The sequence below is a fragment of the Streptomyces sp. NA04227 genome (genome assembly GCF_013364195.1).
Taxonomy (GTDB): domain Bacteria; phylum Actinomycetota; class Actinomycetes; order Streptomycetales; family Streptomycetaceae; genus Streptomyces.
Map to the genome: position 1 here is coordinate 7,183,637 of NZ_CP054918.1, position 230,686 is coordinate 7,414,322.

The 230,686-nt window shown below is 70.7% G+C and carries 154 protein-coding genes, 1 tRNA gene and 4 pseudogenes (2 of these 159 cut by a window edge); 95 read left to right on the forward strand and 64 right to left on the reverse strand.

Annotated features, from left to right (window positions below; translation table 11 throughout):
* The 3 genes from HUT18_RS30310 to HUT18_RS30320 form a co-directional block, all read right to left on the reverse strand.
* Window positions 1–483, reverse strand: the 5' end (the start) of a protein-coding gene (locus HUT18_RS30310) for a hypothetical protein (protein WP_176103720.1). It extends 5,232 nt beyond the left edge of the window; the window shows 483 of its 5,715 coding nt (coding positions 1–483); its start codon is at window positions 481–483; the stop codon falls past the left edge of the window.
* Between the two features lie 247 nt (window positions 484–730).
* The gene (locus HUT18_RS30315; protein WP_176103721.1) at window positions 731–2,524 is read right to left on the reverse strand and encodes a hypothetical protein; all 1,794 of its coding nucleotides are present in this window, start codon (window positions 2,522–2,524) and stop codon (window positions 731–733) included.
* A gap of 7 nt (window positions 2,525–2,531) precedes the next feature.
* A complete protein-coding gene (locus HUT18_RS30320; protein ID WP_217710527.1) occupies window positions 2,532–5,243 on the reverse strand; it encodes a hypothetical protein in 2,712 nt (903 codons plus the stop codon).
* Window positions 5,244–5,365: 122 nt separating this feature from the next.
* Here HUT18_RS30320 and HUT18_RS34040 point away from each other — a divergent pair.
* A pseudogene (locus tag HUT18_RS34040) lies at window positions 5,366–5,604 on the forward strand (hypothetical protein); the annotation flags it as partial.
* Window positions 5,605–5,606: 2 nt separating this feature from the next.
* Complete coding sequence (locus tag HUT18_RS30325; RefSeq protein ID WP_176103722.1) at window positions 5,607–6,518, forward strand: HipA family kinase; 912 nt, start codon at window positions 5,607–5,609, stop codon at window positions 6,516–6,518.
* A 39-nt stretch (window positions 6,519–6,557) separates the two neighbouring features.
* Here the strand turns inward: HUT18_RS30325 and aceB are convergent, their stop codons facing one another.
* Both aceB and HUT18_RS30335 read right to left on the reverse strand, forming a co-directional pair.
* On the reverse strand, window positions 6,558–8,177 hold the full coding sequence (aceB, locus tag HUT18_RS30330; protein WP_176103723.1) for a malate synthase A: 1,620 nt from the start codon (window positions 8,175–8,177) through the stop codon (window positions 6,558–6,560).
* A 154-nt stretch (window positions 8,178–8,331) separates the two neighbouring features.
* On the reverse strand, window positions 8,332–8,952 hold the full coding sequence (locus tag HUT18_RS30335) for an NTP transferase domain-containing protein (protein WP_176103724.1): 621 nt from the start codon (window positions 8,950–8,952) through the stop codon (window positions 8,332–8,334).
* A gap of 275 nt (window positions 8,953–9,227) precedes the next feature.
* Here HUT18_RS30335 and HUT18_RS30340 point away from each other — a divergent pair, with 275 nt between their 5' ends.
* From HUT18_RS30340 to alc, 3 genes are all read left to right on the forward strand, one after another.
* A complete protein-coding gene (locus tag HUT18_RS30340) occupies window positions 9,228–9,551 on the forward strand; it encodes a DUF5955 family protein (protein ID WP_176103725.1) in 324 nt (107 codons plus the stop codon).
* Window positions 9,552–9,832: 281 nt separating this feature from the next.
* Window positions 9,833–11,176: an allantoinase AllB gene (gene allB, locus HUT18_RS30345; protein WP_176103726.1), complete on the forward strand. Its 1,344-nt coding sequence runs from the start codon at window positions 9,833–9,835 to the stop codon at window positions 11,174–11,176.
* A complete protein-coding gene (gene alc, locus HUT18_RS30350; protein WP_176103727.1) occupies window positions 11,173–12,318 on the forward strand; it encodes an allantoicase in 1,146 nt (381 codons plus the stop codon). The genes allB and alc overlap by 4 nt, the downstream gene beginning before the upstream one ends.
* A 122-nt stretch (window positions 12,319–12,440) precedes the next feature.
* Here alc and HUT18_RS30355 read toward each other — a convergent pair whose 3' ends face one another.
* A complete protein-coding gene (locus HUT18_RS30355; RefSeq protein WP_176103728.1) occupies window positions 12,441–13,172 on the reverse strand; it encodes an SDR family oxidoreductase in 732 nt (243 codons plus the stop codon).
* 462 nt (window positions 13,173–13,634) lie between these two features.
* On the opposite strand from HUT18_RS30355, the gene HUT18_RS30360 reads away from it, so the two are divergent.
* Together HUT18_RS30360 and HUT18_RS30365 are read left to right on the forward strand one after the other, a co-directional pair.
* Window positions 13,635–14,261: a dihydrofolate reductase family protein gene (locus tag HUT18_RS30360; RefSeq protein ID WP_176103729.1), complete on the forward strand. Its 627-nt coding sequence runs from the start codon at window positions 13,635–13,637 to the stop codon at window positions 14,259–14,261.
* A gap of 196 nt (window positions 14,262–14,457) precedes the next feature.
* Window positions 14,458–14,859 carry a ribonuclease domain-containing protein gene (locus tag HUT18_RS30365; protein WP_176103730.1) on the forward strand — a complete coding sequence of 134 codons (402 nt, stop codon included), beginning with the start codon at window positions 14,458–14,460 and terminating at the stop codon, window positions 14,857–14,859.
* A 59-nt stretch (window positions 14,860–14,918) separates the two neighbouring features.
* Here HUT18_RS30365 and HUT18_RS30370 read toward each other — a convergent pair whose 3' ends face one another.
* Entirely contained in the window at window positions 14,919–15,128 is a 210-nt protein-coding gene (locus HUT18_RS30370; RefSeq protein ID WP_176103731.1) for a hypothetical protein, read from the reverse strand.
* A gap of 178 nt (window positions 15,129–15,306) precedes the next feature.
* Here HUT18_RS30370 and HUT18_RS30375 point away from each other — a divergent pair, with 178 nt between their 5' ends.
* The 3 genes and pseudogenes from HUT18_RS30375 to HUT18_RS30385 all read left to right on the forward strand — a co-directional run bounded on the left by HUT18_RS30375 (window position 15,307) and on the right by HUT18_RS30385 (window position 18,479).
* On the forward strand, window positions 15,307–16,548 hold the full coding sequence (locus tag HUT18_RS30375) for a sensor histidine kinase (protein ID WP_176103732.1): 1,242 nt from the start codon (window positions 15,307–15,309) through the stop codon (window positions 16,546–16,548).
* A 192-nt stretch (window positions 16,549–16,740) separates the two neighbouring features.
* Complete coding sequence (locus HUT18_RS30380) at window positions 16,741–17,397, forward strand: response regulator transcription factor (RefSeq protein ID WP_176103733.1); 657 nt, start codon at window positions 16,741–16,743, stop codon at window positions 17,395–17,397.
* A gap of 69 nt (window positions 17,398–17,466) precedes the next feature.
* Window positions 17,467–18,479: pseudogene (locus HUT18_RS30385) on the forward strand (IS5 family transposase).
* A gap of 116 nt (window positions 18,480–18,595) precedes the next feature.
* Here HUT18_RS30385 and HUT18_RS30390 read toward each other — a convergent pair.
* Window positions 18,596–19,993 carry an NAD(P)/FAD-dependent oxidoreductase gene (locus HUT18_RS30390; protein ID WP_176103734.1) on the reverse strand — a complete coding sequence of 466 codons (1,398 nt, stop codon included), beginning with the start codon at window positions 19,991–19,993 and terminating at the stop codon, window positions 18,596–18,598.
* A gap of 483 nt (window positions 19,994–20,476) precedes the next feature.
* Here HUT18_RS30390 and HUT18_RS30395 point away from each other — a divergent pair, with 483 nt between their 5' ends.
* Window positions 20,477–21,337, forward strand: coding sequence for an isocitrate lyase/phosphoenolpyruvate mutase family protein (locus HUT18_RS30395; RefSeq protein ID WP_176103735.1), 861 nt, complete (start codon window positions 20,477–20,479; stop codon window positions 21,335–21,337).
* 60 nt (window positions 21,338–21,397) lie between these two features.
* Here HUT18_RS30395 and HUT18_RS30400 read toward each other — a convergent pair whose 3' ends face one another.
* The 3 genes from HUT18_RS30400 to HUT18_RS30410 form a co-directional block, all read right to left on the reverse strand.
* The gene (locus HUT18_RS30400; RefSeq protein ID WP_176103736.1) at window positions 21,398–21,691 is read right to left on the reverse strand and encodes an ATP-binding protein; all 294 of its coding nucleotides are present in this window, start codon (window positions 21,689–21,691) and stop codon (window positions 21,398–21,400) included.
* Between the two features lie 907 nt (window positions 21,692–22,598).
* Window positions 22,599–23,105 (reverse strand): hypothetical protein, encoded by a 507-nt coding sequence (locus tag HUT18_RS30405; protein ID WP_176103737.1) that lies wholly within the window; start codon window positions 23,103–23,105, stop codon window positions 22,599–22,601.
* Between the two features lie 91 nt (window positions 23,106–23,196).
* Complete coding sequence (locus tag HUT18_RS30410; RefSeq protein ID WP_176103738.1) at window positions 23,197–23,955, reverse strand: hypothetical protein; 759 nt, start codon at window positions 23,953–23,955, stop codon at window positions 23,197–23,199.
* Between the two features lie 333 nt (window positions 23,956–24,288).
* Between HUT18_RS30410 and HUT18_RS30415 the strand changes: the two genes are divergently transcribed.
* The 3 genes from HUT18_RS30415 to HUT18_RS30425 all read left to right on the forward strand — a co-directional run bounded on the left by HUT18_RS30415 (window position 24,289) and on the right by HUT18_RS30425 (window position 28,282).
* On the forward strand, window positions 24,289–25,014 hold the full coding sequence (locus tag HUT18_RS30415) for a Crp/Fnr family transcriptional regulator (protein WP_176103739.1): 726 nt from the start codon (window positions 24,289–24,291) through the stop codon (window positions 25,012–25,014).
* Between the two features lie 369 nt (window positions 25,015–25,383).
* Complete coding sequence (locus HUT18_RS30420) at window positions 25,384–27,939, forward strand: ATP-binding protein (RefSeq protein ID WP_176103740.1); 2,556 nt, start codon at window positions 25,384–25,386, stop codon at window positions 27,937–27,939.
* Between the two features lie 70 nt (window positions 27,940–28,009).
* The gene (locus HUT18_RS30425; protein ID WP_176103741.1) at window positions 28,010–28,282 is read left to right on the forward strand and encodes a hypothetical protein; all 273 of its coding nucleotides are present in this window, start codon (window positions 28,010–28,012) and stop codon (window positions 28,280–28,282) included.
* A gap of 56 nt (window positions 28,283–28,338) precedes the next feature.
* On the opposite strand, the gene HUT18_RS30430 is transcribed toward HUT18_RS30425, so the two are convergent.
* Complete coding sequence (locus HUT18_RS30430; RefSeq protein ID WP_176103742.1) at window positions 28,339–29,346, reverse strand: Gfo/Idh/MocA family oxidoreductase; 1,008 nt, start codon at window positions 29,344–29,346, stop codon at window positions 28,339–28,341.
* 110 nt (window positions 29,347–29,456) lie between these two features.
* Here HUT18_RS30430 and HUT18_RS30435 point away from each other — a divergent pair, with 110 nt between their 5' ends.
* The 8 genes from HUT18_RS30435 (at window position 29,457) to HUT18_RS30470 (ending at window position 40,381) form a co-directional block, all read left to right on the forward strand.
* The gene (locus HUT18_RS30435) at window positions 29,457–30,221 is read left to right on the forward strand and encodes a GntR family transcriptional regulator (protein WP_176103743.1); all 765 of its coding nucleotides are present in this window, start codon (window positions 29,457–29,459) and stop codon (window positions 30,219–30,221) included.
* A 321-nt stretch (window positions 30,222–30,542) separates the two neighbouring features.
* Window positions 30,543–31,553: a sugar ABC transporter substrate-binding protein gene (locus tag HUT18_RS30440; protein WP_176103744.1), complete on the forward strand. Its 1,011-nt coding sequence runs from the start codon at window positions 30,543–30,545 to the stop codon at window positions 31,551–31,553.
* The gene (locus tag HUT18_RS30445; RefSeq protein WP_176103745.1) at window positions 31,550–32,593 is read left to right on the forward strand and encodes an ABC transporter permease; all 1,044 of its coding nucleotides are present in this window, start codon (window positions 31,550–31,552) and stop codon (window positions 32,591–32,593) included. The genes HUT18_RS30440 and HUT18_RS30445 overlap by 4 nt, the downstream gene beginning before the upstream one ends.
* Entirely contained in the window at window positions 32,590–33,465 is an 876-nt protein-coding gene (locus tag HUT18_RS30450; protein WP_176103746.1) for an ATP-binding cassette domain-containing protein, read from the forward strand. The genes HUT18_RS30445 and HUT18_RS30450 overlap by 4 nt, the downstream gene beginning before the upstream one ends.
* Before the next feature lie 125 nt (window positions 33,466–33,590).
* Window positions 33,591–34,718 carry an ROK family glucokinase gene (locus HUT18_RS30455; protein ID WP_176104896.1) on the forward strand — a complete coding sequence of 376 codons (1,128 nt, stop codon included), beginning with the start codon at window positions 33,591–33,593 and terminating at the stop codon, window positions 34,716–34,718.
* Window positions 34,718–35,305 carry a sugar kinase gene (locus tag HUT18_RS30460; RefSeq protein ID WP_176103747.1) on the forward strand — a complete coding sequence of 196 codons (588 nt, stop codon included), beginning with the start codon at window positions 34,718–34,720 and terminating at the stop codon, window positions 35,303–35,305. Before HUT18_RS30455 ends, HUT18_RS30460 begins: the two co-directional genes overlap by 1 nt.
* Window positions 35,306–35,741: 436 nt before the next feature.
* On the forward strand, window positions 35,742–38,582 hold the full coding sequence (locus HUT18_RS30465; protein WP_254879116.1) for a DEAD/DEAH box helicase: 2,841 nt from the start codon (window positions 35,742–35,744) through the stop codon (window positions 38,580–38,582).
* 431 nt (window positions 38,583–39,013) lie between these two features.
* On the forward strand, window positions 39,014–40,381 hold the full coding sequence (locus HUT18_RS30470; RefSeq protein WP_254878879.1) for an SWIM zinc finger family protein: 1,368 nt from the start codon (window positions 39,014–39,016) through the stop codon (window positions 40,379–40,381).
* Between the two features lie 186 nt (window positions 40,382–40,567).
* Here the strand turns inward: HUT18_RS30470 and HUT18_RS30475 are convergent, their stop codons facing one another.
* A complete protein-coding gene (locus HUT18_RS30475) occupies window positions 40,568–41,077 on the reverse strand; it encodes a hypothetical protein (RefSeq protein WP_176103748.1) in 510 nt (169 codons plus the stop codon).
* A 644-nt stretch (window positions 41,078–41,721) separates the two neighbouring features.
* Between HUT18_RS30475 and HUT18_RS30480 the strand changes: the two genes are divergently transcribed.
* The 7 genes from HUT18_RS30480 to HUT18_RS30605 all read left to right on the forward strand — a co-directional run bounded on the left by HUT18_RS30480 (window position 41,722) and on the right by HUT18_RS30605 (window position 91,011).
* Window positions 41,722–51,252: a type I polyketide synthase gene (locus HUT18_RS30480; protein ID WP_217710528.1), complete on the forward strand. Its 9,531-nt coding sequence runs from the start codon at window positions 41,722–41,724 to the stop codon at window positions 51,250–51,252.
* Window positions 51,249–56,846 carry a type I polyketide synthase gene (locus HUT18_RS30485; RefSeq protein ID WP_176103749.1) on the forward strand — a complete coding sequence of 1,866 codons (5,598 nt, stop codon included), beginning with the start codon at window positions 51,249–51,251 and terminating at the stop codon, window positions 56,844–56,846. Before HUT18_RS30480 ends, HUT18_RS30485 begins: the two co-directional genes overlap by 4 nt.
* Window positions 56,847–56,909: 63 nt before the next feature.
* Window positions 56,910–63,392: a type I polyketide synthase gene (locus HUT18_RS34045; RefSeq protein ID WP_254878880.1), complete on the forward strand. Its 6,483-nt coding sequence runs from the start codon at window positions 56,910–56,912 to the stop codon at window positions 63,390–63,392.
* Window positions 63,393–63,523: 131 nt separating this feature from the next.
* Window positions 63,524–87,316 carry a type I polyketide synthase gene (locus HUT18_RS34050; protein WP_254878881.1) on the forward strand — a complete coding sequence of 7,931 codons (23,793 nt, stop codon included), beginning with the start codon at window positions 63,524–63,526 and terminating at the stop codon, window positions 87,314–87,316.
* Window positions 87,317–87,414: 98 nt separating this feature from the next.
* Entirely contained in the window at window positions 87,415–88,842 is a 1,428-nt protein-coding gene (locus HUT18_RS30595; protein WP_176103751.1) for a cytochrome P450, read from the forward strand.
* Window positions 88,839–89,558, forward strand: coding sequence for an SGNH/GDSL hydrolase family protein (locus tag HUT18_RS30600; RefSeq protein ID WP_176103752.1), 720 nt, complete (start codon window positions 88,839–88,841; stop codon window positions 89,556–89,558). The genes HUT18_RS30595 and HUT18_RS30600 overlap by 4 nt, the downstream gene beginning before the upstream one ends.
* Before the next feature lie 28 nt (window positions 89,559–89,586).
* Complete coding sequence (locus tag HUT18_RS30605) at window positions 89,587–91,011, forward strand: MFS transporter (RefSeq protein WP_176103753.1); 1,425 nt, start codon at window positions 89,587–89,589, stop codon at window positions 91,009–91,011.
* A gap of 130 nt (window positions 91,012–91,141) precedes the next feature.
* Here HUT18_RS30605 and HUT18_RS30610 read toward each other — a convergent pair whose 3' ends face one another.
* Window positions 91,142–92,524 carry a deoxyribodipyrimidine photo-lyase gene (locus tag HUT18_RS30610; protein ID WP_176103754.1) on the reverse strand — a complete coding sequence of 461 codons (1,383 nt, stop codon included), beginning with the start codon at window positions 92,522–92,524 and terminating at the stop codon, window positions 91,142–91,144.
* A 307-nt stretch (window positions 92,525–92,831) separates the two neighbouring features.
* On the opposite strand from HUT18_RS30610, the gene HUT18_RS30615 reads away from it, so the two are divergent.
* Window positions 92,832–93,314, forward strand: coding sequence for a GNAT family N-acetyltransferase (locus tag HUT18_RS30615; protein ID WP_176103755.1), 483 nt, complete (start codon window positions 92,832–92,834; stop codon window positions 93,312–93,314).
* A gap of 154 nt (window positions 93,315–93,468) precedes the next feature.
* Here the strand turns inward: HUT18_RS30615 and abc-f are convergent, their stop codons facing one another.
* Window positions 93,469–95,115: a ribosomal protection-like ABC-F family protein gene (abc-f, locus tag HUT18_RS30620; protein ID WP_176103756.1), complete on the reverse strand. Its 1,647-nt coding sequence runs from the start codon at window positions 95,113–95,115 to the stop codon at window positions 93,469–93,471.
* 264 nt (window positions 95,116–95,379) lie between these two features.
* Window positions 95,380–96,987, reverse strand: coding sequence for an FAD-binding oxidoreductase (locus HUT18_RS30625; RefSeq protein WP_176103757.1), 1,608 nt, complete (start codon window positions 96,985–96,987; stop codon window positions 95,380–95,382).
* A gap of 65 nt (window positions 96,988–97,052) precedes the next feature.
* Here HUT18_RS30625 and HUT18_RS30630 point away from each other — a divergent pair, with 65 nt between their 5' ends.
* Window positions 97,053–97,730, forward strand: coding sequence for a TetR/AcrR family transcriptional regulator (locus HUT18_RS30630; protein ID WP_254878882.1), 678 nt, complete (start codon window positions 97,053–97,055; stop codon window positions 97,728–97,730).
* A 232-nt stretch (window positions 97,731–97,962) separates the two neighbouring features.
* Here HUT18_RS30630 and HUT18_RS30635 read toward each other — a convergent pair whose 3' ends face one another.
* The 3 genes from HUT18_RS30635 to HUT18_RS30645 all read right to left on the reverse strand — a co-directional run bounded on the left by HUT18_RS30635 (window position 97,963) and on the right by HUT18_RS30645 (window position 102,694).
* Window positions 97,963–98,829: a calcium-binding protein gene (locus HUT18_RS30635; protein WP_176103758.1), complete on the reverse strand. Its 867-nt coding sequence runs from the start codon at window positions 98,827–98,829 to the stop codon at window positions 97,963–97,965.
* Between the two features lie 555 nt (window positions 98,830–99,384).
* The gene (locus HUT18_RS30640) at window positions 99,385–101,208 is read right to left on the reverse strand and encodes a long-chain fatty acid--CoA ligase (protein ID WP_217710529.1); all 1,824 of its coding nucleotides are present in this window, start codon (window positions 101,206–101,208) and stop codon (window positions 99,385–99,387) included.
* 475 nt (window positions 101,209–101,683) lie between these two features.
* Entirely contained in the window at window positions 101,684–102,694 is a 1,011-nt protein-coding gene (locus HUT18_RS30645; RefSeq protein WP_176103759.1) for an AraC family transcriptional regulator, read from the reverse strand.
* 136 nt (window positions 102,695–102,830) lie between these two features.
* Between HUT18_RS30645 and HUT18_RS30650 the strand changes: the two genes are divergently transcribed.
* Both HUT18_RS30650 and HUT18_RS30655 read left to right on the forward strand, forming a co-directional pair.
* Complete coding sequence (locus HUT18_RS30650; RefSeq protein WP_176103760.1) at window positions 102,831–102,998, forward strand: hypothetical protein; 168 nt, start codon at window positions 102,831–102,833, stop codon at window positions 102,996–102,998.
* A 288-nt stretch (window positions 102,999–103,286) separates the two neighbouring features.
* Complete coding sequence (locus tag HUT18_RS30655; RefSeq protein WP_176103761.1) at window positions 103,287–104,240, forward strand: triacylglycerol lipase; 954 nt, start codon at window positions 103,287–103,289, stop codon at window positions 104,238–104,240.
* A 137-nt stretch (window positions 104,241–104,377) separates the two neighbouring features.
* On the opposite strand, the pseudogene HUT18_RS30660 reads toward HUT18_RS30655, so the two are convergent.
* Window positions 104,378–105,390, reverse strand: a pseudogene (locus tag HUT18_RS30660) (IS5 family transposase).
* Window positions 105,391–105,522: 132 nt separating this feature from the next.
* Between HUT18_RS30660 and HUT18_RS30665 the strand changes: the two are divergent.
* The 6 genes from HUT18_RS30665 to HUT18_RS30690 all read left to right on the forward strand — a co-directional run bounded on the left by HUT18_RS30665 (window position 105,523) and on the right by HUT18_RS30690 (window position 113,445).
* Window positions 105,523–106,866, forward strand: coding sequence for a lipase family protein (locus HUT18_RS30665; protein WP_176103762.1), 1,344 nt, complete (start codon window positions 105,523–105,525; stop codon window positions 106,864–106,866).
* A gap of 356 nt (window positions 106,867–107,222) precedes the next feature.
* On the forward strand, window positions 107,223–109,337 hold the full coding sequence (locus HUT18_RS30670) for a SpoIIE family protein phosphatase (RefSeq protein ID WP_254878883.1): 2,115 nt from the start codon (window positions 107,223–107,225) through the stop codon (window positions 109,335–109,337).
* A 258-nt stretch (window positions 109,338–109,595) separates the two neighbouring features.
* Entirely contained in the window at window positions 109,596–110,867 is a 1,272-nt protein-coding gene (locus HUT18_RS30675; RefSeq protein WP_176103763.1) for an alpha/beta fold hydrolase, read from the forward strand.
* 71 nt (window positions 110,868–110,938) lie between these two features.
* On the forward strand, window positions 110,939–111,571 hold the full coding sequence (locus HUT18_RS30680; RefSeq protein WP_176103764.1) for an MBL fold metallo-hydrolase: 633 nt from the start codon (window positions 110,939–110,941) through the stop codon (window positions 111,569–111,571).
* A 51-nt stretch (window positions 111,572–111,622) separates the two neighbouring features.
* Window positions 111,623–112,402, forward strand: a complete 780-nt coding sequence (locus HUT18_RS30685) for an exodeoxyribonuclease III (protein ID WP_176103765.1) — start codon at window positions 111,623–111,625, stop codon at window positions 112,400–112,402.
* A gap of 203 nt (window positions 112,403–112,605) precedes the next feature.
* Window positions 112,606–113,445 (forward strand): pentapeptide repeat-containing protein, encoded by an 840-nt coding sequence (locus HUT18_RS30690; RefSeq protein ID WP_176103766.1) that lies wholly within the window; start codon window positions 112,606–112,608, stop codon window positions 113,443–113,445.
* Between the two features lie 20 nt (window positions 113,446–113,465).
* Here the strand turns inward: HUT18_RS30690 and HUT18_RS30695 are convergent, their stop codons facing one another.
* On the reverse strand, window positions 113,466–115,193 hold the full coding sequence (locus HUT18_RS30695) for an SGNH/GDSL hydrolase family protein (RefSeq protein ID WP_254879117.1): 1,728 nt from the start codon (window positions 115,191–115,193) through the stop codon (window positions 113,466–113,468).
* Between the two features lie 209 nt (window positions 115,194–115,402).
* On the opposite strand from HUT18_RS30695, the gene HUT18_RS30700 reads away from it, so the two are divergent.
* Window positions 115,403–115,843, forward strand: coding sequence for a DUF6278 family protein (locus tag HUT18_RS30700; RefSeq protein WP_176103768.1), 441 nt, complete (start codon window positions 115,403–115,405; stop codon window positions 115,841–115,843).
* Between the two features lie 800 nt (window positions 115,844–116,643).
* Here HUT18_RS30700 and HUT18_RS30705 read toward each other — a convergent pair.
* Entirely contained in the window at window positions 116,644–117,399 is a 756-nt protein-coding gene (locus HUT18_RS30705; protein ID WP_176103769.1) for a hypothetical protein, read from the reverse strand.
* Between the two features lie 125 nt (window positions 117,400–117,524).
* Between HUT18_RS30705 and ggt the strand changes: the two genes are divergently transcribed.
* Together ggt and HUT18_RS30715 are read left to right on the forward strand one after the other, a co-directional pair.
* On the forward strand, window positions 117,525–119,360 hold the full coding sequence (gene ggt, locus HUT18_RS30710) for a gamma-glutamyltransferase (RefSeq protein ID WP_176103770.1): 1,836 nt from the start codon (window positions 117,525–117,527) through the stop codon (window positions 119,358–119,360).
* A gap of 215 nt (window positions 119,361–119,575) precedes the next feature.
* On the forward strand, window positions 119,576–121,267 hold the full coding sequence (locus HUT18_RS30715; protein WP_176103771.1) for a hypothetical protein: 1,692 nt from the start codon (window positions 119,576–119,578) through the stop codon (window positions 121,265–121,267).
* Between the two features lie 54 nt (window positions 121,268–121,321).
* Here HUT18_RS30715 and HUT18_RS30720 read toward each other — a convergent pair whose 3' ends face one another.
* Together HUT18_RS30720 and HUT18_RS30725 are read right to left on the reverse strand one after the other, a co-directional pair.
* Window positions 121,322–122,359, reverse strand: a complete 1,038-nt coding sequence (locus HUT18_RS30720; protein WP_176103772.1) for a hypothetical protein — start codon at window positions 122,357–122,359, stop codon at window positions 121,322–121,324.
* On the reverse strand, window positions 122,356–122,685 hold the full coding sequence (locus HUT18_RS30725) for a PadR family transcriptional regulator (protein WP_176103773.1): 330 nt from the start codon (window positions 122,683–122,685) through the stop codon (window positions 122,356–122,358). Before HUT18_RS30725 ends, HUT18_RS30720 begins: the two co-directional genes overlap by 4 nt.
* Before the next feature lie 185 nt (window positions 122,686–122,870).
* Between HUT18_RS30725 and HUT18_RS30730 the strand changes: the two genes are divergently transcribed.
* The 6 genes from HUT18_RS30730 to HUT18_RS30755 all read left to right on the forward strand — a co-directional run bounded on the left by HUT18_RS30730 (window position 122,871) and on the right by HUT18_RS30755 (window position 131,028).
* A complete protein-coding gene (locus HUT18_RS30730) occupies window positions 122,871–123,698 on the forward strand; it encodes an inositol monophosphatase family protein (RefSeq protein WP_176103774.1) in 828 nt (275 codons plus the stop codon).
* A 126-nt stretch (window positions 123,699–123,824) separates the two neighbouring features.
* Window positions 123,825–125,234: an NAD(P)/FAD-dependent oxidoreductase gene (locus HUT18_RS30735; RefSeq protein WP_176104903.1), complete on the forward strand. Its 1,410-nt coding sequence runs from the start codon at window positions 123,825–123,827 to the stop codon at window positions 125,232–125,234.
* A gap of 144 nt (window positions 125,235–125,378) precedes the next feature.
* Window positions 125,379–126,491, forward strand: coding sequence for a LacI family DNA-binding transcriptional regulator (locus tag HUT18_RS30740; RefSeq protein WP_176103775.1), 1,113 nt, complete (start codon window positions 125,379–125,381; stop codon window positions 126,489–126,491).
* 286 nt (window positions 126,492–126,777) lie between these two features.
* Entirely contained in the window at window positions 126,778–128,841 is a 2,064-nt protein-coding gene (locus tag HUT18_RS30745; protein ID WP_176103776.1) for a phosphocholine-specific phospholipase C, read from the forward strand.
* A gap of 142 nt (window positions 128,842–128,983) precedes the next feature.
* The gene (locus HUT18_RS30750; protein ID WP_176103777.1) at window positions 128,984–130,447 is read left to right on the forward strand and encodes a DNA-3-methyladenine glycosylase 2 family protein; all 1,464 of its coding nucleotides are present in this window, start codon (window positions 128,984–128,986) and stop codon (window positions 130,445–130,447) included.
* A 92-nt stretch (window positions 130,448–130,539) separates the two neighbouring features.
* Window positions 130,540–131,028, forward strand: coding sequence for a methylated-DNA--[protein]-cysteine S-methyltransferase (locus HUT18_RS30755; RefSeq protein WP_303246588.1), 489 nt, complete (start codon window positions 130,540–130,542; stop codon window positions 131,026–131,028).
* A 12-nt stretch (window positions 131,029–131,040) separates the two neighbouring features.
* On the opposite strand, the gene HUT18_RS30760 is transcribed toward HUT18_RS30755, so the two are convergent.
* Entirely contained in the window at window positions 131,041–131,763 is a 723-nt protein-coding gene (locus tag HUT18_RS30760) for a Sir2 family NAD-dependent protein deacetylase (RefSeq protein WP_176104905.1), read from the reverse strand.
* A 292-nt stretch (window positions 131,764–132,055) separates the two neighbouring features.
* Between HUT18_RS30760 and HUT18_RS30765 the strand changes: the two genes are divergently transcribed.
* The gene (locus HUT18_RS30765) at window positions 132,056–133,240 is read left to right on the forward strand and encodes a glycerate kinase (protein WP_254878884.1); all 1,185 of its coding nucleotides are present in this window, start codon (window positions 132,056–132,058) and stop codon (window positions 133,238–133,240) included.
* A 139-nt stretch (window positions 133,241–133,379) separates the two neighbouring features.
* Here HUT18_RS30765 and pssA read toward each other — a convergent pair whose 3' ends face one another.
* The 9 genes from pssA to HUT18_RS30810 all read right to left on the reverse strand — a co-directional run bounded on the left by pssA (window position 133,380) and on the right by HUT18_RS30810 (window position 144,561).
* Window positions 133,380–134,198, reverse strand: coding sequence for a CDP-diacylglycerol--serine O-phosphatidyltransferase (gene pssA, locus HUT18_RS30770; RefSeq protein ID WP_176104906.1), 819 nt, complete (start codon window positions 134,196–134,198; stop codon window positions 133,380–133,382).
* 28 nt (window positions 134,199–134,226) lie between these two features.
* Entirely contained in the window at window positions 134,227–134,883 is a 657-nt protein-coding gene (locus tag HUT18_RS30775; RefSeq protein ID WP_176103779.1) for a phosphatidylserine decarboxylase, read from the reverse strand.
* A gap of 170 nt (window positions 134,884–135,053) precedes the next feature.
* Complete coding sequence (locus tag HUT18_RS30780) at window positions 135,054–136,259, reverse strand: acyl-CoA dehydrogenase family protein (RefSeq protein ID WP_176103780.1); 1,206 nt, start codon at window positions 136,257–136,259, stop codon at window positions 135,054–135,056.
* On the reverse strand, window positions 136,259–136,771 hold the full coding sequence (locus tag HUT18_RS30785; RefSeq protein WP_176103781.1) for a MaoC family dehydratase: 513 nt from the start codon (window positions 136,769–136,771) through the stop codon (window positions 136,259–136,261). Before HUT18_RS30785 ends, HUT18_RS30780 begins: the two co-directional genes overlap by 1 nt.
* A 5-nt stretch (window positions 136,772–136,776) precedes the next feature.
* Complete coding sequence (locus HUT18_RS30790; protein ID WP_176103782.1) at window positions 136,777–137,736, reverse strand: CoA ester lyase; 960 nt, start codon at window positions 137,734–137,736, stop codon at window positions 136,777–136,779.
* The gene (locus HUT18_RS30795; RefSeq protein WP_176103783.1) at window positions 137,733–139,763 is read right to left on the reverse strand and encodes a protein meaA; all 2,031 of its coding nucleotides are present in this window, start codon (window positions 139,761–139,763) and stop codon (window positions 137,733–137,735) included. The genes HUT18_RS30790 and HUT18_RS30795 overlap by 4 nt, the downstream gene beginning before the upstream one ends.
* A gap of 9 nt (window positions 139,764–139,772) precedes the next feature.
* Window positions 139,773–141,110 (reverse strand): crotonyl-CoA carboxylase/reductase, encoded by a 1,338-nt coding sequence (gene ccrA, locus HUT18_RS30800; RefSeq protein ID WP_176103784.1) that lies wholly within the window; start codon window positions 141,108–141,110, stop codon window positions 139,773–139,775.
* Window positions 141,111–141,803: 693 nt separating this feature from the next.
* A complete protein-coding gene (locus HUT18_RS30805; RefSeq protein WP_217710530.1) occupies window positions 141,804–142,637 on the reverse strand; it encodes a TetR family transcriptional regulator in 834 nt (277 codons plus the stop codon).
* A 118-nt stretch (window positions 142,638–142,755) separates the two neighbouring features.
* Entirely contained in the window at window positions 142,756–144,561 is a 1,806-nt protein-coding gene (locus HUT18_RS30810; protein ID WP_176103785.1) for a 3-hydroxyacyl-CoA dehydrogenase family protein, read from the reverse strand.
* 331 nt (window positions 144,562–144,892) lie between these two features.
* Here HUT18_RS30810 and HUT18_RS30815 point away from each other — a divergent pair, with 331 nt between their 5' ends.
* On the forward strand, window positions 144,893–145,462 hold the full coding sequence (locus HUT18_RS30815; protein ID WP_176103786.1) for a HEAT repeat domain-containing protein: 570 nt from the start codon (window positions 144,893–144,895) through the stop codon (window positions 145,460–145,462).
* A gap of 120 nt (window positions 145,463–145,582) precedes the next feature.
* On the opposite strand, the gene HUT18_RS30820 is transcribed toward HUT18_RS30815, so the two are convergent.
* Window positions 145,583–146,155: a GNAT family N-acetyltransferase gene (locus HUT18_RS30820; RefSeq protein ID WP_254878885.1), complete on the reverse strand. Its 573-nt coding sequence runs from the start codon at window positions 146,153–146,155 to the stop codon at window positions 145,583–145,585.
* A gap of 204 nt (window positions 146,156–146,359) precedes the next feature.
* Here HUT18_RS30820 and HUT18_RS30825 point away from each other — a divergent pair, with 204 nt between their 5' ends.
* Together HUT18_RS30825 and HUT18_RS30830 are read left to right on the forward strand one after the other, a co-directional pair.
* Complete coding sequence (locus HUT18_RS30825) at window positions 146,360–147,361, forward strand: ATP-binding cassette domain-containing protein (protein ID WP_176103788.1); 1,002 nt, start codon at window positions 146,360–146,362, stop codon at window positions 147,359–147,361.
* Window positions 147,358–148,167 (forward strand): ABC transporter permease, encoded by an 810-nt coding sequence (locus HUT18_RS30830; RefSeq protein WP_176103789.1) that lies wholly within the window; start codon window positions 147,358–147,360, stop codon window positions 148,165–148,167. The genes HUT18_RS30825 and HUT18_RS30830 overlap by 4 nt, the downstream gene beginning before the upstream one ends.
* A 129-nt stretch (window positions 148,168–148,296) precedes the next feature.
* Here the strand turns inward: HUT18_RS30830 and HUT18_RS30835 are convergent, their stop codons facing one another.
* Both HUT18_RS30835 and HUT18_RS30840 read right to left on the reverse strand, forming a co-directional pair.
* On the reverse strand, window positions 148,297–149,856 hold the full coding sequence (locus tag HUT18_RS30835; protein ID WP_176103790.1) for an alpha/beta hydrolase: 1,560 nt from the start codon (window positions 149,854–149,856) through the stop codon (window positions 148,297–148,299).
* A 382-nt stretch (window positions 149,857–150,238) separates the two neighbouring features.
* A complete protein-coding gene (locus HUT18_RS30840; protein WP_176103791.1) occupies window positions 150,239–151,282 on the reverse strand; it encodes an Rv2578c family radical SAM protein in 1,044 nt (347 codons plus the stop codon).
* Window positions 151,283–151,418: 136 nt separating this feature from the next.
* Here HUT18_RS30840 and HUT18_RS30845 point away from each other — a divergent pair, with 136 nt between their 5' ends.
* From HUT18_RS30845 to HUT18_RS30860, 4 genes are all read left to right on the forward strand, one after another.
* The gene (locus HUT18_RS30845) at window positions 151,419–151,862 is read left to right on the forward strand and encodes an SRPBCC family protein (protein ID WP_176103792.1); all 444 of its coding nucleotides are present in this window, start codon (window positions 151,419–151,421) and stop codon (window positions 151,860–151,862) included.
* Between the two features lie 223 nt (window positions 151,863–152,085).
* Complete coding sequence (locus tag HUT18_RS30850; RefSeq protein WP_254878886.1) at window positions 152,086–154,473, forward strand: MFS transporter; 2,388 nt, start codon at window positions 152,086–152,088, stop codon at window positions 154,471–154,473.
* A 164-nt stretch (window positions 154,474–154,637) separates the two neighbouring features.
* Complete coding sequence (locus HUT18_RS30855; protein ID WP_176103794.1) at window positions 154,638–157,118, forward strand: SpoIIE family protein phosphatase; 2,481 nt, start codon at window positions 154,638–154,640, stop codon at window positions 157,116–157,118.
* Window positions 157,119–157,311: 193 nt separating this feature from the next.
* The gene (locus HUT18_RS30860) at window positions 157,312–158,040 is read left to right on the forward strand and encodes a class I SAM-dependent methyltransferase (RefSeq protein ID WP_176103795.1); all 729 of its coding nucleotides are present in this window, start codon (window positions 157,312–157,314) and stop codon (window positions 158,038–158,040) included.
* A gap of 141 nt (window positions 158,041–158,181) precedes the next feature.
* Here the strand turns inward: HUT18_RS30860 and HUT18_RS30865 are convergent, their stop codons facing one another.
* The gene (locus HUT18_RS30865; RefSeq protein ID WP_176103796.1) at window positions 158,182–158,628 is read right to left on the reverse strand and encodes a PPOX class F420-dependent oxidoreductase; all 447 of its coding nucleotides are present in this window, start codon (window positions 158,626–158,628) and stop codon (window positions 158,182–158,184) included.
* A gap of 79 nt (window positions 158,629–158,707) precedes the next feature.
* Here HUT18_RS30865 and HUT18_RS30870 point away from each other — a divergent pair, with 79 nt between their 5' ends.
* The 5 genes from HUT18_RS30870 (at window position 158,708) to HUT18_RS30890 (ending at window position 164,617) form a co-directional block, all read left to right on the forward strand.
* Window positions 158,708–159,388 carry a 2-phosphosulfolactate phosphatase gene (locus tag HUT18_RS30870; RefSeq protein ID WP_176103797.1) on the forward strand — a complete coding sequence of 227 codons (681 nt, stop codon included), beginning with the start codon at window positions 158,708–158,710 and terminating at the stop codon, window positions 159,386–159,388.
* 117 nt (window positions 159,389–159,505) lie between these two features.
* Window positions 159,506–160,339 (forward strand): M55 family metallopeptidase, encoded by an 834-nt coding sequence (locus tag HUT18_RS30875; RefSeq protein WP_176103798.1) that lies wholly within the window; start codon window positions 159,506–159,508, stop codon window positions 160,337–160,339.
* On the forward strand, window positions 160,332–161,678 hold the full coding sequence (locus HUT18_RS30880; protein ID WP_176103799.1) for a M20/M25/M40 family metallo-hydrolase: 1,347 nt from the start codon (window positions 160,332–160,334) through the stop codon (window positions 161,676–161,678). The genes HUT18_RS30875 and HUT18_RS30880 overlap by 8 nt, the downstream gene beginning before the upstream one ends.
* Before the next feature lie 21 nt (window positions 161,679–161,699).
* The gene (locus HUT18_RS30885; protein WP_176104908.1) at window positions 161,700–163,667 is read left to right on the forward strand and encodes a prolyl oligopeptidase family serine peptidase; all 1,968 of its coding nucleotides are present in this window, start codon (window positions 161,700–161,702) and stop codon (window positions 163,665–163,667) included.
* The gene (locus HUT18_RS30890; RefSeq protein WP_176103800.1) at window positions 163,664–164,617 is read left to right on the forward strand and encodes an LD-carboxypeptidase; all 954 of its coding nucleotides are present in this window, start codon (window positions 163,664–163,666) and stop codon (window positions 164,615–164,617) included. Before HUT18_RS30885 ends, HUT18_RS30890 begins: the two co-directional genes overlap by 4 nt.
* On the opposite strand, the gene HUT18_RS30895 is transcribed toward HUT18_RS30890, so the two are convergent.
* On the reverse strand, window positions 164,538–165,128 hold the full coding sequence (locus HUT18_RS30895; protein WP_176103801.1) for an AraC family ligand binding domain-containing protein: 591 nt from the start codon (window positions 165,126–165,128) through the stop codon (window positions 164,538–164,540). The genes HUT18_RS30890 and HUT18_RS30895 overlap by 80 nt on opposite strands.
* A 49-nt stretch (window positions 165,129–165,177) precedes the next feature.
* Between HUT18_RS30895 and HUT18_RS30900 the strand changes: the two genes are divergently transcribed.
* From HUT18_RS30900 to HUT18_RS30915, 4 genes are all read left to right on the forward strand, one after another.
* The gene (locus HUT18_RS30900; RefSeq protein WP_176103802.1) at window positions 165,178–165,561 is read left to right on the forward strand and encodes a cupin domain-containing protein; all 384 of its coding nucleotides are present in this window, start codon (window positions 165,178–165,180) and stop codon (window positions 165,559–165,561) included.
* Between the two features lie 231 nt (window positions 165,562–165,792).
* Window positions 165,793–167,589 (forward strand): CocE/NonD family hydrolase, encoded by a 1,797-nt coding sequence (locus HUT18_RS30905; RefSeq protein ID WP_176104909.1) that lies wholly within the window; start codon window positions 165,793–165,795, stop codon window positions 167,587–167,589.
* A gap of 278 nt (window positions 167,590–167,867) precedes the next feature.
* Window positions 167,868–168,437: a GNAT family N-acetyltransferase gene (locus tag HUT18_RS30910; RefSeq protein WP_176103803.1), complete on the forward strand. Its 570-nt coding sequence runs from the start codon at window positions 167,868–167,870 to the stop codon at window positions 168,435–168,437.
* Between the two features lie 220 nt (window positions 168,438–168,657).
* The gene (locus HUT18_RS30915; protein ID WP_368661560.1) at window positions 168,658–170,688 is read left to right on the forward strand and encodes a DUF5107 domain-containing protein; all 2,031 of its coding nucleotides are present in this window, start codon (window positions 168,658–168,660) and stop codon (window positions 170,686–170,688) included.
* Window positions 170,689–170,866: 178 nt separating this feature from the next.
* Here the strand turns inward: HUT18_RS30915 and HUT18_RS30920 are convergent, their stop codons facing one another.
* Window positions 170,867–171,220, reverse strand: coding sequence for a VOC family protein (locus HUT18_RS30920; protein ID WP_176103805.1), 354 nt, complete (start codon window positions 171,218–171,220; stop codon window positions 170,867–170,869).
* A 216-nt stretch (window positions 171,221–171,436) separates the two neighbouring features.
* Entirely contained in the window at window positions 171,437–172,246 is an 810-nt protein-coding gene (locus HUT18_RS30925) for a class I SAM-dependent methyltransferase (protein WP_176103806.1), read from the reverse strand.
* A 465-nt stretch (window positions 172,247–172,711) separates the two neighbouring features.
* Here HUT18_RS30925 and HUT18_RS30930 point away from each other — a divergent pair, with 465 nt between their 5' ends.
* From HUT18_RS30930 to HUT18_RS30940, 3 genes are all read left to right on the forward strand, one after another.
* Window positions 172,712–172,945 (forward strand): DUF6158 family protein, encoded by a 234-nt coding sequence (locus HUT18_RS30930; RefSeq protein ID WP_176103807.1) that lies wholly within the window; start codon window positions 172,712–172,714, stop codon window positions 172,943–172,945.
* A 79-nt stretch (window positions 172,946–173,024) separates the two neighbouring features.
* Window positions 173,025–173,612 carry a TIGR03086 family metal-binding protein gene (locus HUT18_RS30935; RefSeq protein WP_176103808.1) on the forward strand — a complete coding sequence of 196 codons (588 nt, stop codon included), beginning with the start codon at window positions 173,025–173,027 and terminating at the stop codon, window positions 173,610–173,612.
* A 142-nt stretch (window positions 173,613–173,754) separates the two neighbouring features.
* Complete coding sequence (locus tag HUT18_RS30940) at window positions 173,755–175,053, forward strand: aminotransferase class I/II-fold pyridoxal phosphate-dependent enzyme (protein WP_176103809.1); 1,299 nt, start codon at window positions 173,755–173,757, stop codon at window positions 175,051–175,053.
* Window positions 175,054–175,103: 50 nt separating this feature from the next.
* Here the strand turns inward: HUT18_RS30940 and HUT18_RS30945 are convergent, their stop codons facing one another.
* On the reverse strand, window positions 175,104–175,712 hold the full coding sequence (locus HUT18_RS30945) for a DedA family protein (protein WP_176103810.1): 609 nt from the start codon (window positions 175,710–175,712) through the stop codon (window positions 175,104–175,106).
* Entirely contained in the window at window positions 175,709–176,482 is a 774-nt protein-coding gene (locus HUT18_RS30950; RefSeq protein ID WP_176103811.1) for an MBL fold metallo-hydrolase, read from the reverse strand. Before HUT18_RS30950 ends, HUT18_RS30945 begins: the two co-directional genes overlap by 4 nt.
* 84 nt (window positions 176,483–176,566) lie before the next feature.
* Here HUT18_RS30950 and HUT18_RS30955 point away from each other — a divergent pair, with 84 nt between their 5' ends.
* The 3 genes from HUT18_RS30955 to HUT18_RS30965 all read left to right on the forward strand — a co-directional run bounded on the left by HUT18_RS30955 (window position 176,567) and on the right by HUT18_RS30965 (window position 179,887).
* Window positions 176,567–176,992 (forward strand): hypothetical protein, encoded by a 426-nt coding sequence (locus HUT18_RS30955; RefSeq protein WP_176103812.1) that lies wholly within the window; start codon window positions 176,567–176,569, stop codon window positions 176,990–176,992.
* A 188-nt stretch (window positions 176,993–177,180) separates the two neighbouring features.
* Window positions 177,181–179,343: a phage holin family protein gene (locus tag HUT18_RS30960; RefSeq protein ID WP_176103813.1), complete on the forward strand. Its 2,163-nt coding sequence runs from the start codon at window positions 177,181–177,183 to the stop codon at window positions 179,341–179,343.
* Between the two features lie 118 nt (window positions 179,344–179,461).
* Complete coding sequence (locus HUT18_RS30965) at window positions 179,462–179,887, forward strand: OsmC family peroxiredoxin (protein WP_176103814.1); 426 nt, start codon at window positions 179,462–179,464, stop codon at window positions 179,885–179,887.
* Between the two features lie 66 nt (window positions 179,888–179,953).
* Here HUT18_RS30965 and HUT18_RS30970 read toward each other — a convergent pair whose 3' ends face one another.
* Window positions 179,954–180,766: a helix-turn-helix domain-containing protein gene (locus HUT18_RS30970; protein WP_176103815.1), complete on the reverse strand. Its 813-nt coding sequence runs from the start codon at window positions 180,764–180,766 to the stop codon at window positions 179,954–179,956.
* 110 nt (window positions 180,767–180,876) lie between these two features.
* Between HUT18_RS30970 and HUT18_RS30975 the strand changes: the two genes are divergently transcribed.
* Both HUT18_RS30975 and HUT18_RS30980 read left to right on the forward strand, forming a co-directional pair.
* Window positions 180,877–181,182, forward strand: coding sequence for a 4a-hydroxytetrahydrobiopterin dehydratase (locus tag HUT18_RS30975; protein WP_176103816.1), 306 nt, complete (start codon window positions 180,877–180,879; stop codon window positions 181,180–181,182).
* A gap of 118 nt (window positions 181,183–181,300) precedes the next feature.
* Window positions 181,301–182,206, forward strand: a complete 906-nt coding sequence (locus HUT18_RS30980) for a trans-aconitate 2-methyltransferase (RefSeq protein ID WP_176103817.1) — start codon at window positions 181,301–181,303, stop codon at window positions 182,204–182,206.
* A 93-nt stretch (window positions 182,207–182,299) separates the two neighbouring features.
* On the opposite strand, the gene HUT18_RS30985 is transcribed toward HUT18_RS30980, so the two are convergent.
* Together HUT18_RS30985 and HUT18_RS30990 are read right to left on the reverse strand one after the other, a co-directional pair.
* The gene (locus tag HUT18_RS30985; protein WP_176104910.1) at window positions 182,300–183,091 is read right to left on the reverse strand and encodes an aldo/keto reductase; all 792 of its coding nucleotides are present in this window, start codon (window positions 183,089–183,091) and stop codon (window positions 182,300–182,302) included.
* A gap of 179 nt (window positions 183,092–183,270) precedes the next feature.
* Window positions 183,271–185,097, reverse strand: a complete 1,827-nt coding sequence (locus tag HUT18_RS30990) for a long-chain fatty acid--CoA ligase (RefSeq protein ID WP_176103818.1) — start codon at window positions 185,095–185,097, stop codon at window positions 183,271–183,273.
* A gap of 557 nt (window positions 185,098–185,654) precedes the next feature.
* Between HUT18_RS30990 and HUT18_RS30995 the strand changes: the two genes are divergently transcribed.
* Entirely contained in the window at window positions 185,655–186,695 is a 1,041-nt protein-coding gene (locus HUT18_RS30995; protein WP_254879119.1) for a CapA family protein, read from the forward strand.
* A gap of 130 nt (window positions 186,696–186,825) precedes the next feature.
* Here HUT18_RS30995 and HUT18_RS31000 read toward each other — a convergent pair whose 3' ends face one another.
* Window positions 186,826–188,766, reverse strand: coding sequence for a sialidase family protein (locus HUT18_RS31000; RefSeq protein ID WP_176103820.1), 1,941 nt, complete (start codon window positions 188,764–188,766; stop codon window positions 186,826–186,828).
* Between the two features lie 483 nt (window positions 188,767–189,249).
* Window positions 189,250–190,098, reverse strand: coding sequence for a formate dehydrogenase accessory sulfurtransferase FdhD (gene fdhD / locus HUT18_RS31005; RefSeq protein WP_176103821.1), 849 nt, complete (start codon window positions 190,096–190,098; stop codon window positions 189,250–189,252).
* Between the two features lie 461 nt (window positions 190,099–190,559).
* Here fdhD and HUT18_RS31010 point away from each other — a divergent pair, with 461 nt between their 5' ends.
* On the forward strand, window positions 190,560–191,507 hold the full coding sequence (locus HUT18_RS31010; protein ID WP_176103822.1) for a beta-ketoacyl-ACP synthase III: 948 nt from the start codon (window positions 190,560–190,562) through the stop codon (window positions 191,505–191,507).
* A gap of 207 nt (window positions 191,508–191,714) precedes the next feature.
* Here HUT18_RS31010 and HUT18_RS31015 read toward each other — a convergent pair whose 3' ends face one another.
* Window positions 191,715–193,127, reverse strand: a complete 1,413-nt coding sequence (locus HUT18_RS31015) for an amidase (protein ID WP_176103823.1) — start codon at window positions 193,125–193,127, stop codon at window positions 191,715–191,717.
* 450 nt (window positions 193,128–193,577) lie between these two features.
* On the opposite strand from HUT18_RS31015, the gene HUT18_RS31020 reads away from it, so the two are divergent.
* Window positions 193,578–196,226, forward strand: coding sequence for a SpoIIE family protein phosphatase/ATP-binding protein (locus tag HUT18_RS31020; protein ID WP_176103824.1), 2,649 nt, complete (start codon window positions 193,578–193,580; stop codon window positions 196,224–196,226).
* A 75-nt stretch (window positions 196,227–196,301) separates the two neighbouring features.
* Here the strand turns inward: HUT18_RS31020 and HUT18_RS31025 are convergent, their stop codons facing one another.
* The 6 genes from HUT18_RS31025 to HUT18_RS31050 all read right to left on the reverse strand — a co-directional run bounded on the left by HUT18_RS31025 (window position 196,302) and on the right by HUT18_RS31050 (window position 202,896).
* Window positions 196,302–197,288 (reverse strand): acyl-CoA dehydrogenase family protein, encoded by a 987-nt coding sequence (locus HUT18_RS31025; protein WP_176103825.1) that lies wholly within the window; start codon window positions 197,286–197,288, stop codon window positions 196,302–196,304.
* Window positions 197,288–198,376 carry an acyl-CoA dehydrogenase family protein gene (locus HUT18_RS31030; protein WP_217710531.1) on the reverse strand — a complete coding sequence of 363 codons (1,089 nt, stop codon included), beginning with the start codon at window positions 198,374–198,376 and terminating at the stop codon, window positions 197,288–197,290. Before HUT18_RS31030 ends, HUT18_RS31025 begins: the two co-directional genes overlap by 1 nt.
* A complete protein-coding gene (locus HUT18_RS31035) occupies window positions 198,373–199,167 on the reverse strand; it encodes an enoyl-CoA hydratase/isomerase family protein (protein ID WP_176103826.1) in 795 nt (264 codons plus the stop codon). The genes HUT18_RS31030 and HUT18_RS31035 overlap by 4 nt, the downstream gene beginning before the upstream one ends.
* A 116-nt stretch (window positions 199,168–199,283) precedes the next feature.
* Window positions 199,284–200,054 carry an enoyl-CoA hydratase family protein gene (locus HUT18_RS31040; RefSeq protein ID WP_176103827.1) on the reverse strand — a complete coding sequence of 257 codons (771 nt, stop codon included), beginning with the start codon at window positions 200,052–200,054 and terminating at the stop codon, window positions 199,284–199,286.
* Window positions 200,055–200,121: 67 nt separating this feature from the next.
* Window positions 200,122–201,429 (reverse strand): MFS transporter, encoded by a 1,308-nt coding sequence (locus HUT18_RS31045; protein ID WP_176103828.1) that lies wholly within the window; start codon window positions 201,427–201,429, stop codon window positions 200,122–200,124.
* Window positions 201,430–201,657: 228 nt separating this feature from the next.
* Window positions 201,658–202,896 carry a CaiB/BaiF CoA-transferase family protein gene (locus tag HUT18_RS31050; RefSeq protein WP_176103829.1) on the reverse strand — a complete coding sequence of 413 codons (1,239 nt, stop codon included), beginning with the start codon at window positions 202,894–202,896 and terminating at the stop codon, window positions 201,658–201,660.
* A gap of 122 nt (window positions 202,897–203,018) precedes the next feature.
* Here HUT18_RS31050 and HUT18_RS31055 point away from each other — a divergent pair, with 122 nt between their 5' ends.
* Complete coding sequence (locus HUT18_RS31055) at window positions 203,019–203,933, forward strand: LysR family transcriptional regulator (RefSeq protein ID WP_254878887.1); 915 nt, start codon at window positions 203,019–203,021, stop codon at window positions 203,931–203,933.
* 329 nt (window positions 203,934–204,262) lie between these two features.
* Here the strand turns inward: HUT18_RS31055 and HUT18_RS31060 are convergent, their stop codons facing one another.
* The gene (locus HUT18_RS31060) at window positions 204,263–204,808 is read right to left on the reverse strand and encodes a TetR/AcrR family transcriptional regulator (protein WP_176103830.1); all 546 of its coding nucleotides are present in this window, start codon (window positions 204,806–204,808) and stop codon (window positions 204,263–204,265) included.
* Window positions 204,809–205,499: 691 nt separating this feature from the next.
* Between HUT18_RS31060 and HUT18_RS31065 the strand changes: the two genes are divergently transcribed.
* The 4 genes from HUT18_RS31065 (at window position 205,500) to HUT18_RS31080 (ending at window position 209,329) form a co-directional block, all read left to right on the forward strand.
* Entirely contained in the window at window positions 205,500–206,366 is an 867-nt protein-coding gene (locus HUT18_RS31065; protein WP_176103831.1) for an ABC transporter substrate-binding protein, read from the forward strand.
* Entirely contained in the window at window positions 206,363–207,256 is an 894-nt protein-coding gene (locus tag HUT18_RS31070; RefSeq protein ID WP_176103832.1) for an amino acid ABC transporter permease, read from the forward strand. Before HUT18_RS31065 ends, HUT18_RS31070 begins: the two co-directional genes overlap by 4 nt.
* A complete protein-coding gene (locus HUT18_RS31075; RefSeq protein WP_303246567.1) occupies window positions 207,256–208,017 on the forward strand; it encodes an amino acid ABC transporter ATP-binding protein in 762 nt (253 codons plus the stop codon). The genes HUT18_RS31070 and HUT18_RS31075 overlap by 1 nt, the downstream gene beginning before the upstream one ends.
* 142 nt (window positions 208,018–208,159) lie before the next feature.
* Window positions 208,160–209,329 carry a pyridoxal phosphate-dependent aminotransferase gene (locus tag HUT18_RS31080; RefSeq protein ID WP_176103833.1) on the forward strand — a complete coding sequence of 390 codons (1,170 nt, stop codon included), beginning with the start codon at window positions 208,160–208,162 and terminating at the stop codon, window positions 209,327–209,329.
* Window positions 209,330–209,564: 235 nt separating this feature from the next.
* Here HUT18_RS31080 and HUT18_RS31085 read toward each other — a convergent pair whose 3' ends face one another.
* Window positions 209,565–210,365, reverse strand: a complete 801-nt coding sequence (locus HUT18_RS31085) for a FadR/GntR family transcriptional regulator (protein ID WP_176103834.1) — start codon at window positions 210,363–210,365, stop codon at window positions 209,565–209,567.
* A gap of 114 nt (window positions 210,366–210,479) precedes the next feature.
* On the opposite strand from HUT18_RS31085, the gene HUT18_RS31090 reads away from it, so the two are divergent.
* The 7 genes and pseudogenes from HUT18_RS31090 to HUT18_RS34060 all read left to right on the forward strand — a co-directional run bounded on the left by HUT18_RS31090 (window position 210,480) and on the right by HUT18_RS34060 (window position 216,006).
* Window positions 210,480–210,683: a hypothetical protein gene (locus HUT18_RS31090; protein ID WP_176103835.1), complete on the forward strand. Its 204-nt coding sequence runs from the start codon at window positions 210,480–210,482 to the stop codon at window positions 210,681–210,683.
* Window positions 210,684–210,752: 69 nt separating this feature from the next.
* Window positions 210,753–211,844, forward strand: a complete 1,092-nt coding sequence (locus HUT18_RS31095; protein ID WP_176103836.1) for an isocitrate/isopropylmalate family dehydrogenase — start codon at window positions 210,753–210,755, stop codon at window positions 211,842–211,844.
* Between the two features lie 189 nt (window positions 211,845–212,033).
* Entirely contained in the window at window positions 212,034–213,173 is a 1,140-nt protein-coding gene (locus HUT18_RS31100; protein WP_176103837.1) for an acyl-CoA dehydrogenase family protein, read from the forward strand.
* The gene (locus HUT18_RS31105) at window positions 213,170–214,663 is read left to right on the forward strand and encodes an AMP-binding protein (protein WP_176103838.1); all 1,494 of its coding nucleotides are present in this window, start codon (window positions 213,170–213,172) and stop codon (window positions 214,661–214,663) included. The genes HUT18_RS31100 and HUT18_RS31105 overlap by 4 nt, the downstream gene beginning before the upstream one ends.
* Window positions 214,660–215,478, forward strand: a complete 819-nt coding sequence (locus tag HUT18_RS31110) for a DUF6282 family protein (RefSeq protein WP_176103839.1) — start codon at window positions 214,660–214,662, stop codon at window positions 215,476–215,478. The genes HUT18_RS31105 and HUT18_RS31110 overlap by 4 nt, the downstream gene beginning before the upstream one ends.
* Window positions 215,479–215,615: 137 nt before the next feature.
* A pseudogene (locus HUT18_RS34055) lies at window positions 215,616–215,741 on the forward strand (enoyl-CoA hydratase-related protein); the annotation flags it as partial.
* Between the two features lie 106 nt (window positions 215,742–215,847).
* Window positions 215,848–216,006 carry a hypothetical protein gene (locus HUT18_RS34060; RefSeq protein WP_254879134.1) on the forward strand — a complete coding sequence of 53 codons (159 nt, stop codon included), beginning with the start codon at window positions 215,848–215,850 and terminating at the stop codon, window positions 216,004–216,006.
* 62 nt (window positions 216,007–216,068) lie between these two features.
* On the opposite strand, the gene HUT18_RS31120 is transcribed toward HUT18_RS34060, so the two are convergent.
* Window positions 216,069–216,153, reverse strand: a tRNA-Leu gene (locus HUT18_RS31120).
* Window positions 216,154–216,525: 372 nt separating this feature from the next.
* On the opposite strand from HUT18_RS31120, the gene HUT18_RS31125 reads away from it, so the two are divergent.
* Both HUT18_RS31125 and HUT18_RS31130 read left to right on the forward strand, forming a co-directional pair.
* Window positions 216,526–217,206, forward strand: coding sequence for a hypothetical protein (locus HUT18_RS31125; RefSeq protein WP_176103841.1), 681 nt, complete (start codon window positions 216,526–216,528; stop codon window positions 217,204–217,206).
* A gap of 85 nt (window positions 217,207–217,291) precedes the next feature.
* A complete protein-coding gene (locus tag HUT18_RS31130; protein WP_176103842.1) occupies window positions 217,292–218,251 on the forward strand; it encodes a phospholipid scramblase-related protein in 960 nt (319 codons plus the stop codon).
* Between the two features lie 99 nt (window positions 218,252–218,350).
* Here the strand turns inward: HUT18_RS31130 and HUT18_RS31135 are convergent, their stop codons facing one another.
* A complete protein-coding gene (locus tag HUT18_RS31135; protein ID WP_176103843.1) occupies window positions 218,351–219,337 on the reverse strand; it encodes a DMT family transporter in 987 nt (328 codons plus the stop codon).
* A gap of 381 nt (window positions 219,338–219,718) precedes the next feature.
* Here HUT18_RS31135 and HUT18_RS31140 point away from each other — a divergent pair, with 381 nt between their 5' ends.
* Both HUT18_RS31140 and HUT18_RS31145 read left to right on the forward strand, forming a co-directional pair.
* On the forward strand, window positions 219,719–220,399 hold the full coding sequence (locus HUT18_RS31140; RefSeq protein WP_176103844.1) for a TetR/AcrR family transcriptional regulator: 681 nt from the start codon (window positions 219,719–219,721) through the stop codon (window positions 220,397–220,399).
* A 163-nt stretch (window positions 220,400–220,562) separates the two neighbouring features.
* Window positions 220,563–223,250: an AAA family ATPase gene (locus HUT18_RS31145; protein ID WP_176103845.1), complete on the forward strand. Its 2,688-nt coding sequence runs from the start codon at window positions 220,563–220,565 to the stop codon at window positions 223,248–223,250.
* 76 nt (window positions 223,251–223,326) lie between these two features.
* Here the strand turns inward: HUT18_RS31145 and HUT18_RS31150 are convergent, their stop codons facing one another.
* On the reverse strand, window positions 223,327–224,301 hold the full coding sequence (locus HUT18_RS31150) for a DUF3048 domain-containing protein (RefSeq protein WP_254879120.1): 975 nt from the start codon (window positions 224,299–224,301) through the stop codon (window positions 223,327–223,329).
* A gap of 115 nt (window positions 224,302–224,416) precedes the next feature.
* Window positions 224,417–225,487 carry an ATP-dependent DNA ligase gene (locus tag HUT18_RS31155; protein ID WP_176103847.1) on the reverse strand — a complete coding sequence of 357 codons (1,071 nt, stop codon included), beginning with the start codon at window positions 225,485–225,487 and terminating at the stop codon, window positions 224,417–224,419.
* 63 nt (window positions 225,488–225,550) lie between these two features.
* Between HUT18_RS31155 and ligD the strand changes: the two genes are divergently transcribed.
* The 3 genes from ligD (at window position 225,551) to HUT18_RS31170 (ending at window position 228,051) form a co-directional block, all read left to right on the forward strand.
* Window positions 225,551–226,573 (forward strand): non-homologous end-joining DNA ligase, encoded by a 1,023-nt coding sequence (gene ligD / locus HUT18_RS31160; RefSeq protein ID WP_176103848.1) that lies wholly within the window; start codon window positions 225,551–225,553, stop codon window positions 226,571–226,573.
* Between the two features lie 287 nt (window positions 226,574–226,860).
* Entirely contained in the window at window positions 226,861–227,652 is a 792-nt protein-coding gene (locus HUT18_RS31165) for a VOC family protein (RefSeq protein ID WP_176103849.1), read from the forward strand.
* A 147-nt stretch (window positions 227,653–227,799) separates the two neighbouring features.
* Window positions 227,800–228,051 carry a WhiB family transcriptional regulator gene (locus tag HUT18_RS31170; protein WP_176104914.1) on the forward strand — a complete coding sequence of 84 codons (252 nt, stop codon included), beginning with the start codon at window positions 227,800–227,802 and terminating at the stop codon, window positions 228,049–228,051.
* A gap of 212 nt (window positions 228,052–228,263) precedes the next feature.
* On the opposite strand, the gene HUT18_RS31175 is transcribed toward HUT18_RS31170, so the two are convergent.
* The 3 genes from HUT18_RS31175 to HUT18_RS31185 form a co-directional block, all read right to left on the reverse strand.
* On the reverse strand, window positions 228,264–229,148 hold the full coding sequence (locus tag HUT18_RS31175; RefSeq protein ID WP_176101365.1) for an IS5 family transposase: 885 nt from the start codon (window positions 229,146–229,148) through the stop codon (window positions 228,264–228,266).
* A gap of 70 nt (window positions 229,149–229,218) precedes the next feature.
* Window positions 229,219–230,190: an acyl-ACP desaturase gene (locus HUT18_RS31180; RefSeq protein ID WP_176103850.1), complete on the reverse strand. Its 972-nt coding sequence runs from the start codon at window positions 230,188–230,190 to the stop codon at window positions 229,219–229,221.
* Between the two features lie 181 nt (window positions 230,191–230,371).
* Window positions 230,372–230,686, reverse strand: partial view of an ABC-F family ATP-binding cassette domain-containing protein gene (locus HUT18_RS31185; RefSeq protein WP_254878888.1) — the end only. Its footprint extends 1,302 nt past the window's final position; the window shows 315 of its 1,617 coding nt (coding positions 1,303–1,617); the start codon falls outside the window, past its right edge; it ends in the stop codon at window positions 230,372–230,374.

The following is a 230,686-nucleotide window of genomic DNA, read 5'->3' on the forward strand; positions in this document are numbered from 1 at the left end:
CACGAAGTCGTCGAGATACTCGATGTCCACCGTGTGGGCCCCGGTAATCGTCCGTCCTGAGCCTTGATCGTGCGCCGCGAGGATCAGGTTGTCCATGACCCAGTTGAAGTCGTCGTCGGTGAGAAGGGAACGATACCGATAGACGATCGTCATCAATCCCTTGAGCGTCATGTCGTAGTCTTTGCTTGTGCCGACGAGACCGTCTTCCTTGAGTCGAAGGGTTCTCAGGATTTCCGGTGCGAGGACTTTGCTCGGACGCTGGTCGGGAGCAGCGAAATCGGGATCGTCCGTCGCGGCGTGCATATGCGCGAGCAGGTATATGGTTTCGTTCTCACCTGCCTCGGCACCGCGGATTCCCTCCAGCGGCTTTCGCCATGCCAGGTTCTTTGCGTTGTTGATCGCCCGCAGCCGGTGACTGGCAAATGCTTGACCAGGCGAGCCGTCGAGAGCGATCGAATTGAGGAAGTCCTCCGGAAGCGCCATCGCCGAACCTCGCGAACCTTGGACCTGGCTCCATGGACTGACGCGTCGCGTCGCCCACGTGGGGCCGTGCGTCTCAGTCCCGATACCAGCAGAGTCTCACCGTCGCAATTCGGACGCATCTCGGGGCCATAGCCCGGCGCAAGTGGCAGGGAAAGTAATTGAAGTTGGCACGGCTCGACGACAAAGCCTCCGGTCAAGGTCACCGGTGAGGGCCACTGATCGAGGCCAACAGCTCAGGCCCCACCGCTCACGGCCCCATCGTCGCCTCCATGAAGCCCACCGACTCCTCCCGCTGCGGGTCCCCGGCCAGCCGCTCTCCCCCGAAGACCGCGAACTGGTGCCACCAGTCCCTCATTTGGCGATCCGGGAACATCTGCGGCCGCCAGGGCTTCGCGTCCTCGAACACGTACTCCGCCCAGGGGTTCTGGGGGTTGGGCGGCGGCCGGTAGTAGCCCTCGGCCCGGGGCAGCACGGTGATCTCGGCGCCGGTGCCTCTGATCGCACTGACCAGCTCGGCGGCGGGCGGCACGACCATGTCGTACGGGCTCCACACCACCCGTAACTGAAACGCGCCCCTGCGCTCCCGCGCGGTCGCCCGTAGCAGGTTCGCTCCCCGGGCCACGAAACCGTTGGGGTCCATCGCGATCACACGGCCGACCCGCTGCCGGTTGCCGGGGTCGCTCAGCGTGCCCCACAGCGCCTCGCCGCCGAAGCTGTACCCGCCCACCCAGATGTCGGGCGCCAGGCGCAGGGTGCCGGTGACCGTGCCGCCAGGCGCGGTCTGCGGCGCCACCGGGAACACCGTGCCGTCCCGCTGGGCCAGCTGCTGGCCCGGACCGCCGAGGGCACCGCGGGTCCACAGCAGGCGCAGCGCCGTGGACACCCGGTCGGTCAGCCGGGGCCCGGGGACGCCGCCGTAGCTTCCCCCGGACGGATGCGGCAGGAACAGCACGCGCAGCGTACGGGTCTCCTTCATCAGCCGGGGTGCCGTGCGGTCCAGGGCGGCGTCCATGCCGCAGCACAGGTACCCGTAGCTGTTCAGGGGCAGTTCGCGGTTGATCGAGTGATCAAGGAGCTCGTGCAGGTCCGGCAGATCGCCGAGGTCCGGCCGCCGCGTCCTCGTCTGTCCGGAGAGCAGGTACCGGCACAGGCCGCGCATGCCCTTGACGGCGTGCTTGCGGTCGGTGATCCCCGCGGGGCCGTCCTGGGCGTACGGATAACCACTGGCCACAGGGCGGAAGAAGACGTAGCCGCCGACCGCGGTGCCGTCGGGCGGCGGTGTGGGCATCGGCGTCGACCGCTGTCCCGGCCTCGGCCTCGCCCCTGGCGTACCGGGATCGCTGTTGCCACCGGCGGCCCGGGGCACGCTGGCGAACCAGAGCAGCGGCGGGGTACGGGTGTTGGCGAGCACCCGCAGCCTGCCCGGCCGCTGGTTGACGAGCGGAGAGAGGTACCAGGGGTTGAAGCCGTCCTGGCCGCTCTTCGGGCTCTTTCTGAAGTGCAACTGCCACCAGAGCTCGGTGAGATCGAGGAACTCGGTGTCGATGTCGAGGGTGCCTCCCCGGTCCGCCACGGTGAGCAGCGGATGACAGCCCAGGAACCGGCGGATACCGCTCAGGGGCCATGACGGCACATGCTGGACGACCTCGGAGCCGCGCGCACCCCGCTCGTCGATCCGCAGGGTGTGCGCGGTCACCGCGTACGCGTCCGGCAGGCAGCGGTCGCCCGTCACCCGCAGCCGCTGGTACACCGCCAGTGCCTCCGCCTGCTTCCCCGCGATCCGCGGGGTGACGGTGAAGAAGAGCCGCAGGTGCTGCGTTCCCTCGGGCACCTCGAAGGTGACCTCCGTGTCCGAGGCCGTGCGAGGGGGTAAGTCCCGCCCCTTGTTCGGGTCGGTCCAGTCCTCGACCTCCTCCCGCGCGGTGAGGGCGTGCAGGGAGAACTCGACCGAGCCGTCCGCCGCTCCGCCGAACGACCGTCTGCGGAGCAGGAAATGCCCCTTCGCGCCGCGGGGCCGCCACCGGACGGTGAGGGAACTCATCGGGTCCTCACCGCTGTTGCCCCGTGTGCGGGTCGTACTCGACCTCCACCGCGACCACATGGTCGGTCGGCAGCACCTCGGTCCACTGGTCGAAGACCTGGTACGGCTCGGCCGGGCGGAAGCCGCCGTCGAGCGGGTCGAAGCCGGTCTCGAATACCGTCTCGGTGGCCAGCGTGGTGGCGATGTCGGTGTTCTTCTGCCGGAGTTCCTCGGCAAGGAGTTCAAGCACCTCGCCGATCGTCTTGCCCTGGTACTCGTCCGGGTCCCCGCTTTGCCAGGCGTACGGCTTGTCCAGCGCGGCCTCGCCCTCGACGTTCGCCTCCTGGAGCCAGCCGAGCGCGGCGAGCTCGTGGCCCGGGCGGATCGGCAGGACGGCCTTGACCCAGGCGGAGTTGAGGAACTCGTTACGGCGCTCGTCGCCGTCGATCTGTACCAGCCAGCCGAGCGAACTGCCCGCCGGGGCGGGACTGCTGGCCTCGGTGAGGGGGTAGTTGACCCGCCACTCCACCGCCTCGGCCGGAACCACGCCGACGGCGCCCGGCGGGTTGTTGGCGGCGGTGTGGGAGTAGTGGCCGGAGAGCGTGGCGCCCTGGAGCGGCTCGTCCCCGGGGGCGGGCTCCCAGTTGTGCCTCGGTACCGGATGGCGGCCGAGCGACCGTGGGCCGGTCGGGTCACCGCTCGGCCGCCAGTAGTCCGGCGCGACGAAGTACAGCATCCGGTCCACGTCGAACATCTGCCGGATCAACTCGGCGCTCAGCTGCGGCTGTTGGCCACCGAAGAGTTCGAGTTTGCCGATCAGCCGCTCGAACACGGAGTGCCGCTCCTCCTTGCGCAGATCCTCCGCGGGCCGACGGCGCAGCGCGTTGACCGCCTCGACGCGCTTGCGCACGGCGTCGACGTACGCGGTCCGCTGGAGCCGGTCCACCTGTGTGCGGTACTCCGCCATCGCCCGGTCGTACGCCTCCTGGCCGGGGTGGACCGACGGCGGCTTCCACATGATCCGCACGGACAGCGAGATCCAGTTGCCGTTGGCGAAGTTCACCAGCTCGGTCCGGATCTGGTACCGGCCGCTCGCCAGGTCCAGGATCCTGCACTTGCCCAGGTACTTGGTCCCGCTGCCGTTGCTCGCCTTGGCCTCCACCACACGGATCGGCTCCGGCTGCGAGGTGTCGATGCTCCAGCCGGGGCCCGGCGGCACCGCGGTGTAGTCGAAGTGCGCGACGAGGTACTCGTCCGAGTGGCCGTGCGACAGATGGTCCTCGCTCTCGACGTAGAACCAGTCCTGGTCCAGGTGCGGGCCGTTGGAGCCGATCCGCTGCACGGGATAGATCTCGGTGACCGTGGTGGTGGTCGGGACGAGCACTTCCAGCGGCTCGGGCTTCTTGAGCGCCGTCAGATCCGGGGCCGCCACCACGTCGACCAGCTCCCCGAGCCCGAGGGCACGGCCAGGGTCCGGTACATGGACCTGCCAGCTCAACTGGGTGCCGATGTGCTGGACCTGGATGCCGACCTTGCGCATCTTGCGGCGCAGCTCGTAGTTGACCAGCTTGTCGGTGGTGTTCTGGACGACGTACCGGCGGCTGGAGGTGTCCGTCGTCTCGGTCACCGTCTTGAAGGTCGTCTTGAAGTTCCGGGTGATCTCGCTGCTCACCTTGGAACTCTGCGCCCGGGTGTGCTTGTGCGTGACCTCGGAGGAGGAGTGCGTGGTGTTCTTGGTGCTGTAGCTGGTGCTCACGTCGGCCTGCGCGATGCCCACGTAGTTCGCCCCGGCGCTCGCGGTCACCCCGAGCGAGGTCTCGTTGGCGTTGTCCTCCTTGACCGCGTCCGCCACGTCCGTCTGTTCGGTCAGCGACTCCTCGGTCTTCCTCGTGCTCTGCTCGGACTGCTCGGCGGTCCGCTCCACGAGAGTGCGGCGGGTGGACGTCTCCACCACCTCGACCGTGCCGCCCGGGCTCAGCCACAGATGGCCGACGGGCGCGCCCAGAAAGGTGTCGAACTCGAAGAAGTACTGACGGAACAGGTTCACCAGCCCCACCGGGGAGAGGATCCCCTCGGTCGGCGGCTGCGGCAGAACCGTCGCCACCAGCTCGGCCAGTCGCGGCGCGCGCAGCTCCCGGGCGTCGGCCCCGCTGAACAGCTCCCGCGGCGCCGGTGTCCCCGCGGCGGCGGCCAGCAGACTGCCACCGGAGTAGCCGAGCCAGCCGGGCAGCGGCTGGTACACGCCGAACATCTCGCTCGCGTACGGGAGTGTGCCGGCGAAGTCGCCCACCGGCCGCCCGGCACCCGAGGTACGGGCCGGGGGCGCGGGCAGCGTGTGGGTGTTCTCGACCGGGCCGCCCGGCCTGGTCGAGAACGGGGCCACCGTCCAGGGCCGGTTCGGCGACTGCGTCACCATGAAGATCTCGCAGTCGGCCTGGGCCGGGGGCGCGAGAAAGGCCAGCGTGAGGGATCCCGAGGCGCTGGTCACCTTGCGACCCACGTACAGCCGCCCGGCCCCGCTGTCCGACTCCAGGAAGGTGCCCGCCAGTTCGGGCACCTTCGGGAAGAACCGCGGGTCCCGCACCCCGCAGTCGGCGGGCAGCGCGATCGCTAGCCGCTGCCCCGGCAACAGATCGCCCGGCTCGCTCCGCTGCACGGTGTACGTCCAGAGCTGGTACCAGGTCCGAACTCCGGGCGTTGTCACCGGAGTACGCCCCGTGAAGGTGACTGTGATTGTCATGTGATCCCTCCCTGAATCCAGATTCGCAGAGGGAGGGCGAGTGGGGGAGGTGCACTTCGGGGTTGGGGGGTGGCGTTGGGGGTGTTGTGCGGCGCGTGTCGGGGAGGGCGCCCCCTGGTGCGAAGGACCGGCAGCGGGAGGCGGCGCCGAAGGACGGCTTCCACGTGCCGCGGCGCACCTCGCCTCGATCCTGCTGGAGGCGGGGGAGTCGATGGTGAAATCCGTGGTGAAGTCCGTGGTGACGCTGGCACGATGGCTCGGGCACTCCTCCGCGGCTGTCACCCTTGGTCACTATGCTCACTTCATGCCGGAGGCCGGAAGTACGGGGCGTGCCGTCATGGATGGGCTGCTGGGGAGTTGAAGATGCTGAGAGAGGTCACCGGGACCCGCTACTTGGTACCCCTGCACTCCGGCGGCTCCGTACCCGGAATCGTCGAGGCCGACGACCTGGGCACGTACGTCGTGAAGTTCACCGGTTCCGCACAGGGCCGCAAGGCGCTGGTCGCCGAGATCGTGGTGGGTGAACTCGCGCGTGCGCTGGGGCTGCGGGTGCCCGAGCTCGTGCGGGTCGACTTCGACCCGGCCGTCGCGGTGGGGGAGCCGCACCAGGAGGTGCAGGACCTGGTCCGGGCCAGTGCGGGACTCAACCTGGGCATGGACTACCTGCCGGGCGCCGAGGACTTCACGCCCGGGGCCATCGCGGTCGACCCGTGGGAGGCGGGGCGGGTGGTGTGGCTGGACGCGCTCACCGCCAACGTCGACCGCACCGTGCACAGCCCGAACCTGATGATCTGGCCGAACCTGGGCATCCGCCCGCCCCGACTGTGGCTGATCGACCACGGCGCGGCCCTCGTCTTCCACCACCGCTGGGACTCGGCCGCCGCCGCGGTCGCCAAGGCCTACGACTTCCGCGACCACGCCCTCGGCGGCTACGCCCCCGACACCGTCGCCGCCGACGTGGAACTGGCCCCGCAGGTGACCCGCGAACTCCTGCACCACGTCACCTCGCTCGTCCCCGACGAATGGCTCGACCAGGAGGCGGGCTTCGGCTCCGCCCAGCAGGTCCGCGAGGCCTATGTGGACCACCTGGCGACCCGCGCGACGCTCTCCTCGGCCTGGCTGCCGACCGGCTTCCGCAGCCCGGAGGAACTGGCCGCCGAGCAGGAGCGCCGCGCCCGCGCCACCCGCGCGGGCCGCCCCTCCTGGCTCAAGGACGTCCCCGACCTGCACGGCAAACCGGCCGCCTCGCGCGACTGGTCGTCCCACCTGGGCTGAGCGTCGCGTGCGTGCGGGTGTGCCGCCCGTCGGCCGACCTCAGCCGGTGAGTTCCTCGTACGCGGGCAGCGTCAGGAAGTCGGGGTAGGCGGGGTCGAGTGCGACCCGCAGGAACAGGTCGTGCGCCTGATGCCACTTGCCGTTCGCGTAGACCTCCTCGCCCAACTCGAGCCGGACCGCGTCGAGTTCGCTTGCGGCGAGCTCGCGGACCAGTTCGGGGGTGACGGTGCGGCCGTTGTCCAGGAGTACGTCCGCGTTGATCCACTGCCAGATCTGCGAGCGGGAGATCTCCGCGGTCGCGGCGTCCTCCATCAGGTGGAAGATCGCCACCGCGCCGATCCCGCGCAGCCAGGACTCGATGTAACGGATGCCCACCTGGACGGCGTTGACCAGGCCCGCGTACGTGGGCTTCGCGGTCAGCGAGTCCACCGCGAGCAGGTCGTCGGCGCTCACCCGGACGTCCTCGCGCAGCCGCTCCTTCTGATGCGGCCGCTCGCCGAGGACCGCGTCGAAGGCGGCCTCGCACACGGGCACCAGGTCCGGGTGCGCGACCCAGGACCCGTCGAAGCCGTCGGCCGCCTCCCGGTCCTTGTCGGCGCGCACCTTGCGCACCGCGCTCCGGTTCACACTCTCGTCGGCGCGCGAGGGGATGAACGCCGACATCCCGCCGATGGCATGGGCGCCCCGGCGGTGACAGGTCCGCACCAGCAACTCGGTGTACGCCCGCATGAACGGGGCGGTCATCGTCACGGCGTTGCGGTCCGGGAGGACGAACCGGGGCCCGCCGTCACGGAAGTTCTTGATCAGCGAGAAGAGATAGTCCCAGCGGCCCGCGTTCAGGCCCGAGGCGTGGGCGCGCAGTTCGTGGAGGATCTCCTCCATCTCGAAGGCGGCGGTGATCGTCTCGATGAGCACGGTCGCGCGGATCGTGCCCTGGGCGATGCCCAGACAGTCCTGCGCGAACACGAACACGTCGTTCCACAGCCGTGCTTCCAGATGCGATTCGAGCTTCGGCAAATAGAAATAGGGACCCTGGCCGCGCGCCGAGAGCCGCCGCGCGTTGTGGAAGAAGTACAGACCGAAGTCGACGAGCGCGCCTGGCACCGGCCGCCCGTCCACCAGCAGATGCCGCTCGTCCAGATGCCAGCCGCGCGGCCGTACGAGGACGGCGGGCAGCCCGCCCTCGGAGCGCAGCATGTACTCCTTGCCGGTCGCGGGGTCCGTGAAGTCGATACGGCGCTCGTGCGCGTGGAGCAGGTTGATCTGGCCCTGGACCACGTTGCGCCAGGTCGGTGCCGAGGCGTCCTCGAAGTCGGCGAGCCAGACCCGGGCGCCGGAGTTGAGTGCGTTGACGGTCATCCTGCGGTCGGTCGGACCCGTGATCTCCACCCGCCGGTCCTGCAAGGGCTCGGGCACGGCCGCGACGCGCCAGTCGTCGTCGGCGCGGATCTCGGCGGTTTCCGGCAGAAAGTCGAGCCGTCCGGTGCGCGCGATCTCCGCGCGCCGGCGCACACGCCGGGCGAGCAGTTCGTCACGCCGGGCGGCGAACAGCCGATGCAGATCCGCGACGAACAGCAGCGCGGCCTCGGTGAGCACCTCGTCCTGCCTGGGCAGGGCCTGCGCCACGACGAGGGCGGGCTCGGGCACGGGAACCGGCATCAGCAGTTCACTTCCTTCGGTCGCCTCTCCATTGTCCATGTGTCCCGCGAGCCCTGTGAGCCCTGTGCTTCCGGTGTGTGCCGGGCTTCCCGTACGTCCTGTGCGTTGGTGGGGTCCTCGCGCGGGCCGGGGCTCACCGGCGTCCGGTGCCGGTTCACGGCGCGAGCAGGCGCAGGTCCGCCTCCGTGTCGATGTCGTGGCACTCGGCGACGTCCGCGCACTCCACCTCCCGTACGGCTGCCCCCTGCGCCCGCAGGTGATCCCGCGCGCCCCGGTCCGCGACGGCGCTCTCGCCGACCGCGCGCCAGTGCGCACGCCCGAGCAGTACGGGATGCCCGCGCCGTCCCTCGTACGTGGCGGTCGCCAGCGACCCGGGATCCTCGTACGCCGAGACCACGCGCCGCACCGCCTCGGCGCCGATGCCCGGCTGGTCCACGAGGAGGACAAGGGCCGCCCCGGCCCGGGTGGCGGCGAGCGCGTCGAGGCCCGCGCGCAGTGAGGAACCCATGCCCTCCTCCCAGTCCGGGTTCTCGACCAGAACACAGCGGCCGAGTACGGCATGGCGACGCACCTCGTGGCTCGCCGCACCGAGCACCACGTGCACGGGGGCGCAACCGCCCGCGTGCAGCGCCCGTGCCGCGCGTTCCACCAGCGTCCTGCCCTCGTGCACCAACAGCGCCTTCGGCCGTCCGCCCAGCCGCTGCCCGCCGCCGGCCGCGAGCACCAGACCGGCGACCTCGGCGGGCGGGCGGTATGCCTGCTCCCTGTACGTCATGTCCCTTTGCATACCGCAGATCCCCCGCCCGCCGCGCCGTGAAACGGCGCGCCGGAGCGCGACCGGGGCCTGTTCCGGGTGGGCGCACGCCCCGATTTCCGTCAACCGCAAGGGAGTTGAATTCGGTCACCATGCTGGCGCCCGGGAGGTGTCATGTCGTTTACTGGCCCGACCCCGAACGGTGCCCGTACCGAACCGCCGGGGTTACGGGGGGCCGCACAGAACAAAACAGGGGCACAACACGCGCACAAAGACGTGCGAGGGGGCTTGAGGCTGTGTTGCGGAGCATGGGACAGACTCCAGTGGCCGGGAACGAGCAGGACCCGGGGGACCCAAGGGTAGTGACACTGCGCAAGGCCGTCTCCCGGTTGCGGCGGGAGCTGGCGGCGTATCCGGCGGAGTTCCCCGACCGGGGGATCGCGGAGGACGAACTGGCGGCGCTCCACGCGATGGCCGCGTCCGGAACACCCGAAGTGCTGCGCCTGCGCCGCTCCTTATTGCTCGTCGCGGGTTCCGCGGGATCGGTGAGCGCGCTGAGAGGGAGCCTGGCACAGGTGAGACGGGCGGTGGAACTGTTCGGCGAACTGCCGGAGGAATAGAGGACAGGACGAGCCCGGCTGCACGGCGGACCCGGCGCGGCGCGTGGTTGACGGACCGGGACGCCGAGTGAAGACTCCTTCAACAGAACGTTGAACCGGCACCCTGGGCTGTCGGCATGCTCCATCAGTACGTTCAGTACGTTGAATCAGCGGCGCGGGCCGAGGTGGCGGCGCGGGTTTCGGTTCGGCGGGCGTACGGTTCCGCACAGCAGGAGGAGCCCGGCACCGCCGTACCGAAACCCGCGGGCCGGACCTCCGACCGGTGAGCGAAGGGGTCGTGGGTGGCCGAAGCCGATCTGGTGCTGCGCTCCGCACGGGTACTGACGCGGGACGGTATGCGGCCCGCCGCCGTGGCCGTCACGGGCGAACGGATCAGTGCCGTGCTCGGCCACGACGCCCCGCCGCCGCTCGGCGCCCGCGTCGTCGACCTCGGCGAACAGGTGCTGCTGCCCGGCCTCGTCGACACCCACGTCCATGTGAACGACCCGGGCCGCAGCGCCTGGGAGGGCTTCGCCACCGCCACCAGGGCCGCGGCGGCGGGCGGCATCACCACGCTCGTCGACATGCCGCTCAACTCCATCCCGCCGACGACCTCGGTGGCCCATCTGGAGACCAAGCGGGCAGCGGCGCGTGGCCGTGTCCACGTCGATGTCGGCTTCTGGGGCGGCGCGGTCCCGGACAACACCGCAGCGCTGCGCGGCCTGCACGAGGCGGGTGTGTTCGGCTTCAAGTGCTTCCTCGCGCCGTCCGGAGTCGAGGAGTTCGGGCATCTCGACCCGGCCGGACTCGACCGGGCACTCGCCGAAATCGCCGCGTTCGACGGCCTGTTGATCGTGCACGCCGAGGACCCCGGCAGCCTGGCCGCGGCACCCGAGCCCGCGGGCGCGCGGTACGCGGGCTTCCTCGCCTCGCGCCCGCCCGTGGCCGAACAAGCCGCCATCGCCACCCTGCTCGACGCGGCCGAACGGACCGGCGCCCGGGTGCACGTACTGCATCTGTCCTCGGCCGGGGCACTGGCACCGCTGGCCGCCGCCAGACGTCGCGGCGTACGCGTCACCGTCGAGACCTGCCCCCACTTCCTCACCCTGGCCGCCGAGGAAGTCCCGGACGGGGCAACGGAGTTCAAGTGCTGCCCGCCGATCCGCGAGGCCGCCAACCGGGACGCCCTGTGGCAGGGGCTCGCCGACGGCACCATCGACTGCGTGGTCTCGGACCACTCACCGGCCACCGCGGACCTCAAGACCGGCGACTTCGGCACCGCCTGGGGCGGCATCTCCTCGCTCCAGCTCGGCCTGTCCGCCGTGTGGACCGAGGCCCGGAGCCGGGACCATGCGCTCGCGGACGTGGTCCGCTGGATGTCCGAGGCCCCCGCCGCGCTCGCCGGGCTCCCGCACAAGGGCGCCCTGGCCGCCGGGCACGACGCGGACTTCGCCGTCTTCGCGCCCGAGGAGTCGTTCACCGTCGACCCCGGCGCGCTGGAACACCGCAACCCGGTCACCGCGTACGCCGGACGCACGCTCTACGGCCGGGTCGCCCAGACCTGGCTGCGCGGCCAACGGATCCTGGCCGACGGGGAGTTCACCGACCCCGAGGGCAGGTTGCTGAAGAGGAGCCCCCGCCTGTGACCCTGCCGCCGCGCTTCACCGGTGCCGCCCCGCCCTACCCCGGCGGCGACCCGTACGCCGACTACCGCACCGCCGAGTTCGCCTTCGCGGGGCAGACCGACCTCGCCGACCGGCGCCTGGGCGCGGCCGTGATCGCCGCGAACGACGAGTTCTTCGCCGAACGCGAGAACCTGCTGCTCCCGCACCCCGCCGCGTTCGAGCCCGGGACCTTCGGCCACAAGGGCAAGATCATGGACGGCTGGGAGACTCGGCGCAGGCGCGGCACGGACGGCGCCGCCCCCGGCCCCGGCGCGGACGAACACGACTGGGCACTCGTCCGGCTCGGCCTGCCCGGAGTGGTGCACGGCGTCGTCGTCGACACCGCCCACTTCCGCGGCAACCATCCACGGTCCGTGAGCCTCGACGCCACCTGCGCCGAAGGCACCCCGGCCCCCGGCGAACTGTTGGGCCCGGACACCCGATGGACGGCACTCGTCCCGCGCACCGAGATCGGCGGGCACGCCGCGAACGGCTTCACCGTGGACGTGCCCCGCCGCTTCACACATCTGCGGCTCAGCCAGTTCCCCGACGGGGGAATCGCCAGGCTGCGGGTCCACGGGGAGCCGGTGCCCGATCCGTCCTGGCTGCTCGCCCTCGGCACCTTCGACGTACTCGCCCTGGCGCACGGCGGCCGCGTGACCGACGCCTCCGACCGCTTCTACGCACCGCCCGCCAACACCCTGATGCCGGGCAGGTCCCGACGGATGGACGAGGGCTGGGAGACCCGGCGCCGCCGCGACGACGGCCACGACTGGATCAGGTACCGGCTCGCCGCCGAGGCGCGGGTCCGCGCCGTCGAGATCGACACCGCCTGCCTGAAGGGCAACGCGGCGGGCTGGGCCGCCCTGTGGCTGCGTACCGACGACGGAACCTGGCAGCAGGTCCTCGCCCGTACCCGGCTCCAGCCCGACACCTGCCACCGCTTCCTCGTCGACGCCCCGGCGGCCACCGAGGCCCGCCTCGACATCTTCCCGGACGGGGGAATCTCCCGGCTCCGGCTCTTCGGGGCGCCGACCGAGCGGGGGAAGGAACAACTGCGGGCGCGTTATGCGGAGTTGACGCGTGACGAGGAGCCGAGCGGGGTGGAGGGCGGGGCGGGCTGAGCGTTCCGGCCCCGCGCCGTTCCTGCCCAGCGCCTTTCCTGCCCTTGTGCCGGTCTCCGGGCGGCGCGACCGACACATCCGCCCGCGCCGCCCCACTCAACTCCCCCTGTTCGCCGGCTGGTTCAGGCCGCGTGCCCCCCGTCCACGCTGAACTCCGCGCCGGTGACATAGTCCCCGCCTGGGCCCGCCAGGTGTGCCACCGTGGCGGCGACCTCCTCCGCGCGGCCGAAGCGGCCGAGCGGGATGGTGGCGGTCTGGCCCTCGGCGTAGGGGCCGTCGGCCGGGTTCATGTCGGTGTCGATGGGGCCGGGGTGCACGATGTTCGCGGTGATCCGGCGGTCGCCGAGTTCCCGTGCCAGGGCCTTGGTGAGCCCGATCAGCGCGGACTTGCTCATCGCGTAGAGGGTGCCGCCGGGACCCGGTACCCGCAGCGCGATACAGGAACCGATGGTGATGATGCGGCCGCCCTCGGCCATCCGCGCCGCCGCGGCCTGCGAGGCCAGGAAGACCCCGCGTACGTTCACCGCGAGCACACGGTCGACGTCCTCCAGGCTCAGCCCGTCCATCGGGCCGAGCACACCGATCCCGGCGTTGTTGACCAGGACGTCGAGCCTGCCGAAGGTCTCCACGGTGCGCGCCACCGCCTCCGCGGTCTCCACCGCGTCCGCGGCATCGGCCCGCAGCGCCAGTCCCCGGCGGCCCATCGCCTCGATCCGGGTCACCACCTCCTCGGCCGCCTCCTTCGACTCCGCGTACGTCAGGGCGACATCCGCGCCCTCCCGCGCCAGGCGCAGCGCGGTGGCCGCGCCGATTCCGCGGCTGCCGCCGGTCACCAGGGCCACAGTGCCGTTCATGGGTAACTCCTCTTTCTGTACGGTCCGTTGGGCGAGAGCGCATGGCACGTACGACGACCGGAACGGCGCGTACGACGCGCTGTTGCGCCTCGCGGGACCTGCTGGGCTGTGACTCCTATGCAAGCCGTCCGCGAGAGCGTTCGCTGGCGGTGATCGGACATGCAGTCCGGAGTGGGCGACGAGCGGTCCACGGGCAGGTGGCGAGCGATCCGGGGGAGAGGGTGGGGTGCGCGCGGGACCTGGGATCGCGGTCATGGCAGCCACCCTGGAGGCGATCGGGCCGGGCGCGGAGAACGGGCGTCCGGCCGGTCCGGGCGGGGGACGCTGCTGACCGGTACGGCCGTCCGTCCCGCGCGTCGCCGCGGCCGACGTCCCGTACCGATGATTCCGTGCCCGCATCCCAGTCGTACTGGGTGAGACCCCGGCATCGCAGCCGCCGGGCACGACGAGAGGCCAAACGCCATGAAGATCACCCTGACCGCCTTCGTCACCATGGACGGGGTGCACCAGGCGCCAGGCGGCCCGAACGAGGACACCAGCGACGGCTTCACCCACGGCGGCTGGTCGGTGCCCTACGGCGACGAGGACTTCGGCCGCTTCGTCACCGGAGTCTTCGACAACGCCGACGCCTTCCTGCTCGGCCGCCGCACCTACGACATCTTCGCCGCGCACTGGCCGCGCGTCACCGACCCCGAGGACCCGATCGCCACCAAGCTCAACTCGCTGCCCAAATACGTGCCTTCGAGCACGCTGGGCGAGCCGTCCTGGGCGCACACGACCGTGTTCCGCAAGAACGCGGTGGCCGAGATCGCCGAGCTGAAGCGCCGGCCGGGGCGGGAGTTGCAGATCCACGGCAGCGCCCGGCTCGCCCAGGGTCTGCTGGCCAAGAACCTGATCGACACCGTGCACCTGCTGGTCTTCCCGGTCGTCCTGGGCTCGGGCCGCAGGCTCTTCGAGGACGGCACACTCCCCACCGCCTTCCGCCTCGAAGGGCTCTCGCGCACCAGCACCGGCGTGGTCATCCACACCTACGAGGCCTCCGGGCGTCCCGAGTACGGCAGTTACGAGCTCGCCCCCGAGCAGGAGTGAGACCCCCTCCCGTCGTCTCCCGGGCCGCACGACCGGCACCGGGAGGCGGGAGACACGAGGAGATCTCGTACATCCGCAGGTGGTTCGTACAGGTTCACGGCAGGCGGTGAAGCGCTTCTGACGAGCGGTGAACTTCCGGCGAACACGCCCGACTTGGCGTTGACACGTGCCGCTCTACGCGCGTCATGCTAGAGCCATGCGAACCCCCACACGCCTTCTCGGCACCTCCGCCCTCGCCGCCGCGCTCCTCTTCGGCGGCACCGCCACCGCCGCGAGCGCCGCCGCGCCCGCCTCCGCCGGCTCGATCGCGGCCGTCGGCGACATCTGCTACTCGGCGCTCCCCGCCGAGGCCCACGACACCCTGGACCTCATCGACCAGGGCGGCCCGTACCCGTACCCGCAGGACGGCACCGTCTTCCAGAACCGCGAGGGCCTCCTGCCGTCGCAGTCGAGCGGCTACTACCACGAGTACACCGTCGAGACCCCGGGCTCCGACGACCGCGGTGCCCGCCGCATCGTCACCGGCAACTCCACCGACGAGGACTACTACACGGCCGACCACTACGAGTCCTTCGACCTGGTCGACTACGACTGCTGACCGCGCGGCACCATGTGTCCCGGCATCCTTGCGGTGCCGGGACACGCGTGTGCGCGCCGTCATCCCTGGGCCGGACGACTCTCCGCCGCCGCGAACAGGGCCACGGACAGGGCGACGAGGGTGAGGCTCGCGTAGAGCTCGTACCCGTCGAGGAAACCGATGCGCTGGACGAATCCCCAGCCGTCGAGCCAGCCGAAGAGCTCGTGCACGAGGCCCCCGGCCCCCTGCGCCAGCATGAGCAGACCGAGTCCTTCCAGAATCTTCTTCACGGCATCGATCCTCGGCCCGCGCGCCCGCCCCGGGCATCGGTCCCGCGTCGCGGCCCACGCGCCCACGGTCGTCGATCCGGGCGACGGGCCGCGACCAAAGTCGATGATCCGCGCACTTTGGTAGCCGGTCGGCGGCGGATGGCCCTGGCCGGTGGCGGGCGTGCGTAGATTGGCGGGCATGAGCAAGGAGCCCAGCGCCGGGGCGCGCGCCGTGCCGGAGTACCGCTGGCTGCTGCCCTCGGCCGTGACCCAGGAACTCGACCCGGACCAGGGTAGACGTCCCCGCCGCACCGTCCGGGACTGGCTGGTCGACTTCACCATGTTCTTCCTCGCGGTGATCGTCGGGCTGGCTGCCATGGAGTCGCTGTCGAAGGAGGACCTGCCGTCCTTCTGGTCCGCGTTGGACCAGACGCTCGGTGCGCTCGCCTGCGCCGCGATCTGGTTCCGCAGGCGGTGGCCGATGGGCCTCGCCATCGCGATGATCCTGCTGACCCTGCTGTCCAACACCGCCGGTGGCGCGGCACTGGTATCCCTTTTCAGCGTCGCTGTGCACCGGCCCTTCAAGGACGTGGCCTGGCTGGCGGGCACCGCGATCGCGGTGATACCGGTCTTCTACGCGGTGCGCCCCGACCCGGAACTGCCCTACATCGGCTCCGTCGTCCTGGGGTCGGGGCTGACCGCCGCCGCCGTCGGCTGGGGCATGTTCGTCCGCTCGCGGCGTCAGCTCATGATGAGCCTGCGGGACCGTGCGCGGCGGGCCGAGACCGAGGCCGAGCTGCGCGCCGAGCAGGCGCAGCGCCTGGCCCGCGAGGCCATCGCCCGCGAGATGCACGACGTCCTCGCGCACCGGCTCACCCTGCTCAGCGTCCACGCCGGGGCACTGGAGTTCCGCCCCGGCGCCCCCGAGAAGGAGATCGCCCGGGCCGCCGGAGTCATCCGCGAGAGCGCGCACGAGGCGCTGCAGGATCTGCGGGAGATCATCGGCGTGCTGCGGGCGAGCGACGGCGACGAGTCCGGCCGCCCGCAGCCCACCCTCGCGGCGCTCGGCACCCTGGTCTCCGAGTCCCGCTCGGCCGGGGCGAAGGTGGAACTCGACTCCCGAATCCACGCCCCCGACCAGGTCCCGGCCCTGCTCGGCCGCACCGCGTACCGCATCGTGCAGGAGGCCCTCACCAACGCCCGCAAGCACGCGCCGGGCGCCGTGGTCCACATCCTGGTCGAGGGCGAGCCGGGCTCCGCCCTCACCGTCGAGGTCCGCAATCCGCCCCCGCCCGGTGAGGTCCCCGAGGTGCCCGGCTCCGGCCAGGGCCTCATCGGCCTGACCGAGCGGGCCCATCTCGCGGGCGGGCGCCTGGAGCACGGCCGCGAACGGGACGGCGGCTTCACGGTACGGGCATGGCTGCCGTGGTCCGGGCCGTAGCCGTGCCCGGCCATGCGGTCGTGCCTGGCCATGCGGTCCTGTCCGGCCATGCGGTCGTACGCAGACGTCCGTTGCCGCAGCCGTAGTTGAAGCCGTGGTCGCGTCCGCCGCCGGGTCTCCTTCCGAGCCGGTCCGGCCGTTGCCCCCAGGTGCCCGCACCGCCGCCCGACAGAACTGGATACGGTTGCCGCCATGAACGCGATCCGTCTGCTGCTCGTCGACGACGACCCCCTCGTCCGCTCCGGACTCTCGTTCATGCTCGCGGGGGCCGAGGACATCGAGATCGTGGGCGAGGCGGCCGACGGCAGCGAGGTTCCGGCGCTGGTGGACAGCGCCCGGCCCGATGTCGTCCTGATGGACATCCGGATGCCCGCGGTGGACGGGCTGACGGCGACCGAGCAACTCCGGTCCCGCAACGAGGCGCCCGAGGTCGTCGTGCTCACCACCTTCCACGCGGACGAACAGGTGCTGCGGGCGCTGCGCGCGGGCGCCGCGGGCTTCGTTCTGAAGGACACCCCGCCCGCCGAGATCATCGAGGCCGTACGCCGCGTCGCCGCCGGGGACCCGGTCCTCTCGCCCGCGGTCACCCGGCAGTTGATGAGCCACGCGGCGGCCGGGCAGGACCCGCGCAGGTCCCGGGCCGCCGAACGGCTCGACCACCTCAACGAGCGCGAGCGCGAGGTCGCCGTCGCGGTGGGCCGGGGCCGCACGAACGCGGAGATCGCCGCCGAGCTGTACATGAGCGTGGCCACCGTGAAGACGCATGTCTCGCGCGTGCTGACCAAACTCGACCTCAACAACCGTGTGCAGATCGCCCTGTTGGTGCACGATGCCGGGATTCTGGACTAGGAGCTGTTCGGGGTTCGGATCTTGGTGAGGCCGGGTGGTGTGCTGGTCGGGGCTGGTAGAAAGCGGCGTGTGGCACGTTTTGATGTGACGGATGCTGAGTGGGCATTGCTGGAACCACACCTGCCGGTGGCCGCTTCCGGGCCGCTGCCGCGTCGGGTACGGGACCAGTTCAACGGGGTGTTGTGGCGGTTCCGCACCGGGTCGGGCTGGCGTGACGTGCCAGAACGCTACGGCCCCTGGTCCACGGTCTACTCCCGTTTCAATGCCTGGGCCAAAGCAGGGGTGTTCCAGGTGTTGATGGAAGCTCTCATCGCTGAGGCCAGCATGCGCGGGCAGGTCGGGCTTGAGCTGGTCAGCGTGGACTCCACCATCGTGCGGGCTCACCACGAAGCAGCGGGCCTGGCGGTCGCCGGGGAGACCCTGGATGCGCTGGAGCAGGCGCTGACCGAGGAAAAGGGGGCTCCGCTGGACGATCAGCCGCCGGTGTGGAGGGTGGTGCGCGCCCGTCCGCGACCGGTGCGGACACGCCGCCGGGCCAGGACCGTGCTCGCGCACGCCGCCGCACCAGGGCCCGGGCCAAGGCGGCCGGACTCGGCCGGTCCCGCGGCGGGTTAAGCAGCAAGATCCACGCCGCTGTCGATGCCCGGGGCCTGCCGCTGGCGTTCGTCCTCACTGCCGGCCAGGCCGGGGACTGTCCGCAGTTGCCGACACTCCTGAACAAGATCCGGGTGCCCGGACCGGCGGGCAGGCCCCGCACCCGCCCCCGGTCGGTGGCCGCGGACAAGGCGTACTCGTCGAAAGCGAACCGGGCCTATCTGCGCCGTCGGCACATCACCACGGTGATCCCTGAGAAGGCTGACCAGCAGGCCAACCGGAAGAAGAAGGGGTCGGCCGGTGGCCGGCCTGTCACCTTCGACCCAGAGCGCTACAAGCAGCGCAACACCGTCGAGCGCTGCTTCCAGAAACTCAAGACCTGGCGCGGTCTGGCCACCCGCTACGACAAAGCCCCGCAGAACTACGAAGCCGGACTCCACCTGCGAGGCTCAATCATGTGGTTGAAGTACCTCACCTCCACCACATGATCCGAACCCCAAACAGCTCCTAGGGCCGGTGCGGGCGGATCTTCGCTTACGATCCTCCCCGCTCACGATCCGCGCGGACTCGACCTTCACCAACTCGGTGATCCGAGCCGAAGTCGTCAACTAGTCGTTGTGGTACGGCTGTTCGGCTTGCGTGTGGGGTCGGGCGCGCGGCGGCGCCTGAGTACCCGCGCCGCGGTCGACGGGCCGAGCAGCGTCGTGGGTGGCGCCGCGAGCGACAGGACGTCGAAGAAGCGGGCGCAGAGGCCGGGGTCGACATTGGCTCCGGCAAGGACCCGCTGCATGTAGCGCTGCGAGAGCCGGTCGGCGAACTTAGGGCGCAGGCCCTCCGTCTGCGGGTAGCGCAGGTCCTCGCCGGTGGCGATGGCCCATGCCGCCGAAGCGCTGCGGGCCGCCGACTTCTGGATGCGCCGGGCGGCCCCGGGGATGTCGTCGCGGTGCCGGCCGCGCAGCAGTTCGGCGATACGGTGCGCGGTCAGTGCGGCGACGGTCATGCCGTGGCCGTAGACCGGGTTGAAGCGGCAGGCGGCGTCGCCGAGTACGACGAATCCGTCCGGCCAGCGCGAGGCACGTTCGAAGTGATGGCGCACGTTGGCGGTGTCGCGGAAGCCGGTGGCGGAGGAGAGCGGTTCGGCGTCCCGGATCGCCTCGTACAGGACCGGGCTGCGCAGGCTGCGGGTGAACTCGGTGAACGCCTCGTCGTCCGTGGGCGGCGCGTCCTCGCCACTGCCCAGGAGGGTGACGATCCAGCGCTCGCCCTCGATGGGAATGAGCACTCCGGCACGCGGAACATCGGGACCCGCCTGGACGTAAATCCCCTTCCAGGTACGGCCGTTGGCGGCGGGGGTGCGGTAATAGCGGCTGGCGTAGGCCAGTTTGGCGTCGCAGCGGGTCACGGGCGGGGCGGGGCAGTCGAGTCGGGCCAGCCAGTCGGTCGTGCGCGCGGTACGGCCGCTGGTGTCGACGACGAATCCCGCGGTGGTCTCCTCGGCGGAGGTTCCGGACGGTGCGCCGCGGCGTTTGTGGACGACGCCTCGGACCGCCCGTGTGTCGGACGAGGCGATCAAGCCGGTCACCTCGCGCCCGGAGCGTAGGGTCACGCCAGGGGTGGCCGTCACGTGGCGGCGGAGGGTCCAGTCCGTCAACTCCCGGCTGGCGTAAAGGGATTCGGTTCCCGGCAGCGGCTGGAACCAGTCCGCCGGGCTGAGCCAGAGCATGTCCGCCGGGATCCGGACCCGGTGCGCCCCGGCCGTCAGCATGTCCCGCGTGAACCCCGGGAGCATGTCCTCCAGCGTCCGCAGGCCGTGCCACCACAGCACGTGGACGTGCCGCGACTGGGCGACACCCGGTCTGAACTCCGGTCCCTCGTCGAGGAGTTCGTCCCGCTCCAGGACTGTCACACGGGAGAAGTGGGCGGCCAGTACGCGCGCGGTGAGCAGACCGGCCACGCCCGCGCCGATCACCACCGCGTGATCCTCCACCGTGCTTCGGGACATCGGCTTCCCCCCAGGGCCCAGCGGCCGCCAGGCCGGGACCGGACAAGGTGCGCACGCTCGCGCCCGGCACGCGGTGCCTCACACGCACCCGAGCAGCGTCGGACAGGGTCCCTCAATCATCAAGGGCTCGTTGGCGTACGGCGGTTGGGGAGACCGGGATCGTCCGCCCGGCGCGTCCGCCCCGTGCGCGGGTGTGCGCCCCGCGTCCGCCGTTGCGGTGCCGGGAAGCCGGGAAGCCGGGAAGCCGGGAAGCCGGGAAGCCGGGAAGCCGGGAAGCCGGGATACCCGGGAGTCCGGAAGCCCGGTGCCCGGGGGCAGGGGCCACGGAAGCGGTCGGGCTCTTTCTTTCCGCCCGGTTGTCAGAGGGGGCCGGTATCAATGAGGTACGGGCGAGCGTCGACTCCGTACTGGCGCTACGGCCTGCCCCGTCCGCCGACCCACCCGCCACGAGCAGGACAACCCACCCCCCCAGAGGTCCCACACATGAACACCGCCGAACAGCAGCGCCGTGCCGCCGAGTTCCGTGCGCTGCACGAGCAGACCGACACCTTCGTCATTCCCAACGCCTGGGACGCGGGCACCGCGCGGATCCTGCACGGACTGGGCTTCCGGGCCCTGGCCACGACCAGTGCGGGGCTGGCGCACAGCCTCGGCCGTGCGGACGGTGCGGGACTGGTGAGCCGTACGGAGACACTCGACAACGCACGGGCCATTGCCTCGGCGACCTCGCTGCCCGTCACCGCCGACCTGGAGAACGGGTTCGGTGACGCACCGGAAACGGTGGCCGAGAGCATCCGGCTGGCCGCGGCGGCCGGAGTCGTCGGGGCCTCGATCGAGGACACCACCGGGCGGCCGGAGGATCCGCTGTACGACTTCGACTCCGCGGTGGAGCGGGTGGCCGCGGCCGTCGAGGCGGCGGGGAGCCTCGGCATCCCGTTCACGCTGACGGCCCGGGCAGAGAACTTCCTCTACGGCAGGCCTGATCTCAAGGACACCATCCGGCGGTTGCGTGCCTTCGAGGCCGCGGGCGCCGATGTCCTCTACGCTCCCGGACTGCCCGACGCCGAGGCGATCCGCGAGGTCTGCTCCTCTGTGAGCCGTCCCGTGAACGTCCTTGCCGGGGGAGCGTCACGGATCAGCGTCGCGGAACTCGCCGCGCTGGGTGTCCGCCGTATCAGCCTCGGCTCCGGGCTCTCGCGCCTGGCGCTCGGCGCCGTGCGACAAGCGGCACGGGAAGTCCTGGAGCAGGGAACTTTCGACTTCGCGGCCGGGGCCCTGCCGTACGGGGAGTTGAACGGGGTCATGGCGTCGTCGGCGCGAGGAGAGGAGGGCGAAGGTCAGTAGTAGGCGGGGCTTCTCCGTTGCTGGGGCCGGGGGAGGAACTACCAGCGCTCCGGCCGCACTTCATCGCCCGGAGGGCAGTAGCGCATGCACACGGTAGGAGGACCCTTTGTGTGCGGAGCGAACCCACTGCGAGAGCGCCTCCACGATGTGCATTCCTCGGCCGTGCTCATCGCAGTCGTGGTCCGCTCCGTCCGGTGGCTGAGGAGGAGCGATGCCGAAGTCCGTGACGATGATGTGTAGCCCGTCGGGCTCGAGCGTGAGCTGCAGCGTCAGCTCGCAGCGACCGTGACGGGCGGAGTTGCCGGCGAGCTCACCGACGACGAGTTCGGCGTTCTCCAGCTCCTCGCCCGACACCCCCCCACCTCGCGAGTACGGAAGAGGCGAAACGGCGCACCCAAGGGACGTTGGAGATCTCTGCCGGCAAGGAGAGAGCGGTCTCCCGACGTGTGGGTGCGGGCGCTTTCGGTGCGGCGGCTCCCGCGGACGACAAGGGGGTCATCTGCTGGTACATGGCGGGCACCCCTCGGTGAGGTCGGCGCAGGTGTCGGACCGGAGGTCGGTCTGGGGGGAACGGGTGGGGAACGTCCTGCCGACGAGGAGAATGGTTACGTAAACATTTTTACCCGCCAGAAACGAGAGGGTCAAGTGGAGAGGTGTGGCCGCCCGTATGCCGGACCGTTTTCCCGGACCTCTGGCTGCCCGTGACGGCGCTGCGCACAAGTTCCGCCCGGCCTGCGTGGACGACAAGGCTCGGGCGCATTCGGCACGAATTCATGGCCTGGGCCCGCTCGGTGAGGGCGGCCACTCCGATATCAGGTTCAAGCGGAGCCAGGGGACGATACCGCTCGCTTGTGCCCGCCCCCCGCCTTGGACGTCAGCTCCGTCAACCGGCGGAGCAGACGCGGCCCCCGCACGAGGCGGACCCGAGCCGACGGGTTCTTCGCCCTCCCGGCCAGCCGATCGGCCTCGATACTGCTGACCGGGCGGAAATCCCCGCCGGACTCACGAGTCATGAGCAGACCTGCGGCAACGAAGTACTGATGGTCGGTCACCTGATGCTCCTTCCGGGAACTGTGGAGAACAGAATTCCCGGCCCGTGTGACCGCTCTTTTGCCGTCGGGTCACTATCCGTGACCGGTCTTTCCTCCCAGGTAACGACGGGTTTAAGAGCCTTGTCCCGCTGTGGCTGCACCGACACCCGGGCTCAACAGACTTTCCCGTGCCGGTCCGTCCAGCGAGGCGTGAGGTCTTCCTTTCCGGCTCAAGCCGTTCCGGTCGGTTCCTCCCGGGCGCCCGGCTCCGGCTCCTGCTCCTGGGCCCCTGGCGGCTGTCCGGCCCGATCCGCCGCCGCCGCGGCAGGCGCCCCGTATGCGTGCTGGGTGCCGTGCTGTACGGCGAAGACGGTTCCGGAGCCGTGGGCGTTGACGGTCTGCCGGAACGAGGAGGCCCAGGGTGCCTGCTCGGGGGTGCGGGCCGAGGCCAGTTGGTGCAGTGGTTCGCGGCAGGACGGGTCGTGGCGCAGCAGTGCCGCCAGTTCCAGGGTCCAGTAGGCGAACAGCGCCCGGCGGACTTCGTCGGGTGCCGAGGCCTCGCGCACCAGGGCGGCGTTGTCGTCGAGTTGGGTCTCGATCTCGGCCGTACGACGGTGCTCGGAGCGCCGGAACAGCGCCGTGACGGACTCCCGTGTCTCCTGCCACAGATCCGTGGCCATCGCCGCCACCAGCGCGGCGGACCCCGCTTCAGCGAGCACCGTCAACTCGTCGTTCATCGCGCCCTCTTCCCCTTCTCCACGTCGCCAACGCAGTCCGTCACGCAGTCGCTCATGTCGTCGTGCATGTCGTCCTTCGTCGCGGCCTCGTTCACTTCTGGCCGACGATCCGGATGTGCTGGTTGCCGTGCTGGGTTGCGTAGATGACACCGTTGCCCGAGGCCTTGTTGACCATCTTCGACGGGGCGGAGGCCGGGTCCGGGTCCGCGGTGCGGCGGTCGGTGTCGTCGTGCGGGGCCTCGTCGGGGGAGGTCGCGGGCGGCAGTGCCGTGCCACCGGGCACGTGCAGCCAGGCATCGGCGGTGTGTTCCTTCACGGTGAAGCCGACTTTGCGGAAGGTGTCCGGGTCGATGCCCAACTGCCCCGGGTGGACCGTCTCCTCGTGGAAGTGCCGGGACAGGAGCAGGGCCAGCGGGACGGTCCCGGGTGCCTGTGCCAGGGCGGTGCGCAACTCGGCCGCGTCGAGCATGCGGGCCAGTGTCTCCAGGGGCCGTCCGGCGACCTCGTCGACCGGGCCGAGGCAGACGTCGCCCGCGTGCAGCGCCATCCGCACCCGGACCCGCGTCAGGGGTCCCGCCAGCCGGTTGTGCGCGATCAGCCGGGCCGCCAGATCCGGTACGAGCGGGTGGATCAGTCGCGTCTTCGGTACTCGGGGAGGTGCGGTCACGCGGAAGCCGTCGCCCAGGTCCTGCACCCGGCAGGCGCGCCAGGCGATGCCGCTGTTCTCCAGGGACTCCCGTAGCGCCGTCGACAGCAGTTCACGGATCGTCAGGAGCGCCACGGTGCCGCGCCCGGCCGACCCTTCGATGTCGACGGCCAGCAGGGCCCGGTACTCCGGTTCTTGTGTCATACGGCCGCATCCCTCCGCGGATTCGGTAACCGTCGCGTTCCGTCCGGTCTTGATCGAGCCCGCGCGGACGGGCCCCGTCCCGGCCGCGCGGGCCCCGGGACGCCCTCCCCGCACGAGGCGCGGAGACGGGGCCGAACCCAATGTCGCACTCGAATGCCGCGTTCAACTCGTCGGAATACAAGGTTTGTTGTGAATGTCGGGAGGACATGGCCCGGCGTCTGTGGTGAGTGCCGCCGACGAGGCGCACACTGCACCTCCGGGAGGCGGAACCGGTTTCCGGACGGTTCCGGACGGTTCCGGACGGAGCGTGAGGACGGGCTGGGGGGACAGGACATGGACGACGGACTCGCCGTCTCGCCCGCGCGGGAACCGCAGCCGCGCGAACAGTGGCCATGGCCACGACCGAGCCTGCTCGGCGGCCTCGGCCAGGCACACCGCGACCGTCTGCTCGCGCTGGGGGCCAGGGTCCGGTACCCGGCCGAAAGGATCCTCATCCGTGAATCGGAGGAGACCGACTTCGTCCTGATCCTGCTCGACGGCGTCGTGAAGGCGACCGGCCGCACCCGCGACGGCCGGGACGCCCTGCTCGCCGTGCGGATGGGCGGAGACCTGGTCGGCGAACTCGCCGCCGTGGACGGCGGGCCACGGTCGGCGACGGTCACGACCTGCGGCCCCGTCGTCGCGCGATCGGTGACCGGCGAGGCGTTCCGCGACTGTATGCGGCGCGATCCGCAACTGGGGCAGGCCGTGAACGCCGCCGTGGTGGCCAAGCTGCGCAGCGCCAACACCCACCGCCTGGACTTCACCGGCTGCGACGTGACCACACGACTGGCGCGGGTGCTGCACCAGATCGCGAGGACCTACGGCCGGCCGGTCGGCCGGGGCGCCGCCATCCACTGGCCGCTCACCCAGCCCGAACTCGCGACGCTGGCCGGAGCAGCCGAACCCAGCGTGCACAAGGCCCTGCGCAGACTCCGGGAGGCGGGCGCGGTCTCGACCGGCTACCGCACCGTGACCATCGACGACCTCGCCCTGCTGAACAGCATCGCGTTCGACTGAGCCACCTACCGACGGCCGGGGCCGCGGCACCGGTGCGGCCGCCGCGGCACCCGACCCGCACCACGGACCGAGAACGGGCAGCCAAGATTCCCCAAACCCGTTGATTGACGGTATTGCCCCGCAGACCCGTGTCTAGCCTCACGAAAGGAGGCTCGGCCGACCCTCCGGCGCCGCCCGACTGCCGGACATCGCGCTCCTCCAGCACACGCACAGCCTGCACGCACGGCCCGACCGAGGCACAGGGAACGCCGTACGCCCCTTCGAGACGTCGGCCTCAACTCCTCTTGTGCATACCGATGTTGGGCCACCGAAGGCGACCGAGAGCACAGGCCAGAGCGAGAGCACAGGCTCAAGAGAACGGGGTGGCAGATGAACGACGTGTACGAGTACGAGAACACGGATGCGGCGAGCGACCCGCCCGGCGAGGACGGGGCGGTACACGGGCCCGCCGAGCGGCACCGGATCGACATCGGCGGCAACGCGGGCGGGCCGGTGATCGCGGGCAACTACAACATGGTGATCGACGCCCAGCACGGCTCGAGGGTGACCATGCTGACCCAGGGCGAACGGCCGTTGCCCGTGCGCCGCGACCGGGTGGCACTGCTGCCCCGGCGGCAGCCCGCGCCGCTGGGCCGGGACACCGAACTCGCCGCGCTCGCCGCGGCCGTCAGGGCCGGGGGCCCGGTGCAGCTCTGGGGACCGCCGGGCGTCGGCAAGAGCACCGTGCTGCGGTACGCGGCACAGCGTCTCGACCCCGGGCCGGACGGGGTGCTCTTCCTCTCCGCGGCCCACCGCGAGGTCGAGGACCTCACCCAGGAAGTCTTCGAAGCCTGCTACGAGGCCGCGGGCTACGCACCGGCGAGCGCCGAACTGCGCCGCCTGATGGCCGGAGTACGGATCACGGTCTACGTCGACAACGCCGCGCTGAGCCCGGAGCAGGTCCGCGAACTCCTCGACGCCGCTCCCGACGCGACCTTCGTGTTCGCCGGCCGGGACCGGTCGCTGCTCGGCGAGGGCACCGCACTACAGGTCCACGGGCTGGACCGGGCCGCCGCGTTCGCCCTCCTCGCCCGCGAACTCGGCCGCGCCCTCACCGGGAACGAGCGCACCGCCGCCGACCTGTGGAAGACCGCGACCGGCCGACCGCTGCTCCTGTTGCATGCCGCCGCCCTCGCCCGCCTGGACTCCTCGGGCGAACCGAAGCTCCCGGCCCCGGGCGCCGTCGCGGAGCTGCTGCCGCTCATCCTCGAACGGTTGAACACGGCCGCCGTGAACGTCCTGCGCCTCCTCACCACACTGGAAGACGCCGAACTGGCGCCCGTGCACATCGGCACCCTGGCGGGCGTACCCGACCCGGTCCGCCTCTGTGACACCCTCACCGGTCTCGGACTCGCGGAGACCACCGAACGCGGATACCGCTGTGCGCCCGGCACGGTGTCCGCGGTGCGGGGCCGGTACCCGGAGCCCTTCCCCGGGGACCGGTTGTGCGAGCACTTCGCCCACTGGGCGGCACTGCCCGGCACCACACCGGCCGAAGTCGCCGACCACGCACGCGCGTTGGAGATCTCGGCCGAGCTGGCAGAACGGTCCGGACGGGCGGATCTCGCGATCCGGGTGGCCAGGGCCGCCGCACCGGCCCTGGCCCAGTCGCTGCGCTTCGGAGTGTGGGGGCGGGTGCTCGGCGCCGGGCGCAGCGCGGCCGACGCCGCGGCCGACCCGCAGGCAAGGGCCTACTTCACCCACGAGCAGGGTGTACGCACCCTGGTGACCGGCCGACGCGTCGTGTCCGCCGTCCTGCTGGCCGAAGCGGCGCTGCTGTGGCGGCAGTTGGGCAACGGCCAGGGCGCCGACGCCGCGGCCGGAGCCCAGCAACTCGCCCCGTCCGCACCCACCGTGCCGGACACACCCCCGGACCCCACCGGTTCACTCGATCCCACCTCGCCGACCGCGCCCGCGGACTCTCCGCAACCGGATCCGACGGCCGGGGCGGATCCGACGACGAACCTGGATCCGACGACGGTCCATGGCCCGACGACGAGTCCGGATCCGACGACGAGTGTGGATCCGACCACGGGCCCGGACCTGACCTCCGTAGACCCGAACTCCGCACTGGAACAGGGCACGAGCCACACGGGCCCCGACCTGAGCACCACGCACAGCGGGACGGGACCCGATGTCTCCACCGGGCCCGATCTCACCACCGGGCCCGACCTCTCCACCGGGCCGGACTTCTCCAACGGGCCCGGACCGGACTTCAGTTCCGGACCGGACTTCACCACCGGACCCGACCCCGTGTTCGACCCGAGTCCGGCAGCCGACCAACTGGCTTCCCAGGGCTCGCAGTTCGCCCAGACTGTACCGGCGGCCGGTTCTCCGCCGCCGATGCCGCCGCCCGGCGCCGTGGAAGCCAGTAGCGCGGCGAGCGGTATCGGTGGCACGGCGACCGGCGCCACCGCCGCGGCGGGCGCTGCCGCGGGCGGGGCGTCCGCGCTCACCGGCATCCTCACCGCGATCGCCGTCGTGCTCGCCGTCGCCATCGGCGGAGTCGCCGTCAGCCAGCAGGACTCGGGTGACGAACCGGCTGCTACGGAGACCGGGTTGGCCGGGACCTGGCGGGACAGCGAGGGAGGTACATCCGAGATCGAGCAGACCGGGTCCTCCACGTACACGACTGACGGCACCAGTCCATGCGGTGAGGCCTACACCACGGAAATCACCGGGAGCGGCGGCAGTTACAGCGCCACCGGGCCGCTGTACGACGTGGGGACCGACAACTGCGAGTCCGTCGGAACCGTCGACGTCACGATCACCATGGGCGCCGACACCGACGTCATCCAAGTGGTGAAGGAACTGTCGGCCGACGTGGACACCGACGAGGTGGAGTGTTACGACTGCGGAACCTACACGCTGAATCGCGTTCCGTAGCCCATACCCCACCGTACCTGGCGCCCCTCACACCCCAGTCGAACTCCCCGCACACGAACAGGAGTTGGCCATGGCATCCGCATCAGGCGACCGCTACAGCATCCGTATCGGAGGCGACGCCGCCGGTCCCGTAGTCGCCGGGAACGAGAACCGTGTGGAGGTGCACCAGTCGGAGCCCGCCACTTCGGCCGACGGCGCACGAGCCGGGGAGCAGGAGCCCGCTGCCCCCAGCCAGACCAACACGGCCAAGGACCACAGCAGTCTCTACACGGTGATGAACGGTGAGATGCACATTCACCGGGACGCCTCACCTCAAGCACCCGCAACTACCCAGGAGGAGTAGGCGAGTTGAGGAGCCGAGGGGGAGGCGGCCCCCTGAGCGGCCTCACCCCCCGCGCTCTACGCGCTCCCCGCGATCTCCGCCATCTCCACCCGCCGCCCCTCCCGCCGCGAAAGCTCGCACGCCTCGGCGATCCGCAGTGCCCACAGCGCCTCGTGGCCGTCGCACGGATTGTCCCGTCGGCCCTCCACCACCTCGACGAACGCGGCGAGTTCGGCTTCGTAGGCAGGGGCGAAGCGCTCCAGGAAGCCGGGCCAGGGTTTGTCGGCGGCGGGTGGCCCCGCGGGTTCGGTGGAGGCGATGGGAGTGCGGTCGTCGAGACCTACGGCGACCTGGTCGAGTTCTCCGGCCAGTTCCATCCGTACGTCGTAGCCCGCTCCGTTGCAGCGGGTGGCCGTCGCGGTGGCGAGGGTGCCGTCGTCGAGGGTGAGTACGGCCGCTGCGGTGTCCACGTCGCCCGCCTCGCGGAACATCGCGGGCCCCCGGTCCGAACCGGTCGCGTAGACCTCGGTGATCTCACGGCCCGTCACCCAGCGCAGGATGTCGAAGTCGTGGACCAGACAGTCCCGGAACAGGCCGCCGGAGAGCGGGAGATACGCGGCGGGCGGCGGCGCCGGGTCGGAGGTGATCGCCCGTACGGTGTGCAGACGACCGAGCCGACCGGTGCGTACCGCCTCGCGGGCCGTGATGTATCCCGCGTCGAACCGGCGCTGAAAGCCGAGTTGGAGGACCGTTCCGGCGCTGTCCACCTCGCCGAGCGCGGCCAGAGTGCCCGGCAGGTCCAGTGCGATCGGCTTCTCGCAGAAGACCGGCAGCGAGGCGCGGGCGGCGCGGGCGATCAGTTCGGCGTGCGCCGCCGTCGCCGCGGTGATCACCACGGCGTCCACGCCCCAGGCGAAGACCTCGTCGGCGCCGGGCGCGGCGGTGGCGCCCACCCGGTCGGCGAGCGCGCGGCCGCGGGCAGGATCCGCGTCGGCGACGACCAGCGAACCCACCGCGGGATGACGACTGAGCGAGGTGGCATGAAAAGTGCCGATACGACCCGCTCCGATGAGTCCGATGCGCATGGCTCCCAACCTGGCCTGATCCGACCTTTCTGTCAATCTTTTGTCCTTACATTCGAACGTTCGCTTCTTCGGGGCTTCCGGGTCCTCTACCCTGCGGCTACGCTCGCCAAGTGCCCACACCCGACCCGGATCCGACCGCCTCGCTCAGGCTCGCCGTCGACCGCAACAGCCCGGTCCCGCTGTACTTCCAGCTGTCCCGGCAACTCGAGTCCGCGATCGCGGAGGGCACCCTCGCCGCGGGCAGTCTGCTCGGCAACGAGATCGCCCTCGCCGCTCGGCTCGGCCTGTCCCGGCCCACCGTCCGCCAGGCCATCCAGACCCTCGTCGACAAGGGCCTGCTGGTCCGGCGCCGCGGAGTGGGCACCCAGGTCGTGCAGAGCACGGTCCGGCGCCCGCTGGAGCTGAGGAGCCTCTACGAGGACCTGGCCGCCGACGGGCGCGGCCCCACCACTCGGGTACTCGCCAACGCGGTGGTCCCCGCCCCGCCCGAGGCCGCCGCCGCCCTCGGTGTCGCGGCCGGTGATCCGGTGCGGCGCATCGAGCGACTGCGCTACGCCCACGGCGAACCGCTGGCCCGGCTCTGCAACCATCTGCCGGTCCGGCTCCCCGGCCTGGACGACGAGAGCCTGGAGGCGGGCGGCCTCTACGCACTGCTGCGCGCCGCCGGTGTCACGCTGCACAGTGCCCGCCAGCGCATCGGCGCCCACGCCGCGAGCCCCGAGGAGGCCGGGCTGCTCGCGGAGGAGACCGGCGCGCCCCTGCTCACGATGGAACGCACCGCCTTCGACGACACCGGACGCCCGGTCGAGTTCGGCGTCCACCAGTTCCGCGCCTCCCGCTACTGCTTCGACTTCCAACTCCTCGTACGCCCGTGAAGCACTTGGGGCTCCGGCTTCTCGTACGCCCGTGAACGCCTCGCGTACGCCCATCAACGCCTGGCCGTCCCGGCTCTCCGTACGCCCGTGAACGCTTTTTCGGCCCCTCGGCCCATTCCGTACGGTCTGCTTTGTCATTGACGGGGCGTGCCCGCACCGCTACAACTCGACCAGCCGTCGCACGGTGCCGGTTCGCTTCGCGCGTAGACCTGGGCGAGGACGCCGGACCGCGGTCGGTGATACTGAGGCGTTCGGGACGGCCGTACGGACGACGGGCCCGACCGGATGTGAACAGCGGGACTGCGAGGAGGACACGGCGACGTGGCAAGGGTTCGGACAGGGGTACGTGCGGTCGGTGCCGTGCTGGCGATGGCGCTCGGGGTCTCGCTCGCGGGGTGCAGTGACACCGGGGGCAAGCGCGCCGAGGACGCCCGCAAGGCCGCGGCCGGGGGGAAGGCCGCCGTGAACACACCGCGCTGGACCTTCGCGATGATCACCCACTCCGGCGACGGCGACACCTTCTGGGACATCGTCCAGCAGGGCGCCGAGCAGGCGGCGGTCAAGGACAACATCAAGTTCCTCTACTCGCACAACGACGAGGCCCAGCAGCAGGCGCAGCTCGTCGACACGGCAGTCGACAAGGATGTCGACGGCATCATCGTCTCGCTCGCCAAGCCCGACGCGATGAAGGCGGCCGTGGCCCGTGCGGTCAAGGCGGGCATCCCCGTGATCACCGTCAACTCGGGCTCGGCGGAGTCCAAGAAGTTCGGCGCGCTCACCCACATCGGGCAGGACGAGACGGTGGCCGGCCAGGCCGTCGGCGAGGAACTCAACAAGCGTGGCCACAAGAAGGCCCTGTGCGTCCTGCACGAGCAGGGCAACGTCGGCCACGAGCAGCGCTGCGACGGCACCAAGGACACCTTCGACGGCAAGCTGGCGAACCTGTACGTCGACGGCACCAACATGCCCGACGTGCAGGCCGCCATCGAGGCCAAGCTCCAGGCCGACGACTCGATCGACGCCGTCGTCACCCTCGGCGCGCCCTTCGCCGACACCGCCGTCAAGGCCAAGGAGTCGGCGGGCAGCAAGGCCGAGATCGACACCTTCGACCTCAACGAGGCGGTGGCCACCGGCCTGAAGGACGGCACCCTCGGCTTCGCCGTCGACCAGCAGCCCTACCTTCAGGGCTACCAGGCCGTCGACCTGCTGTGGCTCTACCGGTACAACGCCGATGTGCTCGGCGGCGGACAGCCGGTCCTGACCGGCCCGCAGATCGTCACCGAGAAGGACGCGGGCGACCTCCTCGACTACGCGAAGCGGGGCACCAGGTGACCGCGACCGCCACCGCGAAGAGCGCGGACGAACGGCTGGTCCGGACCTCCCCGCTGCGCAAACTGCTCGGCAGGCCCGAACTCGGTTCGGTGGTCGGCGCGGTAGCCGTCTTCGTCTTCTTCACCGTCTTCGCCGACAGCTTCCTCAAGCCGACCAGCCTGGCCACCGTGCTCTACGCGGCCTCCACCATCGGCATCATGGCGGTGCCGGTGGCGCTGCTCATGATCGGCGGCGAGTTCGACCTGTCGGCGGGCGTCCTGGTGACCAGCTCGGCGCTGATCTCCTCGATGTTCAGCTACCAGATGACCGCCAACGTCTGGGTCGGGGTCGGGGTGTCGCTGCTCGCGACGCTCGCCATCGGGGTGTTCAACGGACTGATGCTCACCCGCACCCAACTGCCGAGCTTCATCATCACGCTCGGCACCTTCCTCATGCTCACCGGCATGAACCTCGGCTTCACCAAGCTGATCAGCGGCACCGTCTCCACCAAGAAGATCTCCGACATGGAGGGCTTCGCCAGTGCCCAGGACGTCTTCGCCTCGACGCTGACCATCGGCGACGTCGACTTCAAGGTGACCATCCTGTGGTGGCTCGGCATGGTCGCCGTGGCCACCTGGATCCTGCTGCGCACCCGCGCCGGGAACTGGATCTTCGCGGCGGGCGGCAACAAGGAGGCGGCCCGCGCGGTCGGCGTCCCGGTCACGGCCACCAAGGTCGGCCTGTACATGGGAGTCGGCCTCGGCGCCTGGGTCGCGGGACAGCACCTGCTGTTCTCGTTCGACGTCGTGCAGTCCGGCGAAGGCGTCGGCAACGAACTCACGTACATCATCGCGGCCGTCATCGGCGGCTGTCTGATCACCGGCGGCTACGGCTCCGCGGTCGGTTCCGCGGTGGGTGCCCTCATCTTCGGTATGACCAGCAAGGGCATCGTCTTCGCCGAGTGGAACCCGGACTGGTTCAAATTCTTCCTCGGAGCGATGCTGCTCCTGGCGACCCTGCTCAACCACTGGGTCCGACGTCGCGCGGAGGCGAGCACATGAGCACGGCACAGACCGCCGCCGAGCGCGTCCCGCTGGTGGAGCTGGACGACGTCAGCAAGTACTACGGCAACATCCGCGCCCTGGAAGGCGTCTCGCTGGAGGTCCACGCGGGCGAGATCTCCTGCGTGCTCGGTGACAACGGCGCGGGCAAGTCCACCCTCATCAAGATCATCGCGGGACTGCACCGGCACGACACGGGCACCCTGCGCATCGCGGGCGAGCAGACCTCGCTCTCCTCCCCGCGCGAGGCCCTGGACCGCGGCATCGCCACGGTCTACCAGGACCTCGCCGTCGTCCCGCTGATGCCGGTCTGGCGCAACTTCTTCCTCGGCTCCGAACCGACCCGGGGCAGGGGCCCGCTGCGCCGCCTCGACGTGGCACGGATGCGGGAGACGACCCACGCCGAACTGCTGCGTATGGGCATCGACCTGCGCGACGTCGACCAGCCCATCGGCACCCTCTCGGGCGGTGAGCGCCAGTGCGTGGCCATCGCCCGCGCCGTCTACTTCGGCGCCAAGGTCCTCGTACTCGACGAGCCGACGGCCGCCCTGGGCGTCAAGCAGTCCGGCGTCGTCCTCAAGTACGTGGCCGCCGCCCGCGACGCCGGGCTCGGCGTCGTCCTGATCACCCACAACCCGCACCACGCCTACCTGGTCGGCGACCGGTTCGTCCTGCTCAAGCGCGGCGCCATGACCGGCAGCCACCTGAGCACGGACATCGACCTCGACGAGCTGACCCGGCAGATGGCGGGCGGCAGCGAGCTGGACGACCTGCGCCACGAGCTGGAGCGCGCTCCCACGCCCACCCATCTGGGTGGCGGGGCCACGGCCGCGGACGAGGACAGCCCCGGTGGTACCGCCGAGAAGAGCTGACGCCCGGCCCGGGGAAGCCGCGATGCGACGGTGGGGCCGCGTGAGGCAGAATCGGCCCGATGAGCAGCTACCGCGACCTCGCGCTTCCCCGGGCGCTCGGCTCGGCTCGGGTGTCCGGCACTTCCATGGGTTCCGCACGGGCCACCGTGCTGCGGACCGTGGGAGCCCGTGAGCGCCGGTCCCACCTGACCGCGCCGCGCGTTCCCACCGTCGGCATCGACATCGGCGGCACGAAGGTGATGGCCGGTGTCGTCGACGCCGACGGGGTGATCCAGGAGAAGGTCCGCACCGAGACACCGGACAAGTCCAAGAGCCCGAAGGTCGTCGAGGACACCATCGTCGAACTCGTCCTCGACCTCTCCGACCGGCACGACGTGCACGCCGTCGGCATCGGTGCCGCGGGCTGGGTCGACGCTGACCGCAACCGGGTCCTGTTCGCGCCCCACCTGTCCTGGCGCAACGAGCCCCTGCGCGACCGTCTCGCCGAACGCCTGGCCGTACCCGTCCTCGTCGACAACGACGCCAACACCGCCGCCTGGGCCGAGTGGCGCTTCGGCGCCGGACGCGGTGAGGACCACCTCGTCATGATCACGCTGGGCACCGGCATCGGCGGCGCGATCCTGGAGGGCGGCCAGGTCAAGCGCGGCAAGTACGGGGTCGCGGGAGAGTTCGGCCACATGCAGGTGGTGCCCGGCGGGCACCGCTGCCCGTGCGGAAACCGGGGCTGCTGGGAGCAGTACAGCTCGGGCAACGCCCTGGTACGCGAGGCGCGGGAACTGGCCGCCGCCGAGTCCCCGGTCGCGTACAACATCATCGACCGCGTCAAGGGCAACATCCCCGAGATCACCGGGCCGCTGATCACCGAACTCGCCCGCGAGGGCGACGCGATGTGCGTGGAACTGCTCCAGGACATCGGCCAGTGGCTCGGCGTCGGCATCGCCAATCTCGCCGCCGCGCTCGACCCCTCCTGCTTCGTCATCGGCGGCGGCGTCAGCGCGGCCGACGACCTGCTCATCGTCCCGGCGCGGGACGCCTTCAAACGGCATCTGACCGGGCGCGGCTACCGCCCCGAGGCCCGTATCGCGCGCGCCCAGCTCGGACCCGATGCGGGTATGGTCGGCGCTGCCGACCTCGCCCGGCTGGTCGCCCGCCGCTTCCGGCGCGCGAACCGCCGCCGGGTGGAGCGCCACGAACGCTACGAGCGCTACGTGCAGGCACGCCGCACCCGCACCACCCAGCAGGGAACCCCGTGATGCCCACCGTCGACCGGCCCGTCGTCCCCCGTCAGCCCGAACCACCTGGCGAGGAGAACACCGAGAGCCGCGGCCGCCGAATCCGCCGCCGCGCGCTCACCCTGCTGATCATCGTGCTGCTCATCGGGATCCCGGCCGGTTATCTGATCATCTCCGCGAACCAGAGCCGCGACAGCGGCAGGGACAAGGAGGACAAGTACGCCTGGCGCGGCCTGCGCCAGGACTGGCCCTCCAAGGTCCAGCGCCGGATCTACCAGGTCCCGATCCCGCCGTACTCCGCCGACGTCGCCTACTACGAGACCAACAACTGGCGCACCAGCCGCCTCTACGTGGAGTTCCTCACCAGCAACGAGGGCCTGGAGCGGTTCCTCAACCAGCTCGGTACGGACACCTCGGAGCTGAAGAAGAACAAGTTCCCGATCGGCGCGCGCGACCGCCACGTCGTGCGCTGGAACTTCACCGGCCTCGGCCCTTGGCAGGGTCTGACCCAGGTCAGGAAGAAGCCGCTGCCCACGCACGACATCGTCGTGAACCGCTCCAACCCGGCTCACCCGCGCGTGTTCCTGGTGTCGACCACGACGCCTTGACGGGTGCTCCTCGAGGACGGTGCGTTGACGGCCGCGCCTTGATCACGATGCCTTGACGGCTGCGTCTTGAGGCGGGTCCGCCCGCCGCTCGTACGCGCTCCACCTCCGTGAACCTGAGGCGCCGGGAAGAATCCGACGCCCGGCTTCCGCTGTCCTCTTGCCGAGGCCTGTCGCGCCGAGAGCGAGGGCGAAACGGCAGGTCAGGGCCGTTGTCATACCCCGGTCGTAGAGTCGGGGGCGACAAGGCGGAGGTTCCGGGTCCGGGGAGGATTCCGGGGGAGGAGAGGAGGTGAGCGTGATGGCGGCCGATGCGTCCTCGGCGTACGCGTTTCCGGCTTTGCCGTCTGCGCCGTCGCCGACGTCTTCGCCTCCGCCCTCGCGGTCGGCTGCGGCGAAGGCTCTTCCGTCCTCGCTCGCGCCTCCGGGTCTCGGACTCCTGCGCCTCGCCGCCGTCTTTCTGCCCGCCGAAGTTCCTCGGGAGGGACGGCTCGCCTTCTGGGATCCGGAGGGTGGAGCCTTGCCGGGCCCGGCGGGGAACGACGGTACCGGTGGCAGAGGCGACGGCGGTGCCGGCGGTGCCGGCGGTGACCCGCCCAAGCGCACCGAACTGACCGTGGTCGGACCTCGGGGCGCGACCGTCCGCACCAGAACCGTCCCCGCGCTGGAGCTGGGCGTCGCCGAGGCCCTGCCGTTTCTCGTACGCGCCCGCCACAGTCCCGCCGCGCATCCGGCGACGGTCTGCTGGGGCGCCGCCGCACTGCACGCACTGCATATCATCACCCGCGGTCTCCTGCTGCCCGGACTCACCGCCGACGGTCACGACGCTTGGCGGGCCGGGCCGCTCGACGCGGACGACATCGCTCAACTACGGGCCATCGCGGCGGCGTTGCCCTACGAGGGGTACGCCACGCCGCTCGCGGGCCGAGGCCCTCTCCAGCTACCCGAACCACAGGCCCTGGTACGGGCGTTCGCCGACGCGGTGGCCGACACCCTGCCGCGCACCCCGGCCGCGGCCGCCGCACTCGGCGCCCCGTTCGCGGCGCGCGAGCCGCAGCACCTGCCGCGGGCACGGGACTGGGCGGCCGAGGTGGCCGCGGGCAGCGACGCAGGAGTCGGCATCTCGCTTCGGGTGGACCTGTCCGCGCTCCACGCGTTCGAACAGGCCGGACCCGAGAACGAGGGGCGTGGCGCCGCGGCGATCGTCCAGGTGCACAGCAAGGCCGATCCCACCCTGCTGATCGACGCGGCCGCGCTCTGGGCGGGGGAGGGGGAGCCGACGTTCGGGCCGCGCGCACGGCTGGCCGCCACCCTGGCGCTGCGCAGGGCGGCCCGGGTCTGGGCGCCCCTCGACCGGCTCAGGGAACGGGACGTACCCGACGTACTGGCCCTTGAGGACCAGGAGTTGACGGATCTGCTCGGGCGGGCCGCGGGCAGGCTGTCCGCCGCGGGTGTCGCGGTGCACTGGCCGCGCGAGCTGACCCGGAACCTGTCCGCCGAAGCCGTGGTGCGGCCCGCGCCCGGTTCGGCCACCGACGGCACCGGCTTTCTGGAAGGTGAGCAACTGCTCCAGTTCCGTTGGCAGTTGGCGCTCGGCGGTGCGGACCTGAACGAGTCGGAGATGGACGCCCTGGCCGAGGCGCACCGGCCGGTGGTCAGACTCCGCGACCAGTGGGTGCTCGTCGACCCGGCCCTGGTGCGCAAGGCCCGCAAACGCCATCTCGGACTGCTCGACCCGGTGGACGCACTGTCGGCAGCCCTGACCGGCAGCGCGGAGGTCGACGGCGAGAGTGTGCCGATCGTCCCGGTGGGCGCACTCGCGGCCCTGCGCGAACGGCTCACGGCCGGAGTGCCGCCGGTGACACAGCCGCCGGAACTTCAGGCGCGGCTGCGCGACTATCAACTGCACGGCCTGGCCTGGCTGGAGATGATGACCGGCCTCGGCCTCGGCGGCTGCCTCGCCGACGACATGGGCCTCGGCAAGACCGTCACCCTCATCGCCCTGCACCTGCGGCGGGCCCGCCCCGAACCGACCCTGGTGGTGTGCCCGGCTTCCCTGCTCGGCAACTGGCAGCGCGAGATCAACCGGTTCGCGCCCGGCGTGCCCGTACGGCGCTTTCACGGTCCCGGCCGTGATCTGAGCGCGCTGGACGGCGGATTCGTCCTCACCACGTACGGCACCATGCGCGCGGCGGCGGAGTCGCTCGCCGCGCAGCCCTGGGGTCTGGTCGTCGCCGACGAGGCCCAGCACGTCAAGAACCCGCACTCCGCCACCGCCCGCGCGCTGCGTACCATCCCGGCCCCCGCACGGGTCGCCCTGACCGGCACCCCCGTCGAGAACAACCTCTCCGAACTGTGGGCCCTGCTCGACTGGACCACCCCGGGACTGCTCGGACCGCTGGCCGCCTTCCGCTCCCGGCACGCACGGCCGGTGGAGGGCGGCGAGGACCCCGAGGCGGTACAGCGGCTGGCCCGGCTCGTTCGGCCCTTCCTGCTGCGGCGCAAGAAGTCCGACCCGGGCATCGTGCCCGAACTCCCGCCCAAGACCGAGACCGACCATCCGGTGCCGCTGACCCGCGAACAGGTCGCGCTGTACGAGGCGGTGGTACGGGAGTCGATGGCCGCGATCGAGCAGGCCGACGGCATCGGGCGCCGCGGCCTCGTCCTCAAGCTCCTGACCTCGCTCAAGCAGATCTGCAACCACCCGGCGCAGTACCTCAAGGAACCCACCGGCGGCGCCCGTACCACCGGCCGTTCCGGCAAGCTCGCCCTGCTCGACGAGTTGCTCGACACCGTGCTCGCCGAGGACGGCTCGGTGCTGGTCTTCACGCAGTACGTGGGCATGGCCCGGCTGATCACGGCGCATCTGTCGGCCCGTGCCGTACCGGCCGAACTCCTGGACGGCAGCACACCCGTGGCCGAACGGGAGCGCCTGGTGGACCGGTTCCAGGACGGCGCCACCCCGGTACTCGTGCTCTCCCTCAAGGCCGCGGGCACCGGCCTCAACCTCACCCGCGCGGGCCATGTCGTGCACTTCGACCGATGGTGGAACCCGGCCGTCGAGGAGCAGGCCACGGACCGCGCGTATCGCATCGGACAGACCCAGCCCGTACAGGTGCACCGTCTGGTCACCGAGGGCACCGTCGAGGACCGGATCGCCGAACTACTCGAATCCAAGAGGGCGTTGGCCGACGCGGTCCTGGGCTCCGGCGAGAGCGGACTGACCGAACTGACGGACCGCGAACTGGCCGACCTCGTCTCCCTGCGGAGGCCCGAGTGACTGCCGCACCCGGCCCGGAGCCGGAGCACAGGGGCCGCGACGAGGATGCCGCCGGGGGCGTGCACTCGGGCCAGGGCCAGGGCCAGGACCGGGAGCAGGGACAGGGAAAGGATTCGGACCCGGCTTCGGTCCCGACCCCGGCCGACGGTGGCGCCCGCGGCGAGCAACCCCTACCCGGCGGCCGTCCCGCCGACGAGGCTCGCCGTATGTTGCGCTCGGCACGGGAGCGTGCGGCCGAGGCTGGAGCGCGTACACCGCCCGCACGGCCCGTGCGCCGTCGACGGGCGTCGCCCGCCGCCGTGCCGCCGGAACTCCGGCGGACCTTCGGCCCTGGGGAGGGACAGGCACCCGGCACGGGGCGTCGGCTGTCTCGGAGGTGGGCGGACGAACGGGGATCTGCCGTGGTTCGCGGTGGTGCAGCGGTCGGAGGCATGGGAGCGGAGGGCCCTGGCGCTGACGGCCCGGGCACTGACGGCACCGGCACCGACGGCATTGGCACCGACGGCACCGATGGCGTTGGCGCGGAGGACATCCGCACCGAGGGCACGGTGGCGGACAGCACCGTTCCTGAGGGTGGCGGCGCCAAGAGCACCGGCAACGAGCCCTCGTTCGCGGCCACTTGGTGGGGGAGGGCCTGGCTGAGTGCGCTGGCGGAGGGGGCCGACCCGGCGCGCCTGGAGCGCGGCCGGGACTACGCCGAGAGCGGGCGGGTCGACACGGTCAGCGTCACCCCCGGAGTGGTCCTGGCCTATGTGCACGGCGGGCGGCCGCGCCCGTACCGCACGCTGCTGCGGCTGCCCGTCCTGGACACGGCGGACTGGGAACTGTTCCTCGACACCGCCGTCGGCACACCCGCGTGGGCGGCTGCGCTCCTGGACCGCGAACTCCCCGTACCCCTCGCCGAGTCGGTGCCCCTGCTGCCGCGCCCCGGCGAACTGCGGGCCGAGTGCGGCTGCCCGGACGGCGCCCGGCCGTGCAAGCACGCGGCAGCGCTGTGCCACCGCACCGCCCGCATCCTCGACGAGGACCCCTTCGCGCTGCTGCTTCTGCGTGGCCGTGCCGAACGCGAACTCCTGGACGCGCTGGCGCGGCGCAGCGCCGCCGAGGCCACGGCCGCCGGGCCGGGGGAGAGCCGTATGCCCTCGGTACGCGCCGACGAGGCGGTTCTCGGTGCCGCACCGGCGAGGGCCGTATCGGCGATGCTGCCCGCGCCGCTTCCGCCACCGGCCAGTCCCGGCACCCCGCCCGCGTACCCGGTCGCCGAAGGCGGCCCCGACCCGTTCGCCCTCGACCAGTTGGCGACCGAGGCGGCCGCACGCGCCCACGCTCTGCTCACCACCGGTGAGGATCCGCTCGCCGGGGTCGGCCTGTGGCAGGACGCGGTGCGGATCGCCGCCGCCCGCCCGGGCTCGGGGCTGACCGCGTCGGGCCGGGCTTTGTACGCACAGTTGGCGGAGGCCGTCGGCCGCAGTCCCGCCGAGCTGGGGCGAGCGGTCGCCGCCTGGCGGCAGGGCGGCCCCGACGGGCTCACCGTCCTGGAAGAGCCCTGGGACCCACCGGCCGGCCGCTTCGACCGCGCCCGCCCCGCCCTTCTGGCCGTCGGACTCCCGGCCTTCCGCCCCTGGCGCAACAGACTCACCCACCCCTCGGGCGAGCGCCAGCTACGCCTCGGCCGCGACGGGCTCTGGTACGCCTACGAATCCGAACCGGACCAGGACGACTGGTGGCCGACCGGCACCGCGGACCAGGACCCCGTGACGGCGTTGACGTTTCCCGGGGAGGCCGAACCGAGCCCATGAGCCAAGCTGTTGAGGCGAACCTATGAGCCGTACCCGTCACACAAACCCATGAGCTGTACTCGTCACACGAGTCGACGAGCCGTACCCACGAGGCGGGTCCGTGAGTCGGGCGGTGCATGAGCAGTACCTATGAGCCGAGCCCGTGTTCATCTCCACCGGGGTCCTTTCCGCTCGGCCCGGGGCACGTCATCCTCGGTCGGACTGCCCCGTGTCCCCTGCGTCCCCCGCGTCCCCCGCGCGTGATTCCGCGTGGCTGCGGATCGACGCGAGCATCCTGCGCATGCCTGCCACGTGTCTGCCGCTGCCGATGACGAGCCGTTGGTAGCAGCCACCGGCCAGACCGGGGAAGGACGCGCGGCTCTCGGCGCGCAACCGTGACTGTCCGGGGCCCATCTCTTCGATGCGGAAGGTCAGGGCGTAGTCGGAGAAGCGATGGGTGCCGCGGAGCGCCAACTCACGTCCCGGCGACGCGGAGATCACCCGGAATCCGGGCAGGGTGGAGCCCTCGGACAGGGGGCGCGGTCCGGACGCCACGCAGTCCGCGGCGCCGATGAGCCGGGTGTAACGGGCCATCGCGGGGCGGGAGAAGGACCTGTCCAGGGTGGCGCTCAGCTCGGCCCAGACCTCGTCGGTGTTTGCCGCGACCACCGCGGTGTGCTCGTCCACGAAGGGCAGTGCGGCGATGTCCCTTTCCATCACGTCTCCTTGGCAGGTGCCCATGTGGACCCTTCCGGGCTGTCCGCCCGGTGCGGCCGACACGACGGCCACAGCATTGCGGGCGTTGCCGATCTGTCGAGTAGGGCGATGATCGACGGGCACCCACACACATCCGTCGCATCCATACGCATGCCGACCGGCTCTGTGCCGCGTCCTCCCCGCGGCCCGCACAGTCGAGAGTCTTTCGCGCCACCTTCGAGAGCGCTCAGGGGTGAGACTACCCCCTCGAACGCATCGCTCCGGTCACTCAACGCCCGGGCTGACGCCAGGAGTTCAGCATCCGGTTGCCTGTTCGTCGCCGCGCGGCACCTGGTCGACCCATCGAGGCGTGGACATGAACATTCCCCGGTTGACCTGCTTGAAAGCGAAACCGATCGGTATCCGGAGCCGGTCCGCGCATACAAAGAGCCAGGTCAGCCACCCCTTCCAGGTGAACCGGAGGAGCATATTCAGTAGCTACTTACAAGTAGTTAGATTGTGGTGTCCGTCACAGTGGTGCTCATTGGCCAGTTTGGCTGCTAGCGTCTCGGCGCGGTGACCCCTGAGCCCAGCCTGCATTGCATTGCGGGCCGGTTCGTGTGGGGCAATTCGGGGGATTTCTGTGGTCGGCAACGGGGGATGTCGTGACCAATGTGCGTCGTGGGCGTATTGCCATCGTCGGAATAGCAGCTCGGCTGCCTAATTCGGCGGGGCCTGGCGCGGTGTGGAACCTTTTGCGCGAGGGCGTGGATGCGATCCGGGCGCGTGATGCCGACCGGCCTTTCGGGCCGGACCGGGGTGGATTCATCGACGGAATCGACGAGTTCGATCCCGACTTCTTCCACATCGCGCCGCGCGAAGCCGCGCATATCGACCCGCAGCAGCGCCTGGCGCTGGAATTGGCCTGGCAGGGTCTGGAAGACGCCGGAATTGTTGTCGCCACTGAGCCTTCTTCGCGTTCTTCGCGCATTGGTGTCTTCATGGGCGTCATGGCGGCCGACTACGCGGATCTCGTAGCCGTTTCGGGAACCCAGGGCGTCACACGGCACACTCTGACGGGCGTCGGCCGCGCGATGGTCGCCAACCGGATCTCGCACAGCCTGGGTCTCTCCGGCGCCAGCATGACCGTCGACACCGGCCAGTCCTCGTCCCTCGTGGCCGTTCACCTCGCCTGCGAGAGCCTGCGCAACGGCGAGAGCGAGACGGCCCTCGCGGGCGGCGTCCACCTCAACGTCTCCCCGCTCAGCACCACCGTCGTCGAGGCGGCGGGCGCCCTGTCCCCGGACGGCACGTCCTACGTGTTCGACGAGCGGGCCAACGGCTACGTCCGCGGCGAGGGCGGCGGCCTGGTCGTACTCAAGCCGCTGGAGCGGGCGATCGAGGACGGCGATCACATCTACGCGGTGATCGAGGGCAGCGCCGTCGGAACGGGCTCCGGCGAAGGCGGGCTGACCGTCCCGAGCGCGGACACGCAACGGCGCACCATCGCCGAGGCCCTGGACAACGCCCGTATCGACGCCGCCCAGGTGCAGTACGTCGAACTGCACGGAACGGGCACCCGGGTGGGCGACCCGATCGAGGCGCACGCACTGGGATCGGTGTTCGGCCCCTCGCGCCCGTCCGCGAACCCGCTCGCGGTCGGCTCCGTGAAGACGAACATCGGCCACCTCGAAGGCGCCGCGGGCATCGCCGGGCTGATCAAGACCGCGCTCTGCATCGACCGGCGCGAGCTCGTCCCGAGCCTCAACTTCGTACGTCCCAACCCGCAGATCGCCCTGGACGAACTGGGCCTGCGCGTGGTCACCGGCACCGAACCCTGGCCTGCCGCCGAGCACCCCCTCACGGCGGGGGTCACCTCGCTGGGCATCGGCGGCAGTTGCTGCCACATGGTGCTTACGGCGGGGCCGCCGACCGGTGAGGCGGAGCGGTCCGGGGTGCGTGGGGATGCGCCGGAGGCCCGTTCACCGATGGCCGGTCCGGCGGTGGTTCGTCCGGCGGTGGTGCCGGTGGTCGTGTCGGCCAAGAGCGCCGAGGCCTTGGCGGGGCAGGCGGAGCGGTTGCGTTCGCATCTGCTGGAGCGGCCTGAGCTTGATGTGGTGGACGTGGCGTTCTCGGCCGTGACGGCGAGGGCGCAGTTCGAGCGGCGGGCGTCTGTCGTGGCGTCCGACCGGGACAGCTTGCTGGCGGGGCTGGCCGCGTTGGCCGAGCGGCCGTCGACGGCCGGGTTGATCGCGGGTAGGACGGGCTTCCTGTTTACGGGGCAGGGTGCGCAGCGGGCAGGGATGGGTGCTGGTCTGGCGGCCGCCCATCCGGTGTTCGCCGAGGCCTTGGACGAGGTGTGTGGTCACCTCGATCCGTTGCTCGGCCGGTCGTTGAAGGAGCTGTTGTTCGCGGCCAAGGGGTCTGATGAGGCTGCGTTGTTGGACCGTACGGAGTTCACGCAGGCTGCGTTGTTCGCCGTTGAGGTGGCTCTGTTCCGGTTGCTCGAGTCGCTTGGCGTGAAGCCGGATGTGCTGATCGGGCACTCGGTGGGCGAGTTGGCCTGTGCGCATGTGGCCGGGGTGCTGTCGCTGGAGGACGCCTGCTCGTTGGTGGCGGCGCGTGGCCGGTTGATGGGTGCGCTGCCCGAGGGCGGCGGCATGGTCGCGGTCCAGGCGACGGAGGCCGAAGCCGTCGCCTCGCTGGCCGGGTTCGAGGGTCGTCTGTCGGTGGCTGCGGTCAACGGGCCGACCGCGGTGGTGGTGTCGGGTGAGCTGGGCGCGATTGAGGAGTGGCTGCCGTTCTGGCAGGAGCAGGGCCGTAAGACGACGCGTCTGCGCGTGAGTCACGCTTTCCACTCCCCGCTGATGGAGCCGATGCTGGACGAATTCCGGGCCATCGCCGAAGAGTTGACGTTCCGGGACCCGCAGATCGCCGTGGTGTCGAATCTGACCGGTGATGTGGTGACGGATGAATTGACGGATCCGTCGTACTGGGTGCGTCATGTGCGTGAAGCCGTTCGATTCGCGGACGGTGTACGCACATTGGCCGCCGAGGGCGTCACGCGATTTGTCGAGGTCGGTCCGGATGCGGTATTGACGGCGATGGCTCGGCAGATTCTCGACGTGGTGGAGAACGCCGCCGAGAATGTGGGCGATGCCCCTCATGGCGCCCATGGTGAAGTGGTTTTCGCGCCGGTGATGCGTTCCCGAGTGGCGGAGCCGGAGGCTTTTGCCGGATTCCTGGGGCAGGCACATTGTGCGGGCATTCCGGTCGCATGGCAGGAGTTTTTCGCGAGTTCAGGCGCGCGGCGCGTGGAATTGCCGACGTACGCGTTTCAGCGGGAGCGGTACTGGCTGTCGCCGAGTGCCGATGCAGGGGAGCCGGCCCAACCCTCGGGATCGGCTGTCGAGTGGGCCCGGCCTGTGCAACCGGAGCCTGCGAAGACCCAGTCCGGGAGCGACGCCCTACTTGCACAACGGCTGGCGGGTGTCGCCGGGGCGGACCGGGAGCGGGCCGTCCTGGAGGTGGTCCTGACGCAGGTGGCGGCGGTACTCGGACGGGCCTCAGCGGGACAGGTCGACCCTCGCCGCACGTTCAAGGACCTCGGATTCGACTCGCTCGCGGGCGTGGAGCTGCGTGACCGGCTCATCGAGGCGACCGGCCTGCGCCTGCCCACCACCCTGGTCTTCGACCACCCGACCTCCACCGCGATCGCCCGCCTCCTTGTGACCGAGGTCGACGGGCACGGCCCCGCCACCGCGCCGGTCGCGAAGGCGCGGCGTTCCGGCAGCGACGAGCCGCTCGCGATCGTGGGTATGGCGTGCCGGTACCCGGGCGGTGTGACCTCGCCCCAGGAACTGTGGCGACTCGTCGCCGAAGGCCGCGACGCGGTCGGCGGTCTGCCCACCGACCGCGGCTGGGATCTGGAGCGGCTCTACCACCCGGACCCCGCGCACGACGGCACCATCTACATGCGGGGCGGCAGCTTCCTCAACGGCATCGGCGAGTTCGACGCGGGCTTCTTCGGCATCAGCCCGCGCGAGGCAACGGCGATGGATCCGCAGCAGCGGCTGCTGCTCGAAGCGGCCTGGGAGGCGCTGGAGGACGCCGGGATCGATCCGACCTCGTTGCGCGGCAGCGACAGCGGCGTCTTCGCCGGTGTGATGCCGATGGATTACGGGACCTCCCCGGAGTTCACCGGCCACATGCCGCCGGAGCTGGAGGGTTTCCGGCTGACGGGTACGACGACGAGTGTGGTGTCGGGCCGGGTGGCGTACAGCTTCGGTTTCGAGGGTCCTGCGGTGACGGTGGATACGGCGTGTTCGTCGTCGCTGGTCGCGCTGCACTTGGCGTCGCAGGCGTTGCGGTCGGGTGAGTGTTCGTTGGCGCTTGCCGGTGGTGTGACGGTGATGTCGGGGCCGTTCTTGTTGCAGGAGTTCAGTCGTCAGCGGGGGTTGGCGGCTGATGGTCGGTGCAAGTCGTATGCGGCGGGCGCTGATGGGACCGGGTTCTCGGATGGTGCGGGTTTGGTTGTTCTGGAGCGGTTGTCGGATGCTCGGCGCAATGGGCACCGGATTCTGGGTGTGATCCGTGGCAGTGCGGTCAACCAGGATGGTGCGAGTAACGGTCTGACCGCGCCGAATGGTCCGTCGCAGGAGCGGGTGATTCGGCAGGCGTTGGAGAACGCGGGTCTGAGTCCGGCGGATGTGGATGCGGTGGAGGGGCACGGGACAGGTACGCGTCTTGGTGACCCGATCGAGGCTCAGGCGCTGCTAGCGACTTACGGTCAGGAGCGGGTGGATGGTCGTCCGCTGAGGCTTGGGTCGATCAAGTCGAACATCGGTCATACGTCGGCTGCGGCTGGTGTTGCTGGTGTGATCAAGATGGTGATGGCGATGCGGCACGGAGTGCTGCCGCAGACCCTGAACGTGGACGAGCCCTCGCCGCACGTCGATTGGACCGCCGGTCAGATTGAACTGCTGACGGAGGCTGCTGAGTGGCCTGTCTCGGGTGAGCGGCCGCGTCGTGCGGGTGTGTCGTCGTTCGGTGTGAGCGGGACCAATGCGCACGTGATTGTCGAGGGTGCGCCTCCGGCCGAGGACGCGACCGAAGCGGCACCGGTGGTTCGTCCGGCGGTGGTGCCCGTGGTGCTGTCGGCCAAGAGCGCGGCGGCTTTGGCGGGTCAGGCGGAGCGGTTGCGGTCGTACTTGGTCGCTCGTCCTGAGCTTGATGTGGTGGATGTGGCGTTCTCGGCGGTTGCGGCGAGGGCGCAGTTCGACGAGCGCGCCGTCGTCACTGCGGCGGACCGGGATGAGCTGCTGGCGGGGCTGGCCGCACTGACGGAGCAGCTGCCGACGGGCGGGTTGGTCGCGGGTAAGACGGGCTTCCTGTTTACGGGTCAGGGTGCTCAACGGGCGGGAATGGGCGCTGAGTTGGTGGCGGCCTATCCGGTGTTTGCTGAGGCCTTGGATGAGGTGTGTGGTCAGCTCGACTCGCACCTTGGCCGGTCGTTGAAGGAGTTGTTGTTCGCGGCCAAGGGGTCTGATGAGGCAGCTCTGTTGGACCGTACGGAGTTCACGCAGGCGGCGTTGTTCGCGGTTGAGGTGGCTCTGTTCCGGCTGCTTGAGTCCCTGGGTGTGAAGCCGGATGTGCTGATCGGGCATTCGGTGGGTGAGTTGGCCTGTGCGCATGTCGCCGGGGTGCTGTCGCTGGAAGACGCCTGCTCGTTGGTGGCGGCTCGTGGCCGGTTGATGGGTGCGCTGCCCGAGGGCGGCGGAATGGTCGCGGTCCAGGCAACGGAGGCCGAAGTCGTCGCCTCGCTGGCCGACTTCGAGGGTCGTCTGTCAATCGCTGCGGTCAACGGGCCGATGGCACTGGTCGTTTCGGGCGAGCTGGGCGCGATTGAGGAGTGGCTGCCGTTCTGGCAGGAGCAGGGTCGTAAGACAACCCGCCTGCGGGTGAGTCACGCGTTCCACTCGCCGCTGATGGAGCCGATGCTCGACGAATTCAGGTCCATAGCGGAGCAGGTGACGTTCCACGAGCCGCAGGTCGCCGTGGTGTCGAACCTGACCGGCGGTGCGGTGACGTCGGAACTGACCGACCCGTCCTACTGGGTGCGTCACGTCCGCGAGGCAGTCCGTTTCGCCGACGGCATCCGCACCCTGTCGGACCTGGGCGTGACCCGCTTCGTCGAGGTCGGCCCCGACGCGGTCCTGGCCGCTATGGCCCAGCAGACGCTCGACACGGACGACCAGGACGCTGTCTTCGTACCGACCTTGCGAGGTCGAACCCCCGAACCGGAAGCCTTCGCAGCCTTCCTCGGTCAAGCCCATGTCGCAGGCCTTCCCGTCAACTGGCAGGCGTTCTACGCAGGTTCGGGCGCCAAGCCCGTCGAACTGCCCACCTACGCCTTCCAACGCGACCGCTACTGGCTCACCCCCGGCACAGGCGCCGGAGACCCGGCCGCCGCAGGCCTCACGAGCATCGACCACCCGATCCTCAGCGCGACCCTGCCGGTCGGTGACCGCGATGAGTGGCTGTTCACGGGGCGTCTGTCCCAGGAGTCCGCGCCGTGGGTGCGGGACCATGCCATCCATGGCGCGGTGATCGTTCCCGGTACCGCGCTGGTTGAGATGGCTGGTGCCGCAGGTCGCCTCGCGGGCGCCCCCGTTGTCGACGAGCTGGTTCTCGAAGCACCGCTCGTCCTCCCTGAGAACACTTCGGTGCACGTACAGGTCAAGGTCGGCGAGCCGGACGAGGAGGGCCGCCGTGAGGTGGCCGTGTTCTCCCGTCCGGCGGCCGAGGAGGCTGCTCAGCAAGCGACCTGTCACGCCCGTGGCACTCTCACCACCACGTCCGAGGCTCCTAGCGCCTCGTGGTCCGTGCAGTGGCCCCCGGCCGCAGCGGAGCCCATCGATACCGATGTGCTGTACGCCCGCCTCGCCGACCTCGGCTACACCTACGGCCCGGCTTTCCAGAACGTACGGTCCGCCTGGCGTGAGGGCGAGACCGTCTACACCGAGCTTGCCCTGCGCGACGAAGAGACCGACGGGGCTGCGCAGTTCGCGCTCCACCCCGCCCTCTTCGACGCCGCCCTGCACGGCGGACTGGAGCGCCTGGCGTCCGGCGACGAGTCGGTGACGCAGTTGCCGTTCTCCTGGTCCGGTGTCCGGCTCGGGCAGACCGGCGCGGCCCGTGTCAGGGTGCGGATCGCCCCGGTGGACGACTCCGGGTTGCGGATCGATGTCGCCGAGGAGCAGGGCGGGGCGGTCGGTGAAGTGGCGCGGCTGATGTTCCGGCCTGCCGAGCGTGCGAAGTTCCAGAGTGGGCGCCCGGCGACGCAGAACTCGCTGTACCAGGTCGACTGGACCGCACTTGCCGCCGCCGAGCAGGAGCACACCGGCGGAGTGGTGGCGCTGGGCGACCTGTCCCTGCCGATGCCGGTACAGCGCTTCGCGGACCTCGACGCGCTCGAGGACGCGGTGGCCGCCGGTGCGCCGGCCCCGGAAGCGGTTCTCGTCGCGGTCCGTGGCGCGGAAGGCGACGGCGACGCCGCCCTGGCGGCACGCTTCGTCGCCAACGACACGCTGACCCTGGTCCGGCGGTGGCTCGAGGGCACTTTCCTGGACGAATCCAGGCTGGTCGTCGTCACACACCGGGGTATCGCCGTGGGAGACGACGTACCGGAACTGACCTCGGCTCCGGTCTGGGGACTGGTGCGCTGCGCGCAGTCCGAGCACCCGGGTCGGTTTGTCCTGGTCGACCACGACGGCACCGTCGGCGAGACACAGTGGAACTCCCTACTGGTCGCCGACGAACCGGAGTTGGCGGTCCGGGGAGGGCGCGTCCTCGCGCCGCGTCTCGCCGCTGCTCGTACCACCGCGGCATCCTTCGACCGCGACTGGCGGCTGTCGATCGAGCGCAAGGGGGCACTGGACGGCCTGGAGATCGTCTCCTCGGGCGCCGACCGTCCGCTGCTGGCCGGTGAGGTACGGATCGGCATCCGGGCGGCGGGCCTGAACTTCCGGGACGTACTGATCGCCCTGGGGACCTACCCCGGTGAGGCGCCGCTCGGCAGCGAGGCCGCGGGCGTGGTCGTGGAAGTCGGCCCCGAGGTGTCCGGCCTGGCGCCCGGCGACCGGGTCATGGGCCTGGTACCGGACGGCTTCGGCTCGGTCGGGATCACCGACCACCGGATGATCGTGCCGATGCCGGAGGACTGGTCCTTCACGGAAGCGGCCGCAACTCCCTTGGTTTTCCTGACCGCTTACTACGGTCTGGTGGATCTGGCCGGGTTGCAGCGTGGTGAGCGTTTGTTGGTGCATGCGGCGGCCGGTGGTGTGGGTATGGCGGCGGTTCAGCTTGCCCGGCACTTCGGTGTGGAGGTCCTGGCGACGGCGAGTGAGCCGAAGTGGGCTGCGGTACGCGAACTCGGCGTGGCCGATGACCGGATCGCCTCCTCCCGTAATCTGTCCTTCCGGGAGAAGTTCCTCGAGGCGACGGATGGCGCGGGTGTCGATGTCGTACTGAACGCTCTGGCAGGGGAGTTCATCGACGCGTCCCTCGAACTGCTGCCGCGTGGTGGCCGGTTCATCGAGATGGGCAAGGCCGACCTGCGCGACCCGGACCTCGTCGCCGCCGACCATCCCGGGGTCCGCTACCGCTCGTACGACCTCTTCGAGGCAGGGCCCGAGCGGATCCAGGAGATGTTGTGCGAGATCGTGGCGCTGTTCGAGAAGGGTGTACTGGAGCACGCACCCGTCCGGACCTGGGATGTGCGCCGGGGTGCGGAGGCGTTCCGGTTCCTGCGCGAAGGCCGTAACACCGGCAAGGTCGTACTGACGGTTCCGGCGCCGCTGGACCCGGAGGGCACGGTCCTGATCACCGGCGGTACGGGCGGTCTCGGTGCCCTGTTCGCCCAGCATCTGGCCGGGCAGCACGGTGCCAAGCATCTGGTCCTTGTGAGCAGGCGCGGACCCGCTGCGGACGGGGTGTCCGAACTGGTCGCGGAACTGGGCGAGTTGGGCGCCGACGCTCGCGCGGTGGCGTGTGATGTGGCCGACCGGGACCAGCTCGCGAAGCTTTGCGCCTCGCTGGAGCGTCCGTTGACGGCGGTGATCCATGCGGCGGGCGTCCTGGACGACGGCCTGGTGGACTCGATGACGCCTGAGCAGGTCGAGCGGGTGATGCGGCCGAAGCTCGACGCCGCCCTGCATCTGGACGAGTTGACGACGGACATGGACCTTTCCGCTTTCGTCCTGTTCTCCTCCGTCGCCGCGCTCATCGGCAGCCCCGGCCAGGCCAACTACGCCGCCGCCAACGCCGGTCTCGACGCCCTGGCCGCGCGGCGACGTGCCGACGGACTGCCCGCGACCTCGCTGGTCTGGGGCCTGTGGGCCGAGGAACGCAGCATGGCCGGAACGCTCGACGAAGGCAGTGTGGCGCGCTGGGCCCGGATGGGCATCGAGCCGCTGTCCAACGAGCTGGGCCTGCGACTCTTCGACGTCGCACGGCTGATGGACACCGCGGCGCCCGTGCCGGTACGGCTCAACTCCGGTGCGCTGCAGGACCAGTCGCGCAGCGGCGCGCTGCCCCAACTGCTGCGCGCCCTGGTCCGGGAACCCTCCCGGCGCGGCGCCGCGTCGACCGGTGGCTCGCTGACGGAGCAGCTCGCCGCGATGGCCGAGGGCGACCGGGCGCAAGCCGTCCGGGAACTGGTGCAGACCCATGTCGCGGCCGTGCTCGGCCACACCTCCACGGCCTCGATCGACTTGGACAACACGTTCAAGGAGGTCGGCCTCGACTCGCTGGCCGCGGTGGAACTGCGCAACCGGCTCACCAAGGCGACCGGCCTGAGGCTCCCCACCACGCTGGTCTTTGACCACCCGACCCCGGGTGCTGTCGCCGAGCTCCTGCACGACAAGGCCGCCGGGCCGCAGGAGAGCCGCCCCTCCCCGTTGGACGAGGCGCTGAAGCAACTCGAACTGGTACTGGCGTCCGGCGACGCGAACGAACTGGTCGCGTTCGAGCTGCGCCTGCGTTCCCTGGGCAACCGCCTGCGGACCGTGCTCAGCGGAATCGACGGCGACAGCGGCGGTGAACTCGGCGACGGCGGCGACGAGTTCGACGACCTGGACGACGTGTCCGACGACGAGATTTTCGACTTGATCGACAAAGAGATCGGAATGGCATGAAGCAGGTCACGGGGGATGACGCGCGCGGCGGCTCGGCGCCCGACGAGCAGAAGCTGCGCCAGTACCTGCGGAAGGTCACGGGCGAACTGCGCACGGCCAATCGGCGGATCCGCGACTTGGAACAGCGCGAGGCCGAGCCGTTGGCGATCGTGGGTATGGCCTGCCGCTATCCGGGTGGGGTGACCTCGCCCGAGGAACTGTGGCAGCTGGTGGCGGAGGGCCGGGACGCGATCTCGGGTCTGCCGACCAACCGTGGGTGGGACATGGAGCGGCTCCACCACCCGGACCCCGAGCAGCCGGGGACGGTGACCACGAGCGGGGGCGGCTTCCTCCACGACGCCGCCGACTTCGACGCGGGCTTCTTCGGTATCAGCCCGCGCGAGGCCCTGGCGATGGACCCGCACCAGCGCGTACTCCTCGAAGTCGCCTGGGAGGCACTCGAGGACGCCGGGGTCGACCCGACGTCCCTGCGCGGCAGCGACGCCGGGGTGTTCACCGGTGTCGTGCCCATGGACTACGGCGTCTCGATGCCGCCGGAGCTGGAGGGTTTCCGGCTGACGGGGACGACGACGAGTGTGGTGTCGGGCCGGGTGGCGTACTCCTTCGGTTTCGAGGGTCCTGCGGTGACGGTGGATACGGCGTGTTCGTCGTCGCTGGTGGCGATGCATCTGGCGTCGCAGGCGTTGCGGTCGGGTGAGTGTTCGTTGGCGCTTGCCGGTGGTGTGACGGTGATGTCGGGGCCGTTCTTGTTGCAGGAGTTCAGTCGTCAGCGGGGGTTGGCGGCTGATGGTCGGTGCAAGTCGTATGCGGCGGGCGCTGATGGGACTGGTTTCTCGGATGGTGCGGGTCTGGTTGTTCTGGAGCGGTTGTCGGATGCTCGGCGTAACGGTCACCGGATTCTGGGTGTGATCCGGGGCAGTGCGGTCAACCAGGATGGTGCGAGCAATGGCCTGACGGCTCCGAATGGTCCGTCGCAGGAGCGGGTGATTCGGCAGGCGTTGGCGAGTGCGGGGCTGGCGCCGGCGGATGTGGATGCGGTGGAGGGTCACGGGACCGGTACGCGTCTTGGTGACCCGATCGAGGCTCAGGCGCTGCTGGCGACTTACGGCCAGGAGCGGGTGGATGGTCGTCCGCTGAGGCTTGGGTCGATCAAGTCGAACATCGGTCATACGTCGGCCGCTGCCGGTGTTGCTGGTGTGATCAAGATGGTCATGGCGATGCGGCACGGTGTGCTGCCGCAGACGCTGAACGTCGACGAGCCCTCGCCGCGAATCGACTGGAGTGCGGGGGAAGTTGAGCTCCTTACGGAGGCTGCTGAGTGGCCCCTGTCGGGTGAGCGGCCGCGTCGTGCGGGTGTGTCGTCCTTTGGTGTCAGCGGGACCAATGCGCACCTGATCCTGGAGGAGGCACCGGCAGCTGGCTCGGCTGCCGGCGGCGCGACGGCCGGCCAGGCGCCGAACGCCGAAGCCGACGCCGAGGTGGTCTCGGTGAGCCGTCCGGCGGTGGTGCCGGTGGTCGTCTCGGGCAAGAGTGCTGAGGCTTTGGCGGGGCAGGCGGAGCGGTTGCGGTCGTACTTGGTCGCTCGTCCTGAGCTTGATGTGGTGGATGTGGCGTTCTCGGCGGTTGCGGCGAGGGCGCAGTTCGATCAGCGGGCGGCAGTGGTCGCATCCGGCCGGGAGAGCCTGCTGTCCGGTCTGGCCACGTTGGCTGAGCAGGTGCCGAGCGCTGGTCTGGTCGCGGGTAAGACCGGCTTCCTCTTCACTGGCCAGGGTGCCCAACGGGCGGGAATGGGAGCCGAGTTGGCGGCTGCCTACCCGGTGTTCGCCCACGCCTTGGACGAGGTGTGTGCTCACTTCGACTCGCACCTTGGCAGGTCGTTGAAGGAGTTGCTGTTCGCGGCCAAGGGCTCGGACGAGGCAGCTCTGCTGGACCGTACGGAGTTCACGCAGGCCGCGATGTTCGCGGTTGAGGTGGCCCTCTTCCGGCTCCTGGAATCCCTCGATGTGAAGCCGGACGTCCTGATCGGCCATTCGGTGGGCGAGTTGGCCTGTGCGCACGTCGCGGGTGTCCTGTCGCTGGAGGACGCCTGCTCGTTGGTGGCGGCGCGTGGCCGGTTGATGGGCGCCCTTCCTGCGGGCGGCGGCATGGTCGCCGTCCAGGCAGCTGAGGCCGAAGTCACCGCCTCGCTCGCTGACTTCGAAGGTCGCCTGTCGATCGCCGCGGTCAACGGGCCGATGGCACTGGTCGTTTCAGGTGAACTGGACGCGATTGAAGAGTGGCTGCCGTTCTGGCAGGAGCAGGGCCGCAAGACAACCCGCCTGCGGGTCAGTCACGCCTTCCACTCCCCGCTGATGGAACCGATGCTCAACGAATTCCGTACCGTCGCCGAGCAGTTGACGTTCCACGAGCCGCAGATCGCCGTGGTATCGAACCTGACCGGCGGCGTGGTCTCGTCCGAGCTGACCGACCCGTCCTACTGGGTACGTCACGTCCGTGAAGCCGTCCGCTTCGCCGACGGCATCCGCACCCTGTCGGCCCTCGGTGTAACCCGCTTCGTCGAGGTCGGCCCCGACGCGGTGCTCACCGCGATGGCTCAGCAGACCCTCGACGTCGACACCGACGACCAGGACGCGGTCTTCGTACCGGCCCTGCGTGCCCGTACCCCCGAGCCGGAAGCTTTCGCAGCCTTCCTCGGCCAAGCCCACGTCGCAGGCATCCCCCTCAACTGGCAGGCGTTCTACGCCGGTTCGGGCGCCCAGCGCATCGAACTGCCCACCTACGCCTTCCAGCGAGACCGCTACTGGCTCACCCCGGGCGCCGGATCCTCAGACCCGTCGGCTTCCGGACTCGCAAGCATCGACCACCCGATCCTCAGCGCGGCCGTGCCCGTCGGCGACCGCGACGAATGGGTCTTCACCGGCCGTCTGTCCCAGGAGTCCGCGCCGTGGGTGCGGGACCACTCAATCCACGGCACGGTGATCGTTCCCGGTACCGCGCTGGTCGAGATGGCCGGTGCCGCAGGTCGCCATGCGGGTGCCCCCGTGGTCGACGAGCTGGTCCTTGAAGCACCACTCGTCCTCCCTGAGAACACCTCGGTGCACGTACAGGTCAAGGTCGGCGAGCCGGACGAGGAAGGCCGCCGTGAGGTGGCCCTGTTCTCCCGTCCGGCGGCCGAGGAGGCTGCCCGGCAAGCGACCTGTCACGCGCGTGGCACTCTCACCACCACGTCCGAGGCTCCTGCCGCCTCGTGGTCCGTGCAGTGGCCCCCGGCCGCAGCGGAGCCCATCGATACCGATGTGCTGTACGCCCGCCTCGCCGACCTCGGCTACACCTACGGCCCGGCTTTCCAGAACGTACGGTCCGCCTGGCGTGAGGGCGAGACCGTCTACACCGAGCTTGCCCTGCGCGACGAAGAGACCGACGGGGCTGCGCGGTTCGCGCTCCACCCGGCCCTCTTCGACGCCGCCCTGCACGGCGGACTCGACTGGCTGGACTCCGGCGACGGAACGTCGGCGGGACTGCCGTTCTCCTGGTCCGGTGTCCAGTTCGGGCAGACCGGCGCGGCCCGTGTCCGGGTGCGGATCGGATCCGCCGGGAACTCCGCGCTGGGCGTCGAGATGGCTTCGGAGCACGGTGAACTCGTTGCGCGCGTGGAGCGGTTGACGTTCCGGGCCGTCGAGCAGGCGCAGTTGCGGGCGGCCGGTGGCGATCAGGGTGAAGCCCTGTTCCGGATCGACTGGGTGCCGGTGACGCCGGTCGGCCGGAACGGACAGGGTCCTGCCTGTGTCGCCACTCTCGGATCGGCGCACCTGGCTGAACTCGAAGCTCTGGAGCGGTCGTTGACCGGCGGGGCAGCCGTACCGGAGCTGGTCTTCGCCTCCGTCGACGTCCCGGCCGGGCCGACTGCCACGGCGGCGCATACCGTCGCCCGTGACACGCTGGCCCTGGTGCAGCGGTGGCTGGCCGCCGAGGCGCTGGCCGAGGCGCGGCTGGTGGTGGTGACTCGCGGCGGTGTCGCCGTGGGCGACGAAGCCGGTGATCCGGCGGCCGCCCCGGTCTGGGGTCTGGTGCGCAGCGCACAGTCCGAACACCCGGACCGTTTCCTCCTCGTTGACGTTGACGTTGACGTTGACGTTGACGTTGACGGCGACGGCGGCGAGCTGCCCGACTGGGGAGCCCTGGCCGACCTCTCCGAGCCACAACTCGCCGTCCGTGCGGGACGTGTGTGCGTGCCGCGCCTGGCCCGCGCCGGTGAGTCCGCCCCGTCCACCGCGTCCGACGAGCTGTCTCGCTCCTGGAACCCGGACGGCACGGTGCTGATCACCGGCGGTACGGGCGGCCTCGGCGCGCTCTTCGCCAGGCACCTCGCCGGGCAGCGCGGTGCCAAGCGTCTCGTTCTGGTGAGCAGGCGCGGTCCCGCCGCCGAGGGTGTGTCCGAACTGGTCGCGGAACTGGCCGAGTTGGGTGCCGACGCTCGCGCGGTGGCGTGCGATGTGTCCGACCGGGACCAGCTCGCGAAGGTGCTCGTCTCGCTGGAGCGTCCGTTGACGGCGGTGATCCATGCCGCGGGTGTGCTCGACGACGGTCTGGTGGACTCGATGACGCCGGAGCAGCTGGAGCGGGTGCTGCGGCCCAAGCTCGACGCGGCCCTGCACCTGCACGAGTTGACCGCGGACGAGGACCTCTCGGCGTTCGTCCTGTTCTCCTCGATCACGGCGCTGATCGGCACCCCGGGGCAGGCGAACTACGCCGCGGCCAATGCCTTCCTGGACGCGCTCGCCGCGCGGCGCCGTGCCGACGGGCTGCCCGCGAGCTCCCTGGCCTGGGGCCTGTGGGAGGAGTCCGCGGGCATGGGCGGCGAGCTGAGCGAGGCGGACCTCGCGCGCCTCGCACGGCTGGGCCTGCGACCGCTGCCGAGCCAGCGCGGCCTCGAACTCTTCGACAGGGCAGCCGAGTTGGACACGGCCCTGCTCGCTCCGGTGCTCCTGGACCGCGGCGCGCTGAGGGCGAGGGCGCGCACCGGTGGGCTGCCCGCGCTGCTGCGTGCGCTGGCACCCGTACCGCCACGCCGCGCCGAGGCCGCGAGTGTCACCCTGGCCCAGCGCTTCGCCGGGATTCCGGTCGCCGAGCGCGAGCGGACCGTCCTCGAATTCGTGCAGCAGCACGTGGCGGCCGTCCTCGGGCACTCCTCGCCGGGCAGCATCAGCCCGGCGCGGGCCTTCAAGGACCTCGGGTTCGACTCGCTGTCCGCGGTCGAACTGCGGAACCGGCTTACGCAGGCGAGCGGGGTACGTCTCGCGCCGACCATGGTCTTCGACCACCCAACGACCGAGTCGGTCGCGGAGCTCCTCGTGGCGGAACTCGGCGGCACCGCCACCGCCCCCGACCTGTCCGTCGAGCAGCAACTCGACCAGCTGGAAACGCTGGTCACCGGCCTGGACAGCGCCGAGAAGGCACAGGTGGCCGAGCGACTTCGGCTCCTGCTCGGCGCGGTCTTTGACAACGGCACCGCAACTACCGGCGGCCGCATCGAGGCGGCCAACACGATGGACGAGGTCCTGGAACTCCTCGACGCCGAGTTCGGCGAGGCGTGAGAGACGACCCATGACCGAGACCACCACGCACCGAACAGGACACGGCCGATGAGCACCGAGCGGATGAGCACTGAAGTGAACGATGCCCAGCAGCAGGAGAAGCTCGTCCGCTATGTGAAGCGGCTGGCGACCGACCTCGATGTGGCCAGGACCCGTATCAAGGAGTTCGAGGACCGCGCGGGCGAACCGTTGGCCATCGTCGGAATGAGCTGCCGCTACCCGGGCGGCGTCACCTCTCCCGAGGAGCTGTGGCAGCTCGTCGCCGAGGGCCGGATCGGCACCGCGACGGAGTTCCCCGCGGACCGCGGATGGGACGTGGAGAACCTCTACCACCCCGACCCGGACCACACCGGTACCTCGTACGCCCGCGGTGGCGGATTCGTGGACCGGGCGGGGGAGTTCGACGCGGACTTCTTCGGCATCAGCCCGCGTGAGGCCCTGGTCATGGACCCGCAGCAGCGCCTGCTCCTGGAGTCGGCGTGGGAGGCGTTCGAGGACGCCGGTATCGACATCACGGCGCTGCGGGGCAGCGACACCGGTGTGTTCTGCGGAGTGATGTACCAGGACTACGGGTTCGTGGCGGGTACCAGCGACCGGCGGCCCGAGGTCGAGGGCTACCTCTCGATCGCCTCGGCGGGCAGTGTCGCCTCCGGACGCATCAGCTACACCTTCGGCTTCACCGGCCCCGCGACCACCGTGGACACGGCCTGCTCGTCCTCGCTGGTCGCCGTGCACCAGGCGGCCCAGGCGCTGCGCGCGCGGGAGTGCTCGCTGGCCCTGGTCGGCGGTGTCACGGTCCTCGCACGGCCGAACATCTTCATCGAGTTCAGCCGCCAGCGCGGGGTGTCGCCCGACGGGCGCTGCAAGGCGTACTCGGCCGCCGCCGACGGTGTCGGCTGGGCCGAGGGCGCCGGTCTGCTGGTCCTCGAACGGCTCTCCGACGCGCGCCGCAACGGCCACCGGGTACTCGCCGTCGTCCGCGGCAGCGCCGTCAACCAGGACGGTGCGAGCAATGGCCTGACCGCGCCCAACGGCCCCTCGCAGGAGCGGGTGATCCGGCAGGCGCTCGCGGACGCCGGTCTGCGGGCCGCCGACATCGACGTGGTGGAGGGCCACGGCACCGGCACCCCGCTCGGCGACCCGATCGAGGCCAAGGCGCTGCTCGCCACCTACGGCCAGGAGCGCGAGCACGGTCCGCTGCGGCTGGGCTCGGTCAAGTCGAACATCGGGCACACCCAGGCGGCCGCCGGTGTGGCCGGAATGATCAAGATGGTCATGGCCCTGCGCAACGGCGTACTGCCGCGCACCCTGCACGTCGACGCCCCCTCACCCAACGTCGACTGGACCGCGGGCGAGGTGTCCCTGCTCACCGACGCGGAGCCCTGGCCGACCGGCGAGCGCACGCGTCGCGCGGGCGTCTCGTCCTTCGGCGTCAGCGGCACCAACGCACACGTGATCATCGAGGAGGCACCCGCCGAGCCCGCCGAAGCCGAGGCGCCCGCCACCGACCTCGTGCCGCCGCGCGCCGTGCCCGTACTGCTGTCCGCCACCGGCGACGCGGCGCTGCGGGCACAGGCCGACCGGCTGCGCGCGCTGATGATCGAGCGGCCCGAACTCGCGGTCCTGGACCTCGCGTTCTCCTCGTCGACCACCCGTGCCCAGCTGGAGAAGCGGGCGGCCGTCGTCGCCACCGACCGGGGCGCCCTGCTGTCCGGGCTCAAGGCACTCTCCGCCGCCGAGCCCGCCGCGCACGTACTCGAAGGCCGTACCACCGGCGACCGCGCCGTCTTCGTCTTCCCGGGCCAGGGCGCCCAGTGGGAGGGGATGGCGGTGGACCTGCTCGACTCCTCGCCGGTCTTCGCCGCCGAGATCGCCGCCTGTGGCAAGGCCCTTTCCCCTTACGTGGACTGGGAGTTGGAGGCCGTCCTGCGCGGCGCGCCCGGCGCGCCCCGGCTGGAGCGGGTCGACGTGGTGCAGCCCGCCCTGTTCGCCGTGATGGTGTCGCTCGCCGCACTGTGGCAGTCGTACGGTGTCGTGCCCGAGGCGGTCCTCGGACACTCCCAGGGTGAGATCGCCGCCGCCTGTGTGGCCGGTGCGCTGTCCCTCGACGACGCCGCCCGGGTGGTGGCGCTGCGCAGCCGCGCCATCGGCGAGCGGCTCGCCGGCAAGGGCGGCATGGCCTCGATCGCGCTGCCGGAGGACCGGGTCCGCGAGCTGATCGAGCCGTACCAGGGCCGTATCTCGGTCGCCGCCGTCAACGGCCCGTCCGCGGTGGTCGTCTCCGGCGAGGCCGCCGCGCTCGACGACCTCGGCGTCGAGTGCGAGCGCGCCGAGATCCGGCTGAACCGCGTGGCCGTGGACTACGCCTCGCACTCGGCCCAGGTCACCGCCATCGAAAACGAACTGCTCGACCTGCTCGCACCGATCACCCCGCGCACCGGCACCATCCCCTTCTACTCCACGCTGCGCGGCGAGTTCGTCGACACGACCCGGCTCGGCGCCGCGTACTGGTACGAGAACCTGCGCGGCCGGGTCGGCTTCGAACCCGCCGTCCGGGCCCTGCTCGAAAGCGGCACCAACTGCTTCATCGAGGTGTCCCCGCACCCCGTCCTGAAGGTGCCGGTCGAGGAGACGATCCACGCCCTGGACGCCGCCGAGCGGGCCACGGTGCTCGGCTCGCTGCGCCGCGGCGAGGGCGGCTTCGCACGGTTCGCCACCTCGCTGGCCGAGGCCCACACCTTCGGCACACCGGTCGACTGGACGACGTTCTACGCGGACAGCGGCGCCGGGTACGTCGCGCTGCCGACGTACGCGTTCCAGCGGGAGCGCTACTGGATGATGCCGGGCGCCGCGGGCGACCCGCAGGCCGCCGGGCTGCGCCGGTTCGACCACCCGGTGCTGACCGCCTCGGTGCAGGTCGGCGACCGGGACGAGACGCTGTTCACCGGGCGCGTGTCGCAGGACGCCCAGGCCTGGACGCAGGACCACGCCGTGTTCGGCACCGTGCTCCTGCCCGGCGCCGCCGTCGTCGAACTGGTCCTCGCGGCCGCGGCCGAGGCGGGCAGCCCGGTCGTCGACGAACTGGTGCTCCAGGCCCCGCTGATCCTCACCGAGGACGTGGCCCGGCAGATACAGGTGGTCGTCGGCGCCGAGGACGCCGACGGCCTTCGCGAGGTCACCGTGTACTCGCGGCCGGAATCGGCCGAGGAGACTCCGGTCTGTCACGCCCGGGGCCAACTCACCGGCCACGCCGAGCCCGTACGCCCCCTCGGCGCGCAGTGGCCCCCGGCCGGTGCCGAGAGTGTCGCCGTCGACACGCTCTACCCGCGCGCGACCGCGGCCGGTTACGAGTACGGGCCGCTGTTCCAGGGGCTGCGCGCGGCCTGGCGGGCCGGGGACGACCTGTACACCGAGGTGGTACTGCCCGAGGGCGCGGGCGGCGAGGGCTTCGGTGTCCATCCGGCCCTGTTCGACGCCGTCCTGCACGGCGCGCTGATCGAGAAGGACCTGGCCTCCGGCGTGGATCTGCCGTTCTCCTGGTCCGGAGTGCAGCTCGGCCACGGCACGGGCCCACGGGTGCGCGCCCGCATCGGCCGGGACACCGAAGGGTCCGCGTTGCGGATCGACGTGTTCGACGAGACCGGCTCCCTGGTCGTCGCGGTGGACACCCTGGCCGTACGCCCCGTGGACCAGGCGCAGTTGGAGAGTGCGCAGGGCGGCGGACAGAACCGCAACGCCCTGTTCCGGCTGGACTGGACCGTGCTGACGGAGACCCCCGCACAGCCGGTGGCGTCGGTCGCGGTGCTCGGCGACTGCCCCGCCCCCGGCGAGCGGTACGCGGACCTTCAGGCGCTGGAGCGTGCGGTGGCCGAGGGTGCCGCCGCGCCGGACGTCGTCCTGGTGGGTGTCGAGTCCGAGCAGGTCGAGGGCGGCAACGAGGCCTCGGCGGCCCGCGCCCTCGCCACCCGCACACTGGACCTGCTGCAGCGCTGGCTGGCCTGCGAGGCGCTGGCCGGGGCGCGGCTGACGGTCGTGACCCGCAACGCGGTCGCGATCGGCGGGCAGGTACCGGACTTGGTGCAGGCTCCGGTCTGGGGTCTGGTGCGCAGCGCGCAGTCCGAACACCCGGGCCGGTTCACCCTGGTGGACATCGACGCTGACGCGGACCTTGGCGGAGACCTTGACCGGTCCGCGGTGATCGGCCTCGACGAGCCGCAACTCGCCGTCCGTGCCGATGAGTTGCTCGTGCCCCGCCTGGCCCGGACCAAGGCCTCTGAGGTCGAAGGCCCCTGGCTCCTGAGCAGCAAGCGCAAGGGGTCGCTGTCGGATCTCGAAATCCTGCCCTCCAGCGGCGACCGTGCGCTCGGCGTCAACGAGGTGCGGATCGGCATCCGGGCGGCCGGTCTCAACTTCCGGGACGTACTGATCGCTCTCGGTACCTACCCCGGTGAGGCGCCGCTGGGCAGCGAGGCCGCGGGCGTGGTCCTCGAAGTCGGCTCCGAGGTGACCGATCTGGCCCCCGGCGACCGGGTGTTCGGCCTGGTACCGGACGCCTTCGGCCCGCTGGCGATCGCCGACCGGCGCACCGTGGTGCCGATGCCGAACAGCTTCTCCTTCGCCGAGGCGGCGGCCCTCCCCGTCGTCTACCTCACGGCCTACTACGGTCTGGTGGATCTGGCCGGGTTGCAGCGTGGTGAGCGGTTGTTGGTGCATGCGGCGGCCGGTGGTGTGGGTATGGCGGCGGTTCAGCTTGCCCGGCACTTCGGTGTGGAGGTCCTGGCGACGGCGAGTGAGCCGAAGTGGGCTGCGGTACGCGAACTCGGCGTGGCCGATGAGCGGATCGCCTCCTCCCGTGATCTGTCCTTCCGGGAGAAGTTCCTTGAGGCGACGGACGGCGGCGGTGTCGATGTCGTACTGAACGCTCTGGCAGGGGAGTTCATCGACGCCTCTCTCGAACTGCTGCCGCGTGGTGGCCGGTTCATCGAGATGGGCAAGGCCGACCTGCGCGACCCGGACGTCATCGCCACGGAGCACGCCGGAGTGCGCTACCGGGCGTACGACCTCCAGGAAGCGGGCCCCGACCGTATCCAGGAGATGCTGCGCGAGATCGTGGCGCTGTTCGAGAAGGGCGTACTGGAACACGCGCCGATCCGGACCTGGGATGTGCGCCGGGGCGCCGAGGCCTTCCGGTTCCTGCGCGAAGGCCGCAACACCGGCAAGGTCGTACTGACCGTCCCGGCACCGCTGGACCCGGACGGCACCGTCCTGATCACCGGCGGTACGAGCGGCCTCGGTGCCCTCTTCGCCAGGCACCTGGCCGGGCAGCACGGTGCCAAGCACCTGCTCCTCGTGAGCAGGCGCGGACCCGCCGCCGAAGGCGTGTCCGAACTGGTCGCGGAACTGGTCGAGTTGGGCGCCGACGCCCGCGCGGTGGCCTGTGACGTGGCCGACCGGGACCAACTCGCCGCGCTCCTGGGTTCGTTGGAGCACCCGCTGCGCGCCGTGATCCACTCGGCCGGCGTGCTCGACGACGGCGTGATCGAGTCGCTGACGCCGGAGCAGGTCGAGCGGGTGATGCGGCCCAAGCTCGACGCCGCCCTGCACCTGCACGAACTGACCGCGGACATGGACCTCTCGGCCTTCGTCCTGTTCTCCTCCCTCGCCGCCCTGATCGGCAGCCCCGGCCAGGCCAACTACGCCGCCGCCAACGCCTTCCTGGACGCGCTCGCCGCCCGGCGCCGCACCGAGGGCAAGCCCGCGGGCTCGCTGGCCTGGGGCCTGTGGGGCGACGCCACCGGCATGACCGGTGAACTCGGCGACGCCGAACTGGCCCGCCTGGAGCGGATGGGCGTCGCCGCCCTGTCGAACCAGCTGGGCCTCGAACTCTTCGACGCCGCACAGCAACTCGACGAGGCGGTACTCGTCCCGGCCCGGCTCGACCAGGCGGCACTGCGCGCCCAGGCACAGTCGGGCCTGCTGCCCCCGCTGCTGCGCGGCCTCGTACGGGCAACCGCGCGACGCACCGAGGCCGTCGGCGGCTCGCTCGCCGACCGGCTGTCCGCAGTTGATCCCGAGGAGTGGGAGCAGCTCACGCTCGATCTCGTCCGGGCACAGGTCGCCTCGGTCCTCGGCCACGCCTCGGCCGAGGCCATCGACCCCGAACGCGCCTTCAAGGAGCTCGGTTTCGACTCCCTGGCGGCGGTGGAACTGCGCAACCGGCTCACTCCGGCGACCGGCCTGCGGCTGCCCACCACCCTCGTCTTCGACCACCCGAACCCGCTCGCGGTGGCGCGCTACCTGATCCCCGCCGCAATGCCGGGCACGGCACCGGCCGAGACGGGACGGCGCTCGGAGGACGACGAGATCCGCGAACTGCTCACCTCGATCCCGATCGGCCGCCTGCGCCAGGCCGGACTGCTCGACGCCCTGGTCGAGCTCGCCTCCGGCGAACCCGCCGACACCACCGCCACGGACGACGACGCCGTGTCCATCGACGACATGGACGTCGAAGCGCTCATCAGGATGACTCAGGGCGACACGGACTGAACAACGACGACACCCACGTCCGGCATCAGGTCCGGCATCCCGTCCGCCGCGCGGACGCGATGAGAGACATCCGACGGAAAGACACTTGAGAACACGGCCGCCGCAAGCGGCCGAACGGGGGAACCAAGGCGATGTCCGCCAACCAGAACGAGCTCGTCGACGCGCTGCGCAAGTCGCTCAAGGAGACGGAGCGCCTGCGCCAGCAGAACCGAAGGCTGCTGGCCCAGGCCACCGAACCCATCGCGATCGTGGGCATGAGCTGCCGCTACGCGGGCGGCGCCACCTCGCCGGACGCTCTGTGGCAGCTGGTGGCGGAGGGCCGGGACGCCATCTCGGCGCTGCCGACCGACCGTGGCTGGGACCTGGAGCGGCTCTACGACCCGGACCCCGAGCAGACCGGCAAGGTCTACGCGAGCGGCGGCGGCTTCATCGACGGCGTCGGCGACTTCGACGCCGAGTTCTTCGGCATCAGCCCGCGCGAGGCAACGGCCATCGACCCGATGCAGCGACTGCTGCTCGAAGCCTCGTGGGAGGCACTCGAGGACGCCGGAATCGACCCGACGTCCCTGCGCGGCAGCGACACCGGCGTCTTCGCCGGTGCGGTCCTGTCCGACTACGGAAGCACGGCCCAGCCCGAGCTGGAGGGCTTCCGTATGGCGGGCACCGCGTCCAGCGTGGTGTCCGGCCGGGTCGCCTACAGCTTCGGTTTCGAGGGCCCTGCCGTCACGGTGGACACGGCCTGTTCGTCGTCCCTGGTCGCCATGCACCTGGCCTCGCAGGCACTGCGTTCCGGCGAGTGCTCACTGGCGCTCGTCGGCGGCGTCACCGTACTCGCGGGTCCCTTCCTCCTTCAGGAGTTCAGCCGTCAGCGGGGGTTGGCGGCTGATGGTCGCTGCAAGCCGTATGCGGCTGGTGCGGACGGGACCGGGTTCTCGGATGGTGCGGGTCTGGTTGTTCTGGAGCGGTTGTCGGAGGCGCGCCGCAACGGTCACCGGATTCTGGGTGTGATCCGGGGCAGTGCCGTTAACCAGGATGGTGCGAGTAACGGTCTGACGGCGCCGAACGGCCCCTCGCAGGAGCGGGTGATTCGGCAGGCGTTGGCGAGTGCGGGGCTGGCGCCGTCTGATGTGGATGCGGTGGAGGGGCACGGGACGGGTACGCGTCTTGGTGACCCGATCGAGGCTCAGGCGCTGCTGGCGACTTACGGTCAGGAGCGGGTGGATGGTCGTCCGCTGAGGCTTGGGTCCATCAAGTCGAACATTGGTCATACGTCGGCTGCGGCTGGTGTTGCTGGTGTGATCAAGATGGTGATGGCGATGCGGCACGGTGTGCTGCCGCAGACCCTGAACGTCGACGAGCCCTCGCCGCACATCGACTGGACCGCGGGCGAGGTCGAGCTCCTGACGGAGGCCGCCGACTGGCCCGCGACGGCCGATCGGCCGCGCCGCGCCGGTGTCTCGTCCTTCGGCATCAGCGGGACCAACGCCCACCTGATCCTGGAGGAGGCGCCGACCGACGAGTCCGCCGCCGACTCCGAGGAGGGCACGGCCACTGCGCCGACGGCCACGGTGGCGACGGCCACGGTGGCGTCGGGGAGCCGTCCGGCGGTGGTGCCGGTGGTGCTGTCGGCCAAGAGTGCCGAGGCTTTGGCGGGTCAGGCGGAGCGGCTGCGGTCGCATGTGCTGGCACGGCCTGAGCTCGATGTGGTGGATGTGGCGTTCTCGGCGGTTGCGGCGAGGGCGCAGTTCGAGCGGCGGGCGGCTGTGGTGGCGTCCGACCGGGAGAGCCTGCTGTCCGGACTGGCTGCACTTGCGGGGCAGGTGCCGGGCGCTGGTCTGGTCGCGGGTAAGACCGGTTTCCTGTTTACGGGGCAGGGTGCGCAGCGGGCGGGGATGGGTGCCGGGTTGGCGGCTGCCTATCCGGTGTTCGCCGGGGCTTTGGATGAGGTGTGTGGTCAGCTCGATTCGCACCTTGGCCGGTCGTTGAAGGAGTTGTTGTTCGCGGCCAAGGGCTCGGATGAGGCAGCTTTGTTGGACCGTACGGAGTTCACTCAGGCTGCGTTGTTCGCGGTTGAGGTGGCGCTGTTCCGGCTGCTTGAGTCCCTGGGTGTGAAGCCGGATGTGCTGATCGGGCATTCGGTGGGCGAGTTGGCCTGTGTGCATGTCGCCGGGGTCTTGTCCCTGGAGGACGCGTGTGCCTTGGTGGCGGCGCGTGGCCGGTTGATGGGTGCGCTGCCCGAGGGTGGCGGAATGGTCGCGGTCCAGGCAACTGAGGCCGAAGTCATCGCCTCGCTGGCCGACTTCGAGGGTCGCCTGTCGGTCGCTGCGGTCAACGGACCTACGGCGATCGTGGTTTCGGGCGAGCTGGGCGCGCTTGAGGAGTGGCTGCCGTTCTGGCAGGAGCAGGGTCGTAAGACGACCCGTTTGCGGGTGAGTCACGCCTTCCACTCGCCGCTCATGGAGCCGATGCTTGACGATTTCCGTACCGTCGCCGCGGGGTTGACGTTCCACGAGCCGCAGATCGCCGTGGTGTCGAACCTGACCGGCGGCGTGGTCTCGTCCGAGCTGACCGACCCGTCGTACTGGGTGCGTCACGTTCGCGAGGCGGTCCGCTTCGCCGACGGCGTCCGTACCCTGTCGGATCTTGGCGTGACCCGGTTCGTGGAGGTCGGCCCGGATGCGGTGCTTACCGCGATGGCCCAGCAGACCGTGGACACGGACGACCAGGACGCCGTGTTCGTACCGGCCTTGCGTGCCCGTACCCCCGAACCGGAAGCCTTCGCAACCTTCCTCGGCCAAGCCCACGCCGCTGGCCTTCCCGTCAACTGGGAGACGTTCTACGCCGGTTCGGGCGCCCAGCGCGTAGAACTGCCCACGTACGCCTTCCAGCGTGAGCGCTACTGGATGACGCCGGGTGTCGGTAACGGTGACCCGGCCGCGGCAGGCCTCGGACGTATAGATCACCCGGTCCTGAGTGCGGCGGTGCCCGTCGGCGACCGTGACGAGTGGGTCTTCACCGGCCGTCTGTCGACCGAGTCGCACCCGTGGACGGCCGAGCACGTGCTGCTCGGCAACATGGTGGTGCCGGGCACCTCGCACATCGAACTGGCCCTGGCCGCAGGGCGGTTGGCGGGCACGCCGGTGGTCGAGGAGCTGGTGCTGGAAGCGCCGCTGATCCTCGCGGAGAACGCGCCGGTCCAGGTACAGGTGATGGTCGGCGAAGCCGACGAGGACGGCCGTCGTTCCGTCGCGATCTACACCCGTCCCGAGGGCGACGGCGAGGCCGTCCGCGAGGCGATCTGCCACGCCCGGGGCTCGCTCGCCGCCGATGCCGAGCCGACCGCGGACTGGCCCGCCGAATGGCCGCCGAGCGAGGCGGAAGCGGTCGCGGTCGAGGACGCGTATGCCCGCCTGTCCGACATCGGCTACGACTACGGTCCCGTCTTCCAGGGCCTGCGCGCGCTGTGGCGAGACGGCTCCGACGTGTACGCCGAGGTCGAACTGCCCGACGAGACGGCCGCCACGGGCTTCGGCATTCACCCGGCGCTGTTCGACGCGGCGCTGCAGAGCGGTGCCGCGGTCCTGCTGCTCGGCGACGAGAACGGCGAGCGCAAGATGCCGTTCAGCTGGTCGGGCGCGCGGCTCGCGAGCCGGGGCGCCACCCGGCTGCGCGTACGCGCGGTGGCGACAGGAGAGTCCGCGCTGCGGCTGGACGCGGTCGACGAGTCCGGTGCCGAGGTGGTCTCGGTCAGCTCCATCGCCGTACGCCCCGTCGGCGAGGAGCAGCTCGCGGGCGCCCAGCGCGGCACCCAGAACGCGCTGTTCCGCCTCGACTGGGTGGAGGTCCCGGCGGAGCCCGGCACCGAGCCGACGGCCGTCGAAGTTCTCGGCCGCCCGGGCGGGTACGCCGACCTGGCCGCGCTCAGGCACGCCGTCGCCGAGGGCGCGGCGGCGCCGGACGTCGTCGTCGCGAGGATCGAGGGCTCGGTCGACCCCGTGACGACGGCCGCGCACCACGTCGCCGAGCGCACGCTCGCACTGGTGCAGGAGTGGCTGGCAAGTGACGAACTGGCCGGCGCCCGCCTGGTGTTGGCCACCCGGCGCGGTGTCGCGGTGGGCGACGAGGCACCGGAACTGTCCGTCGCACCGGTGTGGGGCCTCGTACGCAGTGCCCAGTCGGAGCACCCCGGCCGGTTCGTCCTGGTCGACCTCGACACGGGTATCGAAGCTGACACCTCCGGCGCCGCAGCCGCAGCAGTCGAAGCAGCAGGAACAGCCGAAACGGCCGAAACGGCCGAAACGGCCGAAGCAGGCGACCCGGACTGGTCCGCGCTGGTCGCCGCCGACGAGCCGCAGTTCGCGATACGTGGCGGTCGCCTGCTCGCGCCGCGACTGGGCCGGATGGGCACCCCGCCGCCCCGCGCGGAGTTCTCCGACGGGCCGGTCCTGATCACCGGCGGTACGGGTGGGCTGGGCGCCCTGGTGGCGCGGCACCTCGTCGAGTCGCACCGGTCGCGGGAGGTGCTGCTGGTAAGCCGTCGTGGTGCGGCGGCTGAGGGTGTGGGCGAGTTGGTGGCCGGGCTGGAGGCGCTGGGCGCCGAGGTTCGGGTCGCGGCGTGTGATGTGTCCGACCGCGATCAACTCGCTTCCCTGATCGGCTCGTTGGAGCGTCCGCTCAGTGCGGTGGTGCATGCGGCCGGTGTGATCGACGACGGTGTGATCGGCTCGCTGACGCCCGAGCAGTTGCAGCGAGTCATGCGACCGAAGCTGGACGCGGCGGTCCATCTGCACGAGCTGACAGCGGACATGGACCTGTCGGCCTTCGTCCTGTTCTCCTCGGTCGCCGCCCTCGTCGGCAGCTCCGGTCAGGCCAACTACGCGGCCGCGAACGCGTTCCTCGACGCGCTCGCCGCGGGTCGCCGGGCGGAGGGTCTGCCTGCCACGTCGCTGGCGTGGGGCCTGTGGGCGAACGAGACCGGGATGACCGGCACCCTCGACGAAGCCGAACTGGCCCGACTGGCCCGCCAAGGCGTCGGCGCACTCCCGACAGACCTCGGTCTTGAGTTGTTCGATCGTGGTGTGGGTCTGGGTGAGGCGTTGGTGGCGCCGGTGTTGTTGGATCCGGGTGTGTTGCGTGGTCAGGCGAAGGCTGGGTTGTTGCCTGCGTTGTTCCGTGGGTTGGTGCGGGTGCCTGCGCGGCGTGGTGGTGCGGGTGGTTCGTTGGCGCGGGAGTTGGCCGAGGTCGCGCCGGGGGAGCGGGAGCGGGTTGCTCTTGATCTGGTGCGTGGTCAGGTTGCTGCGGTGCTTGGGCATGCGTCGGCGTCGGCGGTGGATCCGGAGCGGGCGTTCAAGGATCTTGGGTTCGACTCGCTGGGTGCGGTGGAGCTTCGTAACCGGCTGACCCAGGCCAGTGGCGTGCGGTTGCCGTCCACGTTGGTGTTCGACCACCCAACCTCGTCGGCGGTGGCGCGGTTGCTGCTTAGCGAAGTGGGTGCGGTGGAGCCGGTTGTGGCTCCGGTTCGTTCGCGGCGTCAGCGTCCGAAGGCGGATGAGCCACTGGCGATTGTGGGTATGGCGTGCCGTTATCCGGGTGGGGTGTCCTCGCCGGATGACTTGTGGCGGTTGGTGGCGGAGGGTCGGGATGCGATCTCGGGTCTGCCGACGGATCGTGGTTGGGATCTGGAGCGGCTCTACGACCCGGACCCCGAGCAGACCGGCACGGTGTACGCCAGCGGTGGCGGGTTCCTGGAGAACCCCGGTGACTTCGATGCCGGGTTCTTCGGTGTGAGTCCGCGTGAGGCGCTGGGCATGGACCCGCAGCAGCGTCTGCTGCTCGAAGCGTCCTGGGAGGCGCTGGAGAACGCCGGAATCGACCCGACGTCCCTGCGCGGCACCGACACCGGCGTCTTCACCGGCGTCGTCTCCTCCGACTACGGAGTCTCCGCACCGCCGGAGCTGGAGGGCTTCCGCCTCACCGGCACAACGACGAGTGTCGTCTCCGGCCGCGTTGCCTACACCTTGGGTCTGGAAGGGCCTGCGGTGTCGGTGGATACGGCGTGTTCGTCGTCCCTTGTCGCGATGCATCTGGCGTCGCAGGCGTTGCGGTCGGGCGAGTGCTCGATGGCGCTCGTCGGCGGCGTGACGGTCATGTCAGATCCGTTCCTGTTGCAGGAGTTCAGCCGTCAGCGGGGCTTGGCCGCCGATGGTCGCTGCAAGTCCTACGCGGCGGGCGCGGATGGCACCGGCTTCTCCGATGGTCTGGGTCTGCTCGTGGTCGAGCGGTTGTCGGATGCTCGCCGCAACGGTCACCAGGTTCTGGGTGTGATCCGGGGCAGCGCGGTCAACCAGGACGGTGCCAGCAATGGGTTGACGGCTCCGAATGGTCCGTCGCAGGAGCGGGTGATCCGGCAGGCGTTGGAGAACGCGGGTCTGAGTCCGGCGGATGTGGACGCGGTCGAGGGCCACGGCACCGGTACGAAGCTCGGTGACCCCATTGAGGCCCAGGCCCTGTTGGCCACGTACGGCCAGGAGCGCGAGCACGGCCCGCTGAAGCTGGGGTCGATCAAGTCGAACATCGGTCACTCGTCGGCTGCGGCGGGTGTCGCCGGTGTGATCAAGATGGTGATGGCGATGCGGCACGGTGTGCTGCCGCAGACCCTGAACGTGGACGAGCCTTCGCCGCACATCGATTGGGCCGGGGGCGAGGTCGAGCTGCTGACCGAGGCGGCTGAGTGGCCTGTCTCCGGTGAGCGGCCGCGTCGTGCCGGTGTCTCGTCCTTCGGTGTGAGCGGGACCAACGCGCACGTCATCATCGAGGGCGCGCCGGCGGTCGAGCCGGTGGCCGAGGTTGTGCCGGTGGTTCGTCCGTCGGTTGTGCCGGTAGTCGTCTCGGGTAAGAGTGCCGAGGCTTTGGCGGGTCAGGCGGAGCGGCTGCGGTCGTACCTGGTCGCCCGCCCTGAGCTTGATGTGGTCGATGTGGCGTTCTCGGCGGTGACGGCGAGGGCGCAGTTCGACGAGCGCGCCGTCGTCACTGCGGCGGACCGGGATGAGCTGCTGGCGGGGCTGGCCGTGCTGTCGGGGCAGGTGCCGAGCGCTGGTCTGGTCGCAGGTAAGACCGGCTTCCTCTTCACTGGTCAGGGTGCTCAACGGGCGGGAATGGGCGCTGAGTTGGCGGCGGCCTATCCGGTGTTCGCCCAGGCCTTGGACGAGGTGTGTGCTCACTTCGACTCGCACCTTGGCCGGTCGCTCAAGGACTTGCTGTTCGCGGCCAAGGGCTCGGACGAGGCAGCTCTGCTGGACCGTACGGAGTTCACTCAGGCTGCGTTGTTCGCGGTCGAGGTGGCCCTCTTCCGCCTGCTGGAATCCCTGGGTGTGAAGCCGGACGTCCTGATCGGCCATTCGGTGGGCGAGTTGGCCTGTGCGCATGTGGCCGGGGTGCTGTCGCTGGAGGACGCCTGCTCGTTGGCGGCGGCTCGTGGCCGGTTGATGGGTGCGCTGCCCGAGGGCGGCGGCATGGTCGCGGTCCAGGCGACGGAGGCTGAAGTCGCCGCCTCGCTGGCCGGGTTCGAGGGGCGTCTGTCGGTCGCTGCGGTCAACGGGCCTACGGCGATGGTGGTTTCGGGTGAGCTGACCGCGATTGAGGAGTGGCTGCCGTTCTGGCAGGAGCAGGGTCGCAAGACAACCCGCCTGCGGGTGAGCCACGCCTTCCACTCCCCGCTGATGGAACCGATGCTCGACGAATTCCGGGCCATCGCCGAGCAGTTGACGTTCAGCGAACCGCGGATCGCCGTGGTGTCGAACCTGACCGGCGGCGTGGTCTCGTCCGAGCTGACCGACCCGTCGTACTGGGTGCGTCACGTTCGCGAGGCGGTCCGCTTCGCCGACGGCATCCGTACACTCGCCGCCGAAGGCGTGACCCGCTTCGTAGAGGTCGGCCCCGACGCGGTACTCACCGCGATGGCTCAGCAGACTCTCGACACGGACGACCAGGACGCGGTCTTCGTACCGACCCTGCGTGCCCGTACCCCCGAACCGGAAGCCTTCGCAGCCTTCCTCGGTCAGGCCCACGTCGCAGGTCTGCCCGTCAACTGGCAGGCGTTCTACGCCGGTTCGGGTGCCCAGCGCATCGAACTGCCCACCTACGCCTTCCAACGTGAGCGCTACTGGCTTGCCCCCAGCGCGGCTGCCGGAGACCCGGCCGCCGCAGGTCTCGGCCGTATCGACCACCCCGTTCTCGTGGGTGGCGTGCGGGTCGGTGACCGCGACGAGTGGCTGTTCACGGGGCGGCTGTCCCAGGAGACGGCGCCGTGGACCCAGGATCACGGAGTGCTGGGCAGGATCGTCGTCCCGGGTACCGCGCTGGTCGAGATCGTCGGTGCGGCAGGTCGGGAAGCGGGCGTGCCGGTGGTCGAGGAGCTGGTGCTCGAAGCGCCGCTGATCCTGGACGAGAACACCGAGGTCCGCGTCCAGGTGACGATCGGCGAAGCGGACGAGGACGGCCGGCGTCCGGTCGCGATCTACTCGCAGCCGGAGAGCGGACAGTACGAGGGGACCTGCCACGCGCGCGGCCTCCTCGCGCAGGACGAATCGCCCACCGACGTCTCGTGGCTGCCGTCCCAGTGGCCGCCGGTGGACGCCGAACCGGTCTCCGTGGATGTGCTCTACGCACGCCTGGCCGAGATCGGCTTCGACTACGGCCCCGCCTTCCAGGGCGTACAGGCCGCCTGGCGTGACGGCGACGAGGTCCTCGCCGAGGTCGCGCTGCCGGACACGGACGCGGACACGGCCAAGGGATTCGGTATCCACCCGGCCCTGTTCGACGCCTCCCTGCACGGCGGGCTCGACTGGCTCGACCTGGGCGACGGTTCGGCACGGCTCCCGTTCTCCTGGTCCGGCGTCCGGTTCGGACTGGGCGGTCAGGCACGCGTACGGGTCCGGATCGCCTCGGGCGGCGACTCGTCGCTGAGTGTGGACATCGCCTCGGAGCAGGGTGAATTCGTTGCCCACGTCGAGCAGTTGGCGTTCCGTACCGTCGAGCAGTCGCAGCTGAAGGGCGCCGGCCGGGATCACAACGACGCGTTGTTCCGTGTCGACTGGCACGAGGTCGCGGCCGAGTCCGGCGGCGAGAACGCCTCGGTCGTCCTGCTCGACGACGTACGTGACGTGGATGCCGTACCGGACCAGGCCCTGGCCGACGGGGCGACCGCGCCGAACCTGGCCGTCGCCGTGATCAAGGACGCCGGACAGCGCACCGGGGCGGCCGCCGCCCACGAGCTGACCGTGGACACCCTGCGCCTGCTCCAGCGCTGGCTGGCCGACGAGCGGCTCGCCGGGACCCGACTCGCGGTGGTGACGCGGAACGCGGTCGCGGTCGGCGAACAGGCGCCGGATCTCGCGCAGGCCCCGGTCTGGGGTCTGGTGCGCAGCGCGCAGTCCGAACACCCGGACCGCTTCCTCCTGGTCGACGTCGACGGTGACGAACTGCCCGACTGGGACACGGTCCTCGCCGCCGACGAACCGCAGCTGGCCCTACGCGCCGGACGCCTGGTCACGCCGCGCATGAGCCGGGTCGGCCAGGTCGACGCCGAGCGCGTGGCACTCGACCCGGAGGGCACCGTACTGATCACTGGTGGTACGGGTGGTCTGGGTGCGTCGTTCGCGGAGCACTTCGTGCGTGAGTACGGGGCGAAGCGTCTGGTGTTGGTGAGTCGTCGTGGTGCGGCGGCTGAGGGTGTGGGCGAGTTGGTGGCCGGGCTGGAGGCGTTGGGCGCCGAGGTTCGGGTTGCGGCGTGTGATGTGTCCGACCGTGACCAACTCGCGTCTTTGATCGGTTCGTTGGAGTGTCCGCTGACGGCTGTGGTGCATGCGGCGGGTGTGCTTGATGACGGTGTGATTGATTCGCTGACGCCGGAGCAGGTTGAGCGGGTGATGCGTCCGAAGCTGGACGCGGCGCTTCATCTGCATGAGCTGACGGCGGACATGGACCTGTCCGCGTTCGTACTGTTCTCCTCCGTCGCTGCGCTGATTGGTAGCCCGGGTCAGGGCAACTACGCTGCGGCGAACGCGTTCCTGGACGCGCTCGCCGCAGCCCGCCGGGCGGAGGGTCTGCCCGCCACCTCGCTGGCGTGGGGCTTGTGGGCGAACGCCGGTGGCATGGCTGGCGAGTTGGGCGAAGCGGAGATCGCCCGTCTGGAGCGCATGGGCACCGGTGCCCTGACCACCGACCTCGGTCTTGAGTTGTTCGATCGTGGTGTGGGTCTGGGTGAGGCGTTGGTGGCGCCGGTGTTGTTGGATCCGGGTGTGTTGCGTGGTCAGGCGAAGGCTGGGTTGTTGCCTGCGTTGTTCCGTGGGTTGGTGCGGGTGCCTGCGCGGCGTGGTGGTGCGGGTGGTTCGTTGGCGCGGGAGTTGGCCGAGGTCGCGCCGGGGGAGCGGGAGCGGGTTGCTCTCGACCTTGTACGTGGTCAGGTTGCTGCGGTGCTTGGGCATGCGTCGGCGTCGGCGGTGGATCCGGAGCGGGCGTTCAAGGATCTTGGGTTCGACTCGCTGGGTGCGGTGGAGCTTCGTAACCGGCTGACCCAGGCCAGTGGAGTGCGGTTGCCGTCCACGTTGGTGTTCGACCATCCGACCTCGTCGGCGGTGGCGCGGTTGTTGCTTAGCGAAGTGGGTGCGGTGGAGCCGGTTGTGGCTCCGGTTCGTTCGCGGCGTCGGCGTCCGAAGGCGGATGAGCCACTGGCGATTGTGGGTATGGCGTGCCGGTATCCGGGTGGGGTGTCTTCGCCGGATGACTTGTGGCGGTTGGTGGCGGAGGGTCGGGATGCGATCTCGGGTCTGCCGACGGATCGTGGTTGGGATCTGGAGCGGCTCTACGACCCGGACCCCGAGCGGCTCGGAACCGTCTACGCACGCGGCGGCGGATTCCTGCAAGGCGCCACCGACTTCGACGCGGGCTTCTTCGGCATCAGCCCGCGTGAGGCCTTGGGCATGGACCCGCAGCAGCGACTGCTCCTCGAAGCGTCCTGGGAGGCCTTGGAGAACGCCGGAATCGACCCGGCCACGCTGCGCGGCACCGACACCGGCGTCTTCTGCGGCGTGGGCCCCTCCGACTACGCCGCGACCCCGGCCGGTTCCCTGCCGGAGGTCGAGGGCTTCCGTCTGACCGGCGGCACAACCAGCGTCGTCTCCGGCCGCGTTGCCTACACCCTGGGCCTGGAAGGGCCCGCGGTGTCCGTGGACACGGCGTGCTCGTCGTCCCTTGTCGCTATGCACCTGGCCTCGCAGGCACTGCGCTCCGGTGAGTGCTCCATGGCACTCGTCGGCGGCGTGACGGTCATGGCGGGCCCCACCCTCCTCATCGAGTTCAGCCGCCAGCGGGGCCTCGCCCCGGACGGGCGATGCAAGTCGTACGCGGCGGGCGCGGACGGCACCGGCTTCTCCGACGGCCTCGGCCTGATCGTCGTCGAGCGGTTGTCGGACGCGCAGCGCAACGGTCACCAGATCCTGGGTGTGATCCGGGGCAGCGCGGTCAACCAGGACGGTGCGAGTAACGGTCTGACCGCGCCGAATGGTCCGTCGCAGGAGCGGGTGATTCGGCAGGCGTTGGAGAACGCCGGTCTGAGTCCGGCGGATGTGGACGCGGTCGAGGGCCACGGAACGGGCACGCGCCTGGGTGACCCGATCGAGGCTCAGGCGCTGCTGGCGACTTACGGGCAGGAGCGGGTGGATGGTCGTCCGCTGAGGCTGGGGTCGATCAAGTCGAACATTGGTCATACGTCGGCTGCGGCTGGTGTTGCGGGTGTGATCAAGATGGTGATGGCGATGCGGCACGGCGTGCTGCCGCAGACGCTGAACGTGGATGAGCCCTCGCCGCACATCGAGTGGGACACGGGCGAGGTCGAGCTTCTGACGGAGGCGGCCGAGTGGCCCCTGTCGGGTGAGCGGCCGCGCCGCGCGGGTGTCTCGTCCTTCGGCGTGAGCGGGACCAACGCCCACCTGATCCTGGAGGAGGCGCCGGTAGCGGAGCCGGCTGTCGGCGGTACGACGACGGGGCAGGTACCGGACGCAGACGTGGCGTCGATCGGCAGCCCGGCGGTGGTGCCGGTGGTGCTGTCGGCCAAGAGCGCCGAGGCTTTGGCGGGGCAGGCGGAGCGGCTGCGGTCGCATCTGCTCGCGCGGCCTGAGCTTGGTCTTGTGGATGTGGCGTTCTCGGCGGTTGCGGCGAGGGCGCAGTTCGATCAGCGGGCGGCTGTGGTGGCCGCTGACCGGGAGAGCCTGTTGTCGGGGCTGGCCGCGTTGGCTGGGCAGGTGCCGGGCGCTGGTCTGGTCGCGGGTAAGACCGGGTTCCTCTTCACTGGCCAGGGTGCTCAACGGGCGGGAATGGGCGCTGGGTTGGCGGCGGCTTACCCGGTGTTCGCTGAGGCTCTGGATGAGGTGTGTGCTCACTTCGACTCGCACCTTGGCCGGTCGCTCAAGGACTTGCTGTTCGCGGCCAAGGGCGCGGATGAGGCAGCTCTGCTGGACCGTACGGAGTTCACGCAGGCGGCGTTGTTCGCCGTTGAGGTGGCTCTGTTCCGGCTGCTTGAGTCCTTGGGCGTGAAGCCGGATGTGCTGATCGGCCATTCGGTGGGCGAGTTGGCCTGTGCGCATGTCGCCGGGGTGCTGTCGCTGGAGGACGCGTGTGCCCTGGTGGCGGCGCGTGGCCGCTTGATGGGCGCCCTTCCTGCGGGCGGCGGAATGGTCGCCGTCCAGGCAGCTGAGGCCGAAGTCATCGCCTCGCTGGACGACTTCGAAGGTCGCCTGTCGGTCGCTGCGGTCAACGGACCTACGGCGATCGTGGTTTCGGGCGAGCTGACCGCGATTGAGGAGTGGCTGCCGTTCTGGCAGGAGCAGGGTCGCAAGACGACCCGCCTGCGGGTGAGCCACGCCTTCCACTCGCCGCTGATGGAACCGATGCTCGACGAATTCCGTACCGTCGCCGAGCAGTTGACGTTCAGCGAACCGCGGATCGCCGTGGTGTCGAACCTGACCGGTGGTGTGGTGACGTCGGAACTGACCGACCCGTCGTACTGGGTTCGTCACGTCCGTGATGCCGTCCGTTTCGCCGACGGCATCAGCACCCTGTCGGACCTGGGCGTGACCCGCTTCATCGAGGTCGGCCCCGACGCCGTGCTCACCGCGATGGCCCAGCAGACCCTCGACATCGACACCGACGACCAAGACGCCGTCTTCGTACCGACCCTGCGTGCCCGTACCCCCGAACCGGAAGCCTTCGCAACCTTCCTCGGCCAGGCCCACATCGCAGGTCTGCCCATCAACTGGCAGGCGTTCTACGCCGGTTCGGGTGCCCAGCGCATCGAACTGCCCACCTACGCCTTCCAGCGAGACCGCTACTGGATCGCGCCGGGTGCCGGAACCGGTGACCCGTCGGCATCTGGTCTGACTCGTATCGACCACCCGATTCTCAGCGCGGCGGTGCCGGTGGGCGACCGCGACGAGTGGCTTTTCACGGGGCGCCTGTCCCTGGACTCGGCGCCCTGGGTGCGGGATCACGTGGTGCTCGGGTCGGTGATCGTCCCCGGTACCGCGCTGGTCGAGTTGGCGGGCGCCGCGGGGCGGCAGGCGGGCAGTGCGGTGGTCGAAGAGCTGGTGCTCGAAGCGCCGCTGATCCTGGACGAGATCGCCTCCGTGCACGTACAGGTCAAGGTGGGTGAACCGGACGAGGAGGGCCGCCGCGAGGTGGCCCTGTACTCGCGGCCCGAGGCGAAGGGCGACGACGACACCGGGCAGGAGGCCACCTGCCACGCGCGCGGCACCCTCGTCGCGACGGCGGAAGCCACCGCGGCGTGGACCGAGCAGTGGCCCCCGGCGGACGCGGACCCCGTCGAGGTGGACGCGATCTACGCCCGGGTCACCGACATCGGGTTCGACTACGGCCCGGCTTTCCAAGGCGTTCGGGCGGCCTGGCGCGACGAGGACACCGTGTACGCCGAGGTGGCGCTGCCGGACGACCATGCCGACGCCGCAGCCGGTTTCGCTCTCCACCCGGCCCTGTTCGACGCCTCCCTGCACGGCGGCCTCGACTGGCTGGACTCCGGCGACGGCACGTCGGCGGGACTCCCGTTCTCCTGGTCCGGCGTCCAGTTCGGGCAGCAGTCCGGCCCGGCCCGCGTCCGGGTCAGGATCGGCTCGGCCGGAGCGTCCGCGCTGCGGATCGACATCGCGAGTGAGGACGGCGTCCCGGTCGCGAGCGTGGCCAAGCTGGCCTTCCGCCCCGTCGACCAGAGCCAGCTCCAGGGCGCGAAGCAGACGCCGAGTTCGCTCTACCAGGTCGACTGGACTCCGGTGACCGGCCAGCCGGGTGGCTCAACCCGGGTCGCCGTACTGGGCGGCTGCCCGGTGCCGGGTGAGCGGTTCGCGGATCTGGCGGCCTTGGAGCGTGCGGTGGCCGAGGGCGCTGCGGTGCCGGAGGTCGTGGCCGTCGCGGTCGAGTCTGAGTCGACGGCGCAGGGCGATGTGCCGTCTGCGGCCCGTGCTCTGTCGACCGGCACGCTGGAGTTGTTGCAGCGGTGGTTGGCCGGTGAGGTGCTGGCCGGGGCGCGGTTGATGGTCGTGACCCGTAACGCGATCGCCGTCGAAGGTGAGCGGGTTCCGGATCTGGTGCAGGCTCCGGTGTGGGGTCTGGTGCGTAGCGCCCAGTCGGAACACCCCGGTCGGTTCTTGTTGGTGGACGTGGATGCGGACCTGGACGGTGACGCGGACGCGCTGCCGGACTGGTCCACGGTGATCGGCCTGGACGAACCCCAAGTCGCCATCCGGAACGGTGAGTTGCTCGTACCGCGACTCGGCCGGACGAAGGCACAGCCTCCCGCTTCGGACCTCTGGCAGCTCGGGACCGAGCGGAAGGGCTCGCTCGACAGCCTCGCTCTTCTTCCCTCCGACGCGGGCCGGTCGCTCCAGGCGGGTGAGGTACGCATCGGCGTGCGGGCGGCGGGCCTGAACTTCCGGGACGTACTGATCGCCCTCGGCCTGTACCCGGGCGATGTGCCACTGGGAACCGAGGCGGCCGGTGTGGTCCTCGAAGTCGGCCCCGAGGTGACGGACCTGGCCCCCGGGCAGCAGGTCATGGGCCTCATGGCGGACGCCTTCGGGCCGGTGACGGTCGCCGACCGGCGCATGATCGTGCCGATGCCCTCGGGCTGGTCCTTCTCCCAGGCCGCCTCGGTTCCGGTGGTCTTCCTCACCGCGTACTACGGACTGGTCGATCTGGCCCAACTGCGGCGCGGCGAAAGGTTGTTGGTACACGCCGCCGCCGGTGGTGTCGGCACGGCCGCGGTCCAACTGGCCCAGCACCTCGGGGCGGAGGTCTTCGCCACGGCGAGCCCCGCGAAGTGGGACACGCTGACGGCCTCCGGCATCGCCGAGGCACGTATCGCCTCGTCCCGCGACCTGTCCTTCCGGGACAAGTTCCTGGAGGCGACGGACGGCGGCGGTGTCGACGTCGTACTGAACGCACTGGCCGGTGAATTCATCGACGCCTCCCTCGACCTGCTGCCGCGCGGCGGCCGGTTCCTCGAGATGGGCAAGGCCGACATCCGCGAGGCGGCAGGCGTCGAGAGTGCGCACGCCGGAGTCGGCTATCAGGCGTACGACCTGTTCGAGGCCGGGCCCGAGCGGCTCCAGGAGATGCTGTGCGAGATCGTGGCACTGTTCGAGCAAGGTGTACTGCGCCATGCGCCGATCCGGAGCTGGGATGTGCGCCGCGGTGCTGATGCGTTCCGGTTCCTGCGCGAGGGCCGCAACGTCGGCAAGGTCGTACTGACCGTTCCGGCACCGCTCGACCCGGACGGTTCGGTGTTGATCACTGGTGGTACGGGTGGTCTGGGTGCGTCGTTCGCGGAGCACTTTGTGCGTGAGTACGGGGCGAAGCGTCTGGTGTTGGTGAGTCGTCGTGGTGCGGCGGCTGAGGGTGTGGGCGAGTTGGTGGCCGGGCTGGAGGCGTTGGGCGCCGAGGTTCGCGTGGCTGCGTGTGATGTGTCCGACCGTGACCAACTCGCCTCTCTGATCGGTTCGTTGGAGCGTCCGCTGACGGCTGTGGTGCATGCGGCGGGTGTGCTTGATGACGGTGTGATCGATTCGCTGACGCCGGAGCAGGTTGAGCGGGTGATGCGTCCGAAGCTGGACGCGGCGCTTCATCTGCATGAGCTGACGGCGGACATGAACCTGTCCGCGTTCGTGCTGTTCTCGTCCGTTGCTGCGTTGATTGGTAGCCCGGGTCAGGGCAACTACGCTGCGGCGAACGCGTTCCTGGACGCGCTCGCCGCCGCTCGCCGGGCCGAGGGTCTGCCCGCCACCTCGCTGGCGTGGGGCTTGTGGGCGAACGCCGGTGGCATGGCCGGGGGACTTGACGAGGCGGAGATCGCCCGTCTGGAGCGCATGGGCACCGGTGCCCTGCCCACCGAGCTCGGCCTTGAACTCTTCGACCAGGCAAGGCAGTTGGACCGGGCACTGCTGGTGCCCGTACTCCTTGATCTGGGTGCGCTGCGCGCCCAGGCACGAGTCGGCATGTTGCCGCCGCTGTTCCGTGGGCTGGTGCGTGCGCAGGCCCGGCAGGCGGGCGGGGCCGGCGGCGGTTCCCTCGCGCAGCGGCTCGCGGGAGTGCCGGAGGGCGAGCGCGAGCAGGTGGTGCGCGAACTCGTCGTGACGCAGGTCGCGGCGGTCCTCGGACACGCGTCGGCGTCGGCGGTGGATCCGGAGCGGGCGTTCCGGGACGCGGGCATCGACTCCCTGGGCGCGGTCGAACTCCGGAACCGGCTGACCCAGTCCACCGGACTGCGACTGCCGTCCACGTTGGTGTTCGACCACCCGACTCCGGCGGCGATCGGTCGCTTCATGCTGAGTGAGGTGGGCGCGGTGGAGCCGGTTGCGGCTCCGGTACGCACGCCGCGCAGGCGCCCGAAGGCGGATGAGCCGCTGGCGATCGTGGGTATGGCCTGCCGTTATCCGGGTGGGGTGACCTCGCCCGAGGAACTGTGGCAGTTGGTGGCGGAGGGTCGGGATGCGATCTCGGGTCTGCCGACGGATCGTGGTTGGGATCTGGAGCGGCTCTACGACCCGGACCCCGAGCAGACGGGCAAGGTCTACACGAGCGGCGGTGGGTTCCTGGAGAACCCCGGTGACTTCGATGCCGGGTTCTTCGGTGTGAGTCCGCGTGAGGCCTTGGGCATGGACCCGCAGCAGCGGCTGCTGCTCGAAGCGTCCTGGGAGGCGCTGGAGAACGCCGGAATCGACCCGGCCACGTTGCGCGGCTCCGACACCGGTGTGTTCACCGGCGTCGTCTCCTCCGACTACGGAGTCGCCACGCCGCCGGAGCTGGAGGGCTTCCGGCTGACCGGCACGACCGCGAGTGTGGTGTCGGGTCGGATCGCCTACAGCCTGGGTCTGGAAGGGCCTGCGGTGTCGGTGGATACGGCGTGTTCGTCGTCGCTGGTGGCGATGCACTTGGCGTCGCAGGCGCTGCGGTCGGGCGAGTGCTCGATGGCGCTCGTCGGCGGTGTGACCGTGATGTCGAGTCCGTTCCTGTTGCAGGAGTTCAGCCGTCAGCGGGGGTTGGCCGCCGATGGCCGCTGCAAGTCGTATGCGGCGGGCGCGGATGGCACCGGCTTCTCCGATGGTCTGGGTCTGCTCGTGGTCGAGCGGTTGTCGGACGCTCGCCGCAACGGTCACCGGGTGCTTGGCCTGATCCGGGGCAGCGCCGTTAACCAGGACGGTGCGAGCAACGGTCTGACCGCGCCCAACGGTCCGTCGCAGGAACGGGTGATCCGGCAGGCGCTGGCAAGTGCGGGATTGGCGCCGTCCGATGTGGACGCGGTCGAGGGGCACGGAACGGGCACACGCCTGGGTGACCCGATCGAGGCCCAGGCCCTCCTTGCCACGTACGGCCAGGAGCGCGAGCACGGCCCGCTGAGGCTCGGGTCGATCAAGTCGAACATCGGTCATACGTCTGCTGCGGCGGGTGTCGCCGGTGTGATCAAGATGGTGATGGCGATGCGGCACGGTGTGCTGCCGCAGACCCTGAACGTGGACGAGCCTTCGCCGCACATCGATTGGGCCGGGGGTGAAGTCGAGCTCCTGACCGAGGCTGCTGAGTGGCCCGTCTCGGGTGAGCGGCCGCGCCGTGCCGGTGTCTCGTCCTTCGGTGTGAGCGGGACCAACGCGCACGTCATCATCGAGGGCGCGCCGCCCGTTGAGGCCGCCGCCGAAGTGGCGCCGGTGACTCGTCCGGCCGTGGTGCCGGTGGTCGTTTCCGGCAAGAGCACTGAAGCTCTGGCGGGGCAGGCCGAGCGGCTCCGGTCGCACCTGCTGGCCCATCCCGAGCTCGACCTGGTGGACGTCGCGTTCTCGGCGGTTGCGGCGAGGGCGCAGTTCGATCAGCGGGCGGCTGTGGTGGCCGCTGATCGGGAGAGTCTGTTGACGGGGCTGGCCGCACTGACGGAGCAGCTGCCGACGGCCGGGCTGGTCGCGGGTAAGACGGGCTTCCTGTTTACGGGTCAGGGTGCTCAACGGGCAGGGATGGGCGCTGAGTTGGCGGCGTCCTATCCGGTGTTCGCCGAGGCCCTGGGCGAGGTGTGTGGTCAGCTCGACGCGCATCTTGGCCGGTCGTTGAAGGAGTTGTTGTTCGCGGCCAAGGGCTCGGAGGAGGCTGTGTTGTTGGACCGTACGGAGTTCACTCAGGCTGCGTTGTTCGCGGTCGAGGTGGCTCTGTTCCGGCTCCTGGAGTCCCTCGGTGTGAAGCCGGATGTGCTGATCGGGCATTCGGTGGGCGAGTTGGCCTGTGCGCATGTGGCTGGGGTGCTGTCGCTGGAGGACGCCTGCTCGTTGGTGGCGGCTCGTGGCCGCTTGATGGGTGCGCTGCCCGAGGGTGGCGGAATGGTCGCCGTTCAGGCAACGGAGGCCGAAGTAACCGTCTCGCTCGCTGACTTCGAGGGTCGTCTGTCGGTCGCTGCGGTCAACGGGCCTACGGCGATGGTTGTTTCGGGCGAGCTGGACGCGATTGAGGAGTGGCTGCCGTTCTGGCAGGAGCAGGGTCGTAAGACGACCCGCTTGCGGGTGAGTCACGCCTTCCACTCGCCGCTGATGGAGCCGATGCTCGACGAATTCAGGTCCATAGCCGAGCAGTTGACGTTCCACGAGCCGCAGGTCGCCGTGGTGTCGAACCTGACCGGCGGTGTGGTGACCTCCGAGCTGACACACCCCTCGTACTGGGTGCGTCACGTCCGCGAGGCAGTCCGCTTCGCAGACGGCATCAGCACCCTGTCGGACCTGGGTGTAACCCGGTTCGTCGAGGTCGGCCCCGACGCGGTACTCACCGCGATGGCCCAGCAGACCCTCGACGTCGATACGGACGGCCAGGACACGGTCTTCGTACCGTCCCTGCGTGCCCGTACCTCCGAACCGGAAGCTTTCGCAGCCTTCCTCGGCCAAGCCCACGTCGCAGGCATCCCCCTCAACTGGCAGGCGTTCTACGCCGGTTCGGGCGCCCAGCCCGTCGACCTGCCCACCTACGCCTTCCAGCGAGACCGCTACTGGCTGGCCCCCACCACCGGCTCCGGTGACCCGTCGGCATCCGGCCTCACGGGTGTCGATCACCCGATCCTCAGCGCGGCGGTGCCCGTGGGCGACCGTAACGAGTGGGTCTTCACGGGGCGTCTGTCCCAGGACTCCGCGCCGTGGGTGCGGGACCACGCCGTGCTCGGAACGGTGATCGTGCCGGGCACCGCGCTGGTCGAACTGGCCCTGACCGCAGGGCGGTTGAGCGACTGCCCGGTGGTGGACGAACTGGTGCTTCAGGCGCCGCTGATCCTGGCCGCGAACGTCACGCGGCAGGTTCAGGTGACCGTCGGTGCCGAGGACGCGGACGGGCGCCGGGAGGTGGTCGTGTACTCGCGGGCGGAGAGTGCCGAGGAAGCGGCTGAGCAAACTGCGGTCTGCCACGCGCGTGGCTGGCTGCGGACGAAGGCCGACCCGGCCACACCGTTCCCGGCCGCTTGGCCGCCCGCGGCCGCGACGCCGCTGTCCGTCGACACGCTGTACCCGCGGCTCGCCGAGAGCGGCTACGAGTACGGGCCGGTGTTCCAGGGGCTGCGTGCGGCCTGGCGGGTCGACGAGGACCTGTATGCCGAGGTGGTCCTGCCCGAGGACGCCGAGGTGGGCGCCGAGAGCTTCGGCGTGCACCCCGCCCTGTTCGACGCGGTGCTGCACGGCGGGCTGCTGGAGAAGGACGTGGCCTCCGGTGTGGATCTGCCGTTCTCGTGGTCCGGTGTGCGGCTCGGACACGGTGCCGGATCGCGGGTGCGGGCCCGGATCGGCCGCGCCGAGGGTTCCGCGATGCGGGTCGACGTGGTCGACGAGCACGGCGCCCTGATCGTCGCGGTGGACAGCTTGTCCGTACGCCCCGTCGACCAGGCGCAGTTGGAGCGCGCGCAGGGCGGCGGACAGAACCGGAACGCTCTGTTCCGTCTGGACTGGACCGTACTCACCGAGACCCCGGCACCGGCAGAGGCGTCGGTGGCCGTGCTGGGCGGCTGCCCGGTGCCGGGTGAGCGGTTCGCGGATCTGGCGGCCTTGGAGCGTGCGGTGGCCGAGGGTGCTGCGGTGCCGGAGGTCGTGGCCGTAGCGGTCGAGTCCGAGTCGGCCGTACAGGGTGAGGTGCCGTCTGCGGCCCGTGCTCTGTCCATCGGCACGCTGGAGTTGTTGCAGCGGTGGCTGGCTGGTGAGGCGCTGGCCGGGGCGCGGCTGATGGTCGTGACCCGCAATGCGATCGCCGTCGAAGGCGAGCAGGTGCCGGATCTGGTGCAGGCCCCGGTGTGGGGTCTGGTGCGCAGCGCCCAGTCCGAACACCCGGACCGCTTCCTCCTGGTCGACGTCGACGGTGACGCCGAGGCCATGCCGGACTGGTCCACCGTGATCAGCCTGGACGAACCCCAAATCGCCATCCGAAACGGTGAGTTGCTCGTACCGCGACTCGCCCGGACGAAGGCGCAGCCGACCGGACGCGCCTGGCGACTGGGGATCGAGCACAAGGGCTCGCTGGACGGGCTCGCGCTGCTGCCGTCCGACGCCGAGCGCCCGCTCGACCCGCTGGAGGTGCGGGTCGGTATCCGGGCGGCCGGTCTGAACTTCCGGGACGTGCTGATCGCCCTTGGCACCTACCCGGGCGAGGCGCCGCTCGGCAGTGAGGCGGCCGGTGTGGTCCTCGAGGTCGGCTCCGAGGTGACCGGCCTCGTGCCCGGCGACCGTGTGATGGGTCTGCTGATGGACCCGTTCGGCCCGGTCGGGATCACCGACCACCGGATGATCGTGCCGATGCCGGAGGGCTGGTCGTTCACCGAGGCCGCGGCCATGCCGCTGGTCTTCCTGACCGCCTACTACGCGCTGACCGATCTGGCCGACGTACGGTCCGGCGAGCGGCTGTTGGTGCATGCCGCGGCCGGTGGCGTGGGCTCCGCCGCGGTGCAGCTGGCGCGGCACTTCGGTGCCGAGGTCTTCGCGACGGCGAGTGCGCCGAAGTGGGACGCGGTGCGGGGACACGGTGTCCCCGACGATCGGATCGCCTCGTCGCGTGATCTGCGGTTCCGGGAGGAGTTCCTCCGGGCGACGGACGGCGCGGGTGTCGATGTCGTACTGAACGCGCTGGCCGGTGAGTTCATCGACGCGTCGATGGATCTGCTGCCGCGCGGTGGCCGGTTCCTCGAAATGGGCAAGGCCGACATCCGCGACCCCGAAGCGGTGGCCTCGGTCCGCGCCGGTGTCCGCTACATCTCCTTCGATCTGCTGGAGGCCGGACCGGACCGGATCCAGGAGATGCTGCGCGACCTGGTCGCGCTGTTCGCCAAGGGGGTGCTGACGCACTCGCCGATCCGGAGCTGGGATGTGCGCCGGGGCGCGGACGCGTTCCGGTTCCTGCGCGAGGGCCGCAACGTCGGCAAGGTCGTACTGACCGTTCCGGCGCCGCTGGACCCGGAGGGCACCGTACTGATCACCGGTGGTACCGGTGGTCTGGGCGCCTCGTTCGCGGAGCACTTCGTACGCGAGCACGGGGCCAAGCGCCTGGTGCTTGTCAGCCGTCGGGGGCCTGCCGCGGCGGGCGTACCGGAACTGCTCGCGGAACTGGGCGAGTTGGGTGCCGACGCTCGGGCGGTCGCCTGCGATGTGTCCGACCGGGAGCAACTCGCCGCGCTGATCGGCTCGTTGGAGCACCCGCTGAGTGCCGTGGTGCACGCGGCCGGTGTCCTTGACGACGGTGTGATCGACTCGCTGACGCCGGAGCAGTTCGAGCGGGTGATGCGTCCGAAGCTGGACGCGGCGGTCCATCTGCACGAACTCACGGCGGACATGGAGCTGTCGGCCTTCGTGCTCTTCTCCTCGGTCGCCGCGCTGATCGGCAGCCCGGGTCAGGGCAACTACGCGGCCGCGAACGCCTTCTTGGATGCACTCGCCGCCGCCCGCCGGGCCGAGGGACTGCCCGCCACGTCGCTCGCGTGGGGCCTGTGGGCGAACGCCGGTGGCATGGCGGGCGAGCTCGACGAGACCGAGCTGGCCCGACTCGCCAGGATGGGTGTCGGCCCGCTGCCGACCGAGCTGGGCCTTGAACTCTTCGATCAGGCACGGCAGTTGGACGAGGCGGTGCTGGTGCCCGTGCTCCTCGATCCGGCCGCGCTGCGGGCGCAGGCGCGAGTGGGCATGTTGCCCGCGTTGTTCCGTGGTCTGGTGCGGGCGCAGGCGCGGCAGGCGGGCGGTGCCGGTGGCGGTTCACTGGCGCAGCGGCTCGTGGGTGTGCCGGAGGGTGAGCGCGAGACGGTGGTGCGCGAACTCGTCGTGTCCCAGGTCGCCGCGGTGCTCGGCCACGCCTCGGGATCCGCGGTGGATCCGGAGCAGGCGTTCCGGGAGGCCGGTATCGACTCGCTCGGCGCGGTCGAACTGCGCAACCGGCTGACCCAGTCCACCGGACTGCGGCTGCCCACCACGCTGGTCTTTGACCACCCGACCCCGGCGGCCATCGCGAACCTGCTGCTCAGCGAGGTGGGCGAGGCCGAACAGACCGCGGCGCCCGCGGCCCCGAGCACGCCGGACAGCGGCACGCTCGGTGCGCTGCTGCGCCACGCGCACGAGGCGGGCTCGGTTGCCGAGGCCGTGCCGCTGCTGACCGGGGCGGCCCGGTTCCGGCCCGCCTTCGCCGCGGCCGCGGACCTGGCCGGTGAGGAGTTCGTCGTACAACTGGCCTCGGGCCAGGAGCGGACGAAGCTCGTCTGCGTGCCGTCCTTCGTGGTCGGCTCCAGCCCGCACCAGTTCATGCGGTTCGCCGACGGCTTCGCCGGTGAGCGGGACGTGTACGCCTGCTCGCTGCCCGGCTACCGGGACGACGAACCGGCGCCCGGCTCCTGGGACGCGGTGATCGAGGTCCTGGCCGAGTCGATCGCCCGCGCGGTCGGCGACGCGCCGTTCGTCCTGGTCGGCTACTCGACCGGTGGCGTGCTCGCGCACTCCCTCGCCGCCCTCTTCGAGGCGCGGGGCGTGAAGCCCGTGGGCGTGGTCATGATCGACACCCCCATGTCGGACACCGAGGAGCAGACCAACAGCGTCTTCAGCTCGGTGATGGCGCAGATCCTCGGCCGGGAGGACCGGACCGGGCCGGTCCCGGACGCGGCCTGGCTGACCATGGGCGCCTATATGCGCCTGCTCGCCGAGCACAACCCGCCCCGGATCGACGCCCGGAGCCTGATGATCCGTGCCGATGTGCCGCTGGACGAGCGCGACTGGCCGTCCTGGAACATCGCCGACTCCGAAGTACGGCTCGCCGCCGACCACTTCGGGCTGATCGAGGCAGCGGCCGCCGAGACCGCCGAGGCCACCCGGCGGTGGCTGCGGCAGTGACCGAGGACCGGCACCAGCGAACCGAGCGAACCACCCCCGAAGCGGACAGAGACCGGAAGAAAATGAACACGAACCACACGAGTGGAGACGAGTCACCGATGGACAACTCCCAGGCGGGCCGGGAAGCGCGCTGCCCCGTCGACCACGGCAAGGCGGTCACGCCGACCTCCGTGTCCGCGACCACGCTGCCGGGGCCGAAGCAGCACGCGGTGCGCCAGCTCTTCAAGTACTGGACGAATCCGCAGGCGTTCATCGAGGGCTGCCGCAAGGAGTACGGCCCCCGCTTCCAGCTCAGCATCCGGCTCCCTCCCCGGCCGGTGTACGTGCTGACCACGTCCGAGGACGTCAAGGCCATGTTCACCGCGCCCGCCGATGTGCTGCACACCGGCAACGGCTCGGCCACCATCGAGAAGTACACCGGCCAGTCCGGTCTGGCCTGGCTCGACGAGGACGCCCACAAGGCCCGCCGCAAGGCCATGATGCCCAGCTACCACGGCGCCGCCCTGGAGCGGATCACGGCCGCCATCGGCGAGACCGTCAAGACCGATGTCGCGCTCTGGCCGCGCAACACCTCGGTCCAACTGCACTCCCACATACACGGCTTCACGATGAACGTGATCCGTGAGGTGCTCTACGGTCCCAAGGGCCCCACGTGCTGGCAGGAACTGCACGGTCTCCTCCTGGAGATGATGCGGTTCAACAACGGCCCGGTCTCGCCGATGCTGCTGCACAAGATGTCGCCGCGGATGATCAAGATCCTGCGTGCGATCAAGCCGCTGGGCCTGGAACGCTTCCTCCAGCTGCGCGACCGGGTCGACACGCTGGTCTACGAGAGCATCGAGGAGCACCGCGCCTCCGGCTACCGGGGCGACGACCTGCTCTCGGAACTCCTGGAGATGACCCACCCGGACGGCACGCCGCTGACCGACAGCGAGATCCGCGACGAGCTGTCGACGATCTTCCTGGCCGGCACCGAGACCACCGCGGCGGCCATCGCCTGGGCCTTCGTCTATCTGGCCCGCGACAAGCGCGTCACCGACAAGCTGCGCGCGGAGATGGCCGAAGGCGAAGACACCTACCTGACCGCGGTGGTGCACGAGGTCCTGCGGCTGCGTCCGTCGATTCCGCAGATCATCGTCCGCGAGGTCAAGAAGCCGATCGAGATCGGCGGCGTGCGCTACGAGCCGGGCCAGCACCTGTGGGCCAGCGCCTTCCTGCTCAACCGCGACCCCAAGCTCTACGAGAACCCGGAAGAGTTCCGGCCCGAGCGTTTCCTCAACGTCAAGCCCGGCGTGTACTCGTGGATTCCGTTCGGCGGCGGACGCATCCGCTGCATCGGCGACCGGATCGCCCTGCAGGAGATGAAGGCCGTGATCCGCGAGGTCCTCAGCCAGTGCGATCTGGTCGTGGCCGAGCCGGAGCCCGAGCGTGCGCGCAGCCGGATCGTGGTGAACGTGCCCTCCGACTTCGCCCGGATGGAACTGCGCAACCGCGTCCCCAGCCCGGCACAGGAGGTGCACGCTTGAGCGCCCTGTTGATGCCCCTCATCGCGGTCCAGGGACTGTGGGTGCGGGCCACCACCGAGCGGCTGCCGGAGGCCCAGGGTCCCTGCGAAGGGACCGTGGGGGAGGACACCTCCGGTACGCCGATGCGGGTCGCCGTGCTCGGTGAGTCGACCGCCGCCGGGTGCGGCGCCGACTCCCACGACGAGGGCTTCCCCGGCAGCCTCGCCCGCGCGCTGTCCACGCAGCACGACTGCCCCGTCGGCTGGGAGGTGGTCGGCCAGCACGGCGCCACCGCCCGCCGTGTCCGCCACCGGCTGCTCCCGCAGCTCGGTGAGGGATTCGACCTGGCGGTGCTGCTCGCGGGAGCCAACGACGTCCTCAACCGGCGCACTCCCGAGGAGTGGGGCGAGGATCTCGCGGCGATCGTCGACGACCTGGCGAAGCGGTCGACGTCCGTGGTCGTGGTCGGAACCCCGCCGTTCGCGGACTTCCCGTCACTGCCCTCGGCGCTCGCCCGGTTCTGCGCCAAGGGCGCGGCCGGTATCGACCGGGCCTCCCAGCGGGTCTGTGCCGAGCGCCCGCGGGTGACCTGGATGGGGTCGACCGACATCATGACGATCACCCCGGACTTCTTCGCGCGGGACGGCTTCCACCCCTCGGCGCACGGGTACGGCCGCTGGGCCCAGGCCGTGGTCGACCACCTGGGCTCCGACCAGTCCGACCAGCCCGCGCGGTGATCACCGTGACCGAGAGGAAATCGGCAGCATGACGGCACCCTTGAGCGAGACGAGGGCCCGGCGGGGATGGAGTATCGCCGTCGTCCTCATCGGCGTCTTCGTCTCCTCGCTGGACCTGTTCATCGTCAACATCGCGTTTCCCGACCTGGCGCAGGCGTTCCCGTCCTCCACCCTGAGCGACCTGTCCTGGGTGCTCAGCGCGTACGCGATCACCTTCGCCGCGCTGCTGGCACCGGCCGGTCGCTGGGCGGACAGGTCCGGCCGCAAACGTGCCTACCTGGCGGGGCTCGTGCTGTTCACGCTGGCGTCCGCCGCCTGTGCGGTGGCCCCGTCGCTGGGCGCGCTCGTGGCCGCGCGTGCGCTCCAGGCCGTCGGCGGCGGTCTGATGCTGCCGAGTTCCCTCGGTCTGCTGCTCCCGTTGTTCCCGCCGGAACGACGCGGCGCGGCGATCGGTCTGTGGTCGGCGATGGGCGGCGCGGCCGCCGCCCTCGGCCCGCCGGTCGGCGGCCTGCTCGTGCAGGCGGGCTGGGAGTGGGTGTTCCTGGTCAACCTGCCCATCGGCGTGGTCACCGTCTTCGTCGGTGTGTGGGCGCTCGACGAGGTCCGCGAGGAGTCCGGCACGTCCCCCGACGTCCTGGGCGCACTGGCCCTCGCGGTGACGGTCGCCGCGCTCGTAGCGGCGACCGTGCAGGGCGAGGACTGGGGCTGGACCAGCGGCCGCGTACTGGGCCTGGCCGCGCTCGGCGCGGTCGGCATCGTCTTCAGTGCGATACGGGCGGTGCGCCACCCCGCCCCGGTCATCGAACCGGCCCTCCTGCGCATCCGCGCCGTCCTGTTGGCCAACATCGCCACCATGCTGTTCTTCGCCGGTTTCGGCGCCATGATCCTCGGCTCGGTGCTGTTCCTCACCGAGGTCTGGGACCACTCGGTGCTGCGCGCCGGGCTGGAGATCGCCCCGGGTCCGCTGATGGCGGCGGTCTGCGCGGTACCCGGCGGTCTGCTGGCCACCAAGTACGGCAATTACCTGGTCGGTTTCGTCGGCAGCCTGTTCTTCGCGGCGGGCGGCGTCCTGTGGGCGACCGCCACTGCGACCGACGCCGCCTATGTGACCACCTTCCTGCCCGCCGGGATCATCGCGGGAATCGGTTCCGGTCTCGCTCTTCCCGCCCTGTCCGGAGCAGCCACCCTCCCGCTGCCCCCCGAGCGTTTCGCGACCGGCACCGCCATGGTCTCCATGTGCCGCCAGATCGGTCTGGCGCTGGGAGCGGCGGTCGTTGCCGCGGTCATGGGTGCCCGTCCCGACCTGGGTTCGTTCCACGCGGCCTGGTTCTTCATGGCGGCCTGCGGCCTGACCGGCGGCCTGGCCCTGCTCGCGATCCGGGACAAGGGCACCACCGGCCCCGCCCCGGCCACCCCCAAACGGCGCAAGGCGCAACACGCCCGCCGTCGTTGACCGGTCCCGGCGGTCCCGCACCCCCCGGTGCGGTCACCGGCCGGTTCCGGCAGTCCCCGCACCCCCCGGTGCGGGGACTGCTAACTTCCGGCGGCCGCCGGGGAGTTCGCACTCCCCGGCCGCCGCTCGTTCAGTCCCGGCCGCGCGCGTGCTTGAAGCGTGCGAGGCCGTCGGCGAGGTCGATCAGCGGGGCCGGATAGTCGAGCGCGGCCCGCAGGTCGTCCGGCAGCCGCCACGGCTCGTGCACCTTCTGCCCCGCCACGTCCGCGAGTTCGGGAACCCAGCGTCGTACGTACTCGCCTCGCGGGTCGTAACGCCTGCCCTGCAGCACGGGGTTGAGGACGCGGTGCGGACGGGTGTCGGTCCCGGTCCCGGCGACCCACTGCCAGTTGAGCTGGTTGTTGGCGATGTCGCCGTCCACCAAGAGCTCCAGGAAGTGCCGGGCGCCGATCCGCCAGTCCACGTACAGCGTCTTGGTCAAAAAGCTCGCCGCGAGCAGCCGCGCCCGGTTGTGCATCCAGCCCTCCCGGCGGAGCTGGCGCATGGCGGCGTCGACGACCGGATAGCCGGTACGGCCCTCCCGCCACGCGGCGATGTCCTCGGCCGCGTCGTCCTCGGTCCGCCAACGGTCGTGCCGGGTGCGGTAGTTGTCCCAGGACGTCGCGGGCCGGGCCGCCAGCACCTGGTGGTGGAAGTCGCGCCAGCACAGTTGGCGTACGAAGGCGTCGGCGCCCGGTCCACCACCGGCCCGGGCCCGATGGACGAGGTCGACCGCGGACACGGCGCCGAAGTGGAGATAGGGCGACAGCCGCGAGGTCGCGTCGCCCGCGAGATCGTCGTGCCCCTCCTCGTAGTGGGACAGGCCGGTGCGGGACCGGACCCACCGCGCGAAGAGGTCACGTCCCGCCGTCTCGCCTCCGGCGGGGAGATCCGGCGAGACTCCCGCCAACTTCTTGCGGCCACTGGGCAGTGCCTCGCCGCGCACCGCACCGGGGACGCGTACGCGGCGCGGGGCCGGGAGGGGCACCCGCTGACTCTCCTGCGACCAGCGCCGGAAGTACGGGGTGAACACGGCGTAGTGGTCGGACCCGGCCGGTGTCACCGCACCCGGGGCGACCGCGGTGACCACGGCATCGTGCACCCTCAACTCCACACCCTGCTCGGCGAGTTCGGCCCGTAGCCGCTCCTCCCGGCGCCGTGCGTATCCGCTGACTCCCGCCGCCAGGTGCACCTCGACGGCCCCGCACTCCGCCGCGACCGCACAGACCTCCCGTACGACCGGACCCTCCCGCACCACGAGCCGTCCGCCGCGATCCCGCAGGGAGGCGTCCAGATCGGCCAGGCAGTCGGCGAGGAAGGCGCACCGGTTGGGCGCGTCGAAGCCCGCCGCGTGGACCGCGGGATCACGGACGAACAGCGGCACCACCTCGTCCGCCGCCGCCAGCGCGGCCCGCAGCGGCGGATGGTCGTGCAGACGCAGATCCGAGGTGAACAGGACGACCGCGACGGTCATGGCGCCACTCCTGGTGGGTGCGGTGCGGGGGGATGAGCGGGTGGGGCGAGGGCGTGTGGGGGACATGAACGTCAACGAATACACGGTGACGGGGTCGCGGGCGTGGAGGCGCCCAGGGAACGGGCGGAGAGGTCCCGGCAGTTGTGACATGCCCCTGGGCGCTACCATGCGGGGCATGGAGTGCTTTGCCGCTTGGCGTACGCGTCACTGAGGGCCGGCTCACCGCCGATCCTTCGGCCGGGAGCGGGCCGACCGATGCCCCTGTTCCGACCGGGTATCAAGCCCTCAGCCCGAAAGGCACACTTCCATGCGCATTCGCGCGTTCAGCCAGCACGACCTGGCGCCGCTCACCGAACTGACCATCGAGACGTTCCGGCCGTTCTACGAGGACTCCTTCCGCCCCTTGGTGGGCGAGGTCGTCTTCTCCAACCAGCACGGCAACTGGCGCGAGGAATACCGCGAGCAGGTCGCGGAGCTCCACGCACCCGAGCGGCACACCTACGTCGCGGTCGCCGAGGCCGAAGACGGCATCGCGGGTTACGTGGCGTGGAGCGTCGACCCGGCTCGCCGCAACGGCAGTGTCACGCTCCTCTCCGTTTCGGCCAGACACCGCCGACACCACCTGGGCACCGCCCTGTGCGAGCACGCCTTCGAAAGGATGCGAGCACTCGGAGCCGAGGTAGTCGAGATCGGTACCGGAGGAGACCCGTTCCACGCACCCGCCAGAGCGCTGTACGAGAGCCTCGGGTGCACCCCGCTCCCCGTCACCGTCTACTACCGGCAGCTCTGAGCCGAGCGGTGTCCGGGGCCGCGAGGGAGTCCAAGGAGTAGTTGCAGCAAGGTAGTTGAGCTGCGGCGGTAGGAGTGCGGTACCTGTTGCCCCGCCACCCGCGCAGGTGGTCCGGCCGGGGATGACCCCGACCGGACCACTCCTCACCCCCGGCTCACCCCCTCCGGCCCCCGCGCAACTCCAGCCGCTCGCCCGGGAATCGCCCGCGGAAGCCCCGGTCGTGCGAGACCACGACCACCGCTCCCGGGTACGCGGCGAGCGCGGTCTCCAGGTCCTCGACCAGGTCGAGCGCGATGTGGTTGGTCGGCTCGTCGAGTACCAGCAGGTCCGCGGGCCGGGTCACCAACATGGCGATCTGCAGCCGTCGTTGCTGCCCGGCGGACAGCGCTGCGACCGGTACGTACAGGTCCTCCTCGCGGAACAGGCCCAGGGCGAGCAGCCGTTCGGCGTACTCGTCCGGCAGTCCGGGCAGCCCCGCCGCGAAGGCGGCGAGCAGCGGGAGCCGCGTGGAGCGTGCGGGCAGTTCCTGGGCCAGGTATCCGATCCGGGCGGGGCGGCGCACCGTGCCCGCGTCCGGTTCGAGGTCGCCCGCGAGGACGCGCAGCAGCGTCGTCTTTCCGGCTCCGTTCTCACCGGTGACCAGCAGGCGCTGCCCGGGTGCGATCGCCAACCGCCCGTCCAGGCACAGTCGTTGACCGACCGTGACCCCGTCGAGTTCCGCCAGCGGACGGTCGGCGGGGTGCTCGCCGCCCGCCGCCGAGAGCGCCGCCGCGAACCGCAGCGGCTCCGGCGGCGCGGGCACCGGGGCGCGCCGGAGCTGGGCCAGCCGCTCCCGGACGGCCCGTACCTGGCCGCCGAGCTTCGCCTCGTGCGAGCGCCGGTGCTTGCCGAAGCCCTGCCCCGGGTCCCGGCCGGTGGTGGCCAGCCGCTTCCCGGCCGCTTCCAGAAGTTCCTCGGTACGGGCCAACTCCGCCAGCCAGTCCGTGTGTTGCTGCTCGGCCCGGCGCCGGGCGGCGGCCTTCGCGGTGCGGTAGCCCGTCCAGCCGTCGCCGTACCGGTGCACCGTGCGCGTGTCGCGGTCGACCTCCAGGATCGTGGTGGCGACGCGCTCCAGGAAGCCGCGGTCGTGGGTGACCGCGACGACCGTGCCACGGTGTGCGCGCAGATGCTCCTCCAGCCAGCGCACCGCGGTGGCGTCGAGGTGGTTGGTCGGTTCGTCGAGCAGGAGCAGTTCGGGGGCGGCGGCCAGTACGCAGGCGAGGGCGAGGCGGGACTGCTCACCGCCGGACAGCGAGCCGAGCACCCGGTCGCGGCCGACTCCGGCGAGCCCGAGTCCGTGCATCGCGGCGTCCACGCGGACGTCCGCCTCGTAGCCGCCGCGTTCCTCGTAGGCGATCAACAGCTCGCCGTACTCGTCGAGTTCCTCCTCGGAGGCCTCGCCGAGCCGTTCTTCGGCGGCACGCAGTCGGCGCTCCATCTCGCGCAGATCGGCGAGTGCCAGGTCGACGGCGTCCCGCACGCTGCGGTCCGGGTCGAGATCGAGGGTCTGGGCGAGATGGCCCGTCCCGCCGGGGAAGCCGACGGTGATCTCCCCGGCGTCCGGCACCTCGGCGGCGGCGAGCAGCCGCAGCAGGGTGGACTTGCCGGAGCCGTTCTCGCCGATGACGGCCGCCCTCTCGCCCGGGCGGACGGTGAAGGAGACCTGATCGAGGACGGTCCGGGTGCCGTAGGTCTTGGTGACGTCCTTGGCGGACAGCTGTGCCACGGCAGTGGGCACAGCGGTATGGGCGCGTTCGCGCATATGACTTTCCCTGAGTGTGCGTGGGTCTACGGGTGGCGGAAACGGCGGCAGTGGCCGTGGCCCGGACTCAGCGGAAGTAGTAGTACGAGAAAGTCATGACGCCACCATAGCAAGACGATGCGTCTCGTCTCACCCTGATTTCCGAAGAACCTGGTGAGGCGCGTCGCCTTGTGTGTGGTGAGGGGGTGGCTGTGCACGTCCCCGGCGGTGGCCGGTCGGCGGCAGGGCTGCGGCCGGGGACGGTTCACCGCCGGGTCGGTGCGGTCAGCGCAGTGGGTCGAGGACCGCGCCGGGGTTGAGGATTCCCGCCGGGTCGAGGGTCGCCTTGCCCGCGCGCAGGGCGGCGGCGAAGAGGTCGGGGCGCTGCCGGTCGTACCAGGGCCGGTGGTCGCGCCCCACCGCGTGGTGATGGGTGATGGTGGCCCCGCTCGCGAGCAGTGCCTCGGAGACCGCCGCCTTGATCTCGTCCCACTGCTCGACGGTCTTGCCCCACTCGCCGGCCGCGTAGATGCCGAAGTACGGCGCCGGGCCGTCCGGGTAGACATGGGTGAACCGGCAGGTCACCACCCCCCTGGCGCCGACCTGGCGCAGGGCATCGCGGGCGGCGTCGTCGACGGCCGCGCGCAGGGTGTCGAAGCGGTCCCAGGTGCAGGCGGTCTCGAAGGTCTCCACGATCATGCCCTGGGCCGCCAGCACGTCCCGCTGGTAGGGCATGCGGACGAAGGCGGAGCGCCAGGTGTCGGCCGCACCGGTACGCGCCGCCTGTTCCGCGCTGTCGGTGTAGCGGGGCGGCTCGGGCAGCGTGCCGCCGTGGTCGCGGCACAGTTCGAGCGCGCGGTCCATCCGGGCCGTGACGGGGTGATCGGCCGATTCGAAGCCCAGTACCAGGACGGCGGTCGGGGAGCCCGCGTTGATCAGGGCCTCCATCGGGTCCAGGAGACGGCAGTTGGCCGGGTCCAGCCCGGACTGCGACAGCGCGCGCACCGCCCGGACACCCGCGTCGTGGTCCGCGAACGCCACCGAGGCGCCCGCCCGCCACCGCGGCCGGTCCTGGAGGCGGACCCAGGCCTGGGTGATGACGCCGAGCGACCCCTCGGAGCCGAGGAACATCCGGTCGGGCGACGGGCCCGCGCCCGAGCCCGGGAGCCTGCGGGTCTCCAAGGTGCCGGACGGTGTGACGACGCGCAGCGACTCGGTGAGGTCGTCGATATGGGTCAGGCGCGTGGCGAAATGGCCCCCGGCCCGGGTCGCGAGCCAGCCGCCGAGGCTGGAGAACTCGAAGGACTGGGGGAAGAAGCGCAGCGTGTAGCCCCTGGGCCGCAACTGCTCCTCCAGGTGCGGGCCGAGGACCCCGGCCTGGACGAGCGCGGCCCGGCTGGTCGGGTCGACCTCCAGGACCCGGTTCATCGCGGTGAGGTCGAGACTGACCACGCCCGCGTACGCGCCGCCCACCCGTGGCTCGACGCCGCCCACCACCGAAGAGCCGCCGCCGAACGGGACGACAGCGATGTTCGCCTCGGTGCACCAGTCCAGTACGTGGACGACCTGCGCCTCGGACGTCGGGCGTGCGACCAGATCGGGCACGTGGGGCAGTTTGCCGAGAAGTGCGCGTACGACATCGCGGAAGGCCTGCCCGTGACTGTGCGCGAGCCGGTCACGTACGTCCTCGGAGAGAATCGGTGCCAGGGCCGACGGCGCCGCGACCCTGCTCGCACCCACACCGAACGCCTCGATGGGCGGAGCCTCGTGCACGGTCGGGTCGGCGCACGGCAGCAACTGCGCGGTGCGCCGGGTGAGTTCGTCGCGCTCGGCGCCGGTCACCGCGTCCTCGACGTTTCCCCATCCCCACCACGAGCGTGTCTTGCCGCTCATCGCCGCACCACCTATCTGAACGTGGGGTAAGTTACCTGGCGGTCAGATTGGCATAGGGTGGCGCCATGGGCAAGCAGGAGTCGGGCACGCGCGGGGCGGGCACCAGAAGCGGGGTGGGCACCAAGGGGATGCCCCGCAAGGAGCGGGAGCAGCTGATCCTCGACGCGGCGGCCGAGGAGTTCGGTCACAAGGGCCACGCACGCGGCTCGACCGCCGTCGTGGCGGCGCTCGCGGGGATCACCAAGCCGCTGATCTACGAGTACTTCGGGTCCAAGGACGGCCTCTACCTGGCCTGCCTGGAGCGTGCCGGATCCCGCCTGGTGGAAGCGGTCGGCTCCGCGGCGGAGGGGCCCGCCGACCTCACGCACGCCGCGCGCACCATGGCGGCGATCTTCCGGGCGCTGGAGTCCCGCCCGCACGACTGGGAACTCGTCTACGACTCGACCCTGCCCGCCGACACGGAACTCGGTGCCGCGGCCGCCGTCTACCGGCGGGAACTCAACCGCCTCGGCGCGGTGGGCGTCGCCGCGTTCCTCGGCGGATCCCGCGCCGCCGACCCCCGCGCCGACCCTCTCGACGCGGACTTCGCCACGCACCTCTGGTACGGCACGGTGAGCGCCGCGGTCGCCTGGTGGCGGCATCACCCCGAGCAGACCGCCGCCGAGATGACCGCGCGCTTCGGGCGGGTCTTCGCTGTGCTTCAACCGGGGCTGGGGTTGGGGCGGGAGCCCGGGGAGGGGTAGCGGTCGGTGTCGGTGTCGGTGTCGGTGTCGGTGTCGCTGTCTGCGTCTGCGTCTGCGTCTGCGTCTGCGTCTGCGTCCGCGTCTGCGTCTGCGTCCGCGTCTGGGTCTGTGTCTGCGGTGGCGACGGCTGAGTCGCGGGCCGCGCGCCGAAGCGGCCGTCGAGCTTCCTGCCCTGCCAACGGCGGGTGGTGCGCGCGGAGTTGTGGCGTTCCTCCGCGCGCACCACGGCCGGTCAGTGCTGGCTGACCTCGTCGGTGCCCGGACCGCCGGAGAGGGTGTCCTTGCCCTCGCCGCCGCGCAGGACGTCGTCGCCGCTGTTGCCGTAGAGCGTGTCGGCGCCCGCGTCGCCGTACAGGCGGTCGTTGTCCTTGCCGCCGTAGAGCGTGTCGTTGCCGTCGCGCCCGTGCAGGACGTCGTTGCCCTCGTCGCCGTAGAGGTGGTTCTCCTGCCACTCGGGGTAGTCGGGGTCCTGGACGCCGCCGCCGGTCAGCGAGTCGTTCCCGGCGCCGCCGTGGCACTCGTACGAGCAGTCGGTGAGGGTGTCGTCGCCGTTGCCGCCGTAGGAGCCGATGCCCCAGATTCCGCCGCCGCCCTGGATGCGGTCGTTGCCGTCCTCGCCGTGCATGACGACCGAGGCGTTGCCCGTCAGAACGTCGTTGCCCGCGCCGCCGCGGATGGTGGCGTAGGCGCTGTCCTTCGGGTTGACGGAGAAGGTGTCGTCGCGGTCACCGAGGTTGACGCGGTAGTTGTCCGAGTCATCGGAGTTCTCCGGGATGTGCACCCGGCACTCGACGACCTTGTGGTCGGACGCGGAGGGGTAGGTGCACTCCCGGGCCTTGGCGTCGATGTTGTTGCGGTCGCGGAAGGTGAGGACGTACTCGGAGTCGTTGGGCCCGTTCTCCACGACCCGGGCGGACACGGTGAGTTCGTTCACCTGGCCGGGAGCGGCGACGAACGTGAGCTCGGCGTCCTCCCACACCATCTCGGCCGCGGCCGGAGCGGCCTGGGCCGCGGGCGCCGCCAGGGCGGCACCGCCGAGGATGAGGGCAAGAGCGCCGGTGGCGGCGGCGACGGAGCGGTACGAGGGATATGTGCGCATGCGGAAGTAGCCCTTCGGAAACGGTAAGCGTGGTCGTGGTCGCAAGGGCGGCGCGCTGTGTGAAGTCGCGGCCGTCACTGTCGATGTCGCTGTCGAATGCGGTGCGTTCGGTCGACGCCTCGTCGTGCCGGACACGTCGGCGCCGGGTGTGGGGTGTCTGTTGCACCACACACTTATGTGACGTTCGGGCCAAGGGTCTCGGTTGGTACCGGAACGCGCCATAAGTTTCGACCGATTCGGCGCATTCATGCCGCAACCATCGATGCGGGCTGCACGCACCGCCGCCGAACGGGCCGTGGCGCTCCGCTGGTTAGCCCCCTCCGGTACCCGGGAGAGCCGCTGGTTTCGGACCTGGCGACAGAAGTTCACCCTTGCTGGGTTCGGCGCGGCCGCGCCCGAGTCGAGTCCTGTCGTTACTTGCCTCAGGGTGAGACCAGGAAACTCCCTGACCGCGCCTGCGCCTGGTAACAGCCCGGCAAGGGTTCACGGTCAGGGAGGTCGGTCCTGGCATGCCGGCGCGAGCGGCTGTCGTTCGCCGGTGCAGGTGAGGGAATGTCAGTCCGAGGGGCGGGGAGTCCCGTAAAGGGCTTCTATTTCTTCGGCGTACTTCTCGTTGATCGGCTTTCGCTTGAGCTTCAGCGTTGGCGTGAGCTCGTCGCCTCCGGGCTCCCAGTACACCGGCAGAACTGCGAACTGCTTGATCTGCTCGACCCTGGACAGCTTGGCGTTCGCCTCGTGCACCGCCGCTTCCACCGCGGCTCGTACGCGGGGATGAGCGGAGAGGGCTGCGGGCGAGGAGTCCGTGATGCCGTGCTGGACGGTGAACTCGCCCATCACGTCCGGGTCCAGTGTGACCAGGGCGGTCACGTACGGGCGGCGGTCACCTATCGCGATCACGGAGGCGGCGAGCGGGCAGGAGACCCGGAGCGCGTTCTCGATGTTGGAGGGCGACATGTTCTTGCCCGCCGAGTTGATGATCAGCTCCTTCTTGCGGTCGACGATGCGCACGAAGCCGTCGCGGTCGATGGTCGCGATGTCTCCCGTGCGCAGCCAGCCGTCCGGGCCGACAGTTTCTGTCGTCTTCTCGGGATCGCGTCGGTAACCCTTCATCACCACGGCTCCGCGGGCCAGCAGTTCGCCGTCCTCGGCGAGGCGGAGTTCCACACCCGGCAATGCCCGGCCGACGGTGCCGGGGCGGATGTCGCCGGGGAGGTTCATGGTGGCGATGGCCGACAACTCGGACATGCCCCAGCCTTCGAGCAGCGGGATGCCGATGGCCAGGAAGAACTCCAGGGCTTCCTGGGCGATCGGCGCGGCCCCTGTGCCCGGGGCGACGGCCCGGTCCAGCCCGATGCGCGTGCGCAGCCCGGACAGGACCAGTCGCTCGGCGAGTGCGTGCTGAGCGCGGAGCAGGGGCGAGGGGCGGCGGCCGTCGAGTAGGTTCCGGGTTGCTTTCCTGCCCGTGCTCAACGCCCAGCGGGCGATGCGGCCGCGGAGGCGGCCTTCCGCGGCCACCGCGTTCTCGACGGCGGTCCTGACCTTGTACCAGAACATGGGGACGCCGAGAAAGACGGTGGGGTGGACCTCGCCGAGGACGTCGATCACCGTCCTGATATCGCGGACCGTCGTGATGGACGAGCCCGTGACCATCGCGAGGTAGTGCGAGAAGTACCGGTTCGCCAGATGAGCGTCCGGGAGGTAGGAGATGAGCCTGCCGCCCATGACCAGCTCGGACAGTTCGGGCAGGTGGGCGACCGAGGCCAGGTTCGCCAGGATGTTGGCGTGGGTGAGTTCGACCCCCTTGGGGGGTCCGGTCGTGCCGGACGTGTAGATGAGAGTGAGAACGTCTTCCCTGCCCACGCGACGCCAGGCCGCGTCGAAGTCGAAGTCGGCGTCGCCGCCTTCCTCTACCTCATCCAGCGTGAGGGTGCCTTCCACATCGTCGTCCACGCAGACGATGCGCTCCGGTGAGCCGGGCCCATCGGGCAGACGCGGGAGGAACTGCCTTTCGCACACCGCGACCTGGCTCCCGGAGTTGGACAGGATGTAGGCGATCTGCTCGGGTGTGCTGGTGTTGTAGACGGAGAAGGCGACGGCACCGAGGTGGAACAACGCCGCGTCCACCAAATGGAACTCGGGACGGTTGGTCATCATCAACGCGACCGTGTCCCCGCGTTTCACCCCGAGCGCGGCGAATCCGGCGGTGATGCTACGGACGCGGCGCCCGTACTCGGCCCAGGTGAGTGCGAGCAGGCCGTCCGACGAGCGGACCGCCACTGAGTCGGGTACGGAGGAGACGGTGTCCTGGAAGATCTCCGCCAGACTCGACGCCTCCACGAGCAGGCGCCTCATGCGGGCGGCGTTCAGAGTGTTGCTCATGAGTGGTCCTCCTGGTCTCCTGTGCGCTGCCCGCAGCTCTCACCTGCAAGGCACCCGGTCCGCCGGGTGATCGGCGACCGGGCGCGCTCCCGCTCCCGCCGGTTGTCCTGCCGGGGTTCAGCCGAAGTGGGGGCTGGGGACTCGTCGTGGTAGTCCGGGTGACGGTGGCGATCGTTTCGCACCCGGCGAGTACGAAGCGGGGGCTCGGGAAACCGATGAGCGCCGTGCCGAGGGCGGTGCGCTCCTTGCTCGGTGCAGTTCAGAGCCCACTCGACGGCCTTCGACAGAACCGGCCCCGGTCCAGTCCTGCAGAGCCAGGTGCTCCCGCGTCGCCCGGCGCGGCTGCCTGCCCATCGTGTGCTCCGTTCCGCTGTGGTGTGCCCTCGTGCGGATTCATCCTCGAAGAGCACACGGCCCGACCGCGATGACCGGAGCGCACACACTCCGGGACCGGAGCGCTCATCGGCCCGGTGGGTCAGTCGCGCGAGGTGCCGTCGGAGCGGTAGTCGCCGAGGTTCGAGCCGGTCCAGCGGCGGAAGGCCCGCCGCAGGGCGCTGGCCTCGGAGTAGCCGAGCCGGGTCGCCAGGTCCTCGACCGGTTCGGTGCCGCGCACCATGCTCGCGATCGCGGCGTCCCGCAGGATCTCCTCCTTGATCGCGCTCATGGAGGTGCCCTCGTCCCGCAGTAGGCGGCGCAGGTGCTGAAGGCTCATTCCGAGCCGGTGTGCCATGTCCTCCGGGTTCGGCCAGCTCCCCTGCAGACCCTGCTCCAGGATCTTGCGGACCTGGTCGGAGGTGCTGGAGCCGTAGTCGCGGGTGTGGAAGAGCTCGAAGGGGGAGTCCCGGACGTAGCGGGCCAGATCCGCCTCGTCCCGCACCACCGGAGCGACGAGCAGTGCGCTGTCGAAGCCGAGGGCCGCCACGGGGGCGTCGAAGACCGGGATCCGGCCGAACACCTTGTCGTAGTCGGCTGCGTACCGCGGCTCGGGGTAAGGCATTTCCAGCACCTGCAGCGGGATGCGCCTGCCGATGAGCCAGCCGGCGACCCGGTGCAGCATGGAGAGGACGAGTTCGCCACCCAGGTGCTCCGGATCGTCCAGATCGCTGAGGTCGACCTCCACCCTGGTGATCGGCCGGCCGTGCAGCACCCGGCCGGAAGGTACACCCGGCAGGGCATTGGTGGCGTGCTCGAAGCGGGACAGCACACCGCGCAGGTCGGCCGCGTGTACCAGCAAGGTGCCCACCATGCGGAACGTGCCGCGGGGCACGGGTGCACGGCCGAGGCCCCACAGCTCGTCGTCGGTCAGCTCCCACAGGGCCTGGGTGGCCCGGGCCATCTGCGCAGCGGTGACACGGGCCAGGGGGTTGCCCGCAACGTCCGGTGGAATACCCGCGTCCCGCAGCAGCGGACGGACATCCTGGCCGCGGGCCTCTGCATACCTCAGCAGCCGCTGCACGAAGTGGATGGGCACGGTCTGGCTCGCCATGGCTGATGACCGTACAAGATCCGATGCGCGCCACGGTCCCGAACCTCGCGAGCCCCGGTCATTCAGCGTGCTGCCGACAGCTGCCTAGCGTGAGCGGGATCAGTTCCGCGCCTTCAGTCCCGCCAACATCGCGCCGATGGTGGTCTACCTGGCCTCGGAGAAGTGCCCCTTCACCGGAAGCGTCTTCGCTGTCCAGGGCGGTGCCGTCGCGCTGATGGATGGCTGGACGGCGGCGGGAACGGCGGCGACGGAGGGTCCCTGGGAATCCGCCGAACTCACCGGACGACTCGACGCCTGGGCCTGAGGGACTGTTGTCGGCGCCCCGTGCGGGGCCGGCGAAACCCATACGGTCGTAGGTATTGCCAATCATTGGTGCAGCAATTCATTGTGTTGCCTGCAGATCTGACGCCGCTGCCGCCACGGCACGAACTCGCCGCAGTCCTCGGGCCTTTGCGGCGGTCCTCTCAGCAGGACGACCGATCCCCCCACCGCCGCAGATCGCCCTGAACGGACCGGGACCGAGCCGGTCAGGGATTCGGCGGAGGCGAGGACTGCGAACCCGCCAACCGACCCGTTTCACAGGGAGCCGCACATGAGCCGCATCACCTCACTCGCCACTCGCGCCGCCGCCGTGGGGACTGCCCTTGCCGCTCTGTGCGGCGTCGGCATCGGCACCGCACAGGCGGAAACCACGCCCGCCAAGACCTATCCCGTCGGAGGCGTGCTCACGGCCCTGCGGAACTATGCCCTGACGCCGGGGCAGGTGGCCGGTGCCAACGACTGGTCATGCAAGCCGAGCAAGGAGCACCCCAACCCGGTGGTCCTCGCCCACGGCACCTTCTTCAACCTCGGCTCCAACTGGGCGGCCATCGCGCCCACTCTGGCCAACCAGGGCTACTGCGTCTACGCCCTCAACTACGGCATGGACCCGGTGATCTCACTGAACCGGATCGGCGGACTCACCGCGACCGAGGAGTCCGGTCGGCAGCTGCAGACCTTCGTCGACAAGGTCCTCGCCTCGACCGGCGCCCGGAAGGTCGACGTCGTCGGCCACTCCCAGGGCGGAGTACTCGCCAACTACTACATCAAGCGCCTGGGCGGAGCCGCCAAGGTGCGCACGTACATCGGCATGGCCCCCAACAACCACGGCACCACGTTCAGCGGGCTGTCCACGCTGGCCGACAAGCTCGGCGTACTCGGCCTGGTCCGTGGCGTGCTCGACCTGGCACGCATGCCCGGCGTCAAGGACCAGCTGAACGACTCCGACTTCATCAAGGACCTGTCCTCCGACCCCGACACCGTCCCCGGCGTGCGCTACGCGGTGATCGCGACCCGGTACGACAAAGTCGTCACTCCCTACCAGAGCCAGTTCCTCGACGGGCCCGGGGTCGAGAACATCACGATCCAGGACCAGTGCCCCTCTGACCCGGTGGGCCACATCGGCCTGTTCAACGACGGCCCGACGATCCAGAACGTCCTCAACATCCTCGGTCCCGACAAGGCCGACTTCCAGCCCGACTGCGAGGACTACGGCCTGCCGCTCTGACCTCTGTGAGCTGAGCTGTGAAAGGTCCCGGACCCGTCCGCGTCGGCGGGCGGATCCGGGGCGCGGGACGCCGAGCCGACCCCGGCATCGGTGCTTCTCCCGGGCGAAGGACCCCTAGGAGCTGTTCGGGGTTCGGATCATGTGGTGGAGGTGAGGTACTTCAACCACATGATTGAGCCTCGTAGATGGAGTCCGGCTTCGTAATTCTCTGGGGCTTTGTCGTAGCGGGTGGCCAGACCGCGCCAGGTCTTGAGTTTCTGGAAGCAGCGCTCGACGGTGTTGCGCTGCTTGTAGCGCTCTGGGTCGAAGGTGACAGGCCGGCCACCGGCCGACCCCTTCTTCCTTCGGTTGGCCTGCTGGTCAGCCTTCTCAGGGATCACCGCGGTGATGTGCCGACGGCGCAGATAGGCCCGGTTCGCCTTCGACGAGTACGCCTTGTCCGCGGCCACCGACCGGGGGCGGGTGCGGGGCCTGCCCGCCGGTCCGGGCACCCGGATCTTGTTCAGGAGTGTCGGCAACTGCGGACAGTCCCCGGCCTGGCCGGCAGTGAGGACGAACGCCAGCGGCAGGCCCCGGGCATCGACAGCGGCGTGGATCTTGCTGCTTAACCCGCCGCGGGACCGGCCGAGTCCGGCCGCCTTGGCCCGGGCCCTGGTGCGGCGGCGTGCGCGAGCACGGTCCTGGCCCGGCGGCGTGTCCGCACCGGTCGCGGACGGGCGCGCACCACCCTCCACACCGGCGGCTGATCGTCCAGCGGAGCCCCCTTTTCCTCGGTCAGCGCCTGCTCCAGCGCATCCAGGGTCTCCCCGGCGACCGCCAGGCCCGCTGCTTCGTGGTGAGCCCGCACGATGGTGGAGTCCACGCTGACCAGCTCAAGCCCGACCTGCCCGCGCATGCTGGCCTCAGCGATGAGAGCTTCCATCAACACCTGGAACACCCCTGCTTTGGCCCAGGCATTGAAACGGGAGTAGACCGTGGACCAGGGGCCGTAGCGTTCTGGCACGTCACGCCAGCCCGACCCGGTGCGGAACCGCCACAACACCCCGTTGAACTGGTCCCGTACCCGACGCGGCAGCGGCCCGGAAGCGGCCACCGGCAGGTGTGGTTCCAGCAATGCCCACTCAGCATCCGTCACATCAAAACGTGCCACACGCCGCTTTCTACCAGCCCCGACCAGCACACCACCCGGCCCCACCAAGATCCGAACCCCAAACAGCTCCTAGGGCACCGCCCGGAACGGACCTTCCCCACCAGTGCTGTTGTCCAGAGGAGAGCACGAGACATGAAGAGAACTGCCGTCAGGCAGCTGACCACCGCCGTTGTCGCCGCGCTGGCCGTGACCGTGATGCCGTCAGCCGCTGCCACCGATTCGGCCGGGCCGGCCGCGGCCACGGCGAGCGACCCGTTCTACACCTACGACGGCAGCAAGCCCCTGGCCTCGTACACGCCGGGCGAGGTACTCAAGAAGCGGACGCTGCGGTACCACATCGTGGGTCTGCCGACCCCGGTCAAGGCGACTCAGCTTCTGTACCGCACCACCGACGCCCAGGGCCGCCCCTCCGCCAACGTGACCACCTTGGTGCGCAGCATCAATGGCGACGGCAGCAGGGCCGTGTCGTACCAGTCGTTCTACGACTCCCTCAATCCCGAGGACGGACCCTCCCGCGCCATCGCTGGCGACGTGAGCCTCGGCGGCCTGGTGCCGAACGCCGAGAGCCTCTTCCTGATTCCGCTGCTGTCCCAGGGCTACAACGTCATCATCCCGGACACCGAGGGCCCGAACGCCGACTTCGCGGCGGGCCCGGAGTACGGCGCCGTCACGCTCGACTCGATCCGGGCCGCGACCGGTTCGGCAGCGGACACCGGCATGAACGCGGACACCAGGGTCGGCCTGATCGGCTACTCCGGCGGTGCCATCGCGACCAGTTGGGCGGCGGCGCGGGCACCCGAGTACGCCCCCGACGTCAACAAGCGGCTGGTCGGCTTCACCGAGGGTGGACTGCTCGTCGACGCGGCGCACAACCTCAAGTACGTGGACGGCTCGGCGGTCTGGTCGGGTGTCATCCCGATGGCGGTCATCGGCGTGTCCCGTTCGTACGGCATCGACATCAGGAAGTACCTGAGCAGCTACGGCCAGCAGGTGTACGACAAGCTGGAGCACGGGTCGATCGCCAACGCCGTGGCTCAGTACCCCGGACTGACCTGGAAGAAGATGGCGAAGCCCGAGTACGCCGACCCGAACTCGGTGCCGGAGTTCGTCCAGGCGGTGAACAAGATCAACCTCGGTTCGGCGGCCACTCCGACCGTGCCCGGGTACATCGCGCAGGGCGATGGGGGCGTCTTCGAAGGTACCTTCAGCAACCTGCCCGGCATCGGCACCGGTGACGGCATCACGATCTCCGGCGACGTGCGGGCGCTCGCCCGGCAGTACTGCTCCACGGGCAACAAGTTGATCAAGTATCAGCAGTACGACCTGCTCAGCCACTTGCCGGCCGCCGCGGCATGGGCGCCCGGAGCGCTCTCCTGGCTGCGTGACCGGTTCGAGGGCAGGAGGGCACCGTCCGACTGCGGGCGCATCCCCGCCGGAAACTCCCTGGAACCCGAGAAGCCGACTGCGGGCTCCTGAGCAGTCGAGGACACGAGGCCCGGCATGAAATTCTCGTGCCGGGCCTCACCGTGCCGGGCTCCTGCGGATCTGCGGCAGCGTGCGCGGTGCGACGGGTCAGTGCCCACCCTGTCCGTTCGGTCCGGTAGTGACAGAACGTGTGTACGTCCTGGGCAAAGCGGGCGGGCGTGCCTACGGCCCACGTGTTCCGGGTCTTCGGAACCGCAGGGGCACGGATTTTGCCTCCCTGTGTCCTCCTGGTGACCGCGCGCAGATGGCGACTGCTGCCCTCGCGCGAGAACCGCCACGAGGAGTGAGACTTGGCGCAGGAGTCCACGTTGGAGTCGTGCAGCCCCGGAGGAGCCCGGAGGAGCAAGGTGACGCGTCCCGCCGACGCCGCCCACGGCCGCACCGCCGCTCTGGACGGCCTCGCTGCCGCCCTCCTCGACGGCCGCGGAAGGATCACCTGGTGGTCGCGGGCCGCGGGGGAGCTGCTCGGCTGGTCCGCCGGCGAGATCTTGGGCAGTCCGGCCCGTGACCTGCTCGCCCCGCAAGGCACCGCTGCGGCCCGGCCACAGCGGGGCGAGCACCGGCGTCCCACACCGCTGCGGCACCGGTCGGGCCGGATCGTGCGCGCCGAAGTCCGGCTGCTGGCGGCCGAGCGGGAGGGCAGCACCCTCGTCGTCGTCGTACCCATCGGTACCGCACGTCCGCGGGACACCGAATCGGCCCCGGCGTCCGCCCCGGCCGACCAGGAGCCCCTGTCCGGCGAGTCCGCGGGTGTCGCCGTGGCGGGCGCGGACGCCGCAGGCCCGCAGGCGGCTCGCCACCGCTTCACCGCGGCCTATCGGGGCGCTGTCGGAATCGGTGGGTCCCTCGACACGGTGCACAGCGCCCAGGAACTCGTCCAGGCCCTGGTACCGGCCCTCGGCGACCTGGCCGCTGTCGATGTCCGCGAGGAGGTGCTGGCGGGCCGCGCTCCGTCCCAGGGATATCCCGGCGTCGACAAAGAGCAGCTGCGCAGAGCTGCCGCCAAGGCCGCCCGGGGAGCGTGGCCCGCCCCGCTGGTCCAGGTCGGCGAGCTCGTGCCGCCACTTCCCGACCGCCCTGAGTACCGGAGCACCGCCGTCGGACAGGAGGTGTTCGCCGAGGACCGGGAGACGGTCCTCGGGTTCCTGGGCGACGATCCCGTGCTGCTCGCCAAGATGATGCCCGTGGACATGCGCAGTGCCCTCGCCTGCTCCATCTACCATCGCGGGCACATCTTCGGGTACGTCCTCGTCTGGCGCACACGCAGCTCCGTCCCCTTCGACGACAGCGACGCGGAGGTACTCAAGGAGTTCTGTGCGCGCTGTGCCCTGGCCATCGACAACGCCCTGCGCTATGTCCGTGAGCAGCGCACCGCCGTCGTACTGCAGCGAAGTCTTCTTCCGGCCGCGGCCACGCAGAGCACCGCGGCGGAGACCGCCGGCATCTATCTCCCGGCCAGTGGCAACGCAAGCGTCGGTGGTGACTGGTTCGATGCGTTCGGGCTCTCGTCACTGCGCCTCGCGCTGGTCGTCGGGGACGTGATCGGCCACGGGCTGCAGGCAACCGCCACCATGGCGCGGCTGCGCACAGCCGTTCAGACTCTCGCCGATCTCGACCTTCCGCCCGACGAACTGCTCACCCACCTGGACGACTTGGTGCAGCGGATGCGGGCAGAGGCCGATGCTCCCGACACCGTCGGGGCCACCTGCCTGTTCGCCGTGTACGACCCGGTGTCCGGGGTGTGCAGGATGGCCAGCGCGGGCCATCCGCCGCCCGCCGTCGTCCTGCCCGACGGCACCGTCAGCCACCCCGAACTGCTCCCGGGCCCTCCCCTCGGAGTCGGGGACAACCCCTTCGAAGTCACCAGTGTCACCCTGCCACCGGGCAGCGTCCTGGCGCTCTTCACGGATGGGCTGCTCGGCCACGACATCGACGCCGGTCTGGCGCGGGTGAGGTCAGATCTGGCCGAGCTGGGGCGGGCGGACGAGCCCCTGCACAGGACAGGCCAGGCCGTCATCGACCGTTGCGCCGCAGCCGCACATCCCGAGGACGACATCACCCTGCTCCTTGCCCGCACTCGGACCGTCCACGCGGCCGACACAGCCGCATGGGAATACCCCGCGGACCCCGCCGCCGTGCAGGACGCCCGCGCCGACACGAGCGCACAGATGACGGCCTGGGGGTTGCACGAGGCTCTGTTCGCCACCGAACTGATCGTCAGCGAACTGGTCACCAATGCGATCCGGTACGCGGGCGGGCCGATCGTCCTGCGTCTCGTCCGCGACCGGGTTCTGGTCTGCGAGGTCTCCGATCCCAGCAACACCCAGCCGCGGCTGCGGCGCGCCCGCAGCACGGACGAAGGCGGCCGTGGCCTCTTCCTCGTCGCCCAGCTCAGCAGCCGCTGGGGCAGCCGGTACGGCCACGCCGGCAAGACCATCTGGACCGAACAGGATCTCGGCTAGGGCCGGTTCGACAACGCAGCAGGACGTAGGAGTCGCAGCCGAGGCGTCCGAGCTTGACGTCCGTAGCCGCAGTCCCGACCCCCATGGCGAAGCAGCGCCTGACCCGGTGGGAGGGGAGCAACGCTGCCCTCGGCGAGCTCGCCGAGCGGTAGTGCCCCGCCCAACGGATCTTCGTTCGGCGGCGGATGCCTGGAGTGGTCCGACCGGTCTCCCGACCCCTGTGGTGAGAACGATGTGAGACGTGGGAGCGTTGGTCGGGTGAGTGAGACGACAACGAAGACCCTGCAGCACCGCTTTGACGGGCCGGACGACGCACCAGTCCTGATCCTGGGCCCCTCTCTCGGTACTACATGGCACATGTGGGACCGCCAGATTCCCGAACTCACCCAGCAGTGGCGGGTGTTCCGGTTCGACCTGCCCGGACACGGCGGCGCACCGGCGCACCCCGGCGACTCCGTCGAGCAGCTCGCCGACCGCCTCCTTGCGACGCTCGACGACCTGGGCGTGCGGCGGTTCGGCTACGCGGGGTGCGCACTCGGTGGTGCGATCGGCACCGACCTCGCGCTGCGCCATCCCGACCGGGTGGCCTGCCTCACCCTGATCGCCTCCTCGCCGAGGTTCGGTACGCCCGACGAGTTCCGGCAGCGCGGCGTGATCGTCCGTACGAACGGGCTGGACCCGATAGCCCGCAGCTCCCCGGACCGCTGGTTCACCCCCGGCTTCGCCGCCAATCAGCCCGCGATCACCGAGTGGGCCGTGCAGATGGTGCGCACCACCGACCCCGGTTGCTACATCGCCGCCTGCGAGGCGCTCGCCACCTTCGACGTACGGGAACAGCTCGGGCGCATCGGTGTGCCAACGCTGGTCCTGGTCGGCTCCGAGGACCAGGTGACCGGACCCGCCGAGGCGCGCACCCTGGTCGCCGGCATACCGGACGCCCGCCTCGCCGTGGTCCCGGGCGCCTCGCACCTGGCACCGGTGGAGCAGCCCGCCGCCGTCACCGACCTGCTCGTACGGCACTTCTCCACGTCCTGGCAGGACTCGGCGGCCGTGCCGCCGGTGCCCCCGGTCAAGCCGGTGCTCACCCCGCCGACCGCACCGCTCGCGGAGATAGCCCCGCTGCCCGACGACGCCTCCTCGGTGGTCCCGGCCGACCTCTACGAGGCGGGGCTCAAGGTGCGCCGCGAGGTCCTCGGCGACGCGCACGTGGAGCGGGCGCTGGCCGAGGCCGACGTCTTCGCGGAGGACTTCCAGCGCCTGATGACCCGCTACGCCTGGGGCGAGGTCTGGAGCCGCCCCGGCCTCGACCGGCGTGCGCGCAGCTGCGTCACGCTCACCGCGCTGGTCGCGGGCGGCCACTGGGAGGACCTGGCCAGCCACACCAGAGCCGCCCTGCGCAACGGCCTCACCCCGGACGAGATCAAGGAAGTCCTGCTCCAGGCCGCCGTCTACTGCGGAATGCCCGCGGCGCACAAGGCCTTTCGCATCGTCCACGAGGTGATCCGCGAGGAGACGACCCCGCGCGAGTGACGTGGCCGCGCGCCGGGGACCGGGGCGCGTATCGCCGGGCCCCGGCCCATGTCCCGTAGCAGGATGAGGACATGAGACTCACCAAGAAGACGCATGCCTGTGTCCGCCTCGAGGGTGAGGGCGGCACCCTCGTCATCGATCCCGGAGCTTTCACCGAAGAGGACGCCGTGCTCGGTGCCGACGCCCTCCTGGTCACGCACGAGCACGCCGACCACTTCGACGAGTCCCGGCTGCGCGCGGCGCTGGAGGCCAACCCCGGCGCCGAGATCTTCACGCTGCGCGCGGTGGCCGACAAGCTCGGCCCCGCCTTCCCCGGTCGGGTCCACACCGTGGGGCACGGCGACACCTTCACGGCGGCGGGCTTCGACGTCCAGGTGCACGGCGAGCTGCACGCGGTGATCCACCCCGACATCCCGCGGATCACCAACATCGGCTTCCTCGTCGACGGTTCGGTGTTCCACCCCGGCGACGCGCTGACCGTTCCGGACCAGCAGGTGGAGACCCTGCTGCTGCCGGTGATGGCGCCGTGGAGCAAGATCTCCGAGGTGATCGACTACGTACGGGAGGTGTGTCCGCGCCGCGCCTTCGACGTGCACGACGCCCTGCTCACCGACCTGGCCCGGCCGATCTACGACCGGCAGATCGGTGAGCTCGCCGAGGCCGACCACCGCAGGCTGGAGCCGGGCGCCTCGGCCGAGGTCTGAGGGGCCGGGCGTGGGCGGCCCGCTGTCAGAGGTGCCGGGTAGGTTGGCCACATGCGTATCGCCACCTGGAACGTGAACTCGATCACCGCCCGCCTGCCGAGGCTGCTCGCCTGGCTGGAGAACAGCGGTACGGACGTGCTGTGCATACAGGAGACCAAGACCACCGCCGAACAGTTCCCGAGCGACCAGCTTCGCGAGCTCGGGTACGAATCGGCGGTGCACGCCACCGGCCGCTGGAACGGCGTGGCCATCGTCTCCCGGGTGGGTCTGGACGACGTGGTCAAGGGCCTGGAGGGCGACCCGGGATACGAGGACGTGCACGAGCCGCGGTCCGTCGCCGCCACCTGCGGACCGGTGCGGGTCCGCTCGGTGTACGTGCCCAACGGCCGTGAGGTGGACCACGCCCACTACGCGTACAAGCTGCGCTGGTTCGAGGCCCTCAAGGACGCGGTGGCCGCGGACGTCGCGAGCGGCACGCCGTTCGCGGTGATGGGCGACTACAACGTCGCGCCGACCGATGAGGACGTCTGGGACATCACGGCCTTCGACGGCTCCACCCATGTCACCGAGGCCGAACGCGCCGCCCTGGCCGCGCTGCGCGAGGCGGGCCTGAGCGACATCGTGCCGCGCCCCCTGAAGTACGACCACCCCTTCACGTACTGGGACTACCGCCAGCTCTGCTTCCCCAAGAACCGGGGCATGCGCATCGACCTCGTGTACGGCAACGAGGCGTTCGGCAAGGCCGTCTCCGACTCCTACGTGGACCGCGAGGAGCGCAAGGGCAAGGGCGCGTCCGACCATGCGCCGGTGGTGGTGGACCTGGACGTCTGAGGGAGGTTCGGGCGGCAGGAGTGCGGGAGGGGTGGGGGAGCGGCCCCCGCCCCGGCAGTGGCGCGGGCCCGTCGTCCGTGGGAACGGGACCGTCCGTGGCACCGGGACCGTCCGTGGTCGGGGACAATGGACGCAGTCCAGGCCCGCCCGCCCCGCCGGACGGCATCGTGCGCGGCGCCCGCACCGCACCCCGCAGGAGAACCGTGTCCGCAGCCAAACCCCACGTCGACCGGGAGGGGCGCCCGGACCTCGCGCTGGTCGCGGACTGCGCGAACTGCTTCGGTTTGTGCTGCGTCGCCCTGCCCTTCGCCGCCTCCACCGACTTCGCCGTCGACAAACCGGCCGGGAAGCCCTGCACCCACCTGCGGACCGACCACAGCTGCGGCATCCACGCCAGGCTGCGCGACAGCGGCTATACGGGCTGTACGGTCTTTGACTGCCTGGGCGCGGGCCAGAAGGTCTCCCAGCACACCTTCCGGGGACGGGACTGGCGCGGCGACCCCGGTAGCGCCCGCACCATGTTCGAGGTCTTCCCGGTGGTACGGCAGCTGCACGAACTGCTGCGGTACGTGGTCGAGGCGGGACAGCTGCCCGCCGCGCGTCCGGTGCACCGTGAACTGCGCGCCGCCCGCGACGAGATCGAGACGCTCAGCCTGGGCAGCGCCGAGGAGTTGCTCGCCCTGGACGTCGCGGCACTGCGGCAGCGGGTCAACACCTGGCTGCAGAAGGCCGCCGAGCTGCACCGCGCGCAGGCGCCCGGCCGGCGGCCCAACCGCCGTGGCGCGGATCTCTTCGGTGCCCGGCTCAAGGGCGCCGACCTGCGGGGCGCGAGTCTGCGCGGTGCCTGCCTGATCGCGGCCGATCTGCGCGGCGCCGATCTGCGCTTCGCGGACCTGACCGGAGCCGACCTCCGCGACGCCGACCTGTCCGGCGCGGACCTCACCGACGCCGCCTTCCTGGTGCCCCCGCAGCTCGCCGCGGCGAAGGGCGACCCCAGCACCCGGCTGCCCGAGGGCCTGCACGCACCGGCGCACTGGGCCTGACGCACGCCCGCCCCGGCTGCTCAGCCCTGCAGCAGCCGCAGATCCACCGAATCGGCGAGCGCGGCGAGGCCCGCCTCCGACGGGTGCAGATGGTCGCCGCTGTCGTAACCGGGCGCGATCCGGGCCGGGTTGGCGGGATCGCGGAGCACGGCGTCGAAGTCGAGGACCGCGTCGAAGGCCGTACCGGAACGCAGCCAGCTGTTGATCTCCTGCCGTTCGGTGTCGACCGCTGCGGTGCAGCGCGCCTCACCCTGGCAGGGCGCGACGGTCGCACCCACCACGCGCAGGCCGCGCGCTCGCGCCCGTTCGGCGATCTCCCGCATGCCGACGGTCACCTGCTCCGAACTCGCCCCCCAGCGAATGTCGTTGACGCCCATGAAAAGGACGAGGGTACGGGCCGAGGTCTGCGCGAGGACGTCGCGGTCGAGCCGGTGCAGGGCGCTCACCCCGCCGGTGTCCGTGCTGATGCCGTCGCCCGGGTACCGGTCGGAGGTGATGCGGTTCGCCGAGATGCCGTGGTTCAGTACGCCGTACCGGGGCACCTCGTCCTGCGCCCGCAGCCGGTCCGCGAGCAGGTCGGGCCACCGGCGGTTGGCTCCTGGCGTGGAGCGCTCGCCGTCCGTGATCGAGTCCCCGAGCACCACCACGGAGCCGGGCCCGCCGCCCACGTCCACGCCCGCGAGCAGCGGCCAGTTGGAGAGCGTCGAGGTGTACGCGCCGCCCGAGTGCTCCGCACTGTGGTCGCCCGGCTCGCTCAGATAGGACTGCTGGACCGCGAGCTGGTGGACGGGCGCCGAGGCCACCGTCTCCGGCAGGTGGAAGCTGACCAGCAGATTGGCGTCCGCGGGCACCGTGAAGTCCAGCGGATCGCTCAACGCCTGTGCTCCGGCCGGGATTTCGGCGGACGAGCCGCCCCTGAACCGCAGCGGCCTGGGCGCCGAGACGGCCGTGGCGCCCGACTCCTGTACGGCCACCGTCGCCGAGCCGATGCGTACCGGCGCCGAGGCGAAGGTGTTGTCGAGACGTACGCGTACCCGAGGGCCGCCCGCCGAGGTGTGCACCACCAGCCGGAGTGTGCGGTCGGACCACGGTCCCACCGAGGGCTGACCGGAGGTGGAGGCGGCCCAACTGCCCGTCCAGCCCGAAGTGTTGGACCGTACCGACACGGCGAACACGTGCAGGTCCGGGCCGGTGTCTCGGGGCAGGCGTACCGAGGAGACCTCGCGTCGTTGGTCCAGCGGCACGGTGAGCGCGTACAGCCGTGCCTTCTCGGCGAGTTGGCCGCCGGGGGTGTTGACGTGGGGCAGGGCGAGCGCCTTGGCGCCCAGGCTGCCGGTGCGCCAGTCGAGCGCGGTGAGGTTGAAGGTGCTCCGCGAGCCGTCGCGGTAGTGGACCGTGCCCGGGCCGGTGGCCTCGCCTCCGGTCGCGGTGACCAGAAGGCTCAGCGCGTCTCCGCGGCCCTTGACCTGTATCGACTGGCCGTCGGCGACGACATTGTCCGGCTCGCCGGGTCTGGTGGCGGGCAGGGTGAAGCGCGAGCCGCCGACGGTCAGCGCCCGGCCGGGGGTCCAGCCCGCGGCGGCGAGATCACCGGCCGAAAGTGAGTTTCCCGCGCCGTCGAAGTCGGCCGCGGAGCTGTCCGTGTCGGCGCTCACCGCGCGGTTGTCGTAGAGCCGCTCCAGCGGCTGGGGGGTGTCGCCGGGCCTGGCCCGCGCCGGGGACTGCGGCCAGGGGGCGAGGGCCAGCACAGAGGCGAGCACGGCGGTCGTGGTCCACAAGCGTCGGCGCACGACCGACTCCTCCCGGTAGCGGAAACGGAACGAAGCGCCATGAAGGTAGGGAGACGGCAGGAACGCGTCAATGAGCCACGCATGAACGAGGCACGAACAGAGCTGGACGTCACCGGGCCGAGCGCGGCTGTGGTGTCACGGAGGGGGACGGTGCCACCCTGGGTGGTATGAACATCCCTTTCCTGGGCAACTGGCGCAAGCGGCATACGGCCCAGCGCGGCGGCGGACTCGCGGACGCCTTCGCGGAGGACCCCGAAGGGGTGGGCGGGCTGCTCGCCGAGTGCGAACTGCTGCGCTCGCAGGCCGCCGCCGCAGGCCTCGAACTCGACGACTCGCCCGCCTCGTTGCAGGCCCTTGACCAGTTGCTTCCGCGCTGGCGGGAGGACCCGGAGGTGCTGCCCTGGCTCGGCAACGACGCGGGTCTCTACCTGGGCACCGTGATCACCCGCAGCGTCCGTGGCGCGGGCTGGCACATCTGGCCCGGCGGGCACCCCGTGGTGCGGCTGGCCTCGGGCCGCGAGATCCGTGTGGTGGAGGCCGGTCTGGACTGGGCGGTGAGCGGCGCCCCCGAGTTGTCGCAGGTGTACGCCGAGGCCGCCGAGGCGTGAGCGAGGAGCACCAGGGCGAGCCAACTCCCTCTGCGCGAACCCGAGATGGGCGGTGAAACGCGGTCGCGGCGACGGGGTGGCGGCCGCCTGCCCGTTGCGGGGCGGCCTCTCTCGGGCGGGCGGTGAGGGCCGCCCGCTCCCTGGCCTCTGACCTGCCTATATGACCGCCGAGGCCCAAAATAAGGTTATTGGTGATCAGTGCGTGTCGTCCAATAAGTCCCATATTGGGGTGGATAGTTTGCGCGAACCGAAACAGAAAGTGGGCAGGACTTGGCATGGTTGTCGATCTTTTGATCGCGCTGAGCGACGTCGACGCGCACATCCGGCACACACCCGTACCTCGGGGCGCCGGTCAGCGGCCCGCCGCGGTCCGCGCTCGGGCTCGTGGCCCGGGCGCGGGGCAGGAGCGCGACCGGCTGCCGCGAGGCTGTAGCGGAAGGGGACTCCCGCACTGACGCGGTGGCTCGCAGGGCCGAGCCCGTCCGGCAGCAGCCGGAGATCACTCCTCGCGCGGTGGTGCCGTCACGAACCGGTGACCGGCGCCAGGCGGGAAGAAGGTCAGCTGCAGTGCCGCCGGCCGGGTTGTGCTCAACACGGAGGGGGACAGACGGCAGGACGGTCAGGGCGACCGTGTGCCAGGGCGCGTACCTCGATCAGCGCTCGGCACGGCCCCGCCGTCCGGCCTCCGGCCGTACGACGTGCCGGAGGGTCCCGCTCACCTGGAGGGAGCGGCACTGTCGACACATGGCTCGGTCAGCATGTGGCGACGGTGCCGCTCCCTTCGTTTTTGCCCGTCGGTGTCACCCCGCCCGGTGCGCCCCGCGCCTGGACTCCGTCGGGGCCGGGCTCTTGGCGGTACGGGTGACGTCGGCGACGAGTTCGACCACATCGGGCCCGTACGCCTGGGAGTTGACGACCTTCAGGAGCAGGACGAAGGAGGCGCGGCCGTGCTTGCGGTGCAGGCGCTCGTGATTGCGGGCGAGGTAGCGGCTGGCCGCCTGATTGGTGATCGCGCGCTGGCCGCAGAAGAGGAAGACCGGCCGGGCGCTCTGGCCGAGGTCGGCGGTCAGCCGGGCGAGCAGCACGTACTCGGTGACGCCCTTCTCCATGCGGTAGACCTCGGTGCCGATGTGGAACGCGGTGCGGTCGGCGGGCGGTTCGGCGTCCTGGTCGATCCGCACTCCCGGCAGCTGCGACTGAAGATGCAGCGCGGTGCGCCGGTTGGAGGTCGGGCCGCCGACGCAGAACTCGGTGCGTTCCCCGAATCCCTGTTGCGCGGCGTCGTGCGCCACCACCTGGACGCTCGCGCCGCAGTCCTTGATGAGGGCGGACAGTTCGAGCAGGGCGAAGACGTCGTGGCGCTTGACCGCGAGGTCCGGACCACCGGCGTCACGGTTGACGACGAGCAGCGACTCGGAGTTCTCGGGCAGGCCGAAGAAGCTCTGCTTGCGCCGCAGTTTGCGGCGCCACAGGTAGGTTCGCGCCACCCAGCCGAGCGAGGCACTGAGCCCCGCCGCTATCACGCCGAGGATGATATTGCGCAGGTCTTCCGTCATGGGCGCGCATGCTAGCGGTACCACGTACACGGGTTCGAGTGCCCCGCTACCAAGGCTTGAGACGTCCTGGCGGGGCGCACTCAACACCGTTACTCTGCGCGGACGGTCGCCCACTGGAGGTACGCATGCGTCGCTCCGTCGCGCGGAGACTCTCGCTTCTGGCCGTTGCCACAGCCCTCGTCGGGGCCGGGGCAGCCGCGCCGCCCTCGGCTGTCGGTACGGCGGCGCAGCCGACTCGGACTCCGGCTCAGGCCCCGGTGCCGGCGAAGGCGCCGGTCGCCGTCGGGTACGGCGGTGCCGTGTCCAGCGTGGACGCCGACGCCTCGGCCGCGGGCATCGAGGTGCTGCGGCGCGGCGGCAACGCGGTGGACGCCGCCGTGGCCACCGCGGCGGCGCTCGGCGTGACCGAGCCGTACTCGGCGGGCGTCGGCGGCGGTGGCTACTTCGTCCACTACGACGCCAAGAGCCGTACCGTGCACACCCTCGACGGGCGGGAGACGGCGCCAGGCAGCGCGGGCAAGGACCTCTTCCTGGAGGACGGCAAGCCGATTCCGTTCGCCGAGGCGGTCACCAGCGGACTCTCCGTCGGGACGCCGGGAACGCCCGCCACCTGGCAGTCGGCGCTCGACGCTTGGGGCACCAAGAGCCTGCGCAGCCTGCTCGAACCCGCCCGGCGGCTCGCCGCGGACGGCTTCACGGTGGACGCGACCTTCCGGGCCCAGACGGCCGACAACCAGGCCCGGTTCAAGGACTTCCCGGCCAGCGCCGAGCTGTTCCTGCCGGGCGGCGAACTGCCCGTCGTCGGCTCGACACTCAAGAACCCCGATCTCGCCCGCACCTACGAGGAGTTGGGCCGCAAGGGCGTCGGTGCGCTGTACCACGGCAGGCTCGCCGAGGACATCGTACGGACCGTGAACCGGCCGCCCGTCGATCCGGACGCCGAACGCCGGGTCCGTCCCGGCCGACTGACCCTGGACGACCTCGCGGACTACCGTACGAAGCGCCAGAAGGCGACGCGCACCACGTACCGGGGCCTCGGCGTCCACTCGATGGCGCCCTCGTCCTCCGGTGGGACCACCGTCGGTGAGGCGCTCAACATCCTTGAGGGCACGGACCTTTCGCGGCTGTCGCCGGAGGAGTACCTGCACCGCTACATCGAGGCGAGCCGCATCGCGTTCGCCGACCGTGGCCGATGGGTGGGCGACCCGGCCTTCGAGGACGTGCCGACCGAGGGCCTGCTCTCACAGCGCTACGCCGACTCGCGCCGCTGCCTCATCGCCGACGACAAGGTCCTGACCAGTCCGCTGGCCCCCGGCGATCCACGGCACCCTGCGGACTGCGCGTCCGGCGGCCGGGCGGCGCCCACGACCTACGAGGGCGAGAGCACCACACACCTCACCACGGCGGACAAGTGGGGCAACGTCGTTTCGTACACACTCACCATCGAGCAGACCGGCGGCAGCGGCATCACCGTGCCCGGCCGGGGCTTCCTGCTCAACAACGAGCTCACCGACTTCTCGTTCGCGCCGGCCGACCCGGCCGTGCACGACCCGAACCTGCCCGGCCCCGGCAAACGGCCGCGGTCCTCGATGTCGCCGACCATCGTGCTCGACGACGATCGCAGGCCCCTCGTCGCGCTGGGCACTCCGGGCGGATCCACCATCATCACCACGGTGCTCCAGACCCTCACCAACTTCCTGGACCGTGGCATGCCCCTGGCCGACGCGATCGCCGCGCCCCGCGCCAGCCAGCGCAATCAGGCCACCACGGAACTCGAACCCGCGCTCTGGAACAGCCCCTCGCGGGCGGCGCTCGAACGACTGGGGCATGTCTTCAAGGCGAATCCGGAGATCGGCGCGGCCACCGGAATCCAGCGGCTCGGCGACGGCCGATGGCTGGCGGCGGCGGAGACCTCCCGCAGGGGAGGAGGCGCGGCGATGGTCGTACGGTCGGCCCCTTGAGTGGCGTGCACGTCGTGAGCCGCGTCGCCGAAGCCCGCTCGGGCGGAGGCGAGCGCGTGTCCATCGGGGGCCGGAAGTCCGCTCCGCGCACGGGAGCGGGAGTGCGAAGAGGAAGACATTGCCGTGGGGAAGAAAGCTGTGTGTAGCCAAGCTGTAACACCGACGGTGTTTGCTACTCGATTGCGGCACTCCGGTTCCCATGGAGGCAGGCTTCGATGAACACCGATCAACTCCCCGTGGACATACGGGAGTTCGCGGCCTATCTGAGCGGACTCCTGGCACGGCTCAACCCGTACGAAGGGTGGTACGGGGTGTTCCGTGAGCGCGACCCCGAGGGCTTGCGCGCCTGCGCCGAGGGCCTGGAAGTACCGCCCTGGGACGTGGTGGAGTCCCTCCTCCAGGATCTCGCCGCCCTGCACGGCGCCCCGGCCGCCGAGGCCGAGCACGAAGCCGCCCGGGCACTGCACATCGCGAGCGCCGCCGCCTACGACGCCCGCCCCGGCGGCCGCGAAGCCCTGGGCAGCAGGCTCGACTTCATGGCCGCGGAGCAGCGCCGTACGACCGGGCGACTGCGCGAACTGCGTGCGCGCACACCGCTGAGCCAGGAAGAGGCCAGCGAGCTGGAGTACGACCTCGCGTGGACCGAGGACGACCACGTACGGGCCCGCGCACGCTGCGGCGAACTCCAGGCCAGGCTCGCCGAACTCGACCGTCGGGAACGCGCGGCGAGGGAGCGCGCCCCAGGCGGACCCGGCGGCCGGGCGGGGGAGTCGGGCCCGACCGCCCTTACGGGTGGTGCTCTGGTGCCCGAGCAGCGCGCGGCTGTCGACGCCGGGGCGGGGCAGCAGGGAATCGCGGCCGGTCGGGCGGCGCGGCGGGCAGCGGCGCGGGCGGCGGAGCGGGCCCAACGCGAGGATGCGGGCGCACCCGAACACGGCCTGGCCGAGGACGAGTTGAGTGCTGAGGGAGCCAGGCCCGGGGCCGGGCGGGACAGTGACGGGGCGGATACCGGTGTGGAATACGGTCCGGATTCCAGCATGCGACCGGTCGACGACTGGCCCGGAACGGGCGCGGTCGAGGCCCCCGGCCGAGCGGCGCGGCCGAGCGGGAGTGAGGTGTCCGGGGGCCGGGAGGAGTCCCTCGACCGTGGCGAATCGACCGGCTCCTGGCTGCGGTTGAAGCGCCGGTCGCGTGGCGGCGCCCGGTACGCCGGGGGCGGCCAGGATACGGCTGGTGCCCTGCCGGAGACACTGGGCGAGGAGGGACCCGCCCGACCGGGCCGTACGCCCACCGGAGCCCGTTTCGCCGGGGTGGCGGAGGAATCACCGGCACTCGCGGTGGAGCCGGAATCCGAGGCCGCAGAGGCCGAGCAGGACCCGTCGGCCCAACGGGAGATCGCGGCGACCGTCGACGAACTGCGGCGGCTGCGCGCCGAAGGCCGTACCGGCGAGGCGCACAGCCTGCTGGCCGAGACCGCGCAGTGGCCCGAGTCCCGGTACCCGCACCTGGCGGTGGCCCTGCGCCGGGCAGGCCTGGCGAGCGACTGGGACACGCTGTTGTGGGAGGCGTCGTCGCTGCCCACCGGCCGTCTGGTCGCGGTGGCGCACGCGCTCATGGGCGCACGGCACGAGGCGGCGTCGACGCAACTGCTGCGGCAGGCGGCGGCCCGGCCCGCCGACGAACTCGGCGAGTCCGTACTGGAGTTGGTGACCGAAGGGCGCGGCGGCGACGTGCGCGCCGTACTCGACGCCTTCCTGCGCGCCCGCAGCGCACAGGACGCGGCGAGCCTGGCCCGCGTCGCGCCCCGCCGACTGGTACCGCTCCTGCGCGAGTCGGCCGCGGCGATCTCCCCGGAGTGCGCCGCCGACCTCGGGCACGCACTCCGGGTGGCCGGGATCCGAGGCTGAGAGGGGAACCCGGCTTCGCTCCCGCCTCGGCCCGGGCCCGTGCCCCGGCCGTGCTCAGCAGCTGTTCCGCGCGCGGGACGTACGCACCAGCTCGGGCAGGACACGCACCGCGAACCACAGGGCGACCACGACGACCAGCCAGAACTGCCAGGCGCGGACGTCCCCTTCGCGCACGTACTCCTCGTTGACAAAGATCACGCACCCGACCAGGAGCGCGTCGCGGAGCGTCGACTTGTACGCCTTGCGCAGTTGCCTGCGTTCCCCGGCGTCGGCGAGCCTCGCGGCGTAGAGGGCGACATCACCGTAGGCCTCCTGGGCGGTGGTTCCCGCCGCGGCCAGATGGGAGCGCACCTCGGCCGTGTGCTCGCGGGCCTCACGGCCGGGCATGCCGTGCCGGCCGCGCAGCAGCCCGTCGAGCCGGGTGGTCCAGCGCCGGCTGTCGGGCTCCTCGGCGGGCCCCTCGAACCAGGCGTTCAGCGCGGGGGCCGGGCTGGTACGTACCGAGGCGGCGAGCAGCAGGGGCGCCAGCAGGACCACCGGTGCGGGGAGCTTGACCAGCGGGTCCTCGGACAGAGCGACCGCGGCCGTGATCGCCCCGGCGACCAGCGCGCCGCCCGCGAGGCCCCAGCCGGTCACGGCCCGATACCGTCCGGCGCTGCGCATCCCCATCGCCACCGCGATACACACCAGGGCGGTCAGCACCAGCAGTACGAACGACCCGGCGCCCGGCGAGAACTGGACACGGATGCCCTCGGTGAACCAGAAGACCAACGTCGTCACCGCGCCGGTCACCGCACCCGCGTAGAGGATGCGGCGGAACTGCTCGACGGGGGTGAGGCCGTTCAGGTCCACGGAGCCGCGGTAGCGCTCGTCGACGCGTTCCGCGGCGACGGTGTCGGCGTACGCGCGCGGGTCGCCCAGGAGTTCGGCGGCGCGCACCCCCGACTCCTCGGTGGTTTCCCGCACTTCGGCCAGCACGCGCTCGGCGAGGCCGTCCGGCACCTCGTGGTGCAGAAGGAGTTGCACCTCGAAGGTCGCGGCCCAGTCCGCGTCCGCCTCGTGCGGCCAGTCGATGGTTCTGCCGGTTGTCATGGTGCCCCCGTGAGTGTGGCGACGGTCGTGGTGAAGTGCTGCCAGTCGGCCCGTTCCGCCGCCAGACGTGCGCGACCCTGGTCGGTGATCGCGTAGTACTTGCGGCCGGGCCCGTTCTCGCCGGGTGACCAGCGAACGGACACCGCGCCCTCCTCGGCGAGGCGGGTCAGTGCCGGGTAGAGCGTCGCGGGTTTGACCTCGCCGAGCCCGGACTCGGCGAGCCTGTTGATGAGCGCGTAGCCGTAGCTCTCGCCCTCCGTGTCCAGCACGCCGAGCAGACAGAGCTGTAGACAGGCGCGTATCCACGCCCCCTGAGAGGAGTTCACTGCCCCCGCTTTCGTATCTCCTACTAGTACGAGATTTATACTACTGCGAGAAGTGATCGTTCAACCGCCGCCGTCCTGCGCCTCCGGCGCAGATGAACGGCGGTGCGACGCCCTGTTCACGCGCAGTGCACGCCCGCTCCATGGGCCGGGTACGGAATGTCAGATCCGCGTGGTCTGATGGAGGCATGATCGAAGACTTTCTCGGCCAAGCTCTTGACGATGTGGAAGAGGCGGTCCGCAAGGCGGCCGCCGCGGAGGTGATGCCCCGCTTCCGGCAGCTCGCCGCGCACGAGATAGTCGAGAAGAACGGGCCGCACGACCTGGTGACGGTGGCCGACCGCAACGCCGAGGAGTTCCTCACCAAGGAGCTGACCCGGCTGCTGCCCGGCTCGCTCGTGGTGGGCGAGGAGGCGGTGCACGCCAACCCGCGGACCTACGAGGCGCTGAAGTCGGATGCCCCGGTGTGGATCGTCGACCCCGTGGACGGCACTCGGCAGTTCGTGCAGGGCGACCCCGGGTTCTGCACCCTGGTCGCGCTGGCCCAGCGCGGGGTCGTGCACGCCTCGTGGACCTTCGCGCCCGCGCGCGACCAGATCGCCGTCGCGGTGCGCGGCGGCGGGGCCCGGCTGGACGGGCAGCTCATACGTTCCGGTGAAGTGCCCGCGGACAAGATCCTCGAAGTGGCCACCTCGCACCCCGACTACACGACCGAGGAACAGAAGCGCGCGCTGCTCGCCCTGGACACCGAGGGTGTGCGGACACGGCCCTGCGGTTCCGCCGGTCTGGAGTATCTGGCCGTGGCGCGCGGCGAGTTGGACGCCACCGCCTTCTCCTGGGAAGCGGCCTGGGACCACGCCGCCGGGCTGCTCCTCGTCGAGGAGGCGGGCGGCGCCCACCTCACGCGGGCCGGCGAGCCCTTCCGAATCACCGGGGCGAACGCCCTGCCGTTCACCGCGGCCCGTGACCTCGCCACCGCCCGCCGGATCGCCGACCTGCTTGCGGAGGGTGCCTGACCACGTGCGTACGGTGGTGGTGAGGGAAGCTCGCTTCGGGGTGAGGGCCCTGCGGCCAGGACTTTGGCCCGGGCATATCCTGATCCGCACGGTCACCGGCTGACAAAGGAGTCCGAGGTGCCTTCGATGCTCGACGCGGTCGTGGTGGGCGCGGGGCCCAACGGTCTGACCGCAGCGGTCGAACTGGCCCGGCGCGGAATGAGCGTCGCGGTGTTCGAGGCCCGCGACACCATCGGCGGGGGAGCGCGCACCGAGGAACTCACCCTGCCCGGCTTCCGGCACGACCCGTGTTCCGCGGCCCACCCCTTCGGCGCGGGCTCGCCGGTCTTCTCGACCATGCCACTGCACGAGTACGGGCTCGAGTGGCTGCACGCCGAACTGCCGATGGCCCACCCGGGACTCGACGGCTCGGCCGCGGTCCTGTCCCGCTCGATCGCCGAGACGGCCGCGTCCCTCGGTACCCACGACGGGGCCGCGTACCGCCGCCTGATGGCGCCCTTCGCGGGCAAGTGGCACAGCATCGCGCGCGACTTCATGCAACTGCCGTCGACCGCGCTGCCCCGCGACCCGCTGACCCTGGCCCGGCTCGGCCTCGCCGGGGGCCCGCCCGCGAGCTGGCTGATGCGCCGCTTCCGCGACGAGCCCGCACGCACCCTCTTCGCCGGACTCGTCGGCCACATCATGGCGCCACTGAACGGCATCGCCACCGGCGCCGTCGGCCTCGTCTTCGCGCTCGCCGCGCACGAGGTCGGCTGGCCGGTGGCCCGCGGCGGCTCGCAGTCGATCTCGGACGCGCTCGGCCGCTATCTCCGCGCGCTGGGCGGCAGCGTGCACACCGACTACGAGGTCAAGCGCCTCGACGACCTGCCGCCCGCCCGTGCCTACGTCTTCGACACCTCGCCGACGGCCCTCGCGCGCATCGCGGGACTCGGCCACTACTACGCCGGATTCCGTTACGGGGCAGGGGTGTTCAAGGTCGACTACGCCCTGGACGGCCCGGTGCCCTGGACCTCCGAGGCGGCGCGGCGCGCGGGCACTGTACAAGTCGCCGCCGACAGCCGGGAGATCGGCGCCGCACTGCGCGCCGCCTCCCGCGAGGGGCGCGCCCCCGAGGCGCCGTTCCTCATCACCGTCCAGCCCTCCGTCGTCGATCCGGGCCGCGCCCCCGAGGGCAAGCAGGTGTTCTGGGCCTACGGGCACGTTCCCAACGGCTGGGACGGCGACCTCACCGGTGCCATCGAGCGCCAACTGGAGCGCTTCGCGCCGGGGTTCAGGGACCGGGTCCTCGCCCGTGCGATCGCCGGACCGCCCCAACTGGCCGCGCGCAACGCGAACTACGTCGGCGGGGACATCGCCTGCGGCGCCGCCGACGGCCTGCAACTCCTGCTCAGGCCCCGGCTCACGCTGGCACCCCACCGCACCCCGCGCCCCGCCGTCTTCCTCTGCTCCAGTGCCACACCGCCCGGCCCCGGAGTGCACGGCATGTCCGGGCACAACGCGGCCAAGGCGGTCTGGCGACACCTGCGCGCCGCCTGACGGCCCCGGCGCGAGGACTCGACGGCCCCGCCTCGCGGAGGGGGCCGAGCACCGGGAACGGGCGGCCGTGTCCGTATCGCGTGCCCCTGATCCGTAAGCTGCCTGGCGGGCGGGTACTTCCGCGGCACGGAGCAAAGGAGCACGATGGCGCAGCAGTCAGGATCCGGCGGGCCCCTCGGCGGCCCAGGGCAGTCGGCCCGTGAGCAGCGGGCGACGGGACAGCCGGGGTCCGGTCCCGCGACCGCGCGGCTCGCCGACATCGCCGCACACGCCGGGGTCAGCGAGGCCACCGTGAGCCGGGTCCTCAACGGTAAGCCCCAAGTCGCGGCGGCCACCCGTGAGTCGGTGCTCGCCGCGCTCGACGTACTCGGCTACGAACGGCCCGTACGTCTGCGCCAGCGCAGCGCGGGCCTCGTCGGGCTCATCACGCCCGAGCTGGAGAATCCCATCTTTCCCGCCCTCGCCCAGGTCATCAGCCAGGCACTGACCCGCCAGGGCTACACCCCGGTCCTCGCTACCCAGACCCCGGGCGGCTCCACCGAGGACGAGCTCACCGAGATGCTGGTCGACCGCGGCGTCAGCGGCATGATCTACGTCTCGGGACTGCACGCCGACACCACGGCCGACACCGCCCGCTACGACCAACTCCGGGCTCGCGGCGTGCCGTTCGTGCTCGTGGACGGTTTCTCCCCGAAGGTGCGGGCGCCGTTCATCTCCCCGGACGACCGGGCGGCCATGGACCTCGCCGTACGGCACCTGGTCTCGCTCGGGCACACCCGAATCGGTCTCGCGCTCGGGCCGCAGCGCTTCGTACCCGTGCAGCGCAAGACGGAGGGCTTCGTCCGCAGCATGCGGGAACTGCTCGGCCTGGACCCGGAGGACATCGAACAGCGGCTGGTGCAGCACTCGTTGTACACCGTGGAGGGCGGGCAGGCCGCGGCCGCCGCACTGATCGAGCGCGGCTGCACGGCCGTCGTCTGCGCCAGCGACATGATGGCGCTCGGCGCGATCCGCGCGGTGCGTCAGCGGGAGCTGCGCGTCCCGCAGGACGTCTCCGTGGTCGGCTTCGACGACTCCCCGCTGATCCCTTTCACCGATCCGCCGCTCACCACGGTGCGCAAGCCGGTGCCCGCGATGGGGCAGGCGGCGGTACGCACCCTCCTCGACGAGATGCAGGGCACCCCGGCGCCGCACAGCGAGTTCGTGTTCATGCCGGAGCTGGTGGTCAGGGGCTCGACCGCGGCGGCCCCGGCCTGACGACGCGGAGACCTCGCCCCGGGGTGCCGCGCCGGCGAGGAGGCACAGTGGTGTGACGTGATGCATCCAGAACGGGCGAACAAGGGATGAACTAACCCCGACACATGCGTGAAACTGCTGAAAAATGATTCGGATCGAGCACTTCCGATCGTCTTCCCGATCGTGAAGAATCTGCCCTCGGCGCGGCGCTGCGGCCGGAGTCCTTCGCGGACCGGCAGCATTGTTCGGCGCGCGGCAGGACGAAACGATCACAGCACGAGTCCGAGACCTCGGGGAGAACTTGCGGATGACCGGCATCAATCGACGGCGCTTCATGCAGCTCGCCGGCGGCACCGCCGCCATGACGGCCCTCACGGCCACCATCGCCAAGGCCGCCGCGATCCCGGCGAACCGCAGGACCAACTCCCTCGAGGACATCGAGCACATCGTCGTGCTGATGCAGGAGAACCGGTCCTTCGACCACTACTACGGCGCGCTGCGCGGCGTCCGCGGCTTCGGCGACCCGAGGCCGGTGAAGCTGCCCAACAACCGCCCGGTCTGGTACCAGTCGGACGGCACGAAGGAGATCCCGCCGTTCCGCCCCGACACCGACGACCTCGGCATGAAGTTCATCGAGGGACTCAACCACGACTGGGACGGCGGCCACGCCGCCTTCAACAACGGCAACTACGACAAATGGATCCCCGCCAAGGGCGGCGGCACGATGGCCCACCTCACCCGTGAGGACATCCCCTTCCACTACGCCCTCGCCGACGCCTTCACCATCTGCGACGCCTACCACTGCTCGCTGATGACCGCCACCGACCCCAACCGCTACTACATGTGGTCCGGTTACTGCGGCAATGACGGCACCGGCGGCGGCCCGGTCATCGACAACGCCGAGAAGGGCTACGGCTGGAAGACCTACCCCGAGCGCCTGGAAGAGGCGGGCGTCTCCTGGAAGATCTACCAGGACATCGGTGACGGTCTCGACGCGGCGGGCAAGTGGGGCTGGATCGACGACGCCTACCGGGGCAACTACGGCGACAACTCGCTGCTGTACTTCAACAGTTACCGCGAGGCCCAGCCCGGCAACCCGCTGTACGACAAGGCCCGCACCGGCACCAACGCCAAGGCGGGCGACGGCTACTTCGACATCCTCAAGGCCGACGTCACGAGCGGCAAGCTCCCGCAGATCTCCTGGGTCGTCGCGCCCGAGGCCTTCACCGAGCACCCCAACTGGCCCGCGAACTACGGTGCTTGGTACATCGCCCAGGTCCTGGAGGCACTCACCGCCGACCCCGAGGTGTGGAGCAAGACCGCGCTCCTGATCACCTTCGACGAGAACGACGGCTACTTCGACCACGTCGTTCCGCCGTACGCGCCCAAGGACGCGAACGAGGGCCTGTCCACGGTCGGCGTGGAAGGGGAGTACTACACCCCGAAGGGCGGCGCGAAGTACGTGCCCGGGCACTACGGCCTCGGGCAGCGGGTGCCGATGCTGGTCGTCTCACCCTGGAGCACCGGCGGCTATGTCTGCTCGCAGACCTTCGACCACACCTCGATCCTCCAGTTCATGGAGCAGCGCTTCGGGGTGCAGGAGCCGAACATCTCGGCCTGGCGCCGCGCGGTCTGCGGCGACCTGACCGCCGCCTTCGACTTCTCGCGCGCCGACGGCAACGTGCCCGAACTGCCGGACACGGACGCCTACGAGCCGCCGGACCACGAGCGCCACGAGTCGTACGTGCCGCCGGTCCCGGCCCAGGGCAAGCTGCCCGCGCAGGAGTCCGGACGGCGCCCGGCCCGTGCCCTGCCGTACGACCTGGCGGTGGACGCCAGGACCGCCGACGACCCCAAGCGGTTCCGCCTCGACTTCGCCAGCCATGGCAAGGCGGGCGCCCACTTCCACGTCACCTCCGACATCCGCAGTGACGCGCCGTGGGTGTACACCGTCGGCGCCGGGGACACCCTGTCCGACACCTGGGCCACCGACTCCGGCAAGGGCGGCGCGTACGACCTCACCGTGCACGGACCCAGTGGTCTCTACCGGCGCTTCAAGGGGCGTGTCAGCCAGCAGGGCCCGGAAGTCACCGCACGGCACGAGGCGAGCAGCGGTCGCGTCCGTATCAAGCTGACCCAGCGCGGCACCGCCACCGTCACGGTCACGCTCAAGGACGCGTACGCGGGCAACGCCGCGACCACGTACACGCTCAAGCCCGGTGCGAGCGTCGAGCACCTGACGCGCGAGGTCGAGCACGGCTGGTACGACGTGACGGTCACCTCCGGCCACGACGCCGAGTACCAGCGCCGGTACGCGGGCCACGTCGAGACCGGCAGCCCGAGCACCAGCGATCCGGCCCTCGGAGCCTGAGCCACCGGCGGTGTGCGGGACGGCGCGACCCGTCCCGCACACCGCCTACGGCGCCGCGGGTGACTCGCCGAGGCCCAGGCAGCGGAACATCGATGTCGGATTCCTGCCAGCCTCCTCACCGCGGGTGCCCGATGCTTGACCCATGCACACCGACACCGAACGCTGCCTGCGCGCCGTACGGTCCAAGGACGCCCGCTTCGACGGCTGGTTCTTCACGGCCGTGGTCACCACCGGCATCTACTGCCGTCCGAGCTGCCCCGTGGTGCCGCCCAAGCCGGCGAACATGCGATTCCATCCGAGCGCGGCCGCCTGCCAGCAGGCCGGGTTCCGGGCCTGCAAGCGCTGCCGCCCCGACACCAGCCCCGGCTCCCCGGAGTGGAACCAGCGCGCGGACCTGGTGGCCCGCGCCATGCGGCTGATCGCCGAGGGCGTGGTGGACCGCGAGGGCGTTCCCGGCCTGGCCGCCCGGCTCGGCTACAGCAGTCGCCAGATCGAGCGCCAGCTCCTCGCGGAACTCGGCGCGGGACCGCTCGCCCTGGCCCGCGCCCAGCGTGCCCAGACCGCGCGCCTGCTCATCGAGACCACTGCACTGCCGATGGCCGACATCGCCTTCGCCGCCGGCTTCGCCTCCATCCGCACCTTCAACGAGACGGTGCGCGAGGTTTTCGCTCTCTCGCCGAGCGAGCTGCGCGCCCGCGCCCCGCGCGCGGCCGCCACCCCCGGCGCCCTCTCCCTGCGGCTGCCGTTCCGCGGCCCGCTCTGCCCGGACAACCTCTTCGGCCACTTGGTCGCGACCGCGGTGCCCGGAGTCGAGGAGTGGCACGCGGGCGCCTATCGCCGCACCCTTCAACTCCCTTACGGGCACGGCATCGTGGCGCTCACCCCGACGCCGGACCACATCGCCTGCCGTCTCACGCTGACCGACCAGCGCGATCTGACCGTGGCCATCAGCCGATGCCGTCGGCTGCTCGACCTGGACGCCGACCCCGTCGCCGTGGACGAACAGCTGTCCGCCGACCCGCTGCTCGCCCCGCTGGTCGCCAAGGCGCCGGGGCGCCGGGTGCCGCGCACGGTGGACGAGGAGGAGTTCGCCGTACGGGCCGTGCTCGGCCAGCAGGTGTCCACCGCAGCCGCGCGTACCCACGCCGCCCGGCTGGTCACGGCGCACGGCGAGCCGATCGAGGATCCCGAGGGCAATCTGACCCATCTCTTCCCGGACGCCGAGTCGCTCGCCGCCCTGGACCCCGAGTCCCTCGCCCTGCCGCGCAGCAGACGCCGGACCCTGACCACCCTGGTGGACTCGCTGGCCACACGCAGCCTGCGGCTCGGCGCCGGGAGCGACTGGACCGAGGCGCGCGACCGGCTCACCGGGCTGCCCGGCTTCGGCCCCTGGACCGTGGAGGTGATCGCGATGCGCGCGCTCGGCGACCCCGACGCGTTCCCGGCGACCGACCTGGGAGTCCGCCGCGCCGCCGGGGAACTCGGCCTGCCCGCGACCCCGGCCGCGCTCACCGCCCGCGCCGCCCGCTGGCGCCCCTGGCGCGCCTACGCGGTCCAGTACCTCTGGGCGACCGACGACCACCCGATCAACGTGCTGCCGGTCTGAGTGACCGACCACCTCAACTGCCCTGTTGCACAAGGAAGTCGGCGCGCCTCGCCGCACAGGAGGAAGATCTACCCGTGACCAAGGACGCACCCGTGAAGCAGTACACCGTCACCGATCCCGACGGCCCCTGCGGCGCGCTCACACTCGTGGCCACCGACGGAGTGCTGAGCGGCCTGTACATGACCGATCAGCGCCACCGGCCCCCGCAGGAGTCGTTCGGGCACCCCGACCCCGAGCCGTTCACCGAGGCGCTGGCCCAGCTGGAGGCGTACTTCGCCGGTGAACTCAAGGAATTCGACCTGGAGTTGGCCCTTGCGGGCACCGAGTTCCAGCAATCGGTCTGGCGGGAACTCACCCGGATCCCGTACGGCGAGACACGTACGTACGGCCAGCTCGCCGCCGCCCTCGGCAAGCCCAACGCCTCGCGCGCCGTGGGTCTGGCCAACGGGAAGAACCCGGTCGGCATCATCGTGCCCTGCCACCGGGTGATCGGCGCGGACGGCAGCCTGACCGGCTACGGCGGCGGCCTGGAGCGCAAGCGCGGTCTCCTCGACTTCGAGCGGGGCGCCGTGCTGTTCTGAGCCGGACCGGGCTCAAGTCGCCGGAACGGCAAGCTCCTTGAGCAGTCTCGGCAGCGCCGTACCGATGGGCTCGCGCACGACCTCGTCCGCGAGTTCGTCGTACGGGGTGGGCTCGGCGTTGACGATGACCAGGCGCGCCCCGTGGTCGGCGGCGAGGCCCGCCAGACCGGCGGCGGGTTGCACTTGGAGGCTGGTACCGACGGCGAGGAAGACCTCGCAGGCCCGGGTCACCGCCACGGCCTCGGCCAGGACGTCGGGGTCCAGGCTCTGCCCGAACATCACGGTCGCGGTCTTGAGAATGCCGCCGCAGTCCAGGCAGGGCGGGTCGTCCTCGCCCGCCGCGACCCGGGCCAGGGCGTCCTTGAGCGAGGACCCCGCGCCGCAGCCGGTGCACACCACCGACCGTGCGCTGCCGTGGAGTTCGAGCACCTTGCGGGCGGGCAGCCCGGCCAACTGGTGCAGCCCGTCCACGTTCTGCGTGATGACCCGGACCGGGGCGCCCGCGGCCTCCAGCTCGGCGACGGCCCGGTGTGCGGCGTTCGGTCGCGCGGCGAGCGTGGGGCTGTCGCGGCGCATCTGCCAGGAACGGCGCCTGATGTCGGGGTCGTTCATGTAGTAGTCGTACGTGACGAGCTTCTCCGCGTCGGGGTCGCGCCGCCAAAGCCCTTGCGGCCCGCGGTAGTCCGGGATCCCGGAGTCCGTGGAGATACCCGCCCCGCTGAGGATGGCGACCATCGGCGGGCGCCCCGCGCCCTTCCCGTCGCGCCCCCGCGCTTCCCCCGTCGCCCGGCCGGTGTCCGTCCTGCCCGTCGCTGCGCCCTCACGGTCCATGGGGCGAGCGTACGCAGCCGGGCGGGGCCGAAGCGAGGGGATAGTGCGGGGTGGCGGCGTTCCGGTTGGGTTCCCGCAGAGGATAGAAAGCGCTTTCTGTCTCCTGTTAGGGTCGCGGGGACCGAGAGATCCGGCCAGGCCCTCCGTGCGCGGCTTACGCGCTCGCGGGCCGGGCGCCAGCGAGGGAGGCCCGCCGGTGGGCGAGGGCGAGCGAGACGAACGGCGGCAGCGGACGGGCACCCATGTCCTCATCGCCGCGGACAAGTTCAAGGGCACGCTCACCGCGGCCGAAGTGGCCGCCCATGTGCGTACCGGACTGCTGCGGGCCGAACCGTCCCTGCGCGTCGAGGCGCTTCCGGTCGCCGACGGCGGGGACGGAACGGTCGACGCGGCCCTCGCCGCGGGCTACACCTGCCGCGAGGTGCGGGTCACCGGCCCGCTCGGCGACGGCGTCACGGCACGGTACGCGCTGCGCGAGGGCACCGCCGTCCTCGAAATGGCCGAGGCCTCCGGACTGCGCCTGCTGCCACCCGGACACTTCGCGCCACTCACCGCCACCACCTACGGCACCGGTGAACTCGTCCGCGCCGCCCTGGACGCGGGAGCCACCCGGCTCGTCCTGGGCGTCGGCGGCAGCGCCACCACCGACGCCGGAACGGGCATGCTCACCGCACTCGGCGTCCGCTTCACCGACGCCCAGGGCGCCGCGCTGCCCCCGGGCGGCGGCGCCCTCGCGCGCCTCGCGGCCGTCGACCTCACGGGCCTCGACGCCCGCCTGTCCGGGGTGGACATCGTCCTCGCCAGCGACGTCGACAACCCGCTGACCGGCCCCCGAGGCGCTGCGCATGTCTACGGGCCGCAGAAGGGCGCCGACCCTGGTCAGGTGGAACTCCTCGACGCGGCGCTCGGCCACTGCGCCGAGATCCTCGGCCGCGCCCTCGGACCGGCTGCCGGAGCGCTGGAGCACACCCCGGGCGCCGGGGCCGCGGGCGGTGTCGGTTACGGGGCGCTGGCCGGGCTCGGCGCTCGGTTCAGGCCCGGCATCGAGGTACTGCTCGACGTGCTCGGATTCGACGCGGCGCTCGCCCGGGCCGACCTGGTGATCACCGGGGAGGGCTCGCTCGACGCACAGACCCTGCACGGCAAGGCACCGGCCGGAGTGGCGGCGGCGGCCCGGGCCGCGGGGCGGGAGGTGGTCGCGGTGTGCGGGCGGCTCGCGCTGAGCCGGGACCAGCTCGTCGCAGCCGGTATCTCCCGCGCGTACGCGCTCACCGGCATCGAGCCCGACCTCGCGCGTTGTCTGGCCGAGCCGGGACCGCTCCTGGAACGGCTCGGGGAGCGCGTGGCGTACGACTTCGTGCGACCGCCGCGGAGCGCTTGAGCGAGGCGGCGTGAACCGAGGCCCGCTCGGCACCTGAGCCAGAAGCCCGCCGTGTGGGCAGCACCGCCGAGCAGAGTGGGCACAGAAAACGGGGCCCGGACCGCGTACGGTCCGGGCCCCGTTCCGGGTCCTCGGTGCGCTACGGCAGCTGGGCCGCGCGCGCCTCGCGCCTGTTGTCGCGGAAGTTGTTCACACGGCGAGCGGTCGCGAACACCGGGATCACCGCGCCGACCACGAGCTGCAGCGAGCAGCCCGTCTGCAGCAGCAGCTGACCGCCGGGGGCGTCGAAGGCCCAGGCGGAGAGCAGGGTCATGGCGGTGGCGATCCAGGCCAGCATCGCGATCGCCAGTGGGCCGCGCGGCTTGGGGTACTCGACCCGGCTCACCATCAGCCAGGCGGTACCGATGATCGCCAGGAGCGTGGCCGCGAACGGGAGTTCAAGCAGCACGATCGAGACGACCGTGAGCGCACCGAACGGGCTCGGCATGCCCTGGAACATGCCGTCCTTCACGGTCACGCACGAGAAGCGCGCAAGCCTGAGCACCACCGCCAGAAGCACCACGATGGCGCCCACGGCGGCCACCCGCTGCGAGGCGTCCTCGGCGACCATGCCGTACACGAGCACGAAGTAGGCGGGCGCCAGACCGAAGCTGATCAGGTCCGAGAGGTTGTCCAGCTCGGCACCCATCGGCGAGCTGCGCAGCTTGCGCGCCACCAGGCCGTCGAACAGGTCGAAGACCGCGGCGCACAGCATCAGGATCACGGCGGTGGCCGCGGAGTGCCGGGCCATACCGGTCTCGGTGCTGCCGGTCAGATGCGGGATCAGGATGCCGGTGGTCGTGAAGTACACGGCCATGAAGCCACAGGTGGCATTGCCCAGGGTCAGGGCGTCCGCTATCGACAGACGCAGCGACAGGGGCATTTCCTCGGAGTCGTCCTCCGCCTCGGCCTCGGGCACCCAGTCGGTCCTGGTGGAGGACTCGGGATCAATCACGGTCAATTCGAGTCACCCCAGCTGTCGTCTTCTCGCCGACCTCGACCGCGATGTCGACTCCCTCCGGGAGGTAGATGTCGACTCGCGAGCCGAAGCGGATCAGACCGATCCGCTCACCCTGCTCGACCTTGGTGCCCGCGGGCACGTACGGCACGATGCGGCGGGCCACGGCCCCCGCGATCTGGATCATCTCGATGTCACCGAGCTCGGTGTCGAAGTGCCAGACGACGCGCTCGTTGTTCTCGCTCTCCTTGTTGAAGGCGGGAACGAAGCCACCGGGGATGTGCTCCACGGAGGTCACGGTCCCGGCCAGCGGAGCGCGGTTCACGTGGACGTTCAGGGGGCTCATGAAGATCGCGACGCGGGTGCGTCCGTCCTTCCACGGCATGATGCTCTGCACCACGCCGTCGGCGGGGGAGATCACCCTGCCCCGGGCGATCTCGCGCTCGGGGTCCCGGAAGAACCACAGCATGCCGGCGGCGAGTGCGGTGGCGGGCACGGCCAGCGCCGCGGCCTTCTTCGAACGGCGCGAGCGCGCCAGACTCAGCGCGGCGGTGGCCACGGTGGGCAGGAGCCACGGCGATGCTCCGCGCGCGAGACGTACGCCGGCGAGGCTGTCGCTTGGTGCAGAGATAGGGCTGTGGGGCATTGATGACCTTCGTAGCGGATGACGCCGCTCGGTGACGGGGGACGGGCGGCTTTCCGGCGATCGTATCGGTTGCGAGCCGCAACTGGGCAAGCCAGGAAGCCGAGTCGGCGCCCGCGGAGAGTGACGGGGTGTGATCCTCGGGTAGAGGAAAACACCCCGTACCCGAACATCTAACCCTGCAGTCGATACTCCTCGAGCAGCCGACGACCAATGATCATTTTTTGGATCTCGGCGGTACCTTCACCGATCAGCAGCATCGGAGCCTCGCGGTAGAGGCGCTCGATCTCGTACTCCTTGGAGAAGCCGTAGCCGCCGTGGATCCGGAAGGCGTCCTCGACGACCTCCTTGCAGTACTCGGAGGCGAGGTACTTCGCCATCCCTGCTTCGAGGTCGTTTCGCTCCCCGGAGTCCTTTTTGCGTGCTGCGTTCACCATCATGGCATGGGCCGCTTCGACCTTGGTAGCCATTTCGGCCAGCTTGAACTGGATGGCCTGGTGCTTCGCGATGACCTTGCCGAAGGTCTGACGCTGCTGCGCGTATGCCACACCCAGCTCAAATGCACGCTGAGCGACACCGCAGCCACGCGCCGCGACGTTGACGCGGCCCACTTCGACGCCGTCCATCATGTGGTAGAAACCACGGCCGGTCTCGCCGCCGAGTACGCGATTGGCCGGAATCCGGAGGTTGTCCATGATGAGCTCGGTCGTGTCGACGCCCTTGTAGCCCATCTTGTCGATCTTGCCGGGGATGGTCAGGCCCGGACGGACCTCGCCGAAGCCCGGCTCCTTCTCGACCAGGAAGGTCGTCATCGACTTGTGCGGGGCGGTGCCCTCCGGGTGGCCCTCGTCGGACCGTGTGAGAACCGCCACGAGGGTCGACGTGCCGCCGTTGGTCAGCCACATCTTCTGGCCGTTGAGGACGTACTCGTCGCCGTCCTTGACCGCCTTGGAGGAAATGGCCGAGACGTCGGAGCCGAGGGCGGGCTCGGACATCGAGAACGCGCCACGCACCTCGCCGAGCGCCATCCGCGGCAGGAAGTGGTCCTTCTGCTCCTGGGTGCCGTGCTGCTTGAGCATGTACGCCACGATGAAGTGGGTGTTGATGATGCCGGAGACCGACATCCAGCCACGGGCGATCTCCTCCACGCACAGCGCGTAGGTGAGGAGCGACTCGCCCAGACCCCCGTACTCCTCGGGGATCATCAGACCGAACAGGCCGAGTTCCTTCAGGCCGTCGACGATCTGCTGCGGGTACTCGTCGCGGTGCTCAAGCTCCGTCGCGACCGGGATGATCTCCTTGTCCACGAAGTCCCGTACCGTCGACAGGATTTCCTGCTGGACGTCGGTCAGGCCGTGGGTCTGGGCGAGTCGGCTCATTACTTCTTCTTCTCCACAAGCTCCGGGCGGCCCGGCTGCTCGCCGCCGCGCTCCTTGATGTACGTCTCGGTCGGGACCATCACCTTGCGGCGGAACACGCACACCAGGGTGCCGTCCTGCTTGTAGCCCTTGGTCTCGACGTACACGATGCCGCGGTCGTTCTTGGACTTCGACGGGGTCTTGTCCAGGACCGTGGTCTCGCCGTAGATGGTGTCGCCGTGGAAGGTCGGCGCGACATGGCGCAGCGACTCGATCTCCAGGTTGGCGATGGCCTTGCCGGAGACGTCCGGCACCGACATGCCGAGCAGCAGCGAGTAGATGTAGTTCCCGACGACGACGTTCTTGCCGAAGTCCGTCGTCTTCTCCGCATAGTTGGTGTCCATGTGGAGGGGGTGGTGGTTCATCGTCAGCAGGCAGAAGAGGTGGTCGTCGTACTCGGTGACCGTCTTTCCGGGCCAGTGCTTGTAGACCGCGCCGACCTCGAACTCTTCGTAGGTGCGTCCGAACTGCATAGTGCTCAGGCCTCCGGGGCTTCGAACTTGGACGTGCGCTGCATGCCGGCCGCCCGGCCCTTGCCGGAGATCACGAGCGCCATCTTGCGGCTGGCCTCGTCGATCATCTCGTCACCGAGCATGGCGGAGCCTTTCTTGCCGCCCGCCTCGGAGGTGTAGTAGTCGTACGCGTCGAGGATCAGCTCGGCGTGGTCGAAGTCCTCCTGCGAGGGCGAGTAGATCTCGTTGGCCGCGTCGACCTGGCCGGGGTGCAGCACCCACTTGCCGTCGAAGCCGAGCGCGGCGCTGCGGCCGGCGACCTCGCGGTAGCCGTCGACGTTCTTGATCTGCAGGTAGGGACCGTCGATCGCCTGGAGGTCGTGCATCCGGGCGGCCATCAGGATGCGCATCAGGATGTAGTGGTACGCGTCGGCGGTGTAGCCGGGCGGCTGCTCGCCGACCACCAGGGACTTCATGTTGATGGAGGCCATGAAGTCGGCCGGGCCGAAGATGATGGTCTCCAGACGCGGCGAGGCGGCGGCGATCGCGTCGACGTTCACCAGACCCTTGGCGTTCTCGATCTGCGCCTCGATGCCGATCTTGCCGACCTCGAAGCCCATGGTCTTCTCGATCTGGGTGAGCAGCAGGTCGAGCGCGACCACCTGCTCGGCGTCCTGGACCTTCGGCAGCATGATGCAGTCGAGGTTGGGGCCCGCGCCCTCGACGACGGTCACGACGTCGCGGTACGTCCAGTGCGTGGTCCAGTCGTTGACGCGCACCACGCGCGTCTTGCCGGTCCAGTCACCCTCGTTGAGCACCTTGACGATGTTGTGCCGGGCGTCCGGCTTCGCCAGCGGCGCGCAGGCGTCCTCGAGGTCGAGGAAGACCTGGTCGGCCGGGAGACCCTGGGCCTTCTCCAGGAAGCGCGGGTTGGACCCGGGCACCGCCAGACAGGAACGGCGGGGGCGAAGGCGGTTGACAGTCATGCGGGGACCTCCGTGCTTTCCAGATTCTTCAAGGGTTCCAGCTTGTTCGCCTTGCGGATCTCGTCGACGATACGGCCGATGATCTCCGTGATGCCGAAGTCCTTCGGTGTGAAGACCGCTGCGACACCCGCCGAGATGAGCGTCTCGGCGTCCGACTGGGGGATGATCCCACCCGCGATGACGGGGATGTCGGTGGCACCCGTCTCACGCAGCCGGTGCAGGACGTCGGGCACCAACTCGGCGTGCGAGCCGGACAGGATGGACAGACCGACGGCGTGTACGTCCTCGGCCACCGCGGCGTTCACGATCTGCTCCGGAGTGAGCCGGATGCCCTGGTAGACCACCTCGAAACCGGCGTCACGCGCGCGCACCGCGATCTGCTCGGCCCCGTTGGAGTGCCCGTCCAGGCCCGGCTTGCCCACCAGGAAGCGCAGCTTGCCGACACCGAGTTCCGCGGCGGTGGCGTCCACCTTGTCGCGGACGAGGGCCAGAGGGCTACCCTCCTCCGCGGCGACGGCCACCGGGGCGCTGGAGACACCGGTCGGCGCGCGGAACTCGCCGAAGACGTCCCTGAGGGCCCAGGCCCATTCGCCCGTGGTGACTCCGGCCCTGGCGCACTCCAGGGTCGACGCCATCAGGTTCTCGGTGCCGGCCGCCGCGCGCTTGAGTGCCTCCAGCGCGTCCTGGGCGCGGACTTCGTCCCGCTCGGTGCGCCAGGCGTGCAGCTTGGACACGACCTGGGCCTCGTTCTTGGGGTCGACCGTCATGATCGCCGTGTCGAGGTCCGCGGTGAGCGGGCTCGGCTCGGTCGACTCATAGCAGTTGACGCCGATGATCTTCTCCTGGCCGGCCTCGATCCGGGCCCGCCGCTCGGCGTGCGAGGACACCAACTGCGACTTCAGGTAACCGGATTCGACGGCCGCCATCGCGCCGCCCATCTCCTGGATCCGGTCGATCTCCCGGAAGGACTCCTCGACCAGCGCGTCGACCTTGGCCTCGATGACGTGCGAGCCCGCGAAGATGTCCTCGTACTCGAGCAGATCGCTCTCGTGGGCGAGGACCTGCTGGATGCGCAGCGACCACTGCTGGTCCCAGGGCCTGGGCAGACCCAGGGCCTCGTTCCACGCGGGCAGCTGCACGGCGCGTGCGCGGGCGTCCTTGGAGAGGGTGACCGCGAGCATTTCGAGCACGATGCGCTGGACGTTGTTCTCCGGCTGCGCCTCGGTCAGGCCAAGGGAGTTGACCTGCACGCCGTAACGGAACCGGCGCTGCTTCTCGTTCTCGATGCCGTAGCGCTCGCGGGTGATCTTCTCCCAGATGCGGCCGAAGGCGCGCATCTTGCACATCTCCTCGACGAAGCGCACGCCCGCGTTCACGAAGAAGGAGATACGCGCGACCACGTCGCCGAACTTCTCCGGCGGCACCTGGCCCGAGTCGCGCACCGCGTCGAGTACGGCGATGGCCGTGGACATCGCGTACGCGATCTCCTGTACCGGCGTGGCCCCGGCCTCCTGCAGGTGGTAGCTGCAGATGTTGATCGGGTTCCACTTGGGGATGTTGGCCACCGTGTAGGTGATCATGTCGGTCGTGAGGCGCAGGGAGGGCACCGGCGGGAAGACATGCGTCCCGCGCGAGAGGTACTCCTTGACGATGTCGTTCTGCGTCGTTCCCTGGAGCAGGCGGATGTCCGCTCCCTGCTCCTCAGCGACCACCTGGTAGAGCGCGAGCAGCCACATCGCGGTGGCGTTGATCGTCATGGAGGTGTTCATCTGTTCCAGGGGGATGTCCTGGAACAGCCTCCGCATGTCACCGAGATGCGAGACCGGGACGCCGACGCGGCCCACCTCGCCACGGGCGAGGATGTGGTCCGGGTCGTAGCCCGTCTGGGTCGGCAGGTCGAAGGCCACCGACAGACCCGTCTGGCCCTTGGCGAGATTACGCCGGTACAGCTCGTTGGACGCCTCGGCCGTCGAGTGACCGGCGTACGTCCGCATGAGCCAGGGGCGGTCCTTCTGGCGCTCTGTCATGTCCGAACCTCAGACGTTCCGGAAGCGGTTGATGGCGTCGAGGTGCTTGGCGCGCAGCTCGTGGTCGCGGACGCCGAGGCCTTCCTCGGGCGCCAGCGCGAGGACGCCGACCTTGCCCTGGTGGAGGTTCTTGTGCACGTCGAACGCCGCCTGGCCGGTCTCCTCCAGCGAGTAGACCTTGGAGAGGGTGGGGTGGATCTTGCCCTTGGCGATGAGGCGGTTGGCTTCCCAGGCTTCGCGGTAGTTGGCGAAGTGGGAGCCGATGATGCGCTTCAGGGACATCCACAGGTAGCGGTTGTCGTACTGGTGCATGTAGCCGCTGGTGGAGGCGCAGGTCGTGATGGTGCCGCCCTTGCGGGTGACGTAGACGGAGGCGCCGAAGGTTTCGCGGCCGGGGTGTTCGAAGACGATGTCGATGTCCTCGCCGCCGGTGAGTTCGCGGATGCGCTTGCCGAAGCGCTTCCATTCCTTCGGGTCCTGGGTGTTCTCGTCCTTCCAGAACTTGTAGCCCTCGGCCTTGCGGTCGATGATCGCCTCGGCGCCCATGGCGCGGCAGATGTCGGCCTTGTCCTCGCTGGAGACGACGCAGATGGGGTTGGCGCCGCCGGCGAGGGCGAACTGGGTGGCGTAGGAGCCGAGTCCGCCGGAGGCGCCCCAGATCAGGACGTTGTCGCCCTGCTTCATGCCGGCGCCGTTGCGGGAGACGAGCTGGCGGTAGGCGGTGGAGTTGACCAGGCCCGGAGCTGCGGCCTCTTCCCAGGAGAGGTGGTCGGGCTTGGGCATCAGCTGGTTGGACTTGACCAGCGCGATCTCGGCCAGGCCACCGAAGTTGGTCTCGAAGCCCCAGATGCGCTGCTCGGGGTCGAGCATGGTGTCGTTGTGGCCGTCGGAGGACTCCAGCTCGACCGACAGGCAGTGCGCGACAACCTCGTCACCGGGGGTCCAGGCGTTGACGCCGGGGCCGGTGCGCAGGACGACACCGGCCAGGTCCGAGCCGATGACGTGGTACGGCAGGTCGTGACGCTTGGTCAGCTCCGACAGACGCCCGTACCGCTCCAGGAAACCGAACGTGGACACGGGCTCGAAGATCGAGGTCCAGACCGAGTTGTAGTTCACGGAGGACGCCATCACGGCGACCAGAGCCTCGCCCGGGCCGAGCTCGGGGAGGGCGACCTCATCGAGGTGGAGGGACTTGCGGGGGTCCTTCTCGTGGGACGGCAGCCCGGCGAACATCTCCTGCTCGTCCTTGTGCACAGTCACTGCGCGGTAGGACTCGGGCAGGGGAATCGCGGCGAAATCCGCGGCCTTGGCGTCCTGCGATTGGATCGCGTCCAGGATGTCCTTCACGGTGATGCCTCCAAGCTCCCCCGGACTGGCTGGGGGAGATGCGCGTTTTTTGGGGGTCTGAGGGAACCCCCGGGTGTACAGGGGCCGGGTACTGCTGTGGAGGTATGCCGTCGGTTCGGCGGGTCTTGCTGGCAGCGCTTTGTGGCGCGGACTGTTGCCTGTGACGCAGGCGCCCGGGCGCGCAAGCGGAGGCTTGCGGGGACAGCCGGCGTACGACGGTGCTCTGCACGCCGGCCGCCCGGACACTCTCAACGTATGGCACCGCGTGCCAGGTGACAAGACACTGCGTGCCAGCAATTTCTCTCAGTTGTCATTCCGTCGTAACGGATGAACGTTGATCGATCAAACCGGCCGTTTCCGCAGGTCGTGGCCACCTTCGAGTGTGCGGGTGCGAAGCCTGCGGGAGGCCTGAAAGGACGCCGGAGGCGGCCGTTCCGGCGTCGGGTGCCGGGCGGCGGCCGCCTCTCAGGGTGATGGCGAACTCACTTGAAGTGAGGGCGAAAAAACCCGCGTCGGGTACGCGGGACCGAAAGCGGACGGCGTCCGCACGGGGTGGTGGTGTGGATCGGCGGACGGGGACCGGATCGGTGCGGGAAGTCCGCGGAGAATCGGTCCGGGGAGTCCGCGGACCGCCCTATCAGGGCCGGAGGAGGGGCCATGGGCGTGGCCCCCGCCCCTCGCCCGGCCGCGACGTCAGCGACGTCCGTGCAGCGCCTGCTCGATCGTCCGCATGATCTGGTCCAGCGGTGTGTCCGTACGGGTCACGGTCACCAGGACGTCCCCGGAGGAGGTGGCCGAGACCGGCGCCTGCGGCTCGTCCTCCGTGCTGCGACCGGCGCCTATGCCCATGCCGAAGGTGCGGCGCACGATGGCGAAGGCATGGTCCAACTGCGCCTCCACATCGCCTTGTCCGTCCGCGCGCAGCCAGCGGCGCAGTACGTGGTTGTGCGCCGTGACCACCGCCGAGGCGGCCACCTCGGCGAGCAGCGGATCGTCGTTGCCGTCGTGGTGGTCACGCTCGTCGAAGTGGCCGAGAAGGTAACGGGTGAACAGCCGCTCGTAGCGGGCCACCGAGGCGATCTCCGCCTCCCGCAGGGTGGGCACCTCGCGGGTCAGCCGGTAGCGGGCCACCGAGATGTCCGGCTGCGCCGCGTACATGCGCATGACTTCCTTGATCCCGCGGCACACCGTGTCGAGCGGATGCTCGTGCGCGGGCGCCGCGTTGAGCACGGCCTCCGCGCGGATCAGGGTGTCGTCGTGATCGGGGAAGATCGCCTCTTCCTTGGAGCGGAAGTGCCGGAAGAAGGTGCGCCGGGCGACCCCGGCCGCCGCGGCGATCTCGTCGACCGTCGTCGCCTCGTACCCCTTGGTGGCGAACAGCTCCATGGCCGCGGCGGCGAGCTCCCGGCGCATTTTCAGCTTCTGTGCGGCGGCCCGGCCGACGGCCGAGGAACGCTCCGGAGTCTCGGAGGTGCCGGACGTACGAGGGGACTTGGCGGACTGGGGCATGCCACGAACGTACTGCATGGAGGCGCCCGGACGTGCATGCCCGGGTGCTCCGCCGCCCTCGGCGGGCGACGGAGCCGCAGCAGGTTCGAGCAGTCCGCCCCAGTCGGCCGACTCCGTACGTTCGTCCCGGCTCGTGTCAGCGCCGGGCATATTCGCGGAAGCCACGGCCGGTCTTGCGGCCGAGGCAGCCCGCCGCCACCAGGTGCTCCAGGAGCGGGGCCGGGGCCAGGCCCGGGTCACGGAACTCCGCGTGCAGCACGCGCTCGATGGCCAGCGAGACGTCCAGGCCGACCACGTCGAGCAGTTCGAACGGGCCCATCGGGTAGCCGCCGCCGAGCTTCATGGCGGTGTCGATGTCGTCGAGGCTGGCGTAGTGCTCCTCCAGCATCTTGATCGCGTTGTTGAGGTACGGGAACAGCAGCGCGTTCACGATGAAGCCGGCGCGGTCGCCGCAGTCCACCGGGTGCTTGCGGATCTTCGTGCACAGGTCGCGGACGGTGGCGTGGACGTCGTCGGCGGTGAGCACCGTGCGCACCACCTCGACCAGCTTCATCGCCGGGGCCGGGTTGAAGAAGTGCATCCCGATGACGTCCTGCGGGCGCGAGGTGGCGCGGGCGCAGGCGACGACCGGCAGCGAGGAGGTGGTGGTCGCGAGCACCGCACCCGGCTTGCAGATCTTGTCGAGCTGGGCGAAGAGCTGCTGCTTGATCTCCAGGTCCTCGGCGATGGCCTCGACCGCGAGGTCGACGTCGGCGAAGGACTCGTAGGTCCCGGCGGGCGTGATGCGCGCGAGCGTCTCGGCGGCCGCCTCGGCGGTCAGTCGCCCCTTGTCGACAGAGCGCTGAAGGGACTTGCCGATACGCGCCTTGGCCTTCTCCGCCTTCTCGTCGCTGCGCGCGGCGAGCACCACGGAGAAGCCGGACTTGGCGAAGACCTCGGCGATGCCGGAGGCCATGGTGCCCGAGCCCACCACGCCGACCGAGGTGATCGTGCGGCCCTCGGCGCCGCCGCCGTCCTGCCGCGGCGTCAGCGCGTCGGCGACGACGGTGGCGCTGCCCGCCTCCGCGTAGGTGTAGAAGCCGCGGCCGGTCTTGCGGCCGGTCAGGCCCGCTTCGCTGAGCTGCCTCAGGATCGGGGCGGGGGCGTGCAGACGGTCGCGCGAGGCCTCGTACATCGCCTCCAGGACGGTACGGGCGGTGTCGATGCCGATCAGGTCGAGCAGTTCGAGCGGGCCCATCGGCAGGCCGCAGCCGAGCTTCATGGCGGCGTCGATGTCCTCGCGGGAGGCGTAGTTCGCCTCGTACATCGAGGCGGCCTGGTTGAGGTAGCCGAACAGCAGCCCGTCGGCGATGAAGCCGGGGCGGTCGCCCGCGGTCACCGGGTCCTTGCCCAGTTCGGCGACCAGGGAGGTCACGGCTGCCGCGGCGGCCGGGCCGGTCAGCACGGTGGAGACGACCTCGACCAGCTTCATGGCCGGGGCCGGGTTGAAGAAGTGCAGACCCAGCACGCGCTCCGGGTGCTGGGTGTCGGCCGCGAGGCGGGTCACGGACAGCGCGTTGGTACCGGTCGCCAGGATGGTGTCGGGCCGCACGATCGAGTCGAGGGCCTGGAAGATCTGCTGCTTGATCTCGTACGACTCCGGGGCGACCTCGATGACCAGGTCGGCGTCGGCCGCGGCCTGGAGGTCGGTGAAGGTGCGGAAGCGGGCGAGAACGTCCCCGCGCTCCTGTTCGGTCAGGCGCTCACGCTCCACCGCGCGGGCGGTCGAGGCCTCGAGGGCGGCGTTGGCCTGGCTGGCGGCGGCCTCACTGATGTCGATGCCGATGACCTCACGGCCACCTCGGGCGAGCACCTCGGCGATGCCGGTGCCCATGGTGCCGAGGCCGATGACGGCGACGGTGTTCAGGGAGAGCGGGGGTGTGTCGGACAGGGGAGCGGCCATCGCGGGACTCCAGACAATGAGTGACGACTGAGGGTGTGCGCGGGCGCCAACGGGCAGGCCGCACAGGGGAAGCGAGCGCCGACTGCCGGGGTGCGCACGATGCGCCCGGCGGGCGAGCGACGGGCCCTGTCCCGGGGCCACGTCGTACTGAGGTACTTGCGGGTACCGAACCGACAAACATGTCCGGCGGCTGCGTCACCAGGCCACCGGAGCCAGCGGGGAGGGTGTCCCGCTCGTCTGAGCTTAACTTGCGGGTAACGAGCACGCCAGAGGGCGAACAGAGTCCTGCATGTGACCTGTGTCGCGGCCCGGAAAGCCCTAAAGTCGAGATGTGGACAAGGAGTTACGTGCCCTTACCGAGCGTCTGCGGATCGAATCGGGCGGCGACGAGCGCTATCGACGCCTCATCGCGACCCGGGACCACGAGACGCTCGCCGTGGTCCTCACGGCGCCGGGGGAGCCCCTGTGGGCCCGTGAACTCGCGGCCTTCCGGCTGGGCACCGCAGGCGACCGGCGCGCCTTCGAATCCCTTGTCCTCCTGCTCAACCACCGCGATCAGCAGCGCTGCGCCAGCGCGGCACAAGCGCTCGCCAGACTCCGCGACCCGCGCACCGCGCGCGCCGCGGCGGCGCTCGCGACCAACTCCCTGCGCACGGCGTACGCCCTCCATCCCGTGCGCCTGCTGACCGCCCTGCGCGCCCCCGAGTCCGCACCGGCCCTGATCACCACCCTGGAGCGGCTCCTCTCACCCCACGAGCAGTACTGGCGCATCGCCCTGGCCTGCGTCGAAGGACTCGGCGCGCTCGGCGATCCCAGGGCCCGTCCGGTACTGACCGCGGCGGCGGGTCATCCGCGGCTCGCGGCGGCGGCTTCGGCCTCGTTGGCGCGGCTGGGGCGATAGGCGCGGGTAGGGCAAGGGCGCGGATCTCGGGGCGCAGGTCGAGGGCCCCGGCCCAGTCCTGATTACGGATCGTGGGCTGCGGGCTGCGGGCTGCGGGCTGCGGCTCCAGGCGGTGCGAGATCAGCCGAGCGTCATGCTGTAGCGGACCTCGGTGATCGGGACCCCGTCCACCATGTCCACTTGCTCGGCACCGTCGGCCATCAGTCCCGCGCGTTCGTAGAAGCGCCGGGCCCGGAGGTTGCCTGCCAGGACCCACAGGCGCAGATGTGCGTAGCCCGCGTCCGCGCAGTGCGTGACGCAGTGCTGGAGGAGGAGTCGTCCGAGGCCGGTGGAGAGCTGCTCTGGGTCTGCGTAGAGGGCGTACAACTCGCTGTCGGGCGAGGTGGATTGGGAGGTGGATTGGGCCCGAGTGACGGTGTGGGCGGGGGTCGGCCGGGGCGCTTCCTCCTCGCGGAAAGGACCCCAGCAGGCCCAGCCCGCGATACGGCCCTGGCGTACGGCCACCATGTTCCGTACGGACGGCGGCTGCCGCGCGAGCAGTCGGCGCCGGGCCTCGGCGTCCTGTGCGGGGTCGAGTGCGTCGAGGTGGGACTGCGGCATGAGGCCCGCGTAGGCATGGCGCCAGCCGTCGACGCGAAGCGCGCCGACCGCCTCGCAGTCGGCCTCGGTCATCGGCCGTACCCGGGTCTCCATGCGCCGCATCGTAGTCGGCAGGGCCGTTGACCTGCGGTGGACCGTCCTGCGGGGTGGGCGGACCGGCGGCCGTCGGTGAGGGAGGGCGGACGGCCCGGGCATCGGCCGGAGAACTGCACAGGCACATTGTCAGTGGTGTGCGTCACAGTTGTCTGAGGAGTGGGCGCCGAGCCGGACGCCCGTGACCGACCTAGGGAAACCGTGATGACGTACGCGATTCAGGCCGAGGGCCTGGCCAAGAGATTCAAGGAGACGCAGGCGCTGGCCGGAGTCGATCTGGCGGCGCGTACCGGCAGTGTGCTCGCTCTGCTGGGTCCGAACGGTGCGGGCAAGACCACGGCGGTCCGCGTCTTCGCCACCCTGATCAGACCTGATGGCGGCCGTGCCACGGTCCTCGGGCACGACGTGGTGCGCGAGCCGGGACTGGTGCGCGCGGCGATCGGTCTGACCGGGCAGTACGCGGCGGTCGACGAGAACCTGACCGGTACCGAGAACCTGCTGATGATCGGGCGACTGCTCGCCATGCCCCGCCGCGAGGCGAAGGCGCGGGCGGCCGAACTCCTCGACCGGTTCCAGCTCTCGGACGCGGCGGGCCGTGCGGTGAAGACCTACTCGGGCGGCATGCGGCGGCGGCTCGACCTGGCCGCCAGCCTGGTGGGCAGGCCGCAGATCCTGTTCCTCGACGAGCCGACGACCGGTCTCGACCCGCACAGCCGCGGCGAGGTCTGGGACATGCTGCGCGGTCTGGTGGCCGAAGGCGTGACGGCGCTGCTCACCACCCAGTACCTGGAGGAGGCCGACAAGCTCGCGGACGACGTGGTGGTGATCGACAAGGGCCGGGTGATCGCCGAGGGCACGCCCGACGAACTGAAGTCGGCCGTCGGCGGGCAGGTGCTCCAACTTCGGCCCGCCGACGCGGCGGACCTGCCCGCCGTGCAGGCGCTGGTGGCCGAGGCGGCCGGGCGGCAGACGCAGACCGAGGGCGAGTTGATCACCGTCCCGGTCACCGACGCGGCGCTGATGCCCGCGATCGTGCGGCGGCTCGACCGGGAGGGCATCGCGGTCAGCGAACTGGCCCTGCGGCGCTCCTCCCTGGACGAGGTCTTCCTCGCCCTGACCGGTCACCGGGCCGAGCCCGAGTCCGCGAAGGGCGACGAAGACAGCCCCGACGACGCCGACTTCGAACGGGTGGGGAGCACCTCATGACCACACAGTCCCTGTCCGCACCGCTCCGCAAGGGTGGCCGCGTCCCCCTGGGAGCCGGGATCCGGCAGACCGGCACCATGGCCTGGCGCAGCCTGGTCTCGGTCAAACACAATCCGCTCGAACTGGTCGACTACAGCATCACGCCGATCATGTTCGTCTTCCTCTTCACCTACGTCTTCGGCGGTCAGATGGCCGGAAGCCCCAAGGAGTACCTGCAGTACGCGCTGCCCGGCATCATCGTGCAGAACACGCTGTTCATGAGCATGTACACGGCCATGGCGCTCAACAGCGACCTGACCAAGGGCGTCTTCGACCGGCTGCGCAGTCTGCCGATCGCCCGCTCCGCCCCGCTCTTCGGCCGGATCACCGCCGACCTGGCCAAACAGCTCTGGGGAATGCTGCTGATGCTGGGCATCGGCGCGCTGCTCGGCTTCCGTATCCACGGCGGTGTCGGCGGCTTCGTGGGCGCCGCGCTGCTGCTCATGCTCTTCGCGGCGGCCGTGTCGTGGAGTGCGGTGCTCATCGGCATGCTGGCGGGCGACCCGGAGAAGGTCCAGGTCTTCGCCTTCACGCTGATCTTCCCGATCACCTTCACCAGCAGCGCGTTCGTACGGGTGGAGACCATGCCCGGCTGGCTGCAGGCGTGGGTCGACATCAACCCGGTCACGCATCTGTCCGACGCCTTCCGCGGACTGCTGCTCGGCGGCGAGGTGGGCAAGCCGGTGCTGTGGTCCCTGCTCTGGGCGGCCGCGATCGCCGCGGTCTTCATCCCCCTGGCGATGCGGGCGTACCGGGCCCGGGCCTGAGCGCGGGAGGCGGATCCGGAAGTTCAGAATGAAGGAGGCGCCCGGAGCTGGTCGTAGGCACAGCGAGGCGGGGCGGACCGAGTGTGCGCCGGTCCGCCCCGCAGCCGCTCAAGTCCCGGCTGGGATGAGCTAGTTGCGGCCGAGCAGGGCGTGCAGCGAGGCCCCGCGAGTGGCCGACTTGGTGAGTTTCTGCGGCTTCGGGTCGGGTTGCCGCTCGCAGTACGCGTCGGCCGGGCCCTCGGCTCTCGGTACCGCGCCCGTGTCCAGGTACTTGCTCAAGTACCCGTCCAGGCAACTGCTTCCGCTGAGCGTGATGCCGTGGTTTCCGCCGCCCTGTTCGACGACGAAACTCGACCGGCCGAGCGCCCGGTGCAAGGTGGCGCCGCCCTCGTACGGCGTGGCGGCGTCGTCGGTGGCCTGGAAGAGCAGGACCGGCGGGAGGCGGTCGTTGCGGACGTCCGTCGGCGTCAGCGACTCGGTGGGCCAGAAGGCACAAGGAGCGTTGTACCAGGCGTTGTTCCAGGTGGAGAAGGGCGCCTTGTCGTGGACGGCCCGGTTGTCGGCCCGCCACACGTTCCAGTCGCGCGGCCAGGGCGCGTCCCGGCACTGCACCGCCGCATAGATGCTGTAGCCGTTGTCGCCCGCGGTGTCGACGGCGCCCAGCTTCTCGTACGCGGCGACCAGCGGCTCGGGCTTCTTGTCGTTCACATACGCGGCGAAGGCCTTGGCCAGGTCGGGCCAGTAGCCGTCGAAGTACCCGCCGGGCAGGAAGGTGTCCTCCAGCTCGCCGCCGCCGACCCGGCCGCCCGCCGGGTTCTCGGTCACCGCCTCCCGCATCCGCGACCACTTGGCGCCGACCTCGGCCGGGTCGGTGCCGAGGCGGTACGTGGCGTCGTGCCGCGCGACCCAGGCGAGGAAGGCCTCGTGGCGGGCGTTGAAGGCGATGTCCTGGTCGAGGTTGTCGCGGTACCAGACGCCGGTCGGGTCGACGATCGAGTCGAGCACCATCCGGCGCACCCGCTCCGGGTGGAGCTTGGCGTAGACGGCGCCGAGATAGGTGCCGTAGGAGTAGCCGAAGTAGTTGATCTTCGAGACGCCGAGGGCACGGCGGATGGCGTCCACGTCCTGTGCCGCGCTGACCGTGTCGATGTACGGCAGCACGTCCCGGTACTTCTTGCCGCAGGCCTCGGCGAAGCCGCGGGCCCGGTCCAGGTTGGCGTGCTCCACCACCGGGCGGTCCGGGATGCTCGGTGGGCGCACCGGGTCGAAGTGCCCGGGCGAACAGTTGAGGGCCGGGCTGGACTTGCCCACACCGCGCGGGTCGAAGCCGATGACGTCGTACTGCGCGGCCGTCTTCGCGGGCAGCGAGTCCGCCACGAAGCCCGCCAGCGCGAGTCCGCTGCCGCCCGGTCCGCCGGGGTTGACCAGCAGCGGGCCCTGGGACTTCGCGGCGGTGTGCTCGATCCGGGACAGGGCGAGAGTGATCTGCCGCCCGCCGGGCCGGTCGTGGTCGAGCGGCACCTTGAGCGAGGCGCATTCGAGCCGGGGGTAGTTCTTGGTCGGGCACTTGGTCCAGGCGAGTCCGGCGGACCGGGGCTCCGTATCGGCGCTGGCCGAGTGCGGCAGGGCGGAGAGCATCCCGGCGACCGCCGCCGCGGCTCCGCACAGCGCGACTGCGCGTTTCTTCATGTGGCCTCCCGGAGTGGGGGGTTCGGAGCCGTGGGCACGGCCCTCGCCCGCATCGTCCCGGAAAGATCGTGATGAAGAGTCGCTTATCAGAGGAATTGGGGAGAGTTAAGCCATATGGCGGGAGCGTTCGCGGCGGGTCGTGGTGCGGGAGGCCCGAGGCGCGCGCCGTGCACGCTTTCCCATGGGGCGCCCACGAGCCCGAACCGGCTCGTCGGGGTGCGGTCTCCTGCCTCGGGGGGCGTGGTCTCATGCCGAAGGGGGCTTGTGGCGGAGCGGTCTCGGATCCGGGGGCGCGCTCTCGGGCTGGGCTGACCGAATCGAACTGATTGGATCGAGCTGACTGGATCGAACTGATCGGAACGAGCTGATCGGATAGAGCCGATCAGATCAGGCTGAGCTGGGTGGCTTCCTGCGCGGGCGCCGGTGCCTGTTCGGGAACGGTGGCGATCCGGCGAGCGAGCCCGGGGCGGTGGTTCGGGCCGATGCCGAACTCCTGGGCCAGTTCGTGTACTTGGCGGGTGATCCGGCGCTGGTACCACTTCGGTGCGTACGCACCCTCCGCGTACAGCCGCTCGTAGCGCCGGACCAGGTGCGGGTGGTGCCGGGCCAGCCAGGCCATGAACCACTCGCGGGCGCCGGGGCGCAGATGCAGGACGAGTGGTGTCACCGAGGTGGCGCCGGAGGCGGCGATGGCCCGCACCGTGGTGCGCAGTTGGTCGGGACGGTCGCCGAGGAACGGGATCACCGGCGCCATCAGGACGCCGCAGCCGATGCCGTTCTCGCTCAGTGTGCGGACCACGGCCAGCCGTCGCTCGGGTGCCGGAGTGCCGGGCTCGACCGTGCGCCACAGCTCCTGGTCGGTGAAGCCGACGGAGACCGAGATGCCGACATCGGTGACCCGTGAGGCCTCGCGCAGCAGTTCCAGGTCCCGCAGGATCAGCGTCCCCTTGGTGAGGATCGAGAAGGGGTTGGCGCGATCGCGCAGCGCGGCGATGATCCCGGGCATCAGTGCGTACCGGCCCTCCGCGCGCTGATAGCAATCGACATTCGTACCCATCGCGATGTGCTCACCGCGCCAGCGCGGCGAGGCCAGTTGACGGCGCAGCAGTTCGGGTGCGTTCACCTTGACCACGATCTGACTGTCGAAGCCGAGCCCGGTGTCCAGGTCCAGATAGCTGTGGGTCTTGCGGGCGAAGCAGTACACGCAGGCGTGTGTGCAGCCGCGATACGGGTTCACCGTCCACTCGAAGGGCATGCGCGAGGCGCCGGGCACCCGGTTCACGATCGAACGCGCCCTGATCTCGTGGAAGGTCACCCCGCGGAATTCGGGGGTGTCGAAGGTGCGGGTGGTGACCGCGTCCGCGCCGAACAGTGCGGCCTCCCGCTCCCGGTTCTGTGTCGTCGCCGTCAGGTTCTCCCAGCGCATGGCTCCTCCTCGGTGGCACTGCGCAGAGAATAGAACAAACGTTCCCATGATCGTGCGACCCCGGTTTTGGTGTGTCGCGGCACCAGTGGTTGGCTTGCCGCACCCCCCGCAGCAACTCACCTTGTAAGGAAGTGCCATGGCGCAGGTCGAGGCCACCACCCAGCGGACCATCAAGGCCCAGCCCGACGACGTGTTCCGCGTGCTCGCCGACTACGCGGGCAGCCGCGAGTCGCTGCTGCCCGAGCAGTACAGCGAGTACGAGGTGCGCGAGGGCGGCAAGGGCGAGGGCACCCTCGTCCACTGGCGGCTCCAGGCCACCAGCAAGCGGGTGCGCGACTGCCTGCTCGAGGTCACCGAGCCCACCGAGGGTGAACTCGTCGAGAAGGACCGCAACTCCACGATGGTCACCACCTGGCGCGTCACTCCCGCCGGTGAGGGCGCCGCACGTGTCGTCGTCAACGCGGCGTGGAGCGGTGCGAGCGGCGTCGGCGGCTTCTTCGAGCGGACCTTCGCTCCCAAGGGTCTGAACCGGATCCACGACGAGGTCCTCGCCAAGCTCGCCGCGGCCACCGAGAAGTGAACCCCCGGGCGCCGTCGGCCGGTTGAGCCCGGCGGCGCCCTGGTGGTCATGCTCCACCCTCACCGGTTCGGGTGGTTTTCCCGAGGCTGTTCCTGTACGCCGTAGGGGTTCCCACCGGCGCCGATGCGCTCCGGCGCACTCCGGAGTGCGACCCGTCGCGCTTGCCTGCGGTTGTCGCGTAATGCGAGAAATGGGCGGCCAAGCGCGACGAGGGGAGCAATCTGTGGGGCAGACGACGCTGGCGGAGAACCCCGCCGTGGACGTACAGCCGTCCCCGGCGGGACCGCGGGAGCCCCTCGGCCCCCAGGCCGGAACCGGCGAACACGAGCTCGGCGCGGGCCGGGTACGCCTGGTCTTCCTCGGGCTGATGCTGGCGCTGCTGCTCGCCGCCCTCGACCAGATGATCGTGGCCACCGCGCTGCCCAGGATCGTCGGCGAGCTGCACGGCCTGGACAAGATGTCCTGGGCCATCACCTCCTACCTGCTGACCTCCACCATCGGCCTGCCCGTCTACGGCAAGCTCGGCGACCTCTTCGGCCGCAAGTGGGTCTTCCAGTTCGCCATCGCGGTCTTCGTGGTCGGCTCCGCCCTCGCGGGCTGGTCGCGCACCATGGACCAGCTCATCGCCTTCCGCGCGCTGCAGGGCGTCGGCGCGGGCGGCCTGGTGATCGGCGTGCAGGCGATCATCGCGGACATCGTCCCGCCCCGCGAACGCGGCCGCTACATGGGCCTGATCGCGGCCGTCTTCGGTGTCGCCTCGGTCGCAGGGCCCCTGCTCGGCGGCTTCTTCACCGACCACGCGAGCTGGCGCTGGTGCTTCTACATCAACGTCCCCTTCGGCCTGGTGACCTTCGCGGTCGTCTCCGTCGTACTGAAACTCCCGCGTCCCAAGACCCGCCCGCGCCTCGACGTCCTCGGCACCCTCCTGATCGCCGCGCTCTCCAGTTGCCTTGTACTGCTCACCAGTTGGGGCGGCACCGAGTACGCCTGGGACTCGCGTGTGATCCTCGGGCTCGGCGCCGGAGCCCTCGTCTCCGCCGTGCTGTTCGTCGTGGTGGAGCACTTCGCCCCGGAACCGCTGATCCCGCTGCGCCTGTTCCGCGACTCGGTGTTCTGCGTGACCGGCCTCGTCGGAGCGGTCGTCGGCGTCGCGCTGTTCGGCGCCGCGAGCTATCTGCCCACCTTCCTGCAGATGGTGGACGGCGTCAGCGCCACCGAGTCCGGACTGCTGATGCTGCCGATGATGGCGGGCATCGTTGTCACCTCGATCGTCTCCGGACAACTCATCAGCCGCAGCGGCCGCTACCGCCTCTACCCGCTGCTCGGCTCGGTGCTCTCGGTCGTCGGCATGTGGCTCCTGTCCCGCATGGACGAGGACACCTCCCGGCTCGACTACAGCATCTGGATGGGCGTACTCGGCGCCGGTCTGGGCCTTGCCATGCCGGTCCTGGTACTCGCCGTGCAGAACTCGGTACGCCCGTCCGACCTGGGCACCGCCACCAGCGCCCACAACTACTTCCGCCAGATCGGCGGCAGCGTGGGCGCCGCCATCTTCGGCACCCTGTTCGCCGACCGGCTCGCCGACTCGCTCGCCGGACGGCTGCCCGCGGACGCGCAGCTCCCGGACCCCGAGTCGATCACCCCCGAACTCGTCCACTCCCTGCCGGCCGGGCTCCGCGACAGCTATATCGAGGCCTACGCCGAGGCCATGCCGCGGATCTTCCTGTACCTGGTGCCGGTGCTCGTACTCGGCCTGCTCATCTGCTGCTTCCTCAAGGAGAAACCGCTGGTGTCCCACCACAGCCCGACCGCCGCCGACACCGCCCCGATCCCGTCGGCCCGCACTCCGCTCGCCGGGTCCCCGGTCTGCGGCAGCGTCCAGCACTCCGACGGCACCGCGGTCGCCCACGCGGCGCTGACCCTCATCGATGTGACGGGACGGCAGATCGGACGCGGCGCGAGCGGGGACGACGGACGGTACGCCCTGTCCACGCCGGGCGCGGGCTCGTACGTACTCATCGCGGCGGCGGGCGGGCACCAGCCGCAGGCCGTCACCGTCACGGTGGGGGAGCGGCCGGTGGAACTCGACCTGGTGCTCGGCGGCGCGGGGCGGCTGGCCGGTCTGGTCCGCACCGCGGACGGCGCACAGGTACGCGAGGCCACCGTCACCCTGACCAATGTGCACGGCGAGGTGGTGGCCGCCACCCGTACCGGCGAGGACGGCAGTTACGCGCTGACCGAACTGGTGGCGGGCGAGTACACGCTCGCCGTGAGCGCGCCCGCCTTCCGTCCGGCCGCGCTCCCGGTCGCCGTGCAGGCGGCCCGCGAGACCCGGCAGGACGTCGAACTCGCGGGCGGCGCGGTGCTGCGAGGGACCGTACGGGCCACCGGCGGGCGGCCGGTCGAGGACGCCCGTGTGACGCTGCTCGACGCGGCCGGGAACGTGGTCGACACCCTGACCACCGGGGCCGACGGCGCCTTCCGGTTCACCGACCTGTCGTCGGGCGAGTACACGGTGATCGCCGCCGGATACCCGCCGGTCGCCACGGTGCTGCGCGTGGCGGGCGGAGTACGCGCGGAACGCGACGTACAGCTCGGCCACGACGACTGACCGGGCCACCGAGCACGGCCGCGGCATCGGGTCCCACCTGCGTGCGACCCGCGTGCGCACCTTCGGCGGCCAATTCGCGTATTCCCGCCACAGCAACCTGCCGCCCCCGTACGGTGGTTGTGGGCTCCGCAGATCTTGCGCCGCCCGGGGAAGGAGCCTTGGCCATGGAGCATGGCACCACAGCGGGCGAGACTCCCGGCGAACGGGCTGGGGGCGGCACCACCGGACAGGGCGCGGCGGCAGGCCGGATTCCGCTTGCCGTGGCCGTCGTGGACGCCGCCGGTCTGGTCTCCCACTGGAGCACTGGTGCCCGCAGACTGTTCGGCGTCGACCGCGAACAGGCCGTCGGATCCCCGGCCGCGGATCTCCTGCCGGTCTCCGGGGCGCTGCCCGAGGAGCCCCGGCAGGACGAGGAGCCCGGGGAGGGCGGCGCGCCGCTCGGGCCCGAACTCGGTTCCTCCCTCGACAGCCGGCTCCCCTATCCTCGCGCGGGCCGCGCCCGGCTGCACGACGTGGACCGTATGATGCGCACCCGGCTCGACGTCCTGTGGTGGGCCTACCCGCTGGTGGGCCCCGGACCGGAGCGGCTGCTGGTCCTCGCCGCCGACGCGGCCGCCGTACTGCCCGGGGAAGAGGAGGAGGCCGGGGAGCGCATCGCACCCGCGTTCGCGCTGCACACCGACTTTCCCGGCGCCGAGGATCTCGCGCGTGAACTGCCGCAGATCCTGCCCAGCATGAGCGTGGGCGAGAGCACCCGGATCGTCTCGCAGGTCCTCGAACTGGGTTATCCGGTACTGGAGTTCAGCCAGCACGACCGGGTTCCGGTCACCCCGGACTGGGGTGTGCCGCGGCGGGTGGAACGCAAGGCGCGCAAGCAGCGCGCGGCCGAGGCCGCCGCCGCGGGCCTGCCCCACCAGCGCACCGCGGCGGAGGTCGCCGAGGACGCCGAGGATCTTGAGTACGCGGCGGTGCGCGAGCGCCTGGAGTTCCTGAACGAGGTCAGCGGGCGCATCGGCTCCTCCCTCGATCTGTCCCGCACCATCGTCGAGGTCAGCCGGGCCGTGGTGCCGCGCTTCACCGATGTCGCGGGCACCTATCTGCGCGAGCAGGTGGTGGCCGGTGAGGGCTTCCCCGAGGGCGTGCCGGACGAGCGCACCATGTGGCACCGGGTGGCCGTGGAGCACACCGACGAACCGGGCCGCTGGGACGATGTGGTGCCGGTCGGTGAGTCGATGCCGTTCCCGGCGCACACACCGTTCTTCCAGTGCATGACCACCGGTGATCCGGTGCTCGTGCCGCGCATCAGCGAGCAGATGGGCAACGCCATCGCCTCGCAGTTCGAGAAGCGCGACATCCGGCCGCTGATCAACAACCGCTCCATGCTGGTGGTGCCGCTGAAGGCACGCAATGTCGTACTCGGCTTCATGATCCTGCTGCGGCACGCGGAGCGGGTCGAGTTCAACGACATGGACCGGGTCACCGGCGCCGAACTCGCCGCGCGCGCCGGGCTGGTACTCGACAACGCCCGGATGTACACGTACCAGGAGAGCGTCGCCGAGACCCTCCAGGACAGCATGCTGCCGCACATCGAGCCGCGGATGTCCGGCTGCGAGATCGCCACCCGCTATCTGCCGGGCACCCTGCTCGGCCGGGTGGGCGGCGACTGGTTCGACTCGGTGAAGCTGCCCGGGTCGCGGACCGCGCTCGTGGTCGGCGACGTGATGGGGCACGGCCTCAACTCGGCCGCGATGATGGGGCAGTTGAGGACCGCCGTCCAGACCATGGCGGCTCTCGACCTGCCGCCCGCGCAACTGCTTCGCAACCTGGACGACCTCGCCCAGCGGCTCGGCGAGCACTACCTCGCCACCTGTCTGTACGCCGTGTACGACCCGATCGAGGGCGAGTTGAGCATCGCCAACGCCGGGCACATCCCGCCGGTCCTGGTACGCGCCGAGGACGGCCGCAGCGAACTGCTCGAACTGCCCACGGGTGCGCCGATCGGCGTCGGCGGGGTGCCCTTCGAGACGGTACGGGTGCCGGTCAGCCCCGGCGACCGGCTCGTGATGTGCACCGACGGCCTGGTCGAGATGCGCGGCGAGGACATCGGGGTGGGGCTCGCCGCGCTGTGCGAGTCGGCGGCGCATCCGGCGGCCTCCATGGACGACGCCTGCGACACGATCATCCGCTCGCTGGCCTCGCGCGGGGCCCGCAAGGACGATGTCGCCCTGCTGATGGCCAGGTTGAGCGGAGTGCGCGGACAGGACGTGGCCCGCTGGCGGCTGCCCGCCGAACCGCGGGAGGCAGGGCGTGCCCGCCGGGCGGTGCGCGAACAGCTCGCCGCCTGGGGCCTTTCGACGCTCTCGGAGAGTGCCGAGCTGATGGTCGGTGAACTGGTCGCCAACGCCGTCGTGCACTCTCCAAGCGGCAGCCTCGAACTGCGACTCGTACGCAGTGGCACCCTGCTGTGCGAGGTGGAGGACGACGACCACACCCTGCCCACGCTGCTCAACGCCGGCCCCGCCGACGAGTTCGGGCGCGGCCTCAGGGTGGTGAGCACGCTGGCCCGGCAGTGGGGCACCAGCCGTACCAGCACCGGAAAGACGGTCTGGTTCGAACTCTCACTGCCCCGGCGCAGGACCCGTTAGGGGAGCGGACGTTACCTGTCTTCCTGCCCGCTTTCGCTGCCCGGAACGGCTGCGGGGGCGGACAGCGGCTGCCGTACCCGAGAGCGAACCCGGAGTGAAGAGCGGCGTCCGCATCTTGCCCGGGGGCGCTGGGCGCGATAGACCGATCTTGCTGAGCAAGAGCGAACTGGCGCCATAGGGTGGGGAGTTGGCCATGGGTGTGACGAGCCGGTACCGGGAATCCTGGGAGGGGTTCTGGAGCGAGGCACCTCAGGAGCCGGGGGAGGTGCTCTGGGACGCGGACCCGGACGTGACGGCGGGACAGCATCTGCCGCTGCTCGAACCGCATCTGCGTGACGCCGAGTTGCCGTTCGTGGATCTCGGCTGCGGCAACGGCACCCAGACCCGCTTCATCGCCACCCGCTTCCGCAAGGTGTTCGGGGCCGACCTGTCCCTCGCCGCGATCGAGCGCGCCCATGCCCACAACACCCTGGACGGGCCGGAGTTCCGCGTCCTCGACTGTGTCGACGAGGACGAGGTCGCACAGTTCGCCGCGACCCTCGGCGGCGAGGCCAACGTCTACATGCGCGGCGTCCTGCACCAGTGCGAGCCGGGCGACCGGCAGCTCGTCATGGACGGCGTGGCCCGGCTCATAGGCGAGAACGGGCGGGCCATGCTCGTCGAACTCGCCGAGGACGCACGGTCGGTGCTCATGGGCCAGGCCCAGGGCCCCTCGGGTCCGCCGCCGAAACTGGCCCCGGTGCTCCGCCACGGCATCGCCCCGGGCGAGATGGCCGACGCCGAGCTGTCCGCGCATGTCGCGGAGGCGGGCCTCAGCCTCCTCGCGAGCGGCCGCATGCCCTTGATCACGACGGAACACACCGCGCACGGCTCGCTCATCGAGGTGCCGTCGAACTGGCTGGTGGTCGGTCGCTCGGTGTGAGCGCCGGGTTCGTACGGATCCGTTGCGAGGGAAGGGACCGAGGCCCGGCGCTGGGCTCGTGGAAGGACGGACCCCGCCGGGTTTCCGGCGGGGCCTCGTCGTGAACGCTCGTGGCGGCGACGGGTTCTGGAGGTGTGCCGGTCAGGGAGCGGGGACGGGCCCGCCGGGCCGGAACCGCTCGACCCCGACGATGTGCCGCACCTTGACCGGGCGCACGATCACCGCGACCCGCCGCTCACCCGGCATGAGCCATTCGAAGCGCTCGCTGCCCAGGTACTTGCGGGCCAGCCGGTCCATCAGCTCGTGCGCCTCCTCGCCCTCCACGAAGCGGGACACCACACCACTGATCTGGACCCGGTCGAAGGGATCGGCCGTGTCCGCGTGCGAGAGATAGACGCGGGGGTCGCGGCGCAGGTTCTCCTCCTTGACCCGGCCCACCGAGGTGTTGAACATCAGCTCGCTCTCGCCCTCCAAGTCCACCCACATCGGGCTGACTTGTGGTGCTCCGTCGGCGAACACGGTACCGACGTACCAGATGTTGGGGGCCTGCAGCCGGGCGCGGACGGCCTGGTCGAATGTCGCGGTCATCAGGGCAGGCTATCCGCCAGGGCAGAAGGGCTGGACAAAGGGTTTGGGGGTGCGGCCGGGCATACCCGATCATGAACGGATGGACTCTCGTTTCCTCGGCATACCTGAGCTCGGTGACCCCCCGTCCGTGGCGGTCGTGGTCGACGTGATGCGCGCTTTCACGGTGGCCGCCTGGGCTTTCGCCCAGGGGGCGGAAAGGATCGTGCTCGCCGAGTCGCTGGACGAAGTCCGGGCGCTCAAGGCGCGCCACCCGGACTGGGTGGCGCTCAAGGACGGTCCGCCCGCGCCCGGGTTCGACGCGGTCAACTCGCCCGGCCTGCTGCGGTCGACCGACCTCGGCGGACGGACCGTTGTGCAGAAGACCACGGCAGGGACGGTGGGCGCCCTCGCGGTGAAGGAGGCGTCGCTGGTGCTGTGCGCCGGCTTCGTGGTGGCCGAGGCGACGGCCCGGCTGCTGCGGACGCGCGCGTGCGACAGCGTCACGTTCGTGGTGACCGGCGAGGACGGGCGGGCCGAAGAAGACCTGGCGTGCGCGCAGTACATCGCGAGGAGGGTCACCGGGACGGGAACGGATGCCGCCGAGTTCCTTCGCCGCGCCGGTGAGTCGCGCGCTGCCACCGAGTTGGCGGAGGGCGTGCGTGCCGGAGCCCATCCCGATGACGTCGCACTCTGCCTCGAACTCGACCGGTTCCCCTTCGCCATGGTGGCGGCCCTGGAGGATGCGTTCATGGTCGTCCGGCCCGCGCCGGTCCTTCACTGACCGGCTAGGGCCACCGAGGGCGGTCTCGCGCTTACGGGGCACTCGCGCATCGAGCTTCCGCCCCGCCTGCGTACGCTTCATGGTGGGTTCGGCCCGCGCCGCGTAACGTGAAGCGCTATGAAGATCCTGATCAGCGCCGACATGGAGGGCGCGACCGGCGTGACCTGGCCGGCCGACGTGCTGCCCGGCACCCCGCAGTGGGAGCGCTGCCGTGCGATGTTCACCTCGGACGTGAACGCGGCGGTGCTCGGTTTCCTCGACGGCGGCGCCGACGAGGTGCTCATCAACGAGGCGCACTGGACCATGCGCAACCTGCTCCTCGAACAGCTCGACGAGCGCGCGCAGATGCTGACCGGCAGGCACAAGTCGCTGTCGATGGTCGAGGGCGTGCAGCACGGCGACGTGGACGGCATCGCGTTCGTCGGCTACCACACCGGCGCCGGTGCCGAGGGCGTGCTCGCCCACACCTATCTGGCCAACTCGATCACCGGCGTATGGGTGAACGAGGTAAGGGCCAGCGAGGGTCTGCTCAACTCCCATGTGGTCGCCGAGTACGGCGTGCCCGTCGTCCTCGTCACCGGCGACGACCTCACCTGCGAGGACGCCCTCGGCTACGCGCCCGGCGCCCTCAAGGTCGCGGTCAAGGACCATGTCTCCCGGTACGCGGCCGTGTGCCGTACCCCGGCGCGGACGGCCGCCGACATCCGGGCGGCGGCCAAGGAGGCGGCGGCCCTGGCGGTGCGCCACGAACCGGTCCGGGGCGGCCCGTTCACCGTCGAGGTGGAGTTCGACGCCGAGCACCTGTCCATGGCGGCCACCGTGGTGCCGGGCGTGGCCAGGACCGGGGAGCGCAAGGTCGCCTACACGAGCGAGTCCATGTACGAGGGCATCCGCACCTTCAAGGCCGTCACCACGGTCGTCTCGGCTGCGGTGGAGGAGCAGTATGGCTGAGCAGGCTGAGCAGGTGGACCCCCAGGCGCTGGACGAGGTCGTCGCCTTCACCAGTGAACTCATCCGCATCGACACCACCAACCGGGGCGGCGGCGACTGCCGGGAACGCCCGGCCGCCGAGTACGCGGCCGAGCGCCTCGCCGAGGCCGGTCTGAAGCCGGTGCTGCTCGAACGCACCCCGGGCCGGACCAATGTCGTCGCCCGTATCGAGGGCACCGACCCCTCGGCCGAGGCGCTCCTGGTGCACGGCCATCTGGACGTGGTGCCCGCCGAGGCGGCGGACTGGTCCGTCGCGCCGTTCTCCGGCGAGATCAAGGACGGCGTCGTCTGGGGCCGCGGCGCCGTGGACATGAAGAACATGGACGCGATGATCCTGGCCGTCGCCCGCCAGTGGGCCCGCTCAGGCATCCGGCCGCGCCGGGACCTCGTCATCGCCTTCACCGCCGACGAGGAGGCCAGCGCCGAGGACGGCTCGGGCTTTCTCGCGGACCGGCACCCCGAGCTGTTCGAGGGCTGCACCGAGGGCATCAGCGAGTCCGGAGCCTTCACCTTCCACGACGGGCGGGGCAATGAGCTCTACCCCGTCGCGGCCGGTGAGCGCGGCACCGGCTGGCTGAAACTGACCGCACGCGGCCGGGCAGGGCACGGCTCCAAGGTCAACCGCGAGAACGCCGTACTGCGGCTGGCCGCGGCCGTGCAGCGGATCGGCGAGTACACCTGGCCGCTGCGCCTCACCCCGACGGTCACCGCCGCCCTGAGCGAACTCGCGGAGCTCTACGGCATCGAGGGCGCCGACCCCGCCGCGCTGCGGTCCGGCGCCTGCGACGCCGACGCCCTGGTGGCCGAGCTGGGCCGAGCGGCCTCGCTGCTGGAACCGGTGCTCCGCAACAGCAGCAACCCGACCATGCTGGACGCCGGTTACAAGGTCAACGTGATCCCCGGCGAGGCCACCGCCTTCGTCGACGGACGCTTCCTCGCGGGCGCCGAGGAGGAGTTCCGCAGCACCCTCGACGAGCTGACGGGCGAGCACGTCGACTGGGAGTTCCACCATCGCGAAGTGGCCCTCCAGGCACCGCTCGACTCGGCCACGTACAAGAAGATGCGGGCCGCCGTCGAGGAGTTCGCGCCCGAGGGGAGGGTCGTGCCGTACTGCATGTCGGGCGGTACGGACGCCAAGCAGTTCTCGCGCCTGGGCATCACGGGGTACGGCTTCACTCCGCTGAAACTGCCGTTGGGCTACGACTACCAGGCCATGTTCCACGGTGTCGACGAACGGGTGCCCGTCGAGTCGCTCCACTTCGGCGTACGCGTACTCGACCGCTTCCTGCGGACGGCCTGAGAAGGGGGAATCGTGCAGACCATGCCGTACGGCGCCTGGCAGTCGCCGATCGACGCCGGGCTCGCCGCCGCTCACGACGGACATCCGGAGTACGTGGGCACCGTCGGGGCCGAGACCTGGTGGACCGAGCCACGCCCGACCGAGGGCGGCCGCCGCGCCCTGGTGCGCAGGCGCGCGGACGGCAGCCGGGAGTCCCTGCTGCCCGAGCCCTGGAACGTGCGCAGCCGCGTCATCGAGTACGGCGGAACCCCGTGGGCGGCCGTCGAGCGGGACGGCGGGCCCCTGGTGGTCTTCGTGCACTTTCCCGACCAGCGCCTGTACGCCTACGAGCCCGGGGCACCCGGCGCCGCACCCCGGCCGCTCACCCCCGTGTCCCCGGTCGGCGGCGGACTGCGCTGGGCGGACCCCGTACCGCACCTCGACCGCGGCGAAGTCTGGTGCGTACTGGAGGAGTTCACCGGCGAGGGACCCAGCGACGTGCGGCGGGTGGTGGCCGCCGTCCCGCTGGACGGCTCGGCGGCCGAGGACCGCGCGGCGGTACGGGAACTCTCCGGCGACGAGCACCGCTTCGTCACCGGGGCCCGGCTCTCGCCGGACGGCGGACACGCGGTCTGGCTGGCCTGGGACCATCCGCGGATGCCCTGGGAGGGCACCGAGGTCAAGCTGGCCCGGGTGCGGGAGGACGGAAGCTTCGGCGCGGCGGTGACCTTCGCCGGGGGACCCGGGGAGTCCGTGGCCCAGGTCGAGTGGCTCGCCGACGGCTCGCTGCTTTTCGCCGCCGACCGCACCGGCTGGTGGAACCTCTACCGGGCCGGCCTCGACGGCGGGAGCACCGCGCTGTGCCCGCGCGAGGAGGAATTCGGCGGCCCGCTCTGGAAGATCGGACACCGCTGGTTCGCCCCGCTCGACAACGGCCTGGTGGCCGTCGTGCACGGACGCGGATCCACGGCGCTCGGCGTACTCGACCCGCAGACCGGCGAGATGGTCGACGTGGCGGGCCCCTGGAGCGAATGGGCCCCCAGCCTGGCCGCGCACGGGACCCGGGTGGTCGGCATCGCCGCGAGCCCGCGCAGCGCGTACGAGGTGGTCGAGCTCGACACCTGCACCGGCCGGGCCCGGGTCGTCGGCTCCGAGCACCGGGACCCGGTCGACCCAGCCCACTACCCCGAGCCCCAGATCCGCACCTTCCGGGGGCCCGAGGACCGCGAGATCCACGCGCACGTCTACCCGCCGCACAACCCCGGCCATGTCGCCCCGGACGGCGAGCTGCCGCCCTATGTGATCTGGGCGCACGGCGGCCCGACCAGTCGCTCGCCGCTCGTACTCGACCTGGAGATCGCCTACTTCACCTCGCGCGGCATCGGCGTCGCCGAGGTCAACTACGGCGGTTCGACGGGGTACGGCCGCGCCTACCGCGAGCGGCTGCGCGAGCAGTGGGGCGTGGTGGACGTGGACGACTGCGCGGCGGTCGCCCTCGCGCTCGCCGCGGAGGGCACCGCGGACCGCGCCCGGCTCGCGATCCGCGGCGGCAGCGCGGGCGGCTGGACCAGCGCGGCCTCCCTCGCCGCGACCGACGTCTACGCCTGCGGCACCGTCCTGTACCCGGTGCTCGACCTCACCGGCTGGGGCACGGGGGAGACCCACGACTTCGAGTCGCAGTACCTGGAATCGCTGGTCGGACCGCTCGCCGAGGTACCCGCCCGCTATGCCGAACGCTCGCCCTCGGCCAAGGCCGAGCAGATCACCGCGCCCTTCCTGCTGCTCCAGGGCCTGGACGACGTGATCTGCCCGCCCGTCCAGTGCGAACGCTTCCTCGCCCGGATGAAGGGCAGGGGGATACCGCACGCCTACCTCGCCTTCGAAGGGGAGGGCCACGGCTTCCGCAAGTCGGACACCCTGATCCGGGTCCTGGAGGCCGAACTCTCCCTGTACGCCCAGGTGTTCGGGCTGCCCGAGCCCGGGGTGCCTCGCCTGGAGCTGTCACGATGAGCCGTACGCCGGACTCCGGGTCCGCACCGGTTCCGGAACTCCGCAGACCCGCGCGGCTCGCTCCCGGCGCCCGGGTCGCCGTGGTCGCGCCGAGCGGCACCGTCCCGGCCGAGCGGCTGGAGAGCGGCCTGGACATCCTGCGCGGCTGGGGACTCGAACCCCGCGTCGCGCCCCATGTCCTGGACCGGCACGGGGAGTTCGGGTACCTGGCGGGCAACGACGCGGACCGGGCCGCGGACTTCGAGTCCGCCTGGTGCGATCCGGCGGTGGACGCCGTCATCTGCGCCCGCGGCGGCTACGGCGTGCAGCGCATGGTCGACCTGCTCGACTGGGAGGCGATGCGGGCGGCGGGCCCGAAGGTCTTCGTCGGCTTCAGCGACATCACGACCCTGCACGAGGCGATCGCGAACCGCCTCGGCCTGGTCACCCTGCACGGGCCGATGGCGGCGGGCGTCGACTTCCTGCACAGCGCACGCGCCCGGGACCACCTCCACACCACCCTCTTCCACCCCGAGTCGGTGCCGGTCCTCGGCGGCGGCAAGACCCTGGTACCCGGCCGCGCCTCTGGTGTCACCCTCGGCGGCTGCCTCGCTCTGCTCGCGGCGGACCTCGGAGCGCCCACCGCCCGGCCCTCGGCGGCGGGCGGCCTGCTCCTGATCGAGGACGTCGGCGAGGAGACCTACCGACTCGACCGCTACCTCACCCAACTCCTGCGCTCCGGCTGGCTGGACCAGGTGGCCGGAATCGCCCTCGGCTCCTGGCAGGACTGCGGCCCGGAGCCCGAGCTGCGGCCCCTGTTCCTCGACCGGCTGGGCGGCCTCGGCGTACCCGTCGTGGAGGAGCTGGGATTCGGGCACTGTGCGGACGCCCTCACCGTCCCCTTCGGCGTTGCCGCCGAACTGGACGCCTACGAGGGGACGTTGAGGCTGCGGGAACCGGCGCTGCTGTGACGGCGGTTCGCTCGGGCCTCGTCGGTGTGTGTTGATCAGGGGGCTGCGATCGCGGTCGCGGGCCCAGCCGTTCGCGGACGAGGGCGAGCCGGGACTCGGCCTCGAAGGTGTCGCCGGGGTCCGCGAGCGCCCGGTGCAGTTGATGGATACGGCGCCGCAGCAAGGCGTCGGCGTGGGCCGGGGTGTGCACCGCCGCCCCGGCCAGCCGGTCCGGGAGGACCCGGGTGTCCAGGTAGATCACCCGCTTGTAAAACCCGGCGGGGCCGACCGTCCGCCCGTCGTGCGGCACCCCCGGCGGCAGCAGGACGACCGTGCCCGCTCCGGCCGCCGCGTGCCGATGACGGTCGACGGCGAAGTCCACCGCGCCGTCGTCGAGGATCATCAGATCCCAGGTGTCGTGAGTGTGCACCGGGTAGGCGTGGTCGGCGAAGTGGGCGTGGAAGACCTCCGCGATCCCCGTCACCGAAGGCCGCCAGGCACTGATCCGGGCACCGGGCCGGTCGCCGCTCATGCCAGGAACGTACAAGACCGGCGTCCCGCCCCGACGGCAGGCTCCCGGTATGACCACACCGCACACCTCACCGCACACCTCCGTCAACCTGGCCCATCAGCTCTCGCGGTTCCACGACCACTGGGCACAGCGGAAGATCGCCGACCTCAACGACTACGAGGTCAAACTCGCCAAGCTCAAGGGCGAGTTCGTCTGGCACTGCCACCCCGACACCGACGAACTGTTCCTCGTCATCAGTGGCAGGCTCACCATCCGGCTCCGGGACGGCGACGTCGCACTCGAACCCGGCGAGCTGTTCGTGGTGCCGCGGGGCGCCGAACACTGCCCGGTCGCCGACGAGGAGACGGCGGTGCTGCTTCTGGAACCGGCGGGGGTGCTCAATACAGGTGACGCTGGTGGGGAGTTGACCCGGTCCGTCGAGAGCCTGGACTGACGTCGAGGGTCCTTCCAGGTCGGCGCGACCGGCGGTGACCGAATCCCCGGGCAGGGGCCCCGACCGGGCAGGCGCGCGCCCCCGCGACCACTCGCGCCCCTTCGCGCCGTCCCTTTGTTCCGGTTTACTGCATGGCCGTTGACCCTTTTCTGTATATCTCCCAGCATGAGCGACGGCCGGTACCAACCGGTCGGTAGGCGCCTCATCCTGGAGGTATCCGTGAAACGAGTCATGGGCAAGTCCCGTGCCTTATCGGCCCGTTCGAGGCGAGCGCTGGTCCTCGCCGTCACCGCTTCGCTGGCTGCGCCCCTCACCCTCTCGGCGACGGACCGGGCCGTCGCCGAGGAACCGCCGTACTCCGTCACCCCGGTGGGGATCACCGTGGACACCGGCGGCGAGGACTGTGCCGTCGACGCGGATCTCTACCGCCCGGCGGGGGTCGACCGGAACAATCCGGCCCCCGCTGTGCTGATCACCAACGGCTTCGGGGGCAGCAAGAACGACGGCAACACCGACGACACCGCGCGCGCCTTCGCCTCCCGTGGCTATGTGACGCTGGTGTACTCGGGCCTCGGCTTCGGCCGGTCCGGCTGCAAGATCTCCATGGACGACCCCCGGATCGACGGCCGGGCCGCCTCCGGCCTCATCGACTTCCTCGCGGGCACCCGGCCCGCGGACGACGGCACCCGGCCCGACTTCGTGACCCTGGACGGCGACGGGGACCCGAAGGTCGGCATGATCGGCGGCTCGTACGGCGGTGGCATCCAACTGGCCACGGCCTCCCGCGACCCCCGCCTGGACGCCATCGTGCCGATGATCACCTGGGGCGACCTGGCGTACTCCCTGGCCCCGAACAACGGCGCGGCGCGCGAGGTGCCGGGGGTCTACAAGTGGGAGTGGACCAACGGCTTCTACCTGGTCGGCGAGAGCCAGCCGGTGACCGTGCCCAACGCGGACCCCTCCCGTATCAACTCGCTGGCCTGCCTGCACTTCGTCACCGACGCCTGCGGGTTCATCAAGACACTCAACTCGGGCATCTACCCGCAGGAGCGGATGCGCGAGATCCTCGGCTACGCGCGCGACATCTCCGCCCTCGGGTACGGCCGGTCGATCACGGCGCCGACCCTGCTGATCCAGGGACAGGCGGACAGCCTGTTCACGCTCAACGAGGCCCAGGCGACCTACCGGAGGCTGCGCGCCCAGGGCGTGGACGCGAGCATGATCTGGCAGTCCGCCGGACACAGCGGAGGCAACAGCGATCCCGCCCGGGGCGAGCTGAACATGGACGTCGGCAACCTGGAGACCAGCTATGTGGGGCGCCGCATCCTGTCCTGGTTCGACCGGCACCTGCGCGGCCGCGACGTGGACACCGGGCCCGCCTTCGCGTACTACCGCGACTGGATCGAGGACCCCACGGCCACGTACGCGACGGGCGGGAGTGTTCCGGAGCCCAACCGGCGGCTGTATCTCTCGGGCGACGGAAAGCTCGTCGAGCGCCCCGGATCCGTGGTCGCGGGCCGCCGTGAGTACCGCAACCTGACGGTGCCGACGAGCCATTCGGAGAGCCCGCTGCTGCGCACCCTGCACCTGCCCGACCCCGAGCCCTACGACCTGAAGGGCACCCACCTCGCCTGGACGACGGCACCCCTGCGCGAGAACCTCGATGTCGTCGGCGCGGCACGGGTCGGGCTGAAGGTGCGCTCGCCGAAGGCCGAGGCCGTGCAGAACTCCGGTGACGCGGCGGACAAGCTGGTCCTGTTCGCCAAGCTGTACGACGTCGCGCCGGACGGCCGCAAGACGCTGGTGCACCGCCTCGTCGCGCCGGTCCGGGTGCCCGACGTACGGAAGTCCTTCACCGTGGAACTGCCCGGGATCGTGCACCGCTACCAGCAGGGCCACCGGCTCCAGTTCGTGGTCGCGGCGAGCGACGACGCGTATCTGGGCAACCGTGGCATCAAGCCGGTCACGGTCTCCAGCGCGCCCGGGGACACCGGCACGCTCGACCTGCCGGTGGTGGAGGGCAAGTGAGCCGGGGCCGGGCCGGTCTCGATCCGCGCCCGGGCGGAGCCGCCGAGCCCGAGCCCGAGCGTGTCGCTTCCGCGCCCGGGTCCGGCGAGCGCCCCTGACCCGGACCCGAGCAGGAGCGCACCTGTGGTTGTCGCGCTCCCGGCAGCCGATACGGCCCGGCCGGGGGCGCCCGCCCGCACCGCCTCTGAGCACGTCCGCACCTCAACTCCCCTGCCGCGTCCGGTCCCGGGGTACTCCGTCCGCCGCCTGCCGCGACGGCCTCCCGTACCGTGGCGCGGATGACAGACGACCCCTACCTCGCCCGTGCCGCACGCGTCGGCATCCGTCCGCCGACTCCCGCCGACGCGGCGGAGTTCGTGACCCGGGTCCGGGAGAGCACCGCACTGCATCACCCGTGGCTGTTCCCGCCGGGCAGCCCTGCCGAGTACGAGGCCTACGCGGCACGGCTGCGGGACGACCCGGCCAAGTGCGGCTATCTGGTCTGCGGCCTGGACAGCGGTGCCGTCGCGGGGTTCGTCAACATCAACAACATCGTGCACGGCGCCTTCCGTTGCGGCGCTCTCGGCTACGGGGCCTTCGCGCACGCGGCGGGGCGCGGGCTGATGTCGGAGGGTCTCGGACTGGTGGTGCGGCACGCGTTCGGCGCGCTCGGTCTGCACCGGCTGGAGATCAACGTACAGCCCGGCAACGCCGCCTCCGTGGCCCTTGCGCGGCGGGCCGGATTCCGTCTGGAGGGCCTCTCGCCGGACTTCCTCTTCGTCGACGGGGCCTGGCGCGACCACGAACGCTGGGCGCTGACCGCCGAGATGGCGGACGCCGCGGGTCCGGCGACGGCACACGGCTTGTAGGGACGGCGTGGGGCTCTGGGGAACAGCGCACGGATCGTAGGAGGCAGGCGGTCTCCAACGGCAGGCGGGGAGCGGGCGCTTGGTGCTGCCCGCGCGCGGGCGCGCGCCCTTCCTTTGCGCAATCCTTGCCCCCACCTCCCCTGGTCAGCGCGCGACGCGGCGTGTTCCGATGGTCGTCGGGGCAGGCCGCCGGGCGTGCCCGAGGAGGGGAGGACCGCCCGTGCCGAGCACCGCGACGACCGTCCGCCGCGACCGACTGACCCTGCCCGCAGCGGAGTTGGGGCCGGACAACCCGCTGCCGCCGCTGTGCCCCGTGGACGCTCCGCAACGGCTCGACTCCCGCAGCCTCGCCGCTCTGCCGCGCGACATGGCCCGGCAGATCGCGTACGCGCCGCCGGAGAGCCTGCTGCCCGAGCGCCTCCGCGACGGCTACGAGCGGGACCGCCGCCCGGTCACCCTGGACACCCTCGTCCTTGAGAACACCAGGCTGCGGGTGACCGTGCTGCCCGGCCTCGGCGGCCGGGTCCACTCCCTGTTGCACAAGCCGACCGGGCGTGAACTCCTGTACCGCAACCCGGTGTTGCAGCCCGCCGGATTCGCGGTCAACGGCGCGTGGTTCTCCGGCGGGATCGAGTGGAACGTCGGCCTGGGCGGGCACGGCGCGCTGGCGTGCGCGCCGGTGCACGCGGCGCTCGCCCCGGCGCCGGACGGCGGCGTACTGCTGCGCCTGTGGGAATGGGAACGCGTCAGCGACCTGCCCTTCCAGGTCGACCTCTGGCTGCCCGCGGACTCCGACTTCCTGTACGCCGGCGTGCGGATCCGCAACCCGCACGAGCACCCGGCCCCCGCGTACTGGTGGACCAACATCGCCGTCCCCGAGGACCGCCGCGTCCTCGCCCCGGCCGATGCGGCCTGGCACTTCGGCTACGAACGCACCTTGCGCCGGATCCCGGTCCCGCACTCCGGCGGCATCGACCACACGTACCCCCTGAACAGCGAGTACCCGGCCGACTTCTTCTACGAGGTGACCAAGGCCCGGCGCCGCTGGATCGCCGCCCTCGACGAGCGGGGCGAGGGTCTCGTGCAGACCTCGACCGGTGTACTGCGTGGGCGCAAGGCCTTCGTCTGGGGTACGGGGAGCGGCGGGCGGCGCTGGCAGGAGTGGCTGACCGAACCGGGCACCGGCGGCTACGCCGAGATCCAGGCGGGCCTCGCCCGCACCCAGCTCGAACGGGTCCGGCTGGAGGCCGAGTCGGAGCTGAGCTGGCTGGAGGCCTACGGTCCGCTGTCCGCCGATCCCGCCGCGGTCCACGGCGACGACTGGCCCGCGGCCCGCGCCGAGGCCGAGGACCGGCTGGAGTCGGCCCTGCCGGACGAGGTGCTCACCGCCGCGTACGAGTCCTGGCTGCCGTACGCGGACCTGGAACCCGACGAGGTGCTCGCCACCGGATCGGGCTGGGGCGCGCTCGAAGTGCTGCGCACCGCTTGGAAGTTGCCGGGTACGCCGTTCGCGGAGGGCACGCTCGGACCCGAGCAGGAACCGTGGCTGACGCTGCTGCGCTCGGGTGCCTTCCCGCTGCGCCAGGGGGTGGACGTGCCCGGCCCGACCCTGGTCGCACCGCACTGGCGCGACCTCCTGGAGACCGCGCCCGCGAAGCCGCTCGCCGAGTACCACCTCGGCGTCGCCCAGTGGCACGCCGGGGATCGCGCCCAGGCGGTACGGAGTTGGGAACGCTCGCTCGCCGCCGCCCCCGCGTTCTGGCCGTCGCTGAGGTGTCTCGCGGTGGCCGACCGGGAGAGCGGACACCATGAACGCGCCGCCGACCGCTGGGCGGAGGCCTTCGAGGCCGTGCGGCAGGAACGCGGCGCGGAGGATGCGGCGGGCGCGGAGGGTGTGACCGGGGCGCACGGAGGGGCGGGCGACCTGGCCGTGGTGGGCGCCGCGCTCGGCCACGAGACGATCGAGGCACTGCTCGCGGTGGGACGCACCGGGACGGCCCGAGCGGTCTGGCAACGGCTCGATCCGGCGACCCGCGCACGTGGCCGGTTCCGTCTGCTCGACGCCCGGCTGCTGCTCGCCGAGGGCGAACGCGAGGCCGCCCGTGCGGTGTTCGACGAGGGCTTCGAGGTCGCCGATCTGCGCGAGGGCGCCGAGGCCGTGGGCGAGCTCTGGTCACGGATCACGGACGGCGAACCGGTGCCGTGGCGCTACGACTTCAGGATGCGGCCGCCGACGGGTGGAGATCGCTGACGGGCGGCCGCCGTTGACGGCGGGAGGGCGCCGACGGCGGGGCCGCTGAAGGTGACAGGTGGCTGGCTGACCGGGAGGCGAGAGGTGGCTGACCGGCCGGGCGCGTGTCGCGCCGGAGCCGGGTGGACCCCTTCGCCGGAGGCGGACAGGCCCCGCTCCCGACAGGCGCGCCCGCCCGCTACAGAACGGCCCGGCGGTCCGCGTACTCGAAGACGGCGCCATCGGGGTGCAGGGCGATCAGATTGCGTCCGACCGGGGTCGGCAGCGGTCCGGCGATCACGCGGGCGCCCGAGGCGTGCAGGACCTGCTCGGCCTCCTCCACGTCCTCGACCGCGATGGTGGCCGTGACCTTGCGGAGCACTTCGAGTTCCTGCTCGGGACCGCTCATCAGCAGGAAGCAGCCGATCGCCGCGACGGACACACCGCCGCGCTCGAACCGCATCGCCTCGGTGCCCGCGAGCCGCTCGTAGAACTCGACCGAGGCCTCCAGGTCCTCGACGCAGATACGCAGGGTCGCTCCCAGGATGTTCATACGGGGGAGCCTAGTTGGCCCGGTCGGGGGAGGAGATCGTTTCGGCCGTATCGACTCGACGGCCTCGGTGAGGGGAGCGGCTGGGCGCCCCGCACCGTGCGGGTGGGCACCGTGCGGGGGAGCGGGGCGGCGGCTACGTACCGCCGGAGGGAGCCGCCACCTCGGACAGGACCCGCACGCGGGCGGCGGCCGGTGCCCCGGGGGTGGTTCGCGCGCTCAGGCCACGCACAGCACCTCGCCGTGCAGTACCGCGAACCACGCGTCCTCCGCCGCGCTCCACTCGTGCCAGGCGGCCGCCGCGTCCCGAAGGTCCCGCGGTTCGGCGTGCCCGCCCGCCACGGCGCGGTCGGCGTACGTGGAGGCCACGGTGCGCTCCGCCCACAGTCCGCCCCACCACTCGCGCTCCTCCTCGGAGGCGAAGCACCAGGTGCTCGCGGTGGCCGTGATCCGGGTGAAACCGGCTTGCCGCGCCCAGGACTTGAGCTTGCGGCCCGCGTCGGGCTCGCCGCCGTTGGCACGGGCGACCCGGCGGTACAGATCCAGCCACCTGTCCAGCCCGGCCGACTCGGGGAACCACGTCATCGCCGCGTAGTCGGCGTCCCGCGCCGCGACCAGGCCGCCCGGTCGGCACACCCGTCGCATCTCGGTCAGCGCGGCGACCGGATCGGACACGTGTTGCAGCACCTGGTGGGCGTGGACCACGTCGAACGCGCCGTCGGGGTAGGGGAGTTGGAGCACGTCTCCCTGCGCGAAGTCCACATTGCCGAGGCCGCGTGCCCGGACCGTTTCGCGGGCCCGGTCCAGGATGCCGGGCTCCCGGTCGAGGCCGGTCACCGTGCCCTGCGGCACCAGTTCGGCGAGGTCGGCCGTGATGGTGCCGGGACCGCAGCCGACGTCGAGCACGCTCATGTCGGGCCGGAGCGAACCGATCAGATAGGCCGCCGAGTTGGCCGCGGTGCGCCAGGTGTGCGACCGCAGTACCGAGGCGTGGTGGCCGTGCGTGTAGACGGCCTGGTCCTGTGGCATGCCGATCTCCTTCGGTCGGGGCGCATGCGGGCACCGGGTCTCTCGCGGTCGAGCGCGAGGCACCTCCGGTGTGCGGGCAACGCTACGTCGGATGTCGCATAGTGAGACCAACTGTCTTGCTATATGGGATGAGATGAGGCAGGAGCGACACCGTTCCGAGAGGGGTTCCGCGAAGTCCGGCAGGCGCGATGCCGACTGCGGAACCGTCATGGTCATGGCGGCGTTCGGGTGGCTTCCCGCGGCCCGGGTGAAGGTCCCGTAGCAGGTCAGAGGGTGCGGTCGCACAGGCTCCCGCGCTGGAAGGGACGCGGCGGCTCCGGGTTCGTACAGTGGATGAGTACAGCCGGGTCCCCCTCCCGGGGGACGACGGCGACCGCCGGGCACGGCCTGGGCGTGCCCGGCGCCGAGAGCAGTCGGCCGAGGACCGAATCCACCCCCAGCGACGAGCGAGAAGTGGGGTGCACCATGACCGGAGTCGAACCGGGACGACTGGACGACCAGCAGCTCATGAAGGAGCTGGAGACGATCCACCGCACCCGCCACGCCACTCTGCTGCACGGCTCCAACGATGCCCTGCACGCCCACAACGAGCGCATGGCACAGCTGGAGGGCGAGTATCTGCGGCGCCATCCGCGCCGCGTCATCGCCAGCGGACGCACCCGCGCCGGTGCGCGGGAACGCGAACCGCAGGCGGAATGAGGCGCACGCGGCAACGGCACGCGAGGGTAGTGGGAACACCGAGGGCAGCGAAGGAGCGCGAGCCGCAAGGAGCGTGACCATGCCAAGAATTGCTACGCGCAATCCACTTCTCGAACGGCACGGCAAGGCACTCGACCTCTTCGGTGACCGGGTGCGCAGCGTCCGCCCCGGCCAGTGGGAGGACGGCACGCCCTGCGAGGAGTGGAACGTCAGGGACCTCGTCAACCATCTGACGTCCGAACAGCTCTGGGTGCCGCCGTTGCTGCGCGAGGGCGCCACCCTCGACGAGGTGGGCGACCGGTACGACGGCGACGTACTCGGAGCCGATCCCGTCGCCGCCTGGGAACGCGCGGCCGAGGGCTCCCGGGAAGCGTTCGCGACCCCGGGGGTGTTCGACGGCACCGTCCAGCTCTCGTACGGCGAGACCGCCGTCACCCACTACTGCGCGGAGATGATCTGCGACCTCGTCGTGCACGCCTGGGACCTGTCCCGCGCGATCGGCGCCGAGGAACGGCTGCCGGGCGACCTCGTGGACTTCGTCGTACGCCAACTCACCCCGCGCGCCGCCGACTTGGCCCGCAGCGGTCTGTTCGCCCCACCGGTGGAACCGCCACCGGAGGCGACCGTACAGACGAAGCTGCTGTGCCTGGTGGGGCGCAGGCCCTGAGCGCCGGGAGGCCGGGGCCCTGTGCCTGGGCCGCTCACCGGGCGGGCGCCGTACGGTCCGTCGGGTCGCCGCGAATCGCGTCGGGAGGCCGAACCTCCCGCGAAGAGCGACCCTGGTCCTTGAGCCGACGTACGGAGGACCCATGCGGCGCAGCGACCCCGGCGCGAGGCCGGTACGGGGGCAGGTGCGGTACGGGCCGCAGGTGCCGGGGACCGGGCTGCCCGTGCTCGACGAACTCGTCGAGGTCTTCGCGGACGCCGCGCGCAGCCCGCGCCAGATGCCTCCGGGCGGCGGCCCCGGACTGCTCGGTGCCACTTGCGGCTACTGGGAGCGCCGCGGTCTGGCCGTCGAGGAGCAGCACGTCGTCGCCGCCCCCGGCGCCGGGAGCTTCCTGATCGCCTTCGACACCCTCCTCGGCGGGGACGTCCTGCTGCCCCGGCCCTGCCCGGCGCACTGGGCGCCGCAGGTCAGGCTGCTCGGGCGGCCCGCGTTCCCGGTGCCGACGCCCGCCGAGTCCGGCGGCGTCCCCGACCCGTACGCACTCCTGGAGACCGTGCGGCGGCTGCGCGCCGAGGGGCGGGACCCGAAGCTGCTCGTGCTGTGCGTGGCCGACGATCCGACGGCGACCGTGCCGCCGCCCGAGCAGGTGCACGAGACCCTGGAGGCGGCCGTCTCGGAGGGGCTGCACATCGTCAGCGACGAGACCTGGCGGGACACCCTGCACCACCCCGACGACACCGTCTTCATCAGCCCCGCCGAGATGCTGCCGCCGCACGTCACCGTCATCAGCGACCTCTCGGGCGCCTTCCTGCCGCCCAGCTGGCCCGCCGCCGTCGCCCGCTTCCCCGCGACCGGGCTCGGCACCGCCCTGCGCGCCCGCACCCTGGACGTCCTGACCGCGCTCGGCGCCACCCTGGCCACTCCGGTGGCCGCGGCCGCCGCGCACGCCCTGGAGGAGAGTCCCTGGGTCACCCGGCGCATGCTCGACTCCGCACATCTGCACGCCCGGGTGGCCGCCGAACTCGGCCGGGCCGTGGCCGCGACCGGAGTGCTGGTACGGCCGCCCCAGGCGGGGCGGCACCTGTACGCGGACCTCGCACCGCTGCGCGGCGCCCTGGACCGGCACGGGGTCGGCGACGCCCAGGAACTGGAGGACTTCCTGGAGTCACAGCTCGGCATGCCCGCTCCCGGCGGCCACCGCTTCGGCGACGACCCGGCGTCCCTGCGGGTCCGCCTCTCGACCGGCCCGCTGCTCGGCCGCACCGACGCCGAGCGCGCCCAATGCCTCACCGCCGCCGACCCGTTGACGCTCCCCGCGGTGCGAAGGTCGCTGTCCGCCGTACGGCAGACGTTCACCGCCCTGGCCGCCGACGACGGTCCTCCCGCGGTGCCCGGCACGTCGCCGCGAACCCCCGGCCCGGCCCTGCTCGACGGCGAGTAGCCGCACGCGGACACCGGCCCCGTACGAGAACCGGGACTCAGTCCCGCGACTCAGTCCCGAGACTCCCGCACCCGCCGCCACAGCGACGGCGCCGCGCTGATCAGCAGGGCGAGCGCCACCGCGGCGACGACGCCCTGCCACGGCTCGGGGAACAGGGAGCCGCCGAGGACGCCGATGAGTTGGTACGCGAGGGTCCAGGCCAGGCAGGCCACCGCGTCCGCGCGGGCGAACCGCCGCAGGGGGAGCTTCGCGAGGAGGCAGGCGAGCATCACGGGGATGCGACCGGCGGGCAGCAGCCGGGACACCACGAGCACCCGGGTGCCGTGCCTGCCGAGCTTCTCCTGCGCCCGGTAGAGGTGCTCCTCCGAGGCGCGCGCCCGGATCGCCTCCAGCCAGCGCGAGCCGCCGCGCGACCGCAGTCCGCGTTGCCCGAGCCAGTACAGCGCCACGTCTCCGGCGAAGGCGGCGCAGGACGCCACCACGAACACCGCGAGCAGCGCGAACGGCGACACCCGGTGGAAGGCCACCACCGCCGCCGAACTGACCAGCGCGCCCGTGGGCACCACCGGTACCAGCGCGCCGACGAGGACGAGCAGGAACAGCGAGGGGTAGCCGAAGGCGTGCGGGGACTGCTCCGCAAAGGCGGCGGCGAGGTTCACCGCCCCACCTTCGGACGCACGCTCTGGCCGTGGTCGAGCCGGTGCACCCGCGCCCCGGGCACCCGGTCCGCCGCCAGCCGCTCGAACTCCTGGCCCGGCGCGTGGAATTCGTGCGGCCGCACCGCGTCCAAACCGATCGGCCAGTACGTGCCGTAGTGCACCGGCACCGCGTGCGGCGCGCCGATCCGCGCCAGCGCCTCGGCCGCCCGGCCCGCGTCCAGGTGTCCAGGCCCGAGCCTCGGTCCCCAGCCGCCGACGGGCAACAGCGCCACGTCGACCTCGCCCACCGCCTCCGCCATGGTGTCGAACAGGCCGGTGTCCCCGGCGAAATAGGTACGGGCCCGCCCGGTCACCACGTAGCCCAGGGCAGGCGAGAGCCGCGGGCCCACGGGGACCCGGCGGCCGTCGTGATGGGCGGGCACCGCTCGTACCCGCAACGGCCCGAACTCCAGCTCCTCGCCCGGGGACACCTCCGTCAGCCGCAGATGGCTCAGCCTGCGCAGCGCGGGAACCGACCGGCTCGCACCGCGCGGCACGAGGAGCCGGGCGCCCGGCGCCACCTGTTCCAGCGAGGGCACGTGCAGATGGTCCGCGTGCAGATGCGAGACCAGGACCAGATCGGCGCGGCGGGCGTCGGGCGGCGGCAGGGCGCCCCGGCGGCGGCGCAGATGGGCGATCCGGCGGACGAACAGCGGATCGGTCAGCACCCGCAGCCCGGAGTCCGCCACCGTGCAGGTGGCGTGCCCCCACCAGGTGATCTCCGCGGCCACCGCTTCCTCCCTCGCCCGGCTCCCACCGAGCCTACGGGCAGGAGTAGGGTCGGCGGCGGACACGGGGGAAGCGAGGGGAGGCCCATGACCGAGGTGAGGCAGGGCTCCGGCCCGCTGCGCGTGACCGCGATCGCCTCTTTGACGCCCCTGGAGGAGCTCGACGCCGAGCCCTTCCTCGTCGACTCCCGCAGCCAGTACGCGATGTGCGCGGCCTGGGCCGAGCAGCACGGCTACGTCGTCACCCGTGAACTCCTCGTCCACGCACTGCGCCCCGACCACAGCGCGCTGTGGACCGACGTCGAGGCCGGTCTCGTCGACCTGTTCGTCGCGCCCAACAAGCGGGTCCTCACGCGTGCGCTCAGCTCCGTCGAGGGCTTCGCCGCGGAGTGCGTGCGCCGGGGCGTACGGGTGGAGACCGCGGGCCTGGCCGAGCCCGCCTACGACGCCGCGATGAAGGCGGACGTGCACCGCCGCCTGTCCATGCCGACGGCAGGCTACGACGGCCGCTGACCCTCGGCCGTAGGGCAGTTCCCGCGCTCGTCCCGTACGGCTCCCGTCCCCGGCCGGTGGCGGCGCGGCTCCCTCCACGCCCGCCCACCCGCACACCCGTACGCCAGGTCAGTGCGGTCCCTCGTCCGCTGCCGGGCCGCCATCCGTGTGACACGCTGGATGCGGTACGGACGCGAGGTGAGCACAGGGTGAGCGAGGGCGCATGGCGCAGGTCCGGCCGGGCGCTGTGGCGGGTCGTCGCCGTATGGGCCGTCTCCACACTGACCATGCTCGCGCTCGCCGGGATCCTGCCCGACTTCCGGCTGCAGTCGGACTCGGGGGACAGCACCACCCGCATCGCGGTGACCGCGGCACTCGGCGCGGGCGCCTTCGGTCTGCTGTCCGCGCTGGTCTGGCCGTTGCTGGTACGGGCGTTGCTCCTGGTGCCTGCCCTCGTGCTGGGTCTGCTGGTGTTCTTCCTCAACGGGTCGCTGCTGCTGGTCGCGCTGTGGCTGATTCCCTCCGGCCGCGGTGAGGCGGCGCCGGAGACCGCGGTCGTGGTGGCCGCCGCGATGTCCGCGGTCGCCTCGGCCACCGGCGGCGCCCTCGCCGTACGCGACGACGACGCCTACCGCCGCAGGCTCTACCGCCTCGCCGACCGCCGCCGCCACCGCATCGGACGACCCGGCGAGCCACTCGACCCCGGCACCCTCTTCGTCCAGCTCGACGGGGTCGGCCACGACGTCCTGCTCGACGCCGTCGCCCAGGGCCGGATGCCCACCCTTGCCTCGTGGCTCGGGCCCGCGTCGCCCGCGGCCACCCCCGACGGCCCGCCCGGCGCCTCCGTCGGCGCCACCCACCGGCTCACCCCCTGGTTCACCGACTGGTCCAGCCAGACCGGTGCCAGCCAGCTCGGCATCCTGCACGGCACCAATCACGACGTACCCGCCTTCCGCTGGTACGAGAAGGACACCGGCGAGGTCATGGTGTGCGGCAGGCCCACCACGGCGGCCGAACTCCAGCGCCGTGCGGTCGCGCTGACCCAGGACGCGGGGCTGCTCGGCGAGGACGGCGCCAGCCGCGGCAACCTCTTCGCGGGCGGTGCCGACCAGCTCGCGCTCGTCCTGTCGGTGGCCGCCCGCCGCGGCAGCCGCACCCGCTCGCGCGCCGGATACTTCGCCTACTTCTCCGACCCGGCCAACGCCGTACGCACCGCCATGTCCTTCGCCGCCGAAGTCGCCCGGGAGCTCGGCCAGTCCACGCGCGCCCGGCTGCGCTCCGAGCGCCCGCGCGTGAGCCGGGGCGGGCTGTATCCGTTCATCAGGGCCTTCGCCACCGTCGTCGAGCGGGACGTCGTCGTGGCCGCCGTCATCGGCGACATGTTCGCCGGACGCGGCGCCGTCTACGCCGATCTCGTGGCCTACGACGAGGTGGCCCACCACTCGGGGCCCCGCAGCACGGACGCGTACCGGGTCCTGGAACGACTCGACCGGTCGCTCGCCCTCCTGGCGAAGGTGGCCGAGCACGCCCCGCGCGCGTACCGGATCGTGGTGCTCTCCGATCACGGCCAGAGCCCCGGCGAGACCTTCCGGGACCGCTACGGACTGGCCCTCGGCGATCTGGTGCGCGCGGGCTGCGGGCTGCCGGTGCCCCGCCGCGCCCGGCGCAGCCGCAGTGGCGCCGAGGCCCGTGCCGCCGTACGTGCCGCGCTGCACCGCACGGTCGAGGTCGAGGAGGAGACCGCCGAGCGCCCCCGCCGACGGCCCTCGGAGCCGCTCGTCCTGGCCTCCGGCAACCTCGGACTCGTCAGCTTTCCCGATGTGCCGCACCGGATGACACGCGAGGAGATCGACCGCCGCCACCCGGCCCTCCTCGCCACGCTCGCGAGCCACCCCGGCATCGGATTCGTCCTGGTGCGCAGCGAGGAGTACGGATCCGTCGTGCTCGGGGCGCACGGCGCCGGTGTGCCGCTGAGCGAACTGGGCGAAGGACCGGGGCCGTTGGACGGGTTCGGCCCGGGAGCCGCCGACGCCGTGCGCCGTACGGACTCCTTTCCGCACTGCGCCGACCTCATGATCAACTCCAGTTTCGACCCCAAGAGCGGCGAAGTCCTCGCCTTCGAGGAGCAGATCGGCTCGCACGGCGGCCTCGGCGGCGACCAGTCCCGGGCCTTCCTCCTGTCCCCGCTGGAGCTGTCCGCCCCCGCCGCCCCCGGCACCGCACTGCACGGCGCCGAACAGCTGCACCACGTACTGCGGCGCTGGTTGAGCGAGTCCGGCTCCGCGCGGCCCGCGGCGCGACCGGCCGACCGTGCGCAGGGCGCCCACGAGGACCGGGTCGGTGACCACGAGCCGCGCGAGCGCAGCGCCTGAGCCGGTGCGCCGAAGCTTTCTCGCCTCCTGTCCCGCGTCCCGCCGGGTCCGCAGGGCCGGGTGTGGTCGGATGGACAACGGCCAGTCCACGCACCGCACATCCGAGAAGGGAACCACCGTGGCAACCACGCGCACCGCACACACGGTCTGGGACGGCAGTCTGATCGACGGTCAGGGAGTCGTCACGTTCGACTCCTCCGACATCGGCGAGTACGCGGTCTCGTGGGCCTCGCGCGCCGAGGAGGCGAACGGGAAGACCAGTCCCGAGGAGCTCATCGCCGCCGCCCACTCCAGCTGCTTCTCCATGGCCCTGTCCAACGGCCTGACCAAGGCGGAGACCCCGCCCACCCGCCTGCTCACCACCGCCGACGTGGACTTCACGCCCGGCAAGGGCATCACCGGCATCCACCTCACCGTCGAGGGCCAGGTACCCGGCATCGACGAGGCCGCCTTCGTCGCCGCCGCCGAGGACGCCAAGGTCAACTGCCCCGTCAGCCAGGCGCTGACCGGCACGACCATCACCCTCACCGCCAAGCTGGCCTGACCCGGTGCCGTGCCGCGGCCGTCCACCGGCCGCGGCACGGCACACGCCCACGACCGGCGGGAGCGCTCAGTCCGCAGCGCGCAGATACGTCAGGGTCGCCTCGTCCGCCGGCACGAAGGTCTCGATGGCCAGCTCCGCGACGGTCACGTCCATGGGGGTATTGAACGTCGAGATCGCGGACAGGAACGACAGCACCCGGCCCCGGTGCTCGATCAGCATCGGCAACGCGAACCTCGTGACCTGCCCCTCGCTGTCGGTCCCCGGATCGGCGACCGGATACGCGGCCACCTCCTCGTACAGGGCACGCAGCGCGGGGGAGCGGTCCAGGGCGATCTCCCGCTCCATCTGCTCGAGCAGATGCCCGCGCCACTGACCGAGATTGCGGATCCGCGGCGCGAGACCACGCGGATGCAGGGTCAGGCGCATCGCGTTGAGCGGCTGGGCGAGCAGCTCGGGGTCGACTCCCTCCAGCAGCAGCCCGGCCCCGGCGTTGGCGGCGACGATCCCGTACGTCGCGTCGAGCACCAGGGCCGGATAGGGCTCGTAGCCCTTGATCAGTGCTTCTAGCGAGGTGCGTACCGCGTCGAAGGCCGGGTCGGCCACCGGGGTCTCGGTGAACCGCGGCGCGTACCCGGCCGCGAGCAGCAGGGCGTTGCGCTCCCGCAGCGGTACCTCCAGGTGGTGCGCCAGTTTCAGGATCAGTGCCTCGCTCGGCCGCGAGCGTCCCGTCTCGACGAAGCTGATGTGACGCGCGGAGGAGTCGGCGCGCAGCGCCAGGTCCAGTTGGCTGATCCGGCGCTGCTCGCGCCAGCCGCGCAGCAGCGCACCGATTCCCCTGGTGGCGGCGGGTGTTGACTCTCGGGGCAGGGCCGTTGTCATGATCCGACCGTAGTCGAGATCGGCTCGCGGCGGCCCGGGCTCGGAGCCCGCCGCCACCGACTGTGGCACTGTGGCAGAAATCCGCCGTCGCACCCGAAGGAGTCGCGGCCATGGCCGTCGAACCGCTGCCACAGCAGGAGATCGAGGACAGGCTGGCGCAGATCCAGGGGTGGACCCTGGTCGGCGACCGGATCTCCCGCTCGTACGTGATCGGGCCGCACTTCGCCGCCGCGGCCCTGGTGATGCACATCGCCCAGGTCCAGGAGGATCTCGGGCACCACTCCGACATCACCCTCGGCTACAACAGCGTCGCCGTGGCCGTGAACACCCACAGCGCGGGCGGCGCGATCACCACCCTGGACTTCGAACTGGCCGAGCGCGTCGAGAAACTGGCCAAGGCGCACGGCGCGGAGTGAGCGCCGTCCAGCCGGTGCCGTGCGCGGCGGGGCCCGCACGGACGGCGGGTACGACCGCGTCCGGACGGTACGGCCTCGGCCGCGCGGACGAGGCGAGTGGCCCCCGGAAGGTGGCGTGATGACCCCCGACCACTCTCATGGGCACTCCCACACGCACCTCGACTGGAGCGTCCTGGGACCGGTGCTCGAACGGCAGGCGGAGCTGTCCGTGCCGATGCTGCGCCGGGCTGCCGCGCGGCTGCGTGAACGCCGGCCGCGGCCCCGCCGGATCATCGACGCCGGAAGCGGGCCCGGCGTGGTGTCGGTACTGCTCGCCGAGGAGTTCCCCGGCTGCGAGGTGCTCGCCGTCGACGCCGAGGAGGAACTTCTGGTCCGGGCCCGCGAACGGGCCGCGCGCAGCGGACTGCAGACGCACATCTCGGTGCACCGGGCCCAACTCCCCGAGGGACTGGCCGCCTTGGGGCCGGTGGACGCACTGTGGGCGAGCCACTCGCTGCACCACATCGGCGACCAGCGCGCCGCACTCGCCGCGTTCGTGGCGGCCCTCGCGCCCGGCGGCACCCTGGCCCTCCTGGAGGGCGGGCTGCCCACCCGGTGCCTGCCGCGCGACACCGGGTTCGGCAGGCCGGGTCTGGAAGCCCGGCTGGACGCCATCGAGGAGGACTGGTTCGCCGACATGCGGGCCGAACTCCCGGGCAGCACACGGGAGTCGGAGGACTGGCCAGAGCTGCTGCGCGCCGTGGGCCTTTCCCACGTGACCAGCGACAGCTTCCTCCTGGACCTGCCCGCACCGCTGTCCGCGGCCGCCCGCGCCCATGTCGTCGGGCTGTTCTACCGCCGCCGCGAAAAGCTCGCCGCACGCCTCGGGCCCGAGGACGTCGAGAGCCTGGACCGCCTCCTCGACCCGGACGACGCCCGCGGACTGCTGCACCGCCAGGACCTCTTCCTGCTCAGCGCCCGCACCCTGCACCTGGGCACCAAGGAGCACCTGGGAACCAAGGAGCGGCCGGGCGAGGGGAGTTGAGGCACCGGGGCAGCGGAACGGCGCCGCCGTACCGGAGTACGGCGGCGCCGTGAAGCCGGGCCGGATGCCCCGGCGCCCGTCGGCTCGCGGGTCTCAGACCACGTCGAAGGTGGCCGGGTCGGGGCCGATGCGGCGCTCCTCGTTCAGCGCGCGGATCGCGGCGAGGTCCTCGTCGTCCAGCTCGAAGCTGAACACGTCGATGTTCTCCTTGATCCGCGAGGGCGTCACGGACTTGGGGATCGCCACGTTGCCGAGCTGAACGTGCCAGCGCAGGACGACCTGGGCGGGCGTACGGCCGTGCTTCTGCGCGATGGCGACGACGGCCGGTACTTCGAGCAGGCCCTTGCCCTGGCCGAGCGGCGACCAGGCCTCGGTCGCGATGCCCTGCTCGGCGTGCAGCTCACGGGCCTCCCGCTGCTGGAGGTGCGGGTGCAGCTCGATCTGGTTGACGGCCGGGATCACCGAGGTCTCGGAGAGCAGCGTCTGGATGTGCTCGGGAAGGAAGTTCGAGACACCGATGGCACGGGCACGGCCGTCGGCCAGGATCTTCTCGAAGGCCTTGTACGTGTCGACGTACTTGCCGTGCCCGGCGATCGGCCAGTGGATCAGATAGAGGTCGACGTATTCGAGGCCGAGCTTGCCCAGCGAGGTGTCGAAGGCGCGCAGCGTCGTGTCGTAGCCCTGGTCGCTGTTCCACAGCTTGGTGGTGACGAACAGGTCCTTGCGCGGAATGCCGGACTGGGTGAGCGCCCGGCCGGTGCCCTCCTCGTTGCCGTAGATCGCGGCCGTGTCGATGCTGCGATACCCGGCCTCCAGCGCGGTCGTGACGGCCGCGGTGGCCTCGTCGTCCGGTACCTGCCAGACGCCGAAACCGAGCTGCGGCATCTCGACGCCGTTGTTCAGGATGATCGGGGGGACCTTGCTCACGAGCCATCGATCCTTAGAGTTCGCGGAAGTGGTACTCCCATGGTCAACGATCGGCGCCGGTGCTGCATTCCAGCCCGCCGCGCCGCCCCGCGAAGCCGCCCGGGCGGCGGGCTCGCGGGCCCGCCCGCCGCGGCCGGTCAGCTCCGGTAGAGCGCCTCGACCTCGGTGGCGTAGGCCTGCTCGATCGCTTTGCGCTTGAGTTTCAGGGACGGGGTCAGCAGTCCGTGCTCCTCGGAGAACTGGTGCGCGAGGATACGGAAGGTACGGATCGACTCCGCCTGGGAGACCAGTGTGTTCGCGGCGACCACGGCCCGGCGCACCTCGGTCTCCAGATCCGAGTCGTGCACCAGCTCGGCGGGCGACAACTGCGGCTTGTCGCGCATGGCGAGCCAGTGCTCCACGGCGTCCGCGTCCAGGGTGACGAGGGCCGCGATGTACGGGCGGTCGTTGCCGACGACGATGCACTGGGCCACCAGCGGGTGGTCCCGGACCCGCTCCTCCAGCTGCGTCGGTGAGACGCTCTTGCCGCCGGAGGTCACCAGGATCTCCTTCTTGCGCCCGGTGATGGTCAGATAGCCGTCCTCGTCCAGCGAGCCGAGATCACCGGTGGCGAACCAGCCGTCGTGCAGTGTCGCGTCGGTGGCCTTGGGGTTGTTGAGGTAGCCCTGGAAGACGTTGCCGCCGCGCAGCCACACCTCGCCGTCCTCGGCGATGTGCACCGTGGTGCCGGGGATGGCCTGCCCCACCGTGCCGAAGCGGGTCCGCTCGGGCGGGTTCGCGGTGGCCGCGGCGCTCGTCTCGGTCAGGCCGTAGCCCTCGTAGATGGTGACTCCGGCGCCGTGGAAGAACAGCCCGAGGCGCCGGTCCATCGCGGAGCCGCCCGAGAACGCGTGCCGCACCCGCCCGCCCATGGCCTCGCGGACCTTGGCGTAGACGAGCTTGTCGTAGATCTGGTGCTGCACCCGCAGTCCGGCCGACGGTCCCGGTCCCTTGTCGAAGGCCTTCTGCTCCAGCGCCTCCGCGTAGCGCACCGCGACGTCGACCGCCTTCTCGAAGGGGCCGCCCTTGCCGGACCGTTCCGCCTTGCGCAGCCCGGCCTGGAAGATCTTCTCGAAGATGTACGGGACCGCCAGGATGAACGTCGGCCGGAAGGCCGCGAGATCGGGCAGCAGCGCGGCGGCGTTCAGCGAGGGCTGGTGGCCGAGTTTGATCCGTCCGCGCACCGCGGCGACCTCGATCATCCGTCCGAAGACGTGCGCGAGCGGCAGGAAGAGCAGGGTGGCGGGCACCGCGTCGCGGCGTGTCTGGAAGACCGGCTCCCAGCGGCTGATCAAGGTGTCCGCCTCGAACATCATGTTCGCGTGCGAGATCAGACAGCCCTTCGGGCGGCCGGTGGTGCCCGAGGTGTAGATGATCGTCGCGACCGAGTCCGGGGTGACCGCGTGCCGGTGGCGTTCCACCATGTCGTCGTCGACCTGTTCGCCCGAGTGGTACAGCTCGGCCACCGCGTCCGCGTCGAGCTGCCACAGGCGGCGCAGGTGCGGCAGCCGGTCGATGACCGAGCCGATGGTCATGGCGTGGTCCTCGTGCTCGACCATCGCCGCCGAGACGTCCGCGTCGTGCAGCATCCACAGGACCTGTTCGGCGGAGGACGTCGGGTAGATCGGCACGACCTGGGCGCCGACGGCCCACAGCGCGTAGTCGAAGAGGGTCCACTCGTAGCGGGTGCGGCACATGATCGCCACCCGGTCCCCGAACCGCACTCCTTCGGCGAGCAGTCCCTTGGCCAGTTTCATGACCTCGTCGCGGAACTCCGCAGCGGTCACATCGAGCCAGCGTCCGTCCTGCGACTTACGGCCGAGCACCACACACCGAGCGTCCTCAAGGGCATTGTCGAACACGGCGTCGGCCAGGCCGCCCACGGGCGGCTGCGACGCCACCGGGGGGGTGGTGAACTCGCGCAATGTTGCTCCTTGTGGCGCTCCGCACAGCGCGGGTGACGGTACCCCAACAGGCGTCCGGACGGGAGGGGTGCCCGTGACCGCAGGACTGTGCATATCTACAGGTCAGGGCGGAAAAAGGGACCCACAAGGGGAGCGGGAGGACAGAATAGTTACGACTCGGTAGGTTTCGGTGGCGCAATCTCCACGGAATCTGTACCTGCCGCTTACGGCGTTCCAAAGGGTGCGCCGAGGCAGGTCCGCGCGTCCGGACAGAGACGTTGCCGTTCCGACGCACGGTCCCTCTCACTCGCGTCACTCGCCCTCTCACTTGCGCCGACCGGACCCGGCGAGGGCCGCCGGACGGCGGCAGCGCCCACCCCTTCGGGTTGCCCGGATGGCGACACCCCCGGCCCCGCCACAGCATCGGCCGCATGACAGTGCGTCATTCCGGAGGAACGGGAGCGGGTCCGATGCGAGGTTGGACAAGACGTGTGCTGGTACCTGTGGCCCTTGCCGTGATCGGTGTGGCGACCGGATGCACCAGCGGTGGGGACGAGGGCGGCGGTCGGGGCGGACCCGTGAAGGCCGAGGAATCGACGCGTGACTTCACCCTGGTGGCCACCGGTGATCTCCTCGTCCACGACGCGGTCATCCGCCAGGCCGCCACCGACGCGGGCGGCTCGGGCTACGACTTCCGGCCCATGCTCGCCGCCGCGAAACCACTGGTGTCCACCGCCGACGTGGCGATCTGCCACATGGAGACGGTCTACGGCGCGAACGGCGGCCCGTACACCGGATATCCGCTGTTCAAGACCCCGCCGCAGATCGCCCGAGGAGCGCGGGCCCTCGGCTACGACTCGTGTTCCACCGCCTCCAACCACACCATGGACGCGGGAGCGGAAGGGGTTACGCGCACCCTCGGAGCCATGGACGCGGCACACCTGAAACACGCGGGCTCCGCCCGCAGCGCGCGTGAGCAGAGCACGCCGACGCTCCTGAGGGCGGGCGGCGCCACCCTCGCGCACCTCGCGTACACCTATGACACCAACGGCATTCCGGTACCCGCCGACCGCCCGTGGATGGTCAACCTCCTGGAGCCGGACCGAATCCTCGCCGACGCCCGTGCCGCCCGCCGCGCCGGAGCCGACGTCGTGGTGGTCAGCGTGCACTGGGGCACCGAATGGCAACAGGCACCGGACGAGCAGCAGGTCGACCTCGCCCGGCAGCTCACCGAGTCCAGGAGCCAGGGCCGCCGCGACATCGACCTCATCCTCGGCACCCACAACCACGTGCCGCAGGCATTCGAAAAGGTCAACGGCACCTGGGTCGTCTACGGCCTCGGCGACCAGATCGCCGGACGCATGAACGATCCCCGGGGCCAGTTGGGTACGGCGGCCCGCTTCACCTTCCGCCCGCCGCGCCAGCCCGGTAAGGCCTGGACCGTGAAGAAGGCGGAGGCCCTCCCGTACCGCATGGACAACGACCCGCTCCGGCTCGTCGACCTCAACAAGGCGGTGGCGGCCCACCCGGACCGCCCCGACTACGTCGACGCCCGCGACGCCATCCGGCAGGCGGTCCTCAGCCGGGGCGCGCAGGAGGCCGGGCTGGTCATGGACTAGGACCTGAACCTGCGCACGCGCCCGCGCGGACAATGCCGAACGCCCCCTCCGCACACGTTGGCGGAGGGGGCGTTCGGCGTCGTCGTCCGACGCTCTTCGAGAAGGTCGGCGGAGAGGACGTCAGCGGACCCTAGTGCGGTGCGGGACGCCCCGGCACCGTGTTCGCGGGACGGCTGGTGACGTCGTCCAGCGGCAGCCGGACGAGCGGCCAGCCCACCAGGTTCGCGTTGCTGTCCGCGACACTGCGCACCTCGGCGTCGCTCAGCGCGCGGGCGTAGACCCGTACCTCGTCGATGGCGCCGTTGAAGTGCGCACGGCTGTCGAGGCGTTGGCCCACATGCACCCCGAAGGGCGAGTTGCGGGTCACCGAACCGGGCACGTCGGCCGAGCTGACCTGGGTGCCGTCCAGGAACATGGTCAGCTTCCCGCCGCCCCTGCGCAGGGCGATGTGGTGCCACTTGCCGTCGTTGTACGCCTTGGCGTCACGCACCCAGGCGGTCATCGGCGGGGTGGCACCACTGCGCGTGGTGATCAGCCCCGTGATCCGGTTGAGGGCCGGTTCGGCTCGCAGCCACACCTGCGGCTGGTTGGTGCCGATGCCGCCCATCCACAGCAGCGGCTGCTCCCCGGTGGTCGCCGAGTAGCGGAACCACATCGACGTCGTGAAGTCCCGTGTACCGAGCGGCAGTTCGTCCCGGTACGGCAGTCGTACGGCGTCGTCGCGGCCATCGAACTGTACGGCGCCGCCGTAGCGGCCCGGGGTCTCGGCGGGGTCGCCGAGCACCGTGGCCCGCTCGCTGTGCGGGGACTGGTCCGAGGTGGTGTCGTCCGGGCCCCTGCGGTCCCCGAGCCAGTCGATGCCGAAGCGCGCGAAACGGATCTCGTCGCGTGCGTCGACCGCGCCGCCCTCGTACATGAGGCCGACCGAGCCCGAACCGATCTGCACCAGGTCCGAGTAACCGGCCCAGTCCGTACTGACCACGGTGCCCCGGTCCACGCTCTCCCAGGTGCGGCCGCCGTCGTAGGAGCTGCGGATCATCATGGTGCGCCGCCGGTCCGGGTCGGCCGGTGCCGCGAGCAGCATCCGGTCGCCCACCCGCAGACAGGCGGCCTGGACCTGCGGGGTGTACATGTCCGGGATCGACTCGAAGGGCCGGGCGAAGCTGTCGCCGCCGTCACGGCTCAGGGCGTGCGTACGGTGGCCCAGATCGGTGCCGTCCTGCTCGCGCCCGCTGACGTACACCGTGCCGTCGGAGTTCTCCTCCAGCGTGAGCTCGGACGGCTTCTGCCGGAACGTACCGTCGGCCGCGATGGGATAGCTGTCCTTCGCGCCGACCCGCCAGCTCTTGCCGCCGTCGTCACTGACCACCAGCGCCGCGTGGTTCTCGGTGACCCGGCCGCCGGCGTAGGACTCGGCGTTGACTCCGAAGACGAGCCTGCCCGCGTGCGCTCCCTTGGTGAGCTGGATGCCGTGCACCGGGCCGGTGGCGTACCAGGAGTTCCACGACTCGGGCAGGATCTCGTCGCTCAGGTCGCGCGGCGCGGACCAGGTCTTGCCGTCGTCGTCGCTGTACTGCAGATGCGGTCTGCGGTCGCACGGCACATCGCAGTTGCCGCCGCCGGGTTTGCCGGTGTTCCAGGTCTCCGCGAGCAGGATGCGGCCGGTACGCCGGTCCACGACCGGTGCCGGGTTGCCGTGGGTGTCGCCCGCCCCGGCGTTGACCACCTTCAGGCCGCTCCAGGTGCGGCCGCCGTCCTCGGACCGTTTGACGACGATGTCGATGTCACCGGCGTCGGAACAGTCGTTGGTGCGGCCCTCGGCGAACGCGAGGAGTGTGCCGTCGTTGGTCCGTACGACCGCCGGGATCCGGAAGCAGGCGTAGCCCGGATCCTGGGAAGCCTTGAAGAGAACCTGTTGGTCCAGGCCCTGTGCGTCCGCCCCGGACGCTTCCGGGGCGGCGGTGGCGGAGCTGGGGAGCGAGACGACGGCGACGGTGGACGCCCCGGCGACGAACAGACGTAAGGCCCGAAGACGTGCGGTGGTGAGGCGTGCCCTGAGGCGTGACGGCATGTGCGACCTGCCCTTCATGTCATCCGAACATCTGGACATCCCACGTCCAACCTGCGCAACCCAGACGCTACTTGTGCCTCCGCGCACCCCACAAGGACCGTGCGCATGGGTAATGCGGTAAGCACATTCTCGGCTTATGTCACGGCCTGCCCGATCTGCGTCTCTCGTACCCGGACGCGCTTGAACCGAATCGCAAGGTCCGTCTCAACTTGCTTTGTTGCAAAGGGGAGTTGGCGTACTCCGGGATGCGGACGGGCGGTGTCGGAGGCCGGGTGCGCCTTCGGGTCCACGGGGCATTCAGCGGTATTCGGCGGCTGAGGAAGTGTCACCCGGTCGGCGCAGCCCGGGCGATTCGCGGCGGAGGCGCGGGCGTGCAGGGCGGATTCGTGGGGCCGAACGGGCGGTTCACATGGTGGCGCCGTTCACAAAGAGAACGGCACGGCTCGGGGAGGGAAGCGGTACGGCTCGGGAAAGCGGTCCGGTTCAGGAAAGCCGGGCCGGGGATTCGAGGGCCAGGCGGTGCTCACCGGCGTAGACGTTCATGGAGGCACCGCGCAGGAAGCCGACCAGGGTCAGTCCCTGTTCGGCGGCCAGGTCGACCGCGAGAGCGGAGGGTGCGGAGACCGCGGCGAGTACCGGGATCCCGGCCATCACCGCCTTCTGCACCAGCTCGAACGAGGCCCGGCCCGACACCAGGAGGATGCTGCGCGACAGCGGGAGCCGTCCGCCTTGGAGGGCGCGCCCGACGACCTTGTCCACGGCGTTGTGCCGCCCCACGTCCTCGCGCAGATCGAGGAGTTCGCCCTCGGGCGAGAAGAGCGCCGCGGCGTGCAGGCCGCCGGTGCGGTCGAAGACCTGCTGTGCGGCGCGCAGCCGGTCCGGCAGTACGGAGAACAGGGCGGGGTCGAGGCGCAGCGGCGGCTGGTCCGCGATGGCGAGCCGGGCCGTGGTCCGTACCGCCTCCAGGCTCGCCTTGCCGCACAGTCCGCACGAGGAGCTCGTATAGACGTTGCGTTCCAGCGTGATGTCCGGGATCGGCACCGAGGGCGCGGTCCGTACGTCGACGACGTTGTACGTGTTGGAGCCGTCCTCGGTCGCCCCCGCGCAGTAGACGATGCTGGCGAGCTCGTCCGCCGCGGCGAGTACGCCCTCGCTCACCAGAAAGCCGGCCGCCAGCGCGAAGTCGTCGCCGGGTGTGCGCATGGTGACCGCGATCCGGCGCCCGTTGAGACGGATCTCCAGCGGCTCCTCGGCGACCAGGGTGTCGGGGCGCTGCGAGAGCTGTCCGTCGCGAATGCGCAGAACGCGGCGGCGCTCGGTGACTCGGCCCATGGTGGAAATCGACCCCGATTCTCTGATCCGCACCACCCGGCGCGGCCTCTCGCTTCGCGCCCATTGTCCTGCACCGGCCCCGCACGCGGCGCACGGCGAGTGTGACCGTCTGCGCACCCGCCGCCCGTACTCGCCCCTACGCGTCCGCCTGTCATTCCGGGAGCTGCTGCTACGGGCCCCCGCCCCCGCACTTCCGCTACGACGTGACTCCTTGTCCGGAGCGCAAGCGGCATTGTGAAATCCCGTCCGCGAATGACAGGAGTAACCGGCGCGATCCGGCGGATTCGCAGGTGCGGAAGCGCGTTGGCAACCCGTTCGCAGTGGGGCGTCAGCATTTTCCCGACCGGCCTGTCGTCATCGAACCGGACAAGGTGTGATGGCTTTTCCTGTTGCAGTTCCACTCCGTTCCTGCGGCATGCAATGCGCAGACTCGTGGGAGGTCACAGGAAGGGGGACGTTCCATGAACGGCTCACGTATTGCCGCCGTGGGGCACTATCAGCCGGCTCGCGTGCTGACCAATCACGAACTGTCGACCATGGTGGACACGAGTGACGAGTGGATCACCACTCGTGCGGGCATCCGCACCCGCCGTATCGCGGGCCCCGAGGAGCCGGTGGACGAACTCGGCGCGCACGCGGCGGCCAAGGCGCTCGCCGCGGCCGGGCTCACACCCGGCGACATCGACCTGATCCTGGTCGCGACGTCCACCGCCATCGACCGTTCGCCGAACATGGCCGCGCGCATCGCCGCGCGCCTGGGCGTTCCCTCGGCCGCGACCCTGGACATCAACGTGGTGTGCGCGGGCTTCACCCACACCCTGGCCACCGCCGACCACACCGTGCGCGCGGGCGGCGCGCAGCGGGTGCTCGTGATCGGCTCGGACAAGATGTCCGACGTCGCCGACTGGGACGACCGCAGCAGTTGCATCCTGATGGGCGACGGCGCGGGCGCCGTGGTGGTGGAGGCCTGCGCCGAGGGCGAGGAACCGGGAATCTCGCCGGTGGTCTGGGGCTCGATACCCGAGATGGGTGACGCGGTACGTATCGAGGGCTCGCCGCCGCGCTTCAAGCAGCAGGGCCAGACCGTCTACCGGTGGGCGACCACCGAACTCCCGCCCATCGCCCGGCGCGTGTGCGCCCGCGCCGGGATCGAACCGTCCGACCTCGACGGCATCGTGCTGCACCAGGCCAATCTGCGCATCATCGAGCGGCTCGCCGAGCGGTTCGGCGCTCCGAACGCGGTGGTCGCCAAGGACGTCGTCAACTCCGGCAACACCTCGGCCGCGAGCATCCCCGTGGCCCTGTCCAAACTCGTCGAACAGGGCGAGATCGGCACCGGCGACCGCGTCCTGCTCTTCGGATTCGGCGGCAATCTGTCGTACGCGGGACAGGTCGTGCGCTGTCCCTGAGACCTACATACGACGAGAAGGGGTCCGGCGATCGCCCGCCGGGCCCCTTCCCTTACTCCCTGCACTTCCCGGCACTGCCAAGTCGAGCGCGGCGCCGCCCTCCCGGGAGGGAAGTTCCGTCCAACCGCTCCCGGCAGCGGGGAGGTTGCCCGTCACGGCGTGGCCGAAGCTCTCGTCGACCAGGTAGGTGGCGCCGGTCCACCGCATTCAGGAGTCGCTGTCCTGGATCCGCCGCCAGGGAGCCGCCTCTTCGATCTCGAAGGCGAGTTGCAGCAGGGTGCGCTCGTTGCCGTGTCCCGCGGAGAAGTGGACGCCGATCGGAAGCCCGCCCGTGGTGCGTCCCATGGGAAGGGAGATCGCGGGCCCGCCCGAGGTGTTGTTGAACGGGGTGAAGCAGGCGTACGCGTGGAGCCGCGCGAAGAGCGACTCGAAGCCCTCCTCGGGGGACAGGTGCCCGATCTCGGGTGTGGTGTGGCCGACGACGGGCGAGAGCACCACATCGACGTCGGCGAACATCCGCGCGTAGTCGATCTTGGACCGGCGCAGGCGGCGGATGACGCCGGGCAGCCGTCGGCGGTTGGTCCGGTACTGCGCCGCCAGACCGGCGGTCAGCGGGTCGAGTGCCGAGCGGTCGAAGTCCGGCGAGAACACGCGCTTGCCGTTGCTGCCGAGGAGGTGGGCGAGCAACTGCCAGTAGAGGCTGAAGTCCTCGGGGAAGCCGGAGCCCGCCGTGATCTCGACGGGTACGACCTGGTGGCCCATCCCTTCGAGCAGTGTGGCCGCGTCCTTGACGGCGCCGCGGGTCTCCTCGTCCGTGGGCTGCGGCGTGATCGAGTCGAGCACCAGGCCGATCTTGAGGCGGCGCTTGGCCGGACCGGTCACATCGCCGACCGGCATGAGCCCGCCACGCGGCCGGAGCCTCTCGAACCCGGCGAACACCAGCGCCGTGTCGCGCACGCTGCGCGTCAGCACGCCCTCGGTGACGAGCTGGACGGGCAGCCAGCGCTGAGCGGGCGGCCCCGGCAGGCGGCCCCGGGTGGGCTTGAGGCCGATCAGTCCGCAGGCCGCGGCGGGGATCCGGATCGAGCCGCCGCCGTCGTTGGCGTGCGCGATCGGCAGGGCGCCCGCGGCGACGAGCGCGGCCGAGCCGCCCGAGGAGGCGCCGGGGGAGTAGCGCGGGTTCCACGGGTTACGGGTCGGCGGTAGGCCGACGTACTCGGTGGAGGCGTTCAGGCCGAACTCGGGCAGCGTCGACTTGCCGACATTGGTGAGGCCGAGACCGAGCAGCAGCCGCGAGATCGGTGCGTGGCTCGGTGCGCGCCGGGCGGTGAAGGCGGCCGAGCCGTGCTGCGAGGGGAGTCCGGCGACATCGGTGTTGTCCTTGATGATGGTCGGCACCCCGGCCAGCGGTCCGCCGACCGCCTGTGCGGACAGCGCTCCCTCGAAGTCGCTCTGCAGGACGGCGTTGAGCTCGGGCTGAACCTTCTCGATGCGCGCGATGGCCGCTTCGAGGACCTCCTCGCGGCTCAGTTCCTTGGCGGCGATCAGCTCTGCGAGGCCGGTGGCGTCGTGCTCACCGAGGGCGTCGTCCGTGAATGCGTGCACCCGTGCGCTGTCCATGCCGCAGATGTTACTTACGGGGAAACCGCGCGTACGCCCGGGCTCCGGTTCCGGCCGAGGCGGTCGGTGACGGGTGCGAAGGCGGGCTGTCACGGGAAACACAAAACGCGCGCCGATGTGCGGCGTGCGTCCTGATTCCTGCTGAGTGTCCGAGGGGAGACGGACCGGATCGAGAAGTATCCGCCTGCCCTCTTGAGAATGCGCTCATCTGAATGAGAGTCACAGCTGACTCAATGAGTGCTCGAGCGGTGGCCGCCGGGTTGCTGCACCGGCGCTGTCGTCCCCCGACGCCATCGCAATGGCACTCTTCGCTGGCAGCCCCCTACCTGCGGACATATCCAGGGAGGGAAATGCTGTAATGGCGATATGGCCAAATTTCGCCTGCCGCGAGCGAAGACCCGCTCGCGGTCGTTGCGAGCCAAGCGCAGTGCGCGCACACTCGCCGGCCAGATGTTCGCCCTGCAGGTGGCGATGGTGCTGCTGCTCGTCGCCGCCGCCGTCGCTTCGCTCGTCGTCCAGGCGCGAAGCCTCAGTGAGCGCGAGGCCCGTAACCGTTCCGTCGCCGTCGCTCAAGCGGTCGCCCACTCCCGGGGGATCGTGGCCGCGCTCCAGTCCGACAACCCGACCGCGTTGCTGCAGCGCCCGGCCGAAGCCACCCGGAAAACGACCGGCGTGGACTTCGTTGTCGTCATGAGCACCGAAGGGATCCGGTACACCGCCCCCAGGGCGAACCTCATCGGGAAGCACTTCATCGGCACCATCGAGCCGGCGTTGGCCGGTGACGTCGTGACGGAGACCGTCAACGGCACCGCCGGAACCGTCATCCAGGCCGTCGCCCCCGTCACCGACGCCAAGGGCTCGGTGGTGGGCCTGGTCTCCGCCGGCTTCACGGTGAAACGTGTGAGCGGTGTCGTCATGCATCAACTGCCGCTCGTGTTGAGTGCTGCAGCCGCGGCACTCGCGTTGGCCACCGCAGGCGTAGCGCTGACGAGCCGGCGGTTGCGACGCCAGACTCATGGGCTGGGCCCTACCGAGATGACTCGCATGTACGAGCACCACGACGCGGTGCTGCACTCCGTGAGGGAGGGCGTCCTCATCACCGGGGGCGACGGGCGGTTGCTGCTGGTCAATGACGAGGCGCGACGGCTGCTGGACCTGCCCAAGGACTCGGAGCGGCGCCATGTCGCGGACCTCGGCCTGGATCCGCGCATGACCGAGTCGTTGATCTCCGGGCAGGGGGCGACCGATGAGGTTCACCTGGCGGGTGACCGACTGCTGGCGGTGAACGTGCGGCCGACCGCTCCCCACGGCGGACCGGCCAGCAGCGTGATGACGTTACGGGACACCACAGAGCTGCGAGCGCTGGCGGGCAGGGCGGAGGCCGCGCGGGAGCGGCTGCAGTTGCTCTACGACGCGGGGGTGCGGATCGGCACCACGCTGGATGTCGTGCGTACCGCCCAGGAACTCACCGAGGTGGCGGTCCCACGCTTTGCCGACGTCGTCACCGTCGAGCTGCTGGAGCCGGTCCTGCGGGGCGACGAGCCCGCTGAGCGGAGCACCGAGATGCGCCGCGTGGCCGTCAGCGGCGTCCTGGACTCGCCGCTCGACTCGGTGGGTGAACTCATCAGATTTGCGCCTACCACGCCGATGGCGTCGAGCGTGGCGAGTGGCCGAGCGGTCCTCGAGGCCGATCTCGGAACGGCGGACGGCTGGCAGGCTCAGGACCCCGAGCGGGCACGGCAGGTCCTGGGCTGTGGCATCCGCTCGCTGATCAGCGTGCCTCTGCAGGCGCGAGGCGTGGTGCTGGGGCTGGCCGACTTCTGGCGCCTGGAGAGCACCGGGCCGTTCGAGGCGGAGGACCCGTCCTTCGCCGAGGAGCTGGCGGCGCGGGCGGCAGTGGCGATCGACAACGCCCGCCGCTACACCCGCGAGCACACCATGGCCGTGACCTTGCAGCGCAGTCTGCTGCCGCGGGAACTGCCCGAGCAGACAGCGCTTGAGGTGGCCCACCGGTACCTGCCGGCCCAGGCCGGGGTGGGCGGCGACTGGTACGACGTCATCCCGCTGCCCGGCGCCCGGGTCGCCCTGGTGGTCGGCGACGTGGTCGGCCACGGTCTGCACGCGGCGGCCACCATGGGCCGGTTGCGCACAGCGGTGTACAACTTCTCCGCTCTGGACCTTTCCCCCGACGAACTGCTGAGTCACCTGGACGAACTGGTTGCGCACCTGGACGCCGACGAGGCGTTCGAGGGCGAGAGTGACGGCATTACTGGCGCCACCTGCCTGTACGCGGTCTACGACCCGGTCTCTGGGGTGTGCACCATCTCTCGCTCCGGCCACCTGGGCCCTGCCCTGGTCCATCCCGACGGTACCGTCACCTTTCCCGACATCCCCCTCGCGCCACCTCTTGGTCTCGGTGGCGGCCTGCCGTTCGAAACCGCTGCATTGCGGCTACCGGAGGGCAGCCAACTGGCCCTGTTCACCGACGGGCTGGTCGAGAATCGTTACCGTGACCTGGACACCGGCCTGGGCCTTCTACGAGACGCTCTGGCACACCCCGACCGCACCCCGGAAGAGACCTGTCAGGCAGTCTTCGACGCCCTGCTGCCCGAGTGCCCCGGCGACGACATCGCCCTGCTGGTGGCTCGCACCCAGTTGATGGAATCCGGTCAGGTCGCCGACTGGGAGGTCCCCTCCGACCCGGCGGCCGTCGCCCGCATCCGCGCGGCGTGCGCCGAGCGGCTGGAAGCCTGGGGGTTGGAGGAGATCTCCTTCGTCACCGAGCTGGTCGTCAGCGAGCTGGTCACCAACGCCATCCGGTACGGAACACAGCCCATCAACCTCCGCCTGCTCCATGACAGAAACAGCCTGATCTGCGAGGTCGCTGACGGCTCCAGTACCTCCCCGCACCTGCGCCGGGCGGCCACCGCCGACGAGGGCGGCCGCGGCCTGTTCCTCGTCGCCCAGTTCGCTCAGCGCTGGGGCACCCGTCACACCGCCCGCGGAAAGATCATCTGGACCGAACAAGCTCTCCATGACGGAGCAACAGAACCCAGCACCGACCTGACCGACATCCTTCTCGAGCAATGGGACGAGTAGTCCAGCCGCACACGCCGCTGCAGTCGTCTGGCCTCCCCCTTGCCGTCGTGGCGGCGCGCGCAGGGTGCCGATTCATCAGGCCCTCGCCGTCGCCGGTGCCGTCATCGTCCACAGCTCCACCTCGTCCGCGGGCAACGCGTCCAGCCCCCAGTCGCGGGAGAACAGGCCCTCGTCGCGGTCCGCCCACAGCAGCTTGGTGCGCCAGTGCAGGCTCGCCTCCTCGGTGATGCCCATCGCGCCGTGCAGCTGGTGCGCGGTGCGGGTCACCTCCGTGGAGACGGCCGAGGCCACCTCGCGAGCCGTGATCAGCGCGAAGTGCAGCGAGCGCTCGTCTTCGGCGCGGAAACGACGGCGTGCCTCGTGGACGGCCGTCTCCAACTGCCGGAGTGATACGGCCAGTTCGCCCGCGACCGTGCGGACCGCTGGGATCTTGATGAGTGGGCGGCCGAACTGGACGCGCTCGGTCACATAGCGGCGTGCCTCGGCCACCGCGCCCTCCGCGGCCCCGAGGATCTCCTGGAGCAGGAGCAGTTCGGCGACGTCCGCCACCCGGGGCGGGAGTGCCTCACCGGCCTCACCACCCCTCTCACCCGTTTTGTACACGAGTGTGTACGGGCGGCCCGCCAGGTCCACCTTGTCCGCGGTGCCGCCACCCGGGGGCGTGGATACCGTGCCGTCGGCGGCGACCAGCGCCGTCGCGGCCGGCTCCCACACCCCGTACGCCGTGGGGTGGACGGCGATCGCGTCGGCGGGCAGCGCCTCGGCGGCCGCGTATCGCGCCACCAGGGTCTGGCGCAGTGGCAGGGCGAATCCCGCGCGGGCGAGTGCGGTCACCGCGCCGCACGCGGCGTCCAGCAGTTCCCGGCTCTCGGGCGAGCCCGGGGCGGTGAGGTCGGCGTCGTCGAGGATGCCGGTCCAGCCCAGCTCCACGGCGGTGTGCCACTGGGCGCGGAAGGCGTCCGTGCGGGTGAGGTCCTCGCCGGCCCGGGGACGGGGCCAGTCGGTGACGACCTCGCGGACCGCCTCGTCCAGCGCCAGGTCGAACTCGTCGGTGGTGCTCATCACTTCTTGCCCTTCGCGATGACGGACAGCATGACCTGGGCGGCCCCGCCACGGATGCCGGAGGCCGGGGACGCGGCGACGGCCTGGTCGTACAGCGCGCGGATGCTCCGGTCGGCGCGCGGCATCAGCGGGCGCGCCCATGCGATGACGTCCCTCTCGAACTTGTTGCCGAGGTACTTGCTCATCGCGGCATGGGTGCTGGGGGTGTGTCCGGCGTCCATGGCGCGGGCGTTCTCCAGAGTCCAGCGGCGCAGGACCTGCAGCCGGCCGGCAAGTGCCCGCAGTTCGCGTCGGGCGGTGTCGTCCGCAAGGTTGGCCCGGAGCACGGCGGTGAGCAGCGGATACGTGGACAGGAACCGCTCGGGGCCGCCGCGCTCGAAGGACAGCTGGCCCACCACCTGTGGCCAGCCCGCGCCGATGTCGCCGATCACCCAGCGGCCGGGGACGTGCACGTCCTCCAGCACCACTTCGTTGAAGTGGTGCTCTCCGCGCAGGTCGAGGATCGGGGAGACGGTGATGCCCGGAGAGTCCATGGAGACGATGAACTCGGTGAGCCCGGCGTGCTTGTCCTCTTCCTGCGAGGTGCGGGCCAGCAGGTACAGGTGGGTGGCGCGGTGGGCGCCGCTGGTCCAGATCTTGCGGCCGGTGACGCGCCAGCTGTCGCCGTCTCGGACCGCTTTGGTGCGGACGGCGGCGAGGTCGGATCCGGCGTCGGGCTCGCTCATGCCGAGGGCGAAGCGGTACTCGGCACGGGCCAGTGGGGGGCAGAACTCCTCCTGGAGTTCGCGGGTGCCGTGGCGCAGGAGGGAGGGGCCGATCTGCCGCTCGCCGACCCAGTGGGCGGCCACCGGTGCCCCGGCGCGCAGCAGCTCCTCGCTGACCGCGAAGCGGTCCACGTTGGTGCCCTCGGCGCCGCCGAACTCCTTCGGCCAGGTCACCGCGAGCAGGCCGCGGCGGCCCAGCTCCTGGCTGAAGTCGGGGTCGTAGCCACTTGCCCAGGAGTCGCAGCGGGGGGTGAAGTCCCACTCGGCGACCAGGTCGCGCACGCGGCGGCGCAGGTCCTGGCAGGTGTCGGTCAACTCGCTCACTTCCCCTCGAAGCGCGGGGTGCGCCTTTCCAGATACGCGGCCATGGCCTCGGCGGAGTCCGCGGTCGACTGGACCACTGCCTGGTGCGAGGCGATGAGGTCGAGGGAGGTCCGCAGGTCGGCGTGTTCCCCGGCACGTACCGCGCGCTTGATCAGCTGGACGGCGACGGGCGGCTGGGCGGCGAGCTGCGTCGCGAACTCCTCGAGGCGGTCGCGGAGGTCGGCCGCCGGATGGACCTCGTCGACCAGGCCCCACTCCAGGGCCTGGCCGGCGTCGACGAACTCGCCGGTCCACAACAGCCGCAGGGCCTTGGAGCGGCCGACGATGCGCGGCAGGTAGTGGCAGCCGCCGTCGCCGGGGACCAGACCCACGCGGACGTACCCCTCGGAGAGGCGGACGGTGTCGGAGGCGATGCGGTAGTCGCACATCAGCGCCATGTCCATCCCGGCGCCGACGGCCACGCCGTTGACCCCGGCGATCAGGGGCTTGCTGAGGTCCTCGACGGCACGGGCGACCGGGTGGACGTGGTCGGTCATCAGCCGACGGCTCGCCAGCGGCGAGTCGGTCCCTTCGGCCAGCCCCGCCAGTTCGGCGCCCGCGCAGAAGGCGTCCCCGTTGCCAGTGACGACGACCACGCGGACGTCGTCGTCGGCCTGGAAGGCGCGGTACGCCTCCGCCCAGGCGCGCAGCATCTGGGCGGTGAAGGCGTTCTTGCGCTGTGGGCGGTCGAGGACGATCCAGCCGACATGGTGTTTGGTGTGGACCTGGAGGCCGGTGCCTGCGTCGGTCATGTGTGACTCCTCGTCATGGTCTCGCGACGGCTCGGGGCCGCGCGGTGGTGCGGGATTCCCTGGACGGGAATCCGGGGTGTCGCTGCGGCCGTCCGGTGCGGGCCGCACCGGACGGATCAAGAGGCCCAGACGGGCCGGCGCCGCTCCAGGAAGGACGCGATGCCCTCGCGGGCCTCATCGGTGGCGAGCAGCCGCGAGGCGAGATCTGTCAGGGCGTCGGCGTCCCGGTCGAAAAACCGCCGCACCTCGGCGGTGGTCAGGCGCTTCGTCGCGGCGAGGGCGTTCGGGGCGGCGGAGCGCAGCCCGTCGAGGACGGGTGCGAGCGCCGTGTCGAGGCCGTCCTCGGGGGCGAGCGTCACCAGGCCGATGCGGGCTGCCTCCGCGGCGTCGAACCGTTCGCCGGTCAGGAGATAGCGCGACGCGGCCCGCGGGTCGAGGCGCGGCAGGACGGTCGTGGCCAGCACGGCGGGTGCGAGGCCGAGCAGCACCTCCGTGAACGCGAAGCTCGCCTGTGGCCCGGCGGCCACGATGTCGCAGGCGCCGAGCAGCCCGATGCCCCCGGCCCGGGCGTGCCCGGCCACGCGGGCGACCACGGGCTTGGGCGACTCGACGATGGTGCACAGGAGTTGGAGGATCCGCCGGGCTCCTGCCGCCGGGGCGTGGTCCGGGTGGCGGGCTTCGTCCAGGTCGATGCCGGCGCAGAAGGTGGTCCCGGTGTGGGTGAGGAGCACTGCCCGTACGTCGAGGTCCTGCGATGCCCTGGTCACCTCGTCGGTCAGTTCGGCGACGAGGCGGGCGGAGAGGGCGTTGCGGTTGTGCGGCGAGTCAAGGGTGAGCGTGGTGACGCCGTCTTTGTCTGCGCGGCTGACCAGAGGAGTTGTCGTCATGTTCGTACGGCTCTTTCGGGATGGCGGGCTGCACCGGGTGGCCCTGGCGGACATTCCGACGTGGGGATTACTCGGGCAGCGGGGCGCGATGGGTCTCACGGAGGGTGAGGACGGTGATCAGGGTGACGGCGGTGCAGGCCACGACGTACCAGCCGAACCAGTTGGCATGTCCGGCCGATTGCAGTGCGGTGGCGATCATTGGCGTGGTGCCGCCGAAGATGGCCACGGACAGCGAGTACGGGACGCTGATGCCGCTCACCCGGACCCGCGCCGGGAAGATCTCCACCATGACCGCCGCTGCGATGGCGGTCGAGCAGCTGAGCAGGAGCAGCCCCGTGACCTGGACCAGGATCAGGCTCTGGACGCTGCCGATGGCACCCAGCAGCGGCACGGTGCCCACGATGAAGCCGACCGCGTAGATGAGCATCAGCGGTTTGCGGCCGATTCGGTCGGACAGCATCCCGACCAGCGGCTGGGCGATGGCGAACCCCACCAGCGACACCGTCGCCGCCGTCAGCGCCTGCCCCTTGTCGATTCCGCCGGAGGTCACCGCGTACGCGGGGAGGTAGGCCGTCCAGGTGTAGAAGGCCACCGCCGGGCCGACGATGATGCCAAAGATCTGGAAGGTCTGGACGGGGTAGCAGCGAACGAACTCGAATACCCCCGGGCGCTCGACCCCGCCGGTCCTGATGTGCCCGGCCTGGGCGGAGGTCTCCTCGGCGCCGCGGCGGATCCACCAGCCGACCACGGCGAGCAACGCGCCGGTGCCGAACAGGAGCCGCCAGCCGTAGTCCTCCATCGCCTGCTCGCCGAGAGTGGCGATGAGCAGGCCGCCCGCACCGGTCAGCGCGATCTTTCCGATGTTCGATCCGACGTACAGGAAACTCGAGTACAGCCCGCGACGGTGGGACGGCGCGGACTCCACCATGAACGCCGACGCCGCGCCCCACTCACCGCCGGTCGACAGACCCTGCACCAGTCGGGCGACGACGAGCAGGACCGGTGCGAGCACGCCGATCTGGTCGTAGGTGGGGGTGAGGGCGATCAGCAGGCTGCCGCCGCCCATCAGCGCGATGGACAGGGTCAGCGCGGCGCGGCGGCCGTAGCGGTCGCCGAACGTGCCCAGGGCCAGTCCGCCGAAGGGCCGGGCGAGGAAGCCGACGGCGAATACCCCGAAGGTGGCGAGTAGCGGCACCAGGCTCGAGTCCGAGTTCCTGGGGAAGAACTGGTCGGCGAAGAAGATCGCGAGGTAGGCGTATGCCGACCAGTCGAACCACTCGACGAGATGGCCGATGGTGCCGGCGATCAGCTGTCGCCTGCGGTTGGTCACCTTCGTCGTCGAAGGGCTGCTCGGGGCAGCGGTCACGTCGGTCATGGGGAGCGGTCCCGTCTGTGTGACATGGAGATGCAGGGGAGGGGAGACCTGCGAGGGAGGTGGTGAGGCGGCTCGGTGGCTCTGGGGCGGGAAGAGGGGTACCGCGTTCCGGGAGCCGGGGAAGCGTTCTGATCTGCTTCCGTGAGACGGCTCTGGCCTGTGGCGATGGGGTTCTCCGCGAGCCCTGGGGGATTCGGCCGGTGCCGAGCTCTGGGGCGGCCCGACGGGTCAGCCGACCGGGGACGATTCGGGTGTCGTCGTGAGCAGGGCGGGGTCGAAGCCGACCTCGGTGAGCACCTCTTCGGTGTGCTCGCCGACGTGCGGGCAGTGCCGCCACAGCCGGCCCGGCGTGCGGGAGTAACGGACGGGCGGTGCGATGTACCGGTAGGCGCCCTCGCTCGGGTGCTCGACGGTCTGCAGCAGCCCGCCTTCCTGGGCGTAGCTGCTCTCCGCGGCCTCCTGGAGGCTGTGCACGGGGTGGGCGGGGATGCTCACCCGGTCGCAGAAGTCCTGCCACTGGGCGTTGGTGAACTTCGGGGTCACTTCGCGTACGTACGCGTAGAGCTCGTCGGCGTGTGCGACCCGCTGGGGCATGGTCGTGAAGCGGGGGTCGGCGGCCAGGTCGGGGCGGCCGGCGTGAGTGAAGAAGTCGCGCCAGTTGCGGTCGTTGTAGGGCAGGACGCACATCCAGCCGTCGGCCGTCGGACACGCCTTGCGTTCCTTGCTGAGCACGCGCGTGTATCCGTAGCCGGGCTCTTGCACCGGATCCAGCGAAGCGCCGGCGAGATGCTCGACCAGGTTGAAGGCGATCATGGTGTCGGCCATCGGGACCTCCACATGCTGTCCGGCGCCGGTGCGGTCGCGGTGGCGCAGCGCGGCCAGTACCGACTGCACGATCACCAGGCCGCAGACCTTGTCCGCCAGGAGCGTCGGTACGTAGTACGCGCCGCCGCTCACCTGCTCGTTGAGTGACACGAGCCCAGAGGCGGCCTGCAGTATGTCGTCGTAGGCGGCGTTGTCGCCCTGGGGCGAATCGCTGCGGAAACCTTGGGCGTTGGCATACACCAGGCCCGGATTGACGGGGGCCACGTCCTCGTAGCGCAGCCCGAGTCGCTGCAGGGCCTGGGGGCGGACGTTGGTGATGAACGCGTCGGCGGTGCCCAGGAGCGCGAGGAGCGCGTCCCGACCGGCCGGGGTCTTCAGGTCCAGCCGCACACTGCGTTTGTTGCGGTTGAGGTTGAGGGTGGCACCGGCCATGCCCTCGTGGCGCCGGGGCTCGAAGTGGCGGGTGGGGTCCCCGCCGGGGGCCTCGATCTTGATGACGTCCGCGCCGAGGTCGCCCAGTTGGGCTGCCGCGTACGGCCCCATGATCACGGTGGCCAGTTCGACGACCCGCAGGCCGGCCAGCGGCCCGCCGTTCGCGTTCTCGTCCCCGGCTGCGTCGTTCCTGTGGTGCTGTGGCGACATGCCTCGCGCCTCCTGCGTCCCTTCAGGAGCCCGGTCCCGCCAGCTGGACCGGACTGTGCTTGGGCCACAATTCAAGGCAGGGTCATTCATTGATCGCCAATACTTCTTCTAGGGTTATTTATATGGCGGAGAGTATGGATCTGACGCAGCGCGTTCTGGAGCAGTTCGTGGTTCTGGCGGAGGAGCGGCACTTCGGGCGGGCCGCCGAGCGGCTTTCGATGAGTCAGCCGCCGCTCAGCCAGGCCATCCAGCGCCTGGAGCGGCGCCTCGGGGTGACCCTTCTCGAACGCAGCACCCGCGCCGTCCGGCTCACCCCGGCCGGAGAGGCCTTCGCCCAGGACGCACGGCACCTGCTGCAGGCGCAGCACGCGGCGGTCGAGCGTGCGCGCAGAATCGACCACGGCACCGAGGGAGAACTGCACCTCGGCTTCGTCAGCGGTCTCGCCTACGCCTCCCTGCCGCGCGTGCTGCGCGCGATCCGGGAGCAACTCCCCGGAATCCGGCTCCACTTGCACCAGCACACCTCCGTCGAACTGGCCGCCATGGTCCGCTCCGGCCGCCTCGACCTGGCCTTCGTCCGCGGACCGCTCGCGGACGCCGACGCGCTGGACGTCCACACGCTCGCGGCCGAGCGGCTCGCCGTGGCCCTGCCCGAGGGTCACCCCCTTGCCGACCACGCATCCCTGCGCCTCGCCGACCTGGGCAACGAGGACTTCGCGCTGCCCTCCCCGACGGCCCTCGCGGGCCTGGCGGAACAGGTGACGTCGGCCTGCCGCGCGGCGGGCTTCGCCCCGCGCGACGCGGCGCGGGCCGACAGCCTCCCCGGCCTGCTCAGCCACGTCGCGGCGGGGAACTGCGTCTGCCTCGTGCCGGAGCAGGTACGCGACAGCGCCCTGCCCAAAGTGGCCTTCCGCACCCTGAAGGACACCTCGGGGAACCTCGCCCTGAGCGTCCTCGCCGTGACACGCGCGGGGCAGGACGATCCAGCGGTGCACCGCATCCTGGCCCTCCTCGAGATGCGGAGCTCCGGCGGCTGACGAGCGGGGACGCACGGACTGAGCAGCGCTCCGAACGGAGCAGTGCTCGGACTGCCGGCGTCGCGGTCGCGGTGGTTTGTCGACGGCGGAACCCGTGCCAGTACGCCGTCAACAAACCACTGTTAGGGCGTGTCCGCAAAGTCCCGTCGTTCGCCCGAAGGGCGGGCTCTGCGGCGTCTGGTGCGTGCTCTCGGCGTGCCGGGTACAAGCCCTCGTACTGGACGTACTTGGGTTTGTGCCCGGTGCGGCGAGTGGGGGTCCCCCCTGCTCGAAGAGCTTGGGGGAGCGTGCCAGGCGTCGCGGAGCAGGCGGGACTTTGCGGACACGCCCTAGGCGTTCCCTGCGCGGGTCCATCCCTGGAGAGCGCCGTAGTAGGCCGCAGTCAGGCGGCTGATCGCAGCCTCTTCGGTCAGCCCGGTGCTGATCAGGTCCAGAACGTCGCGGGCATCGAACATCACGTTGCACAGGAACAGCGCGTGATCGAAGTGCTCATCGGGGATGTCCAGGTGCCGCATCACACCGCGAATGGGGCGCTCCAAGGCGTCGCGGACCGGAGTGAGCACTTCGTCGTTGTCACGCAGCCGAGTCAGGAAACCTGTTCGCGATCGGATTTGGACCATGGCAGTCCCGTAGCTGCGGAGCAGTCGAGCCCATTCCGCGATGACGTCCTCGAACAGGGCAGGGCCGCTCTTGAGGCAGTCGTGGCTGTAATCGCGCAGCTGGATGGTGACACCGACCATGTAAGCGGTGAGCAGCTCGTCGAGCGACGGGAAGTACCGGTACGCCGTGGCCACGGACAATCCGGCTCGCTCCGCGATGACAGGCATGGCCGCCGCGCTGGGCTCTGTTCTGAGGATCTCTCCCGTGGCGTCCATGAGCTTGCGCCGGTTGCGGAGCGCGTCACGGCGCGTTCCGCGGCCGGCACCGCGCTCGTTGTGTGTGGCCGTCAGCGGATCCTCCTCGTGCGACCTCCCAGACAGTGAGACTGGGCTCTTAATTGACCTTGAGGGTACCGCGCGCACCTTCGGGCACGTCAAGCCGCCCAATCGTTCAGTTCAAGCAGGTAGACGTCCTATGCAGCGGTGGGCGGAGGTCTTGACACGGCGACTCAAGGTCCTCATTGTTGCGGCAACTGATACTGGTCTCGCAGTTTGAATCGGCTTCGGAGGACGGCATGTGCGGGACGCTGGACTTCGTCGCGGACCTCGGGGGCAGCGTCTGCGCTGCCCGGACAGGTGAGGGTCAGGCGCTTGACGCGGTCGTGTCATTGGCTGCTGCCACGTGCGCACAGGTCGTCGATCTCGGTGCGGGGTCATCGCAAGGGAAGTCCCAGGACACCTCAAACTCCCGAGGGCATGGCGACGGTCGCCGGTGCTGCGTCGACGCGGTTTCTCGATGGTTAGCCCGTTGACTGCGGTCCAGCTCTAGCTCCACTCGTCGCCTGACCTGTCGATGCCAGGTTCTGCCCCCGGCTCGATGCCAGGCTCCGTCCCTCCGGGCGGCGTCCACGCCGGCTGTCGGCTGGCAGTTCTTTTCGCTTTCTCACGATCTCAGTGGAGGACCTTCATGAAGAGAGCCGTTGCTCTGGGCGCGGTCTGTACGGCCGTCGCCCTCACCCTCTCGGCCTGCGGCTCGGGCACATCCGCGAAGAGCGCCCCATCCGGAAACCCGCTGTACGACAAGCTGCCGAAGAGCGTCCAGGACGCGGGCACGCTCAAGATCGGCGGAAGCGCCACCATCGCGCCTTACCTCTACCAAACCGGTTCCAAGGTCGTCGGGTTTGAGAAGGACCTCATGGACGCCCTCGGAAAGGAGCTCGGCGTCAAGATCCAGTTCTCCGATACGGGCTTCCCCGCACTCGTCCCCGGGCTGCAGTCGAGGAAGATCGACGTCGCGATGGGGGACTTCACCGACACCAAAGAGCGCCAGCAAGCGGTGACTTTCGTCGACTACACCACGGGGTATCAGACCCTTTTCGTGCAGAAGGGAAACCCGAAGAAGCTTCGCAGCACCGATGACCTGTGCGGTACCTCGCTCGCCGCCGCGGTGGGCAGCCTGTCCGCCCAGCTCGCCGAGCGGGCGAACACCAAGTGCAAGGACGCCGGCAAGCAGGGTGTGAAGGTGCTGCAGCTGGAGGACGCGGCCGCGGCGATGATCCAGATGCGGACCAAGCGCGCCGACGCCATGCTCATCGACTTCGTCATCGGCCGCCACCTCGCCCGGACCAGCCAGTACGGTGACGTGGCCGGTGACCCGTTCTACCAGCAGTTCCACGGCGCGGCTGTGCGCAAGGACAACGGCGAGCTGCGCGACGCCCTCGTCGCTGCCTTCAAGGAGATCATCCGCAACGGCAGCTACGGCAAGATCCTCAAGAAGTGGGACATGCAGAAGCTGGCGATGTCCGCCCCGATCGTGAACGCGGCGAAGTCATGACCACCCGCACGGCTACGAGGGCCGAATCCGGTATCGACGAACTCGCCACGCTACGGATCGCGCCCGTCCGCAAACCCTGGCAATGGGGTGCGACCGCGATCGTGCTGGTACTGCTCACCCTGCTGCTCGCATCGGTCGCGGTGAACCCGAACATGGGCTGGCCGGTCGTCGCCACCTATCTGTTCAGCGCCGAGATCCTGCACGGAATCGGCTGGACCGTCCTGCTCACCGTCCTGTGCATGGCGCTGGCCACTGTCCTCGGCATCGTGATCGCGGTCATGCGCACCGCGGACAACCGAGTCCTGTCCGCAGCAGCCTCGCTCTACCTGTGGTTCTTCCGCGGCACGCCACTTCTGGTGCAGTTGATCTTCTGGTTCAACCTCGCCCTGGTGTTCCCGCTCCTGGGGCCGGCCGTCTTCTTCGGCGAGAGCGCCGGCGGCATCGACACCAACCAAGCGATCAACTGGTTCGTGGCGGCACTTCTCGGCTTCGGCCTCCACGAGGCCGCATACATGTCCGAGATCGTCCGGGGAGGCTTCCTGGCCATCGGCCGGGGCCAGACCGAAGCAGCCGAGTCACTCGGCATGACCGGCGGTCAGACACTGCGCCGCGTGCTGCTCCCGCAAGCGCTGCGGGTCATCGTGCCCCCGTCGATGAACCAGTTCGTCAACCTGTTCAAGGCCACCTCCCTGGTCGCCTTCATCTCCGGCCAGGACCTGCTCTCCTCCGTACAGCACATCTACGCCAACAACTACCAGGTCACTCCGCTGCTGATCGTGGCGAGCCTGTGGTACATGGTGCTCGTCTCCCTGGCCACCGTGGGCCAGCACTTCCTGGAGAAGAGACTCAACCAGGGCTACGGGCCAACGACCGCGAAGGGAGCCCACTGATGGCGGCCATGGTGCAAGCCCGGGGAATCAAGAAGTCTTTCGGGGCGCTGAGTGTCCTCAACGGCCTCGACTTCGATATCGAGCGCGGCGAAGTCGTGTGCGTGCTCGGCCCGTCCGGGTCCGGCAAGAGCACCCTGCTGCGGTGTGTCAACCACCTGGAGCGTCCCGACGCCGGTGTGATCAGTGTGGACGGCGAGGTCATCGGCTACCGCCGCTCCGGCAACCAACTCCACGAACTGCACGGCAAGGAACTCGCCCGGCAACGCAGCCACATCGGCATGGTGTTCCAGAACTTCAACCTGTTCCCGCACCGGACGATCCTGGACAACGTCATCGAAGGCGCGTGCGTCGTCAAGAAGGAACGACGCGAGACGGCCGGCGCCCGCGCCCTTCAACTCCTCGACCGTGTCGGCCTCGCAGACAAGGTCAACGCCTACCCCAACCACCTCTCCGGCGGCCAGCAGCAGCGCGTCGCCATCGCCCGCGCCTTCGCGATGCACCCCAAGCTGATGCTCTTCGACGAGCCCACCTCCGCCCTCGATCCGGAACTGGTCGGCGAGGTGCTGGCCGTGATGAAGGACCTCGCCCGGGACGGCATGACCATGATCGTGGTTACCCACGAGATCGAGTTCGCCCGCGACGTCGCCGACCGCGTCTTCTTCATGGACGGCGGTGTGATCGTCGAACAGGGCACACCACAAGACGTCATCGGCAATCCGCGCGCCCAGCGCACCCGCAACTTCCTCGCCCGCGTGAGCTGACCCCGGCACCCCGGCACCCCGGCCGACCACCCGGCTGCCGTCGCCCCGACCCGGCAGCGCGACACCTCCGGCGACCTGGAGATCAGCCGCTGGACGGGCGCGCCCGCCCACGCCAAGCCGCAGGCCTGAACAGGAGAGATGTATGCCACCCACTGTCACCGCACAGTCGCCCCGATTCGCCACCGCCGACGCCGTCGCCCGGATCGCGGCCGCCTCCCGCCGGACACAGCAGCCCCAGTCCCGCGCCGACCTCGTCTCCCTCGCCATGGGCGAACCGGACTTCGACACACCCCGCCTCGTCACCGAAGCAGCCCAGGCCTCGCTGCGCGCCGGACGCACCCACTACTCGCCACTGCTCGGCGAACCCGCACTGCGCGAGGCGCTCGCCCAGAAACTCACCGGAACCGCCAAGGCCCCGGTCAGCGCCGCGGACATCCTCGTCACCCAGGGCGGAACCGCGGGACTCGCCGCCTCGATCCTCGGCATCGTCAACCCCGGCGACCGCGTGGTCATCCCCGATCCCACCTACTCCCTCTACGCCGACCTGGTCAGCATGGCCGGAGGCATCGTCGTGCCCGTCCCGCTCGCACCGGACCTGCACTGGGACCTCGACCGGCTCGCCGACGCCCTCACCGACGCAAGGCTCTTCGTCTTCTGCAACCCCGGTAACCCGACGGGCATCGTGCACAGCCGCGAGGAACTCGAAGCACTCGCCAAGCTCCTCGACGGCACCTCAACGATCGTCATCTCCGACGAGGCGTACTCCGACCTCGACTACACCGGCCGCCCGTTCACCTCGGCGATCTCGATCGACGGCCTGCACGAGCGCACCGTGTACTGCCAGACCTTCTCCAAGAGCTATGCGATGACCGGCTGGCGTGTGGGATATCTGTGGGGGCCCTCTGCCCTCATCCAGGCCTCGGCCCGCATCCACAACACGTTCAACGGCTCCGTGAACACCTTCATCCAGGACGCCGCGCTGGTCGCGGTGCAAGACTGCGGCCAGGACGTGGCCCGCATGCGGGAGGCGTACGAACAGCGGCGCGAGATCATGCGTAAAGCGCTCTCCGAGATCCCCGGCCTCACGCTCAGCTCCCCCGAGGGAGCGTTCTACCAGTTCCCGCGCTACGACCTGGACCTGCCCTCTGTGGAGGTCGTCGCGGCACTGCATGCACACGGCGTCGCCGTCCGGCCCGGGAGCGAGTTCGGAAGCCAGGGCGAGGGGCATCTCCGGCTGTCGTACGCTGCCGGCCCGCAGTCCATCACCGAAGGGGTCCGTCGACTCGCCCAAGGCCTGGCGAGCCTGCAGTGAAGATCCGCCCTCTTCGAACGTGCGGGGCAGTGTGTCTGGCGCGACGTTCGTTGACCGTGCTCATGCTGATCGCGGGCGGGAGTCCGCGGTGTTGATCGCCTGACGGGGCGGGCAGGAGTGGTTTCTCCGACTCCTCCGCTCCACCCTCCGCGTGCCACTTGCCATCCGGTTCATGGTGGAGTCCGCAAGCCCGTGAACAGCTGACGGCGCTACTCGTGAACAGAGCCGCCGAGGTTCAGCTCTCGGCGCGAAGTGTGTCCATGTGGGTGCGTCCCCGGTCGGTGATGTGCCTGAGGGCATCTGCTCCAACCGTGGCATTGCCGCTCCTGATGGACTCGACGATGGCGCGATGGTCGGCGACCGAGCGGTCCAGGTTGCCGCTTCGCTCCAGATCGAGCAGGAGTTGATTGGCCATCAGTCGCTGCATGGGACTGCGGATCGCCAGCATGCTGCGCAGCAGGATGCGGTTGTGCGCCGCTTCGGCGAGCGCAATGTGGAACTCTCCGTCGGCTTCAAGGAACGCGGTGGTATCGCGGGCCGTCGCCATCTTGTCCACGATCGCGCTCAGGGCGCGAAGGTCCTCGTCGGTCCTGCGGGTTGTGGCGAGCTGGATGATCGCCGACTCGATGGCTTCGCGCGCCTCGATCAGCTCCATGTACTCCTCGACGTCCGAAGCCCCGAGCTGCCAGGGGGAGTATCCCTCCCTTCTGTCGGCGTCGACCACGAACGTTCCGACGCCGTGCCGGGTCTCGACCCAGCCGCGGACCTGGAGGGCGCGGATTGCCTCACGCACTGTGAGCATCGACGTGCCCGTGCTTGCCGCGAATTTGCGCAGCGACGGCACCGCGCTGCCCGGCGGCCAGGCGCCCGAGACGATCTTGCGAGTCATCTGCTCGACAAGCTCGTCGACCACGCTGACGCGCCTGACCTTGGAAAGTTCGGGTGCCTGCTTGCGCGGTCCGCGCCCTCGAGCGCGCGGCGCGCTTGCCGGGGTAGTTCCGTCCGGGTCAGCTGTGTCGGTCTTCCGAACAGTCATACAGGTAAGGGTAAGTGGTGGCTGGCAGTCGGCGAGCGGTTCCCGGCGGTCGGACAAGGAGAATCCCCAATCGTGACCCTTGACCTAACTGTTTAAAACACTTAAATTCTGTTCATGGCTTCCGCGGCCAAGAGCACCCGCGTCGGCCTGGCAGTGGTCGACGGCGTTGCAACGATCACCCTCGACGGTCCCTCGAACCACATTGCGCTTGACGAGAGCACCGCTGCGGCGCTGGTCGTCGATCTACATGCCGCGGCCTCGGGCCATGCGCTGCTCTCCGTCGGCCTCGTCCGACTGGAAGCCTGCGGCCTCGGCTGACCCGAACCGACACGGATCCGGGCACGCAGCGCGTTGCCGCGACTCATACATCGAATGCGAGGAATCTTCATGACCACGATCGCGCTGCTGCCCGGTGACGGGATAGGGCAGGAGATCCTGGAAGGCCCCGTCGCCTTCCTGAAGGAGCTGGCGGCAGAAGGCCTGCCGATCACCCTCACCGAGCCGCTGCCCTACGGAACCACCGGATGGATCGAGACCGGATCCGTCCTGCCGCCGGTCACCGTCGAGGCGTGCAAGAGCTCCGACGTCATCCTCAGTGGCGCCGTCGGAACTCACCCCGGTGTCTCCGCCACGGAATGTCCACGGCCCGAGGCAGCCCTCGGCCAGCTGCGCCAGATGTTCGACCTGCGGCTCAGCATCCGCACAGTCTGGGCCCCCGGTCGCGACGAGATGACCATCGTCCGCAACATCGTCGGGGGCGCGTATGTCGGTCCCGACCACCGCATCGAGAGCGACGGCACCACCGAAGCCGTCGACGAGATCCGCCTCAGCCCGATGCGGATCCGCGAGGTCCTCCAGACCGCAGCCGACTTCGCCGCCCTGGTGCCCGGCCGCCGCTACGTCAGCGTCGACAAGCAGAGCGTCTTCGCCACCTCCCGGCTGTGGCGAAGGATCGCCACCCAGGTCGCACAGGAGCGAGACGTCTCGTTCGAGCACCTGTACGTCGACAGAGCCGCCTTTGAGCTCGCACGCGGAGAGCGCTTCCCCGCCGTGCTGGCGACCGAAGGCATCTTCGGCGACATCCTCAGCGACATCGCCAGCGCCTGCGCGGGATCGCCGGCACTGTGCGGATCGGCGACCGTCAGCCCCGACCGCAAGTTCGGGCACGGCGCGACCGGCCTCTTCGAGCCCGCACACGGGTCCTCGCCCCATCGCACGGGCAGCCGACGGTCCAACCCCACAGGAGCCTGGCTCGCGCTCGCCGCGCTCGCCGACTGGTGCCCCGACCTTCAGCCCCTCGGCCTGGCATCCGTCATCCGCGCGGGCCTGGAGGAGGTCTACGCATCCGGCGTGCGCACGTACGACGTCGCTGACGCCGGTACGCCCGCAGTCGACCTGGACGAGTTCAACGCACAGGTCATCTCCACACTCCGCCGACTTCGAACCGAGACTGCTCCCGCCCCCGAGCACGCCAACTGACATGACCCGCAACGCACTGGCGCGAGCCGGCACAGCAGCACATGTGCGCGGACGCGGTGCTCTGGGCGGTGGAAGACCGGCCGCAGCTCCAGCACCGTTCTGAGCGACGGTGACAGCGGCGACCTGTAGCGCGACTAGCGAAACGATGTGCCGTTAAGCGGCACGCGATGGAAGAAGGATGGAATCCTCATGATTGATGGGCTGACCTTTTCGGACAACGACCAGATGGCTCGCCTCACGACGAATATGCGGGACTACGCATCCACGGTTCGTGAGAACTTGCGCGATGCCACGCGAAATGGCTACTTCCCCGTGGAAATCTATCGGGAGATGGGTGCGCGTGGCTGGCTCGCGCCCTTCGTTCCCGCCTCAGACGGTGGGATAGGCGGTGGAGTGGCGGAATACTGTGCCATTGCGGAGGAGGTCGCCTTCTCGGGGCTCGTCAGCCCGCAGATCGCCATTCAGGGGCAGCGGTGGCTTCTCGACTGGGGCACGGCAGCTCAGAAAGATCGGTACCTCGGCCCGATCTCACGCGGTGAGATCGTCTTCTCGGAGTCCATCTCCGAGCCCGGCGTGGGCTCTTCACTGAAGGAAATGCGGGCCACTGCGCGCCGTGACGGCACGGACTGGATCCTTCAGGGACGCAAGACCCACGTGAACCTCGGTCATCAGTCGGACGTGACCTTGATGTACGCGATCGCCGAGGAGGGGCTGACCGCCTTCCTGGTGGACACGAACTTGCCGGGATTCAGCTCGCGCGAGACGGCCCCGATCGGTGGACGCATGTTGCCGACGGCCGACATGGTGTTCGACGACGTCCGTGTGCCGGAGAGCGCCGTGCTGGGCAAGGCCGGCGACGGTATGAGCACCTTCTTCAGCACCTTCAACATCAGCCGCCTGGGCAACGCCTCCGAGGCCATCGGCGCTGCCCGCCGTGCTCTGAGTCTCGCCGTGACGTACGCCAAGGGACGGCAGGTCGGCACCCATCACGTCACGGACTTCCAGGGCATCCAGTGGATCCTGGCCGATCGCTTCTCTGATCTGTACGCCGCCTCGCTGGTGCGCGACAGGGCAGCCGCGCAGGCCGACGCGGGCCATGATCCGGCCTTTGAGACATCTCTGGCCAAGAAGCTCGCCATCGAGGCCGCGGAGCTCACCACAACCGACGTCTTCGCGCTGACCGGGGGACACGGCCTCTACTTCGAAGAGGAGTTCGGCCAGCTCATGCATGACGTCAAGGTGCTGCGGATCGGCGGCGGATCCCTCGAGGTGCTGCGCAACTACGTGGCGCGATGTGTGCTGCGCTCGCCGGCGGAGGTCGGACTGTGATCGAGAACCTGGCCCAACTGATCGAGTATCGGCGCGAGCGCTCTCCACGGCAGAGCTTCGGCGTCGCAGGGAGTCATCGACCGTTCGAGGAGGTCGCCGACCGAGCTGCGGGATTCGCTGAGATCCTCTCGGCACATGGCCTTGGCCGCGGCACACGGGTCGCGTTGATCGGCCGCAACTCACTGGCGTACCTGACGGCATGGGTCGGCCTCCAGTTGGCAGGCGCCGAAGCGGCGCTCGTCAATTCGACGTACGCCGACGACATGCTGGAGCAGATGCTGACGAACCTCGGGGTGGACGGCGTCGTGGTGGCCGACGTCAATCCCGTGCTCCGGCCCTGGTCCGGCACCGACCGCTACATCGATGCCTCACAGCTCGCCCACGGAACCGTGGTCGCCGGGGAGGCCGTCCTGACCGTCCCCGACCCTGTCGGAACCATGCCTGGGACGGGACGTGCTTCCTCTGACCTCGCGGGCTTCATCCACACCTCGGGCACCACCGGGCTGCCGAAGTTCTGTGCACTGAGCCACGAGTATCACCTCAGTCTCGGCCGCTTTATCGCCGACATGATGACGATCGGGCCTGACGACACGGTCTTCGCTCCCCTGCCCCTGTTCCACATCAACCCGCTCGGATACGGGATCGTGGGCGGACTCGTTGCTGGAGCGAACGCCCTGAGCGCTCCGCGATTCTCTGCGAATGCCTTTTGGACCCAAGTCAGGGACGAGGGTGTCACTGCGGCGATCCTTCACATCCCTCCTGTCGAGATCCTGAAGAAGAGGGCCACCCGCGAGGACGCACAAGGCCACCGTCTGCGCGTGGTCTTCGGTGCTGACGCGGAGTTCATGGAGCGCTTCCAGATACCTGTCGGGCTGTCGGGTTACGGATCCACGGAGGCGGCCGGGCTCACGCACTCCCGGGTCTGGCGTCGAGGCGAGGTGCCGGACGACGGGGCGCCCCTGAGAAGGTATGCCGGCGAGGCCAGACACGACGTGGAGTGGCGCCTTGCCGAGGACGGCGAGATCCAAGTGCGTGGGCGGCGCCCGCATGTCCTCTTCGACGGCTATCAGGTCGGCGACCAACTCACGTCCGTTGTGGACGAGGACGGCTGGTTCTCCACGGGAGATCTTGGCTCGCTCGACCCGGGCGGCGGTCTGGTCTTCCGTGAGCGGCGTGCTGAGTCCATCCGCGTCAAGGGCGAGTTCGTGCCCATCGACATGGTCGAGAAGGAGCTCTCCGACGTTCCGGGCCTGGCCGACTTCGCGCTGTGGAAAATCGAGGGTGACCTGCAGGACGACCAGGTCGTCCTGTACACCGAGGGTGCGCTGGTCGACCTCGACGTACTGCGGGCTGTGAGCGGTTCCCTCCCCGCCTTCATGCGGCCGGCCTACCTGATCCGGGTCGAGCAGCTTCCGCGAGACGAGGGTGTGGGAAAGGTCCGGAGGCGCCAGCTCCCGGATCTGGCCGAACTCGAGAGGATTGCGCTGTGAGCGGCTTCATCGACTTCCATGTGCACTCCGGCCCGAGCTTGATGCCGCGCCACCACGACGACCACGAGATCAGGTCGGTGGTCGAGGGCGCCGGAGTTGAGCGCTTCGTGCTCAAGGCGCACGAGGGATCGACTGCCGAACGCGCCACCCTCGTGGGAGGCGGCGCAATCGGCTCGATCGTGCTCAACTCACCGGTAGGCGGCGCGAACCCGGATGCCGTCGCGGTCGCGAGCCAACTTGGCGCCCGGGTGATCTGGATGCCCACCATCTCGGCTGAGGCACACATCCGCGGCTCCGGCCGGCCGGAGACCAGCGTCCACCAGCACCTCACCTTCAAGCCAGTGCCGGTCTGTCCTGATGGTGTGCTCCTTGAGGAGTGGTACGACGTCCTCGATCTCGTCGCCCGTGACGACCTCGTCCTTGCGTCTGGACACATCGCAATCGATGAGGCTGTTGAGGTCTTCACCGAGGCCCGGCGCCGGGGCGTGCAGCGGTTCCTGGTCAACCATCCCCTCCTCGGCCCTCTTGGCTGGAGGCGGGAGCACTTCGCGGTTCTGGCGGAACTGGGCGCCTACATCGAGGTGGGAGTCCTCGCCGATCATGTCGAGGTCGGCGTCACCGGACACACCGCGACCTCGGTAATTGCGGCGGGCTATCCCGAGGAACTGCTGATCTTCGGCAGCGACCTGGGGCATCGATCATTTCCCGATGCCGACCCCGGTATCGCCGACTGGGTCGCCGCCGCGGAGCCGCTCCTCGGCACCCGGAAACTTGACCGCATCATGACCGCCAACGGCGAGGAGCTCCTGTCGTGAACCACCCGTAGGACGCGCTGCTGGTCGGGCACCGCGACAACGGCGTAGTGGTGCTCACGATGACCGCCCCGAGGTGCGCAGTGTCATCTCGGACGAACCGCTGCTCTCGCTGACGGACGCATTCGACGGCGGAGGGCTACCGCCGTGGAATGCACCGGCTGATCGCAGCCGTGTTCGGTGCAGGCGTTCCGACCATCGCGGCCGTCAACGGCCGTGCGATGGGCACAGGCCTCGACCTCGCGCTCGCCTGCGACATCCGGCTTCACGACGCGGCGGTAACGCTGGCCGACCACATCGCAGACAACACCCCACCCGCAGTGCGCTACACGAAGCGACTGCTTGGGCAGCCCGTCCCCACGCTCGCCAAGCATGCTGGAACTCGCGGCGGTTGGCGAGGTCGTACTCCTCGGGGAAGCGGCAGCGGTAGTACGTCGTCTTGCCGGAGTCGTACGCCAAGCGGAGCCCGCGGACAAGGCGGAGATCTACCGCAAGCTCGGGCCCGCTCCCACCTACGACTCCGGCAAATAGAAAGTGCTGGTTGAGATGAATCTCAACCAGCACTCTGCGACAACCCGTGGGCTACCAGTGAGTGTCCGAGGGGGGACTTGAACCCCCACGCCCGATAAAGGGCACTAGCACCTCAAGCTAGCGCGTCTGCCATTCCGCCACCCGGACAAGGTGTCTGTCGACCGGCCGGAGCCTTGCCCCGCGGCGACACGGACAACAATACCAAGCTTTCGGAGTGCCTCTCACCTCACATATCCGCCCGCCCGTGCGGTGGTCGGGACGTCGATGGGTGGCTGTGGGGGACGTCCTGGGGTGCCCAGTGAGCGGGTGGTCGCGGAGGGTGTGCGGCGGGGATGCGGGCGGTGGAATCCGGTCGCCACTTGGCATTTACCTGTCAAGCATTGGCATATGCCACGATGATTGTGAAGGCAACAAGCCCGCGTTCGTGGGTACATGACGAGGGATCCGGCATCGCACGCTCCTTCCGGCGGTGGAGTCCGGCGCGACAGGAACACGGCCCGCAAGGGGAGTGACGACCCGATGGCACACCAGGCACCAGGTCCGTGGCCGGCGCCGCAGTCGGTGCCCTCGGACATCGGTCTGCGCGCCTATCTCAAGGACTGTGCGGCACTGCTCGACTCCGTACCGCACCCCTCGCTCGTCTTCGACCGGCGCTGGGACGTGGTTCTCGCCAATCCCGCCTTCGACGCCCTCTTCGCGGGGGTGCGGCTCTGGCCGGGTGCCATGCCCCGCGAGAACTTTCTGCGCTTCGTGCTCTTCCATCCCGACGCGGACTCGGTGCTCCTGGAACGTGAGTCCCTGTGGTGCCTGCCGATGCTCGCGAACTTCGCTCGGGCCTTGGAGCGTGACGGCGAGGACGACGGCCTGAAGTCCGTCCGTGGTGCCATCGCGGACGACCCGATCATGGAGGCGGCCTACGTGCACGGGCTCCCGCACTGGATCCGTGCCGTCGGCGAGGGTGGCCTCGAACATGACGGCGCCGTACGTCCCGTTCAGCATCCGGACCCGCGCTGGGGGCGCACCTTCTGCCGGGTCGTCGGGGACACCCCGCGCACCCTCGAAGCGCTGGGCTACACCCGGCTCACCTTCGTCCTGCGGGAGACCCCGCGACGCCCCCGGCCGCTCGCGGACCGGCGTGCGGGACGTCAACTGCGCCACCGGGCAGGGCACTTGACCGCGGTTCCGCTGTCCGAGGTGTAACCGGAGTGCGGGTGTCCGTATCGCTTGCCCGAATCAATACCGGGGGCCCGGTCCGGGGTGTGCCGTTGCCGGGTACTGTGCCCGGGTGACGACGCATTCGAACACTCCTGCCGGTTGGTACCCGGACCCGCACGGCGGCGCCGGACTGCTGCGGTGGTGGGACGGCAACCAGTGGACCGAGCACACCAGCGGCGGTCAGCAGTCGGAGCAGCAGCCCGGTCAGGCGCAGGATGGCCAGGCGCAGGGCCAGCAGGCGCCCGGGCAGATTCCGGGGCAGCAGGGCGCCGCGGCCGGTGGTCAGTACGGTTCGGCGGCCGGTGGCCAGGGGCAGCCCGGTGCGCAGGCGTCGTACGGTCAGCAGGCGCCGCAGCAGGCCGCCGACCCCGCCAAGGTGCAGCGCCAGGTGCAGCAGCAGGCCGGGCTCGCGCCGAGCGGGCAGGGTGGCGGGACGCTGTTCACCGAGCCCGTTCTGGTGGTGAACCAGAAGGCCAAGCTGATCGAGCTGACCAATGAGTACAGCGTGTTCGACCAGCAGGGCCGGACGCTCGGCTCCGTCGTCCAGGTCGGCCAGAGCACGCTGAAGAAGGTCGCGCGGTTCGTCGCCAGCGTCGACCAGTTCATGACGCACCGCCTGGAGATCCGGGACGCGAACGGGCAGCCGCAGCTCGTGCTCACACGCCCGCGGAAGTTCATGAAGTCGCGGGTGATCGTGGAGCGTCCGGACGGACAGCCGCTCGGCGAGATCGTGCAGCAGAACGTCATCGGCAAGATCAACTTCGCGATCATGGCCGGTGGCCAGCAGATCGGCGCGATCAAGGCGGAGAACTGGCGCGCCTGGAACTTCGCCATCGTCGACCACGCGGACAACGAGGTCGCCCGGATCACCAAGACCTGGGAAGGCCTCGCCAAGACGCTCTTCACCACCGCGGACAACTACGTCCTGCAGATCCACTACCAACTGCCCGAGCCCCTGCACAGCCTCGTCGTCGCGACGGCCCTGACCGTCGACACGGCGCTCAAGCAGGACTCCCGCGGCCTCGGCTGAGACGCCGCGCCCGCCCGTGCGAAGGGGCCGACGACCGTAACCGGTCGTCGGCCCATTTGTCTGGGTCGGCCTGTCCACGGGCCGACCGCGCTCGCCCGCTCAGCCGACCCGTCGTTCCGGCGGCGTTCCCGGCAGGCGGGCAGCTGCTTCGTCCGGCAGCTGCGAGGGCGCACCGTCGAGAGGCGGTTGTTCGAGCGCGAGGGGAGGTGGCTGCCGCAGCGGTCCCGCCTGCGACGGTACGTACGACAGGACGGTGGTGCTGCGCGGTTCGGGATGGGCGGCGCGGGCCAGGAGGAAGACACCGCGTCCGGCGAGCAGGGCCCCGAGCAGGGCGAGCAGCAGGCCGAGCGGGCCGCCGGCGAAACGTTCGCCGAGGAGCGTGACGCCGATCGCGGCGGCGGCGATCGGATTGCTCAGGGTCACCACGGCGAGCGGTGCGCCGAGCCCGTAACGGAAGGCGGTCTGGGCGAGCAGCAGGCTGCCCGCGGCGAACCCGGCCACCAGGACGGCGACCGTGATCACCTTGAGGTCCAGCGGCGAGGCGCCGTCGTCGGTGACCGCCACCGTCACCGTCTGGGTGAGCGCCGAGCCGAGTCCCGAGGCGATGCCCGAGGCGGTGGCGAAGCGCAGCCCGGGGCGTCGGCCGCGGCAGAGCATCGCGATCAGACAGCTGCTGGCCGCCGCGACGAGGAGGGCCTCCTGGAAGGAGAGCCGCTCCTCCGGCGCCGGACCGGTCGCCGTGACCATCAGCGCACTGAGGCCGATCAGGGTCAGCAGAGTGCCGCGCCACTCGACGCGCGCCACCCGGCGGTGCGCCATCCGCGCGCCCAGCGGCACGGCGGCCACCAGGGTCAGTGCGCCGAGCGGCTGGACCAGGGTGAGCGAGCCGAATTTCAGCGCCGCGACATGGAGGAGAGCCCCGCCGGAGTTGAGACTCACGGCCCCCCACCAGGAGCCCGTGGACAGCAGCCGCCGCATTCCCGAGTCACCGGTGCGTGCCGCGAGGCGCTCCTGGGACACGGCGGCGGCCGCGTACGCGACGGCCGACAGCAGGCTCAGCAGGACCGCGAGCAGGGTGGCGCTCATGGCGCGGTCACCGGTGCGCGACAGGCACCGGCGGGGAGCGCGGGGCCGGTGAGTCCGGCAGGACTCCGCTGATCCGTCGGGCCCACGGGGACTGCGGGACCCGTGGGAGGGGAAAACCGTACGTACGAGACCGGGAGAGTGCGAGCGGTGCGCGCGGGCACCGATGCGGCGGCTTCCTTCACGGCGAGGCTCCCTGAACCATTTCGCTCGACTGTCGTCGGTCGTACGTTGCGTGGCCGGGCGTGGCCACCGGCCAGGCCCTTATCGATACGAAAGTGTACCGATACGCGCTCGTATCGGTACACTGACGTATCGGTAATTGGAATGTGACAATTCCGATCCACAGGGCAAGCGCGGATCGCAGCACCAAGGAGGCCGGTCATGACCGTGCGGACGGAAGGCGCCGCCGCGGTGTCGTCGTCGCGCCGGTCGAAGATCACGCCCGCGCGCGAACGCGAGCTCTACGACGCGGTGCTCGACGAGATCCGGGAGAACGGCTACGAGGCCCTGACCATGGAGGGGGTGGCCGCCCGGACCCGGTGCAGCAAGTCGACCCTCTACCGGCAGTGGGGTTCCAAGCCGCGGTTCGTCGTGGCCGCCCTGCGCGGCACCCACTGCGTGCGGTTCGCGGGCATCGACACCGGCTCGCTGGCGGGCGACCTGCGGGCGGCAGCGCGCTCCGCGGGCGAGGGCTCCGACGCGGACACCACCTTGATGCACGCGCTCGCCCACGCCGCGCTGCGCGACGAGGCGCTGCACACGGCCCTGCGCGAGGCACTGGTGGAACCCGAGGTCGCGGCCCTCGACGCGATGGTCCGGCGTGCGACGGAGCGCGGCGAGATCCCCGCCGACAACCCTGCGGCGCCGTTCCTCGCCGCCCAGCTCATCGGGGTCATCCGGGCCCGTCCGATGCTGGAGGGTACGTACGCGGACGCCGAATACCTCGTCAGTTTTGTGGACGCCTGTGTCCTCCAGCCGCTCGGCCTCACCGCGGACCGGGCCGGGGGCCGCACCGCCGCAGCACCGAACTGCCGTCCTTCGCAGGGCAGTTGCGACTCCTGAGCATGTGCGGGACCGTAATACCACAGCCAGGCGGCAAGATTCATCCATCATGACCAAGCTTCACGGTCAGCCACCGCGGCGCCACACCTGCGGCTAGGCTCGAACGGTACGCCGACCGCGAGGGCGCGGGTCGATACGGACGGGCGAAGCTGGAGGTAGCGCGATGACGCTGGGCCGGGCCTCGGCCGCCGCCCCGCTGTGGGAACGTGAGACCGAACTCGCCGACGCCGAAAGGGCGTTGACCGAACTCTGCGAGGGCCGCTCCTCGGGCAGCCTGCTCGTGTTCGGGGGTGAGGCGGGCATCGGCAAGACCGCGCTGCTCGGCGAGGTGCGCCGGCTCGCGAACGGCCGGTGCACCGTCTGGTCGGCCCGCGGCGGCGAGGCCGTCACCTCCGTACCGTTCAACGTCGTACGGCAGTTGCTGCAACCGGCACTGCTCGGGCTCGGTCCCGAGGAGGCCCGGGCGTATCTGGGCGACCGGTACGACATCGTGGGCCCCGCGCTCGGCATAGCCGAGCCGAGTGGGAGCCGGGCCGATCCGCAGGGCGTCTGCGACGGACTCGTGGAGGCCGTCGGACGGCTCGCCAACCGCGACTGGCCGCTGGTCCTGCTGATCGACGACGCCCACTGGGCCGACCAGGAGACCCTGCGCTGGCTCGCCGCGTTCGCCGAACGCCTCGACGCCCTGCCGGTACTTCTCGTCGTCGCCCACCGCCCCGGCGAGGCCAAGGGCGAGAGCGCCCAGTTCCTGGACCGGGTCGGCGCCGCCGCGCGGCCCCGTACCACCCTGCACGCACTCACTCCGGACGCCACCGCGGGACTGACCCGCGCGAGCCTCGGCGAGCACGCGGACGCGCCGTTCTGCCGTGAGGTCTGGGCGGTCACCGGCGGCAATCCGTACGAGACCGTCGAACTCCTCGCGAAGGTGCGGGACGCGGGACTCGACCCGGTGGAGACCTCGGCCGGGGAGCTGCGGGACCTCAACAGGTCCGCGCGCGGGCGTGGCCTGGTCGCGCGTCTGGAGGACATGGGCACCGATGTCACCCGGTTCGCCTGGGCGGCGGCGATCCTCGGCACCCGGATCCCGGCGGAGCTGGCCGCGCGGCTCGCCGGACTGACCCCGCAGGACGCCCAGCGCTGCGCGGAGCGCCTGTGCACGGCACGCATCCTCACCACCACCGGACAGCAGGACGCCCGGGAACCGGACGGTGAGGAACCGGCGCCACAGGACCTGGAGTTCGTGCATCCGCTGATCGCCAGCGCCGTTTACCAGTCGATCCCGGACGCCACGCGCACCGGGATGCACGGCCTGGCGGCCTGGGCCGTCACCCAGTCCGGACGCGGGGCCGCCGCGGCCTCCCGGCACCTCCTGGAGGTGCACCCCGACGACGACGCGGAACTCGTCGAGCAGATGCGCCAGGCCGCCCGCGAACACCTGGCCGTCGGCGCTCCGGACGCCGCCCGGCGCTGCCTCGAACGGGCCTTGCAGGAACCGCCGTTGCCCTCGGTGCACGCCTCAGTCCTCTACGAACTCGGCTGCGCGACGCTGCTCACCTCACCCGCCACCACCGTCGGACATCTGCGCCGGGCCCTGTCCATGCCCGGTCTCGAAGGCGAGTTGCGGGTCGACGCGGTCTGCCGCCTCTCGCAGGCGCTGGTGCACAACAACCAGCTGGAGGAGGCGGTACTCGCCGTCGACACCGAGGCCGACCGGCTGCCGCCCGGCCCGGCACGACTGCGCCTTCAGGCCATGCACTACATGTGGGAGGGCATCCACGCCGGTGAGGAGGACTCGCCCGGCCGCTCGCGCAGCCTGGCCGCGCTCGCCGGACCGCTGACCGGGCGCGACAACTCCGAGCGCGTGCTGCTGATCCTGCGTGCCTTCGACGTCATGACCCGCGGCGAGAGCGCCGAACAGGTCGTCGAGCTCTGCGACCGTGCCCTGGTCAACGGGCGTCTCGCGCCGGGCCTCGGCTGGACCGACGCCGAGTGGGGCTTCGAACTCCTCGTCATGCTGGGCAGTGCGTACGCCTTCGCGGACCGGCTCGACCGCGCCGAGAGCCTGTTCGGCGACGCCCTGCGCACGTACGAGAGCGCGGGCTGGAGCGGCGGACACCTCGCCCTCGCGCACGCCTTCGTCGGCTATGTGCACCGCAGGCGCGGCCGTCTCGCCGAGGCGGAGGCCTTCCTGCGCGAGGCCCTCAGGCTCGCCGACCGTGTGGGCAGCGGACTGCCCATGCACTGGGACGTCGCCTGCATGCTCATCGACACCCTGCTCGCCCGCGGCCGCGTCGACGAGTCGCTGCGGATCGCCGAGGGCTACGGCTTCGAACCGCCCTACCCCTCCACGCTCGTACTGCCCGACCTGCATTCGGTACGCGGACGGCTGCTCATCGCGGCGGACCGCACCAAGGAGGGCATCGGCGAACTGGAGGCGGCCGAGCGTGCCTCGGCCGCACGCGGCGGGCACAACACGGTGATGGCACCCTGGGCCGCAGACCTGGCACGGGCCCTTGCCACCGACGACCCGCGTCGCGCGGAAGCGCTCGCCACCCAGGCGCGGGCCCAGGCCGAACGGTTCGGCACCGACACCGCCATAGGCGAGGCACTGCGCTGCGCCGCCGCCCTGGAGACCGGCCAGCGTTCGGTGACGCTGTACGCGCAGGCGGTCGCCTATCTGGAGGCCTCGCCCAGCGCCTACGAACACGCCCTGGCCCGCGTCGAGTACGGCATCGCCGCCCGCTCCAGGGCCGAACTCGCCCGCGGTCTGACGCTGGCCAAGTCCTGCGGCGCGGACGGTCTCGCCGCCCGGGCACGCGAAGTGCTGGACACCGGACGCGGGTTGCGCTGACGTTCATGCCGACGACCACCGGGTGCGGACGCCGTCAGGGGCGCCGCACCCGGCCGGTCCGAGGTCCGGCGTCGCCCTACGCCTTCGCCAGCACGATCCACACCGGACCGCGCGCGAACGGCAGTTGGTCGCCGTCCTTGTCGGTGAACTCGGTGGCCCGGCTCGCCGAGGGCCGCTCCCACTGCGCCGGGTAGGCCCGGCCGTCGCGCAGGACGACGGCGCGTCCGGAGCCGGTGCTCTCGGTCAGCGGGGAGTTGCTGCCGTGCACGTCGTGGAAGCGGGACTGGCTCACCTTCACGTACTGCACCACCACCGTGCCCGCCGTCAGGTCCCCGCCGCCGGACGTCCGTGCCCGGGTGCCGTCCATCGCGACCAGCCAGCGGCTTCGCTCGGCCGACCAGGAGAAGGTGAACCGCGCCGCGGGGAAGGCGACCGTACGTGCCTCGGTGCGGGTGCCGCCCGGGGGGCGCGGACCGAAGGTGACTCCGGCGCGTTCCAACTCCTCCGTACCGGCAGGGGACTTGAGCAGCTTGTCCGGGTGTACGTAGAGGTTGTGCGGCGCGGGCCGGTCCTGGCTGCGGACGAAGGCGCCGGCCGGGGCGCTGCCCGGAGTCTCGGGCCGCAGCGGGGCCGATTTGATGAGCGGCATCAGCTTGGACTGCGCGCCGGAGAACGCGAGCACCGGGTCGTCGAACTGGCGCAGCAGGTCCAGATCGCTCTCGCGAGCGCTGCGCACCGGGCCGACCGTCTTCGGCAGCTTGGTGGCGTAGACGGCCATCAGCCTGCTGAGCCCCGCCTCGACCTGCTCGACGTAGACCACATCGGCGCCGTCCACTCCGGTCTGCGGGCGCGCCGGACCGACGTTGTCCACCTTCACCGCGAGCACCGGACCGCCGCCCCCGGTCGAGCGCTCCTCACCGGTCTCCTCCTCGGGGGTGCACGCCGGTATCAGCGCGGCGAGCAGCGCCGCCGACACCAGTGCCGTCCACTTCGCGCGGCCGCGCCTGCCGGGTCCGTCGTGCCTGCCGCGCCCGTCGTGCTGCCCGTGTATCGCTCGCACATCGTCCCCCTCGCCCCGGACCCGTCGGCCGGGTTCTACCCCGTACGCGGCTCGGGGCACCCTCGCCGGGGCCGTCCGCCCGGGAACCGCGGCGCGCGGGCCGTCCTCACTTCGCCGTACCGAGAATCTCCGCCAGGTCATAACGCACCGGCTCCTCCAGCTGCGCGTAGGTGCAGCTCTCCGGAGTGCGGTCGGGGCGCCACCGCCGAAAGCGCGCGGTGTGCCGGAACCGGGCCCCGTTCTCCATGTGGTCGTAGGCCACCTCGCAGACCCGCTCCGGGCGCAGCGGCACCCAGGAGAGGTCCTTCTTGCCGCTCCAGCGGCTGGGAGCGCCCGGCAGCCGGGCGCTCTCGTGTGCGGCCTGTTCGCCCCAGGCCGCCCAGGGGTGTCCGGCCGCCGACTCCATCCGCAGCGGCTCCAGTTCCTCGACGAGTTCGGCACGCCGCTTCATCGGGAACGCGGCCGCCACACCGACGTGCTGGAGGGTGCCGGCGGGATCGTGCAGGCCGAGCAGCAGCGAGCCGACCACCGGGCCGCTCTTGTGGAACCGGTAGCCCGCCACCACCACGTCCGCGGTGCGCTCGTGTTTGACCTTGAACATCACGCGTTCGTTCTGCCGGTAGCCGAGCGTCAGCGGCTTGGCGATCACTCCGTCCAGGCCCGCGCCCTCGTACTGGTCGAACCACCGCTCGGCCACCGCCGGATCCGTGGTCGCGGGGGCCACGTGCACCGGCGGGCGGACCCCGGCGAGCACGCCCTCCAGCCGCTCGCGCCGCTCGGTCTGCGGTACGTCCAGGAGCGCGTCGTCACCGAGCGCGAGCAGGTCGAAGGCGACAAAGGCGGCCGGTGTGCGTTCGGCGAGCAGCCGGACCCGTGAGTCGGCCGGATGGATGCGCTCGGTGAGGGCGTCGAAGTCGAGATGCCCGTCCCGGGCGATCACGATCTCGCCGTCCAGGACACAGCGCTCGGGCACCCGCTCGGCGAGCGCCGCGACCAGTTCCGGGAAGTACCTGGTCAGCGGCTTGCCGGTGCGGCTGCCCAGCTCGATCTCGGCGCCGTCGCGGAAGACGATCGCGCGGAACCCGTCCCATTTGGCCTCGTACAGCATGTCCGGCGGAATCCGTGCGACGGACTTCGCCAGCATCGGCTTCACGGGCGGCATCACCGGAAGGTCCATAGACGAATTCTGCCGCGTTCCGCCGACATGCGCCTTCCGTCGCGTGGGGCCTACCGTGGCGGCATGGCGGCGCGCAGCAACGCGGTGGAACTGACGGCAGGGTCGCGAACGGTACGGCTCTCCAGCCCCGACAAGATCTACTTCCCCGAGCCCGGCTACACCAAGCTGGACCTGGCGCACTACTACCTGGCCGTCGGCGAGGGCATCCTGCGGGCACTGCGGGACCGGCCGACCACCCTGGAGCGCTACCCGGAGGGCCTCGGCGGCGAGTCCTTCTTCCAAAAGCGCGTCCCCAAGCACCATCCGGACTGGATCCCGACGGCCCGGATCGAGTTCCCGAGCGGACGGCACGCCGACGAGATGTGCCCCACCGAGGTGGGCGCCGTGATCTGGGCCGCCCAGTTCGGCACCTTCACCTTCCACCCCTGGCCGGTGCGGCGCGCGGACACCGAGCACCCCGACGAACTGCGCCTGGACCTCGACCCGCAACCCGGCACGGACTACGACGACGCGGTACGCGCCGCCCTCGAACTGCGCGCCCTGCTCGACGAGTTCGGGCTGCGCGGCTGGCCCAAGACCTCCGGCGGCCGCGGCCTGCACGTCTTCGTGCCCATCGAGCCGCGGTGGACCTTCACCGAGGTGCGCCGCTGCGCCATCACCTGCGGCCGGGAACTGGAGCGACGGATGCCGGGTCGGGTGACCACCGCCTGGTGGAAGGAGGAACGCGGCGCACGGATCTTCGTCGACTACAACCAGACCGCCCGCGACCGCACCATCGCCTCCGCCTACTCCGTACGCCCCCATCCGCGCGCCCAGGTCTCCGCGCCGCTGCGCTGGGAGGAGGTCGGGCAGGCGCACCCGGCCGACTTCGACATCCGGTCCATGACGGCCAGGTTCGCCGAGCTGGGCGATGTGCACGCCGACATGGACGAGCACGCCTTCCGGCTCGACACCCTGCTCGAACGCGCCGAGCGCCACGAGCACGACCATGGGCTCGGCGACCTGCCCTATCCGCCCGAGTACCCGAAGATGCCGGGCGAGCCGAAGCGCGTACAGCCGTCGCGGGCGCGGACTTCGACGGACTGACGTGCCCCGGATGTACAGACGGACTGATGTACCCCGGAAGTACAACGGTCGTACGAGGGCCGGACCGAAGACCAAGCGCCCGACCGACGAACAAGTCCCGTGCCGGGCGCGCCGGTTGGCGGTGGGCCGGGAGCGGGGGAGATGCTGCGGTCAGCGGGGCGAACGGCTGGCCGGACGCCGCGCGGACGGCGATTGTCAGTGGCCGGTGGAACACTCGGTGACGCAGGCCACACGACCGCGTCCGCGCGTCGTGCGACAGCATCCCGACCCCGCAGAAGGGACCGACCGTGAGCACCACCAACTACCTGACAGGCGCCCCGAACTGGATCGATCTGGGCACCCCGGATCTCGACGCCGCCCGTGCGTTCTACGGTGAGCTGTTCGGCTGGGAGTTCCAGTCGGCCGGACCCGAAGCCGGGGGTTACGGCCTGTTCCGCACCGAGGGCGGGACCGTGGCGGGCGCGATGACCGTGACCGCCGAACAGGGGCCGCCTGCCTGGAGCGTGTACTTCCAGACCCCGGACGCCGACGCCACCGTGAGCGCGGCCCGGGACAACAAGGGCCAGGTCTCCCTCCAGCCGATGGACGTCATGGACCAGGGCCGGATGGCGATGGCCTCCGATGTGTTCGGCGCCGACTTCGGCCTCTGGCAGCCCCGGGCCAACAAGGGCATGGACGTCACGATGGAGGTCAACTCGCTGTGTTGGGTCGAGCTGTACACGCGTGACGTCCCGGAGGCGACCGGCTTCTACCGGTCGGTCCTGGGCTGGAAGAGCGAGGACACGACCTTCCCGGGCGGTGTGTACACCATGGTGCGCCCGGCCGAGGGCGACGAGGGCAGCGCCTTCGGCGGTGTGGCCGAACTCGCCACCGACCCGTCGGAGAAGGACTCGGATCCGCACTGGCTGATCTACTTCGAGGTCCAGGACCCGGACGCGTTCTGCGCCAGGGCCGAGGAGTTGGGCGGCACGGTGCGCATGGCCCCCGTGGATCTGGACGAGGTGGGCCGCTTCGCCAAGCTGACCGACCCGCAGGGCGCACGCTTCGCCATCATCAAGCCCGTACCGCAGCAGGGCTGAACGGGGCGGAACACGGGCCGTTGGCAGTGCCGCCTCTCGCGCCGAGCACACCGGGCGGCGGCACGCTCAACGATTCCTGTACGGCGTGTCGTGGGCGTTGATCAGACGTTGATGAGACGTTTTTCGGTGACCGACAGCATCGAGAGCATGCAGTCCAATCTCATCGGTCAGGAAGACCTGACCTGGCAGGAACAGGCTCTGTGCGCCGAGACCGGCGCGGCGTTCTTCTTCCCCGAACCGGGCAGTTCGGTCCGCGAGGCGAAGCAGATCTGCAAGATGTGCGAGATCCGGGCCGAGTGCCTGGAGTACGCACTGACGCACGACGAGCAATTCGGTGTCTGGGGCGGACTTTCGGAGAAGGAACGCCTGCGCCTCCAGCGGCTCAGGCGCGCTGCCTGAGGTACCGGAGCGCTCCGTCGACCGACAGCCACCGGTCACCGGCCGTCAGTTGAGCCGACAGCCGACAACCAACAGCCACCGGCCGATGCACAAGCCGGGCCTGGCCCACGGGGGTGCTCAGGCCCGGCTTGCGGCGGCGGTCGCGACTCGGGAGCCCGGGGTCGGGGCTCTGTGTCGGGGTACGGCTCAGAAAGTGTTGGGTAACTGAGTAGTTACTCGTTCTTGAGGTCGTCGGCGAGGCGGCGTGCGGCTTCGGTCTCGATGGGGCCGTGGGGTGTGACTGTCTCGCCGGCGAGGCGGGCGGCCATGAGCCGGATCATGGCCACTTTGATCATCGCTTCGGCGTGGGCCGTCTTGCGTTCATAGTCCCGGGCCAACCGTCGACACCGCCCCAGCCAGGAGAAAGTCCGTTCCACCACCCATCTGCGGGGCAGTACCTGGAACCCTTTCACATCCGCGTTGCGCGGGACGGCGACGATCTCGATGTTCTCCGTCCGCTTGGCCCAGCCCACGAGAGCACGGTCGACCTGGTTGACGTAGCCGCCATCCACCCATACCAACCCGACCTGCGGGAACAGCGTGTGCAGCCCGCTCAGCACGATTCTGGCTCCGGACCGGTCCTGCACCGAGGCCGAGTGGACCACCGTCCGCAACAGCAGACCGCAGGTGTCGACGAGGATGTGCCGCTTGCGGCCCCGCACCCGCTTGCCCGCGTCGTATCCGATCGCCTCACCACCCTGGTGACTGCGCACCGACTGCGAGTCCAGCACCCCGGCAGACGGCTGCGGATCCCGACCGTCCGCGACACGCACCCGATCCCGCAAAGCGTCGTGGAGCCGATCCCACGTCCCGTCCGCACTCCACAGACGAAACCATCGGTAAGCGGCATCCCAGGGCGCAAGGTCACGCGGAACCAGCCGCCAGGCACACCCACTGCCCAGCACATACAGGACCGTATCGATGATCAACCGGCGCCCGAACTTCAACGGGCGCCCACCACGAGACACATCCCGCACCGGCAACAACGGCTCGATCACCGCCCACTGAGCATCCGTCAACGACGTGTCATAGACCGGCTTGCACACACAGACACACACGCGAAGTGATCTTCGTGGACACCACCCACGAAGATCACCACCCGAAGTTGATCAATTACCCAACACTTTCTCAGCCGGAGGCCCGAGCGGCCATCCGCGCCTTGCGGGCGTCGAGGCGCTCGTCGAACTTGCGGGCCTCGGTGTCCAGGGCCTCCATGTACAGGCCCAGCTCCTGCTGCGCCTGCTGCCCCTCGGGGCCGAGCTCGGGAAGCTGCATGATGTTGAGGAAGCGCAGCACCGGCTGGAGCACGTCGTCGTGGTGGATGCGCAGGTTGTAGACCTCGCCGATCGCCATCTGCGCAGCGGCCCGCTCGAAGCCGGGCATGCCGTGGCCGGGCATCCGGAAACCGGTGACGACGTCGCGGATCGCCTGCATCGCGAGGTCGGGCGCCAGCTCCAGGGAGGCACGCAGCAGGTTCCGGTAGAAGACCATGTGCAGGTTCTCGTCGGTGGCGATCCGGGAGAGCAGCCGCTCGCAGGCCGGGTCGCCGGAGACCCGGCCCGTGTTGCGGTGCGAGATACGGGTGGCCAGTTCCTGGAAGGCCACGTACGCCACCGAGTGCAGCATCGAGTGCCTGTTGTCCGACTCGAAGCCCTCGGACATGTGCGCCATCCGGAAGGACTCCAGCTCGTCCGGGTCCACGGCCCGCGCGGCGAGCAGGTAGTCCCGCATCACGATGCCGTGGCGACCCTCCTCGGCGGTCCAGCGGTGCACCCAGGTGCCCCAGGCGCCGTCGCGGCCGAAGAGCGAGGCGATCTCGTGGTGGTAGCTGGGCAGGTTGTCCTCGGTGAGCAGGTTCACGACCAGGGCCGTCTTGCCCAGATCACTGACCGGGGACTGCTGCTTCTCCCAGGCCACACCGTCCTCGTAGAAGCCGGGGAAGTTGCGCCCGTCGGACCAGGGCACGTACTCGTGCGGCATCCAGTCCTTGGCCACCTTCAGATGCCGGTCGAGCTCCGTCGCGACGGTCTCCTCCAGCGCGTAGAGCAGCCGTGCGTCGGTCCAGCTGTCCTGGGCGAGGTGCGGGGCAGAGATCGTCATCGTGGCTCCAGCGATACGTACGTGTGCGACTCATCAACCTACGGCCTCGTAGGCTACGAGACCGTAGGTTACGGGAGCGTAAGTGCCGCGACGATGTCCGGGGGACCCCGAGCGGTCCCCGGTAGTTCGCCGAGGGCGGGTACGCGCCGTCATTTCCGGCGCGTACCCGCCCTCCCGGCGCTCAGTCCGCGAGCTGCGACAACAGTTCCTCCTCGCTGGTCTCCCGCAGCTCCTCGTCGAGCAGGAGCCAGCGGGTGATGCCGAGCCCGGCCAGGAAGTCCAGGTCGTGGGAGGCGACGATCAGGGCACCCTCGTAGGCGCCGAGCGCCTCCGTGAGACGTGTCACACTCGCGGAGTCCAGATTGTTGGTGGGTTCGTCGAGCATCAGCAGCTGCGGTGCGGGCTCGGCCAGCATCAGCGCCGCGAGCGCGGCCCGGAACCGCTCCCCGCCCGACAGCGTCGACACCGGCTGGTCGGCCCGCGCCCCGCGGAACAG

Coding starts and splice junctions, on each gene's coding strand:
- HUT18_RS30315 (WP_176103721.1), bottom strand. CDS start 2,524: ATGAGTTCCCTCACCGTCCGGTGGCGGCCCCGCGGCGCGAAGGGGCAT.
- HUT18_RS30320 (WP_217710527.1), bottom strand. CDS start 5,243: ATGACAATCACAGTCACCTTCACGGGGCGTACTCCGGTGACAACGCCC.
- HUT18_RS30325 (WP_176103722.1), top strand. CDS start 5,607: ATGCTGAGAGAGGTCACCGGGACCCGCTACTTGGTACCCCTGCACTCC.
- aceB (WP_176103723.1), bottom strand. CDS start 8,177: ATGCCGGTTCCCGTGCCCGAGCCCGCCCTCGTCGTGGCGCAGGCCCTG.
- HUT18_RS30335 (WP_176103724.1), bottom strand. CDS start 8,952: ATGACGTACAGGGAGCAGGCATACCGCCCGCCCGCCGAGGTCGCCGGT.
- HUT18_RS30355 (WP_176103728.1), bottom strand. CDS start 13,172: ATGAACGGCACTGTGGCCCTGGTGACCGGCGGCAGCCGCGGAATCGGC.
- HUT18_RS30360 (WP_176103729.1), top strand. CDS start 13,635: ATGAAGATCACCCTGACCGCCTTCGTCACCATGGACGGGGTGCACCAG.
- HUT18_RS30365 (WP_176103730.1), top strand. CDS start 14,458: ATGCGAACCCCCACACGCCTTCTCGGCACCTCCGCCCTCGCCGCCGCG.
- HUT18_RS30375 (WP_176103732.1), top strand. CDS start 15,307: ATGAGCAAGGAGCCCAGCGCCGGGGCGCGCGCCGTGCCGGAGTACCGC.
- HUT18_RS30380 (WP_176103733.1), top strand. CDS start 16,741: ATGAACGCGATCCGTCTGCTGCTCGTCGACGACGACCCCCTCGTCCGC.
- HUT18_RS30390 (WP_176103734.1), bottom strand. CDS start 19,993: ATGTCCCGAAGCACGGTGGAGGATCACGCGGTGGTGATCGGCGCGGGC.
- HUT18_RS30395 (WP_176103735.1), top strand. CDS start 20,477: ATGAACACCGCCGAACAGCAGCGCCGTGCCGCCGAGTTCCGTGCGCTG.
- HUT18_RS30405 (WP_176103737.1), bottom strand. CDS start 23,105: ATGAACGACGAGTTGACGGTGCTCGCTGAAGCGGGGTCCGCCGCGCTG.
- HUT18_RS30410 (WP_176103738.1), bottom strand. CDS start 23,955: ATGACACAAGAACCGGAGTACCGGGCCCTGCTGGCCGTCGACATCGAA.
- HUT18_RS30415 (WP_176103739.1), top strand. CDS start 24,289: ATGGACGACGGACTCGCCGTCTCGCCCGCGCGGGAACCGCAGCCGCGC.
- HUT18_RS30420 (WP_176103740.1), top strand. CDS start 25,384: ATGAACGACGTGTACGAGTACGAGAACACGGATGCGGCGAGCGACCCG.
- HUT18_RS30425 (WP_176103741.1), top strand. CDS start 28,010: ATGGCATCCGCATCAGGCGACCGCTACAGCATCCGTATCGGAGGCGAC.
- HUT18_RS30430 (WP_176103742.1), bottom strand. CDS start 29,346: ATGCGCATCGGACTCATCGGAGCGGGTCGTATCGGCACTTTTCATGCC.
- HUT18_RS30450 (WP_176103746.1), top strand. CDS start 32,590: ATGAGCACGGCACAGACCGCCGCCGAGCGCGTCCCGCTGGTGGAGCTG.
- HUT18_RS30455 (WP_176104896.1), top strand. CDS start 33,591: ATGGGTTCCGCACGGGCCACCGTGCTGCGGACCGTGGGAGCCCGTGAG.
- HUT18_RS30460 (WP_176103747.1), top strand. CDS start 34,718: ATGCCCACCGTCGACCGGCCCGTCGTCCCCCGTCAGCCCGAACCACCT.
- HUT18_RS30470 (WP_254878879.1), top strand. CDS start 39,014: ATGGGAGCGGAGGGCCCTGGCGCTGACGGCCCGGGCACTGACGGCACC.
- HUT18_RS30475 (WP_176103748.1), bottom strand. CDS start 41,077: ATGGAAAGGGACATCGCCGCACTGCCCTTCGTGGACGAGCACACCGCG.
- HUT18_RS30485 (WP_176103749.1), top strand. CDS start 51,249: ATGAAGCAGGTCACGGGGGATGACGCGCGCGGCGGCTCGGCGCCCGAC.
- HUT18_RS34045 (WP_254878880.1), top strand. CDS start 56,910: ATGAGCACTGAAGTGAACGATGCCCAGCAGCAGGAGAAGCTCGTCCGC.
- HUT18_RS34050 (WP_254878881.1), top strand. CDS start 63,524: ATGTCCGCCAACCAGAACGAGCTCGTCGACGCGCTGCGCAAGTCGCTC.
- HUT18_RS30595 (WP_176103751.1), top strand. CDS start 87,415: ATGGACAACTCCCAGGCGGGCCGGGAAGCGCGCTGCCCCGTCGACCAC.
- HUT18_RS30605 (WP_176103753.1), top strand. CDS start 89,587: ATGACGGCACCCTTGAGCGAGACGAGGGCCCGGCGGGGATGGAGTATC.
- HUT18_RS30610 (WP_176103754.1), bottom strand. CDS start 92,524: ATGACCGTCGCGGTCGTCCTGTTCACCTCGGATCTGCGTCTGCACGAC.
- HUT18_RS30615 (WP_176103755.1), top strand. CDS start 92,832: ATGCGCATTCGCGCGTTCAGCCAGCACGACCTGGCGCCGCTCACCGAA.
- abc-f (WP_176103756.1), bottom strand. CDS start 95,115: ATGCGCGAACGCGCCCATACCGCTGTGCCCACTGCCGTGGCACAGCTG.
- HUT18_RS30625 (WP_176103757.1), bottom strand. CDS start 96,987: ATGAGCGGCAAGACACGCTCGTGGTGGGGATGGGGAAACGTCGAGGAC.
- HUT18_RS30630 (WP_254878882.1), top strand. CDS start 97,053: ATGGGCAAGCAGGAGTCGGGCACGCGCGGGGCGGGCACCAGAAGCGGG.
- HUT18_RS30635 (WP_176103758.1), bottom strand. CDS start 98,829: ATGCGCACATATCCCTCGTACCGCTCCGTCGCCGCCGCCACCGGCGCT.
- HUT18_RS30640 (WP_217710529.1), bottom strand. CDS start 101,208: ATGAGCAACACTCTGAACGCCGCCCGCATGAGGCGCCTGCTCGTGGAG.
- HUT18_RS30645 (WP_176103759.1), bottom strand. CDS start 102,694: ATGGCGAGCCAGACCGTGCCCATCCACTTCGTGCAGCGGCTGCTGAGG.
- HUT18_RS30650 (WP_176103760.1), top strand. CDS start 102,831: ATGGTGGTCTACCTGGCCTCGGAGAAGTGCCCCTTCACCGGAAGCGTC.
- HUT18_RS30655 (WP_176103761.1), top strand. CDS start 103,287: ATGAGCCGCATCACCTCACTCGCCACTCGCGCCGCCGCCGTGGGGACT.
- HUT18_RS30665 (WP_176103762.1), top strand. CDS start 105,523: ATGAAGAGAACTGCCGTCAGGCAGCTGACCACCGCCGTTGTCGCCGCG.
- HUT18_RS30680 (WP_176103764.1), top strand. CDS start 110,939: ATGAGACTCACCAAGAAGACGCATGCCTGTGTCCGCCTCGAGGGTGAG.
- HUT18_RS30685 (WP_176103765.1), top strand. CDS start 111,623: ATGCGTATCGCCACCTGGAACGTGAACTCGATCACCGCCCGCCTGCCG.
- HUT18_RS30700 (WP_176103768.1), top strand. CDS start 115,403: ATGAACATCCCTTTCCTGGGCAACTGGCGCAAGCGGCATACGGCCCAG.
- HUT18_RS30705 (WP_176103769.1), bottom strand. CDS start 117,399: ATGACGGAAGACCTGCGCAATATCATCCTCGGCGTGATAGCGGCGGGG.
- ggt (WP_176103770.1), top strand. CDS start 117,525: ATGCGTCGCTCCGTCGCGCGGAGACTCTCGCTTCTGGCCGTTGCCACA.
- HUT18_RS30715 (WP_176103771.1), top strand. CDS start 119,576: ATGAACACCGATCAACTCCCCGTGGACATACGGGAGTTCGCGGCCTAT.
- HUT18_RS30720 (WP_176103772.1), bottom strand. CDS start 122,359: ATGACAACCGGCAGAACCATCGACTGGCCGCACGAGGCGGACGCGGAC.
- HUT18_RS30730 (WP_176103774.1), top strand. CDS start 122,871: ATGATCGAAGACTTTCTCGGCCAAGCTCTTGACGATGTGGAAGAGGCG.
- HUT18_RS30735 (WP_176104903.1), top strand. CDS start 123,825: ATGCTCGACGCGGTCGTGGTGGGCGCGGGGCCCAACGGTCTGACCGCA.
- HUT18_RS30740 (WP_176103775.1), top strand. CDS start 125,379: ATGGCGCAGCAGTCAGGATCCGGCGGGCCCCTCGGCGGCCCAGGGCAG.
- HUT18_RS30745 (WP_176103776.1), top strand. CDS start 126,778: ATGACCGGCATCAATCGACGGCGCTTCATGCAGCTCGCCGGCGGCACC.
- HUT18_RS30750 (WP_176103777.1), top strand. CDS start 128,984: ATGCACACCGACACCGAACGCTGCCTGCGCGCCGTACGGTCCAAGGAC.
- HUT18_RS30760 (WP_176104905.1), bottom strand. CDS start 131,763: ATGGTCGCCATCCTCAGCGGGGCGGGTATCTCCACGGACTCCGGGATC.
- HUT18_RS30775 (WP_176103779.1), bottom strand. CDS start 134,883: ATGCCCCACAGCCCTATCTCTGCACCAAGCGACAGCCTCGCCGGCGTA.
- HUT18_RS30780 (WP_176103780.1), bottom strand. CDS start 136,259: ATGAGCCGACTCGCCCAGACCCACGGCCTGACCGACGTCCAGCAGGAA.
- HUT18_RS30785 (WP_176103781.1), bottom strand. CDS start 136,771: ATGCAGTTCGGACGCACCTACGAAGAGTTCGAGGTCGGCGCGGTCTAC.
- HUT18_RS30790 (WP_176103782.1), bottom strand. CDS start 137,736: ATGACTGTCAACCGCCTTCGCCCCCGCCGTTCCTGTCTGGCGGTGCCC.
- HUT18_RS30795 (WP_176103783.1), bottom strand. CDS start 139,763: ATGACAGAGCGCCAGAAGGACCGCCCCTGGCTCATGCGGACGTACGCC.
- HUT18_RS30805 (WP_217710530.1), bottom strand. CDS start 142,637: ATGCAGTACGTTCGTGGCATGCCCCAGTCCGCCAAGTCCCCTCGTACG.
- HUT18_RS30810 (WP_176103785.1), bottom strand. CDS start 144,561: ATGGCCGCTCCCCTGTCCGACACACCCCCGCTCTCCCTGAACACCGTC.
- HUT18_RS30820 (WP_254878885.1), bottom strand. CDS start 146,155: ATGGAGACCCGGGTACGGCCGATGACCGAGGCCGACTGCGAGGCGGTC.
- HUT18_RS30825 (WP_176103788.1), top strand. CDS start 146,360: ATGACGTACGCGATTCAGGCCGAGGGCCTGGCCAAGAGATTCAAGGAG.
- HUT18_RS30830 (WP_176103789.1), top strand. CDS start 147,358: ATGACCACACAGTCCCTGTCCGCACCGCTCCGCAAGGGTGGCCGCGTC.
- HUT18_RS30835 (WP_176103790.1), bottom strand. CDS start 149,856: ATGAAGAAACGCGCAGTCGCGCTGTGCGGAGCCGCGGCGGCGGTCGCC.
- HUT18_RS30840 (WP_176103791.1), bottom strand. CDS start 151,282: ATGCGCTGGGAGAACCTGACGGCGACGACACAGAACCGGGAGCGGGAG.
- HUT18_RS30845 (WP_176103792.1), top strand. CDS start 151,419: ATGGCGCAGGTCGAGGCCACCACCCAGCGGACCATCAAGGCCCAGCCC.
- HUT18_RS30855 (WP_176103794.1), top strand. CDS start 154,638: ATGGAGCATGGCACCACAGCGGGCGAGACTCCCGGCGAACGGGCTGGG.
- HUT18_RS30860 (WP_176103795.1), top strand. CDS start 157,312: ATGGGTGTGACGAGCCGGTACCGGGAATCCTGGGAGGGGTTCTGGAGC.
- HUT18_RS30865 (WP_176103796.1), bottom strand. CDS start 158,628: ATGACCGCGACATTCGACCAGGCCGTCCGCGCCCGGCTGCAGGCCCCC.
- HUT18_RS30870 (WP_176103797.1), top strand. CDS start 158,708: ATGGACTCTCGTTTCCTCGGCATACCTGAGCTCGGTGACCCCCCGTCC.
- HUT18_RS30875 (WP_176103798.1), top strand. CDS start 159,506: ATGAAGATCCTGATCAGCGCCGACATGGAGGGCGCGACCGGCGTGACC.
- HUT18_RS30880 (WP_176103799.1), top strand. CDS start 160,332: ATGGCTGAGCAGGCTGAGCAGGTGGACCCCCAGGCGCTGGACGAGGTC.
- HUT18_RS30885 (WP_176104908.1), top strand. CDS start 161,700: ATGCCGTACGGCGCCTGGCAGTCGCCGATCGACGCCGGGCTCGCCGCC.
- HUT18_RS30890 (WP_176103800.1), top strand. CDS start 163,664: ATGAGCCGTACGCCGGACTCCGGGTCCGCACCGGTTCCGGAACTCCGC.
- HUT18_RS30895 (WP_176103801.1), bottom strand. CDS start 165,128: ATGAGCGGCGACCGGCCCGGTGCCCGGATCAGTGCCTGGCGGCCTTCG.
- HUT18_RS30900 (WP_176103802.1), top strand. CDS start 165,178: ATGACCACACCGCACACCTCACCGCACACCTCCGTCAACCTGGCCCAT.
- HUT18_RS30905 (WP_176104909.1), top strand. CDS start 165,793: ATGGGCAAGTCCCGTGCCTTATCGGCCCGTTCGAGGCGAGCGCTGGTC.
- HUT18_RS30910 (WP_176103803.1), top strand. CDS start 167,868: ATGACAGACGACCCCTACCTCGCCCGTGCCGCACGCGTCGGCATCCGT.
- HUT18_RS30920 (WP_176103805.1), bottom strand. CDS start 171,220: ATGAACATCCTGGGAGCGACCCTGCGTATCTGCGTCGAGGACCTGGAG.
- HUT18_RS30925 (WP_176103806.1), bottom strand. CDS start 172,246: ATGCCACAGGACCAGGCCGTCTACACGCACGGCCACCACGCCTCGGTA.
- HUT18_RS30930 (WP_176103807.1), top strand. CDS start 172,712: ATGACCGGAGTCGAACCGGGACGACTGGACGACCAGCAGCTCATGAAG.
- HUT18_RS30935 (WP_176103808.1), top strand. CDS start 173,025: ATGCCAAGAATTGCTACGCGCAATCCACTTCTCGAACGGCACGGCAAG.
- HUT18_RS30940 (WP_176103809.1), top strand. CDS start 173,755: ATGCGGCGCAGCGACCCCGGCGCGAGGCCGGTACGGGGGCAGGTGCGG.
- HUT18_RS30955 (WP_176103812.1), top strand. CDS start 176,567: ATGACCGAGGTGAGGCAGGGCTCCGGCCCGCTGCGCGTGACCGCGATC.
- HUT18_RS30970 (WP_176103815.1), bottom strand. CDS start 180,766: ATGACAACGGCCCTGCCCCGAGAGTCAACACCCGCCGCCACCAGGGGA.
- HUT18_RS30975 (WP_176103816.1), top strand. CDS start 180,877: ATGGCCGTCGAACCGCTGCCACAGCAGGAGATCGAGGACAGGCTGGCG.
- HUT18_RS30980 (WP_176103817.1), top strand. CDS start 181,301: ATGACCCCCGACCACTCTCATGGGCACTCCCACACGCACCTCGACTGG.
- HUT18_RS30985 (WP_176104910.1), bottom strand. CDS start 183,091: ATGCCGCAGCTCGGTTTCGGCGTCTGGCAGGTACCGGACGACGAGGCC.
- HUT18_RS31000 (WP_176103820.1), bottom strand. CDS start 188,766: ATGCCGTCACGCCTCAGGGCACGCCTCACCACCGCACGTCTTCGGGCC.
- fdhD (WP_176103821.1), bottom strand. CDS start 190,098: ATGGGCCGAGTCACCGAGCGCCGCCGCGTTCTGCGCATTCGCGACGGA.
- HUT18_RS31010 (WP_176103822.1), top strand. CDS start 190,560: ATGAACGGCTCACGTATTGCCGCCGTGGGGCACTATCAGCCGGCTCGC.
- HUT18_RS31015 (WP_176103823.1), bottom strand. CDS start 193,127: ATGGACAGCGCACGGGTGCACGCATTCACGGACGACGCCCTCGGTGAG.
- HUT18_RS31020 (WP_176103824.1), top strand. CDS start 193,578: ATGTTCGCCCTGCAGGTGGCGATGGTGCTGCTGCTCGTCGCCGCCGCC.
- HUT18_RS31025 (WP_176103825.1), bottom strand. CDS start 197,288: ATGAGCACCACCGACGAGTTCGACCTGGCGCTGGACGAGGCGGTCCGC.
- HUT18_RS31035 (WP_176103826.1), bottom strand. CDS start 199,167: ATGACCGACGCAGGCACCGGCCTCCAGGTCCACACCAAACACCATGTC.
- HUT18_RS31040 (WP_176103827.1), bottom strand. CDS start 200,054: ATGACGACAACTCCTCTGGTCAGCCGCGCAGACAAAGACGGCGTCACC.
- HUT18_RS31045 (WP_176103828.1), bottom strand. CDS start 201,429: ATGACCGACGTGACCGCTGCCCCGAGCAGCCCTTCGACGACGAAGGTG.
- HUT18_RS31050 (WP_176103829.1), bottom strand. CDS start 202,896: ATGTCGCCACAGCACCACAGGAACGACGCAGCCGGGGACGAGAACGCG.
- HUT18_RS31055 (WP_254878887.1), top strand. CDS start 203,019: ATGGCGGAGAGTATGGATCTGACGCAGCGCGTTCTGGAGCAGTTCGTG.
- HUT18_RS31060 (WP_176103830.1), bottom strand. CDS start 204,808: ATGGACGCCACGGGAGAGATCCTCAGAACAGAGCCCAGCGCGGCGGCC.
- HUT18_RS31065 (WP_176103831.1), top strand. CDS start 205,500: ATGAAGAGAGCCGTTGCTCTGGGCGCGGTCTGTACGGCCGTCGCCCTC.
- HUT18_RS31070 (WP_176103832.1), top strand. CDS start 206,363: ATGACCACCCGCACGGCTACGAGGGCCGAATCCGGTATCGACGAACTC.
- HUT18_RS31075 (WP_303246567.1), top strand. CDS start 207,256: ATGGCGGCCATGGTGCAAGCCCGGGGAATCAAGAAGTCTTTCGGGGCG.
- HUT18_RS31080 (WP_176103833.1), top strand. CDS start 208,160: ATGCCACCCACTGTCACCGCACAGTCGCCCCGATTCGCCACCGCCGAC.
- HUT18_RS31085 (WP_176103834.1), bottom strand. CDS start 210,365: ATGACTGTTCGGAAGACCGACACAGCTGACCCGGACGGAACTACCCCG.
- HUT18_RS31090 (WP_176103835.1), top strand. CDS start 210,480: ATGGCTTCCGCGGCCAAGAGCACCCGCGTCGGCCTGGCAGTGGTCGAC.
- HUT18_RS31095 (WP_176103836.1), top strand. CDS start 210,753: ATGACCACGATCGCGCTGCTGCCCGGTGACGGGATAGGGCAGGAGATC.
- HUT18_RS31100 (WP_176103837.1), top strand. CDS start 212,034: ATGATTGATGGGCTGACCTTTTCGGACAACGACCAGATGGCTCGCCTC.
- HUT18_RS34060 (WP_254879134.1), top strand. CDS start 215,848: ATGCTGGAACTCGCGGCGGTTGGCGAGGTCGTACTCCTCGGGGAAGCG.
- HUT18_RS31125 (WP_176103841.1), top strand. CDS start 216,526: ATGGCACACCAGGCACCAGGTCCGTGGCCGGCGCCGCAGTCGGTGCCC.
- HUT18_RS31135 (WP_176103843.1), bottom strand. CDS start 219,337: ATGAGCGCCACCCTGCTCGCGGTCCTGCTGAGCCTGCTGTCGGCCGTC.
- HUT18_RS31140 (WP_176103844.1), top strand. CDS start 219,719: ATGACCGTGCGGACGGAAGGCGCCGCCGCGGTGTCGTCGTCGCGCCGG.
- HUT18_RS31145 (WP_176103845.1), top strand. CDS start 220,563: ATGACGCTGGGCCGGGCCTCGGCCGCCGCCCCGCTGTGGGAACGTGAG.
- HUT18_RS31155 (WP_176103847.1), bottom strand. CDS start 225,487: ATGGACCTTCCGGTGATGCCGCCCGTGAAGCCGATGCTGGCGAAGTCC.
- ligD (WP_176103848.1), top strand. CDS start 225,551: ATGGCGGCGCGCAGCAACGCGGTGGAACTGACGGCAGGGTCGCGAACG.
- HUT18_RS31170 (WP_176104914.1), top strand. CDS start 227,800: ATGCAGTCCAATCTCATCGGTCAGGAAGACCTGACCTGGCAGGAACAG.
- HUT18_RS31180 (WP_176103850.1), bottom strand. CDS start 230,190: ATGACGATCTCTGCCCCGCACCTCGCCCAGGACAGCTGGACCGACGCA.